Below are 219,611 nucleotides of genomic sequence, written 5' to 3' on the forward strand. Positions count from 1 at the left end.
AGGCTGACGCCGCGCGGATGCAGGCACATTTCGCCAGCTTCTCCTGACTGAGCCAGGCCTGCGTGGCAACGGCCCTGAGCAAGCTCAGGGCCGCACCCGGTCAGTCTTCCAGCGGCTTGGGCGGGGCGGCAGGCTTGGCCGGTTTGGCAGGTTTGCTGTCTTTGGCCTTGGTTTGCGGTGCGGCCGCCACCGGCTCTGGTGCGGTTACCGCCTTCTCGCTCGCGGGCAGCGCATCGACTGCCTCGAAGATCACCTGGGGATCGAGGGCGGTGTTGTCTTCGTCATCCTTGAGCACATGCCGCTCACCATCCTTGCCCACCAGAATCACCTTGGTGCCTTTGCTCGCCCCCAGCTTCAGTTCGCGGATCAGCGCCATGGTGGTTTGCTGCTCGAGGTTCTTGTCCTCCCGTTTGCCCATCATTTGCGCCACGCTGTACAGCACCAGGCTGCGCTCCTTGAATTTTGCCTGGGTAGCCGGGTCTTCGAGCGCTTTGTTGAGCCCACGCAGGGTGGGGTCGGCGCTGCTCGGCGCTATGACCACCAATGGCCGCGCCTTGCCCAGTTCCTTGGCCAACGGTGCGTCACTGTCAGCGGCATGCAAAGGGCCGGCAAGCGCGAGCAGGGTGGCGAGGGTCAGTGAGCGGACGAGCATGCATATCTCCTTATTCTCTCGATAAACCAAAGACTACAGATCATGGAGAAAGATCCGACGCGGGAGCCTAAACCAACAGCCCATGGCGTGCTTGCCACAAAGGTAACTTCCGATTTCCGTGACCGGGCGGCGAGGCCTGTGCAAACATCGCCGCCTGCTCTGAGCATAGCGCATAGCCACCGGCTGGCAGCGCTGCGCTGGCCGTTTCACCCCGTCGTGCTGTCGCCGGGCGCGTTTCTGTCCAGGGCTTCGAGGGTCAGTTGCAACAGCAGGGCATGCTCACGCTGCTGATTCCGAATCTGCAGCCGCTCGACCTGCGCTTCCTGGTTGCCCAGCGCCATCAGCCGCTCCAGTTCATCATGCATGTCCTGCGGCACTTGCAGGCGATCGGGGAAACTGCCCCGCAGGTAATCCTGCCAGAAGCGTTGCCTGGCAAGGTATTCAGCCATGCCGTCGCGGGTCTGCGCTGCCAGCACGAAGGCACGCGCCGAACGAAGGTCGGTGTCCTGCAGCCGGGCAATATCGGTATACAACATCTCCCCGGGCTGGGCGGGCAAATCCAGGGCCGTGCGCAAGGCAACACGGTAAGCCAGGGCGAATTCGAGTGACTCACTGCCGGCCCCCAACCGGCGGGCATGTTCTGCCGCGAACTGATCGAGCAACGCCAAGCGCCATAACTGCCCGCCGAGCCACAACAAGCCCTGCTCCGGGGGGCGCCCACCCTGCTGGCGGCGCGTACGCCATATCATCAAGCGCACTTCCAGGTCAGCGAAACGGGCAGTGGCGTTGTCTTGGCAATCCGTCGCCGCGGCGTGCCTGAACAGCTCCAGCCGCAGCGCAGTGTCTTCACTCATTGCTTCGAACATTTCCAGTACCCGGGCTGCCAGCGCGCAGGCGGTGGAGGAAAACTTGAATGCGCCGGAGGTGGTCAGTACGGACAACGTCTTGAAGAAGTCGTCCGATACCTCATCGGCTTCCAGATGAACCCACAACGCGGCCATTTCATCGCGACGTTCTGCCGCCACCAGGTCCAGATAACGGAACCGATACGGCACGCGACTTGCCTCGAGCCAATGCCAGCTGGAAGACGCCTGCGATGCTGCCGCCAGCAGGTTGCCCGACAGTTCGACCCGGCCCGCGCGCCACAAGTGTGACTGATGCAGGTCGTCAGGCAGCACTGAAATACTGTTGCCACTGAGGTCAAGCGTGTGCAGTTGCGGCGCGTCCAGCGTGCCGTAGGGAAACTCCGGCAATCGCGTGCGTGACAGGTGCAAGGCGTTGAGCTCGGTCATGGCGAACACGGAAAATGCCCGGCGCAAAGGGTTGTCCGAAAGGTTCAGGTACACCAGGGAGCGGCAACCGGCCAGGACCAGCGCCTGGCTTTCGTCGAGCTCGATCTGATTGCCTGACAGGTCGAGCACCTCCAGCCTTTGTGCCAGCATCTGAGGCAACGGCAGGCGCCTGAGCCGGCAATTGGTGATTTCCAGGTTGCGCAAGTTGGGAAACGCCTGCAGGAAATCGTCGGGCACCTGCTCCAGCCGCATGGCGCGCAAGGCCAGTATGGACACGTGCGCGAAACTCACTTGGGCCGGCAGGCCAGGCAGTTGGCGCAAACGGCTGCGGGTCTGGGTCAGCATGAAGCGCCCGCCCTGCACAGATGCCTGGTCCTGCAACTCGGGGACGAGCAAGCGCCAGCAGTCGATCAAGCCTTTTCTGAATTCACGTCGGGCAGTCAGTTCAGGTGTGGCAACAGCATTGAATACCCACCTGTCGAGGTGGCTGTTGAGCTGTCGGTATTGCGCCTCCAGGCCGTTCAACCTGGCCCGGGCATCGGCTGACGCCAACCATTGGCCAACCTGCTCGTCGCTGAAGGCCGGGTACAGGTCGCGCAGGCGTGCCTGCAGCGCCCGCGGCCTGAGCCGCCCGAACGCAGCCCATAACCTGCCGCCGGCCATGGGGTAGCCAATGCGGCCGTCAGCGAGCCGCAGCGGTGCCACGAAGGCGCCGCGGCGCTGGCCCATGCCAAGGGCGACCAGCACGGCTGGCCGCTGGTTGAAGGCGAGGTCTGCCACCGCCTGGCGCAGGGCGGGTGCGAACACAGCAGGCTGCCGGCTGGCCGCTCGTGCCTCGGCGTCGTACGCCGCCGCCAGTGTTTCGAACAGCTCCCCGGCAGCACCGGCGTTGGGCTGGGCACGGTCGTGCAAGCGAAACACCCCATGCTGGTGCAGCAGATCGAAGGTTGGGCCCGCGCCTTCGATTGTCAGCAGCGGCTCGCTGGCCTCACCGTCGAACAATCGCCAGCCTGGCCCTCCGGCCCCCGGCACCTGCCCCAGCAGGTTCAGCACAACCCGCGCCAGGTCGAGATTCTGTGGGGTATCGATGCGCAGCGCCTCGAAGACCCGCGCGGTTCGAATCCGCGTAACCTGCAGCCTGGCCGCCTCGGCCATGAACAGCGGCACGCGCCCGGTCTCTTGCAGGTGCTGCAGGTCGTCCTCGCCGGCATTGCGCATCACTTCCCTGGCCGCCAGGCGGTGCAGGCTGGCGAAGGCCCGTTGCAACGGGCAAGGGGTTTGCGGGCCGGTGTTGTGCTCCTCGTACATGGCTTGCAGCAGCTCCCGGCGCCCGGCCCAGGCCACTTCGGCCAGCGCGCGCCCGTGCAGCCCTGCCGCCTGGGGAAGGCTCAGCACCCGCGCCAGCAATTGCTGATCGGCGGTGGCGGCACCTTCGCGCAGTTGACCGACCAACGTGTGGATCCGCGCGGCGAACAGCAGCCGCTGCACCGTGTCAGCCAGCGCTGCCTCAGGTGCTCGGCCATACACATGCCATGCCCGCAAGTGCTGGTCGTCCAGCCCGTGGATGGCCAGCGCCTGGTCGATCTGCAGGTCATCGAGGTCGCTGTAGGGCTTGCCCAGGCGGCGGAACAGCTGGCGCGCGTCTGCCCATTCGGCGGGCTGCTCGCACCACAGCCGCCACGCACCGGCGCCATTGTGGCGGAGCAAGGGGGCATAGCCCTGGTAAGGGAGCAACTGCCATTGTTCATCGTTCTTGCGCCACGCCACCTCATACCAGTGACCGTCCATGCTGATCCAGCAGCGCTCGGCCAGGCGATACACCCCCTGCTCGTCCCGCACTGCGGTAGGCGGCGGGGTGCCACAACGGTAGGGTTCCAGGTCGGTGTTCCACAGTTTTTCCTCGCCACCTGGCAGCTGCGCCGGCACCAGTGGGTCTACCACGCTCCAGGCACGTCGCGCCGCCGCGACAACAGCAACGGTTGCACCAACGGTCAACAACCCTTTACCCACATTCAGCAGGTGGGCCAGCGCAGCATTGCGTTCGTTCTGTTGCCAGTCACTGACCGCCTGGAAGCTTTGCTCAAGCAGTTCCCAGGCCATCACACCCAGCATCACCGCGCCAATTGCGGGCACGAAAAGCCCTGCGATGCCGAGCAGGGTTTGCCCTTCAGCCTGTAAACGGCGGGCATGCTCGGCCTGAGCCTGGCGATCGAGCATCGCCACTGGCGGGGCGATGATCGCCGCGTCATCCTTGACCTGGCCAATCCAGTCATCAGCCAGGGCATCGAACAGCGGTAAACCATAGGCATGCGTCTGTTCATCAAGGCTGCGGGTCGCCCAGTGGGTGACATCGTCGAGCCGCTCACCCACGGCAGAGAAAAACCGCTGGCTGTCGCGACGGCGCACGAAGCGGCTGAAGAAACGCCGGTAGTCGTTCTTGCGCAAACGCTTGCCAAGCACCCGGCGGGCGTAGTGTTCCAGGTCGTTGCACACGCTCCAGGGGCCTGCGGGGTCGCCAGGTACATACACCAGGACGTACTTACTGGTGTTGTAGAACGTCCCCTCGGCAATGACATCCAGCACCACGATCTGCTGCATGCGGCAACCAAACAGTTCCAGCCGGCGGACGCTGACCGGCGATCCCGCGAGGGTGCCAAGCGTGTCATGCATGCACAGTTGCACCACCCAGTGCAGCTGGGCCGCGCTCAACATGCCCTGTGCGCTGGCTGCAAGCGCATCGGCCAGCATGCCATAGCGTTGGCGGCGAACCAGCAGCTCGCGCACGCTTGGCTGAAAAACACCCGCCAGGTGCGCCTGGTACTGCTGGCCAAGGTCCAGCGTGCGGCACAGCCTGACGAAAGCCGTTGCCGATAGCTCAGTACGCGTGGCGCCCAGCGCATCCACCAGGCAATTCTTGCGGGGCTGATCATGCTGCTCGGCCTCGGTGAAGTTGCCCAGCGCTGCCTCCAGCAGCGGCGTATCGTAGTAATCGCTGTCGGCGACCGGCAGCCGACCGGTCACATAACTGATGGTCGGCGACGTGAAGTAATACCATTGCCGCAGGCACACGCGGTCGGCATCCAGGGTGCCAAACCGGGCCAGCGCCTGCTGCAGCAAAGGCCGGCTGAAATCATCCAGGTTGCGCACCTGTGCCAGGGCTTGCGTCAGCCCTTCCCGGCAAGCCAGCAACTGCGACAGTGCCTGGCTCAGCAGCCGGTAGTCGGCCATCGTCAGCTTCGCCATCCAGGCCGGCAGCCGCTGTGCAATGTAATGGTCCTGGCAGGCTTGCGCGATGGCAAGCGCGTCGACCGCATTCGAAGGTGAAGTGGATTTGCCCTGCATCTGTGCCTCCGCGATGGCGTTGAGGCTAGAGTTTGTGCAGGTTCAGGGCATGCCGACGGCTAGCTATCTACTACCCGTTCAGAACAGCAGCAGTTGATGGTCGATCAGCCGCGCGAAGTCGTCGCCGACAAAAGGCAGGATGGCATCAGCCACCGGCTGCAACTGCCGGCTGATGTAATGATCATGGTCGATGGGGGCTTGCAGGTTTTCCAGCGGCTCTGGGCCTGCGGTGGTGATCACATAGCTGATCCAGCCGCCGCGCTGGTATTGCAGCGGGCGGCCCAGGCGCTTGTTGTAGTCGTCGGCCAGGCGTGCGGCACGCACATGGGGCGGGACATTGCGCTGATAGTCGGCCAGTGGCCGCCGCAAGCGCTTGCGATAGACCAGCAGCTCGTCGTTTTCACCCGCCAGCGTGCGCTGTACATAGTCACACAGGTAATCACGGTACGGCTCACCACGAAACACGCGTGCGTAGAGCTCCTGCTGAAACTGCCGGGCCAGCGGTGACCAGTCGGTGCGCACCGATTCCAGGCCCTTGAACACCATTTCTTCTGTGCCATCAGCCCGCTGCCTGAGCCCGGCATAGCGTTTCTTGCTGCCCTCGTCGGTACCACGGATGGTGGGCATCAGGAAACGCCGGTAATGCACCTCGAACTGAAGCTCGAGGGCGCAGTCCAGGTTCATGCTTTCGCGCAGGTGCGTTTGCCACCACTGGTTGACCTGGGCCACCAGCTCGCGACCGATGCGCACCGCGTCTTCCTCGGCATGGGCACCCTTGAGCCAGACGAAGGTGGAGTCGGTATCGCCATAGATCACGTCGAAACCCCGGGCCTCGATCAGCGCCCGGGTCTGGTGCATGATCTGGTGCCCACGCAAGGTGATGGACGAGGCCAGCCGGGGGTCGAAGAAGCGGCAACCGCTGGAACCCAGCACGCCGTAGAACGCGTTCATGATGATCTTCAGTGCCTGGGACAACGGCGAGTTACCCTCGCGTTTGGCCGCCTCCCTGCCCTGCCACACACGCTCGACGATGGCCGGCAGGCAATGCTGGCTGCGGGAAAAGCGCCCGCCACGGAAACCCTCCACCGAGTGCTCATCGTCAGGACGTTGCAAACCTTCCACCAGGCCCACCGGGTCGATCAGGAAGGTGCGAATGATCGAGGGGTACAGGCTTTTGTAATCCAGGACCAGTACCGAGTCGTACAAACCTGGGCGCGAGTCCATGACGAAGCCGCCAGGGCTGGCTTCGTCCGGGCGGCTGCCCAGGTTGGGCGCCACGTACCCCAGGCGGTGCATATGCGGAATGTACAAGTGGCAAAACGCGGCGACCGACCCGCCGCTGCGGTCCACCGCCAGGCCGGTAACCGATGAGCGTTCCAGCAGGAACTCGAGCAGGCGGGTGTGGGCGAAGATCCGCGTCACCAGCTCACAGTCCTTCAGGTTGTACCTTGCCAGGGCCGGTTTGTCTTCGGCGAAGCGCCGGTTGATTTCGTCCATGCGCTGGTACGGTGTGTCGATGGCTTTGCCTTCGCCGAGCAGCGTCTGGGCGACGTTTTCGAGGCTGAACGATGGGAAACTCCAGGTGGCCGAGCGCAGCGCCTCGATGCCATCGATCAACAAGCGCCCCGGGGCGTCGGCGAATACGTGGCCACCGCCGCCCTGGCTTCGCAAGGTCATGGCTGCGCCTCTGCGCCCCAAGGCCAGCGCTACCTGCAACGCCTTGGCGTGCTCATGCAGCACGCGCAGGTCGAACTGGATCAGGTTCCAGCCAATGATCGCGTCGGGGTCGTGCAGCGCCATCCACTGGTTCAGGCACACCAGCAGCTCGGCGCGGTCGGCGCAGTAGTGCAGATCGAAGTCTACCCCCGCCGGGTCGCCGTTGGGTTTGCCAAGCATGTATACCTGACGCTGGCCACAGCCCTCCAGGGCAATGCTGTACAACTCCCCACGTTCGCTGGTTTCGATGTCCAGCGACACCAGGCGCAGCGGTGGACGGTAACCTGCCAGCGGCCTGAGCTGAGCTTCGCAGAGCACGCCCTGTGCATCAGGCTTGCCGGTGAACTGCACGGGGGCGGTGATGAAGCGCTCCATCAGGTAGCGTTCGGGCGGGCGAATGTCGGCTTCGAAAACGTCGATGCCGGCGTTGCGCAGGCGTTGCTCCAGTTGCATCAGCTGCCGGTGCTGGCGGCAATACAGCCCCATGACCGGGCGCTGCTCGAAGTCCTTCAACTGCAAGGGCTTGAGCTGTACACCTGGCTCTTTGGCCAACAACACCCGGGCATGTTCAGCCTGCGCCAGCGGGATGAAAGCCACCGAGTCCTGAGGGGCAAGGCGCAATTGCCGGGGCCCCTGATCGGTAGCCAGCCAGAATTCCACGCAGGTCCCTTCGGGCGTGTCATGCCAATGCCGGGTCAGGACGAAGCCCTGCTGCAATTCCACCGCATCTACCTCTGAAGCGTATGATCAGGTGCTGATTCTACCGCTACCGGCACTGCCAGCGGTGGCTGGGCAGCCCCTGCAGGCGCCACCCGGCCCCTGTAGCCCGTCACTGGAACCGGTACGCCAAACCCGCCCCCGCATACCATGAGCGCCCAGGCGCGGCCTCGTAGTAACGCCCGTTGCTGTCGCCGACGATCACCGACCCTACATATTGCCGGTCGAACAGGTTGTCCAGGCGCACCAGCTGGTGGAATGTCCATGGGCCGACATGCTGCTCGAAGCGCGTACGCCAATTGAACACGGCATAGGCCGGCGCCGCCTTGGCAGCGTTGCTGTCGTCGACATACACCTTGCTGCGGTACTGCCCTTCCAGGCCCATGCTGACCGCCGCCACCGGCTTCCACAGCACCTCGCCGTACAGGTTGTCCTGGGGCACACCTGGCAGGCGGTTGCCACGTGCGATGGCCTGGCTGACGTTTTCGGCATAGCGCGCGTCGGTGCGGGTGTACACCACAGTGGCCTGCCACTGGTCGTTCCAATCCTGCTGCAGGCGGGCCTCGAAGCCACGCCGAAGGGTTCGCCCGGCATTGCGATAGCTGGTTCGGCCGTCCGTCGCACGGTCCACGACTATTTCGTCTTCGGTCTGGATCTGGTAAACGGCGGCGTCCAGCCGCGTGCGCTCGCTCAGCCGGTACTTCAGGCCCGTTTCATACTGCATGCTGGTGGCAGGCTCGAGCCCGAAGTTGAATCGTTCGTCCGCTCCCGGTGCATAGGCCATCTCGGCCTGCGTGGGTGTTTCGAAGCCTTTGCCGACACTCACGTAACCACGCAGATCAGGGGTGAAGGCGTACATCACAGACAGCGAAGGGGTAGCTTGCTGATACCGTTTGGAGCCGCTGGCGTCACCGTTGGCCAGGTAATGGTCATCGACGCGCATGTTCATGCTGCTGTAGCGCAAGCCCAGCTCGCTGGTCCAGTTACCGATTTCCCAGTGCGCCTGCAGGTAAGGGTCCAGGCTGGTGGCGGTGTCCTGCTCGTCACGTCGCAACTCGCCTTTCACACCCAACTGGTCAGCGCTGAAGTTCTGGTAGCCACGGCGGTCATCCTTGCTCTGGTCGTAATCGGCGCCAAGGGTCAGGGTGAGATTGCCGGGCACCTGCGCAACCGGCTGGATCCAGCGCAGCGTACCGCCCTGGAACTGCCGATCGAAGTCGACCACGCCACCCCCGCGCTGGCTGTTCGAGACCACCGTCCTGGGAATGGACAGGTACTGCACCACCCGGCGCTGCCCGGCGTACAGGTTCAGCTGCAACGTGGCGTCACCCACGTAGCGCTCATAGTTCATGCCCAACTGCTGGTGGTCGATGCTCTTGCGCGTGTCATAGGTTTGCGCCACTGCCGCGCTGGAGCGCGGGTCGTGCTTGTAGGCTTCCCAGGTCTGCCCCAGAGGGTCCTGGGTGCCGTTCTGTTCCAGGCTGCTGTAGATCAGTGCCAGGCGCGATTCGCTATCCGGCTTGAAATGGACCTTGGCGAAGGTCTGGTCACGGCGCGCCGCGCTGTGGTCACGGTAGCCGTCGGTGTCCATGCGCGACGCATCCAGCAGGAAACCGGCCGTGTCGTTACCGCCCTCGGCGCTCAGGTGGTTCTTGTTGAAACCGTCGCTGCCGAAGGTGGTTTCGGCACCTACCTGGGCAGGGCCCTGGCCGTCGCGGCTGAACATCTGGATAACCCCACCGGCGTTGCTGCCGTACAGGGTGGCGGCCGGGCCGCGCAACACCTCGATGCGCTCGGCCACATCCAGGTTGAGCGTGGCCGCTTGCCCTTGACCGTCGGGAGTACTGGCCGGGATCCCATCGCTGATCAGCTTGATGCCCCGCACCCCGAAGGCCGAGCGGGCGCCGTAGCCTCGCGAAGAAACCTGCAGGTCCTGGGCGTAGTTCTGGCGGTTCTGCACCACCAGCCCTGGCACCTTGCCCAGCACTTCCGACAGGTTGACGCCCAACTGGCCGTCAGTGCCACGGGACAAGTCGATGGTATCGACCGAGAACGGCAGGTCGAACGTACGGGTGGGCAGGTAGGCACCGCTCACCACCAGCGGCTCGATCACCACGGCAGTGGGGGCATCGGCCCAGGCATCGTCAAGCGCACCAAAGTCGCCTGCAATCAGCAGGACCAGGCCTGTAGAGGTAGGAAAACGAGAAAGAAATCGATACATGCGCAGCTTCCGAAAATGGCCGCCATTACACCAGACCCGCACCGACAGTGCGAATTCTCTGGCCAGCCTAGCCGGATTTTCCCTGACAAGCTGTTGCGAAATTGCTTACGCTGAAATACTGTACGCACATACAGCACAACAAGGATATTCCTGTGTCCAGCACCGCCTCCGCCACCCCAAGCAGCTACGTTCAGCTGGGTGTTCGCATCCAGAAGATCATCAACAGCCCCACCGCCCAACGCAGCCGCGCGGCGCTGATCTTCCGCCTGGAACAGGAAAGCCCGGACGACTGGGAAACCCTGCTCGAGGAAATTGCCGAGAACGACAACGTCACCCTCGCCCACCGTGACGATGGCGGCGTGCAGATTTTCTGGACGGTGCCGAAGGAAGACTGACCAGGCATGAGCGTGGCGCTTTTCGCTGCTACCGGCCTGCGCCTGCTGTGCCGCCCAGGGGAGCACCATCAGCTCAAGGTCAAGACAGCCGCTCAAACAACGGCAAACCATTCACCTGCGGCCGAGCGAACAGGTACCCTTGCATCAAATCAATTCCCAGCGCCGCCAGTGCTTGGCACTCTTCGTCAGTCTCGATCCCCTCGGCAATCAGCGTAATGCCCAACCGCTCGGCCACCAATACGATACCGGCCACGATGGCTTGGCGAACCACATCCTGGTTGACTCCCCGAGTGAGAGCCATATCCAGCTTGAGTACAGCCGGCTGAAATTCTGCGAGCAGATTCAGCCCTGAGTAACCCGAGCCAAAATCATCTATTGCAGTGGTGAAGCCCTGTCGCTCGTACTCCTTGAAGATCGACTTCAAGTGCTCGGTGTCCTCGATCCGCTCGCCTTCGGTCACTTCGAACATCAGCAGATTGGCGGGGAAGTCGAATGTGACTGTGGCCTCCAAGGTAGCCCGGATGCAGGTGCTGGCACGGTAGACGGCATTGGGCAGAAAATTGATGCTCAATTTACAGTTTTTCTGGCGTCCCAAGCCCAGTCCAGCCGCTTGCTCGATGGCCTTCACGCGGCAGGCCTGATCAAAGCGGTACAGGTTGTCGGGAGTTACCTTGGCCAAAATTTGCGCAGCGCTTTCACCGTTCACACCGCGAACCAGTGCCTCGTAGGCGAACGGCCTGCCTGAAGGCACATGGATTATGGGCTGGAACGCCATGGTAATGTCGAAACCCAGGCTAGCGAGGTCACGACATTGGGAGCAGCCAATCGCTAGAAAGGGCTGGGGGAACACTGGCTTGCTCATGGGCTATGTCGAGGTCACGGAGTATGGCGGTTCAGAATGCTTGAATCTGCATCTTATGCCAAGTCAACCTCAAGGCTTGCGGCTGAACTAACGAAGTGCCTGCAGGTAAGCGCTGGCCTCGCGATAGCGCGCCAGCCGCGCCAGGTCGGCAGGGCCTGGGCAGGGAATACGCGAAAGGTCACTGTTGTCGGCCAGGTCAGCCAGTTTGACCGTGCGCGCCAGCGGGTCGTCGCCCAGGCGCACGACAAAGTCCTGATAAGCTTCGCCTTCACGCCGGCTGAGCGCCAGCAGGGCTGCGAGAATTTTCAGCGCGAAGCCCTCCCGCGCCAGGTCGGAGAGGGTCAGCGAGGTATCCTCGATCACATCGTGAAGCACCGCAACAATGCGCTGTTCCGGTGTGGCAACCCGCAGCATCACACGTAAAGGGTGAAGGATATACGCCGCCCCACCCTTGTCGTATTGCCCTTCATGCGCCCTGGCGGCCACGGCTATGGCCCGCTCCAGTGTCGACATCAGGCGCCCCCCATCTCAGCCTCTCCCTACCCAAGCATAGCCAATGCTGGGCGCAAGGTGCCTACCATGCGCCTTGGGAGCGGGTTGGCCGCGCAGGTCAGCGCGCTGCGCCGTGCTGGATGACCACCGAGTCGGTGCCCAATTTGGCCATGACTTCGTCGCGGCGGGCCTGCGCCTCTTCGCGAGTAGGGAACGGCCCCATCAGCACCACCGGCTTGCCATCGCGGTATTCCACCGACGACGGGATGCCCTTTTCGATCAGGCGGGCCGTCATGTCGCTGAGCGCGCCCATGTTGGCGCCCTGCACCACCTCCACATCCCAGCCTTCGGGTGCCGGCTGGTTGGCCAGCGCTTCGGCGCGACGCTGCAGGTCGGCACCGCCGCACAGTTCGCGGATACGCAGGTTGTTGCCGGTTTCGTCCACGATGATGTCGTACTGGCCATCGCGCTTGAACGCCACGTAGCTGCGGTAGGCCTCGTACTGCCCGGCATCGTCCTTGCCACGGACCTGGCCGCAGATGGTGCCCTGGGTGTCGATCCGCACGTTGCCGAACTTGGCCGTCTTGGGGTTGTGCAAGTGTTCAGCCACCTGCTTGTGCACGCCCTCGACCTCGTTCTCACAGCCCGCCAGGGCGAGCACTGCCATTACCACAGCCAGTTTACGCACGCATGTACCTCCCGTTTCGAAGGGGCGGATTCTAGCATGCTGCGCGCTGGCCGAAGCGTGACCAAAGGTTACAGGCTGCTTCACCCGCACATGCAAAAAGGGCGATCATTGCTGATCGCCCTTTTTGGAGTTTGGTAGGCACAATTGGACTCGAACCAACGACCCCCACCATGTCAAGGTGGTGCTCTAACCAACTGAGCTATGTGCCTGTCGTGTGGTGCGCATCTTAGTGATCAAGTGCGCACCTGTAAAGCGTTTTTTTCAGAAAAATCAAAAACTTTCGCAGTTTCCCGGTGTTGCAGCCAACCGCCGGAAAAACCAATGAAAAAAGGGGTGACCCTTGCGGATCACCCCTTCTTCGATTTGGTAGGCACAATTGGACTCGAACCAACGACCCCCACCATGTCAAGGTGGTGCTCTAACCAACTGAGCTATGTGCCTGTCGTGTGGTGCGCATTCTACGCAATTGGAAAAGCCTGTCAACACTTTTTTTCGCGCTAAGCTACTGAATCTAAACCTCTTTATAGAGAAGGGTCGCTTGCGACTGTGTGAGGGATTTTCAACAGACGACTAGCGGGTGTTTATTATTATTGATAGCATCGCTACATTCGTTAAAAATATAAAACACGAGGTTCCTGCAGCATGGCTAACACCCCCTACCCCCAGTCCTACTACGCCGCCTCGGCCAACCCGGTGCCGCCACGTCCGGCGCTGCAGGGTGAGGTGGAAACCGATGTATGCATCATCGGCGCCGGCTACACCGGCCTGTCCAGCGCCCTGTTCCTGCTGGAGAACGGCTTCAAGGTGAGCATCGTCGAAGCCGCCAAGGTCGGCTTCGGTGCCTCGGGCCGCAACGGTGGCCAGATCGTCAACAGCTACAGCCGCGACATCGACGTGATCGAACGCACTGTGGGCCCTAAACAGGCCCAGCTGCTGGGCCACATGGCCTTCGAAGGCGGGCGTATCATTCGCGAGCGCGTGGCCAAGTACAACATCCAGTGCGACCTGAAGGACGGCGGCGTTTTCGCCGCGCTCACCAGCAAGCAGATGGGCCACCTGGAATCGCAAAAGCGCCTTTGGGAGCGTTTCGGCCACAACCAGCTGGAACTGATGGACCAGAAGCGCATCCGCGAGGTCGTGGCCTGCGACAGCTACGTCGGCGGCATGCTCGACATGAGCGGCGGTCACATCCACCCGCTGAACCTGGCGCTGGGCGAAGCTGCGGCGGTCGAGTCGCTGGGCGGCATCATCTATGAGCAAACTCCGGCCGTGCGCATCGAGCGCGGCGCCAACCCCGTGGTGCATACCCCACAGGGCAAGGTCCGCGCCAAGTTCATCATCGTCGCTGGCAACGCCTACCTGGGCAACCTGGTGCCAGAGCTGGCCGCCAAATCCATGCCATGCGGCACCCAGGTGATCACCACCGAACCCCTGGGCGAAGAGCTGGCGCGCACCCTGCTGCCGCAGGACTACTGCGTGGAAGATTGCAACTACCTGCTCGACTATTACCGCCTGACCAGCGACAAGCGCCTGATCTTCGGCGGTGGCGTAGTGTACGGCGCACGTGACCCGGCCAACATCGAAGCGATCATCCGCCCGAAGATGCTCAAGGCCTTCCCGCAACTGAAGAACGTGAAAATCGACTACGCCTGGACCGGCAACTTCCTGCTGACCCTGTCGCGCCTGCCACAGGTAGGTCGCATCGGCGACAACATCTATTACTCCCAGGGGTGCTCGGGCCACGGCGTGACCTATACCCACCTGGCGGGCAAGGTGCTGGCCGAAGCCCTGCGCGGCCAGGCCGAGCGTTTCGACGCTTTCGCCGGCCTGCCGCACTACCCGTTCCCAGGCGGCCAGATGCTGCGCGTGCCGTTCAGCGCTATCGGTGCCTGGTACTACAGCCTGCGTGATCGCCTGGGTTTCTGATGTAGCGGGCCTCCTCGGTGCGGGACCCGCTCCTCCATGGGGCTGTGCGGTGCGCACACGCTCTGTGGAGGAGCGGGTCTGCCTGCGAAAAGGCCATGATGGGAACGATCATTTGCTCAGGCTGTTCACCGCCTGCTTCGCCGCGATTTCCTGCCCCGCCCGCGACAACTCTTCCGCCGCCTGCAACCAGCGTTGCCTATCCACTTCAGCCGGCAATTGCCGTGGCGGCTGCACCAGCACTGCCCAACTGCCCTGCTCGGCCCACGCCGAAGCGAACGCGTCGAATGCCATCATGTGCCGGCGGTGCATGCCCGAGCGCAGCAGTACCCGCTGCTTGTAGCGGTCATAACCGATCAGCACCGCATAGCGCGGCTCGCCCCACCAGGCGGAACCGTCTTCGTAGCGCAAGAGTACCGGGTTACCCGCCGCCACTTGGGTCAACAGCGCATCCAGTTGCTTGTCCAGGCGGTACACCACCATGCCGTAGTCCCGTGCCACGCGAGGGATGGCGGTGTCCAAAGCATCGGCACCCTGTGGCAGGTTCAGGGGCTTGTCCAGCAGCCCCGGGGTAATCGGTGCCCCCTGTTGCGACAACACTGCTGCCAGGGCCATGGCGCCGCTATGGTTGGCGTTGCCCCGGTAGAACGGCACGCTGCTGATTTCGACCCGTTGCGGCAGGCCTTTGAGATTGGCGGGCGGCGCACTGGCACAGCCCGCCAGGCTGGCTGGCTGCCACGATGAAGGCCGACAGCAGCCGCCGGGCGCTCTTGAAGGAAGATTGCTGCATGGACACTCGCTTGCTCCAACGCCGGGCAGGCAGCGCCCAGCTCTGGCCAGTGATCATAGGTCCGACGACGGCGCGGGTATAGTCCGACAACGGCTTGGAGCGAATCGGACTCAGAGATAGACCTTTGTTCGATGGAACGTCCCAGGCGAAAGGCTAGACTAAAGCAGTGTCTGGAACGCAAACGCCGGTCACTCTGGCGTTTGCCGCAGCGATGGAGGCACAGATGAGCCTGACCCTGGCAATCCTCATGCTGGTCAGCATGTGGCTGAGCGTCGCAGCCGCCATGCTATGGGGTGTACTACGTATCGTGCGGCGTCATGCACAACCCAATCAACAACCGCCGCAGGTGCCGGCCAAAACCCGGCACGTACAGCGAGCACGGCGGCCTGCGGGGGTGCACTGACCGCGCAGCATTCAGCAGCCAAACGGGGCGCAAAGCGCCCCGCTGCCCACCGTCAATGCTCAGCTGCCTCACGCTTGAGCCGCGCCCTGCGTGCGAGAATGTTGAGGACCTCGATTGCGGTGGAGAACGCCATCGCAGCGTACACGTAGCCTTTGGGCACATGGGCACCAAACCCTTCGGCAATCAGCGTCATACCGATCATGATCAGGAAGCCCAGGGCCAGCATCACGACAGTCGGGTTGTCGTTGATGAAGTTGGCCAGTGGGTCGGCCGCGACCATCATCACGATCACGGCAGTGATCACGGCGATGATCATGATCGGCAGGTGCTCGGTCATGCCCACGGCGGTAATGATGCTGTCTACCGAGAACACGATATCCAGCAGCAGGATCTGGAAGATCGCCGCAGCGAAGCCCAAGGTCACCGTGGAGCCCACCTTGGCCTCTTCCTTGGCACCGTGCGGGTCGACGTTTTCGTGAATTTCCTTGGTAGCCTTCCACAACAGGAACAGGCCACCCGCAATCAGGATCATGTCTTTCCACGAGAACGCGTTGCCGAACACTTCGAATACCGGGTCGGTCAGCTGGACGATCCAGGCCACCGTGCTGAGCAACGCCAGGCGCATGATCAGGGCCATGCTGATGCCGATGCGCCGCGCCTTGGAACGGTACGCCACCGGCAACTTGTTGGTCAGGATCGAGATGAAGATCAGGTTGTCGATGCCCAGTACGATTTCCATGGCCACCAGCGTAGCCAGGGCAATCCAGGCGGTAGGGCTAGCGGCGAGTTCCAGCAGATATTCCATTGTTCACATCCTGCAACGGCGGTTGGGGTCAGATTTCCTGGCTTTTTTCGTTCTTTTCAGCTTGCACGGGCTTCTGCCCTTCACTGCCAATGGCTTCGCTCAGCGCCTGCTGGGCGGCCTTGTTGGTATCGTCGATGGCCTGCTTGGCCGATTGAGCAGCTTGGTCGAGCATCTGCTGGGCGGACTTCTCGGCCTGGTCGCAACCAGCCAGGGCAAACAGCGCCAGGGCCAGTACCAGCGGCGTGCCGATGGATTTCAAGTGCAGCATGGGTTCCTCGCTTGTGGTGACTTCAGCAGCGCACGAGGCGCCTGATAACGAAGGATTCTAGACACGCCGATACATCAGGAAAATTCGTATTTTCAAGGGTTATACTTCGGGTTTTACGAATCGGGAAAACAGCGTGCTCAACTACCGCCAGTTGCACTACTTCTGGGCAGTGGCCAGGACCGGCAGCATCGCCCGCGCCAGCGAACAGCTGAACCTGACCCCGCAAACCATCAGCGGGCAGATCAGCCTGTTCGAACACACCTACGGCCTGGAGTTGTTCCAGCGTGTGGGGCGGCAGCTGGAGCTCACCGAAACCGGCCGCCAGACGCTGGCTTATGCCGAACAGATGTTCCAGCTTGGTGGCGAACTGGAGGCCATGCTGCGCGCCGGGCCACAGGAGCAGATCCTGTTCCGAGTGGGCGTAGCCGATGTGGTACCCAAGTCCATCGTCTATCGCCTGCTGGCCCCGACCATGGAGCTGGACGACGTGCTGCGCATCAATTGCCGCGAAGACAAGCTCGAACGGCTGCTCGGCGACCTGGCCATCCAGCGCCTGGACCTGGTGATTTCCGACAGCCCCATGCCCAACAACCTGGATATCAAGGGCTACAGCCAGAAGCTTGGCGAATGCGGCCTGAGTTTTTTTGCCACCCCTGCATTGGCCAAGCGCTACCCGGGTGCCTTTCCTGCCTGCTTGCAGGACGCCCCCCTGCTGATTCCCGGCCAGGAAACCGTGGTGCGCAGCCGCTTGCTGCGGTGGCTGGGCGAGCAGCAGGTGCAGCCCCGCATTGTCGGCGAGTTCGATGACAGCGCATTGATGCAGGCCTTCGGCCAGTCGGGCAGCGGCATCTTCGTTGCACCCAGTGTGATCGCCGAGGAAGTGTGCCGACAGTACGGCGTGCAACTGATCGGGCAGACCGAGGCTGTGCATGAGTCGTTCTATGCCATTTCGGTGGAGCGCAAGGTCAAGCACCCGGGGATCGTGGCGATTACCGAGGGGGCACGGCGAGAGCTGTTCCACTGGTGACCGGGCTGGTTCGCACGGCCTTGCCTGCATTCGCTTGCGGGGCGGCACTGGCCGCGAAACGTGCCGGGCCGCCCGGCAAGGCTCTGTGCTAAAGTCCCGCCCTTTACAGAATCCGAGATAACGCTGCACATGACCTCTGTTTTCCGCCTCCTCAACCGTACCAGCCTGGTGACGCAGATCGTCATCGGCTTGCTCGCCGGTATCGCCCTGGCCCTGCTGGCCCCCAGCGTGGCCGGCGACCTGGCCTTCCTCGGCAAGGTCTTCGTCAGTGCCCTCAAGGCAGTGGCACCTGTACTGGTATTCATTCTGGTCATGGCTTCGATCGCCAACCACCGGCATGGCCAGGAAACCCACATTCGCCCGATCCTGTGGCTTTACCTGCTGGGCACTTTCGCCGCGGCATTGGTGGCCGTGATCGCCAGCACGCTGTTCCCCTCATCATTGGTGCTCAGCACCGGCGAAGCCACGCTCAGCGCACCGGGCGGCATTACCGAGGTACTGCAGAACCTGTTGCTGAGCGCGGTCGACAACCCGATCAACGCCCTGCTCAACGCCAATTTCATCGGCGTGCTGACCTGGGCCGTGGGCCTGGGCGTGGCCTTGCGCCATGCGGGAGATACCACCCGCACCGTGGTCGAGGACCTGTCCAACGGTGTCACCCTGATCGTACGTGTAGTCATCCGCTTTGCCCCGCTGGGCATCTTCGGCCTGGTCAGCGCGACCTTGGCTCAATCCGGCCTGAACGCCTTGCTCGGCTACCTGCACCTGCTGGCAGTGCTGATCGGCAGCATGCTGTTCGTGGCGCTGGTGATGAACCCGCTGATCGTGTACTGGAAAATCCGCCGCAACCCGTTCCCGCTGACCTTGCTGTGCCTGCGCGAAAGCGGCATCACCGCGTTCTTCACCCGTAGTTCGGCGGCCAATATCCCGGTCAACCTGGCACTGTCAGAGCGCCTTGGCTTGCATGAAGACACCTATTCGGTGTCAATCCCGCTGGGTGCCACCATCAACATGGCCGGTGCGGCGATCACCATCACTGTGCTGACGCTGGCCGCAGTGCATACCCTGGGTATCCCGGTCGACCTGCCGACAGCGTTGCTGCTCAGCGTGGTGGCAGCCGTCTGTGCCTGCGGTGCCTCCGGCGTGGCAGGGGGGTCGCTGCTGCTGATTCCGCTGGCGTGCAGCCTGTTCGGCATCCCCAGCGAAATTGCCATGCAGGTGGTTGCGGTGGGCTTCATCATCGGGGTGTTGCAGGATTCGGCGGAGACCGCGCTGAACTCCTCAACCGATGTGCTGTTCACGGCCGCGGCGTGCCTGGCTGAAGAGCGGCGTAACGGCTAATGTCGGTCAGTCAAGCGATTGGGGCCGCTTTGCGGCCCATCGCCGGCAAGCCGGGCTCCCACAGGTGCAGTGCAGAGCTCAAGCTTAGTGCGGTCCTGTGGGAGATTCTATGGCCGCTGCATCTTCAGCGCCTGTGAGATCGAGCGCCGCCCGCGCGGCGCAATCGCGAGCTGCGCTCGCTCCTACGTTTGTTTCGGGCCAATTATTCCTGTGGGATTCGCGCGCGAACGCCTTGTTTGTACGGCGCGATATTGAGGCATGCACCAAGGCGTTCGCGCGCGAATCCCACAGGAATAATTGGCCCGAAACAAACGTAGGAGCGAGCGCAGCTCGCGATTGCGCCGCGCGGGCGGCGCTCGCTCTAACAGGCGCTGCCATACCTTGTGGCAAACACCTGTCAGCCCCAAGGCGATCCCTGTGGGAGATTCTATGGTTTTAGGGAAGTTTTTTAAGCGGCTTTTGACCGATACTCGTCTCCGCTTTTCAGTAGGGCAAATACTACTCGCGCCAGTTTGCGTGCGAGCATGACAAGCGATGCTGTCGTGCTAAAACCACGCGCCAGGCGCTCTTCGTAGTACGACTTCCATGCTGCTGTGCGGGATGCTGACATAGCCGCGTTGTGAAGGAGGCGTCGAGCTTCGGGGTCTCCTCGCTTCGTGAGCTTGGATTGCCCTTTTTTCTGCCCCGACTGCGCAATCCTCAGATCCATACCCAAAAAGGCGATAAACGCATCACCCCCGCTGAAGTTGCCACGCTGAAACGTCGCTGTCAGGCGAGCAGCAGTTAGAAAACCCACCCCTTCGACCTTCATGCAGCGCTTTACCTGAGGCATCAGCCCGGCCTTTTCCAGCAGGCCCTTGATCATCTTCTCCACCAGCAGCTCAAGCCGCTGCATCGCACGCAGATGCGTCTTGAAGGCGGCTTTGAGTAGCGGTTCATTGGCCCACCCCTGAGTCAGGCTGGTTCGTGCCTGAACCAGTCCTGCACGTCGCCGGAACAAGCTCAGAAGCTGTCGATAGATAGCCGGTGGCGGTGCCCAAGGCGTTAGGTCCTGCCCTTCGTTCTTCAGATAGCGGGCCAACAGCTGGGCATCAATTGCATCAGTCTTAGCGCGTACGTTGACACCTTTACGGTAATGGCTCAGGGCGTACCCATCTACCACGTAAATCGTATGCCCGAACTCAAAGGCCAGATCCGTAAACAGGACGTGATAGATGTTGGTCGCTTCGATAGCGACGGACATCGCACCCGAGAGGCCTTTGAGCCATTTCTTGATAGCTGCTTTAGTATTGGGGATTGCTATGAGTTCTGCTGATTCATCGTCCCAAATGACCAATTCTGTTTTGGCCACATCCACGCCAATCAGCCGCTTTGAATCAGCAACCACCATTGCCATGAGCAACTCTCCTCGATAGTGTTGGAGTACTTGAAGGGTCACCCAGAGGCGCTGGCTTGTGTCTTTCGTCGGTCCGAGCCCGGAAGCATTCTTTATCGGCGCTTGGGTGAAAAGGGAGGAGGGGCGAGGTCTCCCACGGTCTGTACTGCGCTAACAGTCAGAAGCTGGCTTTGTCCCTCCTCCTCCCTTCAAGTCTAACCATACAAGCTGGCTTGCCGGCAATGGGCTCCACCACCACGTCTTGACTGACCGGCATTCGGCGTAGCGCCTGGATTTTCTTCGGGCTGCTGGCCGGAGCGGGCTCACCCGCTCTCACCAGCAGCCGCAATTGCCTTACACGATGGCATTACCTACCCTAGTGGCCTTTCCCCAGTAATGAGACAGGGCCATGTCAGAATACGAAACCGCCGGTGAAGGCCGCTTGAGCAGCACCGAGATCCGTGTCCTCGGCGCGTTGATCGAAAAGCAGGCCACCAGCCCGGAGAGCTACCCGCTGACCCTCAACGCCCTGGTCCTGGCCTGCAACCAGAAGACCAGCCGAGAGCCCGTCATGAACCTTACACCAGGCCAGGTCGGCCAGGCCTTGCGCAACCTTGAAGCGCAGGGCATGACCCGCCTGCAGATGGGCAGCCGCGCCGATCGCTGGGAGCAGCGGGTGGACAAGGCCCTGGAGCTGGTACCGGCGCAACTGGTGCTGATGGGCCTGATGTTCCTGCGCGGCCCGCAGACCCTCAACGAACTGCTGACCCGCAGCAACCGCCTGCATGATTTCGACGACACCGAGCAGATCCAGCACCAGCTGGAGCGCCTGACCTCGCGCGACCTGGCCTTGCACCTGCCGCGCCAGGCGGGCCAGCGCGAGGACCGTTATACCCATGCGTTGGGCGACCCGGCGGAGATCGAGGCGATTCTTGCTGCACGTCAGCAGGAGGGCGGCCAGCGCAGCAGTGGCAGCAGCGTGTCGCAGGAGCGTATTGAAGCGCTTGAAGCCCGCATCGCAGCGCTGGAAGCGCGCCTGGCAGACCTGGAAGGCTAGGCGGTCACGGCTCGGGGTCGGGGAAGTTGCGGCAGCTTTTGCGCTCGGCCAGCTCCCGGTCGCTGGGGCGCTGGTCGACGAATACGGTGCGACCGTCGGCGTAGATTTCCAGGTAACCCCAATGCAGGTCCTGCTCCGTCTGACCGGGCTTGGGCGGGACTAGCCACCAGGGTTCGCGGCTGATCAGCGTCATGATACGGCTTCCTGAGGGTGTATGCAGTAAGCATAGACAGCCTGGGTTTGATCCCTTGCGAGTGCTGGCCTTTTCGCGGCTAGAGCCGCTCCTGCAAGTACGGCGGCAACTCCAAGCCAACGCAGACACCCTGTGGAAGCGGGCATGCCCGCGAACACCGGCAAAGCCGGTGCCAGATACCGCGTCGCCTGCTTCGCGGGCTTGCCCGCTCCCACAGGTGAATCGCGCAGGCTTTTCGAATTCTGAGAAAGACAGCTGCTCCTGCAAGTACGCCGGCAACTCCAAGCCAGCGCAGACCCCCTGTGGGAGCGGGCATGCCCGCGAACACCGGCAAAGCCGGTGCCAGACACCGCGTCGTCTGCTTCGCGGGCTTGCCCGCTCCCACGGGTGAATCGCGCAGGCTTTTCAAATTTTGAGAAAGACAGTTGCTCCTGCAAGTACGGCGGCAACTCCAAGCCAACGCAGACCCCCTGTGGGAGCGGGCATGCCCGCGAACACCGGCGCAGCCGGTGCCAGACACCGCGTCGCCTGCTTCGCGGGCTTGCCCGCTCCCACAGGTGAATCGCGCAGGCTTTTCAAATTTTGAGAAAGACAGTTGCTCCGCCTTCGAAGGCAGGGCCAGCCCAGGCTTACGCCGGTGCCGAGGTCCGGATCAGGTGGTCGAAGGCCGCCAGCGAAGCCTTGGCCCCCTCACCCACCGCAATCACGATCTGCTTGTACGGCACGGTGGTCACGTCCCCCGCAGCGAACACCCCTGGAATGCTGGTCTGGCCCTTGGCATCCACAATGATCTCGCCGCGCGGTGACAGCTCGACGGTACCTTTGAGCCAGTCGGTGTTCGGCAACAGGCCAATCTGCACGAAGATGCCTTCCAGCGCGACTTCATGCTGCTCGTCCGTGGCGCGATCCTTGTAGCGCAGGCCAGTGACTTTCTCGCCGTCGCCAAGCACCTCGGTAGTCAGCGCACTGGTGATCACTTTCACGTTAGGCAAACTGTGCAGCTTGCGCTGCAACACCGCGTCGGCGCGCAGTTGGCTGTCGAATTCGATCAGCGTCACCTGGGCAACGATACCGGCCAGGTCAATGGCAGCCTCAACACCCGAGTTGCCACCACCAATCACCGCCACGCGCTTGCCTTTGAACAACGGGCCGTCGCAGTGCGGGCAGTAAGCCACGCCACGCGCGCGGTATTCCTGCTCACCCGGCACGTTCATTTCACGCCAGCGGGCACCGGTGGCCAGGATCACAGTCTTGGCCTTGAGCGATGCGCCGCCCGCCAGGCGCACTTCATGCAAGCCGCCGTCGGTGGCCGGAACCAATGCTTCGCCGCGCTGCAGGTTCATGATGTCGACGTCGTACTGCTTGACGTGCTCTTCGAGTGCAGTCGCCAGTTTTGGCCCTTCGGTTTCCTGCACCGAGATGAAGTTCTCGATGGCGAGGGTGTCGAGTACCTGGCCACCGAAGCGCTCGGCAGCCACGCCGGTACGAATGCCCTTGCGCGCTGCGTAGATGGCAGCCGCCGCGCCAGCCGGGCCACCGCCCACAACCAGCACATCGAAAGCGTCCTTGGCGTTGATCTTCTCAGCCTGGCGCGCACCGGCGCTGGTGTCGATCTTGCCGAGGATTTCCTCCAGGCCCATGCGCCCCTGGCCAAACAACTCACCGTTCAGGTAGATGCTCGGTACTGCCATGATCTTGCGCGCTTCCACTTCACCCTGGAACAGCGCGCCGTCGATGGCCACGTGGCGCACGTTGGGGTTGAGCACGGCCATCAGGTTCAACGCCTGGACCACGTCCGGGCAGTTCTGGCACGACAGCGAGAAATAGGTTTCGAAGGTGAATTCGCCTTCCAATGCCTGGATCTGTTCGATCACTTCGGCACTGGCCTTGGAAGGGTGGCCGCCGACTTGCAGCAGTGCCAGCACCAGCGAGGTGAATTCGTGGCCCATGGGGATGCCGGCGAAGCGCAGGCTGATACCTTTGCCATCGGCGCCAGCACCCGGGCGGCTCAACGAGAACGAAGGTCGACGCGCATCGGTGCCGTCCGCGCTGAGGGTAATGAGTGTGGACAAGCTGGCGATCTCCACCAGCAGGTCATGCAATTCACGGGACTTCGCGCCGTCGTCGAGGGAGGCAACGATCTCGATCGGCTGGGTGACCCGCTCCAGGTAGGTTTTCAGTTGCGATTTAAGCGTGGCGTCCAACATACGGGCGATTCCTTCTTCAATACTCGGATACAAAAACGCCCAGGCGAGGTCGCCCGGGCGTTTGACGGGGCGGTAGCTTGTTCAGCTTTGGCGGCTGCCTACCGCCCGCGTTGTTGCGCGCATGGCCTTAGATCTTGCCGACCAGGTCCAGCGATGGCGCCAGGGTGGCTTCGCCTTCTTTCCACTTGGCCGGGCAAACTTCGCCTGGGTGGGCAGCAACGTACTGGGCAGCTTTCACTTTGCGCAGCAGCTCAGCTGCATCGCGGCCTACACCACCGTCGTTCAGTTCCACGATCTTGATCTGGCCTTCCGGGTTGATCACGAAGGTACCGCGATCGGCCAGGCCAGCTTCTTCGATCAGCACGTCGAAGTTGCGCGAGATGACGTGGGTTGGGTCACCGATCAGCGGGTACTGGATCTTGCCGATGGTGTCCGACGTGTCGTGCCAGGCTTTGTGGGTGAAGTGGGTGTCGGTGGACACGCCGTAGATTTCCACGCCCAGCTTCTGGAACTCGGCGTAGTTGTCGGCGAGGTCACCCAGCTCGGTCGGGCAAACGAAGGTGAAGTCGGCCGGGTAGAAGAACACGACGGACCACTTGCCTTTCAGGTCGGCTTCGCTGACCTGCACGAACTCGCCTTTGTGGTAGGCGGTAGCGTTGAACGGTTTGACCTGGCTGTTGATGATTGGCATGAGAGACGCTCCTTCATGGGGTTGGAATCAGTTGATGGATAGAATCCTAACTAATCATCCCGCTGAAGGCTCATTGGCAAAGCTCATGCTCGTGATTGGTTTTGGCTATAGCCAGAGGTACTTGATAGAAGACTCAGTTGTAGGAGCGGGCTGCCCCGCCCCTTCAACGTAACGCATAGATCAACGGCTAGCCGTACGCAGGGTGACGAACTCTTCGGCGGCCGTCGGGTGCACACCGATGGTTTCGTCGAATTGCTGCTTGGTGGCACCGGCCTTCAAAGCAATACCCAGGCCCTGGATGATCTCGCCGGCATCAGGGCCGACCATGTGGCAGCCCAGCACCTTGTCGGTGTCGGCATCGACCACCAGCTTCATCAGGGTCTTTTCCTGGATGTCGGTCAGGGTCAGTTTCATGGCGCGGAAGCGGCTTTCGAATATCTGCACCTTGTGCCCTGCCGCCAGCGCCTGTTCTTCCGTCAGCCCCACGGTACCGATTGGCGGCTGGCTGAACACGGCTGTGGGGATGTTCTGGTAGTCCACCGGGCGGTACTGCTCGGGCTTGAACAGGCGCCGTGCCACCGCCATGCCTTCGGCCAGCGCCACCGGGGTCAGTTGCACCCGGCCAATCACGTCACCAATGGCCAGGATCGACGGCGCGGTCGTCTGGTATTGTTCATCGACCCGGATATAGCCACGCTCGTCCAGCTCGACGCCGGTGTTTTCCAGGCCCAGGTTGTCCAGCATCGGGCGTCGGCCGGTGGCATAGAACACGCAGTCGGCCTGCAACTCGCGACCATCCTTGAGCGTGGCCTTCAGGCTACCGTCTTCAAGCTTGTCGATGCGCTGGATATCGGCATTGAACTGCAGGTCGAGGCCGCGTTTTTCCAGCTCTTCCTTCAGGTGGGTACGTACCGAACCATCGAAACCGCGCAGGAACAGGTCGCCACGGTACAGCAACGAAGTAGCCGCCCCCAGGCCCTGGAAGATACCGGCGAACTCAACCGCGATGTAGCCACCGCCGACCACCAGCACCCGGCGTGGCAGGCTCTTGAGGTAGAAGGCTTCGTTGGAGGTGATTGCCAGTTCCTTGCCTGGAATGTCCGGCACCTGCGGCCAGCCGCCGGTGGCGATCAGGATGTGCCTGGCACTGTAGCGTTGGCCCTCCACTTCCACTTCATTGGCCCCGGTCAGGCGCGCGTGCCCCTGCAGCAGGGTCACCCCGCTGTTCACCAGCAGGTTACGGTAGATGCCGTTCAGGCGCTCGATCTCACGGTTCTTGTTGGCAATCAGGGTGCCCCAGTCGAAGTGCCCTTCTTCCAGGGACCAGCCGTAACCGGCAGCCTGTTCCAGTTCATCGGCCACATGCGCACCGTAGACCAGCAGCTTTTTCGGCACGCAGCCGACGTTGACACAGGTGCCGCCCAGGTAACGGCTTTCAGCCACTGCCACTTTTGCACCAAAACCAGCGGCGAAGCGCGCAGCGCGCACCCCGCCGGAGCCAGCGCCAATCACGAACAGATCAAAATCGTAGGCCATGTGTTCTCTCTCCTAGCAGGCGCCCAGCATAACGCACTGAGGCCGCTTTGCAGCCCTTCGTGGCAAACCCGCCCCATCAGGTGGGCGCACGCCAAAGGCATGCGCGGTAACTGTAGGAGCGGGCCTGCCCGCGAAGGGCCGCGCAGCGGCCCCAGTCATCGCAATGTTGCTACAAGCAGCGGCTGTATCAGTAAGCCTTGCCAGTCTTGTAGTAGTTCTCGAAGCAGAAGTTGGTCGCGTCGATGTAGCCCTCGGCGCCACCGCAGTCGAAGCGCTTGCCCTTGAACTTGTAGGCGATCACGCAGCCGTTCTGCGCCTGCTGCATCAGCGCGTCGGTGATCTGGATTTCGCCGCCCTTGCCTGGCTCGGTGTTCTTGATGATGTCGAAGATATCCGGCGTCAGGATGTAACGGCCAATGATCGCCAGGTTCGAAGGTGCATCTTCCGGTGCGGGCTTCTCGACCATGTTGGTAACGCGGAAGATGTCGTCACGGATCATGTCACCGGCGATGACACCGTACTTGTTGGTTTCCTGAGGGTCGACTTCCTGGATGGCGATGATCGAGCAGCGGAACTGGTTGTACAGCTTGACCATCTGGGTCAGCACGCCGTCACCTTCCGGGTTGACGCACAGGTCGTCCGCCAGCACCACTGCAAACGGCTCGTCGCCGATCAGCGGGCGCCCGGTGAGAATGGCATGGCCCAGGCCTTTCATTTCGGTCTGGCGGGTGTACGAGAACGAGCACTCGTCCAGCAGACGGCGGATACCGACCAGGTATTTCTCCTTGTCGGTGCCCTTGATCTGGTTTTCCAGCTCGTAGCTGATGTCGAAGTGATCTTCCAGGGCGCGCTTGCCGCGGCCGGTCACGATGGAGATTTCGCTCAGGCCGGCATCCAATGCCTCTTCAACGCCATACTGGATCAGTGGCTTGTTGACCACCGGCAGCATTTCCTTGGGCATGGCTTTGGTAGCAGGCAGGAAGCGCGTACCGTAGCCGGCTGCCGGGAACAAGCATTTCTTGATCATATACGTCCTTACAAAAGGCTAGGCCTGTGGAATTCGGCGCAGTCTAATCAGGCGGCACAAACCTTACAATGCCTGACCTGCGGCCAACCGATGGGTAGATAGAGATAAGCAAGTGTAGATAGTTCCGAGGGATCGCAAATATCGCCAGCAGACATGCAAGTGAAATGCCACAGCTCACGCATGCCTGTGGTGGCCTCCTGGCGAGTAAACCTGCTTCCAAAACCACCGTTGCAGGCCAGGTTTACCCGCCAAGCGTTCGCTACTGGCACCCGTCAGCTACCGGTCCCCTGCCCGACCAGCACGCCATCGACCTTCTGCCCATACAGGTTCACGCCGTCATTGGCATGGAATTTCACCCGCGTCTTCTCGACAGAGCCTTCTACCAGGCGGGGATCCTGCGGCCGTTCATGCCGGTTGATCCATGCCGCAACATCCCAGGCCTGCTGGTCGCTGAGGCTGCCCGGCTTGCCCAGTGGCATGTTGTACTTGATGAAGGATGCCGCCGTGTTGATACGGTGCATACCGGCGCCCCAGTTGTAGCTGTCCTTGCCCCACAGCGGCGGCATCACATATTCGCCCGCCACTTTCTGCCCTTCACCGTTGTCACCATGGCAAATCGCGCATTGCTCGCGGTACACCTGCTGGCCACGCGTGAAGTCGTACCCGCCTGCAGGCTGCGCGACTTCCGGGTAACCGCGCCCGGCAATTTCGACGCCGGTCGGCGCCTTGGTCGACAGCCAGTACGCGTACACCGACAGCGCCGTCATCTGCGGGCTGTCCGCGGCCGGCGGCTTGCCATTCATGCTGAACTGGAAGCAGCCCTGGATGCGCTCGGCAAAGGTGTTGACCTTGTCGTTTTTCTTGCGATAGGCGGGGTACATGGGGTACGCGCCCCACAGTGGCGCCGAATGGGCCATACGCCCCTGGTCGAGGTGGCAGTTGCTGCAGTTCATGCCGTTGCCCACCGCCTCGGGCATCAGCCGGCGGGTATCGACGAACAAGGCATGGCCTTCACGCACCATCTTGCCGAAGGCATTGGCGGGCAGCTCGTCTTCCGCCGGGGGCGTGAACTGCGGGGCGGTCTGCTTGCCGGGGACCTTCAGTTGCGACTGATCTTCCATGGCGATAGGCGCGGCCTGGGCACTGCCCACAACCAGCAGCAACAGAGCAGGGATCAGCGGTTTCATGGTTTGATCTCCTGGCTGGCGGGGCGGGCGAAGAACTCGGCAACAGCCTTGATCTCGTCATCGGTCATGGCCTTTGCCACGCCGACCATCAGCTGGTTCGGGTCATTGCTGCGGCTGCCGTCGCGCCACGCATTGAGCTGCGCCACCAGGTAACTGGCAGGCTGCCCGGCCAAAGGCGGGAAGTGCTCGCCAACGCCACCGCCACCCGGACCGTGGCATTGCACGCAACCAGGGATATGCCGGTCCCAGTCGCCGTACAGGGCCAGGCGGGTGGTAGGGTCACCGGCAATCTGCTGGCGGCGCCCATCAACAACCTTGACTGCCGGCAGGCTGGCCAGGTAGCTGCTGACGGCGGTGATTTCCTCTTCGCTCAGGGCCTTGGCCAACGGTTCCATCACCGCCTGCTTGCGGCTGCCACTGCGCCAATCATGCAATTGCTTGCTGAGGTAAGCAGCCGGCAGGCCGGCCAGCCGCGGAAAGCCCGCCGCAGCGATGCCCTTGGCGTCCGGGCCATGGCAACCCAGGCAAGCCAGGGCGGCGGGGTTGGCCCCGCCTTGGGTGAAAATTTTCTGGCCATCGGCGGCATGCGCCCCGGGCCAGGCCAGGATCAGCAGGCTGCCGATCACGACGCGACTCAACGGTGTCATCACGAATCTCCATTTCTTTTGTTATAAGCTTAGGCTTAAAAAACATAAGCAAATGGATACTAGCCCCGTCGGGGAAATCGCAACAACGTCAGGCCGGCCGATCTGATGGCCAATAGCCCATTAACCGCCCTTTACTTGCCTCAGATCAACTCCCCGAGATGCAGCGGGTAGCTGCCGTGCGCACATCGCCCAGGCGCAACGGGAAGTTGCTCAGCCGCTCATGCAGCTTGATGCTGCTGCCGCCGCCACGCTCATCGATATCCAGCAGGGCGGCCGGGCCAGCACCTGCTGTCAGCTTCTGCGGCACCGTTAGGCGCAGGCCGTCACCGCGCCGCTCTTCCACCAGTGGGTCACGGCTGTCGGCAAGCTGCGCCTTGACGCAATCGGCATACTCCCGGGGCGTCTTGCCAGAAATCACATCCAGGGTCGCATGCGATTGCTCCAACTCGGAAACACTGACACAGCCACCCAGTGCCAGTGTCAACGCGGCCACCATCCACTTCATCTGTCATACCTCAACTTGTACGAACCCCGTTCGACAACCGTCAGGCAGTTTTGCTCCGTGCTTTGGCAGAATTATCCAAGCCCGGCGAACAGCGCGGCAGTATAACGGCACATCGTGGTATCTTTTGCCTTTGCTGAACCAAACCTTGCGGAGCATCACATGAAATTCGTACACCAGCGCGAGCACCTCAATGAGGACGACATCGTCGTCATCGAGTGTTCCCAGCGCTGCAATATCCGCCTGATGAACGACGCCAATTTCCGCAGCTTCAAGAACGGCGGCCGTCATACCTACCACGGCGGCCACTTCGAGAAGTTTCCGGCGAAGATCACCGTGCCCAGCACCGGTTTCTGGAATATCACCATCGATACCGTGACCACCCGCCCGATCTCGGTTACTCGCAAGCCCACCCTGACCCACAAGATCAAGATCATCCGTCGCTCGTCGTCGAAACTCAGATAAGGCCACCATGACCCAGACCATCAAGTACGTGATCAAATACAAACTCGACGGCCAGCGTCGCTGGGACTTCGCGCTGATGCCCGACGCCTCGCAGGCGCAAGCCCTCGAAGCCTTGCGCAAAATCCATGGTGAAGACGCCGACAAGATCAGCGACATTCAGGTCAGCAAGGCCCTGTAGTAGCCGCCGCACCGTTCGCCCAGCGCAAGGAGACCTCGCATGCGCCACTGGCCCGACCGCCGCATCCTCGACCTGTTGGGCATCGAGTTGCCCATTCTGCAGGCCCCCATGGCGGGGGCAACCGGCTCGGCCATGGCCATTGCGGTGGGCTCGGCCGGCGGCCTGGGCGCCCTACCCTGCGCCATGCTCAACGGTGAGCAGGTGCGCGCCGAAATTGCTGCATTCCGCGCCGGCTGCCCGGGGCGCCCCTTGAACCTGAACTTTTTCTGCCACCAGCCACCCGCGCCCGACGCCGAGCGCGACGCGCGCTGGAAGCAGGCGCTCGCCCCCTACTACAGCGAAGTGGGGGCGGATTTCGCGGCGCCCACCCCGGTCTCGAACCGTGCGCCTTTCGATGAGGCGAGTTGCCAACTGGTCGAACAACTGCGGCCGGAAGTGGTGAGCTTCCACTTTGGCTTGCCCCAGGCCGACCTGCTGCAACGGGTACAGGCCAGCGGTGCCAAGGTGCTCTGCACCGCCACTACCGTGCAAGAGGCCGTCTGGCTGGAGCGCAACGGCTGTGACGCCATCATCGCCATGGGTTATGAAGCCGGCGGCCATCGCGGCATGTTTCTCAGCGACGCCATCACCAGCCAGATCGGCACCTTTGCCCTGGTACCGCAGGTGGCCGACGCAGTCCGCGTGCCGGTCATCGCCGCCGGTGGCATCGCTGACCATCGCGGCCTGGTGGCGGCCCTGGCCCTGGGCGCATCTGCCGTGCAGATCGGCACGGCATACCTGTTCTGCCCCGAGGCCAAGGTTTCGCCAGCACATCGGCAGGCGCTGGACAGTGCGCCTGCCAGTGACACGGCGCTGACCAACCTGTTTACCGGCCGCCCGGCCCGCGGCATCAACAACCGTATCATGCGCGAGCTGGGGCCGATGAGCGCGCTGGCACCAGCGTTTCCGCTGGCGGGCGGGGCATTGATGCCGTTAAGGGCAATCACCGAGCCGCAGGGCAACAGCGACTTCAGCAACTTGTGGTCAGGGCAGGCGTTGCGGTTGGGGCGGCGTATGCCGGCCGAGGCGCTGACCCGGGAGATCGCGGCCAAGGCACTGGCCAGGGTTGCCGGGTAGACCGCGCCTGTGCGGCCTGCGGCAACCTTTCGTTAGCCCGCAATCACACCATCCTTGCGAATGCACCCTGCAGCCCTTCCCGGCAACTGGCCTATCGCTATATAGTTGTGAATATAACGATATCCCAAGGAGCTGCCTGCATGCGTATCCGCCCGTCTCACCTGGCCTTCACTGCCATGGCCAGTCTGTTTGCCTTCAACACCGCCTGGGCCGACGAGGTTCAAGTGGCCGTCGCGGCGAACTTCACGGCGCCCATCCAGGCCATTGCCAAGGACTTCGAACACGACACCGGCCATACACTGGTCGCGGCTTACGGCGCCACGGGGCAGTTTTACGCCCAGATAAAGAACGGCGCGCCCTTCGAGGTGTTCCTTGCCGCCGATGACACGACCCCGAAAAAGCTCGAGGAAGAAAAGCAGATCGTCCCCGGTTCACGCTTCACCTACGCCATCGGCACCCTGGCGCTGTGGTCGGCGAAAGAAGGCTACGTCGACGCCAAGGGCGAGGTGCTGAAACAAAACGCATTCAGCCACCTGGCCATCGCCAACCCCAAGGCCGCGCCATACGGCCTGGCCGCCACCCAGGTACTGGACAAACTGCAGCTTACCGCGGCCACCAAAGGCAAGATCGTCGAAGGCCAGAACATCACCCAGGCTTTCCAGTTCGTCTCCACCGGCAATGCCGAACTGGGTTTTGTCGCGCTGTCACAAATCTTCAAGGACGGTAAAGTGACCCAAGGCTCGGCCTGGATCGTACCGGCCAACCTGCACGACCCGATCCGCCAGGACGCCGTACTGCTCGACAAAGGCAAGGACAACGCTGCCGCCAAGGCCCTGATCGAATACCTGAAGGGGCCAAAGGCCGCCGCCCTGATCAAGTCCTACGGTTATAAAATCTGATGCCGCTGGATGCCAGTGACCTGGGTGCCATCTGGCTGACCGTTAAACTGGCCAGCCTGACCACGGTGATCCTGCTGATCATCGGCACGCCGGTCGCCTGGTGGCTGGCGCGCACGCGCTCCTGGCTACGCGGGCCAGTGGGCGCGGTGGTGGCGCTGCCGCTGGTGCTGCCACCGACCGTCATCGGCTTCTATCTGCTGATCGCCCTCGGCCCCCACGGCTGGCTCGGCCAGGCCACCCAGGCCATGGGCCTGGGCACCGTGGTGTTCAGCTTCACCGGCCTGGTCATTGGTTCGACCGTCTATTCCATGCCCTTCGTGGTCCAGCCGTTGCAGAACGCCTTTGCCGCCATCGGCCAGCGCCCGCTGGAGGTCGCGGCCACCTTGCGCGCCAGCCCGTGGGACTGTTTCCTCCATGTGGTGCTGCCGCTGGCGCGCCCCGGTTTCGTCACCGCCAGCATTCTCGGTTTCGCCCACACCGTGGGTGAATTCGGTGTGGTGCTGATGATCGGTGGCAACATCCCCGACAAGACGCGCGTGGTTTCGGTACAGATCTTCGATCACGTCGAGGCCATGGAATATTCACAAGCACACTGGCTGGCCGGCGCCATGCTGGTGTTCTCGTTCCTGGTGCTGCTGTTGCTGTACACCGGGCGCCGCGGTAAAGCCGGCTGGAGCTGAGATGACTGCATCGATAGTGGCGCGCCTGAACCTGCCACGTGACGACTTTACCCTGGACGTAGACCTGCACTTGCCCGGCCGCGGCATCAGTGCACTGTTCGGTCAGTCCGGCTCTGGCAAGACCACTTGCCTGCGCTGCCTGGCGGGGCTGGAGCGGGCTGCCAACGCCTATGTCGAGGTCAACGGCGAGGTCTGGCAGGACAGCAGCCGTGGTTATTTCCGCCCTCCCCACCTACGCCCGGTGGGCTATGTATTCCAGGAGGCCAGCCTGTTCCCGCACCTGTCGGTGCGCGCCAACCTGGAATTCGGCTGGCGCCGCCTTGCGGCCGCCGAACGCAAAGTCAGCCTGGGCCAGGCCAGCCAGCTGTTGGGTATCGGCCATTTGCTGGAGCGCCGCCCGGCGACTTTGTCGGGTGGTGAGGCGCAGCGGGTTGGCATCGCCCGCGCCCTGCTCAGCAGCCCGCAGCTGCTATTGATGGATGAGCCGCTGGCCGCCCTCGACGGCCCACGCAAGCGCGAGATACTGCCGTACCTGGAACGCCTGCACGGTGAGCTGGACATCCCGCTGGTGTATGTCAGCCACGCACAAGATGAGGTGGCACGCCTGGCCGACCACCTGGTGCTGCTGGAACACGGCCGAGCCGTGGCCAGCGGCCCCATTGGCGAAACCCTCGCCCGCCTCGATCTGCCGCTGGCCCAGAACGACGACGCCGGGGTGGTGTTCGAAGGCCGGGTGGTGGGGCACGACCCGCACTACGATCTGCTCGACCTGCGCCTGCCCGGCGAACATGGGCCCTTGCTACGCATCGCCCATGCCGCCCGGGCCTTGGGCGACACCTTGCGGGTCAAGGTGCAGGCGCGTGACGTAAGCCTGGCACTGACAGCTGACAGCACCTCGAGCATCCTCAACCGTTTGCCGGTACAGGTGCGCGAAACCCGCCCCGCGGCCAACCCGGCGCATGTACTGGTCAGCCTGGACGCTGGCGGCAACCTGCTGCTCGCGCGCATTACCCGGTTTTCGGCAGAGCAGCTCGCCCTGCACGCGGGGCAGGTCGTGTACGCCCAGATCAAATCGGTGGCGCTACTGGGCTGAGCATACCTGGCACGCGTGTTGTCCATTGATCAGTGATCTGATCGAGGCCAAACACCATGCTCGACTGCCCTCTGCCGCGCAGTTTGCACTATGTCGAAGACAGCCAGCCAGGCCTGGCCCGGCGCCGTTGGCGCGACCGCTTCATCTACCTGGACGCCGATGGCGAACGGGTCCGGGACAAGGACACCCTGGCGCGCATTGCCGCCCTGGTGATCCCCCCGGCCTACACCGACGTGTGGATCTGTGCCGACCCCCAGGGCCACCTGCAGGCCACCGGCCGTGATGCGCGTGGCCGCAAGCAATACCGCTACCATGTGCAATGGCGCGAACTGCGCGACCAACACAAGTACGGCCGCATGCTGGCCTTCGCCCAGGTTTTGCCGAAACTGCGGGCACAACTGGAAACCTACCTGGCACGCCCAGGGCTGGACCGGGAAAAGGTCATGGCACTGGTGGTGAGCCTGCTGGACCACACGCTGATCCGCATTGGCAACCAGCGCTACCTGCGCGACAACCAGTCGTACGGCCTGACCACCCTGCGCAACCGCCACGTAGAGGTCAAGGGCAGCAGCATTCGCTTCCAGTTCCGCGGCAAGCGCGGTGTCGAGCACAACGTCACCCTCAATGACCGGCGCCTGGCCAACCTGCTCAAGCGCTGCATGGAACTGCCCGGGCAGGCGCTGTTCCAGTACCTGGATGCCGACGGCCAGCGCCATAGCGTCGGCTCGGCCGAGGTCAACCAGTTCCTGCAGCAACTCACAGGTGCCGACTTCACCGCCAAGGACTACCGCACCTGGGCTGGCAGCAGCCTGGCGCTGGACCTGCTCAGGCCGTTGGCCTGGGAACCGGAGGCCGAGGCCAAACGCCAGGTGGCCGCCATCGTTCGCCAGGTGGCCACGCGCCTGGGCAATACCCCGGCGGTCTGCCGCCGCTGCTACATCCACCCCGCCGTACTCGAACACTACGCCCTGGGCCGCCTGGCGGACTTGCCAAAGCACCGCGTACGCAAAGGCCTGGACCCTGAAGAGGTGGCTTTGCTGGTATTTCTTCAAGCCCTAGAGGAACAGGACGGTCATTAAGCCTGTCTATTTAAGCCATGATGCGAAGAAATTTCCCATTGGCCGCCAACGGCCCTATTCTTGCCACCGAGCACCTTGGCCGACAAATCGCTGACGGTTTGCTTTGGCACCTGCAAGTGAAGGTACGCAACAGAATTTTTCTGTCGGGGAATTACTATCCGCCGAAAGCGTCTTTAATGAGAAGGAACAGGGACCCGCTCCCGCCGCCGCGGCAGTTAGCCATGCGGACTTTATTATCACCAAGGAGAACTACATGCTGATACTCACCCGTAAGGTTGGCGAAAGTATCGTCATCAATGATGACATCAAAGTCACCATTCTGGGCGTCAAAGGGATGCAGGTGAGGATCGGTATCGATGCACCGAAGGATGTACAGGTCCATCGTGAAGAGATCTTCAAGCGTATCCAGGCCGGCAGCCCAGCCCCGGAAAAGCACGACGATTCACAGTGAACCCCGGCTGACCAAGCGCATGGATGCGCTCGGCCGCAGGCTTCAGGCTTTCAGTAGCTCACGCACCTTCGCAATCATCTTGTCCATATCGAATGGCTTGTCGAAAATGGCCTCGAACAGGGCAGGACAGACCTGGCTGGCCTGTGCGCCACTCATGAGAATGACTGGCACCTCGCGCAGCGCCGAGCAGTCACGCATGGCGCGCACCAGCTCCTCGCCATTGAGCACCGGCATCATGTAGTCGGTGATCACCAACTGCACGCTCTCGGCCACAAGCATTTCCAGCGCCTTCTTGCCGTTGATGGCCTTTTTCACCTCGTAACCTTCCTCCTCCAGGGCGAAGGCCAGGATATCGGCGATCAAGTATTCGTCATCGACGATCAGAATGGTGTTCATTGCCCCGCCTGTCACCCGCCGTCCTGCGGCACCGGCGTACCCGAAAGCACCCCGCTGTTGCCGGCGAACGCCTTGTGTAGCGTGATGCCCTGGGGCCCGATCAGCAGCTCGTGCAAGGCCGGGTCATGGTGGCTGTCACGCACCTTGAGGATCGACAGCATACGCCGCAGCTGCGAGTCCAGTTCCACAAAGCGCATCAGCATCAGGTTGTCGACGATGCTCGACAGGTCCGGCGCCGGTGCGCTGATCTCGGCGCCGAAAATATCGCGCATTTCCCAGGTCAGCATCACGCTGACGCCGCGCGCGCGCAGCTCACCGGTCAACGCGCGAAAGAACGCATTGAGGCGGGCCGGGTCGGTGGCCAGGCGGCTGAATGCCCCCAGGCTGTCGATGACCACGCGCTTGCTGCCCAGTGCGGCGACCCGCTCCAGCAGCCGCGCGCCCACCTGGTCGAGCAACCCCTCTGTGGTGGGTTGCCAACACAATTGCAAACTGCCGCTTTGCTCCATCGCGGCAAAGTCGTACCCCAGCGATGCGGCCTTGCTGCGCAGGCGCTCGGGCGTTTCATAGAAGCCGAAATGCAAGCCTGGCGCTTGCGCGGTACTGGCGCCAAGAAATGCCAGGCACAACGAGCTCTTGCCAATACCGGACGGGCCGATCAACAAGCTGACCGAACCGTTCGCCAGCCCGCCGCCCAGCATTTCATCGAACGCGGGTACCCCGCTGGTGACGCGCCCCACATTGCCGCCGGCGACCTGGCTGGGTTGGCTGAACAGCGCTTCCAGGCGCGGAAACACGTGCATGCCGGCTTCGTCGATCAGGCACTCGTGGCGCCCCGACAACGCCCCACTGCCGCGGGTTTTGCGTAACTGGACATGGCGCACGGCACGGCTGCCCAGTAACTGCTCACCCAGCTCGATGACCCCATCGACCATGGTGTGCTCAGGGCTCCCCTCCTCCAGCCGGGCGCTGGTCAGCAGCAACACGGTACAACCCGCGAACGCCGCGTGGCCTTGCAGTTCGGAGACGAACTTCTTGGTGTCGAGCGTGGTGTGTGCACGGGCGCGGGCATTGAGCACGCCGTCGACGATCAGCAGGCTGGCCTTTTGCCGGGTGATTTCCTGGCGCAGCAAGCGCACCACAGCCTCCAGCCCTTCCTGCTCCAGGGTGTCGAAAGCGCTGACGAACTGGATCTGGTCACCAATCAACCCCTGGTCGAAGAACGCGAGCGTCGACAGGTACTGGAACAAGCGTTCATGTGACTCGCTGAGCAAGGTAGCCACCAGCACCCGACCACCGTCACGCACGTGGTTATGGGCCAGCTGGTTGGCAAGAATGGTCTTGCCGGCACCCGGTGGCCCTTGAACGATGTAGGAGGCGCCAGCCACCAGGCCACCCCTGAGCAACGCATCGAGCCCGTCGATGCCCGTTATCAGCCGCCTGAGTGCCTGTGCCATGTTGTCTACCTGTCGAGTGGGCTGGGTGCCTGATTCTGATACATTGGCAGATAAAGTTGCATGCAAGTTCCACGACCCGGCGCGCTATCGACACGAATAGCGCCGCCGCTCTGCCTGGCGAAGCCGTACACCTGGCTAAGGCCCAGGCCAGTACCCTTGCCAAAGGGCTTGGTGGTGAAGAATGGCTCGAAGATGCGTGGCAGCACTTCGGGCGCGATACCCTCGCCACTGTCCTCCACCCCAAAGCACACAAAGCGGCCGTGCAGCCCTTCCACCTCGCCGGCCAAGTCGACCAGCTCCACCCTCAGGTCGATATGGCCATTGCCGCTGATGGCGTCGCGGGCATTGAACAACAGGTTGAGCAAGACCATTTGCAGCTGCCCGGCATCGACTTCGATCAGCGGCAGGTCCGGTTGCAGCACCACCGTCAGCGTGATCGCACTGGGTAACGCATGCTCCAGCAGGCCACGGGTGGCGGCAACCAGGGCAGCCGGTGCAACACTGGCCACATCGAGCTGGCGGTGGCGGGCGAAGCTGAGCAATTGCTGAGTCAGCTCGGTGCCGCGCTGCCCGGCATCGATGATGTGCTGCAGCATGCGCTGCGCCCGCACCGGGTCCTGGGTAGTCTGCGCCAGGCGTGCCGAGCTGAGAATGATGGTCAGCATGTTGTTGAAGTCGTGCGCCAGGCCACCGGTCAACTGGCCAAGCGCCTCAAGCTTCTGCGCCTGGAACAGCTGGGCGCGCATGGCATCCAGTTGCATGGCAGACTCACGACGGTCGGTAATGTCACGGGTGACCTTGGCAAGGCCGACGATCTGGCCGTCTTCGTCGCGAATCACATCCAGCGCGGCCAACGCCCAGAACTGCGTGCCATCCTTGCGTACCCGCCAGCCTTCATCCTGTGCCACACCCTGCTCGAGCGCCTGGCGCAGCAGGCACTCAGGGCGGCCGTCAGCGCAGTCCTGCGGGGTAAAAAACAGCGAAAAGTGCCGGCCGACCACTTCGTCGGCGCTGTAACCCTTGATCCGTTGCGCGCCTGCATTCCACGACACCACATGCCCAGAAGGGTCGAGCATGTAGATGGCATAGTCCACCACCGACTGAACCAGCTGTTCATAACGGTGGGCGGGCATGTCGGGGCGGTCGATGCTATCAGCTGAAACCATGCATACTCCACTGGCACAGCAGGAAGGACAAAATGAACGTAACCCGGTGTGCCCAGCCTTGAGCCATCCCTTGACACTCTTGGATCCAACCAATCTGTAACAGTGGCTTAATGACTGCAACGTGTCAATTGCCCATTACAACTGCCCTCTCATCTGTAGATCATAGGTGCTGCGGTTGACTCAACTATAACAATGGGTTATAAAGCGCGCTTGATTGCAAAGCCCTTCTGCTTAGAAGCGAGCCGTCGTTCACGACCCCTTCAAGCGTGCGAGTGTGGTGGAATTGGTATACACAGCAGACTTAAAATCTGCTGACTGTCAACGCCTTTTATGTCATGCCATTGCACCTACATAAAGGGCTGTAGACCACGTACAACCAAGCTTCTAGCGTTTGCCCTCCTCCCCTATATCCTTCATTATTTTTGGTCTTTTTGAGAGCTTGGTAGCCATTTGGTAGCCGGCACTTAAAATTAAGCTCAGCTCTCGTAAGCTTTCCTCAGCGCTCGTAAGCCCAAAGTGCCTCCTCCTCGAACAATCTTATATTTTCTAAAATTTTTTCCATCATTAAATCGGCTACCAAACCTGCTGTTGAACGCTGGCATCGACAACATCATCATCGAACGCAAAGACCCCGATTACATCCTCTCCCGCATTCGCGCAGGCGTTCTTGAACAGGGCACTGTTGACCTGCTTCGGGAGGCAGGCGTAGGTGCTCGAATGGATGAAGAAGGCCTCATTCACGACGGGTTCAAAGTGGCGTTCGACGGTCGGAGCGAACATATCGACCTGAAAGCTCTGACCGGTGGCAAAACCGTGATGGTGTACGGTCAGACTGAGGTCACACGCGACCTCCTGCAGACTCGCAAGGGTGCTGGCGGACTTAGCATTTACGATGCTGATGACGTGCAGCCACATGGCCTGCAGAGTGACAAGCCCTATGTCACCTTCGTGAAGAACGGTGAGACGGTCAGGGTTGACTGCGACTACGTGGCTGGCTGTGACGGTTTCCACGGTGTATCTCGCCAGTCGATCCCGGCAGATAAAATCAAGGCCTTTGAGCGAGTGTATCCCTTCGGCTGGTTGGGTGTTCTTGCCGACACCCCGCCAGTGGATGAAGAACTGATCTACGCCCGGCATGAGCGTGGGTTTGCGCTGTGCAGCATGCGCTCCCCAACCCGTACCCGCTATTACGTCCAGGTAGATGCTCAGGAAAAGGTCGAGGACTGGTCAGACGAGCGATTCTGGGGTGAGCTGAAAAGTCGTCTGCCGGAGGATGTGGCCAACCGCCTGGTCACTGGCCCGTCGATTGAAAAGAGCATTGCCCCGCTGCGAAGCTTTGTCGTAGAGCCAATGCAATACGGGCGCATGTTCCTTCTGGGTGATGCCGCACACATTGTTCCTCCGACCGGAGCCAAAGGCCTGAATCTGGCAGCGAGTGATGTGAATACGTTGTATCGCATCATGGTCAAGGTCTATAAGGATGGTCGTACCGATCTGCTGAGCAAATACTCAGAGATATGCCTGCGTCGTGTATGGAAGGCAGAACGCTTTTCCTGGTGGATGACCTCCATGCTCCACAACTTCGCAGGTACGGATTCGTTCAGCCAGCGAATTCACGAAACTGAGCTGGATTACTTCGTGTCGTCTGAAACAGGTCGGAAGAGCGTGGCTGAGAACTACGTTGGATTGCCTTACGAATCTATTGACTGAGTCTGAGAAATCTCCAGCAACGCCATTGGTATCGAGAGATGCCGGTGGCGTATTGCGTGGCAGCCTACGAATTCACTTGCAGTATGTAATATTTATGCTGTGAGAAAGGAAAGGTGGGAGCAGCAGGTGTCGAGATCGTGTTCGCAGTGTTAGCCGGACAAAATCGGTATGTGACAGATCAGTTTGGTTGGGTAGCCACCAGGGCATTGCATCTTACTTTTTCAGCATGATGCAACACCCTGATTCAGTAACGTTGCACTTGGCCTCGGAGCCAAGCGTCTTTCAATCAATAGCCGCTTTCGATCAGCTTGACCAAGTCACCAAGCGTTCTCAGCACAGGGGTATCAACACCCGCATTCCGGCCACGATCAGCGACGGCACCGTTTATGAAGTCGATCTCCGTCCGGCGACGTGCTTCTACGTCTTGAAGCATGGATGGCTTGTGGCTTACATGATTATCAAACGCGTGTTGGATGGCGGTTACTACGTTACTTTGCTGAGCAGCAATTCCACTGGCATTCGCGACTGCAACCGTTTCCTTGATGATCTGGCTAGCCAAGCTTCTGCCTTGCTCCGATTTTCCGACACCGCCTACAGTCAGGCCACTCACTGCGCAGAGAGAATTCAGTGCCGCATTGAAAGCGACCTTCTCCCAAATTGCCACTTGCACGTCTGGGTTGGCAATGCACTCCAATCCAGCTGCAGTAAAGGCTTCGGCAATGTGATGGACGTTGGCATCATCCTCGCCACTGGCAGTCCAGATGTTGATATGCCCCTCACCGTGGCTACTGACTACACCCGGCTCAATCAAGTCTGCGGGGAAATTGGTCATACCGACAATGATGCGCTCATTTGGTACGACTGCAGCGATTCGCTCAGCGTTCCCCAGGCCATTTTGAACAGACATTGCCCAGGTATTAGGGCCGACCAGGTGCTTTACCGACTCAATCGCCGCTGAGGTGTGAAAGCCTTTGGTGAAAATGATGAGTAGATCGAATGGGTTTTGGAAGTCATCCGCGCGCCCGACAGGCAACATCAGGGTATTGGAGCCACCATGTGATTTGAGGATCAGGCCCTGGCGCTTGATTGCCTGGATGGTTGGCTCGGATGCATCAATCAGGGATACCTCTTGCCCGCCAAGCGCCAAGCGCGCTCCAAAAAGTCCACCCATAGCCCCGGCGCCAATGACTGCAATTCTCATGATATCTCCACAGTATTTAGATTCGTCGCACCTCATGAAATCACGCAACGCCGCATCAGACAAATAAATGATTTTCGATGTGAAAATAGACAAAGCTTATATTTTTTGGGATAGGAACTGGTCGATTGTAGACTGGGATATTGGAGCAATTTCCCTGACATGGATGATCAAAAGGCGGATTCAAGCGGCGATTAGACTGAGGCCGACCCAGGCCAAGAGGACACCGCCATGCCAGTCTCACACCCTTCTTTTAGGGTAGCAGCCGTCCAGGCAGCTCCCGTTTTTCTCAACCTTGACGCGACTATCGACAAAGCTATTGGCCTTATCGGGCAAGCGGCCCAAGAAGGCGTTGAGCTCATCGCTTTCCCGGAAAATTTCTTCCCAGGCTACCCCTTCTTTCTGTGGCTGGGCACGCCCGCCTGGTCGATGCAGTTCGTCCAGCGTTACCACGACAATTCGATGATGGTCGACAGCGTCGAATACAGGCGACTTGAGGAGGCGGCCAAGCGTCACAATATTCACCTTTCTATTGGATTCAGCGAAAGATCAGGGGGCAGCCTGTATATGGCTCAGGCCTTGATCAGCAATAAAGGCGTCACGTTAAGCACACGCAGAAAGCTCAAGCCCACGCTAGTGGAGCGCTGTTTGTTTGGTGAAGGGGATGGCAGCGACCTGACAGTCGTTGACACCAGTCTCGGAAAGATCGGATCACTGTGTTGCTGGGAGCATGTCCAGCCACTTACCAAATATGCAATGTATGCGCAGCACGAGCAGATACATATCGCAGCCTGGCCCAGCTTCTCACTGTATAGGGACGTTGCCTACTCGCTTGGGCCTGAGGTGAACACGGCTGTCACCCAGACGTATGCAGTTGAAGGTCAGTGCTTCGTCATCGCACCCAGCTCCGTTGTCAGCCCGGAGATGATTGAAATCCTGTGCATGAACGATGACGCTCGAAAGCTTTTGCCTGAGGGTGGTGGGCACGCCCGAATTTTTGGCCCAGATGGTTCGCCTTTAGCTTCTCCAATCGATGAGCATTCTGAAGGGCTACTACTTGCAGATTTGGATCTGGGAGTGCTGAGTCTCGCTAAGCTCGCTGCTGATCCCGCCGGTCATTACTCGAGACCTGATGTTACTCAACTTTTGTTAAACAAGTCTCCACGCCGACCCGTTGTGGTCATCAATGAAGGTCAAATAGACGAAACCAACATTATCCAGTCGGAGGAAGTACCCGAAATAAATTGAGAGTGGTGAGATTCAACACGAAGATGTTGACCTCTCTGCAATTCAGCTCACTGCCTAATAACAATACTTGTGGAGCTCCTATGAAAAATTTCGCCGCGTGCGCCTGGTGTCCGGTGTAGCTTACGGCTTTGGTTTTTAAATAACATTAAAATTTGAATTCAAAGGTCACAAGCACATCATGAAATCGATGACGTATGAGTTTAAGATTGTACTTTTGCTTGCCTTGCTTTTCGGTATAGTAGGGCTTGACCGATTTGTGGTTCTATACCTGTTCCCGGTTATTATTCCGGAGCTTGGTTTGAACAACATGCAGGCAGGAGCTGTAGCATCTGTGTTGGCGTTCACTTGGGCGATATCAACTTGGGTGCTGGGGAGTTTGTCCGATAAATATGGACGAAAAAGAGTCCTTATTTATTCTAGCGTCTTTTTCTCCCTGATGACTTGGATGACTGCATTGGCAAAAAGCTTCACCAGTATGCTCGTGGTTCGAGGCTTGCTGGGCGTAGGAGAAGGTGGCGTATTCAGCACCAGCGTAGCTGCAATCGCCATGGCATCACGGCCCGAAAAAAAGGGGATGAACTTAGGGATCCATCAGGCATTTTTCCCCCTGCTTGGAATCGGTCTGGGCCCCATCATCGCCACTCAACTTAATAACTACATGCCATGGGAGATCGTGTTTGTTGTGGTTGGCATTCCTGGTTTGATCTTAGCGTTTTGTATTGCCAAGGTTATGAAGGAGCCGAATGCGCCACTTGGACAAAATTCACCACACGAGAATGCTGGAGCGTTTGCAGCCTTGCGTTACCGGAATATATGGGTAGCAACGGTTGCCGGATGTTTCTTCCAGACTGGACTATTCGTATTCTCCACTTTCGTCGCGCTCTACCTAACAAAGGTCGTTGGGCTTGAGCTTGATACAGTCGGAATCATCATCTCCGGCTGGGGCTTTGGTGGTTTCATCGGCATGATCGCGATGCCCGCCATCTCAGACCGTTTGGGCAGGAAGCCAATCATGGTCGCCTGCGCCGCTGTGTACAGCGTTTTGATGCTGATATTTGTTTTGTACCCATTACCACCGGCGGCCATGTTCGGGCTGCTGTTCGTTGCGGGGATTTTTGGGTTTGGTACTGCACCTATTTTCCTGGCAATCATTCCCGCAGAAACGGTACCAAGCCGCATTGTAGGCAGTGCAGTAGGTATTCCAACCTGTGTCGGAGAAATGCTCGGTGGCGTTGTCATGCCCATTGTTGCAGGTGGGTTGGCTGACCAGTTTGGATTGCAATATCCAATGATAATGGTGGGGGTGGCGTTCGCAGCTATCGCTGTCGTCTCAATCGCTTTTGTGGAGACAGCTCCACTCGCGTTAAAGGCTAAAGGTGCTCCCTTGGCAACACAGGCTTGAGGGGAGTTTTCTTACCCGCCTCTTGGGTTCCTTGTGAGTGCAGCGACCGGTACTCACGAGGGCTCAGGCCAGTATATTTTTTGAACGCTCGACTAAAGTGCGCGTTACTTGAAAAACCCCAGTCATAGGCGATGTCGCTAATCAAGCGGTTGGCTGTGACTGGGCTAATCAAATCTTGCTGGCATGCTTCAATTCGCCGCCTAACAATAAACTCACCTACGGACAATGGCTGATGCACGAATGCTCTATGCACCGAGCTCAAAGACATTTTCAGGGCAGTCGCTACAGCATCTACAGTCAAACCAGGATCATAAAGATTATCCTCAATGAATTGCCTTACCCTTCCAGCGTGATAATTAGATAAACGTGAATTTGGCTTCTCATTGACTCCGCAGACGCCATCAAGGCCTATGCTTAACATTTCCAACAAAGGTTTTGCCAGATCGTCCATTTTAATATCTGGACTGCTCTCTTTCTCTTCAAATATATTAAGCATCAAATTTGAAATAATTCTGCCGATGCCGGTCATGGTATCGATAGGCAGGGCCACGGCATTGCTTGCCGCAGGAGAATAAAGCCGCATTGTGTCCACTGGAATCCTAATGGAGCACATTCTGAAAGTTTCGAGAAGCTCGACCTTGTATTCGCTTCTTGTGTCATACAGCACCAACTGCCCGGGGTAGACTCGGCACATTCTGTCATTTTGAGAAAGTTCACAAACACCCTCAGTTAGAAGGCTGAGTATGAAAAATTCCTCGGACTGAGTGTGATTGTTTGCTCTCTGTACCGCGTGCGGGGTAGCACGGAGGTCGATGAGATCGAGATTTCCGAGTGCATTGTGGGAGAGCGAGGCCTGAAAAGAAGTGCTAGCGCTGTGAGCCAACCTGGAACCAAGGCTACATTTGAGCTCCACGAAGTATTTTTTACTGATCTCGTTCCAGAAGCTAGGCACATCCGATCCGGGGACGGCTGCAGTGGTGATGAATGTACCCATTTCGAAAGCCCCACCTACAAATAAGAGTGAGTCAAGCAAGTTTTGTACCGAAGATGCCGTCTTGGTGACATGGAGTGTTCGGCGGCCTGTAGATTAACAAATTGCAGAGCGCCTATGCTCACTCATGTGCAGGACGCCCCGGAATGGAGCGCCTTGGGAGGATTCCAAAACTTGTAGGTATAGGTGGTGATCAAGCGGTTCTCGTCGTAATCTGCTCCTGCCAAGGTGGCAGAACCATATCGAGTCTTGACATCAATGTGCCGCCATTCAAAACCAAGGCCGGCGAGTGGGCCACTCTGGATCACATAGTTTAGAACCAGGTTGAGTTCGCTCTCCACGTTCTTATCAAGGTTATCGCCACGATCAATACCCGTACCTCTCATGTATCGAGTCATGAAACGCAGGCCGGGAATACCGGAAGCGGCGAAGTCATAGTCGTAACGGGCTTGCCATGAGCTTTCGTTTGGCTTGAAGAAGCCTAACGTCGACCAGTTAACCAAGTAGGGTTGCGGAGCATAGCCATTGAAAACGGGGAACCCATCGTCACCAAGCATGCGCTGGTAGGCAATTGTGAATGTATGACCTCCTTTTTTCAGGGCAGTCATGACGCCATATGCCTGGTTGTCGATATCCCCGTAAAGCGCCGCGCCATCTTCGGTGTTATGGTAATAGCGAAGATCAGTCTTCAGGCTATATCCATCCCCGAATGGAAGAACATGAGCTAATCCGAGATAATTTTGCTTATAGATGTCTTCCAGCTGGCCGTAAAAGTATGTTTCGGAAAGCGATTTACTTAGCTCGTAAGTTCCGCCCGCAAAATTTAGGCCGTCACTGCGGGCTACTCGACCGCTCCCGGTCATTAAGTAAATCTTTTCTCTGTTAGATGACTCGCGTGATGCGATCTCAGTGATCCTGCCTGCGGTAACACTAAGACCGTCAATCTCTTTAGATTCAATGAGAGCGCCTTGGTAGGTGGTCACTAATTGGCGCGAGTCATCAATGTAGGCTACTGGTAACATCGGGCGAAGCTCGCCGACCTTGAGCTCAGTTTTTGAGAACCGGGCTTTACCTGTTACACCTGTACGCCCGTAAACTCGAGCTTGTGACTGGCTTGAAGCGTGATAGGGCAAGACGCTATCCGGGCCTCTGCCGCCGCCTCCGTCAAGCCTGTAGGCCCATTGGGAATCGACATCCAGGCCGAACTGAACGGGCCCTTCCGTGTAACCTGAGTTTATACGCAGATCGAAGCCTTGGCTCCAGCTGCCAACACGGGATTTTGGTGCATCGGACTGATGAAAGTCGCGGTCAATATAGGCATTGCGCATTCCTAAACTGACGGAAGTATCATCTAGAAAGTCAGCGTGCGCGACTGAAAAAGGTATTGAAATAGAAATACCCAGGACGAGCGCCCCATACAACCCTTGAGGGAAGTTATGCATTACTTCTCACCTTTATTATTTTTGGATGGTGAATCACAGCTGGCTCCCATCATGGGAGCCAGCTGGAACAGCTTTAAATTATCGAGCTTTTTCGATCAGAACGGATACTTGCGAGGAACGCTTTGAACACTGATCCAATGATCAGTTGTGAACTCTTCAATCGCCCACTCACCATTGAATCGGCCAAGCCCCGAGTTTTTCTCCCCCCCGAATGGAGCATGAGCTTCATCATTCACCGGGATATCGTTCACATGAGTCATCCCGGCTTTGACCTTGCGAGCGAAACGTGCACCACGTTCCAGGTCGCCAGTGAACACGGCGCTCGACAGTCCGAATTCACTGTCGTTTGCCAGCTCGAGAGCATGTGCTTCGCTGTCAGCCTTCTGAATGCCTACGAGCGGCCCAAAGATTTCGTCCCTGGCAATCTCCATGTTCGCTGTGACGTCAACAAACACATGCGGCGGTAGTACCTGACCATTAGGCTCTCCGCCTACTACCAGCTTGGCCCCTTCTTCATGGGCGCGATGAATCTTCTCAACCAGGCCCTGAAGCTGCTTTTGGTTGATCACTGGGCCGATCACGGTGTCAGGCAGGCTTGGATCACCCACCTTCAAGGCTTTGACCCGCGCTACATATTTGTCGACGAACGCATCGTACAGAGGGCTTTCCACAATGATCCGGTTGATGGCCATGCAAATCTGCCCTTGGTGCAGGAATTTGCCCATGACCGCAGCCGCTACCGCTTGATCGAGATCGGCATCAGCCAAGACCACGAACGGGCTGTTACCGCCCAGCTCAAGTGCCACATGTTTCAGGTGCTTCCCGCCACTGGCAATACGGCCAATGTTCGCTCCAACCGGGGTCGACCCTGTGAAGGAAATGAATTTGGGAACCGGGTGCTCAACGAAGGTGTCGCCGATCTCTGCGCCAGGGCCGACCAGAACACTGATAACTCCAGCCGGTACGCCTGCTTCTTCAAAAATACGAGCGCTGAGAAGACCACCAGTCACGGGTGTATCGCTCGCAGGCTTGATGACGACTGCGTTACCCAAAGCCAGTGCAGGTGCTACAGAGCGCTGTGTCAGGTGGAATGGGAAATTCCACGGGCTGATTACGCCGACAACGCCCAGTGGTTCGCGGTAAACGCGGTTCTCTTTGCCTGGAACATTGGAGGGCAGAATGCGGCCATGGACACGTGCAGGGAACGAAGCCGATTCCAGGGTGATGCTACGCGCAGCCCCCCATTCAATTTGAGCTTTGATGCGGGTCGAGCCTGATTCTTTGATGATCCACTCGATGATTTCTTCCTTGCGTTCATCGAAGATCTGAACCGCACGCAACATAATCCCAGACCGTTGAGCAGGGCCCATTTCTTTCCAGGCTACTTGTGCCTCTTGGGCCGCAGCATAGGCTTCATTGAGATCTTCACGGTTTGCCTGCTCGATCTGGAGCAAGGTTTCACCGCTATAAGGGTTGGTGTCTTGAAGGGCCTTGCCGGCGCGACCCTCGCGCCATTTGCCTGCAATTGGCAAAAGATTCAAATCGGCGTAACGATCGGTTTTTTGCTCGCTCATGATGTACTCCTAGTCTCGAATTCAGGAATGCGCGTCGATGGCGCAGGTACGGATGTCTGAACGCTCTTTCGCTGCATTCTTGATGAGGACGATAGCGAAAATCGCGATCACTCCTGGTGCTGCACACAGTAGGAAATTGAGCTGAGTTGGCAGGTTCAGACTGAGCATCAAGCCGCCCAAGGCCGGGCCTGCCACACCACCGAACCGACCGATTGCTGAGCACCAGCTGACGCCCGTGCCACGGATCGTGCTTGGGTACTGCTGGGCTGCAAAAGCATGGATGACAGCCAAAGTACCGATGGTGGTGGCTCCCGCAATCAACAGCATGACGTTCAACACAAACGGGCCGGGCTTGATGCCTAGGATGCTGAGGGAAACCACCGCCAAGGCGAAGAAAAGGATCAGGGTAGCTTTGCACCCCCACTTGTCAGCGAGCCAACCTCCACCTAGGGCGCCGATAGTCGCACCGAGGTTCAGAATCACCAGGAACATCAGGCTCGATCCAAGGGGATAACCTGCAGCGATCATGATCTTGGGCAACCAGGTGTTCAAGCCATAAACCATCAGCATGCACATCCCGAAGCCGAGCCAGAGGAATACCGTACCAACCGCTCGGCCTTCGCTGAAAAGACGAGACAGAGGGGTGCTTGTCGAGGATTTCTCTACGGACTCAACGTGAACGTTGGCGATGTCTACGTGCGGATTAAGGCGTTGCAGCAGCTCTGCAGCCTTGGCCTTATCTTTGCTCAGCAAGAATGCCAAGGACTCAGGCAGTTGGCGGTACATCCAAGGCATCGCGAGCAGGGGCAGGCCCCCTACCAGAAACGTTGCTTCCCATCCAAATCTAGGGATGATCCAGATCGCTATCATCGCGGATGCCATAGCTCCTACGGAATAGAAGCTCAACATGATGGTGGTGAGACTGCTGCGACGAGCCGCAGGGGCCAAATCGTTCATCAAAGCCACGATATTGGGAATCGCGGCTCCCAGCCCCACGCCAGTGACAAATCGCAGGACTGCGAAGCTTGGTGCGTCCCAGGTAACAGCTGTAGCCAGAGCACAGCAGCTTGCTAGGCTCATCGAGCCCAAGATGATTTTTCGTCGACCTAACCGGTCGGCCAGGGGGCCGATAAGCACAGCGCCGAACATCATCCCGAACAGCGCGGCGCTGCCCATCCAACCGGCGTGAATTGGTGAAATTGCCCACTCTTCCATGAGACGGGGTACAACAGATCCGTAGATGACCAGATCGTACCCATCGAACAGCATGATAAACGAACACCAAAAAAGGAGCCCGTAGTGCAAACGCCCGAGTGGGGCGTTCGCGGCAGCTGATAGCGCACTTTGATTAGACATAGTAAGCACTTCTCTTGTTGTTATAATGTATGACAGATTTCTTAGTGAGGCTGGATAGTTACAGTTGGAACCTCAATGACAGTTGGTTCCGTGGAGTCCAGGGCTGCACGCAATGCTGCTTCAAACTTCTCTCGGGTATCCGCATTAACCGCTTTAAGGCCATAGCCTTTGGCAATCGCACAGAAGTCCAAGCCAGGAACGTCGAGGCCTGGTGCGTTATCTACTTCCAATACGCCGGCAAACCATCTGAGGGCACCGTAGGTTCCATTTTTCAAAATCACGAAAACTACTGGGATTTTGTATTGGGCAGCAGTCCAAAGAGCGGTGATCCCGTAATTAGCGGAACCATCACCAATCAGTGCTACTACGCGGCGATTTGGCTCTGCCAACTGGACACCTACTGCGGCAGGCAAGCCGAAGCCCAAACCACCAGCTGCCGGGAAGTAATAGCTGCCAGGGTTTTGAAGGTTCATGCGCTGCCAGAAAGCAGTGGTCGTCGAAGTAGATTCCTTCACGTAGATGGCGTCTGACGGGGCAACTGCGTCGAGAACCTCGAACAGCGAATCGGGGTGCAAGCGATTGGGTTCGTCTGCGGCGGCAGGGGCGATTTCACGCTGTGCTGGATAAGCGATGTCACGCTGCCGAACGGCTTCAGCCACAGCGCTTAGGGTGGCCCGGATGTTACCGATTAGAGAATCGCCCATTGGCGCGCGCGCGGCTTCTTGGGGGTCGGAGGTGATCTGAATCAGGCGGGCACCTGCCGGCAGGTAATCACCTGGAGCGAACTGGTGGTAGCGGAATACTGGAGCACCTACGACCAAAATCAGGTCATGACCATCAAGCGTTTTGCTAATCCCAGCGATAGCAGCTGGCAGTACGCCACGGAAGCTAGGGTGGCGGGTCGGGAACGGGCAACGTGAAGCGGATGGAGCCACCCAGACAGGCAGGCGAAGCTTATCCGCCAGCATTACTGCAGCGTGGTTCGCACGCGTGGCATCGACATCCGGGCCCAGAACCAAAACCGGGTTCTTGGCTGCGTCGAGCCGCTGAGCGAGCACCGCCAATTGCCGGGTATCTGGCAGGCCGGCAACTTGCACTTCGCGATCTACCAGATGCTCAACACCTGCAGGAGAGTCCTGCTCCCAATCATCGTAGGGAATCGAAAGGTAAACGGGAGCCTTGGGCTCTGTGTTGGCGATGTGGATGGCCTGGCTCAGCGCACGTGGTACGTCCTGGGCATTGGCGGGCTCGTAGCTCCACTTCACAAGGGGCTTGGGAAGTTGTGGCGCATCCACGTTTGCCAGCATCGCTTCGACGCCGATCATCGAACGAACCTGTTGGCCTGCAGTGATCACCAAAGGGCTGTGGGAGTACACGGAGTTGGTGAGCGCTCCCATGCCGTTTCCGGTGCCTGCGGCAGCGTGGAGGTTTACGAAAGCAGGCTTGCCGCTCGCCAGCGCATAGCCATCCGCCATACCCACCACTGCGCCCTCGTGCAAGCCGAGGATGTACTGGAAGTCCTCCGGGAAGTCTTTCAGGAAGGGCAATTCGTTGGAGCCAGGGTTGCCGAACATGGTGGTCATGCCATGACGGCGAAGCAGGGCGTAGGAGGCGGAATGTATTGTTTTCACTTAGAGAATTCCCGTTGGTACGTGACAGGACTATCGTAAAAAGCGCTTAAGAATCGAGCAAATCAATGTTTTGTGTGTACTATATAGACAGCCTTTATTTTGGTGCCTGTTATGCCCCAGTTCGATTTCAACCTCATCACGGCCTTCATTACGCTATATGAAACCGGCAGCGTGACCGTTTCAGCTGAGCGCCTTTGCGTCACTCAGCCGTCCGTCAGCTACTCGCTGGCTAAGCTTCGGGAGCAGTTTGACGATGCTCTTTTCGTGCGAAGTAGCCAGGGGATGCAACCCACCAGGCTGGCTGCTCAGCTGTACCCAGGCTTTAAGGAAGCCTCGAGGTGCATTGATACCGTGGTCGCAGATGCGAAGCGCTTTGAGCCAAGCCACTCCACCAGACGATTCAAACTTGCACTGTCTGACCTGGGAGAAATGGCCTTTCTGCCGGGCTTGATGCATAACTTCAATGTGACGGCTCCAAACATAGAGCTGGAAATTGTTCCTCTAGAAATTGAGTCTGTTGGCACTTGGCTGAGTGAGGGTCATGTTGACGCCGCAATCTGCAGCCGGACTCTTACCGCAGCTGGTATCTCATCAAAAACGTTACTTTCTGAACGTTACGTCTGCCTGCTTGATGGTGCTCACCCTCGTATTGGATCTGACCTATCCATGGAGCAGTTCAAGATCGAACCCCATGTGTTAGTCACCAGAACCTCAGGACACGGGATGGCAGAGGATGTCCTGCAGCGGCTTGGTATCAAGCGAAGAATTAAACTGAAGCTTCCCCACTTCTCAGTCCTGCCGAAAGTAATTCCAGGTACTGAGCTTCTTGTCATTCTGCCAAGCAGGATTGCCAAGAGCTTCTGCGAGATGCCGCTGCCTTCCAAGTTGAAAACAATGGAGTTGCCGTTTGAGGTTCCATGCTTTGAAGTGACGTTGCATTGGCACTCACGCAGTGAGCAATCTACTGCGCTTACTTGGTTTATCAACCAAGTCCAGGCAGCAATTGGCGAAAACGAGTGATTCAACGGAGGTTGCCCACCTTTAGTGGTAGGCAACCATCGATTTATCTACAGTCCAATCTGCGAGCCCAGGTCGTAGACGACTTGAAGGCCGAGCACCGTGCCAGTTCCGCTCACCTCAGCACTTGGGTTGTAAAAGTTGCTCGGATTGAAGATGTACTGAACGCTCGGCTCAAATGACAGGTACTTGGTTGCCTGCCAATGCATGTTCAGCTCGACCCGAGACTCTCCCTTTGACATATGCTGATCTCGGCCAGTTGCAGCGAAGCGCTGCTGATTCTGGAAATCAACTTGCTTGTCGGACAGGCGCAGGTAGCTAGCCTTGAGGCTTACAGAATCCTGAGGTCGACCGAATGGCCCCACTCGGGTAACACCAGCCTCTAGGAAATGCTCGAACGGCTGCGAGTTGTCAGCATTGTATGACCATGCCCCGAACACCTGCCAGGCCTGGCCAAGCGACTTGGGATCTGAGAGGTCATCACGAGCCACGGTCTGACTGAACCGGAAGATGGCCCCGCTGCTGCCTCGATGTTTCGAGCCATCAGAAATATCTATCTGCTCAGCGCTGTTGTGGAAGGCATTAAGCTCATAGCGGTATGGATAGGGGTTCTGGGCAATTGTCTGCTCAAGGCCCACCCCGGCGAGGCTGGTTGCTCCGCTGGCATTGCCCGGATCCCAGTGAACCCCCTTAGTTTTTTTAAGATAGTCTTCGGGGTTGGATTCGAATACACCACCGTGAACATACATATTGTCATTCACAGTGTATTTGGCATAGCCACCCCAGCTGCCATATGGGTAAGGCAGAATGCCGGTTGTGTACTCAATCAGTGGGTCGTTGCATGCTACGATAGTCCCACAGTTGGACACATAGAAGTAACGCTTGGCGTTAGTCCGACCCGCTGTAATTTGCAAACGATCATCCAGGAAATTCTGGCTGTACGCAAAGAGCGACAAATAGCCTGCATCGATGTCATTGTGCATCACCGAACCGGCCAGAGCACTGCCCACTGCACCTTGCCATTTATCGGCAGTAGGTACGCCCTCATTCCTCATCCAAGGGAAGAAAGTGTACTCGAAGTGAAAAGTACCCAGGTTGTTATCAAGTAGCTTGCCGAGGTCTAAATCGGCTCCTGCAAAGATCGCCCCCGCATTCGCAAAGCTGTGGGGGCGTGGCCCCGTGTCCAGATTTTTAAGAGATTGGTTCGTGACGACATAATGCGGTTTGAATGCGCTGTCATCTCCCAACGCAATGCTGGATAATAAGACTCCAGTGATTGCGGTGATGGTCAATACCGCTTTAAAACTTAATTCACGCACAGGGGTGCCCGCAAAGCTTTTATACTTATTCATACGTCTACCCAGAACTCAAAAATAGCTATTGACTTGCTTTTCAGTGAGCGATGCTTGGAATCGGGCCAGGGCCCCAAATCGACTCAAGGGTTCGGCTAATGGCGAGAAGCTCGTCATCTTGGCCAGGTAGGGAGTCAATCTCCATTCCTACGGGAAGCTTGGATTTTTCACCTAGGCCAATTGGAATGCTCAAGCCGGGCATTTTTACATTACTGCTCGGATCGGAGTTCCGGATGATGCGTAGGAAGTTTTCAGGGGTTCCGGCTTCTGGGCCAGTTTTGATTGCCACCTCAGGAACAGCAGGGAACAGAAGTGCGTCAATTTTGTTCTCTGCGAAAGTGCGCTTATAGAGTTCTTCCAGTCTAGGAAGGCCTTCTTTGATGGCTTGGTCATAGATAGGCTGACCCGCGACCATCTTTCCATCAGCACCAGGAACGAGTACCGGAACAACCATGTCGTTGAAAATGGCCTTGACGTCAGGGCTTGCTACCTGTGAAGCCAACTGGTCGAACGAGACACCAGTATTTTGCTCCTTCAGATATGCTGAGAGTGCTTTCTTGGCCTCAACAATCGCTACGGGAGTGGCTACTGCCGCAGCAAGCTCTTTGAGCTTAGGCATCTGAACTGGAACGACCTGCACGCCTGCTGCCTGGAGTTTTTCAAGTGCTTGACTTGCAGCTTTCCCTACGTCGCTATCCAGATCTGCCCAAAAGAAATCCGGTAGTCCGAGGCGGATTCCATTTGCTGGTTTTGCGGGCAATGGGTTTTTCCCGCTTAGAATTGAGTCGAGTAACACCACATCCCCGACTGTATTCGCCATGGGCCCTGCTGTATCACGGGTAGGGGAAATGGGGGTGATACCCTGACCGCTGTAGCGACCAACCGTGGGGCGGAAACCTAAGCAGCCATTCAACGCACAAGGTTCTCGAGTTGACCCACCTGTGTCAGTACCCAGTGCTATAGGCACCATTCTCGCTCCAAGAGCAACTGCGCTGCCAGATGACGAGCCACCTGAGATCCGAGATTGGTCGAAAGCGTTACGAATGCCGATCACATCTTTGGTGTGATAACCCAGGTTGTACCCCGTCACGCCAAACGCCAACTCATGCATGTTGGTTTTGCCGAGGATGATTGCCCCAGCGGCCTCGAGCTTGTCGATGATAGGGGCGTTCGCCTTAGGCATGAAATGGCGCAAGGCTGGAGTGCCAGCAGTATTTGCGAAACCTACAACTTGAATGTTGTCTTTGATGGCAATCGGGACGCCATCGAGTGGCCTGCATTCCCTACCGCTTGAAAGCCGAGCATCGACCTTTTTAGCTTCCGCCAAGGCACGTCGGTGATCTACAGCGATGAACGCGTTGAGCTGGGGGCGTGCATGAATCCGCTGTAACCAGTATTTGACTACTTCCTGGCTGGTGACCTGCTTGCTGCAGATTGCCTGAGCGGTCTGCTCAGCGCTGAGGGTGTAGAGAGGGCTCAGAGCTTCCGCAGCGTAGCTGTTTGAAATTCCGGATGTGATGGCCAAAGCCAGCAGTGCTGTTTTTTTATTCACGTTAGGTTTCCGAGGTTTGGCCGATACCCCTCCGGCACCGGTGCCTCATTTACCCATACGGAGAACTACTCAAAAATCCTCATAATTGAGGATGTGTTCAGTGGGGCCGGCCCCGTACCGCCAGTTCGGTACGATTGCTTGCACCAGTTTTGTGCATCGCATTCTTGAGGTGCGTTCTGACTGTGGTAAATCCAATACCCATCAAACGTGCGATCTCCTTGTCGCTGCAACCTGCTGCGACGTGTTCGATCACCGATACCTCCCGCCTGGTAAGGCCCACGCCAGGGGGCGGAGAGACGCACGACAACGACTGTTCGAAATAGGGCGTTAGGGCGTTCAGCATGGCCACATCGCGATAGTTGAATGATGGCTGGTCGGCGCTACGCCATATCCTCAGGTCTCCGATGTCGCGCCCTTGATCAAAGAAGAAGACGTTGATCCCGTGGTGCATACCGCATGGCTTCAGAAAATCAACGTAATGCTCACTGGCCTCGAGCGATTTCCGGTCGATCACATCATCTACACAGGTCGCTGTCCTCAATGACCGCATTTTCCAGGTGACGATGTCATTCACATGCCTGTGGCTGTCGTATTCGATGAGCTTGCGGGAATCGATGTTCAGCGATACACAACGCGTGGAAACTGCACGCCTATCGTCGCAAACGTATGAAGCCCCGAAGTCGGATTTGAGAAGCTTGGTAACATCCACCAGGATTTGACGCCTCACATCCTCCTGGTCACCACCAGAGGCTTTGAGCCTCCAGATGACCTGTGTGAAGAGGTCGAGCTCGTCAGTGGTCATGTCCACTTGATTATTTTTCATGATCGACCTCCTACAAGAAACGCATTTCCTTAGCAAAAAGCGTACCTCGACTGTGTGCGGCTGACCCTTTCCGAGAATTTTTGGGCCATTCAAGCCCACTCGTGCATCCTGCTCGGTCTGCATTGCGGCTGGCAGGTAAAGCGGATTCTGGAGTGAGGCTGCTGCTGGGCCGCTTGTGCCTCAGATTGCGGCCACTTATAGGCAGCACCCCACACCCAAGGATACGTCCAGATGCAGCCCCTCCATGAATGGGAAGTTCAGCTTGCTGGCGGCAACTCCATGCTGCTGCACAACATTGCTTCGCACAACGAAACGACCGGTCACTTCTAGTGTCTCAACAATTAATTCGAGAAAGTTGAATATATAACCAAGCCCTCGCAAGGTGTGAATGCGAAATCGCAGTACCAGAGTGCAAAACCGCAGGAACACAAAGCGAAATCACAGTAATCAAGTGCGAAACCACAAGACAATACTGCGACGTCGCAAGCAACTATTGCGATTTCGCTTACAGGTAGTCGAATCGGTGCTAGAGCGATACTGACTTTGCGTCAAGTATTTGAGTGTCGAGAGGTCTCAAGGTGTGCAGAAAGCCACGACAAACGTATCCTTTATCAACCTGGGCGTTGGAATAAATCTCATCTTCGACCCTAATTGCAGCTCGCCGAATCTCTGAGAGATATGCAGTTTTATAGCCATCGGTAACGTCCACGGACTGCCACCCCCCGTCATGATTGCAGAGGACTTTAATATAAAACGCTCCAACCTCAGCACGCTCAGCAATAGAAATGAAAATGTCTCGAAGAATTTTCCGTGGGAGATGCTTCCTATCGATAAGACTTTTAGAAACTTTAGTCAAAAAGCCCCTGACATTCGACTCAATAATTTTGGGTTGATCGACACCAGCAAATACGTAATCACCGCTAGTTTGCCTCATCGCATATAGCAATTGACAATACGCAGAGTCATTGAGTACCAAGTGGAATTCCTCGGAGTCTTTTAGCGAATCAGACTCATCAGCTTTGTCACGAGGAGGTAATACAATATACCTGGTTTCATGACAAACATAGCCTTTCCTGATCTTCTCAATTTCGCCAGGACGAACACCCGAAAAAAGCATAAAGAGAACAGCTGCTGATGCAGTTTTAAATGAGGCTGGGACTTCGCGCCGTGGCTGAGCATCACCAATTTCGATTGCACTTGAGATAACAGCTCCAAGCTCGTTTGGATTTACCCGAATCTTGTCGCGCTTGTTGTCATGCCAATTGCCAAGCGCAGTCATGATATCCACCGGATTGTAAGTATAAATACGCGCCCCTGCCTCATCCTTATAAAAAACGATGGCATAAGAGAAAACCGAGCCCAATAACGAAACCGCTTTATTAGCCGAACGGTTGCGCGGCTGACTCATTTTCCCACTAGCCCTCATCACTGGCGCAGTTTTTTTAGCATGCAGTTCAAGCACAATGTCATTCGTCACAGCGATCAACGCTAGATCACCGTACACAGGTCTGATGTAGTTATCGTAGGTTTTCGTATAATCGCCAATTGCGCCGCTGATCTTTAAAGGTTTTTCCACCGGCTTTAGTGACGCGTAAAGCCAAGCCTTTTGTATGAGTGTCATACACATAAATCTCAGACTTACCCTCAGGGCAAACCAGGTCTCTAAGCGCATCTTTAGTGAAATTGATCTTCAATGCCACGCCCACACTCCTTCCTGGCTCTAAACCGTTGATTTCCGCAAGATTTTCGTGTCTAATCGCCAGCTCACATCGCGCCCCGATGGTGAAATTGGTAGACACATCGCACTTAAAATGCGCCGCCGAAAGGTGTGCCGGTTCGAGTCCGGCTCGGGGCACCACTAAACACCCCCTCCTTCGCAAGACCCGGCCATCAGCACCACATTCCTGCTGATCTATCTCTTGTGCCTAAGGTATGTGAGCCTTCACATGCCTTAAAGCTGTCTAAAAAACGATCAATTCATTCGACTCGATAGCTTGGTAGCGGGCTTGGTAGCTGCGCCGGCAGCTCAACTCAGCACCCAACAGCCCTGCTCAGCTCTCACAAGCCCTCGGCAGCGGTGCAATATTCACTTCAAGGCTTTGATTCTCAAAGCTTTTAAGCTCAAGTAAGCCGAGTTCAGCTCTCGTAAGCTTTCAACAGCTCTCGTAAGCGGAATGAGGGGCAGAATGACTTAAAATCTGTCGGCGTGAGCCTTGCGGGTTCGAGTCCCGCTACTCGCATCAAATTCCCCTGAAAAGGCGCCTGCATGGCGCCTTTTTAGCGTCTGGCAGCAATGTTTTGCGCAGCTGCTAAAGTGGAGCATACATTTGTCCACTGGAACGCCGCCATGCGCTACTCCCTATTCGATGGTCAACGCGACATCATCATCCTGCTTGCCCGCGTGCTGTTGATGATCCTGTTCGTCTTGTCAGGCTGGGCCAAACTGACCGGTTTCGACGGGACCGTCGCCTACATGACCTCCCTAGGTGCCCCCGCCCCGATGCTGGCGGCCGCAATTGCGGTACTGATGGAGTTCGTGGTCGCCATCCTGCTGATCGTTGGCTTCTATACCCGGCCACTGGCAGCACTGTTCGCGCTGTTCGTGCTGGGCACCGCGCTGATCGGCCACCCTTTCTGGAACATGGTCGACCCCGAACGCAGCGCCAACATGACCCAGTTCCTGAAGAACATGGCCATTATGGGTGGCCTGATGCTATTGGCCGTGAGCGGCCCTGGGCGCTTCTCCGTAGACGGGCGCTGAGTCACTCGTCGCAGTCATCGAACCACGCCGGGTGCTCGAGCCGCTCTTCATCAAGGTCATCGAAGTCACCCGGCGTTTCGTCTTCCTCCAGCTCATCCTCGGCGCCCTGGGCGTCCGCCTCGTGTTCCACGTCGTCGCCATAGAGGAATTCGTGATCGAGAAGATGATCGTGCTCCGGCTCGTGAAGGTCGTCTTGGTCGCGCATGCTGGCTCCTGAAGTGTTTGGCAGGCCTGTATAGGCCGATCGAGGTGCCGGGTCAATGGGGGCTATTAATGCACCGTTAATGCCACCGGCCCAATCTGCAGGCTCTCCCTTCAAACGTTGCTTGCCCGCCTTCATGGCGGGCTTTTTTTCGCCCCGCCAATGACTCCGCCCCAAATGACAGGCTGATCACCTGCGCTTCACGAAATACCGACATCTGCTTGCGCACACTGACCCCGCTCCGTACGTTCTTGCAGCCCGCCGCACATTTGCCGCGGGCTTTTCTTTGTTCGACAGCCTGTGGCTGCTCACCCTCATGATCTGGAGCAGTTTTCCCCTCGCGCGCAAGGTCTATGCTGATCCGGCCATCACTCAAGCTCATTCGGATAGACACGGAGGCTCCTATGAAAGCTGCTGTTGTTGCGCCAGGCCGTCGCGTGGACGTTGTCGAGAAAACCCTGCGCCCACTGGAACACGGCGAAGCGCTGCTGAAGATGCAATGCTGCGGGGTATGCCATACCGACCTGCATGTCAAAAATGGCGACTTCGGTGACAAGACCGGTGTCGTGCTGGGTCACGAAGGCATTGGAGTGGTTCAGGAAGTAGGCCCCGGTGTCACTTCGCTCAAGCCCGGCGACCGCGCCAGCGTTGCCTGGTTTTACCAGGGCTGTGGGCACTGCGAATACTGCACCAGTGGCAACGAAACACTGTGCCGCGAAGTGAAGAATTCCGGCTACACCGTCGACGGCGGCATGGCCGAGGCCTGCATCGTCAAGGCCGACTACTCGGTCAAGGTGCCTGATGGCCTCGACTCTGCTGCGGCCAGCAGCGTCACCTGCGCCGGCGTCACCACCTACAAGGCCGTGAAAAGCTCCAACATTCGCCCCGGCCAGTGGATCGCCATCTATGGCCTCGGTGGCTTGGGCAATCTGGCCCTGCAATATGCGAAGAATGTGTTCAACGCCAAAGTGATTGCCATCGACGTCAACGACGAGCAACTGCGCTTCGCCAGCGAGATGGGCGCCGACATGGTGGTCAACCCCCGCACCGAGGATGCAGCGAAAGTCATTCAAGCCAAGACCGGTGGTGCCCATGCAGCCGTGGTTACGGCAGTAGCCAAAGCCGCATTCGACTCGGCGGTAGACGCCCTGCGTGCCGGTGGCCGCCTGGTTGCGGTCGGCCTGCCCTCCGAAGCCATGAACCTGAACATCCCCCGCCTGGTACTGGACGGCATCGAAGTAGTCGGCTCGCTGGTGGGCACCCGCCAGGACTTGCAGGAGGCCTTCCACTTTGCCGCAGAAGGCAAAGTCGTGCCCAAGGTGACACTCCGGCCGATCGAAGACATCAACCAGATCTTCGACGAGATGCTGGAAGGCAAGATCAAAGGCCGCATGGTGATCCAGTTCGAAGGTTGACCTGCTGACTACGCGCCGAACATTACCACTGCACAGCCCGCAGACAATCCGTTGCGGGCTTCGCTTCCACCGGTCAGTTTCTGCCCATTGGGGCAACGCTCAAGTTCGACCGCGCGTTCATGCCCTGTAGCAAAGGGGTCACCCCGTCCACGAGTGGCGACGTTGCGCACGCATGGCTACGAATACATTGATGATTGCCAGCACCGACAAACACTTGGCCGGCCGGCCCACCCTCATGCGGGCAATCGGCAGCCGCTTCTTTGAGAATCTTGTCCAACGATTCAACCATGCTGGAATAATCCATTCCTGACTCCGTCGTTGGTGAACATCGCTTACGTTCAACCATAGCTGAGAAACATTTCAACAGTACGCTGGGAAATACCCTGATACAGACCACTCCCTTCGGTGATGCTGACCGATCACCGGCATACCAGGTTCAAAGAAAAATCTCGCACTGTTCGACGTGAGGGTTTTGAATGGTCTGTACGGCTTGTACTTGCAGGAGACAGCAATGACCATTCGCAGCCTGGCCAGAATTCTTCCCCAAGACCCCAGCCGTCCAGGCTGGGTGCTTGGATGGGGTGTACTAAGAGACCGCTACCCCTGGCATTTTGTCGATGTCTATGCCGACCAGCAAACAGCACAGGCAGAGGCGCGGCGGCGCGGCGCGGGCTATGTGGTCGAGCATGGGTCACACCGGCTGGGGTCGAAGGAATTCATCTGTGGAACGAGCCTGCCGGAAGGCTAGCGCTGCGTTACTCGCTGCTGCGCACAAAAATCCGACAGAGTGACCAGGGCATCACCGCCGCGTGAGCTAAAGTTCTTGATGAACACACGCAACGTGAGATACCCATCATGATAAAAAGTGAAGCAGAAGAGGTGATCGAGCGTATCAGGCAGGATCTCGAGAAGCATGGTGTGAATATCGGCTTTGTACAAGAAGTTACCATACCGTATTTCGGTTGTGACCTTGACCACTACGTTGCGCAGGTCAGCGAGGCGCCAGGGAACTTGGTCAAGCGCATCCTGATACACGATGAGGCCTTATGGAGGGTGTTCAGGCGAGGTGATGTGCCTCGCTGCAAGATCAGTGAATGCCAATGCCGAGGCGAGCTGTTCGGCATGCCCATCATGATAGAGCCAAGAACCGATGACTCTTACACCATCCTGTACAACAACGGTCAAACAGGGTTTTGAGCTAACCGACGTACCCTCCGCAGGCTTTTAGCCTGCGGAGAACTCAAGCCGAGGCGCGACTCAGCATTTTACCTTCCACAACTGGTCAATTCGCGTCGTGTAGGATTGGCTCATCATCTCCCTCTTCATGCCCCAATCCGGCACCGCGGGCACACTGGCAGTGCGCACTGTACCCCTCCCCCAGCGCCCATTGATGTCGTCCATGACCGCCATCAATCGGTCGCACGCCACCGACTGCTTCAGGGCAAAAAGATCTTCTGAAAATTCGCCCGGTTGTCGAAGGTCCATCAACAGCACCTCGGCCTTGCTGTAGCGAAACCCGGGGCGGAAGATTTGCTCGACCGCTGCCGTAGCCAGCCCGGTCATGAGCAGTGTGTCGCAGGTCGGATAGGGCAGCTCCACCAATGCTCCCTGGGCGTGGTGTGGCTCCTGCGGGTTGAACATGCCGGTGCGGATGCTGACGCGCATGCGCTTGCACAGCGAACCCTGGGCACGCAATTTTTCCGCCGCACGGCCAACGTAGGTGGCCACTGCCTGCTTGATCGGCGCCAGGTCAGCAAGCCGCCTGCCGAACATGCGGCTGCAGCATATTTCCTGCTTCGGCGGCTCGACCTCATCCAGCTCAAGGCAGGGCGTACCGGCCAGCTCCCGGGCCGTTTTCTCCACGACCACGCTGAACTTGCGTCGCAGCGTCCAGGCATCGGCCCTGGCCAGGTCCATCGCCGTATGGATGCCCATTGCCTCGAAGTGCGCGGCCATGCGCCGGCCAACACCCCACACCTCCTTCACCTTGGTATTGCGGAGCACCCAGTCGCGCTTGAACGCATCGGTAATGTCCACAACCCCGCCCGTCTGGGCCTGTATGCGCTTGGCCGTATGGTTGGCCAGCTTGGCGAGCGTCTTCGTACCGGCGATGCCAACGCCAACCGGGATGCCCGTGCATTGAAAGACTCTTGAACGCACATTTCGCCCAAACAGGGTCAGGTCGCCCTGAATTCCGGACAGGTCAGCGAAGCACTCGTCGATATAAAGGAAAGAAGAACAGCCATGGACATGACTTCAGCTCAGACATTCCGCTACTCAATCTCTGATGTCGGATGTCCATAGAAAGAACCTCTTTTCCAGGAAATTGGGGCTTGAAGTCCATACCTGCGCAATTGCACCCATTTGACCAGTCAATTGCATTGGTACTGACCACCGCGTGCATCCGACTTGGCCAGTGGGCAGCAGAGACGCAACAGGCAGAAACCGGCCAGAAGCAGTCAGTCAATCATGCGTTACAGTGATTTTTTGCAGCTCTTTATAGAGCCGTTAGCTGCTGCCACCAATAATCCATAGGCCTGCCAGTCGTCAGACAGTCTTATTCTCGATCAGACGATTGCCCCGTCGATGACCAGTAGCTCACCGGTGATGGAGCCAGAGTCCGGTCTTCGGATGCAGGACTCCTGGCTTTGCTCACTCAGCGCCGATCCCGGCCATCGGTTCAGTTTGGCCCCAGCCACCGCCCAGAGACCTGAACAGGTCAACCAGCGCAATCTGCCGTTCCGTGCTGATTTGAATTAGTGTGGTCTGGTTGCTAAAGGTGCTGCGCTGGGCGTCAAGATAACGCAGGTAGTCGTCCACGCCGCCCTCGTAACGCGCCTTAGCCAGGGCCATCGCAGCCTCGCTGGAACCGGCCAGAGCCTGGCGGGCAGCCTCCTCGCGGCGCAGGGTGTCGGTGGCGGCCAGGGCATCGGCCACTTCGCGGAAGGCGGTCTGGATGGTGCCTTCGTAGTCGGCCACCGCCGCGTCCTGGCGCACTTCGGCGAGGTCCAGGTTGGCGCGGTTGCGGCCACCGGCGAAGATCGGCAGCGACAGCGTCGGGGCAAAGCTCCAGGCCCGCGAGCCGCCATCGAACAATCCGGACAACTCGGCACTGGAGCTGCCCACCGAACCGGTCAGGCTGATCCGGGGAAAGAACGCGGCGCGAGCTGCACCGATATCGGCATTGCGCGCCTTGAGGCGGTGCTCGCTGGCGAGAATGTCCGGGCGCCGTTCGATCAGTTCCGAGCTGGTGCCGGGGGCGATGTCCTGCAGCACCATCAGGTCGTCGCGGGGCGTCGCGGGCAGCAGGCGAGCGGCATCTGGCGTGCCGAGCAACAGGACCAGGGCGTTGTCCGCCTGGCGTAACTGGCGTTCGGTGCTCTCGCGCTCGGCCCTAGCCTGTTCGGCAAGGCCGACCGCTTCCTGGTAATCCAGGGCGGTGGCGGCCCCCGCTGCACGGCGCTGGCTGACCAGCTCCAGCGAGGCCATGCGGCTGTCCAGGGTTTGTTCGACCAGGGCCATGCGGCGTAGCGCACCATCGCGGGTCAGGTAGGCCTGGATGACCTCGGCAACCAGGCTGATCTGCGTGGCACGGGTCGCCTCCTCGGTCGCCAGGTAGGTCTCCAGCGCGGCCTCGGAGAGGTTGCGCACGCGGCCGAACAGGTCGACTTCGTACTCCGCGAGGCCGAGGCCGACCTGATAGTTGCTGGTCACTTCCGAGCGCCCGGTCTGCGACAGATCGGCAGGCAGGCGCTGGCGGTTGCCGCTGGCATTGGCGTTGATCGAAGGCAGGCGATCAGCACGCTGGATGCGGTACTGGGCACGCGCAGCTTCGATATCCAGCAGCGCCTGGCGCAGGCTGCGGTTGTTGCTCAGCGCCGTATCCACCGCGCGGCGCAAGTCGGCATCGACGATGAAGGTCTGCCAGTCCAGCGCCTGGGCACGGGCGCCCTCCGCGTCGGCGGCTTGCCAGTGCGACGCGACCGGTGCCTGCGGGCGCTCGTAGGTCGGGGCCAGCGAACACCCCGCCAGGGCGGCGATGGCCAGGGGCAGCAGAGCGCGACGGAGCATGAAGTGAGAGGTCATCGCATTACTCCGCTTTATGCAGGGGATGGTTGTCGGTTTGCTGAGGTTTGGTGCGCAGCAGCGACAGCACCCAGACGAAGAAGATCGGCACGAAGATCACCCCGAGCATGGTCGCGCTGAGCATCCCGCCCAGCACCCCGGTGCCCAGTGCGCGCTGGCTCGCAGCGCCGGCGCCAGTGGCGATGGCCAGCGGCACCACGCCGAGCATGAACGCCATGGAGGTCATGATGATCGGGCGGAAACGCAGGCGCGCGGCTTCGACAGCGGCATCGCGCAGCGAGTAGCCGTCTTCCCACAGGTCCTTGGCGAACTCGACGATGAGAATGGCGTTCTTCGCCGCCAGGCCGATCACGGTGATCAGGCCGACCTTGAAGTACACGTCGTTGGGCAGGCCGATAGCAGTCACCGCCAGTACCGCGCCGAGTGCGCCGACCGGCACGATCAGCATCACCGTCAGCGGGATCGCCCAGCTCTCGTAGAGCGCCACCAGCAGCAGGAACACCACGGTGATGGCCAGGGCGAACAGCATCGTCGCCTGCCCGCTGGCGACCCGCTCCTGATACGACAGCCCGGTCCACTCGTAACCGATACCTTCGGGCAGCTCGGCAGCGATGCGCTCCAGTTCGAGCATCGCCTCGCCAGTGCTCACGCCGGGCGCGGCGTCACCGGCAATGCGGATCGACGGGTAACCGTTGTAACGCGCGACCTGCACCGGGCCTTCTTCCCAGCTCGTGGTGACGAAAGCACTCAGCGGTACCAGGCTGCCGCTGTCGTTGGGCACATGCAGGCGCAGGACGCTTTCCGGTGTCATGCGCTCGGCCTGTTCGGCCTGTACCACCACGCGCTGCTGGCGGCCGGCGTTGGCGAAGTCGTTGATCACCGACGAGCCGAACGCAGTGGACAGCGCGCTGCTGATCGCTTCGAAGCTGACTCCCAGCGTGCGCGCCTGCTCACGGTCGATCACCAGGCGCAGCTGCGGCGCCTCGGCCAGACCTTCCATCATGGCGTAGAGGAACTTCGGATTGCCGTTGACCTTGCCCAGCACTTCATCGCGCGCTGCCAACAGGGCATCGCGGCCAAGGCCGGCGCGGTCCTGCAGGCGCAGGGCGAAACCACCCGAGTTGCCCAGGCCTTCGACCGGCGGTGGCGGCACCGCCATGATCGCGCCGTCATCGAGGTTGGCGAAGTGCTGGTTGACCGCAGCCGACTCGGCTTCCGGCGACTGCGAAGAATCTCGCTCGGACCAGTCCTTGAGCAGCGGGAAGGCAATGGCCGCGTTCTCACCCATGCCGGAGAAGCTGAAGCCGAGGACCAGGAAGGACGTCTGCACGGCCTCGCGGGCCATCAGAAACTCTTCCAGCTCCTCACCCGTGGCCGAGGTGCGCTCACGGGTGGCGCCTGGCGGCAACTGGATGTCGACGATCATGTAGCCCTGGTCTTCCACCGGCACGAAGGATTCCGGCAGGCGCAGGTAGAAGAAACCCATCAGCACCACCACGCCCAGGTAGATGAACATCACCCGCCCGGCGCGCGGCACCAGCTTGCCGTTGAGTTTGGTGTAGCGGCCGGTCAGGGCGGTGAACTTGCGGTTGAACCAGCCGAAGAAACCGGTCTTCTCGTGATGGCCTTCGGGGATCGGTTTGAGCAGCGTGGCGCACAGCGCCGGGGTGAAGGTCAGCGCGAGGAAGCCCGAGAACAGGATCGACACCGCCAGCGACAGCGAGAACTGCTGGTAGATCACCCCCACCGAGCCGGCCATGAAGGCCAGCGGCAGGAACACCGCCGACAGCACCAGGGTGATACCGATGATCGCCCCGGACACCTGCCCCATCGCCTTGATGGTCGCCGGCACCGGCGCCAGGCCTTCCTCGGCCATGATCCGCTCGACGTTCTCCACCACCACGATGGCGTCGTCCACCAGGATGCCGATGGCCAGCACCATGCCGAACATGGTCATCATGTTCACCGAGAAGCCAAGCAGGTACATGAAGGTCAGCGTACCGAGCAGACACACCGGCACGACGATGGACGGGATCAGGGTGTAGCGCACGTTCTGCAGGAACAGGAACATCACCAGGAACACCAGCACCATGGCCTCGATGAGGGTCATGATGACCTTGTCGATCGCCACGTCGACGAAGCGCGAGGTGTCGTACGGCACGGAGAACTCGACGTTGTCCGGGAAGTTGGCCGACAGCTCGGTCAGACGCTGCTTGACCGCCTCGGCGGTCTGGATCGCGTTGGCACCGGGCGACAGCTGCACGGCGGCGGCAACGGCGGGCTTGCCGTCCTGGCGCGAGCCGAAGTTGTAGTCCTGGCTGCCGACCTCGATGCGCGCCACGTCGCCCAGGGTCAGGCGCGAGCCGTCCTGGTTGGCACGCAGCACGATGGCGGCGAATTCCTGCGGGTTGTCCAGGGTACCCTTGACCGCCAGGGTCGCCGTCAGCTCCTGCTCGCTGGAACCCGGCGTGCTGCCGAAGGCACCGGCCGGCACCTGCACGTTCTGCGCGCGGATGGCGTTGTTCACGTCATCGATGGATAGGCCGTAGCCGACCAGCTTCTGCGGATCGATCCACACGCGCATGGCCGCCTCGGAGGCGAAGAACTGCAGCTTGCCGACGCCGTTCACGCGACGGATTTCGTTGTTGATGTTGCGCGCGGCGTAATCGGCCAGCGCCGTGACGTTGGCGTCCTTGTCGCCATCGGTGTAGCTCAGCGTATAGATCAGCAGGAAGCCGGCGGTGGCCTGCTCGGTCTGGATGCCGAGCGTCAGCACGGCCTGCGGCATGCGTGCCTCGGCCTTCTTCAGACGGTTCTGCACGTCAACCTGGGCCAGTTCGGGGTCGGTCCCTGGCTGGAAGGTGACGGTGATCTCGGCGATGCCGTTGGCGTTGCTGGTGGACTCGAAGTACAGCAGGTTCTTGGCGCCGTTGAGTTCTTCCTCGATGACGCTGGTCACCGAGTCGGTGAGCACCTGCGCCGAAGCGCCGGGATAGGTGGCGGTCACGGTGATCTGCGGCGGCGCCACGTTGGGGTACTGCGCCACCGGCAGGAACGGGATGGCCAGCAGGCCACCCAGCGAGATGAACAGGGCGACTACCCAGGCGAAATTGGGGCGCCGGATGAAAAACAGGGACATGAGAGGTTCTCCGGCTTACTGCGCCTGGGACTGTGGAGCGGCTTCGGCGGCATCTTGCTCGCGGGGGATGACCTTGGCGCCCGGACGGATAGCCGCCAGCGAGCTGGTGATCACCTTGTCGCCGACCTGCAGGCCCTCGCTGATTTGCCAGCGCGAGCCCTGCATGGCACCGGTGGTGACCTGGCGCGCCTCGACGGTATCGCCCTCCCCCAGCAGCATCACGCTGGCCTGGCCGTCAGCCGAACGCTGCACGGCACGTTGCGGCACCAGGATGGCGTTCTGGTCGAGCCCTTGCGGTGTGCGCACACGCACGTACATACCCGGCAGCAGCACGCCCTCGGGGTTGTCGAACTGGCCTCGCAGGGCGATCTGCCCGGTGCTGCGATCCACCGAGATATCGGTGAACAGCAGCGTGCCCTTGCGCTCGATATCGGTACCGTCGACACGCAGCGACAGCGGCTGGTCGCTCGCACCGGCAACCTTGCCCTCGGCGATTGCCGCGCGCAGGCGCAGGGCATCGGCAGCAGGCTGGGTGAAGTCGGCGTACACCGGATCGAGTTGCTGGATACGTGCCAGCAGCGTGGCTTCGCCCTGGCCTACCAGAGCCCCTTCGGTGACCTGGGCGCGACCGATACGCCCGGCGATGGGGGCGCGAACCTCGGCATAACCCAGGTCCAGGCGGGCAGTTTCGACATTGGCCTGGGCCGAGCGCTTGTCGGCCTGGGCGCTCTGCAGAGCGGCCTTGGCGTTGTCGAAATCCTGCTGGCTGACGGCGTCGATCTTCACCAGTGGTTCGTAACGGCGAACCATCGCCTGAGCCTGGAACAGCTGCGCCTCGGCGCGAGCCAGTTCACCTTGCGCCCGCGACAGGGCCGCCTTGAACGGCGCAGGGTCGATCTGGAACAGCACGTCACCGGCCTTCACGTCGGCCCCTTCCTCGAAGGTGCGCTTGAGCACGATCCCCGCCACCCGCGCGCGCACCTCGGCGACACGCACCGGCTCGATGCGCCCTGGTAGCTCGGCGAACACTGTGAAGGGCTCGGTCTTCACGCTGAGCACATCGACTTCACGCGCTGGCGCCTCTTCCCGTTGCTCTTCGGGCTTGTCGCAGCCAACCAGGGTCACGGCGATCAAATAGGAGATCACGGAAAAAGTGATCCATTCGCGGAATTTGTTCATATCTCACCCAAGCGCGAAGCCAGTACGTAGTCGAAGCCGCGCATGATCCACGCAAAAATTAAATGAGTCAATATTGACTCATTTGATTTTGGTGTGAACAAAGCTAGTATCCTCTTTGAGAAAAATGAGTGTTCTAGGCAAAATACCCGCATCTGCCCGCGATAGATAAAGAGTGACCGATGGATTTAACTGCTGCCGATGAGAAATTGCTGAAGGCCCTGGCGATCGCCATCGTTGACCACCCGCGAGCCACGTTCAAAGAAATAGCCCAGGCAGCGGGGGTCAGCAAGGCGACGCTCAACAGGTTTTGCGGCACCCGCGACAACCTGATCGAGATGCTTCTGAATCATGGTTCGGTGGTTATTTATAGGGTCATTGCCGATGCCGATCTTGAGGCGGCGCCCTTGGACGCATTGCATCGTCTGATCGAAGGCCATTTGATTCACAGGGAGTTGTTGGTATTCCTCTCATTCCAGTGGCGCCCGGACACGTTTGATTTAGATGCAGGCGGCTGCCGATGGCTGCCTTACTCGGAAACGCTGGACGAGTTCTTTCTCCGCGGGCAAAAACTGGGCGTATTCCGTATCGATATCGGTGCCCCGGCGCTTTCCGAAATCTTCTCCTCCTTGATCTTCGGCCTGGTAGACGCCGAGCGCCGCGGCCGTATCGCACGCGCAGGTATGGCGGCGTTGATCGAGCAATTCTTCCTGAACGGGGCTTGCAACTACCAAACTTAACGGAAAGCAACGCTCAGTTTTTTTCCAACGGGTTGGCGGTGTCCGTTTTTGGCCGTTCTCTGACGGTCGTGACAGTGACACGCCCTGGTCAAGTTGAACGCAATCCGTGGTCAACGCCAACCCAAATTGGTGGTCAAGAGGAGTGCAATTTCGCACATACCTGAGGACTGCTCACCACATCGCTTGCGTCGGTAGTAGCTTCCGCACTTTCCCCGTCTCTCACCGCTAAACAGCGCTTTCCGGTAGCGGACTTTAGAGCGGCTTGATACTGGCCAGCATGCAGAAATTCTGCCCGTGTAGCGTCACGACCGGACAAGCCACTAGGGTGGCGGTCAGGAAGGCAGGCAAACGGAACACGGCGAAGCACCTCGAAGGCGCTGGCCACTTGCCATCCAACTGGGCGCGGCCTTTAATCGGCGGATCTGGAAAGGAGACGGATATGCCATTGTTGGACGAGATTATTGGGTGGGCCGGCGGACTCAGACCCTGGCAGCAGGAAGCACTGCGCCGGATATTTGCCCGGGCCGAACTAACCCAAGATGACATCGAGACCATTCTGCGAATGGTTCGCGAGCAAGAACGGGAAGACGCAACCACGGGGGGAGCACGGCCATTCACGCTGGACGACGTACCAGGCGCCGGAAGTGGCGCAACCGTGCGGTTGGTGGGTGTCTCGGGGCTAGACCAGGTAAACGGCTTCCCGTCCGGTCGTGCCTTTGACCTCGCACCGGAGGGCATGACCATTTTCTTTGGTCATAACGGCGCCGGCAAATCCGGCTACGCCCGCGTCTTCAAGAATGCCTGCAACGCTCGGCATCGGGTGGAGGTCCTGCCCGACGCTTTTGGGGCGGCAACCCCAGCTAGACTGCCATCAGCAGATTTCGCCATTTTGGTGGATGGCACTCCGGAAACCGCACGTTGGGTCCAGAACGGGCCGGCCCATTTGCATTTGAGTTCGGTCTCGGTCTACGACGCGGCCTGTGCCAATGACTACATCGACGCGGAAGGGACCCCTGCATTTCAGCCCTACGGACTCACTCATCTGACGCGCCTGGTCCTACTTCAGCGTGATTTACAGGCACGGATTGGGACCGAACGCAATGCCTTGGCTCTGGATACCCGGCAATTCGAACCGCTGAAGGGTGACACCGAAGTCGGCCGCTACATCGCCAAATTAGGTGGGGACTCGGACCGCGCCGTGCTTGCTCGATTAGGGACGGTCGGTGACGATGAACTCCGGCGACTGGAGTTTCTGAAGCGGACATTACTGGAAAGCGATCCTGTGCCGCAGGCGCTGGCCTTGGAACGTTTGGCGACACGCTTGGACCAGGCGCAGCGTCGAGCCGAGGAAGTCCAGCGCTGGGTGAATGATCGTGCCATAGCACGGGCAAAGGAACTGATTACAACGGAAAAAACCGCGCATCTCGCCATGCAACTGGCGCAAGCGCGTCTTCAGGATCGAGACACACTGAACGCCATGGAGTTGCCGGTAACGTCCTCACCCACCGCCACGCTGCTGGAAGGCACAGGAGCTGAACTCTGGCAAACGATGTACCGAGCCGCTGAGGCTTTCTCTCAGCAGACGGCATACCCTGAACATCCCTTCCCGCACCTGGAACCGGACGCTTACTGCGTACTCTGCCAGCAACCTTATTCAACGGATGCCTCGGAGCGCATGCGGCGTTTCGCGGCATTTGTCGCCGACAGCGCCACGGCGGATGCGCAAGCCGCCACGCTTGCGCGCATGAACGCTCTAGGGAAGGTGCAGGCTGTCGATCTAAACGTTCTGGATGTGCCAACACGGGCTGACGTGGAGGAGCGACTGCCCGACCTACACGCTGCCATCACCGCAGCGGCATCGGTCTGGACCGCCCGGCATACTTGGGTTAGCCAAGCCCTGCAAACTGGAAACTGGTCCCCCGAGTCAGAACCGCTTCCTATCGAAGCAAACCTCGATAGTCTCTTCGCCGCCAAAGCTGCTTCGCTCCGAGTCGACGCCAATACCCTGCGGACCTCTGCCGATCCCGCTCTACGCTTGGCGCTGACCCAAGAACTGGCAGAGCTAGAAGCCCGACAACGCCTCGCCAACCAGCTTGGCGCGGTGGAGCGCTTTGTTCAGGACAGTCAGGTCCATGCCACATTGAGCCGCTGCCATGCCGCCCTCAACCCAGCGGCAGTGTCACGCAAACTGACGTCCCTGGCGGCGACGCATGTGACCGAGGCTCTGGCCGCTTCTATGAATGCTGAGTTGAAAGCCCTGGGCTATAAGCGACGGGTGCAACCCGACCTGAGCGGGCGCACAGAGCTGGGGGTGACCAAGGTCACGCTGCGCCTGCAGGAAATCACGGCGAAAGCCTCCAAGGTGCTGTCAGAGGGCGAGCAGCGCGCGTTGGGGATGGCTATGTTCCTCGCCGAGCTCGAATCCCTGCCACATACTTCGACCGTTATTTTCGACGATCCGTCTACGTCGCTGGATCACGTATATCGTCGGGCCATAGCTCGGCGTTTGGTAGCGCTGGCTGAGACCCGCCAAGTGCTGGTGTTCACCCATGATGCGGTGTTCCTGACCGAGCTCGCGATGGCGCTTCAGCGTGCTGATCGCTCGGCCAGCTACAAGACCATCGGTTGGGACGAGTCGCCGGGACTAGTGAGCGAGGGGCTGACGTGGGCGACGATGGACACCAAGGCCCGCCTGGCTGATCTCGAAAGTCGTGCGAAAGCGCTGAACGTTCCGGTCGGCAGCGACCCGGATGATGAGCTTGAGCGGCAAATTGCATCGGGATACTCAAGCCTCCGAGGCACTGTCGAGCGCGCAATCCGCGAGGTTTTTTTGAACAATACCGTCCAGCCGTTCAGTGATGTGGTGAGCGTAGAAGCATTTGGTGCTGTCATTGGCTACCCCGCAGAGGAGTGGGAGCAGTTGCTGGCAGTGTATGCGCGGGCCTGCGAAGCTACCGAGGCCCACGACACCCCAGGCGAGCGCCAACTACCGCTTCCCGCGCGCGAGGAGTTGCTCGGCGATATCGCCCAGGTCCTGGAATTAATCAAAAACGCGACTAAACGCCGAACTGCCTACGAGAATCTACGCCGGGAGCGGACCGCGCAACGCAAGAAGCTCTTCGGCGGCTAGCCCGACGTTTCATGCCGGGCTGGTCGGGCATGGCTGTGTTTCTTTCGAATATTGCGAGCTCTCCGTTTCAAAGTTTTTTGTGGCCTCGCGGATTAAGAGGAAGCACATTGGAGGCCGGCAGTTGGCGCTCCAAGTCCGCAATACGGTCGTACAGCTCAAGAATGGTGGCGTCGGCCTCACCGAGTAGGCTGGCTAGGTGGTCACGCTGCTGCGTGATTTCCTCGATCCGTTCTCGAAGTCCACGATTTTTTCTGCGGGCTAATAAGTTGACTTGGCGCACTGATGGCGGACGTTGCTCAGCGTGTCCTTCCACGTACTTTTGGATCTCAGCGATCAGTAGGGGGAAACGAGCTTTTTTCAGTGCAGAGGGGTCGCTGCCGGCTTCCTTGGCAACGTTGTTCTGACTTACAGGCGTCCCCTTCGGCAGTCGTTCGGGCTTGTTGCTCTTCAGCCGCTCGAACGCTGCGCGATACTGCTCGCCGGCACTCATTCGCTTAGCCGAGTCAGCGGATTCAGGTTTGCCGGATGACATGGCGATAATTCTCCACACTACGTTTCTGGGCTTCCAACGAAGTCCTTAGCGGACTATCTACCTCGGCAGCGGCCAGGCGCTCATCCAATACCGCCTCCAACACTTCGACTTCGTCGAGTTGCTCGGGGTCATAGAGAACGTCCGCACATGGTTTGGTTTCTCCGGGGGAATCGCCCCCTCCGCAGCGAGCGATATTGTCGATGCCCCCATAGGGACAGGGGGTACGGCTCGTGCAGATGCCCAGCAAAATCGGTCGATGAGTGACCGTCCCCTTCTTAGCCAGATTGATCGCTTTCTTAGCATCAGAGGCTGAGATCAGGCGGACAATCTCAGATTTTCGCTTCTCGCCGTGGGGGCTGACGAATCGGTTGCTCGTCAGCTGTTGCAGCTGCCTACCCAAAGTTTCGTACATGGTGCGGACGTAGTAGGTATGGGCCTTCTCTTCCAGCCGTACCCTGGAATGGTTTTGCCCGTAGTAGAGACTCATCGCTCTGGCGACGTGCTTTAGCTGAAACTGCAATGAAGCGTCGCTGACCAGCCCGGATGCCTGCATATTCACTGCGCCGGTTCGTCGGAGTTGATGCCAGGCCAACGGCCAGATTTTGCCGACCGCAAACTCGTCGGTCAGCGTCGGCGTCACCAACCGAGCCAATTCGAAATCTTCCGGCGTAATGCGCAATTGCTCACGGTCGAACAGCTTGTCGAACCACTGAAGCACATGGGCATAGCTCGGAATCGATGGCCGAATCGTGCGGTTGATCTTGGTGAACTTCGTTCCCCACGGTTCAAGGCAATAATCAAGCAGATAGCGCTTGGCCGGATCATCCGGCACCGAGGCCTCGCCGGGGGGAGAGTCGCATTCTGCGCGGAGGTCTGCGACCACACGCATGGCTTCAACTGCCACCTGAGCTGACGGGGACGTCACCCAAAGTGCCTCAGAATCCGACATCGTCTTGGTCGTTCGTCCGCACAATACATGGATGTCGCCAAACTGCGGATCACGTTCTATGTGCAAGCAATCGGCGCGCAGGTTCCAAGCCTCTTCGACTCGCATGAGGCTGAAGTTCAGCAGATAGCACAGTCCAGATCGACTCACGAGGTTGAGGTAGCGACTCAGAGTTTGAATGCGAATTTCGTCGTCGCTCACTCCCAGCCAGCGACGAAATAGTTCCACCATGCCAAACCGATGCGCGGTGTCGATGAATGGGCCGTAGTACTGCCGCCCAGTCCACTTTCCGTTTGATCCATCCGACGGCCACTGAAACGGATAGAACGATTGTGGCCTGCGTTGTCCTTGGAGACTGGCAGAGTTGTGCCGATAGGCAGCCAGACAGAAGCGGAAGCACTCCTCGACTTGGCCTCGATGCGCCAAAAAGTCATCCAGGCATTCGCGCAAGCGTGTGATTTGATAGTGCCAAATGCGGGGCGGGATATAGGGGGTCTGGAGCTTCTGGTGGTCGGGCATGGCCGCTGCGAGGCGTGCCAACCCTGCGCGATCCAACAAGGTGAACCCCAGCGCATCCCGCCGCTCGTACAGTTCGTGCAGCAATGCCAAGAACTCACCGGACCGGGAAGCCTGGAGCACCTCCGGGAGACGGTCGGCAACGCGCGGAAAATGACTCAGTTCGGATGCGAGAATGCCTTCTTGAGTGCACAAGACGAACAGCCGACGCATCTGGTCGAAGCGCGTTTTCAGGCCTCGGTATCCACGGGCTCCATTGGGGCCGTATAGCCACCAGCCGATTACGGTCCGCAATAAATCGGCGTTCGCAGGATCGATCGCGGCGACATATTTCTTAGCTGGGCCATCGCCGAAATTGAGAGTGAGCCGTTTTCCCGCCCATGGGTCGAGCCGCCAAATGGCATCGCCCCAACGGCTCACCACCTGGCCAGCGGCATCTATGATGACCGGCCAATCACGCTGCGGTGGCCAGCACGGCGGACGGTAGTTCGGCGCATCAGGAATCGCTAGGGGCGAGTCGATGCCGAGGCCAAGTTCGGAAAGAATATTTTTCGTCATGCTGATCTTTGTCGCAGTTCTGCCAATCGGATGAAGCCATCCCAGGCCGGGTGGTAGTCACCTTCACTTATGCGCGCTCTGGCTTCTTCGACCCAAAGCCTGCGGACCTCGCTACTTTCTTCGAAGAAGCGCAGTTTGGCCGTCAGCCGATCGATCACCAGCAGGGCCGGATGCTCTGTCGTCAGGTGCTTACCCGAACTGGATGGGCGGTAGCGTGCCAGTTCAAGCGATTTGAGGTGGCGCAAGCTACCGAGAGACCACACATGATCCTCACTTTCGATATCCCGGTGCTGGGTACAGAACAGGCAACCGGCAGCATTGATGCAGTCGGGTCGCGGACCATTCTTCGGCATCGTGCCCACTGGTTCAGGTGTGGCCGATACACATCTACCAGGAGCAGGAGGTGAAAGGGACGGATCGGTTTGCTGATGGAAGCGCGTAATTTCCACCATAGCGATCTGCGGATGGGGGTCGGCATATACGCGTATCAGCGTTTGCACCGTATGCTGGGCCAACTCCGCAACCTGTTGGGGATTCTGGGACTCCCGAAGCAACCAGTTGATGCGCGTCCCGCGCAGTTTTCGCGGTCTCACTATCGGTATGCCAAGCTCGCGGCAGATGCGCGTAACGTTCGTGAACTGCGTCGCCTCTTCTAGGATTCGTCCCCCGCTACGTATAAGCGGAAAGAGCAAACCATCCGGCTCATTGGGAAACCATTCGGAACGCCATTCGAGATAGCGCTCGAACCACTCTCGATAACTGGCAAAGATCTCGAATAGCACTTCTCCTTCCCGTCGATTTTTGTAGGTACGTACCTGGTAGCCGTCTATGTGGCTGGTGTAATGAAACTGCTCAACCCGCAGGGTATGTGCTTGCTGGAGGTTCAGACCGGTCTGGGCGATGAACATCAGCAATTCACTCTCGATCCGTAAATTGACGATGGGGAAACGGGTCCGCAGTGTCCGATCTGCATCGTGGGCGGCACGCGCCGCCAGGGATGCTTCGATTTGCGCTTGGTTTTGCGGCCTGGTACGGCGGGCCGCTACTTTCTCGGGGCTCTGCAATCCCGACCATAGTTCCAGCACTTGGCCGGTGCGTAACGAAATACAAACTGGGAGGGGGGCCATTGTCCCCCTCCAGGTCAATGCCTCGCATACGTCAGCTAGAAGGTGTCCGAATGCGAAGGTGTTTTGCAGATTCTGCTTGTCCGCTTTGCTCGTATGTACCTTGCCTTTGCCGCGCGGCTTGCGAATACGTGTGCTCTTGCTCAGGCTTGCTTGGCGGTCCAATGCTCGGTCCAGCATCGTCGCCGTGAGCCTGGTGAGATCGTACAGGGACCCATCGCTGAAATTGCGTTCGACTCGATGACGCTGGAGCAAGTGATCGGTCCAACGAATGAACGTGTCGGCCGCCGTCTCGAGACTGAGATTCACGTTTTCTGAATCGATCCAGGCAAAGAATCGGCGCAATGCACTGATCTTGTTCTGCACCGAGAAGCGACTTCCGCCACCAGCAAGGTCGTCAGTCATGTGCTCATGCAGCTGCGTCACCAGCTCGAAACGTTCCGGCAAGGGACTGCCGAGTTCGCCCTGCGCGATCTGGCGGCCCACATGCTTCACCTTTGCTGCTGCACCTCCGCGAAACAGCAGCGGCCGGAGGTCCCAGGGCGTTTCAGTGGCCCCATACTCAAGCATCGGGAAAGTGAGGTCGAATTCGGAACTATCCATCGTGCCGCGCCCCAGCGCCGATCCCGCTAAATGCCGCCATGAAGCTATTTGAGAGGGCTTGTTTGATCGGCAGTGCCTGTACGAATCGGATGTATTTGAAGGTGGTGGCTTCAGAGTTAGGCCCATGGAGCAACGCGTCGCTGACCGTCGCAATTACAATAGCGACATCGGCACAAGCCGATAGCGCCAGACGTGCCAATTCGGTACCGAAGGTGCAGCGCGACTGATGGAAGCGGAATTTACGGAGCACCTGTAGTTCTGCTTTGACGCCCCGTTTTCGAAACTCGGACATCTCAACATTCACAGCAGATGACTGATCGGTGCCGCGCCTGCCATAGGCGTTACCAAAGCGGGTCAAGAACAGCAAATCACGATTCTCGGGCGAGGCTTTCGCCTCTCGTTCCATCCTCCGCCAGCCTTTGGCATATTCCAGCAATTCATCACGCAACGCTTCGGGTATCCAGACCTGGCCAGTCACACCGAATTTCGTGTGCACTGGCGGAGCTGCGCCTGGACCAACTGCAAGGCGTAGAAGCCCTTCAGCGGAAGGGTCGGGGGCGGCGCGCTCCAGAGACTGAATCTTGAGATCACAGATGCTGCCGAGCCGCATCCCGGTAAAAAATCCAAGGGCCAACATGAGGTAGAGCTCGGGCGTGGCGTTCTCTGCGGCGAAATCCAGAATTGCATCGCGATCGGTCTCCGAGACTGGCAACAGCCCATCTTCAAGCGTTTGGCCTGGGCGCTTACGGTTCGGGATGCTGAGGTCGGTGGTGGTTCCGCTGATCGTTCGCTCGAACCCCACCCGGTCGAAGTATTTAACGACGTAGGGTTTTTCCCGCCACAGCTGGACGTGTGGAGAAAGAAGCTCCCTATGCCTTACCCACCGATAGAACATGATGCAATTGCGCATGTACTCAGACGCCGTGGATGGGCCGATCTGGCCGGCATCGCGCATCTTGATCAACGCCCCTCGGTATAGCACCAGGCAGCGGTCAGCTTTGCGAGCGGGAAACTCGAACCACTGCAAATCACGAGATTCAAGAAATTTAGCGTAATTGAGAAGGCCATTCATGTTACTGGCAACGGTCTTAAGAGAAGCGTCACCAGTCGTTGCTCGCTCCACTGCCCACAGGTTTGCCTCCCTCCAAGGTGCATAGTCTGCCCAAAAGATTTGGGGCAAGCCCTCAATGGATGGCCGGCTGCTACTGGGGGAGTATGCGACGGCGTTCTCTCTGCGCACGAGGTAATGGGGCACGAAATGAATGCGCTCTAGCGTCGCCATTCAACGCCCCTGGGACGCTTAACAATGTCCATAGATAGAACTCAATAGCTTAGGCGTCCGCACTATACAACTTACTCTTATCGATACTGTAGACCTCGGCGGCAGGCACCATCGACTCGATCAGCGACATGACGCGCTCGCTCATGTCGCCATACAGCGCGTAATTGCTACTGAAAGCCTTGATGCCGTGGCGGCGTAATTTGTCCTTGGCCTGGAAATACGGTTCGCCCATCTTCACGAAGGGTTTTGCGTCGTATGACCTGGCAATCACGCAGCCGTCATTGTTGCTCAGCACCACGATCGGGGTCTTGGCCAGGTCGGGCCTGAACACACGCTCGCAGCTCGCGTAGAACGCATTGCAGTCGATGAGCGCGAAAACCGGGTCACTGCGCATGGTCACGAACGCTGTAACGCACAACGCCCCATACCACGAAGTCATCCCCTTCCATGATGTACCGCGCCGGGTAAGCGGGGTTTTCAGACTTGAGGATCACCACCCCGTCGCGGCGGTGCAGGCGCTTGCACACCGGCTCGCAGTTGACCGCGGCAATGACGATGTCGCCGTGCTCCGCCTCACGGCCACGGTCTACGATGACCAGATCACCTGAGTAGATGCCAGCGCCTTGCATGCTGTCGCCTTCAACTTTCACCAGATACACATGGGGTGCGCGGATGTCGAACAGCTCATCCAGGGAAATATGGCCTTCCAGGTGGTCTGCGGCAGGCGAAGGGAAACCGGCCGGAACGTGGAACGAGTACTGCGGGAAGGATTCGGTGCCGCCAGTCGGCGGACCGAGATAGGTGATGGTCATGACGGAAAGTCCAATGCAAACTGTATGCATATACAGTAAATCCGGCATTGGGCATGCGGTCAATCACGCACGGCGAAAATTCTGACGGACGAGAGGTGGATTATGTGCGGGCGCTACTCGATCTACGAGTCGATGGATCACTACCTGCGCCAGCTCGCGCTGGACCTGGTGGTGATCAATGGCTACGACCACGAGCCGATCAACCGCTACAACGTTGCGCCGTCCACGCGCGTGGAACTCGTTCGCCAGCGTGGTGACGGTTTGTACGTGGATCGGGTCAAGTGGGGTTGGTCGCCTGCCTGGGCCAAAGGCAAGCGCCCGGATCCGATCAATGCTCGAGCCGAGACGGCAGTGACAGGTAAGTTCTTCAAGGCGCTTTGGCCGAACGGCAGAGCCCTGGCGCCTGCCAATGGTTGGTTTGAGTGGCTCGCGGATCCAGCGGACCCAAAGCGCAAGCAGCCCTGCTACATCACCAGTGCCGACGGCGGCCCGCTTTTCTTTGCGGCGCTGGCAGAGGTGCACCACGGCGTGGCACCGGATGAGCGCGATGGCTTCGTGATCATCACTGCAGCCGCAGACCAGGGGCTTATCGACATCCACGACCGAAAGCCTCTGGTGCTGACGCCGCAACTGGCAAGGGAATGGCTGGACCCCGCCACATCGGCGCAACGTGCGGCGACGATCATCGAAAAAGGCTGCCGCCCCGCACAGGATTTCCGCTGGTTTCCGGTTGGAAAAGCAGTGGGCAATGTTCGCAACGAGGGGGCGGAGTTGATAGAGCCTGCCAATGATCGGGACCGTCAGGGGGACCTGGGGTTTTGAAGCGGGTAGCCGGGCTTCCCGCTTCGCAGGCGCTCATTAGCCTGCTTCCTCCACCTGCTTGTAAATGCGAAATCCCCGTGCCTGATAATTTTGAAGGGCAGCAGGATGGTCAAGTGTGCACGTGTGCACCCATACCCGCTCTGTGCCAGGCCACTCCCATGCAGATAGGGCGGCGTGGCTCAACAGCGCCCCGCCGAACCCGCACCCAATGAACTGCGGCGCCAGCCCGAAATATCGGATCTCACTGTTACGGCCATCGGGGCGATAAAGCTCGTAGTAGCCGGCAATTGCACCTCGGTGGTAGGCAACCCACGTTCGATGGCAATCCTGCTCAACGAGTGCCTGCCAATCGGCGTCATGCCAGGTATCAAGATCGCCCCATTCCCAGGACGCGCCTACGAGCTGGTAGAGGAATTTGTTGAATAGCGCCTGAGGCACTTCGCACTCGATAATCTGTAGGTCATGCCGCTGGGGCTTTGCCTGCAGGTCTGAAGCCGAAGTCATTTCCAAGTAGTAGGTAGTGCAAGAACGATTCATTACGGGCACCCTTTGCTCCCTTTCGTGCGCAGACAAGCATGCCAGCAACAGCTTGATTTCGGCCAGCCCGCACGTGCGCCTCGTAAGGGGCGCAAGACAGCGTCATGGCCGGGGCTCAGCAGTACGCAATCAGGCGTAGGGCTAATGCCTGTCAGTTAAGCGTTACTGGGGCCGCTTTGCGGCCCTTCGCGGGCACGCCCGCTCCCACAGGGGATCGCGCATTTCTTGAGTTCAGCGCTTGAAACGTGTGGGAGCGGGCGTGCCCGCGAAGGGCCGCAAAGCAGCCCCAGTAACGCTTAACTGACAGGCATTAGCGGTAGGTGCCATTAGTTAAGGCACTTTTGGCATTTTTTGACGCGCAAATAAAAACCCCGCAGACGTTAATCTGCGGGGCTTTCGAATGTGGAGGCCGAGGTCGGAATCGAACCGGCGTAGACGGATTTGCAATCCGATCTAAATTTCTTTTCAAATCAATGATTTGAACAATTAAAAATTCCGCAACCGTGTATTTTTGAAAGCTCTTGCCCCCCCTGAACTCAAGGGGGCACGATTCAGTTGCGGAATTGATTTTTGAGAGCTTTTACCCTTCCGTCGACGCTGTCGCCATCGATGCTTCGCCCCACTCCAAAATGTCCACCCCTACAATCTTCCCGTCTAACGAGCTCCAGCATGTCCGCTGGCTGACCAGCATCAACATCACCTCGCCCGGCAACCGCTTGGGCGGTGACGCATAAAAACGCTGCCCAGGCGTCGGGACCAGTGAGCAGCGCTGTCTGGTCATTTAGCTCGGCCAGCCAAGCACTAGGGTGGTCCATCCACGTATCATCCCAAGATGATCAACCCGCGTGGTGTATGCCTGCTCATCATGTCGCGTCTCATTGCCCAGTCAGGGCACGCCGGTACGCTGGCGACTCTTACTGTGCCTTTCCCCCACCGCCCGTTGATAGTGTTCATTACCTGCATCAGCCAGTCACACTCGACAGGCTGCTTGGGCGCAAACAAGTCCTCTGAAATTCCCCAGGCTGCCGCAGATCCAGCAGCACCTCTGCTTTACTGTAGCGGTAGCCCTCTCGGAAAATTCGGCCTACCGCCTCAGTGGCCAGGCGGGTAAGCTGCGCGTGTCATTAGTGGGATAAGGCAACTCGACCAGAGCGCCCTGAGCATGATGTGACTCGTCCGGATTAGTGCATGCCGGTACGAATGCTCACTCGCATGCGTTTGCACACGGAACCTTGGGCACGCAGCTTCTCAGCTGCACAAGCGACGTAGGCGGCCACCGCCTGCTCAATTGGTGCGAGCTCAGCAACGATGAGTCGCGCTCGAGCTGCAGCGCCTACGTCACCCCGAAACCATCACAAATGTTATGTTTTTAAATTAATTAAGGACCAGAAATGAGCATTGAGTTTTGGAGTATGATATTTAAAGGAACAGGTTACCTAGGCGCAATACTTGTAGTTATTGCAACCATCGGAACCAGTATAATTTCCGACAAACAAGACAGCAAAAAAGACGAGAAAATAGACATCCTCGTACAGGGCAACGACAAGCTAATTTCCGATATAGAAACATACAAAAAACAGCTAGATAGCAAACAGAAACAATTAGACGCATTAAACAAAAAGTCTATAGACTTTTCACTGGACATCAAAGACTACTTTACGTACGAGGGCATTCGAAAAATACAAAACGGCAGTCACATACAGACAATTGTTGGAGGCCCTGAAGCTCAAGACTTTACTAAACTTTTAACCCTGAACAGGGAGCAACAATGGCCAACCTTAATCCAAGAGTCTTCAAAAACAATAAATCGCGAGCCCCGATGGCTAACCCCGTACGTATTCAGAGCAATAGGCTATGCAAGTCTTGGTGATCTAGCGAGGGCTAGGACAGACCTAATATATGTCAAGGACCGAGCTGGGTCCAGCCCAGACTACCGCATGGCGCTAAAGATGCTCGATGAAGTAGAGCAGCAACTAGCCCGTCAGAGGAAATGACCGATGTTCAGCAAAAAACCACGGAAACGATATGGCGGCCCATTATTTTTGATCGCCATATTCCCATGCGCGTTATAGCCGACAGAGGTTTTGCACGGAGTAGAAACCTATCTCAATGACGGGATGGCATTCACCCATCCCTTAAAATTAATCAGCACAACCGAACATCTACTCACCATCGATTCCAGCCAGGCGAGTAATCTGACACCCTGTTAGTTAATGAGCGACTCACTACTGACAAGTAAAAATCTATTGCCTCCGTTATCGTATACCACTTGAACACAACCCCAATATCAATCATTTGCTTTATCTCTGCGTAAGCTCTCTGAGCAGTGGGGACGGCGACGACTTTGATATCACCTTCTTCATTTCGATGATAAACACTCGATATCAGACCAAGGAAATGCACTCTATTACCTGCATAGAGATTCCCTTCTTTGTCTGGATGAGATCCCGCGTAATAGATGAATACAGGACTACCACTAGAGCCAGGAAAAACGGATGCATCAATGAGAAATGTCTTTGTGCCTTCAAAATCCACATAGCAAGGAGTAGCTGTCATCCCCCTACGAGCGACTGGCGTCTTATTTACAGAGTCCCATATACCACTAGGATACCCTATAAAAATAATCTCCTCCATTGGCCCAATGAATTTCTCTAGCTCCGCGTCGCTTGGATAGTTATCAACACACAAGTACCTAAAGTAAGCAGGCGCCCCTTCCTTTTCGAATCTTGAGATCACATCAGACAAGTTCATCACAGCTACATCCACATCTAGATCAGGATGCCCGACAAAGTTATTTTTCGAAAATTTAACTTCTACAGAACTTCCATACTCCGGCTCGTTTGCGCCTGCCTTTTGAAGCAACAATTCAAACTTCCCCTGAATTACCTCCCCAACCACATGCTTGTTTGTGACCACGAACAAACGTTGATCTTTAAAAAATAGAAAACCAGTACCCACTGACACCCCAGTCGGAGTAACACCTTCAAGCCGAACAGTCGTGAAAGCGAGTTCTTCAGCCAGCGTAGCCATATGATACCTATGAGCAATGATGTTAAAACAAGATTACTATTGAATCCACACGGCTAGCAAGGACTCCTCTCGACACTGAGCAGGCTTAAGGCAGCATCTTCTTTGACTCAGACTTTAGAATTCGAAAGAATCCATCATGGGCTCAGCGCACGTATATAGGCCTGACAAGCGTTCAATGCGATCAACCCCCGGTCGCCTTCGTCGGTGATGGCGACAATTCGTTGAGCATTCGCTCGGTCAAGTTGGGCGCGTACGGCGCCATGTACCACGCCTCCGGTACCGGGGGCTTTTCGCACCCCACCGTCACAACCCGTGGCGGCAAGGGCTCCGGCGTCGACAAGGACTGACAGCCGCAGATCAGCGGTAGCAAGCCGGTCACGCAGGAGAGCTTGAGTTTCTTGAGCATCTTCCATCTCCTTCCAATGCGTTTGGGCCTGAGCCTGCAGGCGATCCTCTAAGGCACGGCGTGCGCCCTGCTGGTCAGCCAGTTGATCTAGCGCTGCAGCTGCTGCCTTCTCTCGCTCCAAGCCATGCGTCCTATCCTTCGCCGCTAACTGCCGGCCGAAGTCATCGGTCTGCTCGGCAAGCTGCGTCTTGTACACATTGGCCTGCCACACCCAGGCTGCCCGGGCACCGGCAGCGCACGCGATCAGTAGCGCTGCCCCGAACACCAGTCGGGTGATCCAGACGCTCATTGCAGCACCTCGAGCGCCCGCTTGTAGATTGCCTTGCGATCCTCTAGGCCATTGGTACCGCCGTTGATGCGCTTGGTGATGGCCAGGATGTCGCCCTTATCGGCCAAGCTGTTCAGCCCCTCCTTATGCCAGAACCAGGCCGCCGAGTTCGCCGCATGCTCTGGCTGCTCGAGCAGTTCGGGGTGGTTGAGCAGATCCAGACCCAGGGCCTCACCGCAGCGAGCGTGGTTGTCGCGCCCAGTGATCTGGATCAGACCGTGGCCGCGACACTTCTGCCCGTCGCCGTCGGCTTCGGGCGTGTTGCCCAGGCGCGCGGCCAGGGGGCCGGTGTCGTACTTGGACAGGTACTTGTCACTGCCCAGCTCGCGCACATAGCGGAACTGCCCGGACTCGTGTCCGACCTGGGCTAGGAAGGCCGCGCGGCGCAGTCTGGTGACGATGCCCCATTTGCCCATGGCCGCATTGAGCGCAGGATCGAGTAGGAGGCGGGTTCACACCCGCCGTCCTCTCACACCACCGTGCGTACGGTTCCGTACACGGCGGTTCAGGCTATGCGGCTAAGCCGGTTGATCGTATCCAGTATCGAGACCAGTCCGAGTCGATCCCATAGCTTCTTCGGCAGCGCCTGATTCATATGAGATGCTCCCGAGTTCCACCATGGGCCTCGACCATTAGAGGCTGATTTGCAGGCACGCTCTTCACTTAGACCCAGGCGCATCAGGTTGCGCACCCTCGTAGAGGGCTGCTTCCATTGGCGCCAGATGGCACAGCGGAGTTTGTGCCTGAGCCAGCCATCCAGTTCCTCAAGTGGCCGTTTGCTCTGGCTGAGCTTGAAGTAACCCGCCCAGCCTCGTAATACAGGGTTTATCCGCTCGATGGTATTTGCCATCTTGCGACCCCGTGCACCGCGTAGCAGCTCTGCGAGCCGGTCGCGCAGGCGACCCAGGCTCATCGTTGCCACCCGCAGCCTTGGCTGCTGATGCCAGCTCATCCCATAGCCCAAGTAGTCACACTTCCAGGCTCTCGCGACTCGACTCTTCTTCTGATTCACCGTCAGTTTCAAACGTTGGTTCAGGAAGCGCTCGACACTGACCAGTACTCGCTCGCCAGCCCGAGGACTGCGCACATAAATGTTCGCGTCATCGGCATAGCGCACGAAGCGATGGCCCCGCCGCTCCAGTTCGCGGTCAAATTCATCGAGCAGGATATTCGACAGCAGCGGCGAGAGCGGGCCGCCTTGCGGCGTCCCTTCCTGCCGTGGGCTAACGACACCACCTGACATGACTCCCGCTTCAAGGTAGCGACGGATAAGCCTAAGTACGCACTTATCTTTGACCCGGCACTCGATACAGGCCATGAGGATGTCGTGGTTGACTCGATCGAAGAACTTTTCCAGATCGATTTCCACGCACCACCGATGTCCCGATGCCACATGGGCACGGGCCATCTCGACAGCTTGATGTGTGCTTCTGCCCGGACGGAAGCCATAACTGTAGTCCGAGAACAGTGGGTCGAAGATGAGCGTGAGCTGTTGCTGCAAGGCTTGCTGGATCAAGCGATCCACGACGCTGGGGATTCCCAGTTGCCGTGTGCCGCCCTGCGGCTTGGGAATTTCAACCGCTCGCACTGCTTGTGGATGGTATTCACCGGCCAGTAGCCTGGCCTTGAGGGTTGGCCAATACTGTTTCATGTAGCCCGCCAAGTCAGCGACCGTCATGCCATCGGCACCCGGCGCTCCCTTGTTGCTGACCACGCGTTGATACGCACGTCTGAGGTTGGCCGGTGCAAGCACCCGCTCCATCAGCGTGTCCGGCTCCGCGTTCGTCCACGTCGCTGACGCCGCCGGCACCTTTGCACTGTCAGGCATCACCCTCGGCTTCTGGCCGGGATTCGGGATGACAGTTTCCGCTGTGGGAAATTTCTGCATTACGGCTACCAACGAGACAGTGACGCCTACTAGCGGCATAACCTGTTCGGCCCTTGGTGGCGCGGTTATCCGCCACTTACTACGGCTTCGGCTGACTTCTGCACGCTCATCCCGTCGCCTTTCGACGCGCGGTAGCACAATGGCAAACGTACAGATCTCCCAGGGTAATTCGCGTGACCTTCCTGCTTATGCCTGTCGGATTTACGTCACAGCGTTCCGTGCAAGTATTGGGCTTTGGCGATTGTTGCCGCCTAACCCCGCTGTGCCGCCTGATCCGCTTCCTGTTCGTCAGGCCAGCATTTTGCCTCGGGCTTCCTTCAGATTCGCAGTCGCCCGCGACACCCTTGCCTCCGGCTAACACTTCCCCTTGCCGGGTGTGTAGAGGACTTTCACCTCCAAGTCACCCGCTTGGCCACCACAGCCAAGCAGGTTGCGCTTACGCGCAACGCGCCATGCCTGGCGCACAACGAAAAACCCCGACTCATTGGCCGGGGTTCGTCAGTGTCACATTGCGTTGCAAGCTGGACACGCTGCTATAGAAACAGGTCTTTATCCGCGCGGAAAGAACTTTTTAAGCTGCCTCTCTCACTTGCTCCAGTGCGCAGTCAATCCAGGCGACTCCGGCCTTGATCAGTTCCCGCGCCTTGGCTTCGCTTATTTTGCTTTCTCGGGCCACACGGAGAGCAGGCCATTTTGCCCCGAAGTAGAGCCAAAGGAAGTCGCCCATTTGCTGATCGCGTTTGGTCAGGCGGGCAAGAGCGCCGTCTACCGCCAATGCCAGATCATCGGTGATGACGTACTGTTTCAGTCCGCCTTCCGATGGCACGTGATCACGCATCAACGCGAACAACGGAGAGACATAACGCGGTACCCCCATCCCATCCATGCGCCACCACCCCCATTGCTCAAGCATGTACTCGGTATCACCCAAGGGCTTGTCCGTGTAGGTTCGTTTTTTCATGTGCCGCTCAATCCCCAGTGAAGTTGGATCCGCCCGCGCCGCGCCGGTTGGAACCTTGGTAATGCTGCTCCGGCCCTTGCATCACGCTAGGCCTTTTCATCTGCTTTATTTCTTGCTCTGCCGCTTGCAGTTTGAAGCTGAGCTGGGTCACCAGGTGCTCCAGTGAAAGCACCAACCTGGAACCTTCAACAACCCAACCTGACCCGTTGCAATCCGTGCATGCCAACTCAAAAAACACGCCTTCCACCACTGCCCTGCCCTTGCATGTCGGGCACTTGATCAGGTCCAAGCGGGGCTGCTCAAAGCCACGGTTGGTGCTCTTTTTCACGTTGTGCATTCTCCCCTGTAACTAATTCGTTGATTGGGCTGCGTGCCTTGCGCGGCTTGGTTTGCGGCCCGTTGTGAGGAATTGCGGATTGCACGCCCGTCAACCCATGAATTGACGCAAAGCCAATCCCGTCTAACCACTCATGCCATTGCTCCAGAGCCTCGCGTCGCAAGCCGTTGCCCTTGGTTTTGATGTAGGTATCAGCAACTTTCCCTAGCGAGTGATTGAGCAGCATTTCGCCAATAAAGCCATCCACCCCCATGTCGAGCCAAGCGGTACGCGCCACCTTCCGCAGGTCATGGCTCGACCACTCGCGGCTGGCCAAACGACGGAATACCGACGAGGCCTGGCTGGCACTCATGGGCTGCCCTTTACGACCTGGAAACAGGTACTTACCGGTATATCCGCTATCGAGCTGGACGGCCCGATAACGGCGCAACAGCGCGCACATCTGCGGGGTTAGTGGCAAACGGTGTTCGGTGCGCGTCTTGGTGTGCTTGGCGGGAATGACCCACTCGCCATGGCCCAGGGCGAAGTCGGGCCACTCTGCCCTACGGCTCTCGCCAACCCGGGTGCCGTGGCAGATCATCAGCAGCGCCAACATGGCATCGACAGGCGCAGTGCTGAAGAGAGCGCCCAGCGCGGGCATTACCTCGTTCAGATGATCCGCGCGCAGTCGCCCATCTTTCGGCGAGATCTTGGTCTTGATGAAGTTCGTGAACTTCATCTCAGCCATGGGATTGCTGGGAATTAGCCCAAGCGCCCGCGCCGTGCTCACTGCTAGGCTCAACACCCTGAAAATCTGCCGAACGTAGGACGTGGAGCATTCAGCCTGGAGCGGCCACATCAACGACTTGTCCAGCACTGCTGGGGTGAGGGCGAGTATCGGCAACTCACCGAGGCGGGGCTGTAAGTGCTTACCGATCACAGTGCGAACAGTGCTCTTCCACGAATCGGATAGCGACGCGTCACTTACGACGCGCTCCTTGAACCAGACCAGCAGGTCGTTAAATGTCACCAGACCAGCCAGGGCAACCATCTCGTCCGGACGGCACAGCAGGCGCTGCCGTAGTCCGGGAAGCTCGGCAAAGATTGCCGCCGGACCATACTCAGGGAAGCGCGCTAGCCGGTTCCACTTGCGGCGAACAACCAGGAACCACGTTCCAGCCTGCCGGCTCTGGTCGAATCGAAACCTCAATCCCGGATACCGTGGGTCACGCAGGTCGCGTACCGACTTATCGGCGGCCTGCCGGCGCACCTCGGCCTCGCTCAACTTCACTTCCCGGGTCGCGCTCATGCGACCACTACCGCCTCAGCCAGCAGGATCGCCTGGGTGCGCATCACTCCCTCAGCGTGGTAACGCCTCGCGGTCTCTCGGTCTATAGCTTTGCTACGCCCGTCGCAGACATCGTGGCATGTGCTGCATGCCCCACAAGTGCCAGCCATGCGGTAATGCGCCAAGACGGTGGTCTCGGGATTGCCGTTGCAGATGCCCGGAATGCGCACCTGGCACTCACGGCCGCGCGCAGCCTTGGTCAACTTGGTTTGCCGCATGGTCAGGACTCCTTGCCGCGGTGAGAATCCCACTCGAAGGGCACCACCACCCCGCCGCCCTCGCGCAGGCGGTCGTAACACCGCTCGCCCATGGCGTGGCGCAGTTGACCGGCCTCCAGGTTGGAGATCACCACCGTGGGGCGCATCTGCTCGTAGCGCCCGTTGATGATCGAAAACAGGGTGGTCAGTTCGAACTCGCTCGGCTGCTCCTTGCTGACCCCGACCTCGTCCAGCACCAGCAATGACGGCTCGATCAGGCTGGCCAGGATGTCGGCCTCGGACTGCTCGCTATGGCGGTCGTAGGTCGCCCGGATGGATTGCAGGATCGCGCCAACCGTCCGGTAGACGGCGGTGGCCGAGGTGTTGCGCATCAGCTCGTTTGCCATAGCAGCGCCCAGATGGGTCTTGCCGGTGCCGACCTTGCCCAGCAGCATCAGGCAACGCCCGGTGCGCTCGATCTCCTCGAACGCAGCCACGTATCGCGTGCAGTAGGCCAAGGCCTTGCGCTGGCCTTCGTGCTCGACGCGGTAGTTGGCTAGGGTGCGATCGACGAAGCGCTTTGGAATCAGCGCCGAACCCAGCTTACGGGTCATGGCCTCGCGCTTCAGGCGGATTTCCTCGGCCTGCTGCTTGGCCTGGCGCTCGGCAATGCCCGCCTTTTCGCACTCTGGGCAGCGCCCGACGATCTCGCGCCCCATGAGCATGGTCACCCGCTGCTCGAAGTCGCCGTGATGCTCGCAGTGAGCAGGCTGGACACGGAAGCCGGCGGCGTTTCGCACCTCGGACATGGTGATCACCGATTCAGATCGCATAGGTACCATCCTCGCGCTCGGTCAGGCCGCCGGTGTAGTCGCGATCACTGAAACCGTGGTGGCGGCTGTTGGGGTTGGCTTTGGCAGGCATTTGGGCGGCGATACGCTTGGTCACCCAATCCACCTCGAAGCCGCGCCATCCATTCTCGACGGCGATCTCCAGGGCCTGTGCTGGTTGGATGCCGAATGCCTTGCACTGCTCCAGCTTGGCGTTCAGGGCGGACCAGATACGGGCAGTCACCGGGGCTTTAGCTGCCTTTCGCACAACCAGGTAGTCAGCGATCAGCGATTCATCCAACCCGTGGGGGTTTTCAGCCAGCATGGCGGCCTTTCCGAATGGCGCTTTGCGGTCAGCCTTGGCCGGGGCCGGCTCTTCGTCGCTGGGGGGGCATGTAATATCTTCCGTAGGAAGATTTACATAGGGGGTTAGATTCTTAGAATAAAGAAGGGAGTCGGCGGTTTTGGTCTGTTTCGACTCTTCACCGATTCGGACCACTTGAGCCGACTCGGCTGTTTTGGTCTGATTCGGCTCAGTGACGTAGACCCAGTCTTTCGGGTCGTTCACGCCGATATCACCCCGGGCACCGCCCTCACGGAACAACACGCGACGGCGCAGCAGGCTGGAGATCGCTTTCGACACTGTGTCAGGGTGAGCGTGAATCGCCTTGGCGATGTCGGTAGCCGGAATGCGCTGGGCGCCCGCACCGAAGTTGATAGTGGCCTTGGCCACGTACAGCACAATCTTCATCTCCCTGGCTGGGAGATCGATAGCCAGCAGGCCATCCATGAGCTGATTGTCCATCCGGGTGAACCCCCTGGACTTGTCAATTGGGACTATGTTTGTCATGCTTCAACTCGTTGGAAAGTTGTAGAGAAAGCCGCCCTGCCAGGCGGTTTTTTTTCGTCTGCTGTTTGGCTACTGGATGCCTGAACAGCTGGACGGCCCCACTACTGGCGCAAGGCCAGATAGGTGAAAATTTCTACAAGGTCACGCAGCGGCATCCCTTTTCCCTGCCTTCAGCCCGCCCTTGGTCAAACGCTCGATTTGGTACTGGCGAAGCTCAGGAACATCCGCCCATTGGCGGACGGCCTCATAGGTCACCCCTAGCGCCTTCGCCAGGGCTGAAATAGACCCGAAATGTTGGATTGCCTGGCTCTTGGTCATGGCGACCTCCTCTGCTCGTTCAGACATTCAAGCATGCTTGCATATTCAAAACAAGCATGCTTGACAAGCAACCTTGTAGATTGCGCGAATGAAAACTACTGATCGAATCACCAAGCTCGTCCTGACCCGTCGCCCACAGTTGGGCGTTCGCAATGTCAAACGCGACATCGCGAACACCTGCGGAATCAGCTATGAGGCTGTCCGCCAGTGGTTCGCCGGAGATACCGAGAACATCAAGAACGAAAACCTCGTCGCGCTAGCCGAGGGCTACGACACGACCGTTGATTGGCTTTTGTCTGGGAAGGGTGAGCCACCACGCAAAGGGGCCGCTAAGCAAGAGCAAACAAAAGAGGTTAGCGCTCCGAGTTCCGCTGCAGACGCAGTGCGAAAGATGCTTGAAAAGCACGGTAAGGGACTGACCGCTGAGGCCAGGCAGCGGATAGTCAGCGCTGTTGAACATGATCCTCAAGGCGAGAAGGAAAGCGGCTTTTTGATCGCCGCCAACCCTGCTACCAGGGGTGATATTTCCATCCCGCAGTACGACATTCGGGCGGCAATGGGTCACGGCCAAGTCCCGGCTGAATACAGCGAGATCATTAGGAACGTCGTAATAAGTGAAGATTTGCTGCGTGACAAAGGCGTGAACTACACGGCGCCTCAGTCCTTGGCCATCATCACCGGATGGGGCCAGAGCATGGAAGGTACAATCAATGACAAAGACCCTGTAATCGTTGACCGAGGCGTGAATGACTACGCAGGGGAAGGCGTTTACGTGCTCACCTGGCACGGTGACCTTCTGATTAAGCGCCTCCAGCGGAAAGACGAAGATCACCTCTGGCTGATCTCCGACAACCCTCACAACAAGGATCAGCAGGCCAGGATCGACGATGTGACAATTCATGCCAAAGTGCTACTTGTGTGGAACGCTCGCAAGGTGTGATTGATCGCAAACCTGCGACCATTTCAGACCGTGACCGGCCCGCCAAAGCGGGCTGGATTAACTAATAAAACGGGGCCTCCTCCCCATCACTATCAACCAAGCTCACATCCTCTTCACTTTCGATCACCCGATCGTCATCCGTCGGCGCATCCCACTGAAGAAGCACCGATCCATCCTCGCAAAAACTCATCTCCAGCCCGTCAGACTCGGCTAGCAAGTCCATGATCGCGCACCAGTCCTGATCGTTGTCCGTGTCGAGGCGAGGGACGAGAACCCTCCTTCCGTGCTGCGCCAGCGGCGAGTTAATCATCGCTGAAACCCTCAAGCCCAGCCGCTCAAGGCTCGTTAGCTCTTCCATACGAACCGCTCTTTCCTGCGCCGACATCCGAAAGCTCCTACACACTGGACATCCATACAGTAAGAAAAAATTACACAAGCATGCTTGCATTTAAAAAACAAGCATGCTTTTATGAATGCAAGTTCGCTTGCATTTGCATCGAGCTGGCAGCTCCGGCAGCCACCGCTCTTTAAAAACCAGCAGATGAGCCACCAGGCGCCGAGTTAAGCCGGCCGTTGAGCCCTGGTGGACAGTACGCAACGCAGCAAGCTTCCTCGCTCGACATGTCGGCCCGCAGGTTTGCTGAGCAATACAGATTTCACTGGCTGGCCTTGGCAACAGGGCCAGACGGGAAATCAACCCCACGGAGCAACACCCCATGTTTGCAAAACTGTTCGGCAAGAAAGGTCGTGAAGCCCGCGCTGCAATGCAGGTGGTACAGAACCGCGACCTGATGCAGGCGATCGTGTACGGCGCCTTCTACGTCGCAGCCGCCGACGGCGATATCGGCGAGGACGAGATCAAAAAGACCGAGAAGCTGATCGCCAATACGCCTCAGCTCAAAGGCTTCGGCCCGGAACTGTCCAACACCATGGACCGCGCCGAGAAGGACTTCCACGACGGGGGACACCGCATCCTGCGCATGAACGCGGAAAAGGAACTGAAGGACCTGGCCCACTCGCCCGAAGAAGCGGCCATCGTCATCAACGTCATGCTCACCATCGCAGAGGCCTCGGGCGACATCGACGACAAGGAAATGGCCGTCCTTGAGAAGTCGGCGAAGCTGATGGGCCTCAGCCTCAAGGACTACCTGTGATCCGAATCGGATCCTTAGCGATCATGGTCGCCGCCGTCGTGTGGCTGGTCATGCGCGGCATCGACTATGGCACCTGCGCTTGGTACGGCCATCAAACCGAGCGCGATACCCGCTACGCCGCATTCGTCGGCTGCATGGTCAAGACCAGTAGCGGATGGGTGCCTCGCAACGAACTGCGCACCCAGCAGTAGCACCGCGTCAGCCTGACGAAAACTGCCCGGTTCACCTGGTTCCCCATCACTAGGCTGCATCGGTGTGTGATCTGTGAGACGTGGCCGCTGAAACCCAAGCGCCTAGATGGATGCGCCGAAACGCGGAAACGGGGCGCTCAATACCAGATCACACATCAATGCAGCCACCCCGCACGAGCTAATCATGGACACGATCACCATCGGCGCATGGATAGGCCACCTTGGCCGAGGCCTAGCGCCTCGCGAATTGCAATGCATCCTCGATGTCGCCCAGGGCTTCACCACCAAGGAGATAGCCAGGCACTTCGGCATCAGCGAAAGCGGTGTCGAGAAGCGTATCGGCGACGCCATGTTGAAGCTCGGTGTTGCCCGCCGGGCCGCAGCAGTTGCCGAAGCCATGCGCCGCCAGATCATCAGCCCGCTCTGCATCGCGCTGGCCGCACTCATCACCATGCACGCGGTGATCGATGACAGCGACCCAATGCGCCGCGATCGTCGCACGCCGGAGCGCCGCACCGCCCAAGTTCGAATCGTTCGCAAGGCCGACGCCTTCGAGCTCCACGCCTGACCCATCCGAGGATCACCCATGCAGACAGCAATGCACCCTGCTTTCGAGCAGAAGCTTGCCGTGCTCGCGGCCCTGCTCGAGCGCAGCAAGTCAGTGAGGGCCGAGACGCACGCCAAGGTCAGCCAGCCAGCGCCGCGCTACCAGGCTTCGGGGAACGGCGGAACCTGGAATGTGGTCGAGATCGCCACCGGAGAAGTGCAGGGTTTCGCTTTCAGCTACCGCGCCGCGCTGCGGTTCGTGGATGCGATGGAGGCCGGGGCGGCGAGCAAGCGAGGTGGCCTGCAATGAACGGAGCATCAACCCATGACCAGCGCGCAGCAGTGCTGGCACGCCTCAATGCGAGCATCGACAGCTTCTTCAGCCAGGGCGGTACCGTGCAGGACCTGCCCAGCTACGAGTACGTGCCGCACCGACCGCACCGCGATCTCGAGGTAGTCAAGGCGTCAACGGCGCAGCGCGGCGAATCCGCGATGACCAAGCGCGAAAAGATGATCGAAGAGGTTCTCGTCCTAGCCAAGACCATGTGCTGCGCCGAAGTGATGGCCCAGACCGGGCTCTCGCAGTCGACGCTTCAGCGGGCGGCCGCCGACGGGTGCTTCCAGTTCAGGCCAAACCCCAACCGCGGCAAAGGCAACTTGGGAAAGAAGCTCGGGGATCCCGTGAAGGACAAGGTGCTCGCCGAGAAGATCATCGAAGCGCGGGATGCCGGCGTGACCATGGCCCAGGCCATTCGACGCCTGGGCATCTCATACAAGCTGATCCACCGCATCATGGATGACTTCGAAATCAGCTACCCCACCACCGCCGAGAAGGTTGCGAAACGCAAATCATGAAACGCATCACCGCGCGCGTCCGGCACGGCCGACGCCAGCAGCACATCAATTTGCCGCCCGGCGGCTTGGGAGGTACCAGCGATGACCGAGGAAAAGACCGGTGTCGCGAAGCACTCTGCGGACTACCGGGCCAGGAAGAAGGCCCTTGCCGAGAAGCTGGGCATCGAGAAGGTGTTCTTCAACATGCCAGCCGGGATCAAGTCGGCCATGGCTGCCGAGATCGAGCGCCACGGCTACGAACAGGTGCAGGAACTCTGGCAGGACCTGGCCTTGTCGTGGATTGCCCAGGATCCTGAAGAGAGGGCGCGTCGGCTTGAACGACCTGACGCGCCAGTTTTTTACATCTCGCCGAAACTGGCGCGCCAGTTCGAAGAGCAGAGCTTGCGAGATCTTCGACGGGACCCCGGCGACGAAATCGTCAGGCCTGATCAGATAACAAGGGGCGCCTGAGTAACCTTACGGACGATTGCAATCAGCAGCTCATAGCTCAGGAAATCTTCGTCGCCATCCCACAGTGTTTCTTTCTGGGCGGAAAGGATTTGACCACCTGGGGTAAACAGGAACCGTGCGACCTCAGCCGGAGTACCGTCACTGAGCTTCGGCAATGAAACAACAGCCTCTACGGCAGCGATGGAGTCATCAGCAAATACCCCAAAGTCAATGAAAAAATTCTTATCGAGAACCCGTCCGATAACGCGTTCGCCAGGCTCGCCAATCGCAACTGTCACCTTGCCCCCAAGCAGATTAGGGATGAACTCCTGCCAGTAGCCCATGGTTTCCCACAGGCGCCGTTGAGCATTAGCTAGACCACGATGACTGCGGCCCAAATTATTTGGGAAGCTATCCCGATCAAATTCAAAGTCAGACTTTTGCACAGAAAACTCCTTTTTAGGGCGTCATGCCCATGGCCTATCTACCCGAAAACAAGGCTTATTGCCACTACTTGATTCTGCTCGCCAGCGCCTTCCCCTATTCAACGATAACGCCTAATCAGGCGAGCAAGGTACGCACTGCGATGACTTTAGGCGGAGGCTATGACTGGATTTTCTTTCGACATCCAGGGCAGGTGGCAGCTCCGCCCACAACTGAAAGAAGACCGACGCTTGTCCCGCAATCATCGCACTCGAAGTTGGCAATGGCTGTGGTTTTCGGGCCTCCAGCCGAAGACATGAGTGGCCCGCCGCACCCAGGGCATCTTGCTTCAGCACCACCGGTTGCGTGAACACCCACAGTCGCTTTGCATCTGGAACAATGATGACCAAAAAAAACTTCAGACCGCATAGTCTTAGCCTCCGACTTTGAACCCAGTAACCGTTTTAGCTTGGCCTACGGTAGTTTTGATGTGCGTTCCCGGTTGGATTTGTACATTTTTTACATCACTAGCAATGTGCGCCCCCGTTACTACTTCCGCGCGATCGACGTCTGTTTCTATTAAGCCATTGATAACTATTCCTTCAAAACGTGCTTTGGTCTGCACCTGAGTCAACGCGGCGTCAATTGCACATAGAAGATCGAGAACGTAAGACTGCTGAATGCGCTGCTTCTCAGCCGCTATAGCATCTCCTCTGCCTAAGAAGATTTTTCCTAGGGCACCCACTGGGTCTGCAAAAGCCCCAAAAAGGGCGCTGAAAGCATTTCGATTCAGCACCTTACGTTCGCTTTGCTTTAGTTCCTGCTCAATTCTCTGCTCTAGCTCATCTCTGTCCATGATTTCCTCTGATCAATTTATTAAAAAGCCATGGCAGCTTAGAGCGTAGCTGCTAGGCAGAGATATCACCAGAATTCGCTTTTTCAAAATAAAGCCACCAGAGCAAGGATTACCTATGCCCGACATGAAGATCGATCAAGCCAAGCTCGAGCGCGTGATACGCAAGATCAAACGCTGCCTGGCCTTATCAGAAAGCTCCAACGAAACCGAAGCCGCAACTGCTATGCGTCAGGCCCTGGCCCTGATGCGTGAATACCGGCTCACCGAGGTTGATGTTCGGCTGAGTGAAGTCGGCGAGGTCGACTCCAAGGAATACCGAATCACTCGTCGACCAACCTGGGACAGGCAACTCAGCGCGATCGTGGCAAGGACATTCGGCGTGCGCCCCTTGGACGTGAAGCATTGGAGCATGAGTGTCGGCCGCGTCGTATCTCGCGCGCAATTTGTCGGCGTGACGCCTGCACCGCAAATCGCCATGTACGCCTATGAGGCGCTACTGGCCAAGCTTACCGCAGCGCGGCGCGAGTACGTATCGCAGGTCAGAGCCGGGCGGCGGCGCAGCTGCTACTCGCCCGAAACCGCCGGCAATCACTTCGCACTTGCATGGGTCTCGGCGGTGTACAGCAAGATCCAAGACCTGGTACCGAGCGGCGAAGAGGATGCAGCTCTACCCAGCGCCTCAAGCGGCCGCGACCTGGTGGCGGTTGAAGCTCAGGGCAAGGCCTTGATCGAGCAATACCTGGCAGGCAAGGAAATTGGCAAAGCCCGCAAGACCCCAGAGCTCGAGCTGGACCTGAATGCTCAGATCGCCGGCCTGCTGGCCGGTAACCGCGTTGAACTGAACCCGGCAATGGCGCACTCAGGGGAGTCCGCTGCGCAGATATGCCGCTCACGGTGAGGTGATGCCTCAGGGGTGACGAGGAGTCGCAACGGATATACGACGAGCATTGCCGAGCCGCAAGCGAAGAGCCGAGCCAAGACCATATTGTTGAAGCCGACGAAATGGTACGGCTCGATGGGCATGTTTGCAGAGGCGCCCATGAACTTGGGAACGCTTGCGGCAGATGCCGGCGCTGCATAGAAAACGCCTTGGCTCGCTAAGAACATATCTGCACCCAACCACCTGTAACCGCTCCGCCGTTATTTCGATACAGCCATGCTGCAGAACTACAACCTCATAGTTCAAGGAAGAGTGCCGCGCATCTTCGATCAGTAAGCGTGCTCGCAAAGGATTATTATAACATTGGACTGGAGACCGAAGACATCCGAGAGAAAAAACTAATTCTTCAAATCTCAAGGAGTATTTTGTTCGACTCTTTCAAACAATTTTCAAGATTTGCAATTGGCTCGACGCCAGATTCTGTAAGCATTGAATCCCAGTTTTCAATTGTTGTCTTGGCATACTCAACCTCCAGAATAATCCTGATTAACACACTAAAATAGCGCGAATCAATATGATCGAAACCAATGGCAATCTCTAGATTCCTCCTTGCCAACACAAGGTCTTTTACTAGAGCATTTTCAACGTCTTTATTCCTCATCCCGCTCTTCATGCATTTGAGCGAAGCGGAAATTCTATGCGTAGACTGCTTCGCAACAGTACGAACAATTTCCCCCATGTTCTTTTGTCGTTCTATTTCGCCCCTATGCTTTTGACGGCTTTCGCTACGGAAGATCCATAATGCCCCGCATATTGCCCCAATTGATCCCACCGCTTGTACCCAAGCCGCGATTTCAGACTTTGAAAGATTAAAAACCCAAATAGATGCAAGACCAACAAAGCAAAAACCCGCCCCCAAAATAACCTTTAAAAAATATAAAAAATAAAACGAATACCTAGAACTATTTTTCCCCACCATTTTTAGTCTCTCATGTCGAAATATTATTTAGTTCCGGAGCATGTCTTCGCAGTCACTAAGATTGGATAGCCTGCTTTTGTTAAGGTATCACGGAGATTCTGGCGTTGGTCCATGACTACTTTCGATTAGTGCCGAATGGAAAAGATCAGCCATTGCGCCGTTTAGTCGATTAGGAAGGTCCCGCCCAATACTACCGCCCCAAGCGCAGAACTGCTCATGCCCGACTCGCCTTCTCCATATCGCTCACGCGTATCATCTCATATCCCTGTCTCTGCTTGAGGTGCCATGAGAAAGCGTAGAGGATCCTCGAGAATCATCGTCACTCTGACAGCCCGGCGCTCCGACGATAATCCTAAGACAATCCAACAGTAACCCCCCGCAACCCTCTATCCGCTGCCGCAATATGGCGGCCAAGGAATCGTCATGCCTGAAGAAATCAAGCTGATCCAGCCGGCGCCGGTCGTGCGCGACGAATACGGAATGTACGAACACCCGGAGCTGCCCGACTTCGACGAGGGCGACGTCGAGAAGAGCAAAGCTTGGGTCGCCCAGCAGGGGCTTGAGGTAGTCCGAGTCGAACTCGAAACCGACGCTCCGGAGGACATTGCAGAACGCTACTTCGAGTCTGGCGACCCCGATTGCAGCTACTGGGCACCCAGCAAGCCAGATGGTGAAGGCTGGTTCTGCCTGGCCATCTACGACACCGACGCCGGGCCCTCATGCTGGTGGGGGCGTCGAGTGGTGACGCCATGACCCGCCTCGCCCTCTGCCTCCTGCTGCTGGCCACCGGCGCCAGCGCAGAGCCTTTGCCGTATGGGGTTCGCGTATTCCATGACGCATAGCACGCCGCCACGTGCTGGATCTATCAGGCCGGAAGTGGTGCAGGCATCAGCTGCATCCCCGACAGCCAGCTGCAGGCCGGCAACCAGTGCCAGCTCTCCCCGCACGAAACACAACCCGAACCTACACCCGCACTGGCGCCTGGGCGCTGGATTGATGAGAGGTATCAGCTGTGAAGATTGGAAAACTGCTCCTCTGGCTGAACTGGTGCTACGGCGGCAAAGATGAGGCCGTTGTCGCCAGCTGGGCGCTGAAATGTGGCTACTGGCGCTGGGCGGTCTGGTGGCGAAAGCCAAAGAAGGCGCTGTGCCTTCCGGCCTTCGAGCCCTCGATGGCGGCCGGTACCAAGTACCGCGTCGGCCCTGGCCACTTCGGAGCCTGGGCGAGAATCCCGCTACTCGGGTCGTTTTCCATTTCCACTCAGCCACCCTATCCAAGCCAGGTTACGCCATGACCGACCTGATCGAAGTGAAGACGGCAGACCTGGCCGGCGAGGCGCTTGGGTGGGCAGTAGGCATGGCCGATGGCCTGGAGTTGGAACTGGAGCCACCGCACTACGGCACGGCCTGGCGGGTGTTTGCCCGCCACCGCTACACCGTGACCGAGCAAGCCAAGCGCTTCAACCCGTGGCAAGACTGGGCGGTGGGTGGACCGCTGATCGACAAGCACCACGTGCAAACCAGCTTCAACGGCAGCGGCTTCAGCCAGAGCCCGACCGGGCAGTACTGGTGCGCTTATGTGTGCAAGCCGAGTGGTCAGCAAGAGCTCCCAAGCGGCGGCGGTCCTAACGCGTTAACTGCCGCTTGCCGGGCCATAGCTCAGGCCAAGCTCGGCGATACCGTACAGGTGCCCAAGGAGCTGATGCCATGATCGCCCTCGCCTACATGGCCTGCCTGATCTACAGGTGGCCGCGATGAACGAAATGAGCAAGATCTACTCGCACATGACGGTAAAGGAAGAGCAGGAATACTCCCGGAAATTGATCGAAGAGGACGAGCGCCAGCGCATCGCCCATTACACATCGCTCAAGGCCGCCGATCATCACACCCACTGCCGCGACTGCGGCCGCTTCGTGGACAAGAGCCGCTGGCTGCTCAAGGCCTCGGCGTGGGCGCAGCGCGGCCAGCGCCCACTGTGCGCGCCCTGCTTCGCCGAATACGACTTCGACTACTAACCCCTCCCCCTACAACTCAAGCCCGCCGACATGCGCGGGCATGGAGAGCTATTGCCATGACGAAAGAAGAATTGGCCGGCCTGCCCGAGAAGGTGCGCGTCGCCACCGAGGCCGGCAAGGCTGCAGCGGCTGCCTGCCCCGACGATGGCGGCAGCGCCAATCTTGATCGGGTGGTGATCCCGGTGCCGGGCCTGCGCGCCAGCCAGCTGCCAGGCCTTCCGGGCTATCTGCAGAAGAAGAGCCGCTACCACCAGCAAGGCATCCATCTGGACACACCTTGGCCAGGCCAGGGCAATCGGCACAGTGCAGGTGTGCAAGCCATGCATCAATCGCTGAAAGACCAAGGCGTCAACTGCTACGTCTACTACCAGGTCGACTGACCACCAACCTGCCGCCACCGGCGGCGTGGAGACCATCCCATGGAACATACAAGCGAGTTTCTCGACGAGGAAGAGGTGATCCGCATCACCGGTTACCAGATCCCGAGCAAACAAATCGCCTGGCTGGCCAACAACGGCTGGCAGTACACGCTTACCCGGGCCCGGCGGCCCGTTGTGGGGCGGGTTTATGCCCGCCTGAAAATGGCCGGCGTGAAGCCAAACGCGACGAATGCAACAACTGAAACCTGGACACTGGACTTATCGCGCGTGGGGTAAAGGATGCGCAACAGAAAGGCATCGAACAAGGACCTGCCGCCCAGAATGCTGCGGCGGGTCCGCAAGTTGAAAAGCGGCAAACTGTGGGTTGGATACTACTACGACGGGAGGGATGCGGACGGGAAGCGGCAGGAGGTACCGCTGGGGACTGACCTCGCGGAGGCCAAATTGGAATGGGCGCGCCTGGAACACAAGGCGAAGCCGAAAGTGATGGCGACCATGGGCGAACTGTTCGACCGGTACGAGCGGGACATCATCCCGGCCAAGTCGCCACGCACGCAAAAGGACAACAAGTACGAGCTGGAACGCTTGCGCAAGGCCTTCGCTGATGCGCCGATCGAGGCCATCAGCCCACCGGTCATTGCACAGTACCGGGATGCTCGCACCGCTAAGACCCGAGCAAATCGTGAGATCGCGCTGCTCTCGCACGTATTCACCATGGCCATGGAGTGGGGCTTTGCGGAGCGCAATCCTTGCCTCGCGGTGCGCCGCAATAAGGAGAAGGTACGCGATTTCTACGCGGCCGACGAAATCTGGGATGCGGTTTATGCCGAGGGCGACCAGGGCCTCAAGGATGCCATGGACCTGGCCTACCTGGCCGGCCAGCGCCCTGCCGACACACTGAAGTTCAGCACTGTCGACCTAGACGAGGACTATCTGTGGGTTGACCAAAACAAGACGGACAAGAAGCTGCGCATCCGACGTCACGTCAATGGCGAGCTGACCGGCCTTGGCCTATTCATCGAGGCATTACTTGAGCGGCGCAAGCTGCAGGGCGTGCGCAACTCGCGGCTTATCACCAACGACTCTGGTCTGCGTATGAGCTGGGAAATGCTGAGGAACCGCTTTAGCGAAGCGCGAGACAAGGCAGCTCGGAAGCTGAGCGCCGATGGCAACACTGACCTGGCGACTAAGGTTCGGCAGTTCCAGTTTCGCGATATCCGGCCGAAGGCTGCTTCCGAAATCGAGGACATCAGCCATGCGAGCAGGCTGCTTGGCCACTCGAAGGAGGAGATCACGAAGCGGGTGTATCGCCGAGTCGGCGAGGTGGTCAGCCCGACCAAGTAAAGGCCCGATGCGGAAACGATAGCCAATGATGCGGAAACGATAGGGTTTTCTATCGCCCAAAGAAAAACCCCGCAGACGTTAATCTGCGGGGCTTTCGAATGTGGAGGCCGAGGTCGGAATCGAACCGGCGTAGACGGATTTGCAATCCGTTATGACCCCCTTGGTTTTGCTGGGGTTTGCCCTGCAAGCCCCGGAATACATGGGAAAACGCTTAATTGCTGGTGCTGGTAGTTCATGCCTATTTGGGACAACCGGTGTCCCAGGATTGTCCCGCCCCTGTCATGACCGGTCGTGATCCCGGATACTGTGAGTCACCACACCCCAAACCTCGAACTGGTCACCCTCCATGATGTACCTGGACGGGAACTTGGGGTTGTCCGGCACCAGCACCACCTGGCGGTCACGGATCATCATCCGCTTGCAGGTGGCATCTCCGTTCAGCGCGGCGATGATGATGCTGCCAGACTTGGGCTCAGCCAGGCGATCGACTATCAGCAGGTCACCGGTATAGATGCCGGCGCCCTGCATGCTGTCGCCCTCCACCTTGACCAGGTAGACGTTGGGCGCGCGCAGTTTGAGCAAATCGTCGATGGACACCTGTAGGTGGTCAGTTTCTGAGGGCATGGTTGAAGGCATGGTGGCTGGCCGATAACTGTATATTGATACAGTATCTGATGACTTGGCCACCTGCGGCAAGCACCGGCCGGCGGCCTAATGCAGTGGCGGCAGCTCCTTGCCTCGCGCCTTGGCCACGGCCCTGAGCTGATAGTCGGATACAGCTTGGAAAAGGGACTCGGCCAGCAGGCGCAGCCGCTCGACCTCCTCCGCCGGCGCGCCATGGTCTTGGGCCTGGTGATACTCGCGCATGGCGTCGATGGCCTGCTGAATCAGAGGCTCGCCGGCCTCGACCATGCCGATGAAGGTGCGCTTGTCCATTCCGGTGACCTGCTCATTTGGTCAGGCCATTATAGATGGACTCGCACGCCAGGCCCGCTATTCGGCTTCGCTCAAGCGCTGCTGCGAGATCTCCCGCCATTCGGTCAGACTCTTCAAGCAATCCCCCAAGCACCACGACGGCAGAGGCTCCTGCCTGGCGCTGCTGGGTAGCGATGGCACCACAGGTGGCTGATCGGCCGACGCGCAGTCGATCGATTTCACTCCGCAGCCCACCAGCAGCAGACTCAGCAGCAGCGGCGCGGCCCTGGGCCAGTTCCAGTTGTTGTCGTGCACTTTCGCCCTCCTTGTCCGCCACAGCCTGGCGGCGCTGTTCTTCTGTTCTGGCCTGATTTACGGCGCGCCGGTCGCGCTCAGCTACCTGCAGGCGGTAATCGGACAGTTCGGTTTGGGCCTGGGCCGTAGCACCCTGGGCGACCACCACCCGGTACTGCTGGCCGCCGGCCACGACAGCCAGCGCGATCAACCACCAGCACCAGGCCGGTACCGCGCCGAGCCAGTTCAAGACGCCTCCAGGAACAGATCCCGCTCCGCGGCCCGCCGGCGCACCAGTCCGGACAGCACCTGCCCGCCGGCCTTGTTCCAGCGCGGAAACTGCTCGGCAGCAGCTGCGTAGTTGCCCGCATTGAGCAGCCGGCGGAGAGTGGACGATTCAAGATTGGCAGCGCCCAGGTTGTAGGTGAAGCTCATCAGTGCGTCCCACTGGTTTTGGTTCAGCGGCGCCGTGACCAGGCGCCGCACTTCCGGCTCGAAACGTTGCACGTCGTTCAGCAGCATGCGCTCGGCCTGCTCTTTGCTGATCTTCATGCCGGACTTCACGCCACGGGTGGTGCCATAGCCTATGGTCCAGACGCCGACAGAATCCTGATAGGCCTGCAGGCGCAGGCCCTCGAATGACTTGATGAGGCTCAAGCCACGTTGCGATGTGCGCATTGGGTTTTCTCCAGGCGAAAAAAAGCCCGCGTTGGGCGGGCATTGGGTGGTTGCGAACGCCGTCAGGCAGCAGGCGCCTCAGGCTCTGGTGCTGGCTCTGCCGGATCTTTTGCGCTGATGGAGACTTTGGCGGTGTAGTCCTTCAGCACTTGGGCGACACAGACCTGGGCGGCCGGGAACTGGCTCAAAATCTCGCGGGCTCGGGCGTCGGCCTCCTCCTGTGTGGCGTAGCGAGTTTTGTTGGCAACTTCGTAGTCATTGCTCAGGTTGATGGCGACAAATGGCATGGGTAAATCTCCAGGCAAAAGAAGCCCGCTCGATGGCGGGCATTGGGTAGTTGGCTTGGGTTCAAGCCTTGGGGTATTGCTGTTTGATCTGCTGCAGGGTCGAGAAGAACGGCTCAGCCTTGGGCATATGCCCTTGATTCATCGCATGCCAAAGCATGTCCAGTTGCTCCTCCACCGGCGGGTACTCGGCCGCACGGCGCTTGGTGTGGTCGCTCTTATGCTGGATTTTCAATGGTGAATTCCTGATCGCGGTAGGGCCATTTGCTGACGGTGATCGTGTAACTCCCCGGGTGAGAGAACTCCAGTTCGATATCCGATCCGTCTGCCGTATACATCTGCCCCTCAATTGTTACAGAGGCACCCGCAGGAACAGCCTTCAGCCAGTTGCCCTCAAGCACCGCTGTGCCATAGGGGCGAGGCATGGGCGCCTGATCAACGATGAAAAACTCCCTCTCGTTGACCAGGGCATCCACCCTGACGTAGGGGAGCTTGGTGTTGGCACGAATGATCATGTCTGCCAGATCCTCCTGACAGCTGAGGACCGAGCAAATCCTCCCGGCCTTGTCATAGGTCACGTAAGTTCGAAGGCTCATCGCTTGCACCCCAGAGCAGAAATGGATTTGTTGGTGACGACAATATTGCCGCTCTCGGCCCACCAACGGGCTTTGACTTTGAACGTGCCAGCACCCACGGCTAGCGCACCAACCAGAACCGGGGAAACCGAAACTGCAGCGCCTCCGGCCGCGGATACCAAGGTGCCTTCGACGTACAGCTCAAAACGCGACAGATTTGGCGAACCGTTATATTCCTGGGAACAGGAGAACTGCACCTGAATCATCCCCGGCTGATCCAGGGTGATATACACCGCGACCAGGTCGATCCAGTTGCCGGCGCCCGCGCCCGCCGTTCCCTCAGAGGTGAAGTACGCCACCGGCACTGTTACTGCGTTTCCACGGATACGCAGCGTGTCTACCTCGGCCTCTCCGATCTTGGCGCTGGTGATGGAGCCATTCGCAATCTTGGCGTTGATGATGCTGCCATCGCGAATGAACGCATCGTTCATGAACACCTGGCCGCCTTGAATCGCAAACGGGCTGACGTAACCATTGCCGGCGGCGTTGATTACCGCGAACTGGTCCGCCAAGACGGCCACGACCGACTGCAGCACACCATTCTGGTTCTGAATGCCTACTCCAATCCCACCGAGCGCATAAACTCCGCTTTGCGTAACTGCAACCTTGATCGAGAACTGAGCGTTGACCCGATTATTCAATCCGGTCTGCGCGGTACTGATCTGCTGTACCGAAGCATTGGTGGCCCCCAAAGACGATTGGGTGCTCTGGATTTGCTGGCTGAGCGCGGTAACGGCATCGCTCCGAGCTGTGGCCTCGTTTTGGATTGCCGCATTAGCGGCGCCCACCGACGTCAGCAGGCCCTCAATCCGTTGCGACTCTGCGTTAAGCGTGGCACCTTGCTGGGTCACAGTGGATGTGACCGACTCGAGGGCGCGGCTGGACGCCCCGGGTGCCACGCGTCCGACAGCAATCCAGTCGACGTCAAAGGCCCCACCTGAAGTGTTGCTCAGGTCAAGCCGCAACTGGGTGATCACGCTCGACACCCAATCGGTACCACCAGCGGTTAACGCCGCCATGTCCCACTCGACGACGGCCGTTTGTCCGACTGCCAAGCTGGGATTCACGGCCTGCTTGTAGTAGTTGCCCCACCCGTGGCTGGCGGTCGAGTAGAACAACTTTCCATCCCAGTCCGAGGCCGCTCCGGCCCGCCGTGTGATGCGGGCACGGACCACCGAAAACACGCTGCCAGCCAACGACAGCCCTCCTCGAATCAGCTGCGGGTCGTTGTTTGTGGCGGTTACGCGCATGGCCCCCGCAGTCGCAACGGTGATGGTCGCACCCGAAGCGGTCCAGCCCTCTACATCAGTATCGAACTGCCACAGACCGCTGGGCGCTGGGTCAAGACCCGATGCACCAAGCCCGCTCTGGATCGTACCAACGCTGCTGGTCAGGTCGACAAGGCTGGCGGATTGGCTGGTGTTCACGCCCTCCGCCGCGCTCACACGGTTGGTCAGCGACTGCAGGGCCGACGCCTCGGCCTTGGTCGCCACTTGACTCAATGCCGACTGAGCGGCAGTCGCCGCATCGGTCGCCACTTTGTCGCTCACCGCCACCCAGGTGGTGCCGTTCCAGCGTTTGGGCGTGTTGGCATTACCGGTGGTGTCGATCCACAGGTTTTGCGTCAGGCGCTTGTCAGCGGTCGGCGCGGTGGCGCCATAGATCACCTCGCCTTTGGCGCCGGCCGCCGTAGCGGCTGCCTGCGCCGCCTGCTGGGCGCTCGTCACATTGCCATTAGTGGTGGCCAGGTTGTTTTCCAGGCTGGTGGTCCTCCCGGCCACACTGGAAAGGTTAGCGCCCTGCTGGCTAACGGATGACGTAAGTCCATCCACCGCGCTCGAAAGAGAACTGGCAGCAGCAGCGGCGACCCGGCCGTTATCCCTCCAGCCGGACATGGATGCACCCAACTCAAGCTGTGCACGGTCAAACTCAACCCAGCCGGCCGTAACGTTGCTGCCATCGTCAGAACGAACGCGCAACAAGATGTCCGTAGTGACGGTGTCGGCAGGCGCCGCCTGCGATGTGTAGGAGGCGCGCTTCCAGGCTGCCCCCAAGACAACGTTGATTGGGCCATGAGTGCCAATGGTGGCAAAGGCAGCGTTCTTGAACTGGAAGAACATCTGCAAGGCCAGGCCGGGCGTGCCCCTGACGTGCGTAGAGACAGTGGAAATTTGGCCCGGACTGAGTTTTGGCTGAGTGGCACTGCGCAACGCAAAGTCAATGTATGCAGAACCTGACCCAGCCACCAGGCCTGATACATCAAGCCTTTGGGCTTTGGCGCCGGGCTCCAGCGTCGAATCAACCAAGCTCAACGCAGCGGATGCCGGCCCCCTCGCCACCCAGCCATCTGCGATATTGGCGTCTGTTGCCAGCGGCCTCTCAAATGATGGGTTGTACAGTAGGTTCTCACCCCCGACATCACCAATGCTGTTTTTGAGCTGGTTCAGCTGGGTTGAGGCACTGGTGAGTCCAGATTCAGCAACAGCAACTCTGCTCGTCAACGCCGTGGTAGCGGAAGCATTGGTAGCGATATCCGCTGCGGCGATAAGCCCATTGTCCCGCCAGCCGGTGGCGCGATCTCCATTCTCAAATTGAGCGCGATCCCACTCTACGAACCCTGCCGATACTGAGCTTCCCGCCGGCGCACGAACGCGATACAGGATATCCACCGACACTGCCCCCACAGGTGCAGTCGCAGGGCTGACAGCCACCCTCTGCCAAGCATCTGCCAACATAAGATCCGTTGGCCCCGTCGTCGCAAGGGTATTTCCCGATGCCCCTTTGAACTGGACGAATACCTGGGCCTGTAGACCTTGCGCGCCCCGCACATAGATCGATGCGGCATAGATCTGGCCTGCGGAAACAGGCGGCTGATCACCAATTGAGGGCGCCAGGTCAACGAACGACGAGCCCGAGCCCGGAACGAGCCCGGTCACATCAAAGCGCTGCGCCTTGCCGCTTGGGTCTAACGTGGAGGCAACCAGAGAACCGCTGTAACTGCTATTGGCGTTGCCGACGCGCCAACGCTCTGCAACTGCCCCGGTGCCGCGATCAAAGGACGGATTGAAGAGCATGTTGTCGCTGCCCACAGTAGACAATGAGGCATCAATGCCGGTAATCGCCTGGCCATTGGCAGTGATTGCCGAACCTTGCTGATTTACAGCGTTGCTCAAGGATTGAACTGTCGATGCATCAGCTTTCAAAGCGACCTGATTAAGCGCGGACTGTGCAGCTGCCGCCGCGTCAGTAGCCGCCTTGTCCGTAACGGCTACCCAGGAACTGCCGCTCCAGCGCTTGGGCGTGTTGGCATTGCTCGTGGTGTCGATCCATAGATTCTGCGCCAATCGATCATCGACAGCCGGCGCTGCCGCCTGAATGATCACCTTGCCCTTCCCGCCAGCCAGCGTATTTGCTGCCGCAGCCGCTTGCTGAGCGGTAGCTACGTTCTGGTTGGTGGTTGTTAAGCTGGTTTGCAATCCAGTGATCTTCTGGGCCTGTGACGACAGCCCCTGCTCGTTTTGAGCGACCCTGCCTGTCAATGCACTGGTTGCTGAAGCATTGGCTGCGATATCCAAGCGTTGCAGGGATCCATTGTCGCGCCAGCCTGAAGCCACCGTACCAGTTTCGCATTGAGCGCGATCCCACTCGACATATCCCGCCGTCACTGAGCTACCCGCTGGTGACCTGAGCCGAAGCAACACTTCGGTTGCCACCGATCCAGCAGGCGCAGCCTTGGAGGTGAGGGTCGCCCGTTGCTGCACGCCACTCAAGACCAGTTCAGATGGTCCGTGAGTGGCAAGCGTGACCCCGGCGCTGTCCTTGAATTGAAAGAAAATCTGAACGGACAAGCCCGCAGTGCCTTTCACATCGGCAGACACAGTCAAGACCTGGCCAGCGCTAACCTTGGGTTGGTAGGACGTACTTCGGCACGCCAGATCTATGAAAGTTGATCCGCTTCCAGCTATGAAGCCAGATGCATCAATCCTTTGTGCTTTTCCGCCAGGTGCGATTGTGGAATCCACCAACGACCAGGTGGCCGTAGCGGAAACGCCGATGCGCCAACCCTCTGCGAGATTGGGATCTGCTGCTGATGGCCTCTCAAACGAAGGGTTATAGAAAAGGTTCTCGCCGCCCAGATCCCCCAACGATGCGCTGATAGAGGTTAGCGCTTGGCCGTTGGCCGCGATGTCCGTCCCATTTTGATCGACCCTGTTGTTCAAGCTTTGGACAGTTGACGCATCGGCCTTTTTGCTCACGCTGTCGGTCAGCGAAGTCAGTGCCTGGCTCTGCGATGTCAGCTGCTGGTCCTGGGCCGCATCCTTCTGCTCGGTCGCTGTAACGCGGCTGGTCACCTGCTGCAGCGCCTGGGAGCTGGCCTTTCCGTCGATGCTGGTTTGCATGCCGTCCAGGCGGGTCGCCTGGGAAGAAAGCTTGCCTTCCGCATCGCTAACACGGGTGGTCAGGCTGCTCACCACACTCGCATCAGCCTTCTGCGCAACCTGGCTCAGCGCCGACTGAGCGGCAGCTGCTGCGTCGGTGGCCGCCTTGTCCGTGACGGCAACCCAAGCGCTGCCGTTCCACCGCTTGGGTGTATTGGCGTTGCCGGTGGTGTCGATCCACAGGTTCTGCGTAAGCCGCTTGTCAGCGGCCGGCGCGGTTGAACCGTAGATTACCTCGCCCTTGGCACCCGCCGCTGCAGCCGCGGCCTGAGCGGCTTGTTGGGCCGCCGTCACGTTGCCGTTGGTGGTGGTAAGGCTCGACTGCAGGCCCGAGATCTGCTGGGCCTGGGCTGAGGTGGCGCCCTCCAGGGTTTCGACTTTGGTTTCCATGGTCTGGACGCGCGCGGCCATGCCGTTGGCAGTCACCACCGCCTGGCCAACATCGGTCCAGTAGGTGGCGTTCGGCGGTGGCGTGTTCAGCGGTACCGCTTTAAGGGCCTGGTACAACTTGCCATCACTGCCCAGGGCGCTTTGCCCGACGCTGTAGGCCTTGTCTTTCCGGTACGGCAACGAGCCGGCCAAGGCCGAGACGTTGGCGATCTGCTGCTGCAGGTCGGCCTTGGCAGCCGACACATCACCGCTCACAGCAGTGATCTGCTGCTGCAAGTTGCCTTTGGTGGTGTTGAGGGCGTTGTTCACCTCGCTGATCTGCTCAGCCAGCTCGGTCTTGGCGGCACCCACTCGCTCGTTCACCGAGCCAGGACCGTTCATGTCAATCAGGTCGATGCGCTTGGTCAGCTCCTGACCCAGCTCGCTCTCGGTGATCTGGCCAGCAATCACCTCGAGCATCTGTGTCGGGTCACTGGAGGTAGCAGCGAGAACGTACAGGAAGTCACTCTTCCCATAGGCATTCGCCGAGCGAACGTAGTAGGAATACTCCTTCGCGAACGCCAGGCCGGTGTGGGTGAAGGTCAGCCCCTGCCCCAGGTATACAGCGTCAGCGATAGGCGCCGACGGATTGGTGGCATAGAAGTACTCATAGGTACCGCCGTTGAGGCGGTTCTGCAGGTTAGCCGGCACCAGCGTGATAGTGTCAACCGACGCATAGACGGCGCAGCTCTCGGGCACGGGCGGGCCGCCCACGTTGACATTGATGGTCGCCTCTCCCGAGCGGGTGCCGGGGCCGAAGGCAACGACGCTCATGGCGTAGGTGCCAGAGGTCAGGCCATTGATATTGCAGCTTGAGGCTTCACCGCCAACCTTGAGGGACTGCACGACCTCAGCGCCCTTGCGGATCGTCACCGTGTAGCTCAGCACGGTCTGCACTGGCGGTGCCCAGCTGAGCACGCCCTGGACAACTTCGGCCACGCCGCTTGGGGTCCAGGCCAGGCCGGTGACAGCAGCAAGGCCGCCAACAGGCAGATTGATGAAGCCCAGCGGATCGTAAGGCTGGCCCACCGCGTCATCAAAGATGGCCTGCTCGTACGGTTTGAGGGTCACTTTGCAGGCATCGGCAGCGCCCATGGTCCATTCGGTGACCATGAATTCGCCCAGGATGTTCAGCGAAGGCAGATCGACCTTGACTGCACGCCCCGGGCGGCAGTTGTAGCCGTTGAAGTTGAGCGGTACAGACAGGGAACCGCCCGAGCGCCGACGGCGCAGGCTGATGTTGGCAAGGCGCTGAGCCAGGTAGGCGTCTGTCACATAAGCAAACGACTGCGACTCAGCCAGCTCGCCGCCGTCTGTTGCGATCCAATCCTGAATCGCAACCTCCGGATAGTCGGTCTCTGCCCAGGCCTGAGCAGGATCAACAAAGGTCCCGCGCATGGTGTTGATGGCATCGCTGTTGCTGACCTCGGTCGTACCTTCAACAGTGCCGATCACCATGTCTTCGTTGATGGTGAAGTCGGCTGGCCCGTAGTAGGCGCCCACCTGAAGCGACCAGCGCCCGCCAACCCGGATCAGCGTTCCCGCGCAGGCCGACAGCAGGTTATCCAGGACAGTATTGCGCTTTTCATCTGCGCCAATGACGGCGCCGGCGAAGTAACGGGGCGACATCTTGCCATCCGGACCGATGACGGTTTCATCGCAGATGTTGGCAGCACTCGCGAAGGACTGAAAAATGATTTCGTCGTCAGGGATCGCGCAGCGGTTGCGCAGGTACCAGAGGATCAGCAACGCTGTGTTGGCCGAGTAGCCGGAATTCCCGTTGCGGGGGTCATAAATGTCGCTGCGCCCATGGACCACGAAACGCACATCCGGGATGCCCGACGGAAACTTCTCGGCGTCATACTTGAACGACAACCGAACAAACGACAGGCCCCGGCCGATCTGCTCTTGGCGCCAGTCTGGGCAGTTTGCCAGGAGGAATGCGTTCACCTGGGTCGGATCAATGATCACCTCGGACGTGGCATTCTCCCCCAGGTCAGACAGCGGACGCTCATCCACGTAGATCTCATCGACCCCCGCGATGGCGCCCTCGGACAGCACGTAGACGATGTGAATCCACTCTCCACTGGTCTGGTCGCCAGACTGTTCCTGGACCCAGGCGAGCACGCCGCCGGTGCTGGCCCGACCGAGAATGAAGCGCACCGGGGCTTTCGACGAGCGAACGGTCTGAGAGCTTGGTTCGGAGCTTGGGCCGCCAGAAATCTTTGCCGCACCAGTCAGGCCCGCAAAGACTCCTTGCACACCACCAAACACATCCTTGAACGCGCCCACCGGGTCGTACATCGCCTTGATCGGCGCAGTGACGAGCTTGACGACTGATTTGATTGATTTGCCCACTATTCAACTCTCCAGGCCACCAAGGGCTCACAATCAACGGCTGCAGCACCAGACTCAGTGGCCGCCCAATACCGGCCGCTCCAGAGCACTGCCACGCACTTCCCCGACGCGTTCTCGAAACTGACAATGTCGCCGCGCTGGGCGAACTGCACATCAACCCTTTCGAAGTAGGTATCGAGCACCGCCTCGACTGAGCCGTGCGTCGACGCCATCACGCGCTTGGCGCCGATCTGCGTCTTGTATCGCCCGCGGTATTCTTTCGCCGGATCAACGCCACAGATAGCCGCCGCGCAGTCAGCGACAAACAGGCAGCAGTCAAATTCGCCCCACAAAAAAGGCCGCTCGAAAGCGGCCTGAATGGTCTCGTGTAGCCTCGTGGGCCAGTCTCGATAGCGCATGACGTTTACTCGTAGGTGAAGGACGGCGCGTCTTTCTTGGCGCCCCAGTAGATGGGCCATTCGGCCATCTGCGCGACGGCATAGAAGAAGCGGTCGCCGTCATGACGGGCGCGGTGGTTCTCGTCCGTCCAGCGCTCTGTGCCAACCCGGTTCCACTCGGCCATCCGGTCGATGATGGTGACCGTGATCGTGCTGTCGCCCGTCGAGCCGCCGTAGGACAGCTTGGCCGCGTCCATACGGCCGCTGAACAGGATGTCGGCCGCATAATTCCCGGCCTCGTCATAGACGACAAACATCAGACGAGCCGACCGGCCTCGGCAGCCCGCGACTGAGGTCTGGGAAAGGATGTAGCTGTCTAGGCCATTCAGCGTCAGATCAATGGACAGGGAGGAACCCGAGTCAGCGCTTTCGCTGGCTTGGCCCACTTCGCCGAAAGTGCCAACGCCGTCGTAGGCGTAGCCGTTGATGATCAGCTGGCCGGTGCCCGTGTGGGCCCTGACCATGCCGTCGGCAAAATCCAGCTCGCAGGCGAATACAGGCGTGAAATTGCCGGCAGCAATGATGTTCAGCACCGACTGGGAAAATGGGAAAACCGCAGCCATTAGAAGGCCTCCCGACATTCGATAGAAAGCTCAGCCACAACAGGCCTGACTGAAAGGGTGTAGCTATCCTCGGTGAGGCGCATGATCGAATAAGGGTTCCGATACTCCACCGCGGTGCCAACAACCAGAGCTGAGCGCAACCGTCTGTTGAGAGGCAAAATGGCCGTGCCATCGCCGTTCGAAAGCACGTCCTCAACCACCTCATGCATCACCCCGCCGATGGTGATGTAGTCGCCCTGGCTAAACACCCGACGACTGCCCTGCAGCCCGCTCAGGGTGATGGTTGAGGCCATGGCAGCCCCGACCTGCACAACCGGCGCGCCGATGTTGTCAGTCCGCTTTCGCGTGAACGCCGGCAGCTTGAACGTACCGAAGCGGCCCTGCAGGCGCCCCATGAAGGCAGTCACTATTCGGTCACGGTCTCGGGTCAACGGGGGTAGCGAAAGCGAGCACCTCCAGTACGAGCCCGGGTAACCCACGATCTGCTGGCTGTTGTTCAGCGAGGAGGTAAAGTCTCGGTTGTTGTAAACCATGCCCCAGTTCATCTGCGCCGGGCATACCTCGGTTGGCCATTCGATCGCCATTTTTCCACCTTGCGTTATTGCAGCAGATTCACTGCGCCGCTACTCAATGTCGGCGGCCTGATTCCAGAGCTCCCGAAGCTGCCCGCCAGGGCTGCCCATCTTCCCAACATTGTCGGCGATCTCTTTACTAAACCGCTGCTCGAAACTCCTGATGGTTACCGCAATATCCGCACTAATAGGCCCTTCATGCTGAATGACCGCCACTGCGCGCCCAAGCAGCGAGCCAGCCAGTTCGGCCCGACTCCTGACTTCCTGCATTGGGGTATCCCCATCAATCTTCCCCATAAAAAACTCTGCAAATAGATCGGAAAGTTTGCCCGCCAGATCTTCCTTGTCCCAGTCGATTTTCATTGGTTCTCCTTAGAGTTTCTTGCGGATGCTTTGCATCATTGGACCGTTACGATTGATGTCATGTTGGAATGATTTAGCCACCCTCATCCCCATTTGTTCAATCATGGCAACCGTTTGAGGGCTCACATCGCCGTTCACGTTGAAGACTTGGTTAACAGTCACAGGCCGCCCTCCACCATCAGACTGCTGGCCTTCTGTGCGACCCTTACTGCCCTTGGTCACTGACAAGTTCTCGCTGGCGAATGAGACCCGCTCATTCGAGTTGATCGCCTCCAGCAGAGCGCGGTTTCGCTTGGTCGCCGCAGCATTCACCACGAATTCGCCGTCACTCAGGCGGGCCATGATGCTGTCGGAGGTGCCGGTACCGGCGCCGGACACATAGCCACCGGTGGCGAAGCCCGGGATCACGGCCAGGCTGGATGCCAGAGCAGTGGTCGAGGTCAGCGCGGCCGCTGCAGGAACGGAGTTGGCGCCCAGCGTTGCAAGGGATGCCATCGCCGCCGCCGGTGCCCAGGCCGTGGCCGTGGTACCCGCCAGGATCATGCTCTGGCCGGCCGCAGCGGTGCCGAGAGTGGCGTTCAGCGCAGCATTCAGCGCCATCTGCACGCCCATCTTCACGAAACCGGCGATGATCTCGCGCACCACGTTCGAAGCGATATCGCCAAGCGTGCTCATGGACAGCTGCCCGCTCATGATCGCGTCGGTGATATCGGTCGAGATGGTGTTGAATGCGTTGGAGAAGATCGACTGCGTTTGCCCGGCAATGTCGCGCGCCTGGTTACCGAAGTTCTGCACGGCAGCCGTCCACCCGTTGATCGGGTTGAGCATGGCCTGGTCCATCATCGCCCAACCGTTTTGCATCTCAGCTATGCGCTGAGGCAGGTACTCACGCTGTAGGTCGATCTGCCTTTGGATGGCCTGTTTTTCTCTTTCTGATTCAGTCCGATCCCTCTCGGTCATCAGATTCTGAATCGTGGTGTTCGTGTCGCGGACCAGTTGAATCTGACTTCTTGCTCGCTCCGCTTGCAGGTCCCCCGTTCCGACAGCTGCGGCATTGACCCTGTTTTCTTCACGATCAGTTTGCAGCTGCCGCTCAAGTTGCGCCCGGTACTGCTCGGCAGCCGTCAGCCCTTTGGCTCCCTTGATTGCAGAGGCGTAGTTGATCGAGGCCTGAGCGAGAGCCTTGCTGTATTCCTCTTGAGTGATCTTGCCTCGACTGAAGGCAAGTTGAAGCTGCCCCTCCTCTTTGGCCAGAGCCCTGGCTGCCTCTGCTGCTGGGTCATATTGAGCGTAGAGACGGGAGAATGTGTTGAGCGCCTCGGGCAAGCCCTTCCCTTGCGCTGCAGCTGCCTTTGTAGCGGCAGCGGCTGCAGCCTTAGAAGCCTTTTCTGCTGCCGCCTTGGCATCCTTCTCCTCAGCGTACTTCAGCAGCAGTTTTTCCTGCTCCGGCAGAAGCTTGCCAAGCTCGCCAGCTTCAATTGCATACCTTACCTTGGCTGCCTCTGTATTATCACCCTGGAGTGCTGCCTGCTTCTTCAGGCTGGCCAGCAGTTTTTCGTATTCAGCATTAACGACTGTTGCCGGCTCTTCGCCTTTTGGCTTCTGCGAACCGGTCCCCGCTGCTGCTGACTCCATCTTGCTTACGATGGCTCTGACCGCAGCGGACTTTTCCTCAAGCTCTTTGATCTCGGCATCAATCTCTGCTCGGTCGTAGAACTTGAACTTGAAAAAGACCGTATCAGCTGGGTCATCCTTTGCCAGCCTTGACCTTGCATTCTGCAGATCACGAATACCGGCCATGGTGACGCTGAGCTCGTTGTTCAGCCCCGCTACTGTTTGCTTGTCCTTGCGGAAAAAGTCCAGAAACTCGCCGGAGTTGAACCCATCCATTGCCCGAGCGAGCGCCGCGATCCCGCCGGCTAGCCTGCTGCTTGCCCCAGTAGCCTCGTCCAGTCTTCCGACCGTGGTGATCAAGGCGTTGTTGAAAGAGGTAATCGCTTGGCCGACGGTTAGCGTCATGGCCGAGCTGAGTTCATCAACCTTGTCTTTTTGATTTTGCAGGGCCTGAACGACCGCTGCGGATGTGAGCTTACCTTCCGCACCCATAGCCCGCAGCTGTCCGATTGTCACTCCAAGACCGCGGGCAATAGCCTGGGCCAGCGCTGGCGTCTGCTCCATGATCGAGTTGAGCTCGTCACCACGCAATGTCCCAGACGCCAATGCCTGCCCAAACTGGACCATCGCCGCATCAGCGGCCTGTGTACTTGCGCCACTGAGAGCGACAGTCTTAGCCACAGTTTCGGTTACGCTGGCTACATCGGCGAAGTCAAGCCCGAGCTGCCTGGCGTTCTGTGCCACCCGCTGGTAAACCTGGGCCGTAACCTCAAGCGTTTGACGAGAATTTTGAGCAACCTGATAGACGGATTCCTGGGCGAATGCCAGCTGTTCAGAGCCTTCAGTTACCAGCCGGAGCCTGTTTGTCAGGTTCACATACTGCTCGGCAGCTGCGGCTATCTTTGCGACACTGAACGCCGCTGCAATCGGCCCAGCCAGCCCTGTGACAACGGAAGCCAATCGGTCGGTCTGGCCCTCGAGCGCCCTCACCTTAGAGGCACTGGTTGATGCCTGGTTACCCATCTCGCGGATACCGGTCTGAGCCTTATCCATGGCAGGGTCGACACGATTACCGGCCGATTCCAAGGCATTCAGGTCCTTGGTCATTGCTCGGGCATCACGCTGGGCGCCCCTGGAGTCAATCGTAACCGCCAGGCGAGACTCTTGGTTCATACAAACTCCGGGCACAAAAAAGCCCGCACGTGGCGGGCTTCGGTTGAATATCTGCTCAGTCTACGACTGGCTCTAGGTCAGAGGAGCAGTGTTTGCACTTGATAGCCTCCCTCTGGACCACCTCGGCGCAGTAAGGGCATTTCCGATAGTTGGCGGATGACCCGAATTTCTTCGCGATTTCGATGCTTTTGGCGTCGTCAACTCCGACCGGATTAACCAGCCAGATGGCAATCAGGGCAAAAATAGAGAACAGAAATCCAAGCGCAAACCATGCGCCAGCGCTACGCCCTTTCTGCTTAGCGAAATAGGCCGTAATTGCGGCGACTGCCAGCCAAACAATCAAAATCTCCACGGCATCCCTCCTGTATGAGGCGTGCAATTTACCATCATCAGCATGCAGTAAAAAAACAAAACGTGACGATTCATCATGGCAAGCTTCAAGATGTCGCTCTCATCACCCATCAGAAGGAATGGTCATGTCATGGTGGAGCAGCCTGTTCGAAGGAAAAAAAAGGCGAAAACAAGAGGCTTCGGCAAAGCCGACCCTTTCCGAAAATGATGATGATCTCTATCCGGAGGCCGTAGATCGAGTCATGAGCTCTGGAAATTGCTCTGTTTCTTTCGTTCAGAGCACATTCCACATAGGCTTCCTAAGAGCCAGCAAGCTTATTGATGCCATGGAGCGAGACGGCATCATCAGCCCATTGGGCACTTCAGGTTCCCGCCGGATATTGAGCGATCAGGAGCGCGAAAACATAAAAAGGTCAGTGTCTACTGATGGCAAGCGCCCTGACGCTGACGATCCTTTTGATCGCGAGTTTTACTTCGTCCCATACCCTCGCATATCGACGCCACATTCAGACCTTTTGCTTTCTGGGACGAAATGCTACATGGGCGATCCCGTGTTCGCCGAGCTTGCCATCAGGCATGGTCGTTGGGTTCCGTCTAACAAGAGCGGCCAGGTTTCTGATTTTTTCACCCATACCGATATCGGGCAGCTTGACTTCGCAATCAATGATTACATCGATTTTTTAGTCGAAGTCAGAGCCGTCGTCGAAAGCGATCTCCCATCGCAGACGAAGTACGAGATGATCATAGCTATCGGTCAACTAACCGGCTCTGACGGCCATAGCCATGAAGCCTTTATCGAGGCCCATGGCGGCATTAAGCGATTTCTCGCCAAGGTTATCTAGCTGACTTTTCCGTCGCGCTTTCGCTCTTGAGCTTTGACCTCGTCCCAGTACCGGCGGTACTCGTCGTCAAGGGCGAAGATAGCGCCGTCGAACTCTTCGCGGCATATCATCGAGGGGTAGCGATCGAGATACTCACAGATCGCTGACGGCTCGATAGGAGCTGGCGCGCCCACCATGCCCACATACTGCCGGGACCGCCCAATGTGCACGTAAGCTTCCAGGATCTCGGCAACCACACCATCGATCTCCGGCTGCTCCGGGGCCGTAAGCCCGAGGCGCTCATGCTTCCAGCGCTTTTTCTCGTTCTCCGGCCCAGCCCAGTCCCTACCCCAGCGATATGCCGCTACTGCTTTTCCGAGGTTTCTGCTGCCCGTTCCTTGGCCCTGGTCATGATGTCCAGAGCAGCCCGGACAACTATCCAGTAAACGTCAGGCATCATCTTGAGCAGTTCAACGCCGAGCTTCGGCGTGTATTGGGCCGGGACGCCAGGGTTATCAGCAACGTCCACGCCCTGCCAGTCCTTGATCAAGTGGCGCGCCGCCAATTCAAAGTACAGATCATCGCCCGATTCGATCTCGACCTCTGCGACCGAGTCCAAGCTGAAGTCCTTGGTGCCCGCCTTCGTCTGAAGGTCGATCGAATCCAGGTGGCGCTGAATAATTGCCTTGTGTGACTTGAACATCGGGTTGCCGAAGGACGCTACGAGCAGCTTCGCTCCTGGCGCAAAGTCAACCCAGCGCTGACCCTCGATATCCAGCTCAGGCTTCTTGATGGTGATGCCCATGGTATTCCTCTGCGGTAAAAGGCCCGACGCACACCGCAGGGCGCGCCGGGCAAAGGTTTAAGCGGTTACGGTGACAGCGCAGGTGTCGGTCTTGGTGCCGTCTGCAGCGCTGGTGGCCGTGATGGTGGCGGTGCCAACGGCCAGGCCGGTGACAAGGCCGGTCTCGCTCACGCTGGCGATGGCCGGGGCGGAACTGGTCCAGGTGACTTGCTGGCTTGCACCGGCTGGGGTTACCACGACCTCGAGGTCGCCGGTGTCGCCCACTGCCAAGCTCAAGGTGGCCGGGGTGACATCCACGGCAGCCACAACGATCGGGGCCGGCAGGCGGGTGATGGTCGGGGCCACGCGGCGGGCCGTGTAGTTCAGTTCAACCTGGATGATGTCGGTCGAGCCGCCATCAGGCCAGTCAGCGGTCACTTCCATCTCGGGGATCAGGAACTTGTAGCCGCCGTCGGCGTTGCCGATGGTGAACTCCAGGCTGATCGCGTCGTTGGTCTTCTGCGCCTTCCACAGTTCGTAGGCCATCTTCGACCAGCTGATGGTGATCGCGCCGGACGGGGTGAAGGTGGTGGCGATGATGTTGCCAGGGTACGGGTTGCCGTTGCCGATGCAGCGCTGGGTTTGCACGGCGTTGTCGAACTGCAGGTTGAAGCTGTCGACGCAGGCGTTGTCCTCGCCGACTTGGACGCCGTTGATCTTCAGGCCGCTGATGTCCTTGAAGCTGAAGCGGCGCTGGCTGACCTCTGGCTGGGCGTTGATGATGAACGAGGTGTTGTCGCCCTTGTCATCCCAGGCGCGCGCGGCCATGGTCGTAGTGACCGTGACCTCGTTGTCGCCAGGGAAGTCGAAGTTCATGGTGGCGACTTGCACGCCGCGGGCGATTGCCGAGACACCGATGTCGGTCGCGTAGGAGGCGATCGAGAAGGTGATGCGGTCGTCGCCCATGGTCAGGACGTTGCCAGCCCAGGCCTTGCCGAAGCAGGAGGCCATGAACTCGTCCAGGGCGCCAAAGCGCCACTTGGTCTCGATGTCGCCACCAACGTCCACGGTGGTCTGGGCCGTGCCCTGCGACATCCGAGTGAAGCCGATTTCGTTGTTCTCTTCCGAGTTGAAGGTCGGCATCAGGCCGTTGCTGATGCGCGTCAGCACGTTCCAGTCGCCGGTCGGGGTCACGCCGGGGGTTACTTCTTTGATCCAGGCCAGCTGGACATTGGCTCCGCTCGACATGCGGTTTCTCCTATCGATAGGCGTAAAAAAACCGCCATGTGGCGGTGCATTGGTTGGGCTTGGATCAGGCCGCGTCGAGCCCAAGGGTCATTTGCAACTGGTCGCGCCAGTATTCGACCTGGTGCTCGAGGCCTGGCTTCTTGTTGCGCCAGCGAGCCAGCTCACGACCGCTGAGGCTTGCAACGGCCTTCGCGTCGTCAAGTGCACGACAAGCGCGGTCAAATTGCTGTTTCTCGTTCAGCTCTCCGCGCAGCAATGCATCAATGTGCAGGTCGGCCCATACGGCGAAGTCGTCGTCGAGCCAGCGAGCGAACGCAACGGCCAGCTTTGGGTGGAGCCAGGTACCCTGACCCTTACCGCCCTTCACTGCCTCGACAAGACCGAAGTGAGATTTTCCCACTTCGGTGTCCAGGCCCAGTGCTCTCGCCAGAGCCTTGAGGTAGCTGATGCTTGCGGGCAGGCGAAGCCAATCGACCGGGCGCTTGCCGAAGCGCTTGGCTACGTCCGTGGCGTTGATCCACCCGTCGCTGTTGAAGCGCACGGCTTTGCCTTGGTAGTGAAACGGAATGACGTTGCTCTCGATCATCTGTGACACCTCGTTCATCAGGCGAATAGAAACGCAGCCGGGGCGGACGGATGAACGAACATCCACCGTTCGGCTGTACGGGCCTAGGCTGCGTGTTGGGTTGCCTTGCGGCAGAAATTGAGGGCTCAGTAGGCCCGGTATGGGATCGACACGTTCACCTGGTACCAGCCGTGCCCGTCATCACCGATGGTATTGGCCGAGGCCGCGTAGCACTCGAACGGGCCGGTCGGGTCGCTGTAGAACTCGAAGTGCTGGACCAGCGTGTCGGCGGCCTTGGTGATGGCCAGGGTGCCCTTGTTACTGGGCACGAACAGCTGAACCATGATGATGCCGGTTCGGCGCACGCAGGGGCCGATGCCGACCTCTGGCGCGCTGGACAGGCCTGGAACGTCCGCCAGCCTGGCCCAGATGGGCTTGCCGGACGGGTCGAACGGCCCCTGCGGGTTGTTCGGGTAGTCGACAGCTGATGCGGGAATGCCCGCCCACTGCTGCATGCGACCAATGACAATGGCCCGGATCTGTTCGAAGGTCATGAGCTGTACTTCTGTACGACGCTGTTGAAAGAAACTCCGTAGATACCGGCGGGAGCCTGCTTCGAATGGCCATCTTCAAGCGGGACGGCGTACACCAGGTTGTTTTGGATAAACACTTGCGTGTAAGGCTCAAGGCCACTCATGGCCGAAAGCCCGCGAGCAAGAGTTTCGCCTCCAGAAGGGTCAACCACATCTAAGGTCGTGTATACCGGAGCTCCGATGCTCACGATGTTGTTTCCCTTGAATCGACCAGTATCGACCGGAGCTGCCAGAAGAACTAACTGGAGAATCTCCATTGAGATTGTGCGAACCCTCAGAGCAAGCTGCTCCTCGACCACGCCGGCGAATAGGCTTGGCGGTGTGCTCCATCCCCTGCTCTTGGCCATGGCTACTTCCTCAGCTGCATTCGGTAGGTGGCCGAAGCCGGGTCTGCGCGCACCGACTTGACCAGGTAGACCACCTGCTTGGACCGGTCCACCAGGTCTGGCGCAGTGATCTTGTGCCCAACCTCCGGGGTATCGGTGACCTCGTTGGCAAGCGCGGTGAGGCGCAGGTCGCCAACCAGGATGTTCACGTTGTCGATCCGGCTGTCTTCGTAGCGCGACAGCACGCCACGCCCGGCGTAGGTCACCGCCTGGGCGGTGCTCTCCTCGGTGACCGGATCAACGACACCAGGCCCCATGTACTCGCCAGTGAAGGCCAGCACCGCATCAGCCAAGTCCGTATTGAAGGCCTCGGCAAGATCAGCCTGCAGCTCATCGCGAAGTCCCATATCAGCCCCTCACGATCTTGGTTTGGCCGCTGCTATTGAGGTAATGCGCCAGCAGCGCCAGGGCAAACGACTCGCCCGCGCTGATGGTGCGCGATGATTCCGCGTAGGTTTTGCTGCTGGACGCCCCGTCAGCGTTGACCGACTTGGCCAGCACACCGGTTTCCTTCCTGCCGTAGATGTTGCCCGCCGCAGCCTCTCGGGCGATCTCGGCGCCTGCCTGAATCACGTCATCCGGTACCGGATCTAACTCAGGCAGGCCGAGATTGGTGAGCCAGGTGTTGGCCATCAGCACCGCCCGGGCCTTCTGGTCGGCGGGCGCCCAGGTTTGCCCAAGCAGGGCGTCTACCTGCTCGACGGTGATGTAGATGGTCATTACTTGGCCTCGCCCAGCAGCTTCTGGAGGTCTTCAAGGCTGGCGTCAGGGCTGAATTGCACGCCCTTTTCGTTCAGGGAGGCATGCAGCTTTGCCTTCAGCTCGGCTTCTTCGGCAGCCTTCTTGTCGGCCGCGGACTTGCCAGCCTTCGAGCCTTTGGCCTCCTTCAGCGGATCCGGGTGTTCGTAGTCATCGGGCGCGAAGCGCGCATCGATGATCTTGTACCCCTTCTGCCGCAGCTCGGCTTTTCGCTCAGGGCTGACCGGGTGCTTCTCGTAAATCACTTTCTCGCTCATGGCGATCTCCTGGGAAATGCGCCCCGAAGGGCGCGGTACCGATTACTTGGTGGCGTCGCCGATGGTCAGCACGCCAGCCGAGGCCTTGATGCTGTTCGCCACCAGGTCCCAGTTGGTGCCGGTGGACAGCTCGGCGTTGGTCGGCGACTTGCCGCCGCTGGCGGTGTCCCAGGTGTAGCCCTTGAGGCCCAGACCGAAGGTGTAGTCGGCCTGCATGGTGGTCTCGATGCGCTCCTTGCCATTGGAGGTCTCGATGTTGGTGATCAGGTCAGAGCCATCCATTACCACCGCGGCGCCGTCGGCCAGGCTGAGCACCTTCTGCTTGTTCGGGGTGCCGGCCTCGTACAGCGCCGGGGCGTCGGTGATGATCACGGCCTTGCCGAGGATGTCGACCACCTGCACGCCGGAGAACTGGAACAGGCGCTCGGCGTTGGCGAGGTTCTGGCCGACCAGTTTGTGGTACATGGCGCCGGTCATGACCTGGGCCACCAGGCGCTGCGAGGCGTCACCGAACAGGGCATGGGCGTTGTTGATCGCCACGTAGGTCACGCCAGCGGTGGCCGACACATCGTTGGTGGCTCCCGGCTGGTTGCCGATCGCGCCGGCCAGGGCCGAGATGGCGGTGTTCAGTTGGTCCGCCATGATGGCTTCAGACAGGTTGCGGCTGATCACCTCCAGCGCTTCTTCCGGGTTCTTCTGGATCCAGGAGAGCTGGGAAGGCTCCCACAGGATCGGGCCGAAGCCGCCGGCGATCTTCACCGAGTCGTACTGCTTCTGGGCCAGCGGGGTGGACGCCTGGTTGCCGTTGGCGGCATAGCGGTCGACACGACGCTGGGCGCCGTGCAGGCCGGCCCAGAACGATTCCTGCAGGAAGTCGCCGTCGATGCCTTGGGTGGTCAGGCGGATGGCGCCAGCCGAGGATGCGTTGAACTTCTCGACATCCTGGGCAAGGGTCTCGATGGTGGTGCGCTTGAGGTATTCGTTGAATACCTTCATGTTCGAAAGGGCCATTGGGCCTCCTTATTCGCTTGCGGTCAGGCCCTTGATGGCTTCCAGGCGTTCAGCCTTGGTGCCACCGAAGTTGCCCTTCGTGGTTTTGTGCTGGCCACCACCGTTCGGCGCGCCGCCGCCATTGGCGCCGGAGCTTTTCAGGATGTGGTCGCGATGGGGGTACTGCGAGACGAGGGTTTCGAGCGCTTCGTTGAAGTCGGCCAGTTCACCCGGGCGGGAGCGACTGAAGACCTTCTGGCCCTGGGCGTCATAAGCGACGACCTTGCCTTCCTCGATCTTGAAGTTGCTGCCGAAGGTGGCTTGGACCATGTCCGCCGGCACAGCCATCTTCTCGGCGATGAACTGGGAACGGGCAAAGCTCCCGCCGATCTTCTCGGCATACAGCTGCTGCTCGAAGGTCTGCGCCTTACCGTTGGCTTCATCCAGCTGGGTTTGGAAGGCCTTGCTGATTTCGCCCTTCACCTTCTCGATCTCGCCGGCATCCACCAGCTTCTTGGCGTCGAGGTTGGCGACGATCTCCAGGGCTTTCTTGGCGGCCGCAGCATCTTCGATGCCTTCGAACGCCTTCGCAGTTTTCTCGAAGCTGTCCGCGCGCTCGCGGTGCGACTTCGCCTCGGCGTTCAGCCGGGTGATGGTGTTGCGGGTTCCGACCGCATCGAAAGCGACGTCCTTGCCGTCGTCATCGGTGTAGACGGGCTTGCCATCTTCGATCACTGCATATTGCTTGCCATCCACTTCAACGGTTTTGAGTTTCATCTCGTCTCTCTGGGCCATCCGGCCTGTTGGTGAGCCATCCGGCCCCAGGTCGCCCCGTCCATCCGAACCGCAGGCATGAAAAAGCCCCGCACTGGGCGAGGCTCTGGAATTGCGCGCCACGAAATGGCGCTCTGGTGTTTTGTGGCGCGCGCTACAGAAGGCGCTCCCGCAACTCGTCGAGCGTCAGGAACTTGCCCTTGTCGTTGTAGAAGTCCTGCAGCTTCAGCTTGTCCTGGCGCAACAGCTTCCCCCGCTCCGGCCCAAGGATCTCGTCCTGGCGTGCGGCAGGTTGGCGGGCAAGCCATTGCGCATAGGTGGTCTGCTGCGGCACCTGGCCGTCCATACTCGCCCGGGTCGCCGCGTCGCTGATCCCCAGCGCCAAAGCGCTCTTGAGGATCGGCAGCTTGGTCGAGCGGCAGCAGAAGTGGATTCGGCCCGGGCCGGCCAGCCACGGCACCTTGTGCCCGATCGGTCGGTACGTGCCCAGCGTGTACGGCAGGCGGTCACGGATTCGGCAGGTCGTCGATGTCCGGTTATCCAGCGTGCTCAGCCACTCAACATGGCTGATGATGTCGCTGTTGGCCTCGAATGCCTTGTCGCTGGCCGTCTCTGCTGTGCTGGACACTGCCGACCGGACAACCGCCTCCACCTCCCGGCGAGACTTCTGCAGGATGCCATCAGCGTACTTCTCAGCCTTGGTACCCATGATCTGCCTGACGATCTCCGGCGTCGTGCGTCCTTCAAGCACGCCAGACCGCACGGCATCGCGGATCGAGGCAGCACGGTCAGCCTCAATGCCGGCCATCCACTCGCTGAGCAGCCGCCCCTGGAAGGGCCTTGCCAGCGCAATGGCGCGTACCTGACTGAACTGTGCCACGGCAACCGGGAATCGCGCCTCCACAAGCTCAGGAACAGCCGCTGTAAGCGCAGCGGCCTGAAAGGCAATCTCGTAACTGGCCACGCCGTCGATGACGCCTGTGAGCGCCCGCTGCAGGCTAAAGAGCGTCGATTGATTGATCCGCAGCACGGGCGCCAGAGCGGCATCGATCGCTGCAACGGACGCGCCGGCATCCAGGCTGTCGATGGCAGCGATGAGCGCTGCCCTCAGCTCAGGGTCAGAACTGTTCAGGATCCTGATGATCGCCACGACCTGGCTGTTGCTCAACCTGGAGAGATCAACTTCATGGCCGATCAGCTCGTCCAGCAGCTTCTCGTTGGCGGTCTTCATCACAGCGTACCGAGAGCCGGGCCCTGGGCCTCAATCTTCGCCAGCTCCTCTTCCCAGTCGTATTCGTCGCTGATCACGCCGCGCCGCTGCATCTCGGTGAATAGCGTCTCTTTACTGATCATCCCGGCATTTGCCATGGACACCAGCGTCGGCAGCGACACCTCCGGCATGTAGTCGACATCGAAATTGCCGCGCATCTCGACGGTTCCGCCATCGCCCAGTCCGCGATAATCGGCCATGAACTGGAGCAGTTGCGCCAGGCAGTCGGCGAAGTGGTTCGCCATGCGTGCCAGCGGGGACAGTTCCTGCGCCGCCTCCTCCTCCGCCTGGGTGGCGGTCTTGGTGGCTGTTTTGTCCGGCGTCAGCAGCTTGGCCCCGGCCATGCGCATCTCGTTGATCAGGTCCTGCAGCGCGGTGCGACCCGCATCGACGGCTTGGCCGGTGTGCTCGACATACTTGAGGTCACCATCCTTGGGCAGATCGGTCAGCTGGCCGGTACCCACCTTGAACTCTGGCGGAATCACCTTCCCCTGGTTGTCGTACTGGGTCTGGATGCCGATGCGCACCAGGATCGGCACGCGGATAACGTGGAGGATGTTGTCCTGGTCGCTCTGGCTTTGCCAGTGCTTCACGTTCAGGTGTGCCAGTTCGATCAGCGGCGGCTTGGCCGTCATGAAACCGGTGCGCCCCGTGTAGAAGGTGACCCAGGGGATCGCGGTCAGGCTGTTGGTGCCTTCCTCGTGTAGCTCCCAGGTACCGCCAGATGCGGCGTGCTTACCGCGCACGGCCTTGGCTGACCTGCGATAGGTTCGCCAGGCGCCAGGTTCCAGCACGCGAATCTGCTCGACGCATTTGGCGCCGAACTCGCCATCTTCCTCCTCGACCACCTCGATGTAGCGGACCATGGTCAGCACGCCGCCCTTGTAGCGCCAGCCCAGCACCTGCTCAGGCCTCACCATCACCACATAGGGGCGCACGCCAGCGGCCTGCTCGTCTGCCTGGGTCTTCAGCTCACCCGCTGGCGGGTGATCGACGAAGGCGTGGCACAGCCCATGGCTCAAGCCTTCGGTGAAGAACCCCACCGCCCAGGAGTTGAGATCGTTGCCGGCGTGGTCGATGTCCTTGGTCATCTCGACAATGGCCTCTGGCACATCGTCGCCCACCTGCAGCGGCTCAGCGAACACGCGGGAGGTCATGTTGCCCACGGTCTCGGAGTACGCCGGCAGCAGGGTCGAGAGGCGCAGGCGCTCTTTGTAAGCTTCGTCGTCTTCAGCTGGGTACTGCGGCAGCAGGGCCTTGCCCGCGGCGCGCATTGCCATTGTCCCGTTCATGAGCGGCGAGATCACGGCCCAGTAGGCGCGCATCGCGTCGACAGCGGGCAGCGTGATGCTCGGGTTATCGCTCATGGTCACATTCTCAGGGATTGGGTCGTAGTCATTGGGCGTTCGATAGGGAACAGATAGGCCAGCGGATAGCCGGCGGCGTCGTTGAGGTGATCCACCCCGCTCGACTTGTCGGGCATGCCGTTCTTGTCGTAGGCCTGCTGCTCCAATCCGTCCGCAAGGTGCGGGCACCGGTTGACGTTGATCTTCAGGCGCCGCTCGCCATTGCCATTCAGGATCAGCGCGTTGACGGCGTTCACCCTGTCCGCGATTGCGGGGTTTGTCCCGTTCACCTGGATGGAGAATCCGGCCTGTCGCAAGATGCTCAGGTCCGACTCACTGGCATTCTTGCTGCTGGCGTTCTGGCCTGATGCATCGGGGAAAATCTGAATAGGGTGGCCCTTCGCGGCGTATCGCGCCTTGATCAGCTCTGCCATGTACGGCGTATCGCGCCCATCAGTGATCTCGGCTACTGCTACAGGGCATCCGCCGCGCAGGACATAGACAACAGCGCTCATCTTGAGCCTGTTGAAGTCCATGCCGATCAGAAGCGGCTCACGCTCCTGCTCGACGGTGTCGCAGTGGTTCAGCGTCCGGTCAAAGTCTGGATAGACGCTGCCGCTGTTCAGGTTTGTGAACTTTCCCTCGATGTATGCAGTGATTAGCGCAGCTGGGTAGCTGTCGCGAAGGCTCTGCACATAGTCGTCGGGAAGGAACGGATTTGTGTAGGTCGCAGCCTGAACCATCGCATAGCCAGGCTTGGGAGCGCGCCCCCAGGTGTCGTAGACGAACTGGAATCCTTCAGGCGTGGTGTAGGCCGAAACTCGGTTGAATGGCTGCTCTATACCAGTTGGTCGCTGCCGGTTCCGCGCAATGATCTTGCGCCACGCCAGCGCCGCCTGAGCCTTCTTTAGCGTGTCGATCTCGTCGACGTGCGCGCGGTAAGACTCATACCCGATGATTCGCGCCGGGTTTTCGAGCGTCCTGAGGATGAAGTCACCGCAGTTCGGGGCGCTGGTGTAGATGATGTTCTCTTGCTTGTTGTACTTGTAACGAATGCCAAGCTCGCTCAGCTTCTCCTCCATGCGAGGTGCGAGGATCAACCTCACCAGGTCATAGGTCGGCTCATAGAGCGCAATCAGCGCGTCAGAGGAGGACAAGGCATCACGAAGGGCACAGTTGGCCAGGGTCTCCGTCTTTCCGGTACCGAACCCGCCAACGAAGGCAGGGTATTTGTCTTGCAGCTGGAAGAACCTAGCCTGAGGCTCGGTCATCTGGATTCGTAGCGTCCGACCGGCCACCTACCACCTCAATCTCGATTTTGGTTACAGGAGGAGCCGGCTCATGACCTGCCTTAAGCGCGGCCAGCTCGACCCGGCGCTTCTCGATCTCGATCCGCTTGAGCTCTGCATCTAGGTCGGCGTGACCTGCAGGCACGAACATGCCCAGGTGTCGGCCGATATCGACCAGAGCGCCCTTCTTGTCGTGCAGCTTGACCTTCAGGCCGTCGCGCCCCTGAGACACCTCAGCGATGGCAGCAGCCGTGTCATCGTCAATCTCGGTGGAGTCGACTAAGGCCAGCCCGTGGTACGGAACCATGTCCTCAGGGCCCTCATCGTCGGCTTCGACCATGCGGACCATCGTCTCGCCCCAGCGGACCACCTTGCGGATATCGCTGAAGCCGATCTTGGCGAGTTCCTTGAGTACCATGTCCTGGGTGATTCCGGTTCTGCCAGACCTTGACTTCATGCTCTCGGCAACAGCGGCTGAAACACTAACATTTGCTAACAGGCGTGAACCTTGCTCGTTTGCCGTCTTCTTGCTGTAGCCAGCACGGATAGCGGCTTGCGTGGCATTCAGGTCGATCAGGTATTCTTCGACGAAGCGCTGCTGTTTTGCTGTCAGCGCCATAGGGAATTCCTTGAGACTTGGGTGCCTCGCTGGGCTGGTTATTTATGCTCGGCTGCGCGGATCGTCATAGTCCGAACCCTGCCGCCAGTGCTGGTATCGCGCCTTGCAGCCATCTCGACGGCCTTCTCGGCAGATGCGCCCATGTCCATCGCAGCGAATGCGTATGGAGTGCCGCTACCGATGGCGTACGGACGATCAGGCTTGATTGGCGACTTCCACAGACCCGTATCGTCATCCACCGCCACCATCAGCAGCTTCCCGCCATCCACGACGATTGCAGATGCGTCGACCTTCCCGGATGGCGCGGTGCCGAAGTAGGCCCCGACCAATGCGTCATAGTCACAGAGAGCCCCGGACATGAAGAACTTCACGCCGTCGCGCTCAATGCACTTGTCACAGTCGTCATCGGTGATCAGGTCGCCTCGGGTGACGCGGGAGTCGTAGGCGATAACGCCATCCTTGTAGGCGATGGTGGTCATTCAGGATGAACCTCGATCTTGATGCCGCGCCCTACCCAGTAGCTCAAGCGCTCCAGGCATGGTTCGCGACCGGTCATCTGAGCAATGGCGAGCACGCCAGCCAGGTAGAACCTGAGCCACCAGCGATGGCGGCAAACGATGCGTGCAGTTACTGGCGCCATCTGCCCGCCCTCAGCTGAACGGATCGGCCGGCTTGGCGATCGAGCGCACAAACCACATGAAACCCTGCTGCAGGTTGGTCTTGGCCAGGGCCAAGGTGCGCTGGTCCACGCCTTCGATCTGGCCGATCTGCTTGAACAGCTCGCCAGCATCGGCCTCCAGGGCCTTGATCGAGTTCATGCCGTCGATCTCGCTCTGGGTGAGGTCGCGGTAGCCGGTGATCTTCTTGTGCTGGTTGTCCATGGGTGATCCTCAGGTTGTCGCGCCACGAAACGGCGCATCTTCATTTTGTGGCGCGCTATCCCGGCTGGAACACATGGCCGCGCCTGGCGACCGCGTACAGGACGATCCCCAGCTTGAGGATCACACCGTACAGGGTGGGCACATGGCCGTTCATGGCCAGGACGAACGAGCCGAAGGCGCCGATGGCCACCAGGTAGAACGCGACGGCCAGCAGCGGGTGATCCATCGGCCGAATCCGCCGCAGGTAGTCACAGGCTGCGATCACCACCAGCACGCTCAGGAAGGCATTGGCGCCGATCAGGATTGGAATCAGGGTCGAGCTCATCAGGTAGCCCCCTTGGCTCCGAACTGACCCACCACCGACTTCAAGACTGGGATGATGTTCATTGCCAGTAGCCCTATCAGGAAGGCCACGCCGTATTGGGTTTCTCCGCCGGCTTCAAGCTTGAAGAAACTAATTGCCAGCGGGGTGCAGAATACTGCCGAGGTGAAACCGGTGAAGAAGGCTGCGACAGCCTGGCCCCTGGTGAGGCCCCGCAGAAAGGTAAGCGAGAGGATCGCTCCTGCGAAGCCGCCAATGATCACGCCGTACTTCACCAGCAGGACGCCGGCAGTCGTGCTTGCTGGTTCGGCCATGAATGGTTCCTAGAAGAAAAGGCCCGGAGGGGAGGCCCTATTGAGGGACCGGGCAAACGTGCGGAGCAGCACTTAACGAATCGAATTGGGGCGGGCCCAGGGAATCGAACCCTGACCGTCAGCGTGTGACGGGGCGTCCTGCGCTACCCGCGTTGCGTGGGTCTCTCCCCACCTGTCCGCCGAAGACCATTGCAGCGCTGGCACCCCAATGCACCAGTCTCGCCGATCCGGTCACGCGCCACCCTGAAAGCATGTGAGGTCAGGGTGCGCGGGCTGCCGGTGTTTTTCCGTACACCACACTACCGGCTAGCAGTGTCCAGGCTGTCCCGTTAGGGCCTGCCCTGGCTGCAGTTGCGTTTCTTGCGCGCACGAAAAAGCCCAGCTCAATGGCCGGGCTTTTTGGCGGTGTTTGCCAAAGGCAAAACTCTAACAATGGACAAATAGTGCCATCACGCGTGCGGGAACGCAATAGGCCCTCAAGCGGCCTCCTTCATTTCGTAGATTGCGGCTGCAACCGGCGATAGCGCGCGCTTGTCCAGGTCCTCGCAAACCTCGAAGCAGATCTGCACGAATGGCTCCCAGTCCCTGGCCCAGGCACATGAGGGAAGCGTTACGCCGTACACATCGTCGATCCAGCGTTTGAACCACTCCGGGCTTTCGAACGGATCCTGCGCCGATGACTGCCCGCCCTGGTGCATGCGGCGGTACCGGAACATCACGCCCTTGGCCACGTACTCGCAACGTTCGCGCTTGGCAGCGGTCATCCGACCGGACCTAGCCATGGCCATCGAGAAAACGCACTCCTCGGCTACCTCGCGCTCGTCGTCGCCGCTCTGCGGGGCGTACATGAAGTTGCCGAAGGCACGCAGACTTCCGGGAAGCTTGAAGATTGCCGCCTGCACACCTCCGGCCAGGGCCTGGTGCACTGCATGGCTCGCCTTCCGCTGCTTCTCCGTGGTCTGGACCATGGTGCCCAATAGGCCCAGCTGTTCGATGAATGCGCCTTGGCTATCCCACGCCGTGTAGAGGCAGTCGTGCCACGCTTGGCGCGCGCTGTTCAGTTGCATGGGCCGTTCTCCTTCTTGCGGCGGGTTTCGATGCCCTTGGCGCGCACTACGCACCAGGTGGAAGCGATTGTCATGGCCAGCAGCAGCGCACCGGCGGTATCTGCGATCGTCCAGGTCATGCTGCTTCCTCCTGCGCCTGGATACGAACGCGCACGGCGCCGCCCTTGATCGTTTCCTTGCTCACCATGATCTGAGTGGCGAACACGTTGTCGTCGATGCCCAGGGCATCCGCTAGGCCGTCACGGCCAGCCTTGAACATCGCCAGCAGGTTGTCGTCGTCGCGTCGGCGGCGATCGGGCGGCACGAACTCGAGCAAGAGCAGCGCATCACCCTCCGGCGCCTTGATGCCGGCCTGCTTGGCGAGAAGGTGGCAGGCCGCCCTGTAGGACTTGGCCGCCCTGCTCTTCCTGGTCCAGTGCACCCGGGCATTCGGGCTGCACGCAGTCGGTGGCCACGGTAGTGTCAGTTCCGTCATGCGGCCCCCTTGATGGTCAGAATGCCGGCCCGGATCAGGGCCTCATGAGTCTCAGCGATCGCCCGGGGCACGTCGGACCAGTCCACCTCGCCCCTCCCGCGGCCGTCGAGCACGTCATGGCAGGCGCTGCACGCGTATACCGCCACGGTGTCGAAGCCCTTCATGCCCATGCCCTTTTGCCCGCAAGGCAGGTGGGCCAGCACGGTGGTTTCAGGGTTGAAGTTGCAGGTGCCGGGAATGCGAACGGTGCAGTCCTGGCCCCGGGCGCTCTCCCGCACCTTCTTGCTTACTACGCGCATGGCTCGGCCTCCGATGCGTAGATGATTCCTGCCGCCACTGCCTTAGCGACCAATTCCGTACGGTTGGAGGCTCCCAGGTGCAGGCGGGCATCCGCCATCCTGCTGGTGACCGTTCCCGGCGAAATGCCGAGTTCGCGAGCGATCTGCTTTCCGCTCTTTCCTGTTGCAGCGAGAACCACGCACTGCACCCCGCGCCGCGTCAGGCCATGGCCATACAGCCCTCGCCAGCCGGGCGCTGCGAAAATGCCTTGGTCCTTGTTCCGCTTGAGATTTGCTTCCTGGCTCTTCATGCCGCCTCCTCGCTCAGCAAGTCACTGAACACCACGCCCTGCGGCGCGAACTCGGACACGATGCGGTCGGTGTACTGGCAGCCCTGGGCCCGATCGAACAGCCGGGTCACCGGGAAGCCATCCGGACCGAACATCGCGCACGGCCCCATCAGGCGCAGCTTCACCTCATACGGCAGGTGGATGAACGACTCGGCCCAGCCGGTGCGGAACTCATCGCAGCCAGCGCGCATGATCGGAACGCCGAAGTGCAGCTTGCAGTACCGGCGCACATCCTCGATGTCGCCCATCTCGGTGCTCTTGGCGATTCGGTCGTACATGGCGAACCACAGAGCGTTCTGATCCAGGGTGCGGTCCTTGCCCGGGCGCATGGTGACCACGACGAACTTCTTGTCGCGGAACAGGCGGGTGAGCATGGTCACGGCCTCGGACAGCTTGGCTTGGCAGTTGACGCTGATCCGCTCAGTCATGACCGTCCTCCTCGCCGTGCAGGCGGCGGAACTCTTCCCAGAGCAGCTGCGAAATTTCAAAACTGGCGGTCTGAATCTGATAGGCGGCGATAGGCAGCACCACCAGAACCAGCAGGATGATGATCGAGGCCAGTAGGCCAGTTGCGGCGATTAGGAACTCGGTCATGGCCGCACCCCCTTCTTCTTGCTCACCTTCCCCTCAGCCTCCAGTTGACGCATGGTCTTGCGCAGGGTGTTCAGGTCATAGGCGCGCATCATGGCCTTGATCCACTTGTTCACGATCGTGACGCAGGCGTAGGACAGGGCGAAGAGCACTAGGGCCACCAAGGCAGTCCCGGCACACGCCATGACCGCGTAGCCAAGCCACATGGCAAGATCATTCATGGCGCCACCGCCTTCGGCTGAAGCCGCTCCAACCGCTCGCGCAGTTCGTTGATCTCGTCCTGGGCGGCATCCATCACCTTCTGCGCCTCGTGCACGTCGATCCAGTTGCCGCTCACATCCTCGAACTTCTGGATTCGAGATCCGGATGGCGCCAGCAGGAAGCTGAAGCGCGGAATGGCGTTCAGCTTGTCCCAGAACTCGAAGCCTTGGCGGGTCTTGATGTTTCTCATGCCACCACCTTCAGGCCCTGACGCTCAATGGCGCCGCTGAACGCTGCCTGGAGCTCGCGCACGATGTGGTCCTTGTATCCCTCGAAGCTGGGCAGCTCCACCGCCACGGCCTCGCGGGAGGCCTTCCAAGCCCATTCAGCTGCGCAATAAATGGCATTGGCATCCGGATTGCTTGCAGCAGTCATCCGGCCAAATCCGTACTGAGCAACGAATGCCGCCTCGAACTGCTCGCGCATCTTGTTGGTGTCCATCAGTGCTTCTCCTGCATGGCTTTGCCGATCTCGGCTGCGGCGCGGACGATTACCCTTGCAGCGCACTCGACTTTCACCCGATCTCGATAGCAGATCGTCAAAATGTCTTTCAGCTTGCCGGGATTGCCTCGCCCGTCCACCCACAGGGCCGATACGGTCTCGGTCTCGGCGTCGAACTGAACGTCGATGTCGAGCTGAGAGGCCAGGGTCAGCGGCTGGTCTTTGAAGTGCAGCGGATTGAAGTAGCCCGAGTAACCCTCTGCGGTGAACTTCGCCACATCGCCTTTGAACGAGGGCTCGTGGCGCTTGGCGTTAATAGCCTTGGCTGCCAGCTCAATCAATTCACGGTCTTCCATCACACGCCCTCCTTGCCGGCCACGCGGCGAGTCATCACTTCGTCAAAGGTGCGGAAACCGATCACGCTGATATCCCAGTACGGTGAGTAAATGACCCGCCCGTATTCGTCGGTTTCGCCGCTGTCGTAGTCCACGACCAACAGGTAGTCGCCTTCCCCATTGGTGCAATGACGCGCCTCTCCGATTTCTTCATCGGTCTTCAACTGGGCCTCGATGCTCTGGAGTCGCTCAACGCCAACCTTGCCGCGAACGCCGTAGATGCCGTTTTCCTCCCAGCCCATGCCGAAGACGGAGTACTCGACGATGATCAGCGGCTTGTCGCTGGGCCAGGCGGCGGTCTCTTCCTGAACTAATTTTTCCCACTGACGCTTGGCTTCTTGGTAACGAGGATCCATCACACCCCCTCCCCGGCCGGCTGCCCGGCGCGCTTGATGTTCAACTCAGCGACTGCGGCGCGTGTTTGCCGCTTGCGTAGATAGGTTTCGATGCGGCGGCGCTGGTCTTCCTTGGCGCGCTCGCGGTCTTTCTTGGCCTTGGCCGCCTTGAGGATGCAGCGCACCTCGGCGAGCTTTTCGCGGGTCTTGGCACTGGCCTGCGGGCGCACCTCGCCGGTGAGCAGGCCGGCAATGGCCTGGCCGTCTTGGGTGATTGGTGCGATGCGCAAGTCGGCCAGGTACTTGGCCCCAGTCTCATGGGTGATGAGCTGGGCGCGGACGGCCGACTCAATCGCTGTCACTCGGCGACCCTGGTCGTAACCCAGCGAAACCTCCCATTTGGCAGGATGGTCCTCGGCCCGGGCGAAGCTAACCAGGCGCTCGTAGGCGCTCATGAACGCCATCCGGGCGCCGACCTTGTCGCCAGCCTCGAGGATGGGCTCCGAAGCGATCATCGCCTGGCGGATTTCAGTGGTGAGCACGACCGTTTCATGCTCGTCACTGGCCGCCAGGGCAATCGACCACGCCTCATCCTTGCCGGGTCGGGTGTCGGCCGCGTGGATGTGCTTGAGGACCATGCCGAGCGAAAGGCGCCCGGCTGGCTCTCTACGGCACGAACGCAGCGCGCCAATGATGGCGGCAGGGTCATAGGCCGAAAGATCCTCAGCGATGAGCTGAGCGCCTCCAGCGCTGATGGTCTGACCCATCGCCTCGGCAGTAGCGCAGATGGCCACGGCCAATTCGGCTTGTTCGTCAGAGGAAAGCATTACGCTTACCCCGCTGGCCGCTGCGGATTGCCTCAGCCGCTTCCTGGGCCGCGTTGATGTTCGCCTGGGTCTGCTCCTGCTGGCGGGCAATCGTGGCGTTCATCTGGCGGTTGGTTACCCACTGGGTGTGGTAGGCCTCAGCCTTGGCCAGCAGGTCGCCCAAGTTGTGGCAGCCGTTGATCAAGCGGGCGTCGTTGATCGTCAGGAAGTACGCGGCCACATGGTGAGCGACATCGATGCCGAGACGGCTGATCAGCTGCCCAACCTGCCCCCCTGCCTTGGCATTCCATACCGGCCACGCGTGGTAGCGTTTGCGGTAGGCCATGGCGTAGTTCGCCCAGGCCTTGAACGTTTTGCAGGACTGGTCCTTCGGCCCTGGCATGTCGGCCGGGATCTCACAGCGCGGCTGCTGAGCCGTAAACGGAACCACGATACCCTCCGCGACCACGGCTTCAGCCTGGGTCGCAACTGGTTCAGTGACTGGTTCCTTTACTGATTCAAAAGAGTGACTGGTTCTGGGTGCAGCTCCTGCACTACCCCCTAGTGAATCTGCTGCACTAGGGGGTGAACCTGCTGCACTACCCTGGTGAATCTCCTGCACTACCCCTAGTGAATCTGCTGCACCACTCAAGGTCAGGTAGTAGACGTTCGAGGAGTTACCCTTAGGGCCACCCTTGCGGATCTCTTTGCGCAACAGGCCGGCACCGCACAGGGTGTTGATGTGGTTCATGACCGAGCGCTTGCTGATCTCGCATTGATCGGCGATGTGCTGATACGACGGCCAGCACTCTCCCTGGTCGCTCGCGTTGTCGGCCAGCTTGATGAGCACCAGCTTGCGCAGCGGATTACCGACCTTGGTCTTCATGGCCTTTACCATCAATTCCATGCTCATGACGGCTCATTCCCTTCACGCATGGCGCGCAGCTTGTCGCGCTGGATGATTTCGGTGCACTTGGCGTTTCCGTAGAAGCAGGCGTCTGGCATGCCTTTCGAATCGGAAAGGCAGCAGTCGGAGCAGATCCAGCCACATTCGCCACGGGCGGCTTGGTCGGTCCAGTCACGCATCTGCTTGTTCATTCCATCCAGGTAGCCGGGAAACTCGTTGGCTGGCATCTCGGTGACTTTCACGAAGTCGCTCATGCTGCACCCCGCACGGCCTTGTCGTGGGTGTGCAGGCCGTCCCAGCTCTTCTTCATGGGCAGCTCACCGGCCAGGTACAGCTCGTACAAGCGCACGGCGCCCTTGCGCAGCAGGATCGGCGTGTAGCTGATGAACGCCTCTTTCCCGTGCGGGGTGATCTCCTGTTGATGCTCGGTCATGTACTTGTCGCGGGCATAGGCGGCGACGCGGTAGCGGGTTCCGGACTTGCTCTCGTTGTAGAGCCAGTTGCGGCGCTCGAGGAAATGGCCGACCTGCATCACGTTGACCCCATTCAGGCCCTTGCAGAACTGAACGTGGCTCATGCCTTCCTTGAACAGGTTTTCCAGGTGGTCGATCTTCTTGGCTTGGGCCTCGACCTGGACGGTGAGCAGGACGCGGGCTTTCTCCGACTCCAGAGCCATCTGGAGGATTTCCAGCTTGCTGAGGTCGGCGGGCGCTGCTGGCTGGGCCAGTTCGTTGAGCTTCTGCACGACGATCCGGCGCACTGCCTTGGATTCGCGCATGGATACCAGAAGGCACTGGTCCTTGGTCAGCATCAGGCCTTCAGAGGCCGGCCCGCGGGAATTCTTAACTACGAAAGTTTCGTAGTATTCGCCGTCGAGTTCGTCCTTGCAGCGGGCAGTGAAGTCGGCGCGCCGAACCTCGCTCTCGCCGTGTTGCATCCTGGCTTCGTTCACCAAGGCGAGCAGATCAAAGCTGCTCATCGTGCGCGCCACAGAATCGTGCTTCGCGTTTTGTGGCGCGAGCAAGCTTATGGGCTGTACACTGTGGTTCTGCATATGCATAATTGGTCTCACTTATGTGATGTTGCAGAGAGCCGGGCCGCAATCCCGGCTTTTTTGTGCCTGCTAGAAGCCCGAAAGAGGGCCTCTGTCTTTCCACAATCAGGGAACATCGAGGCCCTTTTTGTGCCCTACCAGCCCCAACACGGGGGCCTTGTGTCGCATTTGTCTCAATTGCTCCTGGATCGCGAGTGAGCGACTCATCTCCAAGTACTCATCCGTCGATCTATCCAGGCTCCAGCCAAGGTCGGCAGCCAGCTGTCGAACCTCAGCCTTCACCTCGATTGGCAGCAATTCGAAGGTGGTTTCAGGCATAGGCCCTCCATAGGGTCCTTAAGCTGATTTATCCTGCTGCCCGACACCGTTCATTTCTCGGAGCAGGTCAGCAGCACCAAGGCGTCGACCCAGGTTTGCCAGTTCGTGCACGTAGGTCGCGAGTTGCATGCCGGCCATGCGGGCCTCCATGCGCAGCTTCTTGACCTCCTCTGGCTTCCAACGCGACTTGATCACTTCGCTGCGTTTGTTGGCGGGGTCCAGGTGCATTCAGGGTTTTCCTTTTGATTGAGAAATGGTTAAGCGGCGTTTTTTACGGAGGCTTTCAATTTGCCCTTGGTCAGAACCTGGATCTGGTACTGACGGGATTCAGGGACGTACTCACCCCACTGGGTCACTGCGCTCGGATTGATCAGCAAAGCGTCAGCGAGCTTCTTTTTGGAACCGAAGAAGGCGGCGGCGTCTGTTGTCTTCATTGCTTCGCTCCTTTGGGGATAAGGCTATTTAAGCATGCTAATTTTTGAACGACAAGAGCATCCACTAGCAAAGGCCATGCTAAAGTTAAGCTGGCTTAATATTTGAGGATGAACAGACCCGAACGAATCGCTAAAGCGATCAAGCACAGCAAAAAACTGAAGAAGGAGATCGCCCGCGAATGCGGGGTCACTCCTTCCGCCGTTACTCAATGGATTACGGGCGACAGCAAGAGCATGAGGCCCGAAAACCTGTTTGCGCTTGCCCAAGCTACCGGGGTGAGCGCCGAGTGGCTCGCAAACGGCACGGGCGAAATGATCGCAGCCACTTCAGGTTTTGACGCTAACGTTGAGCCCGCATCGGGGCCTTTCAGATATTACGAGTACCCAGAAATCAGCTGGGTCCAGGCTGGGATGCCCGTGGAGGCTGTAGAAATTTCAAACGTGGCCTCTTGCGAGGTTCACCCATCAGACGCCTGGGCTGGGCCAAACGGGTTCTGGCTCAAGGTAAAAGGCCCCTCGATGACCTCGCCAAGCGGCATGTCGTTCCCCGAGGGTATGGTGATCCTGGTGGCACCTGGTTTCGACGTTGAAAGCAGCCAATTTGTGGTGGCCAAGATGACCGACACCAATGAGGCCACCTTCAAGCAGTTCATCTGGGATTCTGGCCGGGCCTTCCTTAAGCCGCTCAACCCTTCGTTCCCGACCGTCGAGATGGATGGCGAGTGGGTGCTTGTGGGGCGAGTGGTCGATGCCAAGTGGCCGCGATCAGCTCTGTGAGGTTTGTCATGCCCCTAACCAAGCCCAACCAAGAACTACGCCGCGACCTTCAAGGCCTTGCATCTGACCTCAAGTGGTCAGCCGTCGAGCTGAAACGGATTGCTGAGCGCATCAGCCTGTCCGGGAATGACCCAGATGCTCAAGCCGTACTGAGGATGTGCCGGTCCTTTCAGGACGCCGAGGAAAGGCTTGCCGGATATGCAGAGGAAACCCACCTGGGGCTAATTGTCCGGGTAAAAACACCTTGCGAGGTGCCAGAGTGAGGATCCGCCGGGCTGGGGAGGATCGGTTGGTGGGTTATGGGGATGAGGTTAGGTCCGGCAGCATTATGCGGAAACCATTGCCCTAGAGGGCTTTGAGGCGCCATTGGTTTCCTTCATTGACCAAATAGCTACCGCTCGTTCGAACCAGTGGCGCCTTCGGCTGCCTAACCTATAGTCACTGTGCGCGCCACGAAATCGTTAGCTACCGTTTCGTGGCGCGGATAGTCATTGACACATTCAAGTCTTTGACGATAATCGCGGTCCAGCCTACTTTTGGCTGACTGATGTGTGTAGGAGGCAATTGCAATGCACGCAATCACTCAAATTGATCGCATGGAGCGCATGAGTGACTATCTCCGTGGAGAAACCGTTCGGTCCTTAGACCTCTTGAGGGATATTGACGGAACCATTGAGTCCCTAGTCCTGATGCGCCGCCAAATGGATGCCTTTCGCGAAGCAGTAGAAGGCCTCATTAAGGTCGTCCATGCCGAGACGAAAGGGATCTTCAGCGAGGATGAAATCATCCCATCGCTTGAGCAGTCTCAAGACGTTCTGAAACGCCTTCACGACAGCCTGAACGCTCGCCTGAAATGCGCTCGAAGCGCGCCAGAGCTTCGCTCTGATGACGGAGTCGATGACGCGTATATGCAAGCAATCGGGGCAGTGCTGAGCTACGACGAATCTGTCGAACGTTTACGCTGGTCCATTCTCGAGCATAACGCTGACATGGAAGGTCGCAAAAATTCCATCGTGCTGACCACTGACAAAGACATTGATGATCTTTTTGACGACCTGTGAACCTGATAATCCGATCGCTTGTGCTCCCAGAGAGATTTAGAAAGCTGCTGGGAAAGCTCCCAGAAGACATAAAAGCAGCCGCAAAACAGGCACTTAAAGATCTTAAGAAGAATCCTCAGCCAGGCTACTTGAAGCTAGAGAAGCTAAAAGGTTATAAAAGACCAGACATCTATACGATCCATTTCACGGGGAATAACTCACATAAGATGAGTTTTGAAATGGATGGCGACAAAGCCATTATGAGAAGCGTTGGAACCCACAAGCTCATAGATCGGAACCCTTAAAAGCCCGCCTCTGCGGGCTTTTTCATGCCTTCACGCTTTTTTCACGCCCTACCCTGCACAGTGAAGGCTCATCCGATTTCCCTACGTTAGCCCGCGCTTCCCAGCGGGCTTTTTTACGCCTGCGTGATGGCGGATGGCCAGAGTGGTAGGATACGAGCTTAACCAACACAGGCCTGTTTCACGATGAAAAAAGTATGGATGCCTTTGGCGCTGTCTCTTGCCCTGTCCGCATGCGCCATTCCTCAGCAGCAAGCCGTACCACGAGTCCCATTCCCAGTAGCCGAGTACGATGCACTTCCCAAAACCGGGACCGGATCGCTGACCGGGCAAGTCTTCATGCGCACCGTAGGCGGCGACGTTAAATTTGGCGCCGGCAGTGATGTCCATCTGCAGCCCGTTACCTCCTACTCACAGCAGTGGTATGACACAAATTACCTAGGCGGCCAGCCTCTAGCGCCGGCCGACCCGCGGGCATCTCAAGGGCTGCTAACCACGCAGGCTGATGGCAACGGAAACTTCAGTTTCTCTAACGTGCCGCCTGGGAAATACTTCCTTAGCTCGACCGTAAGCTGGCAAGCTCCATCCCAGTATGGTTTGCTTCCGCAAGGCGGCGTGGTTGCCAAGATCATTACAATATCGAATGGCTCGCAAGCCCGAGAAATGCTTACGAAGTAGCCTCTCAAAAAGCAGAAGCCCGCCATCGAAGCGGGCTTTTTGCTGCCTGGTTTATAGAGAGGCAGGATCTATACCGATCAGCCGGAGAGACTCGGCAAGCGATGGGTCTATCACTGTCTCTCCGGTGGTTGATGCGGCCTGGTTGATGCCTACAGTCCGGTACTTCAAGTTTTGCCCAGACAGCATTTGCTTCAGGATCTTCCTGGCCTTCTCACCACCGGTAACCGTATACGGGCTCATCATCTGGGTGATGTTGAGCATTGCCTGGTCCTGTGTCTGCTTGACTAGCGCCGCCTGCTCGGGAGGTAGATTAAGAGCATATTGAGGCGCGGCAGGCATCATGCTGACAGGTGTCTCTTGGGGCGTAATGGTCCATGCCTCGTTCTGATCGATCCGCAGTTGGACGGTGCCAACCGGGATTTTGAAGCGACCGCCAGACATCAAGCCGACATAGATCTCATCGCCCTCCTTCCGAACCACCGGATAGAAGTGAAGCGACCTGGTCACGATTGAACCCGAGGCCGGGAACTCGCTCGTGGTCACCATCATCGTGGTTTTATCCGTGAACTCGTCAGTGGTTCCAGTTGCCTGCCACGTTGGTCCCGCTGCGCATCCGCCCAGCGCAACAGCTGCCGCCAGTACCGCGATGATCCCTTTCATTCCCATCTCCACGTTTTTGGTCGGCGCATTGTAGCAAAGCGCCACTGCTGCCAACCGGTCGCACGGTGCGGTTTTGTGGACACAAAATTCAGCATTCTAAATTTTTTAATTGAGCATGCTTGACCATAGCAATTCAGCTTGCTAAATTTCACCTCAAGCAGTCACTCACGAGGGACTGCAGAGGCCCTCAAGCCTCACCGCTCTTTCACATTGATGGGAACCTCGCGGATCGATCCCGGCAACGGCACAGCGCGAGCAACAAATTCGATCCCCATGCCAGCTCTGGAACTGGCCAGCTCGAAATCAGGCGGAACGTCAGCGCGGCAGGAACACAGGCCGGGCCACGGAAAGCGGATGGAGGGTTGCGCTGCAAACGCTCCCTGCCGGGATGCCCTTAGAACGGGCGTCGGTACCTGGCACAGCGCGAGCAGCGATTAACCAAGAGGAGGAACCTGCCCATGAAGTAGATAGACCAGCCGGAACGCGGACCGGCAACCCACGACGGACTGCCCCACCCAGCGGGCCACAGAGCTGCAGTCGGCAGTCGTGTAGCGAACACCTTACCCAGCGACCACCCCGCCGAGGCCGATCGACGCGAGGTGATAGGGAAGCTCAAGGCCAACCGAACTGAGAGCAGGGCCGTCGGCGGCTGAGCTCGAACGACCACCACTGACGCAATACCCCGGCCTGTCGCCAGTAGCGAGGCCGGGATTTCACCAGGTGCCATTCAGAGAGTGGCATCCGGAAAATCAACCGCCCTGGAGGGCAAGACGATGAACCTGACCGACAGAAAGCAGGATGACCGGATTCGTTCGGCCCTGCGCAATGCGGACAAGCGCGGCCAGCTGCAAGTGGTTGCAGCGGTAACCGGCATTGCCGGTGGCGTCGAGAAGCTGCGCGAGATCATGAACGGCACCGACGAGTTGCACATCATGGATCGCGGCATGCTAGCCCTGCACCTGGGCTGAATCCCTTGACAGCCGGAAAGACGGCCCGATGCCCTGCTCCCCATCGCAGGCTGCATCGGAGTGCAAGTTCGCAGGTTGCATCTGCGCGCGGGGCCAGAAGTCTAGGGATTAGCTGCCCAAGCCTACCTGGCCGTGGCCTGCCTGATCACCAGGCCGAGAAAGTCCGACGCAGATAGCGGTTCGATTCCGCTGAGCTTGCACCCCGATGCATCCCGCATCCCCTTCCCTTCACTTCGACCGCATTAGGCAGGCGCCAGGCCACCTTTCACGGTGGGTTTGGTCACCCGCGCCTGGCTCCTGGCCAATGCGGTCATACCGAGGAAATCGCCATGTGCAACTGCGCATCCGAAGTCGAAGCCAAAGCCAAGGAAAAGATCGCCACACAGCTGCCCGATGGGGCTCAGTCGCTCACCGTCGAGCTTCAGGGCATGGCGATGATCCTGGGCAAAACTCTGGAAACCAAGAACAAGCTCAACCTGCACGTCGAGTATCAGGCGCCGAAGCGCGCCGGCGGCTTCAAGACCGTCAAGCAGGACCTTTCGATGATCGGCAGCTACTGCATGTTCTGCGGTGAGAAGTACCCGGAGGCAGCATGAGCGGCTGGATCAAGTGCAGCTGCCTCAACTGCAGTGCTGAGTTCGAGAAGATGAAAGCCGAACTGGCCAGAAGCCCGAACAGCTTCTGCTCCAAATCCTGCAGTGCTCAGCACAGGACGAAGGTAAACGTTGATCGCTTCTATGAGCGCTGCGAAAAAACCGCGTCTTGCTGGAACTGGAAGGGAAACCTGAACTCCTGCGGGTACGGCTACTTGAAGATCAAGGGTCGCGTACGAAGGGCGCACCAGGCTAGTTACGAGATATCTCGGGGGCCAATACCTGCTGGGATGGTCGTCATGCACTCCTGTGACAACCCAGCCTGCGTCAACCCTGATCACCTTTCTCTAGGCACTCACCTGGACAATATGCGCGACATGCGAGCGAAGGGGCGCGGAGCCTCGAAGCTGAACTCAGAGAGTGCGCGCCTGATCAGGGCCTCAACATCCAAGACCAGCGATCTTGCCGAACAGTTCGGCGTGAGCGTGAGAGCGGTGCGAAACGTTCGCTCAGGCACCAGCTGGCAAAACATCCCTTCCCCACCCACCGAGTAACCCACCACCTGGAGGCGACCATGGCTCGCGAGCATGAGCTTTACGCAGACAGTGCCCAGGCCCGCGAGATCGACCGCCAGTACCAGCTCTTTGGTGACTCGTCGTGGGTTGACCATATGACTTCGGAGCAGGCCCGGGCGAACAACGAGGCTTGGAACACGATGATCCGCGAGCGCGATGAACGCCAGCGGGCAGAAAGCCGCAGAGTGATCGGATCGGCTCTCGACAGGATGGAAGCCATGTGCGGCTCAGGTGCCGCCCGGAGGACAGCATGAACAAGAAGACCAGGCAGGACGTTGTCGAAATCATCGAGTTGCGGTTCACGCAGATCTGCGCGTCGTTCAGCGACATCCTACGGGGCGAGCTGGAGATGGCCATCGATTTGGCTGGACTCACCGAAGCGATAGGCCTGGACCAGCAGCGCAACTACAAAGAGCGTCTGAACAGGATCATTGAGCGAAACAACCAGCAGGCGCTGGAATCGTTCGGGAGGGTCGCATGAGCACGGCACCGTTTAAATCCCTGATTGACGAGCAGCTCGAACAGATCGAGCGCAGCCTGGCCATCATCGGCGTGGGCCTGCCCCGCGAATGGCCAGTGCAGAAGTTGCGCCCAGAGATCGTCGCGGCGCTCAAGGCTGGTCAGATCGCTGTGAGGCCACGGCCATGAGTAGCTACCAGCGCGCACGCCGCTTCGCCATGTGGCGCGGTAGCTTCATCACCCTCTCCCTGTGCACCGCCTGGATGCTCGCTAGCGCTTACGCAGGCTGCATCACCTCCTGAGGTAACCATGAACACAACGCCCCGCCTGGCCGCCCAGCTCGACTGGATGACGGTCGGATCGTTCTCGCCTGAGCGGTACCAGGGCGACGAGCGCAAAGAGTACGAAGAAGAGGCCGCTCGCATAGAGCGGCAGTGGGACAACCAACCCAGCTGAGGTGCCGCATGGCAACCGTAACCCTGATCCTCGGCAAGTCCGGGGCCGGCAAGAGCGCGTCGTTGCGCAACTTCAAGCCTGATGATGTGGCTTTGGTCCAGGTCATCAAAAAGCCGCTTCCCTTCCCCGGCTCTAAAGCGTGGAAGTCCTATGTCACCGACAACTGGGTCAAGGTCATCGGTGCCTGCCGCCAGACCAAGCGCAAGGTGATCGTGATCGACGACTTCCAGTACATCCTGGCCAACGAGTTCATGCGCCGGAGCGAGGAGAAAGGGTTCGACAAGTTCACCGAGATCGGCCGGCACACCTGGAACATCTTCGAGGCACTGCTCGGTCTGCCCGATGACGTTCGCGTCTACATCCTCAGCCACACCGAGGAGACAGACGCCGGCCAGATCAAGATGAAGACCATCGGCAAGATGCTGGACGAGAAGATCACCTTGGAGGGCATGGTCACCATCGTCCTTCGATCGGTTGTCAGCGACGGCCAGCACCTATTCAGCACCCGAAACAACGGGTCGGACACCACCAAGGCCCCGATGGGCATGTTCAACGAGGCGATGATCGATAACGACCTCGCCTTGGTCGATGCCGCGATCTGCGAGTACTACGACCTCACCAACACAACTCAGGCCGCATAGGAGCCTTCTCAATGTTCAATCTGGACGCAAATGCCGCGCGCTCCGCGGACAACAAGTCAGCCTTCATCGACGAGGCGGGCAAGTTCATTGGCGAGTTCCTACGCGCCGAGTATATGGAGAAGCAGGAAACCGGTTCGACCGGTATCGGCTTCACCTTCAAGAGCCGCGATGGTGCCGAGGCGACCTTCTACCTCAACCTGACCTACCAGCACGGCACCCGAAACGAGGGCGGCTACGCCATGATGAACGCCATCATGGCCTGCCTGCAGCTGCGCACAGTCGGAGCGCCACAGCCAACCCAGTTCGAGAAGTGGAACAACGACACCAAGCAGCGTGAGCAGGTAACCGCCCCTGGCTTCCCCGAGCTCCTGAAGAAGCCAATCGGCCTGCTCATCCAGATGGAGATCGAGAAGAGCAGCCAGACCGGCATGCCGCGACCGATCATTTACGCGCCATTCAGCGCCGAATCGGAAAAGACGGCATCCGAGATCCTCGACCCGCGTTGCACTACCCCAGCGAAGCTGGAAAAGATGGTCCAGCAGTTGATGAAGAAGCCAGTGCATGACCGTCGACCGAAGTCAGCGCAGGTATCCAGCGGATACGCCCAGCAAGACAACTACGACTACGGCGCACCGCCTGACTTCTCAGACGAAATCCCGTTCTGATTGCTCATGAGCAGCAGTCCAGCCCGCTGCTGCCACCCCTTCCTCTTCCGCGATGGACCTCATATGACCACCTACATTTTCGACTCTGAAACCACCGGCCTGAACAACCCCGAGTTAGTTGAGGCCGCCTGGCTGCAGCTCGGTGCCGGCCTGGCCGTAACCGGCGAGTTCTTGCAGCGCTACAAGCCATCCAAGCCCATCGAACTTGGCGCCCTGGCAACCAGCCACATCCTGGACGAAGATCTGGTCGACTGCCCGCCGCATGACTCCTTCAAGCTGCCCGAGGACGCCACCTACCTAATCGGTCACAACGTGGATTACGACTGGAGTGTGATCGGCAAGCCGGATATCAAGCGCATCTGCACCAAGGCCCTAAGCTCAATGCTTTGGCCGGATGCTGACTCGCACACACAGTCAGCGATGATCTACCTGCACTACCGGGCGGAAGCGCCCGAACTGCTGAGAAACGCCCACGCCGCGCTGGACGACGTGAAGAACTGTCGTCGCCTCCTGGCTGCAATTTTCACCTCACTGAAGGCGCAGCTGGGGCGACCGGTGGCCAGCTGGGAAGAACTCTGGGAAATCTCCGAAGACGCTCGCATCCCGAAGGTCATCCGCTTCGGCAAGCATGCCGGCTCCAAGATCGAAGACATCCCGCGCGACTACAAGCGCTGGCTGCTCGGCCAGGCCGACATCGACCCATATCTGCGGAAAGCGCTGGAGAAGTAAGCCATGCCACTCGCAAACATCCTTGATCTGCTCCAGCGCCGGAAGGAACTGGAGCAGCACCTGCAGCTGCTGTTCAACCGCAGTTGCCAATGGGGCCGCGCCGAACGTGTGCGCGGCGCCGCCACCATCGAGAACCTGACCCAGCAACTGGTCGAGGTCACCGAGCAGATCGAAACGGCGCGCGCGGCATGAGGCGGATCAACAACCTGGTCCGCCAGCGCCGGCGGCAAGAACAGTTCCACCTGCCGCCAAGCGGCCTATCGGAGCACCGAAATGCAGAAAGCCCCCTCTGGAGTCGTCACCCTGCCGTCCTGGATGAATCGACCGGTCAAGAAGCTGTACATCACCCGCAGCGGCGGCCAGTACCGGCCTGATGATGTGGCCCTGGCCTTTGCCCTGAGCCTGCGCGTGCACGACTGCGCCGATCACCTGCGCAGGCTGGCACGTCGCTTGGTGGACAAAGTCTGCCTGGAGCACCAGCCGAACATGAAGCGCCTGGCCCGCGAGCCGGACGACGCCAAGGTGTTCGACGCCGCGCTCAAGATCATCAACCGGGTATGCGACCTGCTGGATATCAGCCCGGGCACCCGCTTTGTGCGCAATGGAGGCGATGATGGCTCTGACGCAGCAGCAGCGTGACGAGAAGCGCCGTGCCAAGGCTGCCAGGTTGCAGGAAGAAGACCTGCGCTTGAAGGTTCGACCAGGGACTAAACAGGCCCTGCTGGAGCTGATGGAGTGGGCCGGGATCGAGGAACAGGGCGAGGCGATGACGCTGATGATTCATCACATCGAAGCGCTCGGGCATCACGCGCTGTTCCGGATCACGCGCCACGAAATCGAAGCTCACCGAAATGTGGCGCGAAATGAGCCGCTGCGGCTTTCAGCCAGGAAGCGAACCGGCCAGAACCTGCGCGCCATCTGCGGCTGGGCTGACGCAACATACAGCCAGATGATCGAGGCGCTAATCCACGGCATTCACGCCCTGGGCAGCCTGCACGCGACGAAGTTTCTCGCCCCGCCAAAGCACGAAATCAGCATATCGCCGCGCCTTGCTCTGGCCTTCGACCGAAAGAGCATGCTGATGATTCAGCAGGATCCGGGGGATGAGGTTATCCAACCTAAGGCAATGAGGGGTCTGGCTGGTATGGCCCAAGAACTTTGTTGATGTTCGGCCAGACTAGGTAGGCCTTCCAGTTCTCATTGTCGTTTGAGCAGTAAACCAGGAATTCGCTACTGCTATCCCTGCTGACTCTGTATCTGATGATGCCGCAGCCCTTTACCTTGGCTTGAGCCAACGACGAGGAGATTGCGGTGTTGTATTCCCAGTTCCAATCGCCTGGATACTTGTCCTCTACAGATTCAGCTTGGACTCCAAACGGAAGCAGCAGCGCTGCCAATACCAGAAACCTCTTCAATCCAGCACCTCCATGGCCCGGCCCCATGCCGGTCACCCGTAATACCCCATCCAAAACCAAATTGCCACCATGCCGCCACCAGCACGGAGGGCCGCGCATGATCAGGAGATTCCGCATGCAGAACATCCCGCCCCGCCCGACAGCCGACAAGGCAATGATCCTGGAAGCCTGCAAGGTGGTAGCTGAGAAGCTGGACGGCGCCGACGCCGAGACGATCGCCCAGCACTACCGACGCCACATGGATGGCTTCGAACTGGCGAAGGAGCTCGACAAATACGCCTACTGGGACACCACCAGGGATGACATGGAAGCGCTGGATGAAGTCGATGCCCTAGTTGATCAGGCGGAGCGTAAGGCCGTGAAAGCATGGGCTGAAGAGCATAACCCACAACCTCCGCTGCCTATTGGAACTCGCATCACGCAGGGCGTAATCACTGGAATCTACGATTACGAGCCAGCCACCTACCGGGTCAAGGAAGATGGCTGCACCAACGACAGCCGGAGCCTTCTGATCAAGTTCGAGAACGCTGTCGCCGCCTAACCCGCGCTGCCCGCCAGCGCCTTCCCCTATTCAACGATAACGCCTCCCCGGCGAGGGCGGCGCCTGCCTAGGAGCTACCCATGGGGTCAGTAGAACGAATCAAAGCCGGTGAGCTGGTTGAAGATATCGACGATTTCTTCGCGCCGATGGCGAGCGACCTGGTCGATAGCCTGGTCGGCGAGTACGACGCTACCCGAAAGCGCCTGGAGAACATGGCTTCGTCGGTGTCCTCCGAGGCCTGCCGCGGCGTGCTGCACTACTTCGTCGAGGGGAACGTGCAGGAGCAGCGCCACAGCATGCCGACCACAGTCGAAGCGCTGTTCAACCTGTCCGGCGCTGTCGGTCAGCTCAATGCCGATTTCTGGAACCGAGCGCTGCGTATGACCGACGTCCTCGACTACATGCCGCAGAAGCGCCGCGACGAGTGGTTCGACCAGATCCGCAACCCGCTAGGACGCAAGCCCGGTCGTCACAGCAATGAGACAGAGCTTGCGCCGCTGCCTGAGTTCGAAGAAAACACCGTGCGCTCCACCTTGGCTTCTCTGCTGAATAGCCGCACCAAGTTCTTTGGCGAGCGCGTGGACGGCATCTTCCGATCTCTGAGCCGCGAGCACGTGACCAACTGCCCGCAGGGCTTTAACAAGCGCATGATCCTGCTGCGCGCCATAACCCACTACGACACCATCGACAGCAGCACGGCCGGCGTAATCAACGATTTACGGTGCGTCATCGCCAAGTTCATGGGTCGCGATGAACCGAAGTATGGCGCTACCGATGCGGTGATCCGGGCCGCCCGGAAGCAAAATGGTGTCTGGATGGGCGTGGATGGTAACGCGTTCCGCATCCGCATCTACAACGGCGTGGGTACCGCGCACCTGGAAGTTCACCCCGAAATGGCCTGGCGCCTGAATGCGGTGCTCGCCAGTATGTACCCGGCTGCGATCCCGGCCGAATTCCGGACCAAGCCTAAGCGCACCAAGAAGCTCAAGGAATTCGAGCTGTTCGACCGTCCGCTTCCCTTCGCGGTGGTTGAGCTTCTGGCGGGAATGAAGGCCGGCTGGGAGAAGAAGGAAAACCCTGGCTTCCGGGAGCCACCTTTCCTGAATGTTCCGCGAACACGCCGGTTTGAGTATGGCGGCAGCAATTCCGACAACGCGACCATGGTCGAGGCCGGAAAGGTACTTACCGCCATCGGCGCGGTATGGATCAAGGAGCACAGCTATTGGCGATTCGACTACGAGCCCGCCGACATCCTTGACCAGATCGTATGCTCCGGCTGCATCCCCGACCACAAGTCTCACCAGTTCTACCCGACGCCGGCCTGCGTAGCTGAGAAGGCTATCGAGCTGGCGGACATCCAGCCTGGTCACGCTTGCCTTGAGCCGAGCGCCGGCCAGGGCGGCCTGGCTGACCTGATGCCGAGGGACGCAACCACCTGCATCGAAATCAGCGAGCTGCACTGCAAGATCCTCGAAGCCAAGGGCCACAAAGTGGTAGAGGCCGATTTCCTGAAAGTGGCAGGCCTGGGCAGGTTCGACCGTATCGTGATGAATCCACCCTTCAGTGAGGGTCGCTGGCAAGCACACCTGCAGCATGCGGCAGGTCTCCTCTCAGATGGCGGGCGCCTGGTCGCGATCCTCCCGAGTAGCGCGAAAGGCAAGGATCTATTACCCGGATTCACTCATGAGTGGTCGCTCTCATATGCAAATGAGTTTGCCGGCACATCGGTAAGCGTGGTGATCCTCGCTGCCCAGCGCGAATTGAATTGATGAACTTGGAGTTACCCATGCCCACAGAAAACCGATCCAGCAACACCCGCGAGCAGCTCGATGCGCTGTGGCGTGATATCCAAGATTCCGCGCTGCGCAGTGAAGATCCGCCCCACGTTCGGTTCGCTGCAGCCATCTTGGCCTGCCCCACCCCGCAGCCCCACCCCGAGCCAATAGCCTGGATGGTTGGTACTGCCTTCTGGTGGACCAAAGAAGAGGCAGAGAGGGATGCGGCGGCGACTGGGCTGCCGATTGTTGGGCTGGGGCCGATGGCCGCAAACACCACAATCCAGCAGCACCAGGGCGAGCCGGTGGCGCTGCCTACTCGCCACGTACATGAGCACCACGGATGCTTCCTGAGCGAGCGACAGCATGGCTGGAACGCCTGCCTTGACGAGATCGCCAAGCTGGGGCCGCTGTACACTCACGCCGACCCTGCAAGGCTTGAGAAGCTCGAAAGTGCGCTCAAAGGGGCCATGAAGCTGAACAAGGAGGGCGCCGAACGCGAACGTTCGATAATCGCAGAGCGTGACACCCTGCGCGCCCAGCTGGCCGAGGCGCATGAGCTGCTGCGTGACGCCTTGGCAAGTCATGGCGTGATGCTGATGTCCGATCCGCCGCAAGATCCATGGAAGACGCGGAGGATCGGCGAGCGAATCAGGGAAGCTTTATCCGCCAGCGCAGAGCCGACCTCTCAAAAAATCACAACCACCGAGGACAGCAAGATGAAAGACGATAAAACGGATCTTCCGTATGTCGAAGCTGATGTTAACGACAGTATTTTAAGCGGCAAAGATTGGGCCACTTACACAATTGCGGATCAGCCACCCGAGTACACACATATGCAATTCTCGGTCAACCGAGGATACGGCGAGAGCCGAAGTCTTGCCGAGCTGTATAAACATTACTTTGTGGATGGGGTTCTGCCCGAGCTGGGCGACGAAATCCGAATGGTATGCACAAGGCGTACTGCCGATCATCTTGAGATAAATCTGAAAGTATTCCCTAAAACCCAAAAGTGGGTGCCCTACGATGAAATCTGTCGAAGTCAGCATCCAGGGCAGATTTTAACGCCTATGGAAGATCATGCCAGCGCAGAGCCGAGCGCGCCGACCGAAGACGATTATTTGCCGGAAGGTATCGTAGAGGCGGCAATTCACGGACAGATTATTTCTCTGCCGAGCGCCCCGGTTGAGATCGATGAGCGGGCGGAGTTTGAAGCTCACATGCTACGTGATTTCCCCGGTGTAAAACTTATACGCAGCTTGAGTCGGGAGCATTATCGCAACCCTAGCCATGAAGGCGCCTGGAGATCGTGGCAAGCCCGCGCCGCCCTGGATCGCAAGCCCTCCTGACCACTGGAGTACAAAAGTACTCCACTCAGCTGTAGCCCCTGTCCCCTCTATTTCGAGCAGGCGACTTTATCGAATTTCGGCTGGGTATCGGTGGCGATCCGGCGAGCCCGCCCCACTCCCCAGGCCAGCGCCCTGGTCATTGACTCGCCAGGTCGGGAATCGAAAGCCTCTTCGTGAAGGGCCATGCCACTCGCGGCATATACCCCAATGAACATCTGCGTGTTACCCGTTCGCGACAGGCGCACCTGAACATCAATGACCGTTCCATCCTCGAGTTCTTCGTCATGAGTTCGGTGGTGAAGCGTTGGATCAGCCCACTCCCAGAAAACTTCACCGCGAATCCTCATGTCGGCCTCCTACGATTTTAGTTGTATGCCACGGGTGAACTCTCACCATAGCCAAAGCGAGGCGAGACGCAATCTCGGTATCGCAGCTTGATAACTGAATCGGACCGCCGGCCGATTTTCTTGTACCGAACCCAACCACATGTACAACTTACTGCCGCGATATGGCGGCCAAGGAAGCGCTATGCCCAAGTCAAAGCAGGCGGCACCGTGGTGCCCGGATGAATGCCCGATCACGGGGCGCAAGTTCTTCATGTGGATCGAGCGCATCGAAGGTGGCCAAGTCCCAACCTACGGCGGCCCGTACGACAGCTTCACCCTCGCCCAGCGTGATGAGCAAGGCACCTTCTGGTGTGATCGATTCGACCATGACGAAGGCTGCTGGACGGACAGCATCCACATCGACTTGCGCCTTATCGACAACCAGCGTGAAGACTTCGAATACGGCCATGTGACTGAAGTACTGGAACAGTGCATGACCCTGCGACGAGCACTGGGCGGCATGCTGTTCGCATTTGATGACGGCGTTGGCCAGGACTGGTCGCAGGATCTGCTCGACTTCGCGCGCCAAGTCACGCCAGCAGTCGAGTTCAAACCATGACCCGCCTCGCCCTCTGCCTCCTGCTGCTGGCCACCGGCGCCAGCGCAGAGCAGCTCACCCCTGATGTGGAGGTGATCCACGACGACAAGCGCGCCGTAACCTGCTGGGTGTTCCGCGGCTCCTACAAGGGTGGCATCAGCTGTATCCCCGACAGCCAGCTGCAGGCCGGCAACGAGCGCCAGCTCTACCCGCACGAAACCCAACCCGAACCTACACCCGCTACGGCGCCTGGACGCTGGACCGTAGAGAGGTATTCGATGTGAGCGAAATGATCGAAGTAAGAGCCAGGGAACTGACCGGGCACGCGCTCGACTACTGCACCCTGGTGGCAAACGGCAAGCAGGCTCGGATGACTGAATCCGGGGTTCGACAGGCAATTGGCGGAAGCGTTTTCAAGCGCTTCAGCCCCACATCTGACAGCCGATTAGCCAGCGAGCAAATCCTCAGCCATCGAGTGCGCTTCGATGCGCTGCTTCCTGGATTCGAGTTCTCGGCAAGGGTCGGCGACGTGATCTGTGGCGGCGACACAATCGACATAGCCGCCTGCCGAGCAATCGTCGTTGCATCGCTTGGCGAGGCATTCGCCCTGCCGCGCCATGTGGCGCCTGGGCGCTGGATTGATGAGAGGTATGAGCTGTGAGCAAGATCGATTGGAGCAAAGCGCCTGAGTGGGTAGACGGTCACGGCCTTGTGGCCCACCACGGCATTACCGAGGTGTGGATCAACCTGGACCAGTACGCCGTGGTAGGCGCCGAGGATCGCGCCTATCCATACGGTGGCGGTACCGGCGATCACCGGCACAATTTCACGCAGGGCCAGATCCAGTACATCACACCGCGGCCGTCGCGCTGGGATGGTGAAGGTCTTCCGCCTGTTGGCACACTGGTTGAAGCATCATTCGCCTGCGAAGACTTCGAAAAATGGCACGACGGGGTTTGCGTTGCCGTAGGTGAAGACCCGGAAGGCCGCGAGGAATTCTGCGTGGTTCAGTGCGGCAATAAGATTGCCATGTATCGAGACGAGGCAAAACGTGTTCGCCCTCGTCGCTCGCTTGAGCAGATCAAGGCGGAAGAGCGCGAGAAAGCCATTGTGGAGATGGCCGAGACGATGCACGCAGCAACTGGCTTTGGCGTGAACCGGGCTGATTGCGAAGCGCTGTACGACGCCGGCTATCGCAAGCAGGTGGCTCCATGATCGCCCTCGCCTACATGGCCTACCTGATCTGGACGGCTCCGCGATGAGTGACGCACCGATTGAACCCCAAGACTGGACGCACGGCGTCAAGGTCGTCCAGATCGAAGACATCAGGGTCGCTCGGGGCCTTACCCGAAGGCCAAAGACGACCTGCAACCACCGGAAGCTTGTCTATGACGACAAGGAGCGCCGCATCTGGTGCAGTGATTGCGAATCTGAGGTAGAGGCCTTCGACGCATTCGCCGGCCTGGTGGAGATGTTCAGCGCAGCGCAGTCCAGTCTCAACCGCCGCGCTGCCGAGTTAGCCGAAGCTGAAAAATTCCAGATCCGAAGCCGTGCAGCCAAGGTCATGGACGAAGCCTGGCGGAGCACGAAGATGGCGCCGCTCTGCCCACATTGCAACAACGCGCTCCTCCCCGAGGACGTGGTGGGCGGCCTCGCCAGCATGTCGAAAGAGTTCGCCCAGGCCGAGCGCCGGCGCAAAGCCAGCCTAACACCGAAGTAACCCCTCCCCCTACAACTCAAGCCCGCCGACATGCGCGGGCGAGGATTCTGCATGCTCGAAAACATCGAGGTGGTGCGCATCAAGCGCTTCGCCGCAAACACTGCTGGCCGCGATTTCGCGGTGGGCGACATTCATGGGCACTTCACCCAACTGCAGGCCGCCTTGGACGCCGCCGGCTTCGATCCGGCAGTTGACCGGCTGTTCAGCGTTGGCGACCTGGTGGATCGTGGGCCAGAGTGCCGCGACGTGCTCACCTGGCTGGCCAAGCCATGGTTTCACCCGGTGCGCGGCAACCATGACGATTACGTCTGTCGCTTCGACACCTGCGACGTCGACAACTGGGTATACAACGGCGGCGCTTGGTTCGCCGGCCTGGCCTGGGATGAGCAGCGCGAGTTCGCCGCCCAGTTCCGCGAGCTGCCGATCGCCATCGAGGTGGAGACGCCCGGTGGGCTGGTCGGTGTCGTGCACGCCGACTGCCCTTTACCGTCCTGGGATCAGCTTCGGGCCGCACTTGAAGCGCCAGAGTCTGCCAAGCAGCTTCGACTTACGCAGAACACCTGCATGTGGTCGCGCAGCCGAATTGAGCTTGGCGAGACCGAGGGCGTGCAAGGCCTACGGGCTCTGGTGGTCGGACACACCCCGCTGCACAAGCCGGCAGCCCTCGGCAACGTCATCCACATCGACACCATGGGCTGGCGGCCGCAGGACGGCGGGTATTTCACCCTGTTGAACCTGGCCACGCTCGAAGCCATCCCGCCCACGCCCGCCAAGCTCAGCTGGGACTGAGCCAGGAGACCATCCATGAACCTGATCGACTGCTACGTCACGAAGATCCTCGGCGAGCCGTACCGCAAGTTCGGCGCCTGGTGGGTTGATGTCAAGTACAACGCCTGGGGCAGCGTCAGCACCACCCGACTCATGTTCCGCACCGAGGAAGCCGCCCGGGCGGCGAAGGTCGGGCATCACTTCTTGGCCTAAGGAGGCACAGATGGAGCAAGAAATCATCCACGTTCCCGAGCTGGCGAAGATGCTCGGCCGAACTGAATCATCCATCCGCAGTGCGCGACAGGACGGGGCGAGCTGGCTCCCGCCGTTCTTTAAACAGGGAAAGCGGGTATGTTGGCGGGTCGCCACCGTCCGCAAGTTCTTGGAAGAGTTTGAGCAGGGCCTACACACCCCGGCAAAGCCCGGGCGGAAGCGCCAGGCCCCGCCGACGCTCGCCAGCGTGCGTTAACCCAGCTTGTCGGCCAGGGAGTCAGGGCAAAGGTGCGTGTATCGCCGGAGCATCGACAAGGTGCGGTGCCCGGTGATGCTGGCCACCTCCATCAGGGACAACCCTTTCTCGAACAGCCGCGATGTGCCTCATGTCGCAGGTCGTGGAAGTGCAGGTCTTTCACCGCGGCAGCTTTGCAGGCTCGGTTGAAGTACTGACTGACCGAGTGAGGTGCCAGCGAGAACACTCGGCCATCCAGGCGCGCAGGCAGGCCATCAAGCAGCGCCCTGGCCTTGGTGGATAGCGGCACGAGTCGACGACTTCCGTTCTTTGTGTCCTCAAGCAGCACATGCTTGCCTTTGACGTTCTCGCGGCGCAGGCCCAGCAGCTCGCTGCGGCGCATGGCCGTCTCCACAGCTATCTGGATGATCGCCGGCATTTCGGCGTGAATCTCCCCCGCCTTCTCGATCACCGCCGTGAGCTCGAAGCTTTGCGGCCGTCGATCCCGCTCTTTTGCCCCCTTGGGCATCCGCAGCTTCATCACCGGGTTGCTCAGCCCCTGAATACCCCAGTCCTTGATCGCCACCGTGAACAGGTGGCTGATGATGGCCAGGTCAAGCCGGACCGTGGCCGTGGACTTCCCTTCCTTGAGCTCACCATCCCTATATAAAGCAAAGTCGCTGGATTTCAGCGCAGCCAAGCCTTTGTCGGCCAGAGCGTGCTTCTTCCACTTGTTGATCCGGGTCATCTCCTGCTTCGCGCCTTTCTTCGACGCGGTGATCTCCCTGGCGTAACGGTCCAAGGCCTCGGCCAGGGTCGTGCGCTCTGCCTCCCGCATGTCAACGAAGCGCGCCCGCGACATGTCACCCTCGATCTCGGCCGCCCAGCGCTGGGCCTCGGCCTTTGTATCGAAAGTTGCAGACAGTTGCGGGTATCCTTTGCGGCGGATCTTTGCCCGCCATGCGCCGCCTGGGCGCTGTTCGTAGGTAGCCATGCACCGGATTTTGCCGGGGACAGATGGGACACGCAATTTCCTTTGCTGTCCCAAATTTGTCCCAAATGCAGGTGGCGGGGTCAATCCGCAGGCATTAAAAAAGCCCCGCAACCTCAAGGGCTGCGGGGCTTTCGAATGGTGGAGGCCGAGGTCGGAATCGAACCGGCGTAGACGGATTTGCAATCCGGAGCATAACCACTTTGCTACTCGGCCTCAAAGTCGGACATAGCAGCTTGCGCTTTGCTATCCCCTTGAAACACTGAACCTTTTTCAAAGTTCGCTGCGTTTCGATGGGCGCCATTATGTCTTCATTCTTTTAACCTTGCAACCCCCTCGACGAAAAAAAATTTCAACGGGTTCAAGGTGTTAGCGCAGGCGGCCGAGTTTACTCCACAAACCCACCAAGGTGTTCTCCACCGCGCCACTGGCTGCCACGCCGATTCGCTCCTGCAGGCTTTTACGCTCGGCATAGTGCAGGTGGAACAGGTTGGCGTTGCGGGCACGTTCGCTCAGGTACTCGTCGCTGGTCTGCAGGGTATCCACCAACTGGCGGTTCAGGGCCGCCACGCCTAGCCACACTTCACCGGTAGCCACTTCGTCGATGTGCAATTGCGGGCGATAGCGGGCAACGAAGTCCTTGAACAACTGGTGGGTGATGTCGAGGTCTTCCTGGAACTTCTCCCGGCCTTTCTCGGTGTTTTCGCCGAATACGGTCAAGGTGCGCTTGTATTCGCCGGCGGTCAGCACCTCGAAATCGATGTCGTGTTTCTTCAGCAAGCGATTGACGTTGGGCAGTTGCGCCACCACGCCGATCGAACCCAGTACGGCGAATGGCGCACTGACAATCTTGTCGCCGATACAGGCCATCATGTAACCACCGCTGGCAGCCACCTTGTCGATGCACACGGTCAGCGGGATGCCTGCCTGGCGAATGCGCGCCAGCTGGGAGGCGGCCAGGCCGTAGCTGTGCACCAGACCACCGCCGCTTTCCAGGCGCAGTACCACTTCATCGCGTGCGGTAGCGAGGGTCAGCAGGGCAGTGATTTCATTGCGCAGGCTTTCAGTGGCCGAGGCCTTGATGTCGCCATCGAAGTCCAGGACGAACACCCGGCCCTGCTCGTCGGCCTTGCCTTTACCCTTCTTCTGTTGTTTCTCCGCCTTGGCCTGCTGCTTGCGCAGCGCCTTTAGCTGGGCCTTGTCGAGCAAGCCGGATTCCAAGCGCTCGCGCAGGTCCTTGTAGAACTCGTTCAGACGGGTGACCTGCAACTGCCCACCCGATTTGCGCCGCCCTTTGCCACGCAGCCCGGCGATGGCCGATAACACCACCAGAATGGCGATGACCAGGGTGGCGGTTTTGGCGAGAAAGCTTGCGTATTCGGCAAGAAACTCCACAGTAGTCCTCAATGCCCGGAATTAAAGGGCTACGCTACCATGGCTTGTGACACTTTGGTACGGTCCTGTGACATTCCGAAGCACTTGAGGCAGGCTCAGCGACGCACCTTTCCGGGGTCCCTATCGCGCCCACGGGCACCCATGCGAGGGCCTACGGGGGAGCCTGCGCGGGAAGTCTTGTAATGGTGACCTTTCAGATTTTTCTGTCAGATTCTCAAGAGGGTCGGCGAGACCACAACCAGAACCCCAGTTGAACGGCCAGACAGACCCAGTAGAGGGCCTGTAGGTGGTCCATGGGGTTCTCCTTGAGGGATTAGAGTGACTTGTGAAAGCGAACGTCTGTGAGTTCGTGTTGCAGGGCTACCTCAAGGAGGCGCTCATATGAATGCGGCCAGCTCCCTTGGGATTGGTCGTCAGAGGCGCCTGATTGCAGCAGGGCAAAGCACAGCGCAGCATGCGGGGTCAGAGACTCGACAGGCACTTTAGTAACTACCCGCTTGCCCTTGTATGTGTAGCACAGCGTGACACTCATCGACGGGCCTTAGTGTAGGCAACTTAATCCAAGAGCTTAGCGCGTCACGCTTCGTTTATGGAAGTGTCGTTTGGCGCTTACCGGGCCTTGAGACGCCTTGCAGCGGCCTTGATGTCCCTCATTGCGATTCGATAGTTGTCCTTCTCTCGTTCGAGCAGGTGAACCACAGCAGCCTGTATCGACACACGTTCAAACCCTGAGCCTTCCAGTTCAAGCCAGCGCTTGACGATCATGTTGGACAGCTTGAAGGAATACCGGGAGAGCAGCGTAAAGGTCAGCTCTTTGTCGAGAATGGTCAGTGGACGTAGTTCACCCTTGGCATCCGGGTAACGAGCATCGACAAATTTAACCTCCCCAGATTTGGGGGCGTTGATTAGCTCAAGCTCGTTGAGCATCTTTCGGATGTCTCGGAGTACGTGGTCATGGCGCTTGCCGGTGATCTCAGCGATCTCCAAGGACGACATACCGGGTAAGCCGTTGAGGGTCGTTGAGGATACCGCTCCGGCCTTGGAGATGTTCTCGAAGATGGTTGCTGTATTGGTGGTCATGGTCATAGTCTGTTTTCCTCTTGTTTGCTCCCTCAAGTTCGCTCCCACCGGCAGCCGAAAGACCCGACCAAGGGTTCTGCCGGTGGCATGAAGGAACAAACAGAAAGACTTTCGGTTAGATAGATGCCCAGCGACGGGCGATGATGCGGATAGGTGAAGCTGTGCCCCTGCCGGTCCCTCTTTAGGTCCGGCCTTACGGGGCTATCAGGGTTTCCCTTAGATCAGCTCAGGGTTTCCCTTAGATCAGCTCAGGGCAATGCGAGTGACCAGCGGAAACGGCACTTGAACGGTCTGAAGACGATCCTCGGTCAGAGCTACCTTGACCATGCCATTGGCGATGATGTCCACCACAGCCATGATCTCAAGGTCCCAGCCTTGGGCGCTCGGGTTGCGGGTCGCTTCGATGCGCCAAACGTTGCCGTCTTGACGCTCACGGTAGCTCAGTGAGGTGAACAGCTTGGGCAACATGAAGATGCCATGGTCGTTGCCGGTGTACGCCTGAACGCCTGCGCCAATGAGTTCCTCAATGGAGCCCAGACCAGCACGTTGAGCAGCACGCTCAAGGACAGCCACCAGCGACACGGGCAGCAGGATCACGAAGTCGCTCAGCGAGGTCCCTACGGTCTGGTTGATGTTCAGGGTCAGGATGTCGATGAGGTCCTCAGCGATCTCGACAGGCTTACCCGTGGGCTTGGCCTCGGATACGCTCTCGGTGCTTGGGGCAGTCGCCAAGATGGCAGCGACCTTACCGGCTGCGCTGTGCTCGATGTCACGAAGCATCTTTTCAGCGGTCTGCTCCATAGACTGCACGGTGAAGCCTGCCATCAGATTGTGGTCGAGGATGGTGGCACGGTGGCTGATGACCAATGCCGTGTCAGTGGCCTCGGTGAAGATCACAGAACCGGCCAGCACTTCACCTTTGTCGATGGTCTGGTTATCCCAGTTCTTGCGAGGGTCGAAGGTGACAGAGCGGTCGGCCATGGTGATGATTTGTTGCCCAGTGGCCTCAGAGCCAGCCGGACGGAACTCACAAGGAGTTGCCTCCATGGCAGCCTCTCGCCACTCATCGCCGTTCAAATAGTCCTCAGCGGCCTCCACGAGGGCCTCCACATAGACGGACACATCGGTGGCCGCTTGGGTCTCAGGTCGAACATCGGCGGTGTTGAATCGGATTGACCCGGTGTTTCCATCGACAATGGCAGTGGAATAGGTCGAAGGTTTGGTGTACTCGAATGGTTTAGTCATGATTGTTGTCTCCTGAATAGATGAATGAAGTGGTTGTGTGTCGAGGTGCTGTTACCAGCCAGCGCTATTGGCACGGGAGGCGGCACGGATACGGGCACCATGCTCACGAATGGCAGCGGCTCGGGCCTCCTTATCGGCCTTCGCTTGGGCGATCTCACGAGGCGACCATTCACGGCACCGCTCGGCATGGGCATTGGCCTCAGCCTGCAAGCGAGCACGCTCCTGAGCCTTCTGGTATTGGTCTTGGCGGTACTCTCGGGCAACTACAGGAATCGCTTGGAGCGACAGACCGGCCTCATCGAACGCCTTAACGATCTCGAATTGCTGGCCCTTAACGGTCCCGCATTGGGCGACCAACATGGGCAGCATGATGTTCTCGACGTACTCACGGTTCAGGGTCTGGCCCGACACGGTGACTTCGTTCTTCAGGACTTTCGTGATAGTGATTTTCATGGTTTGGGTTCTCCTATTGGGGACCCTTTGATTCGTCCTTGCGCCATAGACGCGCACGACCAGACGGCCAAGGAGAAAGCCTTCGCGGGCATCTTCAAGGACGATCAAAAGGTTCTGGGTTTCAAGTGGTGTTGATGACGCTGATTCAGGACATGGCAAGCCTGAAGGGCGTCGAAGGGATCAACCGTGGCGACGGCTGTTGTGCAGGGGCGAGGAAATTATTTTGTTGTTGGTCTTCCTGTCTTACCCATAGTGAGGGTTTTTAACGACAGTCTTGACGGACGCCTTTAAGTTGTGAGTGAGATTCCTTCAGAGCCACTCAATGGAATCCTCAAGTGAGTCGAGGCGATGGCTTGAAGACACAACCCTTGTTCAAGTAGTTGATTCAAACGGTCGAGAGTCTTTTGGGGACACTTAGCGAGGATCCGTTGGGCCAGACCATCCATGTCAAAGGTGACCTGTCCATCCTTGTAGGTCCTGAAGTTGAAACGGTGGTCACTGAGAGTTCGGCGTAGCTCAATGAGCTGGGTTCGAGCAGGTCGAGGGAATACAGTGGACAAGATAGACACGTCCTGATCGGTGAGGCGTGAGTTAGCTGGGCAGACAATGATGGTCATGGTGTGAGGTCTCCTTTGAGGTGTTCTTAAAGATGCCCTTTGAGATGAATGAAAGATGAGGGGTGTAATTACAATTACCCCTCTCCCTCTGGGTCTACTCGATGAGCTTGTCGATTCCGTTGGCCGCTTGGGTCTCGTTGAGTTTTCTTTTAAGTATGCGGCATTTATTCAGGCAGCCTCAGCGCCCAGCGTTCTCAGGTCGTGGTGCAGCTTGGCGAGGACTTCAGGACTTGGTGGTTCGCCCTGGTCTTCCCATTCGTTGACACGGCTGGTCTTCAGGAAGCCATAGCGCATCTCATGGATCAGCTCATCGGGGCGACTCTTGAGCAGGTACGGCATTGCCAGTTCGATGGCCTTCACATACCGCTGTGCTTGTCGGAGACCCAACCTGTATTGCGCCATAACGTTGGCCGCTGAGACGACTTCAAGTTCTGCAAGGATGGCAACAAGACGTTTCACGGACAGAGGTTTGGACGAGCCACCAGCGCCGATTGGGCGGTCATGCCAGTCGAGCCTTGCGATGCCCTCAAGGATGTCCATTGCGAAGTGGGGATATTGACCGTAGTCGGTGGTCGGCCCGATGAAGCCGTAGAATAAGTTGGCGATGATCTTGGTGGGTCGGCCCCGGCCACGCTTGGGAACGGAGAGTGCAGCGGTGGTGATCGCCTCGTGCTGGGCTGGGTCGTAACTGGTCATGTTTATGGTCCTCCTGTGGCCGCTGCGGGAGTGCAGCCATAGTGAGGGGTTTTGCGACATCGCCATCCATGATGCCCACGGCAATCGGGTTGTCCGACTCAGCAGCGTTGTACTGGCCGGTTTTGCGGATGGTCGGGACCACCTCGTCGGCAATCCACGAGCGGAAGGACTCAGCGGCCTTCGAGTCGCCCCGCATGAGCATCCTGTAGACCCAGCCCTCAGTGGCAAGCCATGAGTTGGCCTGCACCACTCGACTTGTTGGCAAGCCTTGAACTTGGCTCAAGACCGAGCCTTGAGTCTGCTTCAAGGCCACGAGGATTTCACGCCACTGGAAGGCTCCAGAGATTCCCGCATTGTTGGACCGGAAGACCGAGACCGATGCACTTGGGTCTTTCAAGCCAGCCGCTCGGGCCACCTGAGTCGCCACGAACAGCAGGTCATGCTTAGGGTGACCCACGAGGACATCCAGCTCGATGCCCATGAAATTGCGCTTTTCAAAGCAGGCCTACCGGCAAGCGGTAGACCCTTGATACAAATCAATGGCTCACATGGTAGATCAGCCATTCACCATCCCGCTCCGGGATACGGAAGTTTCTTTTTACTTCGTAATACGTCCCGTCCACAGTCACGCCTTCAGCCCCAAACCAACCACTAAAATCAGGTATCTTGATAGCAAATGTACCTGCCCGAACCAAGAATGCCGAGGTACCATCCGCGCCTGTAACAACGTCTGCATCTGGAAAGTCTAAGGAATAGACTGCATCTTCAAAGCATACAGTCTCGCCTCCGGACAAAATAAACTGAATATCCTTGCCAATCATCTGGCTCTCCTTTGAGCTGCGAATAGAAGTGTCAGTATATCCAAGGCACAGCACGCTGACGCCTATACGTCCAAAACCTTAGCCCGCACCATCCCCAAGGCGTCTACCATAAGCTCCCTCGAGGCTGCCGCGTTGCCCCCGTAGAGATCGAATGCAAGCGTCCCCGAGCTATGCCCCAAGATGGCCTGAGCGATACCTACGGACACCCCAGCGGCCTTCAGGTCAGATGCCATAGAGTGCCTCAACGAGTGGAACGAAAGCCCTTCCCCGGTCTTGGTGCCCAGCACATCACGGATCATCTGATTGGTGAGCTGATCGAAGCCGCTCTTGGACTGAGTGAACAACCGCCCTTGGGTCTGCGAGAGCTTCTCAAGGTGGTCCTCAGGGATGCCCAGCAAGGGAACGATGCGACGGCTGAAAGAGTTCTTCAGGGTCTTCCCTTCCTTGTCGTTGATGTCCATGACCCACTGACCATCGCCAGTACCCTGGCCCTCGACCTTGTAGATATCGCTGCCGGTGAGCTGATAAATCTCCCCAATGCGTGCCCCAGTGGCAACCCCAAGGGCAATGGCTGATGCTTTCCAGTCTTCACCGAGGTTGCCCACAGCCCAGACCTGTAGAGCCTTAAGGTGGTCCTCAGTGAACGCCTCACGGGCGCTCTCGGCACCTTTGGCAATGGCCAGCTTCTTGGAGTAGTCACGGTCAATGAGACCGGTGGCCACAGCCCAGCCAATGACAGAGGAAGCATGAGTCATGATCTTGTTAACAGATGATGGCTTGCGACCATCAGCCAAGAGAGCGTCACGGAGCCCCACAAAGGTCGCCCTTGAGTGCTTGGCCATATCGGCATCCCTGAGGTGCCCGACGATGGTCTTGGTGCAACTCTCCCAGTTCTTCAGGGTGTTGGCCGACAGATCACCGCCCCGCTCTGCCTTGAAGGCTTCGTAGAGGCCGCTGAAAGAGGTCGCTGAGGTGCCCTTAGAGAGCGACTTACAGATAGGGACAGGCACAAGCTCGTCACTATCAATACAGCCACTCTGATTGATGCTACCTATAGACCCCTTCAGGTCCCCATTGAGCAGCTCGACCAGCCCTCTCAGGTCCCCACTGTGCCTGCCTTGAGCAGCCGCAAGGACTCTTTGAGCCATTAGAACGGTCTGCGCCTGAGCTAACCCCAGGGGCATCGTTTCGGCAATCTCAGCGAGGTTCTCAGAGACCTCATCCAGTACCAGCCCGTAGGCATCACCCTGAGGATTGCCTAACGCTTCCTCAGCGATGAACCGAAGGTTGTCCCGTAGTTCCTCCCACGTTGCGTCAGGCTTATCGAGGTGAAAAGCCTTGAGGGTCTGAAGGAGGTGCTTTGCGGTAGTCATGGCAGCAGGTCGATTAGTGGTCTTGAGCGAGATCGTACAGGAGTCGTGGCAGCCCTTGAGGCGGACCCGAAGGTGATACCGACCCGAGGCTCTACGGTAGACGTAGGGCACTGCGATTTGTGACACGTTGGGACGATTTGTGACACTGGATTCAACGGTGAGGATGGTCATTTTGGGTGGAAGCCCCGTGCTGCTTGGCTTTACCCGAGATCAAGGACAGTTGGCAAGAAACTCCACGTTGACTCCTTAAATACCAGCGCCATCACGGCGCGTAACTGTTGCAAGCATACCGGTGCATCTAGCGTGCTGCCAGCGTACGCAAACGCTGGCAACATCTTTCAAACAACCTTTTCAAACGCTTGTATGTTTTTCGTTGACAGCCTCTGTGCCGCGTCCTAACCTCGCAGCAACCTCCTACAGGCCGGAACCTTCCGTGGGCAACCTCTACCTGATCCGACACGGCCAAGCCTCTTTCGGTGCCGCTGACTACGACGTACTTTCGCCAGTGGGCGAACGTCAGAGCCTGGCGCTGGGCGAACACCTGGCCCAACTCGGCGTGCGGCTGGACCGCTGCGTAGCTGGGGACCTGCGCCGCCAGCAGGACACCGCGCGCCTGGCGCTGCAGGCCTTGCACGCTACGGGTTGCCCGGTACCCGCTGTAGAGACCGACGTGGCATTCAACGAGTTCGATGCCGACGGTGTTATCCGGGCCATGCTGCCTGGGCTGCTGCCGGCAGAGCCCGATGCGCTGCAAGTGCTGCGCAACGGTGCCGAGCACCGCAGCGAGTTCCAGCGCCTGTTCGCACTGATGGTGCAGCGCTGGCACGATGGCGAGCACGGCGGCGATGACCTGGAAACCTGGCAGGCCTTCACCGGCCGTGTGCACGCCGGCCTGCAACGCGTGCTGGATGCAGCCGGCAGCGGCGACAACATCGCTATCTTCACCTCGGGGGGCACCATTGCTGCCCTGCTCCACCTGGTGACCCGTATCACCCCCAGCCAGGCGTTCGCGCTGAACTGGCAGATCATCAACACGTCGCTCAGCCAGCTGAAGTTTCGCGGCCGCGACGTCGCGTTGGCTTCCTTCAACAGCCAGGCCCATGTGCAGCTGTTGAGGGCGCCGGAGCTTGTCACTTACCGATAAAGCCGGCTAGTTATGTCCCTGCGGGGACGTGTAAATCACTCAATAAGGAATGCGCCATGACCTCCGTAGCTGATGCCGTCAAAAAGATGCAAGAGAAGTTCAACCCATCCGCTGCCGCCGGCCTGGACCTGGTGTTCGGCTTCAACATCACCGATGAAGACAAGCACTACGCACTGATCGTCAAGGACGGCACCTGCGAACTGCAGGAAGGTGAAAACCCGGATGCCAACTGCACCCTGGTGATGGACAGCGAAACCCTGAAGGGCATCGTCAGTGGCGAAACCGACGGCATGCAGGCCTTCATGGGCGGCAAGCTGCGCGTAGAAGGCGACATGATGTTGTCGATGAAGTTGAGCGAACTGTTCCCATCCTGAAGGCCGGGAACAGCGCATGATCGAAAACCGAAGCCTGACCGGCTTCGGTTTTTTTTTTGCCTGCACCACCCATCAATGGCTGCATCAAGGCAGCTGATCGTACAGCAACACCCCCACCTATTACGCACCTGGGACGCTTGTTCCATAACGGGCAGGCCATTAGATTAGCCAATAGTTCCTGCGATCGAGAATAAGGAAAACGCATGACGCTCACCGACCAGTCCACCCAGGCACGCCCCGGCGAAGAGCTCGACGCGGGCGTCATCGATTCTTATCTGAAGGCCAACATCGCCGGCCTTGATGGCCAGCCCAGCATCAGCCAGTTTCCGGGCGGCGCTTCCAACCTCACCTACCTGGTCAGCTACCCTGGTCGCGACCTGGTGCTGCGCCGCCCGCCGTTCGGCCAGAAGGCCAAGTCCGCCCACGACATGGGCCGCGAGTTCCGTATCCTCAACCAACTGAACAGCGGCTTCCCGTACTGCCCAAAGGCCTACGTACACTGCACCGACACCAGCCTGATCGGCAGCGAATTCTATGTGATGGAACGGGTCAAGGGCGTCATCCTGCGCTCGGACATTCCGGCTGAACTCAAGCTGGATGCCGAGCGCACCGAAACCTTGTGCAAAAGCTTCATCGATCGGCTGGTCGAACTGCACCAGGTGGACTACAGCGCCTGCGGCCTGGCCGACCTGGGCAAGCCGGAAGGCTACGTGCAGCGCCAGGTAGAAGGCTGGACCAACCGTTACGAGAAGGCCCTGACACCGGATGCGCCGCACTGGCAACACGTGACCGCCTGGCTGCACGAGAAAATGCCCGCCGACCACCCGCGGCCCGGCATCGTGCACAACGATTACCGCTTCGACAACGTGATCCTCGACGCGGACAACCCTATGCGCATCATCGGTGTACTGGATTGGGAAATGGCCACCCTGGGTGACCCTTTGATGGACCTGGGCAACAGCCTCGCCTACTGGATCGAAGCCGGTGACCCGGCCCCAGTGCAACTCATGCGCCGCCAACCCAGCAATGCACCAGGGATGCTCAGCCGTCGGCAGTTCGTTGACTACTACGCCGAGCGGGCCGGAATACGCCTGGAAAACTTCGATTTCTACTACTGCTACGGCCTGTTCCGCCTGGCCGGCATCGTCCAGCAGATCTACTACCGCTACTACCACGGCCAGACCCAGGACAAGCGCTTCGCCCAGTTCATCCACATGAACCGCTTGCTGGAACAGATGACCCTGCAGGTCATCGCCAAGTCCAGCCTTTGAGCCCCGCCCACCACGGATTACAAGGAAAACAGCATGCCCAAGACCCACCTGTTCGACCTCGATGGCAAAATTGCCTTCGTTTCCGGCGCTAGCCGTGGCATTGGCGAGGCCATTGCGCACTTGCTGGCGCAGCAAGGTGCCCACGTGATCGTTTCCAGCCGCAAGCTGGAGGGCTGCCAGCAAGTTGCGGACGCCATCACCGCTGCAGGGGGCAAGGCTACGGCGGTGGCCTGCCACATCGGTGAACTGGAGCAGATCCAGCACGTGTTTGCCGGCATCCGCGAGCAGTTCGGGCGCCTGGATGTGCTGGTCAACAACGCCGCCACCAACCCGCAATTCTGCAACGTGCTGGACACCGACGCGGGCGCCTTTCAGAAAACCGTGGACGTCAACATCCGCGGTTACTTCTTCATGTCGGTCGAGGCCGGCAAGCTGATGCGCGAACATGGCGGCGGCAGCATCATCAACGTGGCCTCGATCAACGGGGTTTCGCCAGGCCTGTTCCAGGGTATCTATTCGGTAACCAAGGCAGCGGTCATCAACATGACCAAAGTGTTCGCCAAGGAATGCGCCCAGTTCGGTATCCGCTGCAACGCCCTGCTGCCGGGCCTCACGGACACCAAGTTCGCCTCGGCGCTGGTGAAGAACGATGCCATTCTCAACACGGCCTTGCAGCAGATCCCCCTCAAACGCGTGGCCGACCCCAAGGAGATGGCCGGCGCGGTGCTCTACCTGGCCAGCGATGCCTCCAGCTATACCACCGGCACCGCGCTGAACGTCGACGGTGGTTTTCTGTCCTGATCAGGTTTTGACCGCCACCAGGGTATAGCTCAGGGGCAGGCGTGCGGGCTGTTCGCGAAGGCGATACTCGCCGTCGTCGCCCTTGATCATCTGCCCTGGCAGCGCCTCCCAGGGAATGCTCTGGTGCTCGACCAGCGTGGTCAGGTGCAGGCCGTGGCTCAGCAAGGCACTGATCACCTCGCCAAGACCGTGGTTCCATTCGTGGGTTTCGCTGTGAGCCAGCCGCTGATCGGTTTCGACGTAAGTCTGGTCGCTATGCCACACCGTTGGCTCCTGCTGCTCGAAATAGGGGTATTCGAGCTGCAAGCGGTCCTGGTGGTCCTCGTTGACAGCCATCAGCATGGGGTGGCCATCGCGCAGGAACAGCCGCCCGCCCGGTTTCAGCAAGGCCGCGACGGTACGGGCCCAGGGCTCGATGCGAGGCAGCCAGCAGAGCGCGCCAATACCGGTGTAGACCAGATCGAAGGTGCGCCCTGGCAGCGCCTTGTCAGCCGCGTAAACATCAGACTCGACATACTCGATAGACGTTTTGCAGCGTGCTGCCAACACCCTGGCCTCGGCCAACGAAGCGGCAGAATAGTCCAACCCGCACACCTGTGCGCCAAGGCGGGCCAGGGAGAGGGTGTCGGTGCCGATGTGGCACTGCAGGTGGATCACATCAAGGCCGTCGATATCGCCCAACAATGGCAAATCAAAACGCACGGTGTCGGACAGCCGGTCGCGGTCGCGGACGAGCTGTTCGATTGCGTAGTCCTTCGAGGCAGCATGCAGCGGGGCGCGTTCATCCCAACTGGCACGGTTGAGTTGCAGGGAATGGTCCATGGTGTCTTCCTTGAATGCGAGCAATTGATGCTAGACGCCGCACTCACTGGCCGACAGAACTACCTTGCAAAAAAATGTAAACCAGCTGTCTCTGTCCGCCAAAGGGTAGCCAAATACCCTTACAAGCAGGTCGCTGCCGCTGCCCGGCGCTGCAGCGCCACGCCGTCGTGCTTCTGCGCGTAGTAGTCGACCCGCGTGCCACCGGCCTGCGGGTACACATCCACGAACGCTTCGGCTTCACGCGTATACACCGTCAACCCACCCTGCTTGCGCGGCTGCAGGTAGCCACTGGCATCGTCACCGAACACCCTCTCTTCCTGCCAGCTGTACTGAATGCACTGGGCCACCAGCTCTGGCGCCTTCTGCGAGTCGAGCTGCGCCGTCGGCTTGCCGCCGCGGGCAGTGTCCATGGTCGCAGCAGCACAACCAACCAGCATCAGCGCCGCAGCCATCGGCAGAATCGCACGCATGTTCCATCCTCGGGGGTTTGAAAAAGAAGCGACTCTAGCATTGGCACGCAGCGCGAGTGAATTGTCACGCGTATTCCGCTGTCGCAGACAATACAAGCCGTCATAAGGACATTGCCATGAAACTGCACTATCTACTGTTAGCCGCCCTGCCCTGCCTGCCATTGGCCGCCACCGCTGCCCCCTCGAGCGAAGAAAGCGTCACTGCGCCGGAAACCCACAACCGCGAGCTGAAGGTCGGTGACAAAGCGCCAGACCAGTACAAGCGTGACGAGGAAGCCATCAAGAACTGGAAAGCCAAGGGCCTGCCACAGCCTGAGAAGGAAAGCCACTGGGTGCGCATGGGCGATCACTATGTGCTGATACAGATTACCAACGGCGTGGTGCTGGCCATTCAGCCTGCGTCCTGATTCAACCCGCTGCGTCCAGCGCCACCATGTGCACGGTGTCGCGCCCGGCGGCCTTGGCCTGGTAAAGCGCCGCATCGGCCTGCGCCAACAGGCTGGCGGTGCTGTCTTTGTTCCCCGGCACACCGCACCACAGGCCAACGCTGAAACGTAGCTCGATGTGGTCACCGGCAAACCGGGCCGGGCTGCGCGCAATGGCCTCGCGCAGCCCTTGCACGGCAGTCAGCGCCCCGGCGCGGTCGGTAGCAGGCAGCAGCAACAGAAACTCCTCTCCACCGTAACGCCCGAGGCTATCGCCCTGGCGCAGGCGTTGCTGCAACTGGCGTACGCAATGGCACAACACTTCGTCACCGGCCAAGTGCCCATACAAGTCGTTGATGCGCTTGAAATGGTCGATATCGATCATCGCCACCGCAAGGCTCGCCTGCTGCCCGCGTGCGCGGTCCAGTTCGCTGGCAAAGCGCTCGAGAATCGCCCGACGGTTGAGGGTACCGGTGAGCACATCATGCAAAGCCAGGTGCTGCAGGCGCGATTCACTGCGCTCCTTGGCCATCAGCACCAGCCCGATCGAATACATCATGACCGTCACGGTGCCAATGGCTACCGAGATGCTCTGTTTCAGGTTGCTGGTGTCATAGCGCATTTCCACAGCCGTGCCATTGGCCACCGCAACCACCCGCATGCCCAGGCCTACCAGGCTGATCAGCGCACCGATCTCCAGCAGCAGGTGCGCTTTGCCCGGTCGTTCGCCATGGCGCCATGCCCAATAAAGGATCAGCGCACATTGCAACATCAGCACCAGGGTCGCCAGCAACATGCGCGGCTCCAGGGTATCGAGCAGCAGCATCAACCCCACCAGCATGAACGCCGGGATGATGAAAATGACCCGCCAGGGCACTACCCGCTCGCGCACACGGAACAAGCTGGCCGTATAGAAGGCCAGCGCCAGCGAAAGCAGGCTGTTGCCCAGCCCGTAGCTGAGCCACAGGGGGGCCTGGGCGTAAAGGGTGTAGCAGACGTAAGCCAGCGCGTGCACCAGCAACCCGCAACCGGTGAGCATCAGGTTGTCGCGGCGGTTGCCGTGCCCGACCAGCAACAGGCAGAACGCCAGGATGGTGGCAACCAAAGCAACAGCGGCGAACAAGGTAGGAGTATGCGCGATCATCATGATTCACTGAGTGGCAGAATGCCGTCTTGGCTGCGGCTTACCGTGCAGTCTAGAGCCGCCACGGGCGCCCGGCCATGACCGTACGGGACAGAACAGCAACCGAGAAGCACGTGGAAGATCGTGGATAGCACAAATTTTTGCCCGCCCAGGAAACCAAATGGATCGATCCGGGTCTCAGAAAGTGTGCGGTAAACCTTTGTGGATCAAGGACCTATCTCGTGACAAACCGTCTTGCAAGCCTTTCGCTGGTTGCTGTTGTACTGCTGACTGCAGGTTGCCACAGCCATCGCTACCATGACGACGATGGCTGGCGTGATCGCGACCGTGACCATCGCCACCACCGGCATCACCGCGACGATGACGAGCGTCAATACCGCGGCGACCGCTACTAACGCTGAAGCGGCTACAGCCCCGGCTCGCCGCCGTTCAGGCGGCACCTTAACCTGGTGAAATTTTCGAGGTTCATATCATGCGTCTGACTCTGCCTTCCGTTGCCCTTGGCCTGCTGCTATGCCAAGGCGCTTTCGCCGGTGATGGTAATGCCGCCATCGGCGGTGGCCTGGGTGGCGTATTGGGTAATGTGGTTGGTCAGCAACTGGGCGGCAAGACCGGCGCAGCCATTGGTGCTGGCGTTGGCGGCGCAGCAGGCAGTGCGGTAGGGGCTCGCAAGGGCAACCGTACCGAAGCGGCGCTGGGCGGCGGCCTGGGCTCGGCGGGCGGCTCATTGCTGGGCGGTGCAGTTGGCGGGCAGACCGGCTCGACCGTAGGCGCAGGCCTGGGTGGCGCCGCCGGGGGCGCCTTGGGCAACCATCTGGGCGACGACGACCGTGGCGGCAAGAAGCACCGCCGGCACCGTCACTGACCAGCCGAGCTGGACGGGGCCGCTGACGCCGATCGGCAGCAGCGGCCTTGAACCCTGCAGTACATCAACACCCCCTTCACCGCGAGCTGGCACACTGGCTGCTACTGTCTAACGTGCCCCTGTGTGAAGGAACACCCCCTCCCCATGAACCAAGAGTTGCTTTGGGTGCTTGGCCTGCTGGCCATCGTCATTGTCCTGTTCGTCATCAACCGCCCACGCATGGACGTGGTTGCGCTGATGGTGATCCTTGCCCTGCCGCTGCTGGGCATCCTCAGCGTGGAGCAGGCACTGGCCGGCTTCAGCGACCCGAATGTGGTGCTGATCGCCGCCTTGTTCGTGATCGGCGAGGGCCTGGTCCGCACCGGCATTGCCTACCGCATTGGCGAGTGGATGAGCGAGCGGGCCGGCAACAGCGAGGCGCGCCTGCTGGTGCTGCTGATGGTGGCGGTAGCCGGCCTGGGCTCGATCATGAGTTCCACAGGCGTGGTCGCCATTTTCATCCCGGTGGTGCTGAGCATTGCCGCGCGCCTGCAGCTCTCGCCCAGCCGCCTGATGATGCCGCTGGCCTTCGCCGGCCTGATCAGCGGCATGCTCAGCCTGGTCGCCACGCCACCCAACGTAGTGGTGCACAGCGAGCTGGTACGCCATGGCCACGCCGGCTTCAGCTTCTTCAGTTTCACCCCCTTCGGCCTGGTGGTGCTGGTGTTGGGTGTCGGCTACATGCTACTGACCCGCAACTGGCTCAATGGCGAAGTGCGCAAGGACGGCCGCGTGGAAAGCCGCCGCACCCTGCTGGACCTGGTACTGGACTACAAGCTCAACGGGCGCGAGCGGCGCCTGCGTATTCGCCCACACTCGCCGCTGATCGGCCATACCCTTGGCGAACTGGAACTGCGTACGCGGCATGGCGCCAACGTGATCGGTATCGAGCGCCAGCACAAGTTCACCACCCGGGTCATCACCGCCGATTCCAACACGGTGCTGCACCAGGGCGACGTACTGCTGCTCGACCTGTTCGCCAACCATGACAACCTGCGTAGCCTGTGCCAGACCATGCAACTGGAGCCCCTGCACTTCAAGGCGGCTTATTTCATCGACCAGTCCCAGGAACTGGGCATGGCCGAGGTGTCGCTGCCGCCTGGCTCGCAGCTGATCGGTAAAAGCATCCTTGAACTGGCGTTTCGTACCCGCTATGACCTCAACGTGGTAGGCCTGCGCCGCGAGCAAGCGGCGATTGAAGACCAGTTGGTAGAAGAAAAGCTGCGCCTTGGCGACACCCTGCTGGTGGTCGGCCCGTGGAAGGCTGTGCGCCTGCTGCAGGGCAAACCCAAGGACTTCCTGGTACTGAGCCTGCCTGCAGAGATCGACCAGGTAGCACCAGCCCGCACTCGCGCACCGCAGGCGTTGCTGAGCCTGGCAGTCATGGTGGGGCTAATGGTCAGCGGCGTGGTACCCAACGTCATCGCCGCGCTGATCGGCTGCCTGCTGATGGGCGCAGGCCGTTGCATCGACATGAACAGCGCCTACCGCGCCATCCACTGGCAGAGCCTGGTGCTGATCGTGGGCATGCTGCCATTTGCCCAGGCACTGCAGAAAACCGGCGGCATCGACCTGGCCGTGGGCGGCCTGGTCAGCGTGCTGGGCGGAGCCGGCCCCAGTGCCATTCTGGCCTGCCTGTTTGCGGTTACCGCGGTGATCGGCCTGTTCATCTCCAACACCGCCACGGCCGTGCTGATGGCACCCGTTGCGGTCAGCACGGCGGCGCAGCTGGGCATGTCGCCCTACCCGTTTGCCATGACCGTGGCGCTGGCTGCATCGGCGGCGTTCATGACGCCGGTGTCTTCGCCGGTCAACACGTTGGTGCTGGGCCCGGGCCAATACCGCTTCGCCGATTTCGTCAAGATCGGTGTGCCGTTCACCGTGCTGGTGATGCTGGTCACTGTGCTGATGGTGCCGTGGTTCTTCGGCCTGCAGTAACAACGCCAAGCAGTAGTGACAATTTGGCATTATTGCGACCGGCCGCGGCAGATTGACATCAACTGCCATGACGAAACACACTGACGAGCAAAGTCCCAGGTGCTACAAGGCGTTGTCCTGGATTTCGTCTCCGCTTGCCGGTCGAGCCCATGGTTTTCCCAGCCCCATCGCGCCTGTTGCCCTACGTTGCTCTGCTATGCCTGACCTTCGGCCTTACCTTGGGCGGCATTCTTGCGCGCCCGATCGAGTCCCTGTCATTGTTCTGGCCTGTGAATGCGGTACTGGCCGGCGTGTTGCTGCGGCACCCGCGCCAAGCCACGCTGGCCGGCTTCAGCCTGGTGTGGCTGGCCATGGTCGGCGCCGACCTGCTGTGCGGCAGCGCCTGGCTGCCCGCACTGTGGTTCAACCTGTGCAACCTGGGTGTCGTGGTCACTCTCTGGCTGCTACTGTCGCGCCTGCCCCGTGTGCACCGGCGCTTGCGCACCCCCCAGGGTGTACTCAGCGTGTTCGCCGCCTGTGCCGCCGGCGCCGTGGTCGCGGCCAGCATGGCAGCAGCCATGGCCGCGCCCTGGTTTGAACAGTCCCTTGGCGCCACCTGGCGGGCGTGGTTCAGCGAACAGTTCTCGACCAGTGTGCTGATCCTGCCCGTACTGCTCACTGCACCCTCGATGCGAGCCCTTATACGCGGTGGCGCGCAGCCTGTACGGCTGGCACCACTGCTGGGGCTGCTGGCCTCACTGGCGTTCAGCATTGCCTTCGGCGGCCCTGGCGCCATTGCCTTCCCCATCGCCGCACTGCTGTGGTGTGCCTGGACCTACTCGCCGTTTCTGGTGTCGCTGCTGGCGCTTACCGCTGGGAGTACACTGATCGTGGCCGTGGCACAAAACCTCATGCATTTCAGCGTGCCGCAAAGTGCGCCGGGGGTGACGACACTGTTGTCCGCGCGCCTGGGCATTGCCATGCTGGTGCTCGGGCCGCTGGTGGTGGCCTGCGTCAGCCAGGCCAACCGCAGCCTCATGGCCCGCCTGGCCCACCAGGCCACCATCGACCACCTCACCGGCGCGCTCTCCCGCAGCGCCTTCACCCGCCGCGCGAGCGCGCTGCTGGACAGCCGGCAGCAGGCCCAGGCACTGCCACTGACCCTGATGATGCTGGACATCGACCACTTCAAGTCGATCAACGACGTCCATGGCCATGCCGTGGGCGACCAGGTGTTGCGCCAGTTCGCCGGCGCCCTGCAAGACCAGTTGCACAACAATGAACTGTTTGCCCGCCTGGGCGGCGAGGAGTTCGTCGTGGTGATGCCAGGCCTTGCGCCCGAGCGGGCCACGTTCACCGCCGAACGGCTGCGCCGTGCCGTGCAGGACCTGCACGTGGTCCAGGGCGACAAATGCCTGCAAATTACGGTCAGCATTGGCGTGGCCGGCTGCGAAGCGCACATGCCGTCACCCAGCCTGGACCTGCTGCTGGCCAGCGCCGACCAGGCGCTGTACCGGGCCAAGGCCCACGGCCGCAACTGTGTGGAGCATGCCGACCCGCAGCGCCAGGTGGTGTGAGTCAGCCGACGAACACATCCCACGACAGCTTGGCGATCAGCACGCACAACAGCACCAGGAACAGCCCGCGAACGAAGCCCGCGCCCTTGCGCACGGCCAGCCAGGTGCCAGTCAACGCGCCAAGGATATTGCACAGGGCCATGGGCAGGGCAATGGCGTACAGCACGTTGCCCGACGGCACGAAAAACACCAGCGCCGCCAGGTTGGTGGCAATGTTCACGACCTTGGCCGAGGCCGATGCGTGCAGGAAATCCAGGGCGAAGAAGCGGATGAACAGGAAGATCAGGAAGCTGCCGGTGCCAGGGCCGAACAGGCCATCGTAGAAACCGATCGCCCCACCGATCAGCACTGCCAGGCATTGCTCCTTGCGGCCGATTCGGGCCGGTTTGTGCAGGGTGCCGAAGTCTTTCTTGCAGAACGTGTACACCGCCATCAGCACGATCAGCACCAACACCGCCGGGCGCATTACCCCCGGCGGCAGCAGCGACACCGTGGCAGCACCAGCGAACGACATGACAAAGGCGCTGACCGCCGCGGGCACGATCAAGCCCCAGTCCAACGTGACCTTGCGGATGAACGAACGCGCTGCGAAGGCCGTGCCACACACCGAAGCCAGCTTGTTGCTGCCTAGCAATGCCGCCGGTTGCGCGGTGGGTAGCACGTTGAACAACGCGGGAATCTGGATCAAGCCGCCGCCGCCCACGGCCGCATCGATCAGGCCGGCGGCAAAGGCGAATACAGAAAGTACAGCGATATCCATCATGACGCGGTTCCAGGCAGTGGGTACAGGTGCAAGGCTAACCAAAAGGGCGTGGCTGTGTTGAAATGCCATATTGCGAAAACTGCAACAAGGAGCAGCGCATGGCATTGGACATGCTGCGGGAAATTCAGGCGTTCGTCAGCGTCGCGCACAAGCGCAGCTTTGTCGCCGCGGCCCGGGCGTTAGGGCGTTCGCCCAGCGCGGTTACACGCGCGGTGCAAACCCTGGAAGACAACGCCGGGAGCAAGTTGCTGAACCGCAACGCCAATGCGGTCACCCTGACCGCAGCGGGCGAACGCTTGCTGCCGCACGCCGAGCGCTTGCTGGATGTGCAACGCGATGCAGCCGACGAACTGGCTGCGCTCAGCGGGAACGCACAAGGCTGGATCCGCTTCGCCGTGCCGCAACTGTTGGCCGAACACCTGTTGCCCCAAGTGCTCGCGGATTTTTCCCGTCGCCACCCCCAAGTCACGCTGGATGTGCAGTACAGCGACGAAGCGCTCGACCCACTGCTGGGCAAGTTGGATTTCGCAGTCCGCGGCGCCTTCCCGCAGTCCAGCGAACTGATCGGCTACCCGCTTTGGCCCTACCAGCGGCACTTGTATGCGAGCCCGGCGTACCTGGCCTTGGCCGGTACGCCGGCGCATCCCGAACAGCTGGAAGGCCACTCGCTGATCCTGCATACCGCACCGCGCATCCTCAAAGCCTGGCACTTTTGCCGCGATGGCCAGATCACCAGCGTGCGGCCCAGGCCGCGGTTGCGCCTGGCCTCGGGCACTGCGGTGTACCACGGCGCCCTGGCGGGTGCCGGTATCGCGCGCCTGGCAGCCTGGGTAGGCGAGGCGCAGGTCAAGGCCGGGCGCCTGGTGCGGGTATGCGCGCCATACCGCCTGACCTCCAGCACTGGCCAGGACCCGCAGATGCACGCGGTATACCCGGCTGGCGAGCTGCCCGCCCGGGTGCGCGACTTGCTGATAGCCCTGCGCCAGGCCGGCCGGGCGCCATGAACAGCCCTTCGAAAAGGCTGTTCAATTTCTGCTCAATTTAACAGAGCCCGCCACTGGCATGGCTTACAGCACTTTATCCACAGACCTACCCACGTTTTTTGTGGACAGATTTCCCAACGCAAAGAATGACTTATCCCACACCCAGCAATGCCGCATTGGCCAGCTTTACCAGCTCGATCCACTCTGACGTGCTGATATCCCCAGCCTGCTCCAGCGCTTGTGCATTGCGCAGCGCCTGCTCGTAACCGTGCTCATCCAACGTGCCCTCGGCGAGGAAACGGCTACGCCACTCCAGGGCGGCGCAGGCGCCTTTCTTGCATTCCATTAATGTGTCGACTCCCAGCGGAAAAGGCCGACCCGAATGAGCGGCGGCGGGAGACTACACGAGGTATTAATGCTTGAAAATGCCATGCAGCGACCGCTGGTCCAGCGATGCTGACGAAGGGAATAGTGGCTATTTGCCAGGAAATTGGGCCCGAGCTTGAAGTAGACGGGCCGCGCAGAAAAAACCGATCACCCTCAGCTTGGCGGAATGGTGCCAAGCAGGCCGATCAGAATAGTGAGTAGCAGAAAACCCCCCAGGAACAGCGCCAGCTTGCCCATTAGAACCTCGACAGTTGTGAAGCGGGAATGGGCGTATTGTCGGGCCTGGGCTGATACGGTTACAGATTCAGGTTGGCGCAAAAAAAGCGTATCAGATGCAGCGCACGGCACGTGGCAGCGTTGGGGCGCCCCTCAGCCCAATTCCTGAAGCTTCTCTGCCGGTAACCAGCCCAGCTCGCCGTTACCATGGCGCCGACACCACAGCCACCCATTGAGCGGCCGCACCATCTCCACCAGTTGCCCCGGGTCGGCGTCCAGTTCGTGCGCACAGTAATGATCGAGCGCCCGCCCCTGGCAAACGCTGAGCCGTTCAATCAGCTGCGCGGGCACCCAGCCGGGCTCCTGGCCGGTGCAACTGCACAAATACCAGTCCTGCCAGCCAGGCTCGCCTTCATAGCGCGGGCCAATCTCCAGCAAAGTGCCTTTGGCAAAGCGGATAGGCCGCGGGTACTCACTGCGGTGGGATTCGATCACAACGTAGTGCATGGGCCTCTCCTTGGCCGGAAAACCTTCGCGCCAGGCTCAGGCGGCAGATACCGCCCGTCATCGGCGCATGTATGGGGCGACAACGGCAATGATACATACCAAATGCCACGGTGTTTCCTGCGGCATGCAGAGCATTGTGACAGCCCCTGTTTTGCAGAAGTTGCACCGGCTCTGGATAGGTCCCGCGCAGGTCGCTGAAGGCCCGGCACCTGCTGGGTGTGCAAGGTAAGTGCAACATAACATTTCCAAAGCTGATCGAGCCCTGCGCAGTGGGCCTGCCGAGGGAGAACCGGTCCAACCCAGCGGATACTGGATGCCAGACGGCACGTGGCGACATATACAGAAATGCATCTTGTAGGAAACTTTACCGCTCAATGTAGGAAATACCGCGAACACCAGATTTTCCTGTATGAAACATCAGTTTCTAGAGGTAATTCGAGCTGCTACGGTCCATGTTTCCTACAACGGCACGGAAGCCCACAGTGTGAGAAGCCCATGGACCCTTTCAACGCTTCAGCCCTGAAACTGCAGAAAAACCTGCTGAACCTGCGCATTGAGCGGGACCGCCTGAGAAGTGCGGGCAAACACCAGGAAGCTGATCAACTTGCCCAATCTGTCGCGCAACTGGAGGCGGCTCTGCAGCAGTTGCCAGATGACCTCAAACCAAACACCTTGCAGTAAGAATACCCACGCGGTGCCCCCAGCCGGTGAAGCCTGCCGGGCTGAAAAGCGCCGCCTGGGGGCCCGCACAACGATCCCCTGCGGCCGGCTGACGCTACCCCGCATCCACAATTCCACTGGCCTTGATCCTGATAATTAATTGGAGGCAAGCGCTCATCCGCCTTACCGTGGCAAGCCACCAAGCCCCAGTAGAAAAGGCCAGTTCCATGAACGACCGTGAGTTCATCAATGCCATCGATGCCGATGGCCTGCCCCTGCACATTGCTGTCAGCAACGGCCGCATCAGCCACATTGGCGCGCAGCGCGCCGGCACCCCGGCCCGCGAAACGATCGACCTGGAAGGCTTGCTGGTATTGCCGGGTTTCGTTGATGGCCACATTCACCTGGACAAGAGCTTCGTGGGTGATCGCTGGCGCCCGCACCAACCTGTCGCCAGCCTGCGCGAGCGCCTGGCCGTGGAAAAACGTGAGCTGGCGAGCGCAGCGCCCATCATCGAGCGCGCCGACGCGCTGATGCGTCAGGCAGCTGCGTACGGCACCTTGGCCATGCGTTGCCATGTGGACGTGGACGCCACCACCGGCCTGAGTCACCTGCACGCCATGCTCGAAGCCCGGGACAACTGGAAACACTTGCTCGACATCGAGCTGGTGGCCTTCCCCCAGGCCGGCGTGGTCACCTGCCCTGGCACCGCCCAGGTCATGGAGGCCGCTATCGGCGAAGGGGCTCAGGTGGTTGGCGGCATCGACCCCACCACCTTGGACGGCGACGCTGACGCCCAGCTGGATATCGTCTTCGGCATCGCTGAGCGGCATGGCGTTAAAGTCGATATCCACCTGCATGAACCCGGCGATATCTGCATCGCCCAACTTCAGCGCATTGCCGCGCGCACCCAGGCCCTGGGCATGCAAGGCCTGGTTGCGGTCAGCCACGCCTACGGCCTGGGCGACGTCACCGACGCGGTGGTCGACCACACCGCCGAAGCGTTGGCGGGCGCAGGTATCTCAATCATGACCAATGCCCCGGGCGACCGGGCCTTTCCGCCGGTGCTGCGCTTGCGCGCCGGGGGTGTGCAGGTGTTCACCGGCAACGACAACATCCAGGATGCCTGGTGGCCGTATGGCAATGGCGACATGCTGCAGCGGGCGATGCTGGTCGGTTACCGCTCGGGGTTCAACACCGACGAAGAGCTGCGGGTGGCGCTGCAGATGGCGACCGAGGCCAGTGCCGCGGTCATGGGCAAGCAGGATTACGGCCTGCACCTGGGTAACGAGGCCAGCTTCGTGTTGTTGAGGGCGCCCAATGCGGCGGCCGCGGTGGCGGCTGCCATTCATGAACGGGTGATCGTCCGCCACGGCGCGTTCTGGGGCGGGCCTGCACAGGTGCACCTGCAGGCTGGCCAGTTCGCTGCCGAACTGCGGCGCTGACAACAGCCCTGGCCAGCTTCGGCACTCAAGCGGCAGCCGCCCGTTTGCCCTCTTCGCTGGTCTCGAACTGCCCGACCAGCTTCTGCAACTTGCCGGCATCCACCCGCACCTTCTGCGCACTGCTCTGCAACACCACCGCAGTCTGGCGCATCTCGTGGGAAGACTGGTTGACCTGCTCGATGGTCTTGCCATATTCCAGGCTGCGCCGGTTGAGCTGCTGGATGATCGCGAACATACCCTCCACCGCCTGGTGCAGTTGCACGTTTTCGGACGAGGCGTCCTCGGCCAGGCGCAGGCTGCTGTCCACGTCCTGCACGCCCCGCTCCATGAAACTCACGGCCTGACGGGTCTCACCCTGCAGGCTCTCGACCATGGTGCGTATGTCATCGGCAGCCCGCGCCGTTCGCGCCGCCAGGCTGCGCACCTCGTCGGCCACCACGGCAAAGCCACGGCCGTGCTCGCCAGCGCGCGCCGCCTCGATCGCAGCATTGAGCGCCAACAGGTTGGTCTGGTTGGTAATGTCACTGATCAACCCGGTGATGTTGTCGATCTCGACCATGCGGCTGTCAAGGCGTTGCACACTGGAGGACGAGCGCGCCACCACGTCGCGGATCGACTGCGTACCGGCCTGCACCGCCTGGAACTGCTCGCGGGCGCGGGTGACCACTTCGTCCATGGCCTGCTTCATCTGCTCGGCGCTGACCGAGGCCTGCTGCAATTCGCCCAACTGCTCTTCCATGATGATCATCATCTGATGCACGACCTCGGCCACGTCAGCCGAAGTGACGCTGGCATCCTGGCTACGGCCCAGCATCATCTGGTTGGTGACGCCCACCGTGTGGCTGGCCTTGACCACCTGCCCTACCACTGCATCCAGGCGGTCGATGAAGCTGTTGATCCAGCGGGCCATGTCGCCGCTTTCATCGTTGCCCACCGTGTGGTTATCCAACCGCTGGCGCAGGTTGCCCTCACCCTCGGCGATGGTCCGCAGCACATTGCTCATGCCATTGAGGCGCGCCGCCACACGGCGCGGCCCGAGCATGCCGAACAGCACCGCGGCGGCGAGCATGGCCAAGGCTTCGACCACCTCGTTCAGGCCCTGCGGCAGGCCCGCGTAGTGCTGCACCAGGTAGTTGCAACCGAACAGGCCGACCATCGTCGCAAGGTAGGGCTTCATCAAGCCATAACTGAGCGAGCGGCGCCGGTACACTTCCTCGAGGTCTGCCTCGCACATCATTCCCCAGCGGTCCGGCGAGCCCGGCAGCTGGAAGGTCACGCCCTTGCCCACCACTGGCACATGACGGTAGTCGGAATACCCGGGGTAGGTAACGAACACATTGGCGCCGCAACGGATGGTTTCGCGTACCCCCGGGTGCAGCTCGCGGGTGGATGGGTCGGTAAAACGCAGCTCCAGCTCGGTATGGCGCTGCACCTGCACGGTGCCCCACGCCGTGTGAACGCCGTTTTTCAGGTTCTCGCCGTGGGTGAAGGTTGAATCTTCGAAACGCGAGCGCGACAACGCCGTACCCGGCTGGATCGTCGGGTCGAAGCGCGACTGCGCCATGAACAGGTAGTTGTCACCCGATTCGGCGTAAATATGCCCAGCCTCGCGCTGGATCAGATCGCCCAGCACATCGTTGGGTACGCGACCACAGAGGCAACCCACGACGTTGCCGGTAACCTTCACAGGCTGGTAGAACATCAGGGTTACCTCATCGTGAAAGCGCGAAGAGGACGGGCCGATGCTCAAGGTCAGCGGGTCGCAATAGGGGCCGTGCAAAAATGGCGCCTTCAGCCCCTGCGCCAGCGCACGGGTGTGCTCGACGGGCGCTGTTGCCCGTTGCGGCCAGGTCGAGGCAAGCACCTTGCCAGTGGGGTCGACGACGAACAGCTCGGAGAAGTCCTCGGCCTGAGCCAGCTTGTCCTGCAATTGCGCGCTGCCCAGCCGGTCAAAGCCGGGGGCCAGTTGCTCGGCCAGCTCGGCGAGGTGCTCCCATTGTTCGTGCGCCCACTCCTGCAGCAAACGGACGCGGGTCTGGGCAATGGCCTCGAAGGTTTGCTCGATTTGCGGATAATTTGCCCGGTTCAAGTGACATGCCCAGCCCATGCTGAACTTGCCGGTTCTACCAAACCAGGGCAGCCAGCCCTTCTCTTGGGATGACAACTGCATGGAACCACTGGAAAGCGACATTATCTTCACCATACGCGACATCGAATGGCAATTTGATAGCAAGTCGCAGGCCAATAGAGGCATCGGGGTAGAATCACGGTCTACCACCGCATCCCGCCCGCTAGCAGTGCAAAAACACACCATTCGGGTGGCGGGTAGCACCATTCGGGTGCAAAGTGAGGCGCCAAGCCCCTGAGCGCACGGGACTGCACCGCCGTTCGGGATGCTCGCAGATCGCACAACAGTTCGATAATCGCACGAATTCCGCCAAACCCCCTCTACTGTAGCCCTGTCTTGCGGCACGCTATGGCCAAAGTCAGCAAGCGATTGCACATGCTGACAGGCCCACCGCTTTAAAGGCGCCGGCCAGCCCGACAACTCCAACTCCAGGAACAACCAGGAGCTCGCCTTGATCAATAAAACGTACGAGTCCATCGCCAGCGCGGTGGAAGGGATCACCGACGGATCGACCATCATGGTCGGTGGCTTCGGCACTGCCGGCATGCCGTCCGAGCTCATCGATGGCCTGATCGCCACCGGCGCCCGCGACCTCACCATCATCAGCAACAACGCCGGTAACGGCGAGATCGGCCTGGCAGCCTTGCTGATGGCCGGCTGCGTGCGCAAGGTGATCTGCTCGTTCCCGCGCCAGTCCGACTCGTACGTGTTCGACGAACTGTACCGCGCCGGCAAGATCGAACTGGAGGTGGTACCCCAGGGCAACCTGGCCGAGCGTATCCGCGCAGCGGGCTCGGGCATTGGTGCGTTCTTCTCGCCGACCGGCTACGGCACGCTGCTGGCCGAAGGCAAGGAAACCCGTGAAATCGACGGCCGCATGTACGTGCTGGAAATGCCGCTGCACGCCGACTTTGCGCTGATCAAGGCGCACAAAGGCGACCGTTGGGGCAACCTGGTCTACCGCAAGGCGGCGCGCAACTTCGGCCCGATCATGGCCATGGCCGCCAAGACGGCCATCGCCCAGGTCGATCAGGTTGTCGAACTGGGTGAACTGGACCCGGAACACATCATTACCCCGGGTATCTTCGTCCAGCGCGTCGTCGCCGTCACCGGCACCAGCGCTGCTTCGCTTGCCACCGCTGAATGAGGCCTGCCATGACCATCACCAAAAAGCTCTCCCGTACCGAGATGGCCAAGCGCGTGGCCGCAGACATTCAGGAAGGTGCCTACGTAAACCTCGGCATCGGCGCACCAACCCTGGTGGCCAATTACCTGGGTGACAAGGAAGTATTCCTGCACAGCGAAAACGGCCTGCTGGGCATGGGCCCTAGCCCGGCCCCGGGCGAAGAAGACGATGACCTGATCAATGCCGGCAAGCAGCACGTGACGCTGTTGACCGGTGGCGCTTTCTTCCACCATGCCGACTCGTTCTCGATGATGCGCGGTGGCCACCTGGACATCGCGGTACTGGGTGCCTTCCAGGTTTCGGTCAAGGGCGACCTGGCCAACTGGCACACCGGCGCCGAGGGTTCGATCCCGGCGGTGGGCGGCGCGATGGACCTGGCCACCGGCGCGCGCCAGGTGTTCGTGATGATGGACCACCTGACCAAGACAGGCGAAAGCAAGCTGGTGCCTGAATGCACCTACCCGCTGACCGGTATTGGCTGCGTCAGCCGTATCTACACCGACCTGGCAGTGCTGGAAGTTACGGCTGATGGGTTGAAAGTGATCGAAATATGCGCAGACATCGACTTCGATGAACTGCAGAAACTCAGCGGTGTGCCACTGATCCAGTGATCGAGCGCAGGCGCCCGCTGTACAGGCAACCCCGCGGCGTATGATCGATAACCGCATTCGGGTTCATCTGAATGCGGTTATTCGGTAGACTAGCGCCCGGGTGTCTGCTGCATGGTGCAGTGAGGCAGGTTAAAGAACAGCGCAGGTCGGGCCGCCATGCGGGAGTACTTGCGCCTATGCCTAAAACAGATTTGCCTCGCGCCCAGAAAGTGGCCGAGCGCGCCTTGGCCAGCCTTCAACGCTTTTTGCATATTGAAGCAGTCAGTGGCATCGTCCTGTTGGTTGCCGCTGTCGCCGCCCTGATCTGGGCAAATTCCCCTGCCGCACACAGTTATGAGGCCCTGTGGCATGCCCCGATAACGTTCGGCGTGGGCTCGTATGTGTATTCGCAGTCCCTGCATTTCTGGGTCAATGATGGGCTGATGACCATCTTTTTCCTGGTGGTGGGCATGGAGATCCGCCGCGAAATCCACGAGGGCGCCCTGGCCAGCCTGCGCCAGGCCATGCTGCCCATGGCCGCTGCTGTCGGCGGGGTAATCGCACCGGCACTTCTCTACCTCGGTATCGTTCATTCGCCAGCCGACCATCAGGGTTGGGCAGTGCCAACGGCCACCGATATCGCTTTTGCGGTAGGCGTACTGGCCCTGCTGGGCAAGTCGATTCCGTCCAACGTACGTGTGTTTCTGCTTGCCCTGGCGATCATCGATGACATTATCGCTGTGCTGATCATCGCGGTCTTCTACTCGGGTGGCCTCGACTACAGCGGTTTCGGCGTCGCGGCGATCGGCCTGCTGATGGTAATCGCGCTGCAGAAGATTGGTGTGGGATCGGCCTACGCCTATATCGTGCCCGGTGCGATCGTTTGGCTAGGCATCCTGTTGACCGGTGCCCACCCGACCCTCGCCGGCGTTGTGCTCGGGCTGATGACCCCGGTAGCCGCCATGCCGATGCGTGAGCGCCCTCTGGACGCCATTAGCCGCTTCACCAACGAGTTGCTGGGCCGCGCCAAAGCACCAGAGCGCGATGCCAGCGAACTCATCGACCCGTTGAAACGCCTGCGCCTGGCACAGCGCGAACTGCTGCCGCCGGTGGTGCGGATGCAAGGCACGCTGCACCCTTGGGTAGCCTACGGCATCATGCCAGTGTTTGCCCTGGCCAATGCCGGGGTCAGCCTGGCTGGGGTCGACCTGTCTGCGGCGGGCCCACAATGGGTCATGATCGCCGTGATAGTCGCTTTGGTCGCAGGCAAGCCCTTGGGCATCATCAGCGTCAGCTGGTTGATGGTACGCCTGGGCTGGTGCGCGCTTCCCGCCGGGGTGAACTGGCGCAGCATCACGCTGGTGGGCCTGTTGGCCGGTATCGGTTTCACCATGTCGATCTTCATCGCCAACCTGGCGTTCGTCGACCCCGGCTCACTGGGGGCAGCCAAACTTGGCGTGCTATCGGCCTCGGTGATCGCGGCGGTGTTGGGGCTGACCTGGGGCGTATGTAGCGTGCGCCGTGCAGCCCCTGCAGGCAACCTGGGTTCGTCAACCTAGCAGCGCCTGCACTGGGCCGCTTTGCCGGGCTGGCCGGGGCTGAAATGCCCTGGCCAGGACAGGTTCGACGGCCCCTCTTAATACACAGGAGCAGCCGACGCCGCTGATGCTGGCATGAGCATGAGGCGAAAAACCATCAGCCACAAAAAAGCCCTGAAAAATCAGGGCTTTGATGAAAAATAGTGGCGGAAGCGTAGAGATTCGAACTCTAGGATAGTTGCCCATCGACGGTTTTCAAGACCGTTGCCTTAAACCACTCGGCCACGCTTCCAGCTCGTTTGCGGCCGCCATAATACCGTAATGAAACAAGCTGTCAAACTCTCTGTGTCGCGGGTTGCAATGGCTCTGGTAGACTCCCAGCATCTGAACGTTCGAAACCACAGGTTTACCAAGGAGTGTCGCCATGCGCGAACAGGATTATGCCGTACATCACGGCCAGCAGGTCGAGCAGCAGGAGATCAGCAAGGTCCTGCGCAACACGTACAGTCTGCTGGCGCTCACCCTCGCCTTCAGCGGCGTCATGGCCTTCGTTGCCCAGCAAATGCGTGTCGGCTACCCGAACGTGTTCGTGGTGCTGATCGGCTTCTACGGGTTGTTCTTCCTGACCAACAAGCTGCGTGATTCGGCCTGGGGCCTCGTATCCACCTTCGCCCTGACCGGCTTCATGGGCTTCATTCTTGGCCCAATCCTCAACCGCTACCTGGGCATGGCCGGTGGTGCCGAGGTCGTCAGCTCGGCATTTGCCATGACTGCCCTGGTGTTCGGTGGTCTGTCGGCTTATGTACTGATTACCCGCAAGGACATGAGCTTCCTCAGTGGCTTCATCACTGCCGGCTTCTTCGTGCTGCTGGGTGCGGTCGTGGCCAGCTTCTTCTTCCAGATCAGCGGCCTGCAACTGGCGATCAGCGCCGGCTTCGTGCTGTTCTCGTCGGTGTGCATCCTGTTCCAGACCAGCGCGATCATTCACGGTGGTGAGCGGAACTACATCATGGCCACCATCAGCCTGTATGTGTCCATCTACAACCTGTTCGTTAGCCTGCTCCAGCTGTTTGGCATCATGGGGCGTGATGACTGATTGTTGTTTGTTAGAAAGCCCGCTTCGGCGGGCTTTTTTGTGGGTGTGGGAAAGGCATGCCTGTGTTCGCCTTTAGCATGGGTTAACCGGCGCAGCAGTGCACATTCGCGGCGGGCGGTTTTTGACTGAAAAGTCAGGTAATTAAGCGTAGGGTCGCCGATCATGTCGGCATCGTGCTTTGCTCTACCGCAATCTGCCTTCACCCCGTAGAATGCGCTCCTTTTTTCTTCAGGGGCAGCTTTCAGCCATGAGCACACATGAACACAGCCCAGCAGCATCGGCCCCCGCCAATGAGCTGGTGCTTGGCCTCGAGGACAAGCCTCGGCTGCTGATCGGCCTGCTGGCGGCGCTGCAACACCTGCTGGCGATCATCGTGCCGATCGTGACGCCCGGTCTGTTGATCTGCCAGGCGCTGGGGGTGTCCGCGCGGGACACCAACCTGATCGTCTCCATGTCGCTGGTAATCTCCGGTATCGCCACATTCGTGCAGTGCAAGCGCTTCGGGCCGTTTGGCGCCGGGTTGCTGATCGTGCAGGGCACCAGCTTCAACTTCGTGGGCCCGCTGATTGCCGGGGGTGCGCTGATGGTCAAGCAAGGCACGCCAGTCGAAGGTGTGATGGCCGCCATCTTTGGCGTGGTCATCGCTGGCTCGTTCGTCGAAATGGGCGTTTCGCGCATCCTGCCCTTCGTCAAACGCCTGATCACCCCGCTGGTCACCGGCATTGTCGTGCTGATGATCGGCCTGACGCTGATCAAGGTCGGCCTGATCAGTATGGGTGGCGGCTTCGGTGCCATGGCCAATGGCACCTTCGCCAATGGCGAGAACCTGCTGTTGTCGGGTGTGGTGCTGGCCATTATCGTGATCCTCAACCGTATTCCGGTGGTGTGGATGCGCAGCTGTGCCATCGTTATTGCCCTGGCGGTCGGCTATGCGCTGGCGGGCTATATGGGCCGCCTGGACTTCACCGGTATGCATGAGGCCGCGCTGTTTCAGGTACCGACGCCGCTGCACTTCGGCCTGAGCTTCTCGTGGGCGCTGTTCATTCCGATGCTGGTGATCTACCTGGTGACGTCGCTGGAAGCCATTGGTGACGTGACCGCCACCAGCAAGGTGTCGCGCCAGCCAGTCGAAGGCCCGGTATGGATGCAGCGGATCAAGGGTGGCGTGTTGGTCAACGGCGCCAACTCGCTGTTGGCGGGCTTGTTCAACACCTTCCCGAGTTCAATCTTTGCGCAGAATAACGGCGTGATTCAGCTAACCGGTATTGCCAGCCGCCATATCGGCATGTGGATTGCCGTAATGCTGGTGATATTGGGGCTGTTCCCCAGTGTTGCCGGGGTGATTCAGGCGGTGCCAGAGCCGGTGCTGGGGGGTGCGGCAATGGTCATGTTTGGCGCGGTTGCAGCGTCGGGCATCAATATTCTGGCCAGCACCCGCCTGGACCGGCGTGCGCTGCTGATCATTGCCGTGTCGTTGGCGCTGGGCCTGGGTGTGGCGCAGGTGCCGGAGTTCCTGGCGCATATGCCGGCGGCGGTGCGCAATGTGCTGGAGTCGGGGGTGGCGACCGGTGGCATCTGTGCCCTGGTGCTGAACTGGTTCCTGCCGGAGAGCAAGGAACAGGCTTGAGGCCTGTTCCCTTCTGACAGGGCCTTGCGCAATCCCTGTAGGAGCGGCCTTGTGTCGCGAATGGGCTGCAAAGCAGCCCCAGCAATTTGTGCATTTGCGCTGAAGCCCCGGGCTGCTTTGCAGCCCATCGCGACACAAGGCCTCCTACAAAAGCCCGCGCCCGCATGCACAAGCGGGCGCGGGCTTTTTTGCTTTATCATGGCGGTATTCCTTTGCATGAGTTACCCATGAAATTCGCTATCGCGGTGTTCTCCCCGGCCCATGCGCCCTCCTCGCGGCGCGCCTTGCGCTATGCCGAGGCGGTGCTGGCCGGCGGGCATGAAATTGCCCGGCTGTTCTTCTATCAGGACGGGGTACACAGTGCCTCGGCCAACGTGGTCGCGCCCCAGGATGAAGTGGACGTGGCCGCGCAGTGGCGTGCCTTTATCGAGACCCACCAGCTTGATGCCGTGGTGTGCATCGCCGCCGCCTTGCGCCGTGGCGTGCTCGACGAGGCCGAGGCCAACCGCTATCAACGCCCGGCCGTGAACCTGCCCAAGCCATGGGAGTTGTCCGGCCTGGGGCAACTGCACGAGGCCGCGCAAGTCGCCGACCGCCTTGTCTGCTTTGGAGGCGACTGAAATGGCCAAATCCTTGTTGATCATCAGCCGCCAGGCGCCGTGGAACGGCCCATCTGCCCGCGAGGCGCTGGACATCGCCCTGGCCGGTGGCGCGTTCGACCTGCCGCTGGGCATGCTGTTCCTCGACGATGGCGTGTTCCAGCTGGCGCCAAACCAGCAACCTGCCGCCGTGCAACATAAGAACCTGGCCGCCAACCTGCAGGCGTTGCCGATGTTCGGCGTCGAAGAACTGTTCGCCTGCAACCACAGCCTCACCCGCCGTGGCCTGGCCACCGACAGCCTTGCACTGCCAGTGCAAGTGCTGGATGACGCGGCACTGACCGCACTGATCGCCCGTTTCGACCAGGTGGTAACGCTCTGATGACGACCCTGCACGTAATTGCCCACTCCCCGTTCGGCGACGAGCGCCTGGCCAGTTGCCTGCGCCTGCTTGGCGCGCACGACGCCCTGCTGCTGTGCGGCGATGCGGTGTACGCCCTGCGCAGCGGCAGCGAAGCGTACCGCCAGTTGCAAGCCGCCAGCCTGGCCCAGCGCCTGTTCGCCCTGGACGAAGACCTGCAAGCCCGCGCGGCCGGCAACGACCTGGCCAAGGCCGTGGACTACGCCGGGTTCGTCGAACTGTCGCTGCACTACGACAAGGTCAACAGCTGGCTATGAATACCCTCACCGTTGCCGATCAGGCGATCGCCCTGGACAAGGACGGCTTTCTGGTCGACCTGCAAGACTGGTCCCATGCAGCCGCCGAGGCCCTTGCCGAGCGCGAGGGCATTGCGCTGACCGCCGACCACTGGGAAATCCTCGAACTGCTGCGGCAGTTCTACCAGGAGTACCAGCTGTCCCCGGCCACCCGCCCACTGATCAAGTACACCGCCCTGAAGCTGGGCGCGGACAAGGGCAATAGCCCGCACCTGAACCGCCTGTTCAATGGCACCCCCGCCAAACTTGCCGCCAAGCTGGCGGGCCTGCCCAAGCCGACCAATTGCATATGACCCTGCCACCCTTGAATCAAGCCCGCCCGCTGACCCTGGAAACTCCGGCCGAACACCCGTTCGCTGAATTCGTGCGCATTCTTGGCAAAGGCAAGCGCGGCGCGCGCGGCCTTACCCGCGAGGAAGCACGGGCTGCCATGACCCTGCTGCTGGAAGGCAAGGTCGAGGACACCCAGCTGGGCGCCTTCCTGATGCTGCTGCGGCACAAGGAAGAAAGCGCCGAAGAGCTGGCCGGCTTCACCGAAGCGCTACGCGGCCACCTGCAGGCCCCGCGCATTGCCGTGGACCTGGACTGGCCAACCTACGCTGGCAAGAAGCGCCACCTACCCTGGTACCTGCTGGCCGCCAAATGCCTGGCCGGCAATGGTATTCGCATCCTGATGCATGGCGGCGGTCCACACACAGCCGGGCGCCTGTATACCGAGCAGCTGCTCGGCCTGTTGCATATCCCCCTGTGCCGCGACTGGGTAGCGGTCGACACCGCGCTGGGCCAACATCAGCTGGCGTTTTTCCCCTTGCACGACTGGGCGCCGCAACTGCAGCGCATGATCGACCTGCGCAACACCCTGGGCCTGCGCTCGCCCATTCACTCCCTGGCGCGGGTGCTCAACCCGCTGGGCGCGCGGTGCGGCCTGCAAAGCATCTTCCACCCCGGTTACCAGGCGGTACACCGTGAGGCCAGCCGCCTGCTGGGCGACCATGCCGTGGTGATCAAGGGCGATGGCGGCGAGATCGAGGTCAACCCGGACGTCATCAGCCACCTCTACGGCACCACTGCCGGCGTAGCCTGGGATGAGGAATGGCCGGCGCTCAGCGAGCGCCGTCACGTCAAGCCCGCCACGCTGCAACCGGAGCATTTGCTCGCCTTCTGGCGTGGTGAAGTGCAAGACAGCTACGGCGAGAAAGCGCTGATCGCGACCATGGCCTTGGCACTGCGCGGCCTGGAGCAGACCCGGGAACAAGCCTTCACGAACGCGCAGGCCTATTGGGATAACCGTGATAGATCGATTTAGTCGATAATACCACGCCGATCTTTGCGCTATTTCTTCGAACGATCTGGCCTAGACTGGGCTCCAACGACAAACCCTTTGTTCCAGGAGCTCACCATGGGCCTTTTGATCGATGGCCGCTGGCATGATCAGTGGTATGAAAACGGCAAGGACGGCACCTTCAAACGCGAAAACGCCCAGCGCCGCCATTCGTTGCCCGCCCCCGAAGCCGGCCGTTACCACCTGTACGTGTCGCTGGCCTGCCCTTGGGCGCACCGCACGTTGATCTTCCGCGCCATCAAAGGCCTGGCGCCGTTGATCGACGTTTCGGTAGTGAGCTGGCTGATGCAAGACCATGGCTGGACCTTCGACCAGCAGCAAGGCTCCAGCGGCGATCACCTCGATGCACTGCAGTACCTGCATCAGCGTTATACCCAGGACGACCCGCACTACACCGGCCGGGTGACAGTACCCGTGCTGTGGGACAAGAAAGAGAAACGCATCGTCAACAATGAGTCGGCTGAGATCATTCGCATTTTCAACAGCGCGTTCAACGCGTTGACCGGCAACACCCTCGACCTGTACCCAGCGCCGCTGCGCCCGGCCATCGAGGCGCTGAATGAACGTATCTATCCGGCGGTGAACAACGGCGTCTATCGCGCCGGCTTCGCGACTACGCAGGAGGCCTACGAGGCGGCGTTCGATGATGTGTTCAACGAACTGGATTACCTGGAAGAGCTGTTAGGCCGCAATCGCTACCTGGCGGGCGAATACCTGACTGAAGCCGATGTGCGCCTGTTCACCACGCTGGTGCGCTTCGACGCTGTGTATCACGGGCACTTCAAGTGCAACCTGCGCCGCCTCAGCGATTATCACAACCTGTCGAACTGGCTGCGTGAGCTGTACCAGTGGCCGGGGGTGGCGGGGACGGTGGATATGGAGCATATCCAGAAGCACTATTACATGAGCCACAAGACCATCAACCCGAACGGGATTGTGCCTAAGGGGCCGTTGCAGGATTTCAACCAGCCGCATGATCGGGAGCGGTTGGTGGGTAAAGGGATTTGGCAGGGTTGAGGCACTGGGGGCTGCTTTGCAGCCCATCGCGACACAAGGCCGCTCCTACAGGGGACCGCGCAGTGCCTTGGTGTAGGAGCGGCCTTGTGTCGCGATGGGCCGCAAAGCGGCCCCGGCGGTTTCAGCTGTTCTGCGAACCTTCAAACCAGGCCAGCTTGTCGCGCAACTGCACCACTTCCCCAACAATCACCAGGGTCGGCGCATGCACTTCATGCTGGGCCACCAGCTCCGGCAAATCCGCCAAGGTACCGGTGAACACCCGCTGGTTACGCGTAGTGCCCTGCTGCACCAGGGCCGCCGGGGTACTGGCCGCACGCCCATGGCGAATCAGCTCTGCGCAGATCGTAGGCAAGCCCACCAAACCCATGTAGAACACCAGGGTCTGCGACGGCGCTACCAGGTCGTTCCATGGCAGGTTGCTGGTACCATCCTTGAGGTGCCCGGTCACGAAGCGCACCGACTGGGCATGGTCGCGATGGGTCAATGGAATGCCGCCATAGGCGGAACAGCCACTGGCCGCCGTAATACCCGGAACCACTTGGAAGGGGATGCCATGCTCGGCCAGCTCTTCGATCTCTTCGCCACCGCGGCCAAAGATGAACGGGTCGCCGCCCTTCAGGCGCAGCACGCGCTTGCCTTGCTGGGCCAGGTCAACCAACAGGCGGTTGATCTGGTCCTGCGGTACGGCGTGGTCAGCGCGGCGCTTGCCAACGTAGATACGCTCGGCATCACGCCGGCACATATCGATGATCGCCGGGGCCACCAGGCGGTCATACAGCACCACATCGGCCTGCTGCATGAGGCGCAAGGCGCGGAAGGTGAGCAGGTCCGGGTCGCCCGGGCCCGCACCTACCAGGTAAACCTCGCCCCCCTGCTGCACCGGCGCGCCCTCCACCATCGCCTGCAACAGGCGTTCGGCTTCGGCGCCCTGCCCGGCCAGCTGGCGCTCGGCGATCGGGCCCTGGAACACGGTCTCCCAGAAGCCACGGCGCTGGTTCACATCCGGATACAAGGACTTGACCTTGTGCCGGAACCGCGCCGCCAGCCCGGCCAGCTCACCGTAGGCAGCCGGGATCCAGGCCTCCAGCTTGGCGCGAATCAGACGCGCCAGCACCGGAGCATCCCCGCCACTGGACACCGCAATCACCAACGGTGAACGGTCGACAATCGCCGGGAAGATCACCGTGCACAAGGCTGGCGCGTCCACCACGTTGACTGGCAGGCTGACGGCCTGCGCATCGGCCGATACCTGCGCGTTCAGCCCAGGGTCGTCAGTGGCGGCGATCACCAGCCGGCACCCGACCAGGTCGGCGGCCTGGTAGCCACGCACCAGCACCTCACCGCCACCTTCCCGGGCCAACGCAGCCAACTGGCCGTCGACGTCCGGCGCCACCACGCGCAGCACACTCCCGGCATCGGCCAGCAAGCGCGCCTTGCGCAAGGCGATCTCACCGCCGCCGACGACCAGTACACGGCCGCCCTGCAGCTTGTGGAACAGCGGCAGATAATCCATTTAGCGGATGACCTCGACGCCGCCCATGTAAGGCTTCAGCACTTCTGGCACGCGGATCGAGCCGTCGGCCTGCTGGTAGTTTTCCAGCACCGCCACCAAGGTACGGCCAACCGCCAGGCCGGACCCGTTGAGGGTGTGTACCAGTTCTGGCTTGCCGGTTTCCGGGTTACGCCAGCGGGCCTGCATGCGGCGCGCCTGGAAGTCGCCGCAGTTGGAGCACGAGCTGATTTCACGGTACTTGTCCTGGCTCGGCACCCACACTTCCAGGTCATAGGTTTTCACCGCGCCGAAGCCCATGTCGCCGGTGCACAGGGCCAGCACGCGGTACGGCAGCTCCAGCAGCTGCAGCACGCGCTCGGCGTTGGCCGTCAGCCCTTCCAGGGCTTCCATGGATTTCGCCGGCTCCACCACCTGCACCATCTCGACCTTGTCGAACTGGTGCTGGCGGATCATGCCGCGGGTATCCCGGCCGGAAGCGCCCGCTTCACTGCGGAAGCAAGGGGTGTGGGCAACCAGCTTCAGTGGCAGTTGCTTGGCATCCAGAATCGCGCCTGCCACCAGGTTGGTCAGCGACACTTCGGCAGTCGGGATCAGGTAGAAGTCAGCCTCGCCTTCGCGGGTGATCTTGAACAGGTCTTCTTCGAACTTCGGCAACTGGCCAGTGCCCTGCAGCGCTGGGGCCTGCACCAGGTACGGGGTGTAGTGTTCCTCGTAACCGTGCTCACCGGTGTGCAGGTTGATCATGAACTGCGCCAGGGCGCGGTGCAGGCGGGCAATCGGCCCGCGCAGCACGGCAAAGCGTGCGCCGGACAGCTTGGCAGCGGCCTCGAAGTCCAGGCCACCGCTGAGTTCACCCAGGGCAACGTGGTCCTTGATGTCGAAATCGAAGGTTTGCGGGGTGCCCCAACGGCGCACTTCAACGTTGTCGTCTTCGCTGGCACCGACCGGTACGCTGGCATCCGGCAAGTTGGGGATGGTCAGCAGGATGCCGTCCAGTTCGGCCTGGATCTCGTCCAGTTCGGCCTTGCCGGCCGCCAGCTCATTGGCCATGCGCTCGACATCGGCCATCAGTGGGGCGATGTCCTCGCCTTTGGCTTTGGCCTGGCCGATGGACTTGGAACGGGCGTTACGCTCGGCCTGCAGTTGCTCGGTACGGGTCTGCACCGCCTTGCGGCGTTCTTCCAGTGATTCGATGCGCGCGACATCCAGGCTGAAGCCACGGGAGGCCAGGCGATCCGCCACTTCCTGAAGTTGGCCGCGTAACAGTTTGGAATCGAGCATATCGTTCTCTCGTTATAGGTAGGTGTTGGTTCAGAAACGGGTCAGGGACAGGCCGGCCCAGGTCGCGAGCAGCCCGCCCACTACGCTGATACTGGTATAGCCCAAGGCCAGCGGTACTTGCCCGCTTTCCATCAGGCGCACGGTATCGAGCGAAAAAGAGGAAAAAGTCGTAAGGCCACCAAGGAAGCCGACGATCAAGCCGGCGCGCAACTCGACCGGCGCCAGTGGCTTGTGCAGGAACAAGCCGTAGAGCAGGCCGATCAGCAGGCAGCCAACCAGGTTGACCGCCAGCGTACCGGCATAGAAGTGCCGTGGCCAGTGGGCGGTGACCCAATTGGCGGTGGCGAAGCGCAGCAACGTACCGGCGACGCCCCCGGCACTCACGGCAGCGATCAAGGCAATCATGGTTTTCTCCGCTGACGGGGGCTGTTGCGGTCCAGGTCGGCCAGGTGGCGCAGCTTCTCGCCGATTTTCAGTTCCAGGCCGCGCGGCACCGGCTGGTAGTACTGGCGTGGCTCGAGTGCATCGGGGAAGTAGTCCTCACCGGCCGCATAGGCGTCGGGCTCGTCATGGGCGTAGCGGTACTCGTCGCCGTAACCCAGTTGCTTCATGAGCTTGGTGGGCGCATTGCGCAAGTGCAGTGGCACTTCCAGCGAGCCATGCTCGGCGGCTTCGCGCAGGGCGGTCTTGAAGCCCATGTACACCGCGTTGCTCTTCGGCGCACAGGCGAGGTAGGTGATGGCCTGGGCCACCGCCAGCTCGCCTTCGGGGCTGCCCAGGCGCTCTTGTACATCCCAGGCGGCCAGGCACAAGCCGAGCGCCCGCGGGTCGGCGTTGCCAATGTCTTCGCTGGCCATGCGCACCACACGGCGGGCGATGTACAGCGGGTCGCAGCCGCCGTCGAGCATGCGCGCGAACCAGTACAGGGCGCCGTCCGGGTTGGAGCCGCGTACCGATTTGTGCAGCGCGGAAATCTGGTCGTAGAAGGCTTCGCCGCCCTTGTCGAAACGGCGACGGCTGTCGCCCAACAGGCTCTGCAGCATCTCGACGTCGATTTCACTGCCGTCTTCGGCCAGGTCCGAGGCATTTTCGAGAAAATTGAGCATGCGCCGGCCATCGCCGTCTGCGGCGGCCATCAGCATCTTGAAGGCATCGTCGCCCACCCGCAGGTTGCGCTTGCCCAAGCCACGCTCCTCGGTGAGGGCGCGGTCGAGCAGCTTGCGCAACGCCGCCTCGTCCAGGCTCTTGAGCACGTACACCCGCGCCCGCGACAACAGTGCGTTGTTAAGCTCGAACGAGGGGTTTTCGGTGGTGGCGCCAATGAACAGCAGGGTGCCGTCTTCCACGTAGGGCAAGAAGGCATCCTGCTGCGACTTGTTGAAGCGGTGCACCTCGTCGACGAAGAGAATGGTGCGGCGGCCGTATTGCCCTGCCTGCTGCTTGGCAACCTCCACCGCCTGGCGAATTTCCTTCACCCCGGCCAGTACCGCCGACACGGTTTCGAAATGCGCATCACAGAACTGCGCCAGCAGCCGCGCCAGGGTGGTTTTGCCTACCCCTGGCGGGCCCCAGAAGATCATCGAGTGCAGCGCGCCTTGCTCCAATGCCTCGCGCAGCGGTTTGCCGCGCGCCAGCAGGTGCTCCTGGCCTACGTACTCGTCCAGGTTGGACGGGCGCAGGCGGGCCGCCAGAGGCTGGGCGACAGGTTCGCTTCGAAACAGGTCCATGGCGAGCTCTGGTTACTCCTTGATCACGTCCGCGCCTTTGGGAATGTCGAACTTGAACCTGCTGTCCGGCACCGCCTGGTTGGCCTTGACGCCATTGAACAGGATGTTGGTGCGCTGGCCGACGCTGTCGATCAGCTGCATGTCATTGATCAGGCCCTTGCGGAACGACACGCGCAGCGAGTCGAACAAGGTGTCCTTGGTTTTCGGCTTGAGGGTGAAGTCCATGACTTCGCCCTGCTCCTTCGAGGTGATGTCGAAACTCTGGCTGATTTTCGACACATCACCCGACAGCAGCAGCGCCGGGGTCTGGTTCAGGCGCACGTCGAGCTTCTTGATGGTGGCCTGTTCCAGGTCCGGGTCCCACAGGGTGACGTTCTTGCCGTCCGACACCACCACTTGCTCCTGCGGTGCGTCGGTATGCCAGTAGAACAGGCCCGGACGCTTGACGGTCATCTTGCCCGAGGTTTCCTGCAGGCTGGTGCCATCGGCGCCCAAGGTCAGCTGGGAGAAATTGGCCTCGATGGTCTGTGACTTTTCCAGCAACTGGGTCAGGCGTTGCACATCCTGCTCACCGGCATAAGCGGTAACCGAGCCCAGGGTCAGGGCAGAAACCAACAGCATGCGAATCGCGCGCATGGGAATCCTCATTGAGCATTGAAAGGGCCGGGCACCAACACTGGCGCCCGGCAGGGTGTTCATCAGTCGCGCGGGCCGCCTGGGGCAATTACTTCCCGCGAGCCGTTGCTGTTCATCGGGGTAACGACGCCGGCCATTTCCATCGACTCGATCATGCGGGCGGCACGGTTGTAGCCAATCTTCAGTTTGCGCTGTACCGCAGAAATGGAAGCACGACGGCTCTCGAGCACGAACTGCACCGCTTCATCATACAGCGCATCGGTTTCGGCATCGTCGCCATCACCGCCACCGCCGCCGCCGTCGAAGCCGCTGCCGGCTTCTTCCACGCCATTGAGAATGTCGTCGTTGTAGTCTGGGGCGCCGCGCAGCTTCCACGCCTCGACCGTGCGGTGCACCTCGTCGTCGGAAACGAACGCGCCATGCACCCGGATCGGCAGGCTGGTGCCCGGCGGCATGTACAGCATGTCACCGTGGCCCAGCAGTTGTTCGGCACCGCCCTGGTCGATGATGGTCCGCGAGTCGATCTTGCTCGACACCTGGAAGGCCATGCGGGTCGGGATGTTGGCCTTGATCAGACCGGTGATCACGTCCACCGAGGGGCGCTGGGTGGCGAGGATAAGGTGAATGCCCGCCGCACGCGCTTTCTGCGCGATACGGGCGATCAGTTCTTCGACCTTCTTGCCCACAATCATCATCATGTCGGCGAATTCGTCGACCACCACCACGATGGTCGGCAGGGTTTTCAGCGCCGGCGGCTCGTCGTCCATGCTTTCGCGGCGGTACAGCGGGTCGTGGATGATTTCCCCGGCTTCCTGGGCGTCCTTGATCTTGCGGTTGAAGCCGGCCAGGTTACGCACACCCATGGCCGCCATCAGCTTGTAGCGGCGCTCCATTTCGGCCACGCTCCAGCGCAGGGCGTTGGCGGCGTCCTTCATGTCGGTGACCACCGGGCACAACAGGTGCGGAATGCCTTCGTAGATCGACAGCTCGAGCATTTTCGGGTCGATCATGATCAGCCGCGCGTCTTCCGGGCTGGACTTGAACAGGATCGACAGGATCATCGCGTTGACCCCCACCGACTTACCGGAACCCGTGGTACCGGCCACCAACAGGTGGGGCATCTTGGCCAGGTCGGTAATCACCGGCTTGCCGCCAATGTCGTGGCCCAGGGCCAGGGTGACAGGGGACTTCTGCTCGTCGTACTGCGGCGTGGCCAGCACTTCGGAGAAACGCACCATCTGGCGGTTTTCGTTGGGGATCTCGATACCCACGGTGGTCTTGCCGGGGATGACCTCGACCACACGCACGCTGGTCACCGCCAGCGACCGCGCCAGGTCCTTGGCCAGGTTGGCGATACGGCTGACCTTGACGCCAGCGGCAGGCTGGATTTCGTAGCGGGTGATCACCGGGCCTGGGTGGATGGAGTCCACCGAGACCTCAACGCCGAACTCCTTGAGCTTGATTTCCAGCAGCTGACCGACACCGGCCAGGGATTCTGGCGAGTACTCGATCTTCTTCTGTTCGGCCGGGTCGAGGATGGATATCGACGGCAGCGTGCCCTCCACGGCGCTGTCGATGAACAGCGGCGTCTGCTTCTCTTTCATCACCCGCTTGCTCGGCTCTGGCGCCTTGTCTGCGGCCGGGGGCACGATGGTTGGCGTGGACGACGGCACACGGGCAAGGCTTGGCTCGCGGGGCGGCACCACCGGCTCGCGGGCCAGGGCCGGTTCGCGGACCGGGGCAACGGGCTCGCGCCCGAGGGTCGGCTCGCGGGGCTCGACCACCGCTGCCGGCGCCTCTTCGCGCTTGAAGATGCGCTCACGCAGCGCCGGTTTGGCGGGTTCGCGTTTCTCGGCGACCGTTGGCGCGGCCTTCACCACGGGCTCATCCTCACGCAACTGCGCTTCAAGGCGCTTGCGTTCGTTGCGGGCTTCCCACCAGCGATTGGCGGCGCCCTGCACCAGTTCGAACAGGTCGAGGGTGATCTTGCCCGTCAGGTCCATCACCTTGAACCACGACAGGTCGGTGAACACGGTCAGGCCGAACAGGAACAGGGCAATGAACATCAGCGTACTGCCCTGCACGTTCAGCAGGTTGCGCGCCAGGTCGCCAAGGCTCTCGCCCAGGGCGCCGCCGGCAGAAAATGGCAAGCTCGCAGGCGAATGGAAGTGGATGTGCGCCAGCGCGGCCCCCGACAGCACCAGGAATACCAGACCGATCAGCCGCCAGGAAAACAGCCAGCCGCTCCAGTCCCAGGGCTGATGGCGCTGGCGGAAGATCTGCCAGGTTTTCACCGCCAGCAGCAGCGGGAAGATATAGGCGAAGTAACCCAACACCATGAACAGGATGTCGGCAAAGTAGGCACCGGCACGCCCGGCGGCGTTCTGCACCTGGTCGACGGTGGCGGTGTGGCTGAAGCCCGGATCCGAAGTGTCGTAGGTCAGCAGCGCCATCCACAGGTACAGGCACAGAGCGCCAACGGCGATCAACGCACCTTCCTTGAGGCGATAATGCAGCTGCTGCCGCCACAGGGGCACGGGCAAGGGAGCTGGGGTTGCGGTGGATTTCTTCAAAACACGTCTATTCCTGCGCGTGTTGCGCGTCCAATAGTGCTCGGCCGGCAGTGCGACCAATGAACCACTACTTTTAACATTACTGCCCGCCCACTGCCATGACGGCGCGCCATATGGCGCTCAAGCGGGGGCGACTCTCACATGCCTGCAATTTGAGCACGCATTTTCTTTCGTGACAAAGGCTTATGCTGTGTTTTTGCACAGGTATGACAGCAAATGTAGCGGATGGTGCCTGTGGTTTCATCAATGTGCAGGAAATTGCCCGAATTCCGCGGCCGTGCCGGCCCTGACCGCCGCTGCCGGCGCTCAGCCATTGACCCTGCCGGGCGCGCACGCCATGCTGCCCGCTCCCCTCCCCCACCGCACGATAGACCATGCTCACCTGGCTGACCCGCGACTCGCTGACCTTCCCGCCCCTGGAAAAGGCCCTGCACGAACCCAACGGCCTGCTCGCCGCCGGCGGCGACCTGAGCCCCGAACGGCTGGTGCAGGCCTACCGCCATGGCTGCTTCCCCTGGTACCAGGACGGCCAGCCGATCCTGTGGTGGTCACCCGACCCGCGCACGGTGTTGCTGCCCGACCAGCTTCACGTATCGCGCTCGCTGGCCAAGCTGATGCGCCAGGGGCGCTACCAGGTCAGTTTCGACAGCGACTTCCCGGCGGTCATCGACGCCTGCGCCGCCCCCCGCGATTACGCCGACGGCACCTGGATCACCGATACCATGCGCAACGCCTACTGCGAACTGCACCGTCGCGGCATTGCCCACTCGGTCGAAGTACGCCAGCACGGCGAACTGGTCGGCGGCCTGTACGGCCTGGCCATGGGCCAGTTGTTCTTCGGCGAATCGATGTTCAGCCGCGCCGACAACGCCTCCAAGGTCGGTTTCGTGACCCTGGTCGAGCACCTGCGCCAGGCCGGCTTCGTACTGATCGATTGCCAGATGCCCACCAACCACCTGCACAGCCTCGGCGCCCATGCCATCAGCCGCGCCGAGTTCGCCCGCTACCTGGCCCGCCACCTCGACCAGCCCAACAGCGCGACCTGGGTGGTTGCCTAGGCGGTTTTCCCTGGCTGGCTTACACTTAGAACAAAGTCTCACCGAGGGGTTGATCATGACAGAGTTGGCGCGGTTGAAGTTCTATGCCACTCAACCCCACTCCTGCAGTTACCTGCCCGACGAGCAGGCAACCACGCTGTTCCTCGACCCCAGCCAGCCGATGGACGTGAACGTCTATGCCGACTTGTCGGACATGGGTTTTCGCCGCAGTGGCGACCACTTGTATCGCCCCCACTGCCAGAACTGCAACGCCTGCGTACCGGCGCGCATTCCCGCGGCCCGCTTCATTCCCAACCGCCAGCAGCGGCGCATTCTCAAGCGCAATGCCGACCTCACCGTGAGCGCAGCGCGCCCGGCGTTCAAGGAAGAGTACTTCGAGCTGTACCGGCGTTATATCGAAACCCGCCATGCCGACGGTGACATGTACCCACCCAGCCGCGACCAGTTTTCCACCTTCCTGGTGCGGGACCTGCCCTTCTGCTGGTTCTACGAATTTCGCCTGGCCGGCCGGCTGATGGCAGTGGCCGTGTGCGACGTGCTGCCCAATGGCCTGTCAGCGGTCTACACCTTCTACGAGCCCGACGAAGAGCGCCGCAGCCTGGGCCGTTTCGCCATTCTCTGGCAGATCGGCGAAGCCCTGCGCAAGGATCTGGAGGCGGTGTACCTGGGCTACTGGATCAAGAACTGCAAGAAGATGAACTACAAGACACAGTATCGGCCCATCGAATTGTTGATAAACCAGCGCTGGGTCACCCTCAACTGAAAGCATTGGCTTGACACACAGTTTTCCGGCATAATCCACGCCACTTTTTTGCCCGGTGCGGATATGCGTCGGGCCAACACTGGACACCGAGGGCTCAACTGCATGTCGAAAGAAGACAGCTTCGAAATGGAAGGTACTGTCGTCGACACCCTGCCCAACACCATGTTCCGCGTGGAGTTGGAAAACGGGCACGTCGTAACCGCGCACATCTCCGGAAAGATGCGCAAAAACTACATCCGTATTCTCACTGGCGACAAGGTCCGCGTCGAGCTGACGCCTTATGACCTGAGCAAGGGCCGCATCACCTACCGTGCGCGCTAAGCTCCAGCCATGAAAAAGCCCGGCCAAGTGCCGGGCTTTTTCATGGCTTCAAGTTTGTAAGGGGCTGCGTGGCAGCCCCATGTATCACGCTACTTCAGCCGTGGTCTCGAAGTCGAACACCAACTCGCCATCGCGCAAGTCGACGTGCACCACACCGCCATGCTCGGCCAACTCACCGAACAGGATCTCCTCGGCCAACGGCCGCTTGATCTTGTCCTGAATCAACCGCGCCATCGGCCGCGCGCCCATCTGCGCGTCATACCCCGAGGCCGCCAGCCAGCCGCGGGCCTCGTCGCTGACCTCAAGCAGCACGCGCTTGTCTTCGAGTTGCGCCTGCAGTTCGATAAGGAACTTGTCGACGATGCTCTTGATGGTTTCGGTGCTCAGGCGGCCAAACTGGATGATGGTATCCAGGCGGTTGCGGAACTCTGGCGTAAAGCTCTTGCGGATCACTTCCATCGCATCGGACGCATGGTCCTGATGGGTGAAGCCGATCGAGGCCCGCGACGCGGTTTCCGCGCCGGCGTTGGTGGTCATGATCAGGATCACGTTACGGAAGTCGGCCTTGCGCCCGTTGTTGTCGGTAAGGGTACCGTGGTCCATCACCTGCAGCAGCAGGTTGAAGACTTCCGGGTGCGCCTTCTCGATTTCGTCGAGCAGCAACACGCAGTGCGGCTGCTTGGTAATCGCCTCGGTCAGCAGACCACCCTGGTCGAACCCGACATAGCCGGGCGGTGCACCGATCAAGCGCGAAACGGTATGGCGCTCCATGTACTCGGACATATCGAAGCGCACCAGCTCCACACCCAGCGCCTTGGCCAATTGCCGGGCCGCTTCGGTCTTGCCGACGCCGGTAGGGCCGGCAAACAGGAACGAACCCACTGGCTTGTCAGGTGCCTTGAGGCCGGCACGCGACAGCTTGATGGCCGTGGACAGCGAATCGATGGCCTGGTCCTGACCGAAGACGGTCAGCTTCAGGTCGCGCTCCAGGTTACGCAGCAGTTCCTTGTCGGAGCTGCTGACATGCTTCGGGGGAATTCGCGCAATCTTGGCGACGATATCCTCCACCTGCGGCACGTCGATGCGCTTGACGCGGCTGGCTTCCGGCTGCAGGCGCTGGTAGGCGCCAGCCTCGTCGATCACGTCGATGGCCTTGTCCGGCATGTGCCGGTCATTGATGTAGCGCGAGGCCAGCTCGGCGGCGGCGCGCAGGGCTTCGTCGCTGTACTCGATATTGTGGTGGCTTTCGAACCGCCCTTTCAGGCCACGCAGGATGCCCACGGTGTCTTCAACCGAGGGTTCGCTGACGTCTACCTTCTGGAAGCGCCGCGCCAAGGCACGGTCCTTCTCGAAGATGCCACGAAATTCCTGGAAGGTCGTGGAGCCGATGCAGCGGATTTCACCCGAAGACAACAGCGGCTTGAGCAGGTTGGACGCATCCATTACCCCACCCGACGCCGCACCGGCACCGATGATGGTGTGGATCTCATCGATGAACAGAATGGCCTGAGGCCGCTTGCGCAGCTCGCCAAGCAGCGCCTTGAAGCGCTTCTCGAAGTCGCCGCGGTACTTGGTACCGGCCAGCAGCGCGCCCAGGTCGAGCGAGTACACCACGCTCTGTGCCAGCAGGTCAGGCACCTGGCCATCGACAATACGCTTGGCCAGCCCTTCGGCAATCGCCGTTTTGCCCACCCCGGCCTCACCCACCAGCAGCGGGTTGTTCTTGCGGCGGCGGGCAAGGATCTGCGCAACGCGCTCCACTTCCTGCTCGCGGCCAACCAGCGGGTCGATGCGGCCAGCACGCGCCAGCTCGTTGAGGTTGCTGGCATAGGCGTCCAGCGGGTTGCTGGAAGAAGAGGTTTCACCACCCTCTTCGTCCTGCATGTCCTGGTCGCTCTCGGATTGCGAGCCATGCCCCGGCACCTTGGAGATGCCATGGGCGATGTAGTTGACCACATCGATGCGGGCCACGCTTTGCTGCTTGAGCAGGAACACGGCCTGGCTTTCCTGTTCGCTGAAGATCGCCACCAGTACGTTGGCGCCGGTCACTTCACGCTTGCCAGAGCTTTGTACGTGGAACACGGCGCGTTGCAGCACACGCTGGAAGCCCAGGGTTGGCTGGGTTTCCCTGTCTTCATCGTTGACAGGAATCAGCGGCGTGGTCGAATCGATGAACTCTTGCAGGTCGTGCTTGAGCTTGTCGAGATTGGCGCCACAGGCGCGCAGAACGGTCGCGGCAGCCTCATTGTCCAGGAGTGCCAGCAGCAGATGTTCGACGGTCATGAATTCATGACGCTTCGAACGGGCCTCCTTGAAGGCAAGATTGAGGGTGACTTCGAGCTCGCGGTTTAACATAGCTTCACCTCATACCCAAGTGGTCGGCGATTAACCGTCCTTCTCGATTTCACAGAGTAGCGGATGCTGGCTTTCCCTGGCGTATTGGTTGACCTGCATAGCCTTCGTTTCGGCGATGTCACGGGTAAACAATCCGCACACTGCCCGCCCCTCGGTATGGACGGTCAGCATGATCTTGGTCGCCAGCTCGCGGTTCAGACTGAAGAACGTCTCGAGCACTTCGACGACGAAATCCATCGGTGTGTAGTCATCGTTGAACAAAACCACCTTGTACATCGGTGGCGCCTGCAGGATCGGCTTGGCTTCCTGAACCGCCAGACCGGAGCCATCGTCCTCATTCGATTGAGGACGATCCTGATTGAATGTTAGTCGAATCTGGCTGTGTGCATGCATGGAAAGAATTTCATCACATCGACAGGTTAAGGTTGTGGGTTGACCCTGCGAACGGCCATTGGTGCAGCCGCTGCATGACCTTGACTATCGGCAAAACGGTGTTACAACCAATAGGAACCCACCGTGGTCGATAAAGATCCGCGCAGTCAACCAGATTTTTTCGCAAGGTTCGTATGCGGATGAAGTGGATGATACTCCAGTGATGGAGTCCTTTGCAGAGGGACATAGGGATGGCAAGCGGTAAAGTCAAGTGGTTCAACAATGCCAAGGGCTATGGATTCGTCAATGAAGAGGGCAAGAACGACGACTTGTTCGCTCATTATTCAGCCATCCAGATGGACGGGTACAAGACGCTCAAGGCCGGCCAAGCCGTGACCTTCGATGTCATCCAAGGCCCGAAAGGTTTACATGCCGTCAACATCAGAAGTGCATCCACGGCTGCGCCCGCGCCGGCCAGTGCACAGCCCGTGGTCAGCACGGCCGGCGCCTGACCGACTGCCCTGCCAGCGGTAAACGATAAGAAAGGCCGCTTCTTTACCAGAAGCGGCCGTTTCACATTCGCTTACATATGTTTGATCATGGCATCGCCGAAGCCCGAACTTCCCACCAGCGTGGCACCGTCCATCAGGCGCTCGAAGTCGTAAGTCACGGTCTTGGCCGCAATCGCGCCATTGGTGCCTTTGATGATCAGGTCGGCGGCCTCGGTCCAGCCCATGTGGCGCAGCATCATTTCTGCCGAAAGAATCACCGAACCCGGGTTGACCTTGTCCTGCCCGGCATACTTGGGCGCCGTGCCGTGGGTAGCCTCGAACATGGCCACGGTGTCGGACAGGTTGGCCCCCGGGGCGATACCGATGCCGCCCACCTCCGCCGCCAGGGCGTCAGACAAATAGTCGCCATTGAGGTTGAGCGTGGCGATAACATCGTACTCGGCCGGGCGTAGCAGGATCTGCTGGAGCATGGCGTCGGCAATCGCGTCCTTGACGATGACTTCGCGGCCGGTCTTGGGGTTGTTGAACTTCATCCACGGCCCGCCGTCGAGCAACTCGGCACCGAACTCGTCACGCGCCACTTCGTAGCCCCAGTCCTTGAAGGCACCTTCGGTGAACTTCATGATGTTGCCCTTGTGCACCAGCGTCAGCGACTCGCGGTCGTTATCCACCACATATTGCAGGGCTTTGCGTACCAGACGCTTGGTCCCTTCGCGGGAAACCGGCTTGATACCAATGCCGCAGTCCTGGTCGAAACGGATCTTGGTAACGCCCATTTCCTCCTTGAGGAACTTGATCACCTTGTCTGCTTCCGGCGAACCGGCCTTCCATTCGATGCCGGCATAGATGTCTTCGGAGTTTTCCCGGAAGATCACCATGTCGACATCCCCCGGTTTTTTCACCGGGCTTGGCACGCCCTGGAACCACAGCACAGGGCGCAGGCACACATACAGGTCCAGCTGCTGGCGCAAAGCCACGTTCAGCGAACGGATGCCGCCACCCACCGGGGTAGTCAGCGGGCCCTTGATCGACACCACATACTCACGCACGGCGTCGAGGGTTTCCTGCGGCAGCCAGGTGTCCTGGTCGTAGACCTGGGTGGCCTTTTCGCCGGCGTACACCTCCATCCAGGCGATCTTGCGCTTGCCGCCATAGGCTTTCTGCACAGCGGCATCGACCACTTTGATCATCACCGGTGAGACGTCAACGCCGATCCCGTCGCCTTCGATGTAGGGAATGATCGGCTGGTCGGGCACGTTGAGCGAATGGTCTGCATTGACGGTGATCTTGGCGCCGTCGGTCGGAACCTTGATTTTCTGGTATGCCATGCTTGCACTACTCCGCTATCGGGTGTGGGTTGGACATCAAGCGTAGCAATGAGCCTAAACCACATCTGCCGACCTGCAAGCTGACGGCGTGGGCGCGGGCGCGCCCGCGCAGAACACCCCGCCAGCGCTGCGGCATTACGCCACATTGCCCCTCAGTCTTTGGTCTTATAAATGGGCCGATATCACTTGGCCTTGCTGATTAGGCCAAATGGTTTGGTATACTCCGCCGCGACCGTTGGGTCATCGGGGCGAATCCCAGGAAAATGCGGACCGCCCTGGGCCGTGATCGGCCGAAAAGCCGGGCCTTTTCCGCCTGGCTGCCAAAGCCTGGGCTGTTACCGCAGTTCAGCACTTGACGCTCGACTGATGCATCCACCATCACCGCTCGCAGCTTCTCGACTTTCCGCTCATGGCTTGCCAGGGCGATGCGCCTTACCCTGCGCACCACGAGACTCGAGCACGCTCAGCACACAGAGAGTTAACCCGCATGCCCACCCGTTCCAAGATCATCTATACCTTCACCGACGAAGCCCCTGCCCTCGCCACCTACTCGCTGCTGCCGATCATCGAAGCGTTCACCGCTTCGGCTGACATCGCTGTCGAAACTCGCGACATCTCCCTGGCTGGCCGTATCCTTGCCGCCTTCCCGGAGCAACTGGGCGCAGAGAAGCAAGTAGGCGATCACCTGGCGGAACTGGGCCAGCTGGCTACCACCCCCGAAGCCAACATCATCAAGCTGCCGAACATCAGCGCCTCGGTACCGCAGCTCAAAGCCGCGATCAAGGAGCTGCAAGGCAAGGGCTACAACATCCCTGACTACGCCGACGAGCCGGCCACCGAGCAAGAGAAAGAATCCCGCGCCCGCTACGACCGCATCAAAGGTTCGGCCGTGAACCCGGTCCTGCGTGAAGGCAACTCCGACCGCCGCGCACCGCTGTCGGTCAAGAACTACGCGCGCAAGCACCCGCACAAGATGGGCGCCTGGGCCGCCGACTCCAAGTCGCACGTCGCCCACATGACCCAAGGCGACTTCTACGGCAGCGAAAAGGCTGCATTGATCGAAGCTGACGACAGCGTACGTATCGAACTGGTCGGCAAAGACGGCAGCACCACCGTGCTGAAGGAAAAGACCGCGGTCAAGGCTGCCGAAGTCATCGACTGCGCAACCATGAGCCGCAAGGCCCTGAAGGCCTTCATCGCCGAGCAGATCGCCGACGCCAAGGCCACCGGCGTGCTGCTGTCGGTACACCTGAAAGCCACCATGATGAAGGTCTCCGACCCGATCATGTTCGGCGTCATCGTCGAAGAGTTCTACAACGACGTGCTGGCCAAGCACGCCGCCGCCCTGGCCGAAGTGGGCTTCAACGCCAACAACGGCATCGGCGACCTGTACGCCCGCATCAAGGACCTGCCAGCTGACAAGCAGGCCGAGATCGAAGCCGATATCCAGGCCCTGTACGCCCAGCGCCCGGCCCTGGCCATGGTCAACTCCGACAAGGGCATCACCAATCTGCACGTACCGAGCGACGTGATCGTCGACGCCTCGATGCCGGCCATGATCCGTGACTCGGGCAAGATGTGGAACACCGCTGGCGAGCTGCAAGACGCCAAGGCAGTGATCCCGGACCGTTGCTACGCCGGCATCTACCAGGCCACCATCGAAGACTGCAAGGCCAACGGCGCCTTCGACCCGACCACCATGGGCAGCGTGCCGAACGTTGGCCTGATGGCGCAGAAAGCCGAAGAGTACGGTTCCCACGACAAGACCTTCCAGGTCAAGGCCGACGGCGTGGTTCGCGTGGTCGACAGCAAGGGCAACGTGGTTCTGGAGCAGAACGTCGAGGCCGGTGACATCTTCCGCATGTGCCAGACCAAGGACGCGCCGATCCAGGACTGGGTCAAGCTGGCCGTCAACCGTGCCCGCCTGAGCAACACCCCAGCGGTGTTCTGGCTGGACCCGGCCCGTGCCCACGACGGCGTGATGATCGAGAAGGTGCAAAAGTACCTGAAGGATCACGACACCACCGGCCTGGACATTCGTGTCATGGCCCCGGTCGACGCCATCAAGTTCTCCCTGGCCCGCATTCGCGAAGGCAAGGACACCATCTCGGTTACCGGTAACGTACTGCGCGACTACCTGACCGACCTGTTCCCGATCATGGAACTGGGCACCAGCGCCAAGATGCTGTCGATCGTGCCGCTGATGAGTGGTGGCGGCCTGTTCGAAACCGGCGCCGGCGGCTCGGCCCCCAAGCACGTGCAGCAGCTGGTCGAAGAGAACTTCCTGCGTTGGGACTCGCTGGGTGAATTCCTGGCCCTGGCCGCTTCCCTGGAGCACCTGGGCAACACCTACGACAACCCGCGCGCCAAGGTTCTGGCCAGCACCCTGGACCAGGCAACCGGCAAGTTCCTCGACACCAACAAGTCGCCATCGCGCAAAGTCGGCGGTATCGACAACCGCGGCAGCCACTTCTACCTGACCCTGTACTGGGCCCAGGCCCTGGCTGCACAGAGCGACGACGCCGCCCTGCAGGCACGCTTCGCCCCCCTGGCCAAGACCCTGACCGAGAACGAGGAGACCATCGTCGCCGAGCTCAACGCCGTTCAGGGCAAACCAGCCGACATCGGTGGCTACTACGCCCCGGATGCCGAGCTGACCGCCAAGGTGATGCGCCCAAGCCAGACCCTGAACAGCGCCATCGCCGCCCTGTAAGGTCCGCTTGACGTAACAGCACAAACCCCGGCCACGCACCGGGGTTTGTGCTTTTTCAGCTGTAAGTTTCAAGCTACAAGCTACAAGCTACAAGTCGAAGCGGTACGCGGATTGCTTCAACTTGCTACTTGCCACTTGCCACTTGCCACTTGCCACTTGCCACTTGCTACTTGCTACTTGCTACTTGCTACTTGCTACTTGCTACTTAGGGAGAGAATCGACCGTGTCATGGCAACCCCACATCACCGTCGCCACCATCGTCGAGCAGGACGGCAAATTCCTGTTCGTCGAAGAATTCAAAGCCGACCGGCACGTCTTCAACCAGCCCGCCGGGCACCTGGAAGCCAACGAGACCCTGCCCCAGGCCGCCCTGCGCGAAACCCTGGAAGAAACCGCCTGGGAAGTCGAGCTCACCGGCGTGGTCGGCATCTACCTGTACACTGCGCCCAGCAACGGCGTGACCTACCAGCGCATCTGCTTTGCCGCCCGCCCCGTGCGCCACCATGCCGACCTGGCCCTGGACAGCGACATCGTCCGCGCTGTCTGGCTGACCCGCGAAGAGCTGCTGGCCGACCCCACCCGCTGGCGCAGCGAGCTGGTGCCGCGCTGCCTGGACGACTACCTTGCAGGCCCGCTGCACAGCCTTGCGCTGCTGCGCGACTGACGTAGCGCCGCGGCTTTGATAGAATCGGCGCTTTTCCCCCTTGATACACACCGGTACCCATGACCAGCCCAGCACTCAAAGACCCCGCCAAGACCCGCGTCATCGTCGGCATGTCCGGCGGCGTGGACTCTTCCGTCTCCGCCCTTCTGCTCATCGAGCAGGGCTACCAGGTGGAAGGGCTGTTCATGAAGAACTGGGAAGAAGACGACGGCACCGAATACTGCACCGCCCGTGAAGACCTGGCCGACGCCCAGGCCGTGTGCGACCGCATCGGTATCAAGCTGCACACCGCCAACTTCGCCGCCGAGTACTGGGACAACGTGTTCGAGCACTTCCTCGAAGAGTACAAGGCCGGTCGCACGCCCAACCCGGACATCCTCTGCAACCGCGAAATCAAGTTCAAGGCGTTCCTCGACTACGCCCTGTCGCTGGGTGCAGACCTGATTGCCACCGGCCACTATGTACGCCGCCGCGACACCGGCGCCGTTACCGAACTGCTCAAAGGCCTGGACCCGAACAAGGACCAGAGCTATTTCCTGCACGCCGTTGGCGGCAAGGAAATCGCCCGCACGCTGTTCCCGGTGGGCGAACTGGAAAAACCCGAGGTCCGCGCCATTGCCGAAAAACACGGCCTGGCCACTGCCAAGAAAAAGGACTCCACCGGCATCTGCTTCATTGGTGAACGCCGCTTCAGCGACTTCCTCAAGCAGTACCTGCCCGCCCAGCCAGGTAATATCGAAACCACCGAAGGCGAGGTGATCGGCCGCCACCATGGCCTGATGTACCACACCATCGGCCAGCGCCAGGGCCTGGGTATCGGCGGCCTGAAGGACGCCGGTGACGAGCCCTGGTACGTGCTGCACAAAGACCTGACCCGCAACGTGCTGGTGGTCGGCCAGGGCAACGAACACCCATGGTTGTTCTCCCGCGCCCTGCTCGCGTCGGAAATCTTCTGGGTCAACCCGGTAGACCTGAGCAGCCCGCGCCAGCTCACCGCCAAGGTACGCTACCGGCAGAGCGACCAGCGCTGCACCCTGGCGCTGACCGACGGCGGCTACCGCGCCGTGTTCGACGAGCCCCAGCGCGCCGTGACGCCGGGCCAGTCGGTGGTGTTCTATGATGGCGAGGTGTGCCTGGGTGGCGGCGTGATCGAGGCGGCCGAGCCGTGGAGCCCGCGGGCATGAGCACACTGCGCGAGCAATTGATTGCCCTGGGCGGCGTCTTCCAGGCAGCCGTGCTGGTTGACCGCATCGCCCGCACCGGCCAGGCCAGCGAGGCCAACATCGGCTGCATGCTGGGCAGCTTGCTGGTACGCGACCCCAAAGACACCCTGGAAGTGTTCGGCGGCGACGACCTGAACCTGCGCGATGGCTATCGCGCGCTGGTCGGCGCCCTGGAGCGCGACCCCAGCAGCCTGCAGCGCGAGCCCCTGCGCTACGCCCTGTCGATGCTGGGCCTGGAGCGCCAGTTGAACAAGCGTGGCGACCTGCTCGACACCATCGGCAACCGCCTGCCACAAATCCAGTCGCAGGCCGATCATTTCGGCCTGGTTCACGAAAATGTCATCGCTTCCAGCGGAGCCTTGTACCAGGACACCTTGAGCACCCTGCGCCAGCGCATCCAGGTACACGGCGACATGCGCTTCCTGCAGCAGGCCAGCAACGCCTCGAAAATCCGCGCCCTGCTGCTCGCCGGCATTCGCGCCGCGCGCCTGTGGCGCCAGCTGGGCGGGCACCGCTGGCAACTGGTGTTCAGCCGGCGCAAACTGTTGAACGAGCTGTACGACATGATGCGAGGGTAAGCTGCAAGCTCTAAGCTACAAGCAGCAAGCAGAAGCAGCACGTCGGCTTTTACTTGCTACTTGCAGCTTGAAGCTCGCCGCCTGCCTTTTTCATGTATGATACGCGCCCTTCCAAAAGCCTGACTGTCCGAGAACACCCCATGCAGCTTTCTTCGCTCACTGCGGTTTCCCCTGTAGACGGCCGTTACGCCGGCAAAACCCAGGCCTTGCGCCCCATCTTCAGCGAATTCGGCCTGATCCGTTTCCGCGCCCTGGTCGAAGTGCGCTGGTTGCAGCGCCTGGCCGCCCACCCGCAAATCGGCGAAGTGCCGGCGTTCTCCGCCGAGGCCAACGCCCTGCTGGACACCCTGGCCAGCGATTTCAAGCTTGAGCACGCCGAGCGCGTCAAGGAAATCGAGCGCACCACCAACCACGACGTCAAGGCGATCGAATACCTGCTCAAGGAGCAGGCCGCCCAGTTGCCTGAGTTGGCCAAGGTCAGCGAGTTCATCCACTTCGCCTGCACCAGCGAGGACATCAACAACCTGTCCCACGCCCTGATGCTGCGCGCTGGCCGTGACGACGTGCTGCTGCCGCTGATGCGCCAGATCGCCGAGGCCATTCGTACCCTGGCCCACGCCCACGCCGACGTGCCGATGCTGTCGCGCACCCACGGCCAGCCGGCTTCGCCGACCACCCTGGGCAAGGAACTGGCCAACGTCGTGTACCGCCTGGAGCGCCAGATCGCCCAGGTTGCCGCCGTACCGCTGCTGGGCAAGATCAACGGCGCCGTGGGCAACTACAACGCCCACCTGTCGGCCTACTCGCAGATCGACTGGGAGGCCAACGCCCGCGCCTTCATCGAAGACGAGCTGGGCTTGCAGTTCAACCCGTACACCACCCAGATCGAGCCGCACGACTACATCGCCGAACTGTTCGACGCCATCGCCCGCTTCAACACCATCCTGATCGACTTCGACCGTGACGTATGGGGTTACATTTCGCTGGGCTACTTCAAGCAGAAGACCGTGGCCGGCGAAATCGGCTCTTCGACCATGCCGCACAAGGTCAACCCGATCGACTTTGAAAACTCCGAAGGCAACCTGGGTATCGCCAACGCCCTGTTCCAGCACCTGGCCAGCAAACTGCCAATCTCGCGCTGGCAGCGTGACCTGACCGACTCGACCGTGCTGCGCAACCTGGGCGTGGGCTTCGCCCACAGCGTCATTGCCTACGAAGCCAGCCTCAAAGGCATCGGCAAGCTGGAAGTGAACGAAGCCCGCATCGCCGCCGACCTGGACGCCTGCTGGGAAGTGCTGGCCGAACCGATCCAGACCGTGATGCGCCGCTTCAACATCGAAAACCCCTACGAAAAGCTCAAAGAGCTGACCCGTGGCAAGGGCATCACCCCACAAGCGCTGCTGACCTTCATCGACGGCCTGGACATGCCAGCCGAAGCCAAGGCCGAGCTCAAGCTGCTGACCCCTGCTACCTACATCGGTAACGCGGCAGCCCAGGCCAAACGCGTCTAAGCGGACCGCCGCATACAACGCCCGGCCTGGCCGGGCGTTTTTATTCCCGTACGAAAATTACGTTTTTTCAATAGGTTGAACATGAATCCTGATACTCCACTGCAGCTGCTCGGCGGCATCTCGGCCCGCGAATTCATGCGCGACTACTGGCAGAAAAAGCCGCTGCTGGTGCGCCAGGCCTTCCCGGACTTCATCAGCCCAATCGACCCCGACGAGCTGGCTGGCCTGGCCCTGGAGGAAGAAGTCGAGTCGCGTATCGTGCTGGAGCATGGCGCCCACCCGTGGGAACTGCGCCGTGGCCCGTTCACCGAAGAGACCTTCGCCGAGCTGCCGGAAAAAGACTGGACCCTGCTGGTACAGGCCGTCGACCAGTTCGTTCCGGAAGTCGCCGAGCTGCTGGAGAACTTCCGCTTCCTGCCCAGCTGGCGCATCGATGATGTGATGATCAGCTTCGCTGCCCCTGGTGGCAGCGTTGGCCCGCACTTCGATAACTACGACGTGTTCCTGTTGCAGGGCCACGGCCAGCGCAACTGGAAGGTCGGCCAGATGTGCAGCAGCGACAGTGCGCTGCTGGAGCATGCCGACCTGCGTATCCTGGCCGAGTTCGAGCAGGGCGAAGAATGGACCCTGGAGCCAGGTGACATGCTGTACCTGCCACCACGCCTGGCCCACTACGGCGTTGCCGTGGACGAGTGCCTGACCTACTCGGTTGGCTTCCGTGCCCCTAGCGCCGCCGAAGTACTCACCCACTTCACCGACTTCCTCGGCCAGTTCCTGCCCGACGAAGAACGCTACAGCGACGCCGACGCCCAGCCTGCCAGCGACCCGCACCAGATCCAGCATGACGCCCTCGACCGCCTCAAGGCGCTGCTCGACAAGCACATGAACGACAAAGACCTGCTGCTGACCTGGTTTGGCCAGTTCATGACCGAACCGCGCTACCCGGAACAGATCGTCGGTGAAGAGCTGAGCGAAGAGGAGCTGGTCGATGCGCTGGAGCAAGGCGCCATCCTGATCCGCAACCCGAGTGCCCGCCTGGCCTGGTCGGAATTCGAAGACGACCTGCTGCTGTTCGCCAGCGGCCGCAGCTGCCCACTGCCTGGCAAGCTGCGCGAGCTGCTGAAACTGGTGTGCGCGGCCGACGCACTGCACATCGACAACCTCGGCGAATGGCTGCAGGATGAAGATGGCCTTATGCTGGTACAGCAACTGGTGAAACAAGGAAGCCTGGGATTCGCCAATGAATAAGATTCGTGTGCGCCTCGCCGACTGGCACAAGGACAACGCCGACATCCGCCGTATCCGTGAAGCGGTGTTCATCGCCGAACAGCACGTGCCGCCGGAGCTGGAATGGGACTCGGAAGATCCGACCGCCGTGCACTTCCTGGCCCTGGAAGGGGACTATCCGATCGGCACCGCCCGCCTGCTGCCCGATGGCACCATCGGCCGGGTCTCGGTATTGAAGGACTGGCGTGGGCTGAAGGTGGGTGACGCACTGATGAATGCGGTGATCGTCGAAGCGCAGAACCGTGACCTGAAGCAGCAGATGCTCAGCGCCCAGGTCCACGCCACGCCGTTCTACGAGCGGCTGGGCTTCCGCGTAGTCAGCGAAGAGTTCCTCGAAGCCGGCATCCCGCACGTAGACATGGTGCGCGACTCGCGCCCCTGACCCATAGCCTTTACCGGCCTCTTCGCGGGTAACCCGCGAAGAGGCCGGTAAAGGCAGGTGACATGCTCACTCACAAAAAGCTGTACATCCATCCAGATAAAACTTGCCTCCGCGCCCCTGCTTGCGCATCCTAGTGCTCATCATTCCCCGATGAAGCGTTCCCGGCCATGCGCCTGTTCCTCTGCGAAAAACCCTCCCAGGCAAAAGACATCGCCAAAGTGCTCGGCGCCACCCGCAAGGGCGACGGCTGCTGGCAAGGCACCGACGTCTGCGTAACCTGGTGCATCGGCCACCTGCTGGAAACCGCCCCGCCCGACAGCTACGACGAACGCTACAAGCGCTGGAACCTGGCCGACCTGCCGATCATTCCAGACAAATGGAAGATGCTGGTCAAACCCAAGACCGCCAGCCAGTTCAAGGCAGTCAAGCGCCTGCTGGGCGAAGCGCGGGAACTGGTGATCGCCACCGACGCCGATCGTGAAGGCGAAATGATCGCCCGCGAACTGGTCGAACATTGTCGCTACCGTGGCCCGGTGCAGCGCCTGTGGCTGTCGGCGCTGGACGACGCCTCCATCCGCAAGGCCCTGGCGCGCCTGCTGCCCGGCCACGAAACCTTCAACCTGTACCACTCGGCGCTGGGCCGTTCCCGCGCCGACTGGCTGATCGGCATGAACATGAGCCGGCTATTTACCCTGCTGGGCCGGCAATCCGGCTACCAGGGCGTGCTGCCCGTGGGCCGGGTGCAAACGCCCACCCTGCGCCTGGTGGTTGACCGCGACCGCAGCATCGCGAACTTCGTGCCGGTGCCGTTCTGGGCTATCGACGTGCAACTGGAACACGCCGGCCAGGGTTTCAACGCGCAATGGCGGGCGCCGGAAGACGCCTGTGACGACCAGGGGCGCTGCCTGAACCAGGCACTGGCGCAACGAGCGGCTGCCGATATCGGCCAGGCCGCCACCGCAAGGGCCATGAAGGTGGCCACCGAGCGCGTGCGCGAAGCAGCGCCATTGCCCTTCGACCTCGGTACCCTGCAAGAGCTGTGCTCGAAAAAATTCGGCCTCGGCGCCCAGGAAACCCTCGACATCGCCCAGGCGCTGTACGAAACCCACAAGCTGATCACCTACCCGCGCAGCGACTGTGGCTATCTGCCGCAAAGCCAGCACGCCGAGGCAGCAGCCATCCTCGCCGCGCTGCAACGGGCCGATGCCAGCCTGGCGCCCCTGCAGCCCTACCTCGAGCCGCAACGCCGCTCGCGGGCCTGGAACGACGCCAAGGTCAGTGCCCACCACGGCATCATCCCCACTGCCGCTGCCAGCGACCCGGCGCGCCTGCCAGCCAAGTACAAGGCGGTGTACACCCTGATCCGCGCCCGCTACCTGGCGCAGTTCCTGCCCAACCACGAGTTCGACCGCACCCAGGCCGACTTCGACTGCGCGGGCCATGCCCTGCGCGCGGTGGGCAAGCAGATCGTCGAGCCCGGCTGGCGCCGCGCCCTGCCCGAAGCCCTGACCCCGGGCAAAGGCCGCGAGGCGCCCCCCGCCCAGGTGCTGCCAGCATTACGCGAAGGCCAGGACTGCAGCGTGCAAGGCCTGCAACTCAAAGACCTGTGGACCCAGCCACCCAAGCCCTTCACCGAGGGCGACCTGATCAAGGCAATGAAGAACGTCGCCAAGCTGGTGGACGACCCGCGGCTGAAACAGAAGCTCAAGGAAACCACCGGCATCGGCACCGAGGCCACTCGGGCGAGCATCATCCAGGGGCTGCTAGACCGCGGCTACCTGGTGAAGAACGGCAAGGCATTGTCGGCCACGCCTGCCGCGTTCAGCCTGATCGACGCCGTGCCCCGTGCCATCGCGGACCCAGGCACGACGGCCATCTGGGAACAGGCCCTGGACATGGTGCAGAGTGGCGAGATGAGCCTGGAAGACTTCGTCGCCCGGCAGTCGGCATGGATGGGCAAGTTGGTGGAGCGTTGCCAGGGTATGCGCATGACCATCAGCGGGCCGGCAGCCGGGGCGGCGCCGCCGTGGAAGAAGAAGCGGCGTAGCGGTGCTGGAAAAAGCAAACCGACTGGGAGCAAGCCGCGTCAGCCTCGGAGGAAGGCGGCAACCTGACACTTGTGCATTGCAAGTACCGGCCTCTTCGCGGCTTAAGCCGCTCTCACCTGTGGAAGCGGGTTCAATCGCGAAGAGGCGAGTACGGTCACTGCAAATCACCCATCAGGTACCGCTTTTGAACCGGCTGAACGCCCGGGTGAGCTCGCGGTTGAATGCCTTGCCATTGTCATTCTTGCTATACAACCGCGCCCTCACCTCAGCCGGTGGGTAGATTCCCGGGGCATTGCGAATATCTGCATCCACCAGGCCATCAGCCGCGGTGATCGCATTGGCGTAGTGAATGGTATCGGTAATCGGCGCGATCACGTCCGGGCGCATCAGGTAGTCCATCAGCTTCCAGGCCGCCTCGGGGTGCGGCGCATCCTTGGGCACCACCAGCGCATCGAGCCAGATCAACGTGCCTTCCTGCGGAATGCTGTAATCCAGCACGAACGCCTTGCCCGCCTGCTGCGCCTGCCCTTGGGCGATAGCCACATTGCCGTTCCACGACATCGCCACGCAGGTTTCGCCATTGGCCAGGTCGTTGATGTTGCGATCGTTGTCGAAGTAACGAATGTACGGGCGGACCTTGCGCAACTGCGCTTCTGCCGCCTTCAGGTCTTCAAGGCGCTGCTGGTTGATGTCCAGGCCCATGTAGCGCATCACCGCGGCGAACACTTCATTGGGGTCGTTGAGCAGGCTTACCCCGCAGTCGGCGAATTTCGCCACCACTTGCGGGTCGAACAGCATAGCCCAACTGCCCAGCGGTGCGTCGGCCATGCGCATGGTCACGGCCTGCTGCTGGTAACCCACGCCGGTGGTGCCCCAGGCATAGGTCCCGGCGTAGCGGTTGCCTGGGTCGAACACAGCCATGTGCTGGCGAAACTCCTCGCCGATACCCGCCAGGTGCGGCAACTTGGCTTTGTCCAGCGGCTGCAAGGCGCCGCTGGCGATCGCGCGGCTCAGGTGCTGGCCGGCACTGAGCACAACATCGTACCCGCTACCCCCGGTCAGCAGCTTGGTCTCAGCGGTTTCCAGCGAGTCGAAATGGTCGGCGACCACCCGGATGCCGGTTTCCTTCTCGAAATTGCGCAGGGTATCCGGGGCGAGGTATTCGCCCCAGATATACAGATTGACGCTGGGCTGTTGTGCGTCGGCCGCCAGGGCCACCGATGCCGTGCAGCCCAGGGCGACCGCAGCCGCCAGCGTGGTCAGTTTCATCAGCGGCGGCCTCCGGCGTATTGCGGCATGGTGATACAGGCGACGTTGCCGCCACCGAGCAGGATTTCGCGGGAGTTGTCGATGCCGATGATGCGGTGCTCGGGGAACAGTTCGGCAAGGGTCGCCTGGGCGACGCTGTCGTTGCGGTCACCGAACAACGGCACGACGATAGCCGAGTTGCCGGCGTAGTAGTTGATGTACGACGCGCAGATGCGGGTCCCGGCCTCGCGCAGGTGAGTCCCTTCGACCTGGTCCAGGCCTGCCGCCTCCTCGGCAGTCCACTGCAATACGTCGGGCTGGGGCAGCTTGTGTACCTTCAGTTCTCGACCGCGGGCATCGCGGGTGCTGCGCAGGATGTCGTAGGCCTCCTGATAGATCTCCCACTGCGGGTCATCGCGGTTATCGGTCCACTGCAGCACCACTTCGCCTGGGCGCACGAAGCACGCCAGGTCGTCGACATGGCCATCGGTCTCGTCGAACTTGCAGCCACGGGGCAACCAGATCACCTGGTCCGCGCCCAGGTAATCCTCCAGGCGGCGGGTGACCTCGGCTTTGCCCAGGTGCGCGTTGCGATTACGGTTGAGCAGGCACTGCTCGGTGGTCAACAGGCTGCCCTGGCCGTCACTCTGAATACCGCCAAGCTCGGCGATCAATGGGGCGCGGTAACGGTCCAGGCCTTCGATTTCGAGCATTTTCTGGGCGATCTGGTCGTCCTTGTCCCACGGGTAGTAGAGGCCACCGTCGAGCCCACCGTAGGCGTTGAACTCGAAGTCGACGCCGCGCACCTCACCGCTGCTGTCGTTGACCACGAAGCAAGCACCGCTGTCGCGAAACCAGGTGTCGTTGCAGGTCATTTCCACCACCCGCACCTGCGGCGGCAGCATGCGCCGGGCGTTGGCGTACTGGGCAGCAGAGGCGCAGACCGTGACGGGCTCACTGGACGCGATTGCGCTGACGATATCGACCCAGACTTTCTGCGCAGGCTTGGCACCATTGCGCCATACGTCCGGGCGCTCGGGCCAACCGAGCCAGCATCGCGCCTTGCGCTCGAATTCGCCAGGCAAGCGGAAACCATCGGCTTTGGGGGTGGTGGTGAGCGAACGTGCCATGGATCAACCTCGTGTCGGTGAGCGATGACTGCACGCTACGCCGCCCCGCGCTGGGCATCCAACGATGAAAACTCAGCGATAGCTGAATTCAATTCAACTGTCACCCAGCTGTTCAATGAACCAGTCGATGAATTCGGCCACCGGCGCCCGTTCCAGGCGCAGCCGCTCGCACACCAGCGCGTACTGCCCCTGTGCCGTCACACTGGCACTGAACGGACGTACCAGCCGGCCGCTCTGCAAATCAGCCTGACAGGTCAGGTTGTCCCCCATCGCAATGCCTTGCCCCAGCGATGCGGCCTCCAGGGCCAGGGCGGCATGGGGGAAATACAACTGGCGGATGGGCAAGGCGTCTTCGGCGTGGGTGGCCAACCAGGTGGTCCAGGTGCGGCCGTCCTGGTCATCATGCAGCAGGCAGTGGCGCACCAGATCGCGCGGGCGCTTGAGGCCGCCCTGGTTGAACAGCCCCGGGCTGCACACCGGGAAGAACTGCAGCAGCGGCAAGGGCCGGACGAAGTGCGTGCTGGCGTCCAGGGCGCTGGTACCGTAAGTGATGGCCAGGTCGACATCCAGTGCCGGAGCGCCGGCATCGATCGGCTGATCGTGCAGGTGCAAAGTGATGTGCGGGTAACGGCTGCTGAAGTCAGCCAGGCGCGTCACCAGCCATTTTTGTGCCAATTCAGCGGTCACCGCCACCCGCAACACCGCCTGGGAGCCAGGGTCACGCAGTTCGTCGCAGGCCTTGCCGATCAGTTCGAAGGCTTGTTGCAGGTGATGCAGCAGGCGCCCGGCTTCGGCACTGGGGCGTACCTGGCGGCCGACACGCTCGAACAGGACAACACCGAGTTGCTCCTCGAGTTGGCGAATCTGGTGACTGACAGCGCTGTCGGTGACACACAATTCGGCGGCGGCGCGGCCGAAGTGGCCGTGGCGGGCAGCACACTCGAAGGTGCGCAAGGCAGTCAATGAAGGCAGGCGGCGCATGGTGTTTTCCTGATAGGGCCTTGTGTCGCGCAAGGGCCGCAAAGCGGCATCCGATCATATATCCAACCACGGTGGAAAAACGAACAGGTTGG

At 60.2% G+C, this 219,611-nt stretch carries 243 protein-coding genes, 5 tRNA genes and 8 pseudogenes (1 of these 256 only partly in view); 108 read left to right on the forward strand and 148 right to left on the reverse strand.

From position 1 onward, the window contains the following. Positions 1–47 carry the 3' portion of a shikimate dehydrogenase gene (locus L1P09_RS15005; RefSeq protein WP_009682786.1) on the forward strand. It extends 802 nt beyond the left edge of the window, so 47 of the gene's 849 nt are visible here — the last part of the coding sequence; its start codon lies off the left edge, out of view; the stop codon is at positions 45–47. Between the two features lie 53 nt (positions 48–100). Here L1P09_RS15005 and L1P09_RS15010 read toward each other — a convergent pair whose 3' ends face one another. From L1P09_RS15010 to L1P09_RS15025, 4 genes are all read right to left on the reverse strand, one after another. Then, positions 101–652 (reverse strand): DUF4174 domain-containing protein, encoded by a 552-nt coding sequence (locus L1P09_RS15010; protein ID WP_009682785.1) that lies wholly within the window; start codon positions 650–652, stop codon positions 101–103. Between the two features lie 206 nt (positions 653–858). After that, positions 859–5,286: an NEL-type E3 ubiquitin ligase domain-containing protein gene (locus L1P09_RS15015; RefSeq protein ID WP_235767792.1), complete on the reverse strand. Its 4,428-nt coding sequence runs from the start codon at positions 5,284–5,286 to the stop codon at positions 859–861. Between the two features lie 78 nt (positions 5,287–5,364). Further along, on the reverse strand, positions 5,365–7,725 hold the full coding sequence (locus L1P09_RS15020; RefSeq protein WP_054905227.1) for a DNA polymerase II: 2,361 nt from the start codon (positions 7,723–7,725) through the stop codon (positions 5,365–5,367). A 106-nt stretch (positions 7,726–7,831) separates the two neighbouring features. Next, the gene (locus L1P09_RS15025) at positions 7,832–9,940 is read right to left on the reverse strand and encodes a TonB-dependent receptor family protein (protein WP_235767793.1); all 2,109 of its coding nucleotides are present in this window, start codon (positions 9,938–9,940) and stop codon (positions 7,832–7,834) included. Positions 9,941–10,092: 152 nt separating this feature from the next. On the opposite strand from L1P09_RS15025, the gene L1P09_RS15030 reads away from it, so the two are divergent. Then, the gene (locus tag L1P09_RS15030) at positions 10,093–10,335 is read left to right on the forward strand and encodes a DUF1654 domain-containing protein (RefSeq protein WP_054905228.1); all 243 of its coding nucleotides are present in this window, start codon (positions 10,093–10,095) and stop codon (positions 10,333–10,335) included. A gap of 79 nt (positions 10,336–10,414) precedes the next feature. Here L1P09_RS15030 and L1P09_RS15035 read toward each other — a convergent pair whose 3' ends face one another. The 5 genes from L1P09_RS15035 to L1P09_RS15055 all read right to left on the reverse strand — a co-directional run bounded on the left by L1P09_RS15035 (position 10,415) and on the right by L1P09_RS15055 (position 12,818). Further along, complete coding sequence (locus L1P09_RS15035) at positions 10,415–11,197, reverse strand: EAL domain-containing protein (RefSeq protein WP_054905229.1); 783 nt, start codon at positions 11,195–11,197, stop codon at positions 10,415–10,417. A gap of 87 nt (positions 11,198–11,284) precedes the next feature. Beyond that, positions 11,285–11,710: a GTP pyrophosphokinase gene (locus tag L1P09_RS15040; protein ID WP_054905230.1), complete on the reverse strand. Its 426-nt coding sequence runs from the start codon at positions 11,708–11,710 to the stop codon at positions 11,285–11,287. 97 nt (positions 11,711–11,807) lie between these two features. Further along, complete coding sequence (locus L1P09_RS15045) at positions 11,808–12,377, reverse strand: SPOR domain-containing protein (protein ID WP_054905231.1); 570 nt, start codon at positions 12,375–12,377, stop codon at positions 11,808–11,810. A gap of 132 nt (positions 12,378–12,509) precedes the next feature. Next, positions 12,510–12,586, reverse strand: a tRNA-Val gene (locus tag L1P09_RS15050). Positions 12,587–12,741: 155 nt separating this feature from the next. Continuing rightward, positions 12,742–12,818: transfer RNA gene (locus tag L1P09_RS15055), tRNA-Val, on the reverse strand. Between the two features lie 201 nt (positions 12,819–13,019). Here L1P09_RS15055 and L1P09_RS15060 point away from each other — a divergent pair. Further along, complete coding sequence (locus tag L1P09_RS15060) at positions 13,020–14,303, forward strand: NAD(P)/FAD-dependent oxidoreductase (RefSeq protein WP_009682777.1); 1,284 nt, start codon at positions 13,020–13,022, stop codon at positions 14,301–14,303. 108 nt (positions 14,304–14,411) lie between these two features. Here the strand turns inward: L1P09_RS15060 and L1P09_RS15065 are convergent. Then, positions 14,412–15,147: pseudogene (locus tag L1P09_RS15065) on the reverse strand (peptidase C39 family protein). A gap of 166 nt (positions 15,148–15,313) precedes the next feature. On the opposite strand from L1P09_RS15065, the gene L1P09_RS15070 reads away from it, so the two are divergent. Continuing rightward, positions 15,314–15,493, forward strand: a complete 180-nt coding sequence (locus tag L1P09_RS15070; RefSeq protein WP_054905233.1) for a hypothetical protein — start codon at positions 15,314–15,316, stop codon at positions 15,491–15,493. 52 nt (positions 15,494–15,545) lie between these two features. Here L1P09_RS15070 and L1P09_RS15075 read toward each other — a convergent pair whose 3' ends face one another. Together L1P09_RS15075 and L1P09_RS15080 are read right to left on the reverse strand one after the other, a co-directional pair. Then, complete coding sequence (locus L1P09_RS15075; RefSeq protein WP_054905234.1) at positions 15,546–16,298, reverse strand: TerC family protein; 753 nt, start codon at positions 16,296–16,298, stop codon at positions 15,546–15,548. A gap of 28 nt (positions 16,299–16,326) precedes the next feature. Next, entirely contained in the window at positions 16,327–16,566 is a 240-nt protein-coding gene (locus tag L1P09_RS15080; protein WP_054905235.1) for a hypothetical protein, read from the reverse strand. 133 nt (positions 16,567–16,699) lie between these two features. Between L1P09_RS15080 and nhaR the strand changes: the two genes are divergently transcribed. Both nhaR and sstT read left to right on the forward strand, forming a co-directional pair. Next, positions 16,700–17,593 carry a transcriptional activator NhaR gene (gene nhaR, locus L1P09_RS15085; protein WP_009682771.1) on the forward strand — a complete coding sequence of 298 codons (894 nt, stop codon included), beginning with the start codon at positions 16,700–16,702 and terminating at the stop codon, positions 17,591–17,593. 129 nt (positions 17,594–17,722) lie between these two features. Then, complete coding sequence (gene sstT, locus L1P09_RS15090) at positions 17,723–18,934, forward strand: serine/threonine transporter SstT (protein WP_054905237.1); 1,212 nt, start codon at positions 17,723–17,725, stop codon at positions 18,932–18,934. A gap of 448 nt (positions 18,935–19,382) precedes the next feature. Here sstT and L1P09_RS15095 read toward each other — a convergent pair whose 3' ends face one another. Continuing rightward, positions 19,383–20,330, reverse strand: coding sequence for an IS110 family transposase (locus L1P09_RS15095; protein WP_029886225.1), 948 nt, complete (start codon positions 20,328–20,330; stop codon positions 19,383–19,385). A gap of 388 nt (positions 20,331–20,718) precedes the next feature. On the opposite strand from L1P09_RS15095, the gene L1P09_RS15100 reads away from it, so the two are divergent. Further along, positions 20,719–21,366: a YceH family protein gene (locus tag L1P09_RS15100; protein ID WP_054906211.1), complete on the forward strand. Its 648-nt coding sequence runs from the start codon at positions 20,719–20,721 to the stop codon at positions 21,364–21,366. A 4-nt stretch (positions 21,367–21,370) separates the two neighbouring features. On the opposite strand, the gene L1P09_RS15105 is transcribed toward L1P09_RS15100, so the two are convergent. From L1P09_RS15105 to L1P09_RS15140, 8 genes are all read right to left on the reverse strand, one after another. After that, positions 21,371–21,559: a hypothetical protein gene (locus L1P09_RS15105; RefSeq protein WP_029886312.1), complete on the reverse strand. Its 189-nt coding sequence runs from the start codon at positions 21,557–21,559 to the stop codon at positions 21,371–21,373. Positions 21,560–22,188: 629 nt separating this feature from the next. Then, a complete protein-coding gene (ahpF, locus tag L1P09_RS15110; RefSeq protein WP_115293876.1) occupies positions 22,189–23,766 on the reverse strand; it encodes an alkyl hydroperoxide reductase subunit F in 1,578 nt (525 codons plus the stop codon). Positions 23,767–23,893: 127 nt separating this feature from the next. Continuing rightward, entirely contained in the window at positions 23,894–24,457 is a 564-nt protein-coding gene (gene ahpC, locus L1P09_RS15115) for an alkyl hydroperoxide reductase subunit C (RefSeq protein ID WP_004375926.1), read from the reverse strand. Positions 24,458–24,637: 180 nt separating this feature from the next. Continuing rightward, on the reverse strand, positions 24,638–25,993 hold the full coding sequence (gene gorA / locus L1P09_RS15120) for a glutathione-disulfide reductase (RefSeq protein ID WP_009683181.1): 1,356 nt from the start codon (positions 25,991–25,993) through the stop codon (positions 24,638–24,640). A 187-nt stretch (positions 25,994–26,180) separates the two neighbouring features. Then, a complete protein-coding gene (gene galU, locus L1P09_RS15125) occupies positions 26,181–27,020 on the reverse strand; it encodes a UTP--glucose-1-phosphate uridylyltransferase GalU (protein WP_009683182.1) in 840 nt (279 codons plus the stop codon). Between the two features lie 272 nt (positions 27,021–27,292). After that, positions 27,293–28,207 carry a c-type cytochrome gene (locus L1P09_RS15130; RefSeq protein WP_054906214.1) on the reverse strand — a complete coding sequence of 305 codons (915 nt, stop codon included), beginning with the start codon at positions 28,205–28,207 and terminating at the stop codon, positions 27,293–27,295. Further along, positions 28,204–28,854 (reverse strand): c-type cytochrome, encoded by a 651-nt coding sequence (locus L1P09_RS15135; protein WP_235767794.1) that lies wholly within the window; start codon positions 28,852–28,854, stop codon positions 28,204–28,206. The genes L1P09_RS15130 and L1P09_RS15135 overlap by 4 nt, the downstream gene beginning before the upstream one ends. A gap of 145 nt (positions 28,855–28,999) precedes the next feature. Next, a complete protein-coding gene (locus L1P09_RS15140; protein ID WP_161893070.1) occupies positions 29,000–29,359 on the reverse strand; it encodes a hypothetical protein in 360 nt (119 codons plus the stop codon). A gap of 159 nt (positions 29,360–29,518) precedes the next feature. Between L1P09_RS15140 and L1P09_RS15145 the strand changes: the two genes are divergently transcribed. From L1P09_RS15145 to csrA, 8 genes are all read left to right on the forward strand, one after another. Next, the gene (locus L1P09_RS15145; protein WP_003250918.1) at positions 29,519–29,821 is read left to right on the forward strand and encodes a DUF1883 domain-containing protein; all 303 of its coding nucleotides are present in this window, start codon (positions 29,519–29,521) and stop codon (positions 29,819–29,821) included. A 7-nt stretch (positions 29,822–29,828) separates the two neighbouring features. Continuing rightward, positions 29,829–29,999, forward strand: coding sequence for a hypothetical protein (locus L1P09_RS15150; RefSeq protein ID WP_165944137.1), 171 nt, complete (start codon positions 29,829–29,831; stop codon positions 29,997–29,999). 39 nt (positions 30,000–30,038) lie between these two features. Then, positions 30,039–31,115 (forward strand): NAD(P)H-dependent flavin oxidoreductase, encoded by a 1,077-nt coding sequence (locus L1P09_RS15155; protein ID WP_115293874.1) that lies wholly within the window; start codon positions 30,039–30,041, stop codon positions 31,113–31,115. Positions 31,116–31,291: 176 nt separating this feature from the next. Continuing rightward, complete coding sequence (gene modA, locus L1P09_RS15160) at positions 31,292–32,014, forward strand: molybdate ABC transporter substrate-binding protein (RefSeq protein WP_225624768.1); 723 nt, start codon at positions 31,292–31,294, stop codon at positions 32,012–32,014. Continuing rightward, on the forward strand, positions 32,014–32,694 hold the full coding sequence (gene modB, locus L1P09_RS15165) for a molybdate ABC transporter permease subunit (RefSeq protein ID WP_054905758.1): 681 nt from the start codon (positions 32,014–32,016) through the stop codon (positions 32,692–32,694). The genes modA and modB overlap by 1 nt, the downstream gene beginning before the upstream one ends. A gap of 1 nt (position 32,695) precedes the next feature. Then, the gene (gene modC / locus L1P09_RS15170) at positions 32,696–33,787 is read left to right on the forward strand and encodes a molybdenum ABC transporter ATP-binding protein (protein ID WP_235767795.1); all 1,092 of its coding nucleotides are present in this window, start codon (positions 32,696–32,698) and stop codon (positions 33,785–33,787) included. A gap of 56 nt (positions 33,788–33,843) precedes the next feature. Further along, the gene (locus L1P09_RS15175) at positions 33,844–34,866 is read left to right on the forward strand and encodes a DNA topoisomerase IB (RefSeq protein WP_054905756.1); all 1,023 of its coding nucleotides are present in this window, start codon (positions 33,844–33,846) and stop codon (positions 34,864–34,866) included. Positions 34,867–35,119: 253 nt separating this feature from the next. Next, entirely contained in the window at positions 35,120–35,317 is a 198-nt protein-coding gene (gene csrA, locus L1P09_RS15180; RefSeq protein ID WP_009683195.1) for a carbon storage regulator CsrA, read from the forward strand. Between the two features lie 42 nt (positions 35,318–35,359). Here csrA and L1P09_RS15185 read toward each other — a convergent pair whose 3' ends face one another. The 3 genes from L1P09_RS15185 to L1P09_RS15195 are packed head-to-tail and all read right to left on the reverse strand — an operon-like array spanning position 35,360 to position 38,336. Continuing rightward, complete coding sequence (locus tag L1P09_RS15185) at positions 35,360–35,713, reverse strand: response regulator transcription factor (protein ID WP_054905755.1); 354 nt, start codon at positions 35,711–35,713, stop codon at positions 35,360–35,362. A gap of 11 nt (positions 35,714–35,724) precedes the next feature. After that, positions 35,725–37,170, reverse strand: a complete 1,446-nt coding sequence (locus L1P09_RS15190; protein WP_235767796.1) for an ATPase domain-containing protein — start codon at positions 37,168–37,170, stop codon at positions 35,725–35,727. Positions 37,171–37,175: 5 nt separating this feature from the next. Beyond that, positions 37,176–38,336: a two-component system sensor histidine kinase NtrB gene (locus L1P09_RS15195; RefSeq protein ID WP_054905753.1), complete on the reverse strand. Its 1,161-nt coding sequence runs from the start codon at positions 38,334–38,336 to the stop codon at positions 37,176–37,178. Between the two features lie 534 nt (positions 38,337–38,870). Between L1P09_RS15195 and pobA the strand changes: the two genes are divergently transcribed. Next, positions 38,871–40,046 carry a 4-hydroxybenzoate 3-monooxygenase gene (gene pobA, locus L1P09_RS15200; RefSeq protein ID WP_232892484.1) on the forward strand — a complete coding sequence of 392 codons (1,176 nt, stop codon included), beginning with the start codon at positions 38,871–38,873 and terminating at the stop codon, positions 40,044–40,046. Between the two features lie 286 nt (positions 40,047–40,332). Here pobA and L1P09_RS15205 read toward each other — a convergent pair whose 3' ends face one another. Continuing rightward, positions 40,333–41,247 (reverse strand): ketopantoate reductase family protein, encoded by a 915-nt coding sequence (locus L1P09_RS15205; RefSeq protein WP_235767797.1) that lies wholly within the window; start codon positions 41,245–41,247, stop codon positions 40,333–40,335. 228 nt (positions 41,248–41,475) lie between these two features. Here L1P09_RS15205 and L1P09_RS15210 point away from each other — a divergent pair, with 228 nt between their 5' ends. Both L1P09_RS15210 and L1P09_RS15215 read left to right on the forward strand, forming a co-directional pair. Beyond that, entirely contained in the window at positions 41,476–42,492 is a 1,017-nt protein-coding gene (locus tag L1P09_RS15210) for a carbon-nitrogen hydrolase family protein (protein ID WP_054905751.1), read from the forward strand. A 178-nt stretch (positions 42,493–42,670) separates the two neighbouring features. Then, positions 42,671–43,894: an MFS transporter gene (locus tag L1P09_RS15215; RefSeq protein WP_235767798.1), complete on the forward strand. Its 1,224-nt coding sequence runs from the start codon at positions 42,671–42,673 to the stop codon at positions 43,892–43,894. Here the strand turns inward: L1P09_RS15215 and L1P09_RS15220 are convergent. From L1P09_RS15220 to mdlC, 5 genes are all read right to left on the reverse strand, one after another. Beyond that, positions 43,863–44,888, reverse strand: coding sequence for a helix-turn-helix domain-containing protein (locus tag L1P09_RS15220; RefSeq protein WP_235767799.1), 1,026 nt, complete (start codon positions 44,886–44,888; stop codon positions 43,863–43,865). The genes L1P09_RS15215 and L1P09_RS15220 overlap by 32 nt on opposite strands. A 122-nt stretch (positions 44,889–45,010) precedes the next feature. Continuing rightward, complete coding sequence (locus tag L1P09_RS15225; protein WP_054905748.1) at positions 45,011–46,327, reverse strand: OprD family porin; 1,317 nt, start codon at positions 46,325–46,327, stop codon at positions 45,011–45,013. Positions 46,328–46,422: 95 nt separating this feature from the next. Next, positions 46,423–47,901, reverse strand: coding sequence for an aldehyde dehydrogenase family protein (locus tag L1P09_RS15230; RefSeq protein ID WP_054905747.1), 1,479 nt, complete (start codon positions 47,899–47,901; stop codon positions 46,423–46,425). Positions 47,902–47,922: 21 nt separating this feature from the next. Beyond that, the gene (locus L1P09_RS15235) at positions 47,923–49,257 is read right to left on the reverse strand and encodes an MFS transporter (RefSeq protein ID WP_192440306.1); all 1,335 of its coding nucleotides are present in this window, start codon (positions 49,255–49,257) and stop codon (positions 47,923–47,925) included. Positions 49,258–49,298: 41 nt separating this feature from the next. Further along, positions 49,299–50,888, reverse strand: coding sequence for a benzoylformate decarboxylase (gene mdlC / locus L1P09_RS15240; protein ID WP_235767800.1), 1,590 nt, complete (start codon positions 50,886–50,888; stop codon positions 49,299–49,301). A 111-nt stretch (positions 50,889–50,999) separates the two neighbouring features. On the opposite strand from mdlC, the gene L1P09_RS15245 reads away from it, so the two are divergent. After that, positions 51,000–51,908 (forward strand): LysR family transcriptional regulator, encoded by a 909-nt coding sequence (locus tag L1P09_RS15245; RefSeq protein WP_009681223.1) that lies wholly within the window; start codon positions 51,000–51,002, stop codon positions 51,906–51,908. Between the two features lie 47 nt (positions 51,909–51,955). Here the strand turns inward: L1P09_RS15245 and L1P09_RS15250 are convergent, their stop codons facing one another. From L1P09_RS15250 to L1P09_RS15265, 4 genes are all read right to left on the reverse strand, one after another. After that, on the reverse strand, positions 51,956–53,257 hold the full coding sequence (locus L1P09_RS15250) for a carbohydrate porin (RefSeq protein WP_235767802.1): 1,302 nt from the start codon (positions 53,255–53,257) through the stop codon (positions 51,956–51,958). A 40-nt stretch (positions 53,258–53,297) separates the two neighbouring features. Then, a complete protein-coding gene (iaaH, locus tag L1P09_RS15255) occupies positions 53,298–54,809 on the reverse strand; it encodes an indoleacetamide hydrolase (RefSeq protein WP_235767803.1) in 1,512 nt (503 codons plus the stop codon). A 97-nt stretch (positions 54,810–54,906) separates the two neighbouring features. Next, positions 54,907–55,632, reverse strand: a complete 726-nt coding sequence (locus L1P09_RS15260) for a helix-turn-helix transcriptional regulator (RefSeq protein WP_054881500.1) — start codon at positions 55,630–55,632, stop codon at positions 54,907–54,909. 526 nt (positions 55,633–56,158) lie between these two features. Beyond that, on the reverse strand, positions 56,159–57,253 hold the full coding sequence (locus L1P09_RS15265; protein ID WP_235767804.1) for a recombinase: 1,095 nt from the start codon (positions 57,251–57,253) through the stop codon (positions 56,159–56,161). Between the two features lie 152 nt (positions 57,254–57,405). Between L1P09_RS15265 and L1P09_RS15270 the strand changes: the two genes are divergently transcribed. Both L1P09_RS15270 and L1P09_RS15275 read left to right on the forward strand, forming a co-directional pair. Next, positions 57,406–57,490 (forward strand) — tRNA-Leu (locus tag L1P09_RS15270). Positions 57,491–57,979: 489 nt separating this feature from the next. Next, complete coding sequence (locus L1P09_RS15275; RefSeq protein ID WP_054905744.1) at positions 57,980–58,393, forward strand: DoxX family protein; 414 nt, start codon at positions 57,980–57,982, stop codon at positions 58,391–58,393. Between the two features lies 1 nt (position 58,394). Here L1P09_RS15275 and L1P09_RS15280 read toward each other — a convergent pair whose 3' ends face one another. After that, complete coding sequence (locus L1P09_RS15280; RefSeq protein WP_054905743.1) at positions 58,395–58,598, reverse strand: hypothetical protein; 204 nt, start codon at positions 58,596–58,598, stop codon at positions 58,395–58,397. Positions 58,599–58,999: 401 nt separating this feature from the next. On the opposite strand from L1P09_RS15280, the gene adhP reads away from it, so the two are divergent. Next, complete coding sequence (gene adhP, locus L1P09_RS15285; RefSeq protein WP_054905742.1) at positions 59,000–60,010, forward strand: alcohol dehydrogenase AdhP; 1,011 nt, start codon at positions 59,000–59,002, stop codon at positions 60,008–60,010. Between the two features lie 73 nt (positions 60,011–60,083). Here adhP and L1P09_RS15290 read toward each other — a convergent pair whose 3' ends face one another. Further along, entirely contained in the window at positions 60,084–60,314 is a 231-nt protein-coding gene (locus L1P09_RS15290; protein WP_154211978.1) for a hypothetical protein, read from the reverse strand. A gap of 207 nt (positions 60,315–60,521) precedes the next feature. Between L1P09_RS15290 and L1P09_RS15295 the strand changes: the two genes are divergently transcribed. Both L1P09_RS15295 and L1P09_RS15300 read left to right on the forward strand, forming a co-directional pair. After that, positions 60,522–60,758, forward strand: coding sequence for a hypothetical protein (locus L1P09_RS15295; RefSeq protein ID WP_033690011.1), 237 nt, complete (start codon positions 60,522–60,524; stop codon positions 60,756–60,758). Between the two features lie 107 nt (positions 60,759–60,865). Continuing rightward, positions 60,866–61,207, forward strand: a complete 342-nt coding sequence (locus tag L1P09_RS15300) for a hypothetical protein (protein WP_009681233.1) — start codon at positions 60,866–60,868, stop codon at positions 61,205–61,207. A gap of 60 nt (positions 61,208–61,267) precedes the next feature. Here L1P09_RS15300 and L1P09_RS15305 read toward each other — a convergent pair. The 4 genes and pseudogenes from L1P09_RS15305 to tmexC form a co-directional block, all read right to left on the reverse strand. Beyond that, positions 61,268–62,233, reverse strand: a pseudogene (locus tag L1P09_RS15305) (DUF4113 domain-containing protein); the annotation flags it as partial. Positions 62,234–62,662: 429 nt separating this feature from the next. Then, positions 62,663–64,096 (reverse strand): multidrug efflux transporter outer membrane subunit TOprJ1, encoded by a 1,434-nt coding sequence (locus L1P09_RS15310; protein WP_003152694.1) that lies wholly within the window; start codon positions 64,094–64,096, stop codon positions 62,663–62,665. Positions 64,097–64,100: 4 nt separating this feature from the next. After that, positions 64,101–67,235 carry a multidrug efflux RND transporter permease subunit TMexD gene (gene tmexD, locus L1P09_RS15315; RefSeq protein WP_090519107.1) on the reverse strand — a complete coding sequence of 1,045 codons (3,135 nt, stop codon included), beginning with the start codon at positions 67,233–67,235 and terminating at the stop codon, positions 64,101–64,103. 15 nt (positions 67,236–67,250) lie between these two features. Next, positions 67,251–68,414 carry a multidrug efflux RND transporter periplasmic adaptor subunit TMexC gene (gene tmexC, locus L1P09_RS15320; RefSeq protein WP_090519108.1) on the reverse strand — a complete coding sequence of 388 codons (1,164 nt, stop codon included), beginning with the start codon at positions 68,412–68,414 and terminating at the stop codon, positions 67,251–67,253. Between the two features lie 179 nt (positions 68,415–68,593). Here tmexC and L1P09_RS15325 point away from each other — a divergent pair, with 179 nt between their 5' ends. After that, a complete protein-coding gene (locus L1P09_RS15325) occupies positions 68,594–69,151 on the forward strand; it encodes a TetR/AcrR family transcriptional regulator (protein WP_235767805.1) in 558 nt (185 codons plus the stop codon). Between the two features lie 439 nt (positions 69,152–69,590). Continuing rightward, on the forward strand, positions 69,591–72,281 hold the full coding sequence (locus L1P09_RS15330) for an AAA family ATPase (protein ID WP_173895841.1): 2,691 nt from the start codon (positions 69,591–69,593) through the stop codon (positions 72,279–72,281). Between the two features lie 67 nt (positions 72,282–72,348). On the opposite strand, the gene L1P09_RS15335 is transcribed toward L1P09_RS15330, so the two are convergent. The 6 genes and pseudogenes from L1P09_RS15335 to L1P09_RS15360 form a co-directional block, all read right to left on the reverse strand. Further along, entirely contained in the window at positions 72,349–72,813 is a 465-nt protein-coding gene (locus tag L1P09_RS15335; RefSeq protein ID WP_235767806.1) for a hypothetical protein, read from the reverse strand. Next, entirely contained in the window at positions 72,794–74,833 is a 2,040-nt protein-coding gene (locus tag L1P09_RS15340) for a hypothetical protein (protein WP_034039551.1), read from the reverse strand. The genes L1P09_RS15335 and L1P09_RS15340 overlap by 20 nt, the downstream gene beginning before the upstream one ends. Continuing rightward, the gene (locus L1P09_RS15345; protein WP_034039553.1) at positions 74,830–76,560 is read right to left on the reverse strand and encodes a site-specific integrase; all 1,731 of its coding nucleotides are present in this window, start codon (positions 76,558–76,560) and stop codon (positions 74,830–74,832) included. The genes L1P09_RS15340 and L1P09_RS15345 overlap by 4 nt, the downstream gene beginning before the upstream one ends. Next, positions 76,553–77,842, reverse strand: a complete 1,290-nt coding sequence (locus L1P09_RS15350; RefSeq protein ID WP_034039555.1) for a site-specific integrase — start codon at positions 77,840–77,842, stop codon at positions 76,553–76,555. The genes L1P09_RS15345 and L1P09_RS15350 overlap by 8 nt, the downstream gene beginning before the upstream one ends. 76 nt (positions 77,843–77,918) lie before the next feature. Then, positions 77,919–78,236: pseudogene (locus L1P09_RS15355) on the reverse strand (Y-family DNA polymerase); the annotation flags it as partial. Further along, the gene (locus tag L1P09_RS15360) at positions 78,226–78,654 is read right to left on the reverse strand and encodes a LexA family protein (RefSeq protein ID WP_009682126.1); all 429 of its coding nucleotides are present in this window, start codon (positions 78,652–78,654) and stop codon (positions 78,226–78,228) included. The pseudogene L1P09_RS15355 and the gene L1P09_RS15360, both read right to left, overlap by 11 nt. A gap of 102 nt (positions 78,655–78,756) precedes the next feature. Between L1P09_RS15360 and L1P09_RS15365 the strand changes: the two genes are divergently transcribed. Continuing rightward, entirely contained in the window at positions 78,757–79,476 is a 720-nt protein-coding gene (locus L1P09_RS15365) for an SOS response-associated peptidase family protein (RefSeq protein WP_009682125.1), read from the forward strand. A 36-nt stretch (positions 79,477–79,512) separates the two neighbouring features. Here the strand turns inward: L1P09_RS15365 and L1P09_RS15370 are convergent, their stop codons facing one another. Both L1P09_RS15370 and L1P09_RS15375 read right to left on the reverse strand, forming a co-directional pair. After that, positions 79,513–80,013, reverse strand: coding sequence for a GNAT family N-acetyltransferase (locus L1P09_RS15370; protein WP_054906291.1), 501 nt, complete (start codon positions 80,011–80,013; stop codon positions 79,513–79,515). Between the two features lie 781 nt (positions 80,014–80,794). Continuing rightward, a pseudogene (locus L1P09_RS15375) lies at positions 80,795–81,320 on the reverse strand (DUF4113 domain-containing protein); the annotation flags it as partial. Positions 81,321–81,404: 84 nt separating this feature from the next. Here L1P09_RS15375 and L1P09_RS15380 point away from each other — a divergent pair. Further along, positions 81,405–82,007, forward strand: coding sequence for a hypothetical protein (locus L1P09_RS15380; protein ID WP_235767807.1), 603 nt, complete (start codon positions 81,405–81,407; stop codon positions 82,005–82,007). 172 nt (positions 82,008–82,179) lie between these two features. On the opposite strand, the gene L1P09_RS15385 is transcribed toward L1P09_RS15380, so the two are convergent. The 11 genes and pseudogenes from L1P09_RS15385 to L1P09_RS15435 form a co-directional block, all read right to left on the reverse strand. Beyond that, positions 82,180–83,043, reverse strand: a complete 864-nt coding sequence (locus tag L1P09_RS15385; RefSeq protein ID WP_235767808.1) for a trypsin-like serine peptidase — start codon at positions 83,041–83,043, stop codon at positions 82,180–82,182. 134 nt (positions 83,044–83,177) lie between these two features. Continuing rightward, positions 83,178–83,738, reverse strand: a complete 561-nt coding sequence (locus tag L1P09_RS15390) for a lysis protein (RefSeq protein ID WP_235767809.1) — start codon at positions 83,736–83,738, stop codon at positions 83,178–83,180. Beyond that, a pseudogene (locus L1P09_RS15395) lies at positions 83,735–84,211 on the reverse strand (glycoside hydrolase family 19 protein); the annotation flags it as partial. The pseudogene L1P09_RS15395 and the gene L1P09_RS15390, both read right to left, overlap by 4 nt. 71 nt (positions 84,212–84,282) lie before the next feature. Continuing rightward, on the reverse strand, positions 84,283–85,704 hold the full coding sequence (ltrA, locus tag L1P09_RS15400; protein WP_222186725.1) for a group II intron reverse transcriptase/maturase: 1,422 nt from the start codon (positions 85,702–85,704) through the stop codon (positions 84,283–84,285). 532 nt (positions 85,705–86,236) lie between these two features. Then, a complete protein-coding gene (locus L1P09_RS15405; protein WP_181104861.1) occupies positions 86,237–86,626 on the reverse strand; it encodes an antiterminator Q family protein in 390 nt (129 codons plus the stop codon). 7 nt (positions 86,627–86,633) lie between these two features. Further along, complete coding sequence (locus L1P09_RS15410) at positions 86,634–86,954, reverse strand: hypothetical protein (protein ID WP_027915053.1); 321 nt, start codon at positions 86,952–86,954, stop codon at positions 86,634–86,636. Further along, entirely contained in the window at positions 86,926–88,251 is a 1,326-nt protein-coding gene (locus L1P09_RS15415; protein ID WP_235767810.1) for a tyrosine-type recombinase/integrase, read from the reverse strand. Before L1P09_RS15415 ends, L1P09_RS15410 begins: the two co-directional genes overlap by 29 nt. Then, positions 88,248–88,508, reverse strand: a complete 261-nt coding sequence (locus L1P09_RS15420; RefSeq protein WP_235767811.1) for a DUF1364 domain-containing protein — start codon at positions 88,506–88,508, stop codon at positions 88,248–88,250. The genes L1P09_RS15415 and L1P09_RS15420 overlap by 4 nt, the downstream gene beginning before the upstream one ends. A gap of 2 nt (positions 88,509–88,510) precedes the next feature. After that, positions 88,511–89,320, reverse strand: coding sequence for an ATP-binding protein (locus L1P09_RS15425; protein ID WP_235767812.1), 810 nt, complete (start codon positions 89,318–89,320; stop codon positions 88,511–88,513). Then, positions 89,310–90,167, reverse strand: coding sequence for a replication protein (locus L1P09_RS15430; RefSeq protein WP_260779396.1), 858 nt, complete (start codon positions 90,165–90,167; stop codon positions 89,310–89,312). The genes L1P09_RS15425 and L1P09_RS15430 overlap by 11 nt, the downstream gene beginning before the upstream one ends. A gap of 141 nt (positions 90,168–90,308) precedes the next feature. Further along, positions 90,309–90,485 (reverse strand): Cro/CI family transcriptional regulator, encoded by a 177-nt coding sequence (locus L1P09_RS15435; protein WP_235767814.1) that lies wholly within the window; start codon positions 90,483–90,485, stop codon positions 90,309–90,311. Between the two features lie 88 nt (positions 90,486–90,573). Between L1P09_RS15435 and L1P09_RS15440 the strand changes: the two genes are divergently transcribed. Next, positions 90,574–91,425, forward strand: a complete 852-nt coding sequence (locus L1P09_RS15440; protein ID WP_020190908.1) for an XRE family transcriptional regulator — start codon at positions 90,574–90,576, stop codon at positions 91,423–91,425. Positions 91,426–91,486: 61 nt separating this feature from the next. Here L1P09_RS15440 and L1P09_RS15445 read toward each other — a convergent pair whose 3' ends face one another. Then, on the reverse strand, positions 91,487–91,810 hold the full coding sequence (locus L1P09_RS15445; RefSeq protein WP_235767815.1) for a DUF1654 domain-containing protein: 324 nt from the start codon (positions 91,808–91,810) through the stop codon (positions 91,487–91,489). A 331-nt stretch (positions 91,811–92,141) separates the two neighbouring features. Between L1P09_RS15445 and L1P09_RS15450 the strand changes: the two genes are divergently transcribed. From L1P09_RS15450 to L1P09_RS15475, 6 genes are all read left to right on the forward strand, one after another. Then, positions 92,142–92,579: a tellurite resistance TerB family protein gene (locus L1P09_RS15450; RefSeq protein WP_060709211.1), complete on the forward strand. Its 438-nt coding sequence runs from the start codon at positions 92,142–92,144 to the stop codon at positions 92,577–92,579. A 23-nt stretch (positions 92,580–92,602) separates the two neighbouring features. Continuing rightward, the gene (locus tag L1P09_RS15455) at positions 92,603–92,770 is read left to right on the forward strand and encodes a hypothetical protein (RefSeq protein WP_232554982.1); all 168 of its coding nucleotides are present in this window, start codon (positions 92,603–92,605) and stop codon (positions 92,768–92,770) included. A 184-nt stretch (positions 92,771–92,954) separates the two neighbouring features. Then, the gene (locus tag L1P09_RS15460; RefSeq protein WP_235767816.1) at positions 92,955–93,338 is read left to right on the forward strand and encodes a helix-turn-helix domain-containing protein; all 384 of its coding nucleotides are present in this window, start codon (positions 92,955–92,957) and stop codon (positions 93,336–93,338) included. Between the two features lie 18 nt (positions 93,339–93,356). Then, positions 93,357–93,626, forward strand: coding sequence for a hypothetical protein (locus tag L1P09_RS15465; RefSeq protein WP_235767817.1), 270 nt, complete (start codon positions 93,357–93,359; stop codon positions 93,624–93,626). Then, positions 93,623–94,171: a hypothetical protein gene (locus L1P09_RS15470; RefSeq protein WP_235767818.1), complete on the forward strand. Its 549-nt coding sequence runs from the start codon at positions 93,623–93,625 to the stop codon at positions 94,169–94,171. The genes L1P09_RS15465 and L1P09_RS15470 overlap by 4 nt, the downstream gene beginning before the upstream one ends. 81 nt (positions 94,172–94,252) lie before the next feature. Next, positions 94,253–94,621, forward strand: coding sequence for a hypothetical protein (locus L1P09_RS15475; protein ID WP_235767819.1), 369 nt, complete (start codon positions 94,253–94,255; stop codon positions 94,619–94,621). On the opposite strand, the gene L1P09_RS15480 is transcribed toward L1P09_RS15475, so the two are convergent. Continuing rightward, positions 94,600–95,046 (reverse strand): hypothetical protein, encoded by a 447-nt coding sequence (locus L1P09_RS15480; RefSeq protein WP_235767820.1) that lies wholly within the window; start codon positions 95,044–95,046, stop codon positions 94,600–94,602. The two genes, L1P09_RS15475 and L1P09_RS15480, sit on opposite strands and share 22 nt — an antisense overlap. A gap of 410 nt (positions 95,047–95,456) precedes the next feature. Continuing rightward, on the reverse strand, positions 95,457–95,879 hold the full coding sequence (locus L1P09_RS15485; RefSeq protein ID WP_235767821.1) for a hypothetical protein: 423 nt from the start codon (positions 95,877–95,879) through the stop codon (positions 95,457–95,459). A 115-nt stretch (positions 95,880–95,994) separates the two neighbouring features. Between L1P09_RS15485 and L1P09_RS15490 the strand changes: the two genes are divergently transcribed. Further along, a complete protein-coding gene (locus tag L1P09_RS15490) occupies positions 95,995–96,777 on the forward strand; it encodes a DUF2786 domain-containing protein (RefSeq protein WP_235767822.1) in 783 nt (260 codons plus the stop codon). Between the two features lie 388 nt (positions 96,778–97,165). On the opposite strand, the gene L1P09_RS15495 is transcribed toward L1P09_RS15490, so the two are convergent. After that, on the reverse strand, positions 97,166–97,738 hold the full coding sequence (locus L1P09_RS15495; RefSeq protein ID WP_235767823.1) for a hypothetical protein: 573 nt from the start codon (positions 97,736–97,738) through the stop codon (positions 97,166–97,168). 423 nt (positions 97,739–98,161) lie between these two features. Between L1P09_RS15495 and L1P09_RS15500 the strand changes: the two genes are divergently transcribed. The 7 genes and pseudogenes from L1P09_RS15500 to L1P09_RS15530 all read left to right on the forward strand — a co-directional run bounded on the left by L1P09_RS15500 (position 98,162) and on the right by L1P09_RS15530 (position 101,476). Then, on the forward strand, positions 98,162–98,491 hold the full coding sequence (locus tag L1P09_RS15500) for a hypothetical protein (RefSeq protein WP_235767824.1): 330 nt from the start codon (positions 98,162–98,164) through the stop codon (positions 98,489–98,491). Then, a pseudogene (locus L1P09_RS15505) lies at positions 98,488–98,754 on the forward strand (hypothetical protein). Before L1P09_RS15500 ends, L1P09_RS15505 begins: the two are co-directional and overlap by 4 nt. A gap of 274 nt (positions 98,755–99,028) precedes the next feature. Then, positions 99,029–99,448, forward strand: coding sequence for a phage protein NinX family protein (locus L1P09_RS15510; RefSeq protein WP_235767825.1), 420 nt, complete (start codon positions 99,029–99,031; stop codon positions 99,446–99,448). A 43-nt stretch (positions 99,449–99,491) separates the two neighbouring features. Further along, positions 99,492–99,752, forward strand: coding sequence for a hypothetical protein (locus L1P09_RS15515; RefSeq protein ID WP_235767826.1), 261 nt, complete (start codon positions 99,492–99,494; stop codon positions 99,750–99,752). A gap of 56 nt (positions 99,753–99,808) precedes the next feature. Beyond that, a complete protein-coding gene (locus L1P09_RS15520) occupies positions 99,809–100,132 on the forward strand; it encodes a hypothetical protein (RefSeq protein ID WP_235767827.1) in 324 nt (107 codons plus the stop codon). A gap of 39 nt (positions 100,133–100,171) precedes the next feature. Then, positions 100,172–100,408: a DUF4224 domain-containing protein gene (locus L1P09_RS15525; RefSeq protein WP_014756058.1), complete on the forward strand. Its 237-nt coding sequence runs from the start codon at positions 100,172–100,174 to the stop codon at positions 100,406–100,408. A 3-nt stretch (positions 100,409–100,411) separates the two neighbouring features. Beyond that, entirely contained in the window at positions 100,412–101,476 is a 1,065-nt protein-coding gene (locus tag L1P09_RS15530) for a site-specific integrase (RefSeq protein ID WP_235767828.1), read from the forward strand. Between the two features lie 279 nt (positions 101,477–101,755). Here L1P09_RS15530 and L1P09_RS15535 read toward each other — a convergent pair whose 3' ends face one another. The 14 genes from L1P09_RS15535 to L1P09_RS15600 form a co-directional block, all read right to left on the reverse strand. Beyond that, positions 101,756–102,100 carry a LexA family protein gene (locus L1P09_RS15535; RefSeq protein WP_235575255.1) on the reverse strand — a complete coding sequence of 115 codons (345 nt, stop codon included), beginning with the start codon at positions 102,098–102,100 and terminating at the stop codon, positions 101,756–101,758. A gap of 87 nt (positions 102,101–102,187) precedes the next feature. Continuing rightward, positions 102,188–102,412, reverse strand: coding sequence for a hypothetical protein (locus L1P09_RS15540; protein ID WP_070095167.1), 225 nt, complete (start codon positions 102,410–102,412; stop codon positions 102,188–102,190). A 13-nt stretch (positions 102,413–102,425) separates the two neighbouring features. Further along, the gene (locus L1P09_RS15545) at positions 102,426–102,935 is read right to left on the reverse strand and encodes a DUF2514 family protein (protein ID WP_235767829.1); all 510 of its coding nucleotides are present in this window, start codon (positions 102,933–102,935) and stop codon (positions 102,426–102,428) included. Further along, complete coding sequence (locus tag L1P09_RS15550; protein ID WP_212624053.1) at positions 102,932–103,363, reverse strand: lysozyme; 432 nt, start codon at positions 103,361–103,363, stop codon at positions 102,932–102,934. The genes L1P09_RS15545 and L1P09_RS15550 overlap by 4 nt, the downstream gene beginning before the upstream one ends. Positions 103,364–103,425: 62 nt before the next feature. Then, on the reverse strand, positions 103,426–103,650 hold the full coding sequence (locus L1P09_RS15555) for a hypothetical protein (protein WP_029887516.1): 225 nt from the start codon (positions 103,648–103,650) through the stop codon (positions 103,426–103,428). Between the two features lie 61 nt (positions 103,651–103,711). After that, complete coding sequence (locus L1P09_RS15560) at positions 103,712–103,882, reverse strand: hypothetical protein (RefSeq protein ID WP_016485726.1); 171 nt, start codon at positions 103,880–103,882, stop codon at positions 103,712–103,714. Further along, the gene (locus tag L1P09_RS15565) at positions 103,866–104,162 is read right to left on the reverse strand and encodes a hypothetical protein (protein ID WP_235767830.1); all 297 of its coding nucleotides are present in this window, start codon (positions 104,160–104,162) and stop codon (positions 103,866–103,868) included. The genes L1P09_RS15560 and L1P09_RS15565 overlap by 17 nt, the downstream gene beginning before the upstream one ends. A gap of 77 nt (positions 104,163–104,239) precedes the next feature. Beyond that, positions 104,240–111,454 carry a DUF1983 domain-containing protein gene (locus L1P09_RS15570; protein WP_235768968.1) on the reverse strand — a complete coding sequence of 2,405 codons (7,215 nt, stop codon included), beginning with the start codon at positions 111,452–111,454 and terminating at the stop codon, positions 104,240–104,242. A 53-nt stretch (positions 111,455–111,507) separates the two neighbouring features. Beyond that, entirely contained in the window at positions 111,508–111,906 is a 399-nt protein-coding gene (locus tag L1P09_RS15575; protein WP_235767831.1) for a DUF6950 family protein, read from the reverse strand. Positions 111,907–111,911: 5 nt separating this feature from the next. Next, the gene (locus L1P09_RS15580) at positions 111,912–112,508 is read right to left on the reverse strand and encodes a hypothetical protein (protein WP_235767832.1); all 597 of its coding nucleotides are present in this window, start codon (positions 112,506–112,508) and stop codon (positions 111,912–111,914) included. Continuing rightward, positions 112,508–113,092 (reverse strand): hypothetical protein, encoded by a 585-nt coding sequence (locus L1P09_RS15585; protein ID WP_235767833.1) that lies wholly within the window; start codon positions 113,090–113,092, stop codon positions 112,508–112,510. The genes L1P09_RS15580 and L1P09_RS15585 overlap by 1 nt, the downstream gene beginning before the upstream one ends. 39 nt (positions 113,093–113,131) lie before the next feature. Beyond that, a complete protein-coding gene (locus L1P09_RS15590) occupies positions 113,132–113,443 on the reverse strand; it encodes a hypothetical protein (protein ID WP_235767834.1) in 312 nt (103 codons plus the stop codon). Positions 113,444–113,452: 9 nt separating this feature from the next. Continuing rightward, positions 113,453–116,230, reverse strand: a complete 2,778-nt coding sequence (locus L1P09_RS15595; protein ID WP_235767835.1) for a tape measure protein — start codon at positions 116,228–116,230, stop codon at positions 113,453–113,455. Between the two features lie 55 nt (positions 116,231–116,285). Then, positions 116,286–116,582 (reverse strand): zinc ribbon domain-containing protein, encoded by a 297-nt coding sequence (locus tag L1P09_RS15600; RefSeq protein WP_054572988.1) that lies wholly within the window; start codon positions 116,580–116,582, stop codon positions 116,286–116,288. A gap of 124 nt (positions 116,583–116,706) precedes the next feature. Here L1P09_RS15600 and L1P09_RS15605 point away from each other — a divergent pair, with 124 nt between their 5' ends. Continuing rightward, a complete protein-coding gene (locus L1P09_RS15605; RefSeq protein ID WP_054572989.1) occupies positions 116,707–117,423 on the forward strand; it encodes a DNA translocase FtsK in 717 nt (238 codons plus the stop codon). Here L1P09_RS15605 and L1P09_RS15610 read toward each other — a convergent pair. The 39 genes from L1P09_RS15610 to L1P09_RS15795 all read right to left on the reverse strand — a co-directional run bounded on the left by L1P09_RS15610 (position 117,420) and on the right by L1P09_RS15795 (position 137,511). After that, on the reverse strand, positions 117,420–117,659 hold the full coding sequence (locus L1P09_RS15610; protein WP_235767836.1) for a hypothetical protein: 240 nt from the start codon (positions 117,657–117,659) through the stop codon (positions 117,420–117,422). The two genes, L1P09_RS15605 and L1P09_RS15610, sit on opposite strands and share 4 nt — an antisense overlap. Positions 117,660–117,766: 107 nt before the next feature. Continuing rightward, positions 117,767–118,207, reverse strand: coding sequence for a hypothetical protein (locus tag L1P09_RS15615; RefSeq protein ID WP_054572991.1), 441 nt, complete (start codon positions 118,205–118,207; stop codon positions 117,767–117,769). A 57-nt stretch (positions 118,208–118,264) separates the two neighbouring features. After that, positions 118,265–119,434 carry a phage tail tube protein gene (locus L1P09_RS15620; protein WP_235767837.1) on the reverse strand — a complete coding sequence of 390 codons (1,170 nt, stop codon included), beginning with the start codon at positions 119,432–119,434 and terminating at the stop codon, positions 118,265–118,267. A gap of 64 nt (positions 119,435–119,498) precedes the next feature. Further along, positions 119,499–120,020 carry a KilA-N domain-containing protein gene (locus tag L1P09_RS15625; RefSeq protein ID WP_054572992.1) on the reverse strand — a complete coding sequence of 174 codons (522 nt, stop codon included), beginning with the start codon at positions 120,018–120,020 and terminating at the stop codon, positions 119,499–119,501. Positions 120,021–120,145: 125 nt separating this feature from the next. Then, positions 120,146–120,553 carry a phage tail terminator-like protein gene (locus tag L1P09_RS15630; RefSeq protein WP_235767838.1) on the reverse strand — a complete coding sequence of 136 codons (408 nt, stop codon included), beginning with the start codon at positions 120,551–120,553 and terminating at the stop codon, positions 120,146–120,148. Next, the gene (locus L1P09_RS15635) at positions 120,550–120,939 is read right to left on the reverse strand and encodes an HK97 gp10 family phage protein (protein WP_235767839.1); all 390 of its coding nucleotides are present in this window, start codon (positions 120,937–120,939) and stop codon (positions 120,550–120,552) included. Before L1P09_RS15635 ends, L1P09_RS15630 begins: the two co-directional genes overlap by 4 nt. 2 nt (positions 120,940–120,941) lie before the next feature. Continuing rightward, positions 120,942–121,325: a glutamate 5-kinase gene (locus L1P09_RS15640; protein WP_235767840.1), complete on the reverse strand. Its 384-nt coding sequence runs from the start codon at positions 121,323–121,325 to the stop codon at positions 120,942–120,944. Between the two features lies 1 nt (position 121,326). Next, on the reverse strand, positions 121,327–121,698 hold the full coding sequence (locus tag L1P09_RS15645) for a hypothetical protein (RefSeq protein WP_054882229.1): 372 nt from the start codon (positions 121,696–121,698) through the stop codon (positions 121,327–121,329). Beyond that, positions 121,698–121,994 (reverse strand): hypothetical protein, encoded by a 297-nt coding sequence (locus L1P09_RS15650; protein ID WP_054882230.1) that lies wholly within the window; start codon positions 121,992–121,994, stop codon positions 121,698–121,700. The genes L1P09_RS15645 and L1P09_RS15650 overlap by 1 nt, the downstream gene beginning before the upstream one ends. A gap of 42 nt (positions 121,995–122,036) precedes the next feature. Next, complete coding sequence (locus L1P09_RS15655; RefSeq protein ID WP_235767842.1) at positions 122,037–123,005, reverse strand: major capsid protein; 969 nt, start codon at positions 123,003–123,005, stop codon at positions 122,037–122,039. Positions 123,006–123,014: 9 nt separating this feature from the next. After that, positions 123,015–123,881 carry a DUF6651 domain-containing protein gene (locus L1P09_RS15660; protein WP_329608844.1) on the reverse strand — a complete coding sequence of 289 codons (867 nt, stop codon included), beginning with the start codon at positions 123,879–123,881 and terminating at the stop codon, positions 123,015–123,017. A gap of 31 nt (positions 123,882–123,912) precedes the next feature. Beyond that, positions 123,913–124,989 carry a hypothetical protein gene (locus tag L1P09_RS15665; protein WP_235767843.1) on the reverse strand — a complete coding sequence of 359 codons (1,077 nt, stop codon included), beginning with the start codon at positions 124,987–124,989 and terminating at the stop codon, positions 123,913–123,915. Continuing rightward, positions 124,989–126,395 carry a DUF4055 domain-containing protein gene (locus L1P09_RS15670; RefSeq protein WP_235767845.1) on the reverse strand — a complete coding sequence of 469 codons (1,407 nt, stop codon included), beginning with the start codon at positions 126,393–126,395 and terminating at the stop codon, positions 124,989–124,991. Before L1P09_RS15670 ends, L1P09_RS15665 begins: the two co-directional genes overlap by 1 nt. A 2-nt stretch (positions 126,396–126,397) precedes the next feature. Continuing rightward, entirely contained in the window at positions 126,398–127,645 is a 1,248-nt protein-coding gene (locus tag L1P09_RS15675) for a terminase large subunit domain-containing protein (RefSeq protein ID WP_029886014.1), read from the reverse strand. Next, the gene (locus tag L1P09_RS15680; RefSeq protein WP_071984513.1) at positions 127,626–128,282 is read right to left on the reverse strand and encodes a terminase small subunit; all 657 of its coding nucleotides are present in this window, start codon (positions 128,280–128,282) and stop codon (positions 127,626–127,628) included. Before L1P09_RS15680 ends, L1P09_RS15675 begins: the two co-directional genes overlap by 20 nt. A gap of 38 nt (positions 128,283–128,320) precedes the next feature. Then, on the reverse strand, positions 128,321–128,761 hold the full coding sequence (locus tag L1P09_RS15685; protein WP_029886016.1) for an Ntn hydrolase family protein: 441 nt from the start codon (positions 128,759–128,761) through the stop codon (positions 128,321–128,323). Beyond that, positions 128,758–128,922, reverse strand: coding sequence for a hypothetical protein (locus L1P09_RS15690; protein WP_235767846.1), 165 nt, complete (start codon positions 128,920–128,922; stop codon positions 128,758–128,760). Before L1P09_RS15690 ends, L1P09_RS15685 begins: the two co-directional genes overlap by 4 nt. Before the next feature lie 10 nt (positions 128,923–128,932). Next, the gene (locus L1P09_RS15695; RefSeq protein WP_019751353.1) at positions 128,933–129,163 is read right to left on the reverse strand and encodes an Acb2/Tad1 domain-containing protein; all 231 of its coding nucleotides are present in this window, start codon (positions 129,161–129,163) and stop codon (positions 128,933–128,935) included. A 55-nt stretch (positions 129,164–129,218) separates the two neighbouring features. Further along, on the reverse strand, positions 129,219–129,488 hold the full coding sequence (locus tag L1P09_RS15700) for a hypothetical protein (RefSeq protein WP_235767847.1): 270 nt from the start codon (positions 129,486–129,488) through the stop codon (positions 129,219–129,221). Further along, the gene (locus L1P09_RS15705) at positions 129,488–129,799 is read right to left on the reverse strand and encodes a peptidase M48, Ste24p (RefSeq protein WP_235767849.1); all 312 of its coding nucleotides are present in this window, start codon (positions 129,797–129,799) and stop codon (positions 129,488–129,490) included. The genes L1P09_RS15700 and L1P09_RS15705 overlap by 1 nt, the downstream gene beginning before the upstream one ends. A 476-nt stretch (positions 129,800–130,275) precedes the next feature. Continuing rightward, complete coding sequence (locus tag L1P09_RS15710) at positions 130,276–130,866, reverse strand: hypothetical protein (RefSeq protein WP_100413954.1); 591 nt, start codon at positions 130,864–130,866, stop codon at positions 130,276–130,278. Then, positions 130,857–130,985, reverse strand: a complete 129-nt coding sequence (locus tag L1P09_RS26170) for a hypothetical protein (RefSeq protein ID WP_016711289.1) — start codon at positions 130,983–130,985, stop codon at positions 130,857–130,859. The genes L1P09_RS15710 and L1P09_RS26170 overlap by 10 nt, the downstream gene beginning before the upstream one ends. Beyond that, entirely contained in the window at positions 130,982–131,341 is a 360-nt protein-coding gene (locus tag L1P09_RS15715; protein ID WP_235767851.1) for a RusA family crossover junction endodeoxyribonuclease, read from the reverse strand. The genes L1P09_RS26170 and L1P09_RS15715 overlap by 4 nt, the downstream gene beginning before the upstream one ends. Then, complete coding sequence (locus L1P09_RS15720; RefSeq protein ID WP_235767852.1) at positions 131,338–131,640, reverse strand: nuclease domain-containing protein; 303 nt, start codon at positions 131,638–131,640, stop codon at positions 131,338–131,340. The genes L1P09_RS15715 and L1P09_RS15720 overlap by 4 nt, the downstream gene beginning before the upstream one ends. Beyond that, positions 131,631–131,930, reverse strand: coding sequence for a response regulator transcription factor (locus L1P09_RS15725; RefSeq protein ID WP_060489644.1), 300 nt, complete (start codon positions 131,928–131,930; stop codon positions 131,631–131,633). Before L1P09_RS15725 ends, L1P09_RS15720 begins: the two co-directional genes overlap by 10 nt. Then, a complete protein-coding gene (locus tag L1P09_RS15730; protein ID WP_235767854.1) occupies positions 131,927–132,397 on the reverse strand; it encodes a hypothetical protein in 471 nt (156 codons plus the stop codon). The genes L1P09_RS15725 and L1P09_RS15730 overlap by 4 nt, the downstream gene beginning before the upstream one ends. Further along, positions 132,390–132,563, reverse strand: a complete 174-nt coding sequence (locus tag L1P09_RS15735) for a hypothetical protein (RefSeq protein ID WP_235767855.1) — start codon at positions 132,561–132,563, stop codon at positions 132,390–132,392. Before L1P09_RS15735 ends, L1P09_RS15730 begins: the two co-directional genes overlap by 8 nt. Beyond that, positions 132,560–132,781 (reverse strand): hypothetical protein, encoded by a 222-nt coding sequence (locus L1P09_RS15740; protein ID WP_235767857.1) that lies wholly within the window; start codon positions 132,779–132,781, stop codon positions 132,560–132,562. The genes L1P09_RS15735 and L1P09_RS15740 overlap by 4 nt, the downstream gene beginning before the upstream one ends. Beyond that, complete coding sequence (locus L1P09_RS15745; protein ID WP_235767858.1) at positions 132,778–133,011, reverse strand: hypothetical protein; 234 nt, start codon at positions 133,009–133,011, stop codon at positions 132,778–132,780. The genes L1P09_RS15740 and L1P09_RS15745 overlap by 4 nt, the downstream gene beginning before the upstream one ends. After that, positions 133,008–133,262 carry a hypothetical protein gene (locus L1P09_RS15750; RefSeq protein ID WP_235767859.1) on the reverse strand — a complete coding sequence of 85 codons (255 nt, stop codon included), beginning with the start codon at positions 133,260–133,262 and terminating at the stop codon, positions 133,008–133,010. Before L1P09_RS15750 ends, L1P09_RS15745 begins: the two co-directional genes overlap by 4 nt. Then, positions 133,262–133,618 carry a hypothetical protein gene (locus tag L1P09_RS15755; RefSeq protein ID WP_235767860.1) on the reverse strand — a complete coding sequence of 119 codons (357 nt, stop codon included), beginning with the start codon at positions 133,616–133,618 and terminating at the stop codon, positions 133,262–133,264. Before L1P09_RS15755 ends, L1P09_RS15750 begins: the two co-directional genes overlap by 1 nt. Further along, on the reverse strand, positions 133,618–134,013 hold the full coding sequence (locus L1P09_RS15760; protein ID WP_235767861.1) for a hypothetical protein: 396 nt from the start codon (positions 134,011–134,013) through the stop codon (positions 133,618–133,620). The genes L1P09_RS15755 and L1P09_RS15760 overlap by 1 nt, the downstream gene beginning before the upstream one ends. Continuing rightward, positions 134,013–134,819 (reverse strand): hypothetical protein, encoded by an 807-nt coding sequence (locus L1P09_RS15765; protein ID WP_235767862.1) that lies wholly within the window; start codon positions 134,817–134,819, stop codon positions 134,013–134,015. Before L1P09_RS15765 ends, L1P09_RS15760 begins: the two co-directional genes overlap by 1 nt. After that, positions 134,806–135,711, reverse strand: a complete 906-nt coding sequence (locus L1P09_RS15770; RefSeq protein WP_235767863.1) for a helix-turn-helix domain-containing protein — start codon at positions 135,709–135,711, stop codon at positions 134,806–134,808. Before L1P09_RS15770 ends, L1P09_RS15765 begins: the two co-directional genes overlap by 14 nt. After that, entirely contained in the window at positions 135,708–135,959 is a 252-nt protein-coding gene (locus L1P09_RS15775) for a hypothetical protein (RefSeq protein ID WP_235767864.1), read from the reverse strand. The genes L1P09_RS15770 and L1P09_RS15775 overlap by 4 nt, the downstream gene beginning before the upstream one ends. Continuing rightward, complete coding sequence (locus tag L1P09_RS15780; protein ID WP_408005358.1) at positions 135,956–136,684, reverse strand: hypothetical protein; 729 nt, start codon at positions 136,682–136,684, stop codon at positions 135,956–135,958. The genes L1P09_RS15775 and L1P09_RS15780 overlap by 4 nt, the downstream gene beginning before the upstream one ends. A gap of 180 nt (positions 136,685–136,864) precedes the next feature. Continuing rightward, positions 136,865–137,077 (reverse strand): hypothetical protein, encoded by a 213-nt coding sequence (locus L1P09_RS15785; RefSeq protein ID WP_009396432.1) that lies wholly within the window; start codon positions 137,075–137,077, stop codon positions 136,865–136,867. A gap of 18 nt (positions 137,078–137,095) precedes the next feature. Then, positions 137,096–137,305, reverse strand: coding sequence for a hypothetical protein (locus L1P09_RS15790; protein WP_059395556.1), 210 nt, complete (start codon positions 137,303–137,305; stop codon positions 137,096–137,098). 29 nt (positions 137,306–137,334) lie between these two features. Continuing rightward, on the reverse strand, positions 137,335–137,511 hold the full coding sequence (locus L1P09_RS15795) for a Cro/CI family transcriptional regulator (RefSeq protein WP_059395557.1): 177 nt from the start codon (positions 137,509–137,511) through the stop codon (positions 137,335–137,337). 108 nt (positions 137,512–137,619) lie between these two features. Here L1P09_RS15795 and L1P09_RS15800 point away from each other — a divergent pair, with 108 nt between their 5' ends. The 5 genes from L1P09_RS15800 (at position 137,620) to L1P09_RS15820 (ending at position 140,308) form a co-directional block, all read left to right on the forward strand. Further along, entirely contained in the window at positions 137,620–138,288 is a 669-nt protein-coding gene (locus L1P09_RS15800) for a LexA family protein (RefSeq protein WP_235767866.1), read from the forward strand. Between the two features lie 8 nt (positions 138,289–138,296). Next, positions 138,297–138,551: a hypothetical protein gene (locus L1P09_RS15805; RefSeq protein ID WP_038409498.1), complete on the forward strand. Its 255-nt coding sequence runs from the start codon at positions 138,297–138,299 to the stop codon at positions 138,549–138,551. Between the two features lie 306 nt (positions 138,552–138,857). Beyond that, on the forward strand, positions 138,858–139,349 hold the full coding sequence (locus L1P09_RS15810; protein ID WP_100414030.1) for a hypothetical protein: 492 nt from the start codon (positions 138,858–138,860) through the stop codon (positions 139,347–139,349). Beyond that, positions 139,346–139,633: a type II toxin-antitoxin system RelE family toxin gene (locus L1P09_RS15815; protein ID WP_137108982.1), complete on the forward strand. Its 288-nt coding sequence runs from the start codon at positions 139,346–139,348 to the stop codon at positions 139,631–139,633. Before L1P09_RS15810 ends, L1P09_RS15815 begins: the two co-directional genes overlap by 4 nt. A gap of 183 nt (positions 139,634–139,816) precedes the next feature. Further along, a complete protein-coding gene (locus L1P09_RS15820; protein WP_059395562.1) occupies positions 139,817–140,308 on the forward strand; it encodes a hypothetical protein in 492 nt (163 codons plus the stop codon). Positions 140,309–140,359: 51 nt separating this feature from the next. On the opposite strand, the gene L1P09_RS15825 is transcribed toward L1P09_RS15820, so the two are convergent. Beyond that, positions 140,360–140,968: a hypothetical protein gene (locus L1P09_RS15825; protein WP_064590645.1), complete on the reverse strand. Its 609-nt coding sequence runs from the start codon at positions 140,966–140,968 to the stop codon at positions 140,360–140,362. A 773-nt stretch (positions 140,969–141,741) separates the two neighbouring features. On the opposite strand from L1P09_RS15825, the gene L1P09_RS15830 reads away from it, so the two are divergent. From L1P09_RS15830 to L1P09_RS15900, 16 genes are all read left to right on the forward strand, one after another. Further along, complete coding sequence (locus tag L1P09_RS15830) at positions 141,742–141,936, forward strand: hypothetical protein (protein WP_054830705.1); 195 nt, start codon at positions 141,742–141,744, stop codon at positions 141,934–141,936. A gap of 329 nt (positions 141,937–142,265) precedes the next feature. Continuing rightward, the gene (locus L1P09_RS15835; protein WP_104886311.1) at positions 142,266–142,532 is read left to right on the forward strand and encodes a hypothetical protein; all 267 of its coding nucleotides are present in this window, start codon (positions 142,266–142,268) and stop codon (positions 142,530–142,532) included. A 50-nt stretch (positions 142,533–142,582) separates the two neighbouring features. Further along, a complete protein-coding gene (locus L1P09_RS26385; protein ID WP_353957107.1) occupies positions 142,583–143,083 on the forward strand; it encodes an HNH endonuclease signature motif containing protein in 501 nt (166 codons plus the stop codon). Positions 143,084–143,103: 20 nt separating this feature from the next. Beyond that, complete coding sequence (locus L1P09_RS15840; protein ID WP_235767867.1) at positions 143,104–143,358, forward strand: hypothetical protein; 255 nt, start codon at positions 143,104–143,106, stop codon at positions 143,356–143,358. Then, the gene (locus L1P09_RS15845) at positions 143,355–143,585 is read left to right on the forward strand and encodes a hypothetical protein (RefSeq protein WP_235767868.1); all 231 of its coding nucleotides are present in this window, start codon (positions 143,355–143,357) and stop codon (positions 143,583–143,585) included. The genes L1P09_RS15840 and L1P09_RS15845 overlap by 4 nt, the downstream gene beginning before the upstream one ends. Further along, entirely contained in the window at positions 143,582–143,752 is a 171-nt protein-coding gene (locus L1P09_RS15850) for a hypothetical protein (protein WP_235767869.1), read from the forward strand. The genes L1P09_RS15845 and L1P09_RS15850 overlap by 4 nt, the downstream gene beginning before the upstream one ends. 120 nt (positions 143,753–143,872) lie before the next feature. After that, positions 143,873–144,019: a hypothetical protein gene (locus L1P09_RS15855; protein ID WP_172439570.1), complete on the forward strand. Its 147-nt coding sequence runs from the start codon at positions 143,873–143,875 to the stop codon at positions 144,017–144,019. Positions 144,020–144,027: 8 nt separating this feature from the next. Beyond that, complete coding sequence (locus L1P09_RS15860) at positions 144,028–144,660, forward strand: AAA family ATPase (RefSeq protein ID WP_004573816.1); 633 nt, start codon at positions 144,028–144,030, stop codon at positions 144,658–144,660. Positions 144,661–144,671: 11 nt separating this feature from the next. Beyond that, on the forward strand, positions 144,672–145,325 hold the full coding sequence (locus L1P09_RS15865) for a hypothetical protein (protein WP_047934823.1): 654 nt from the start codon (positions 144,672–144,674) through the stop codon (positions 145,323–145,325). Positions 145,326–145,388: 63 nt separating this feature from the next. After that, on the forward strand, positions 145,389–146,054 hold the full coding sequence (locus L1P09_RS15870) for a 3'-5' exonuclease (protein WP_197860357.1): 666 nt from the start codon (positions 145,389–145,391) through the stop codon (positions 146,052–146,054). A 3-nt stretch (positions 146,055–146,057) separates the two neighbouring features. Further along, positions 146,058–146,246: a hypothetical protein gene (locus L1P09_RS15875; protein ID WP_197860356.1), complete on the forward strand. Its 189-nt coding sequence runs from the start codon at positions 146,058–146,060 to the stop codon at positions 146,244–146,246. An 81-nt stretch (positions 146,247–146,327) separates the two neighbouring features. Next, positions 146,328–146,693 (forward strand): DUF7740 domain-containing protein, encoded by a 366-nt coding sequence (locus tag L1P09_RS15880; RefSeq protein WP_197860355.1) that lies wholly within the window; start codon positions 146,328–146,330, stop codon positions 146,691–146,693. Continuing rightward, on the forward strand, positions 146,668–147,219 hold the full coding sequence (locus L1P09_RS15885; RefSeq protein ID WP_235767870.1) for a hypothetical protein: 552 nt from the start codon (positions 146,668–146,670) through the stop codon (positions 147,217–147,219). Before L1P09_RS15880 ends, L1P09_RS15885 begins: the two co-directional genes overlap by 26 nt. Before the next feature lie 365 nt (positions 147,220–147,584). After that, on the forward strand, positions 147,585–148,010 hold the full coding sequence (locus L1P09_RS15890) for a hypothetical protein (protein WP_060489023.1): 426 nt from the start codon (positions 147,585–147,587) through the stop codon (positions 148,008–148,010). 80 nt (positions 148,011–148,090) lie between these two features. Beyond that, the gene (locus L1P09_RS15895) at positions 148,091–149,779 is read left to right on the forward strand and encodes a DUF4942 domain-containing protein (RefSeq protein ID WP_235767871.1); all 1,689 of its coding nucleotides are present in this window, start codon (positions 148,091–148,093) and stop codon (positions 149,777–149,779) included. A 17-nt stretch (positions 149,780–149,796) separates the two neighbouring features. Continuing rightward, a complete protein-coding gene (locus L1P09_RS15900; RefSeq protein WP_235767872.1) occupies positions 149,797–151,134 on the forward strand; it encodes a hypothetical protein in 1,338 nt (445 codons plus the stop codon). Between the two features lie 47 nt (positions 151,135–151,181). Here the strand turns inward: L1P09_RS15900 and L1P09_RS15905 are convergent, their stop codons facing one another. After that, positions 151,182–151,481: a hypothetical protein gene (locus L1P09_RS15905; protein ID WP_012273082.1), complete on the reverse strand. Its 300-nt coding sequence runs from the start codon at positions 151,479–151,481 to the stop codon at positions 151,182–151,184. 181 nt (positions 151,482–151,662) lie between these two features. On the opposite strand from L1P09_RS15905, the gene L1P09_RS15910 reads away from it, so the two are divergent. Genes L1P09_RS15910 through L1P09_RS15945 form a run of 8 tightly spaced genes read left to right on the forward strand, consistent with a single transcriptional unit; the run spans position 151,663 to position 155,015 of the window. Then, the gene (locus tag L1P09_RS15910; RefSeq protein WP_096010358.1) at positions 151,663–152,079 is read left to right on the forward strand and encodes a hypothetical protein; all 417 of its coding nucleotides are present in this window, start codon (positions 151,663–151,665) and stop codon (positions 152,077–152,079) included. Beyond that, complete coding sequence (locus L1P09_RS15915; protein ID WP_235767873.1) at positions 152,076–152,342, forward strand: hypothetical protein; 267 nt, start codon at positions 152,076–152,078, stop codon at positions 152,340–152,342. Before L1P09_RS15910 ends, L1P09_RS15915 begins: the two co-directional genes overlap by 4 nt. Continuing rightward, complete coding sequence (locus tag L1P09_RS15920) at positions 152,339–152,719, forward strand: hypothetical protein (RefSeq protein ID WP_235767874.1); 381 nt, start codon at positions 152,339–152,341, stop codon at positions 152,717–152,719. The genes L1P09_RS15915 and L1P09_RS15920 overlap by 4 nt, the downstream gene beginning before the upstream one ends. Further along, positions 152,716–153,273, forward strand: a complete 558-nt coding sequence (locus L1P09_RS15925) for a hypothetical protein (RefSeq protein WP_235767875.1) — start codon at positions 152,716–152,718, stop codon at positions 153,271–153,273. The genes L1P09_RS15920 and L1P09_RS15925 overlap by 4 nt, the downstream gene beginning before the upstream one ends. 43 nt (positions 153,274–153,316) lie before the next feature. Further along, positions 153,317–153,778 (forward strand): hypothetical protein, encoded by a 462-nt coding sequence (locus L1P09_RS15930; protein WP_235767876.1) that lies wholly within the window; start codon positions 153,317–153,319, stop codon positions 153,776–153,778. A 51-nt stretch (positions 153,779–153,829) separates the two neighbouring features. Then, on the forward strand, positions 153,830–154,567 hold the full coding sequence (locus tag L1P09_RS15935) for a metallophosphoesterase (RefSeq protein ID WP_150060275.1): 738 nt from the start codon (positions 153,830–153,832) through the stop codon (positions 154,565–154,567). 15 nt (positions 154,568–154,582) lie between these two features. After that, the gene (locus L1P09_RS15940) at positions 154,583–154,759 is read left to right on the forward strand and encodes a hypothetical protein (protein WP_235767877.1); all 177 of its coding nucleotides are present in this window, start codon (positions 154,583–154,585) and stop codon (positions 154,757–154,759) included. Between the two features lie 10 nt (positions 154,760–154,769). Next, positions 154,770–155,015 (forward strand): helix-turn-helix transcriptional regulator, encoded by a 246-nt coding sequence (locus L1P09_RS15945; RefSeq protein WP_070086141.1) that lies wholly within the window; start codon positions 154,770–154,772, stop codon positions 155,013–155,015. On the opposite strand, the pseudogene L1P09_RS15950 reads toward L1P09_RS15945, so the two are convergent. The 10 genes and pseudogenes from L1P09_RS15950 to L1P09_RS15990 all read right to left on the reverse strand — a co-directional run bounded on the left by L1P09_RS15950 (position 155,012) and on the right by L1P09_RS15990 (position 163,665). Continuing rightward, a pseudogene (locus L1P09_RS15950) lies at positions 155,012–155,988 on the reverse strand (tyrosine-type recombinase/integrase). The gene L1P09_RS15945 and the pseudogene L1P09_RS15950 overlap by 4 nt on opposite strands. A 139-nt stretch (positions 155,989–156,127) precedes the next feature. After that, a tRNA-Cys gene (locus L1P09_RS15955) sits at positions 156,128–156,201 on the reverse strand. Between the two features lie 153 nt (positions 156,202–156,354). Beyond that, the gene (gene sohB, locus L1P09_RS15960; RefSeq protein ID WP_009682123.1) at positions 156,355–157,380 is read right to left on the reverse strand and encodes a protease SohB; all 1,026 of its coding nucleotides are present in this window, start codon (positions 157,378–157,380) and stop codon (positions 156,355–156,357) included. Positions 157,381–157,989: 609 nt separating this feature from the next. Further along, positions 157,990–158,466: a Rha family transcriptional regulator gene (locus L1P09_RS15965; RefSeq protein ID WP_182362275.1), complete on the reverse strand. Its 477-nt coding sequence runs from the start codon at positions 158,464–158,466 to the stop codon at positions 157,990–157,992. A gap of 237 nt (positions 158,467–158,703) precedes the next feature. Continuing rightward, on the reverse strand, positions 158,704–159,705 hold the full coding sequence (locus tag L1P09_RS15970; RefSeq protein WP_182362276.1) for a hypothetical protein: 1,002 nt from the start codon (positions 159,703–159,705) through the stop codon (positions 158,704–158,706). A gap of 51 nt (positions 159,706–159,756) precedes the next feature. After that, a complete protein-coding gene (locus tag L1P09_RS15975) occupies positions 159,757–160,158 on the reverse strand; it encodes a DUF6971 family protein (protein WP_182362277.1) in 402 nt (133 codons plus the stop codon). Positions 160,159–160,943: 785 nt separating this feature from the next. Beyond that, positions 160,944–161,471: a hypothetical protein gene (locus L1P09_RS15980; RefSeq protein WP_232866768.1), complete on the reverse strand. Its 528-nt coding sequence runs from the start codon at positions 161,469–161,471 to the stop codon at positions 160,944–160,946. 145 nt (positions 161,472–161,616) lie between these two features. Beyond that, positions 161,617–161,952, reverse strand: a pseudogene (locus L1P09_RS26390) (BRO family protein); the annotation flags it as partial. Between the two features lie 55 nt (positions 161,953–162,007). After that, complete coding sequence (locus L1P09_RS15985; RefSeq protein WP_182362280.1) at positions 162,008–162,292, reverse strand: hypothetical protein; 285 nt, start codon at positions 162,290–162,292, stop codon at positions 162,008–162,010. Between the two features lie 62 nt (positions 162,293–162,354). Next, positions 162,355–163,665, reverse strand: coding sequence for a tyrosine-type recombinase/integrase (locus L1P09_RS15990; RefSeq protein WP_182362281.1), 1,311 nt, complete (start codon positions 163,663–163,665; stop codon positions 162,355–162,357). 433 nt (positions 163,666–164,098) lie between these two features. Here L1P09_RS15990 and L1P09_RS15995 point away from each other — a divergent pair, with 433 nt between their 5' ends. From L1P09_RS15995 to L1P09_RS16010, 4 genes are all read left to right on the forward strand, one after another. Then, a complete protein-coding gene (locus L1P09_RS15995; protein WP_029884992.1) occupies positions 164,099–164,809 on the forward strand; it encodes a histidine phosphatase family protein in 711 nt (236 codons plus the stop codon). A gap of 56 nt (positions 164,810–164,865) precedes the next feature. Continuing rightward, on the forward strand, positions 164,866–165,183 hold the full coding sequence (locus L1P09_RS16000; RefSeq protein WP_009682121.1) for an SCP2 sterol-binding domain-containing protein: 318 nt from the start codon (positions 164,866–164,868) through the stop codon (positions 165,181–165,183). Between the two features lie 203 nt (positions 165,184–165,386). Continuing rightward, positions 165,387–166,454, forward strand: coding sequence for a phosphotransferase family protein (locus L1P09_RS16005; RefSeq protein WP_054904588.1), 1,068 nt, complete (start codon positions 165,387–165,389; stop codon positions 166,452–166,454). A 33-nt stretch (positions 166,455–166,487) separates the two neighbouring features. Beyond that, entirely contained in the window at positions 166,488–167,255 is a 768-nt protein-coding gene (locus L1P09_RS16010) for an SDR family oxidoreductase (RefSeq protein WP_047149840.1), read from the forward strand. Here L1P09_RS16010 and L1P09_RS16015 read toward each other — a convergent pair whose 3' ends face one another. Then, complete coding sequence (locus tag L1P09_RS16015; RefSeq protein ID WP_192440313.1) at positions 167,256–168,077, reverse strand: class I SAM-dependent methyltransferase; 822 nt, start codon at positions 168,075–168,077, stop codon at positions 167,256–167,258. A gap of 119 nt (positions 168,078–168,196) precedes the next feature. Next, entirely contained in the window at positions 168,197–168,547 is a 351-nt protein-coding gene (locus tag L1P09_RS16020; protein ID WP_029884996.1) for a hypothetical protein, read from the reverse strand. Positions 168,548–168,663: 116 nt separating this feature from the next. Here L1P09_RS16020 and L1P09_RS16025 point away from each other — a divergent pair, with 116 nt between their 5' ends. Further along, entirely contained in the window at positions 168,664–168,954 is a 291-nt protein-coding gene (locus L1P09_RS16025) for an RcnB family protein (RefSeq protein ID WP_054904590.1), read from the forward strand. A gap of 1 nt (position 168,955) precedes the next feature. Here L1P09_RS16025 and L1P09_RS16030 read toward each other — a convergent pair whose 3' ends face one another. Next, positions 168,956–170,116 (reverse strand): GGDEF domain-containing protein, encoded by a 1,161-nt coding sequence (locus tag L1P09_RS16030; protein WP_192440315.1) that lies wholly within the window; start codon positions 170,114–170,116, stop codon positions 168,956–168,958. A 221-nt stretch (positions 170,117–170,337) separates the two neighbouring features. Here L1P09_RS16030 and L1P09_RS16035 point away from each other — a divergent pair, with 221 nt between their 5' ends. The 4 genes from L1P09_RS16035 to L1P09_RS16050 all read left to right on the forward strand — a co-directional run bounded on the left by L1P09_RS16035 (position 170,338) and on the right by L1P09_RS16050 (position 174,514). After that, positions 170,338–170,511: a hypothetical protein gene (locus tag L1P09_RS16035; protein WP_235767879.1), complete on the forward strand. Its 174-nt coding sequence runs from the start codon at positions 170,338–170,340 to the stop codon at positions 170,509–170,511. A gap of 77 nt (positions 170,512–170,588) precedes the next feature. Then, entirely contained in the window at positions 170,589–170,981 is a 393-nt protein-coding gene (locus tag L1P09_RS16040) for a glycine zipper domain-containing protein (RefSeq protein WP_054904592.1), read from the forward strand. A gap of 144 nt (positions 170,982–171,125) precedes the next feature. Continuing rightward, positions 171,126–172,958: an SLC13 family permease gene (locus L1P09_RS16045; protein WP_029884999.1), complete on the forward strand. Its 1,833-nt coding sequence runs from the start codon at positions 171,126–171,128 to the stop codon at positions 172,956–172,958. Positions 172,959–173,092: 134 nt separating this feature from the next. Then, on the forward strand, positions 173,093–174,514 hold the full coding sequence (locus tag L1P09_RS16050; RefSeq protein WP_054904593.1) for a GGDEF domain-containing protein: 1,422 nt from the start codon (positions 173,093–173,095) through the stop codon (positions 174,512–174,514). 1 nt (position 174,515) lies between these two features. Here L1P09_RS16050 and L1P09_RS16055 read toward each other — a convergent pair whose 3' ends face one another. Further along, the gene (locus tag L1P09_RS16055; RefSeq protein WP_009682109.1) at positions 174,516–175,277 is read right to left on the reverse strand and encodes a sulfite exporter TauE/SafE family protein; all 762 of its coding nucleotides are present in this window, start codon (positions 175,275–175,277) and stop codon (positions 174,516–174,518) included. A gap of 98 nt (positions 175,278–175,375) precedes the next feature. Here L1P09_RS16055 and L1P09_RS16060 point away from each other — a divergent pair, with 98 nt between their 5' ends. Then, positions 175,376–176,281 carry a LysR family transcriptional regulator gene (locus L1P09_RS16060; RefSeq protein WP_182389094.1) on the forward strand — a complete coding sequence of 302 codons (906 nt, stop codon included), beginning with the start codon at positions 175,376–175,378 and terminating at the stop codon, positions 176,279–176,281. Between the two features lie 130 nt (positions 176,282–176,411). Here the strand turns inward: L1P09_RS16060 and L1P09_RS16065 are convergent, their stop codons facing one another. Together L1P09_RS16065 and L1P09_RS16070 are read right to left on the reverse strand one after the other, a co-directional pair. Continuing rightward, positions 176,412–176,606 carry a hypothetical protein gene (locus L1P09_RS16065; RefSeq protein ID WP_054904596.1) on the reverse strand — a complete coding sequence of 65 codons (195 nt, stop codon included), beginning with the start codon at positions 176,604–176,606 and terminating at the stop codon, positions 176,412–176,414. Positions 176,607–177,016: 410 nt separating this feature from the next. Continuing rightward, positions 177,017–177,370, reverse strand: coding sequence for an SH3 domain-containing protein (locus L1P09_RS16070; RefSeq protein ID WP_232892885.1), 354 nt, complete (start codon positions 177,368–177,370; stop codon positions 177,017–177,019). 495 nt (positions 177,371–177,865) lie between these two features. Here L1P09_RS16070 and L1P09_RS16075 point away from each other — a divergent pair, with 495 nt between their 5' ends. Together L1P09_RS16075 and L1P09_RS16080 are read left to right on the forward strand one after the other, a co-directional pair. Beyond that, positions 177,866–178,051, forward strand: coding sequence for a hypothetical protein (locus L1P09_RS16075; RefSeq protein ID WP_029885004.1), 186 nt, complete (start codon positions 177,866–177,868; stop codon positions 178,049–178,051). Between the two features lie 206 nt (positions 178,052–178,257). Beyond that, positions 178,258–179,475 (forward strand): amidohydrolase family protein, encoded by a 1,218-nt coding sequence (locus tag L1P09_RS16080; RefSeq protein ID WP_235767880.1) that lies wholly within the window; start codon positions 178,258–178,260, stop codon positions 179,473–179,475. Between the two features lie 25 nt (positions 179,476–179,500). On the opposite strand, the gene L1P09_RS16085 is transcribed toward L1P09_RS16080, so the two are convergent. Further along, a complete protein-coding gene (locus L1P09_RS16085; protein WP_408005359.1) occupies positions 179,501–182,164 on the reverse strand; it encodes a methyl-accepting chemotaxis protein in 2,664 nt (887 codons plus the stop codon). Here L1P09_RS16085 and L1P09_RS16090 point away from each other — a divergent pair. The 3 genes from L1P09_RS16090 to nhaA all read left to right on the forward strand — a co-directional run bounded on the left by L1P09_RS16090 (position 182,055) and on the right by nhaA (position 184,938). Continuing rightward, entirely contained in the window at positions 182,055–182,750 is a 696-nt protein-coding gene (locus L1P09_RS16090; protein ID WP_009682100.1) for a 3-oxoacid CoA-transferase subunit A, read from the forward strand. The two genes, L1P09_RS16085 and L1P09_RS16090, sit on opposite strands and share 110 nt — an antisense overlap. Positions 182,751–182,758: 8 nt before the next feature. Further along, positions 182,759–183,400, forward strand: a complete 642-nt coding sequence (locus L1P09_RS16095) for a 3-oxoacid CoA-transferase subunit B (protein WP_009682099.1) — start codon at positions 182,759–182,761, stop codon at positions 183,398–183,400. 176 nt (positions 183,401–183,576) lie between these two features. Then, positions 183,577–184,938 (forward strand): Na+/H+ antiporter NhaA, encoded by a 1,362-nt coding sequence (gene nhaA, locus L1P09_RS16100; protein WP_009682098.1) that lies wholly within the window; start codon positions 183,577–183,579, stop codon positions 184,936–184,938. Positions 184,939–185,121: 183 nt separating this feature from the next. On the opposite strand, the gene L1P09_RS16105 is transcribed toward nhaA, so the two are convergent. Then, positions 185,122–185,209: transfer RNA gene (locus L1P09_RS16105), tRNA-Ser, on the reverse strand. Between the two features lie 132 nt (positions 185,210–185,341). Between L1P09_RS16105 and L1P09_RS16110 the strand changes: the two genes are divergently transcribed. The 8 genes from L1P09_RS16110 to L1P09_RS16145 all read left to right on the forward strand — a co-directional run bounded on the left by L1P09_RS16110 (position 185,342) and on the right by L1P09_RS16145 (position 191,315). Next, positions 185,342–186,013: a Bax inhibitor-1/YccA family protein gene (locus L1P09_RS16110; protein WP_003251184.1), complete on the forward strand. Its 672-nt coding sequence runs from the start codon at positions 185,342–185,344 to the stop codon at positions 186,011–186,013. A gap of 247 nt (positions 186,014–186,260) precedes the next feature. After that, positions 186,261–187,640 (forward strand): nucleobase:cation symporter-2 family protein, encoded by a 1,380-nt coding sequence (locus L1P09_RS16115; RefSeq protein WP_054881911.1) that lies wholly within the window; start codon positions 186,261–186,263, stop codon positions 187,638–187,640. A gap of 227 nt (positions 187,641–187,867) precedes the next feature. Further along, complete coding sequence (gene tusD / locus L1P09_RS16120) at positions 187,868–188,260, forward strand: sulfurtransferase complex subunit TusD (protein ID WP_110676046.1); 393 nt, start codon at positions 187,868–187,870, stop codon at positions 188,258–188,260. 1 nt (position 188,261) lies between these two features. Beyond that, on the forward strand, positions 188,262–188,621 hold the full coding sequence (gene tusC, locus L1P09_RS16125) for a sulfurtransferase complex subunit TusC (RefSeq protein WP_115293712.1): 360 nt from the start codon (positions 188,262–188,264) through the stop codon (positions 188,619–188,621). After that, the gene (gene tusB, locus L1P09_RS16130) at positions 188,621–188,917 is read left to right on the forward strand and encodes a sulfurtransferase complex subunit TusB (protein ID WP_115293711.1); all 297 of its coding nucleotides are present in this window, start codon (positions 188,621–188,623) and stop codon (positions 188,915–188,917) included. Before tusC ends, tusB begins: the two co-directional genes overlap by 1 nt. After that, on the forward strand, positions 188,914–189,249 hold the full coding sequence (locus tag L1P09_RS16135) for a TusE/DsrC/DsvC family sulfur relay protein (protein WP_009682093.1): 336 nt from the start codon (positions 188,914–188,916) through the stop codon (positions 189,247–189,249). Before tusB ends, L1P09_RS16135 begins: the two co-directional genes overlap by 4 nt. An 11-nt stretch (positions 189,250–189,260) precedes the next feature. Then, positions 189,261–190,262, forward strand: coding sequence for a glycosyl transferase family protein (locus L1P09_RS16140; RefSeq protein WP_235768969.1), 1,002 nt, complete (start codon positions 189,261–189,263; stop codon positions 190,260–190,262). 93 nt (positions 190,263–190,355) lie between these two features. Then, the gene (locus L1P09_RS16145) at positions 190,356–191,315 is read left to right on the forward strand and encodes a glutathione S-transferase family protein (RefSeq protein WP_054904212.1); all 960 of its coding nucleotides are present in this window, start codon (positions 190,356–190,358) and stop codon (positions 191,313–191,315) included. Positions 191,316–191,436: 121 nt separating this feature from the next. Here L1P09_RS16145 and cysG read toward each other — a convergent pair whose 3' ends face one another. From cysG to L1P09_RS16175, 6 genes are all read right to left on the reverse strand, one after another. Continuing rightward, positions 191,437–192,828: a siroheme synthase CysG gene (gene cysG / locus L1P09_RS16150; RefSeq protein WP_009683104.1), complete on the reverse strand. Its 1,392-nt coding sequence runs from the start codon at positions 192,826–192,828 to the stop codon at positions 191,437–191,439. Further along, positions 192,829–194,109 (reverse strand): serine--tRNA ligase, encoded by a 1,281-nt coding sequence (gene serS / locus L1P09_RS16155; RefSeq protein ID WP_009683105.1) that lies wholly within the window; start codon positions 194,107–194,109, stop codon positions 192,829–192,831. Positions 194,110–194,139: 30 nt separating this feature from the next. Beyond that, on the reverse strand, positions 194,140–194,514 hold the full coding sequence (gene crcB, locus L1P09_RS16160) for a fluoride efflux transporter CrcB (protein ID WP_009683106.1): 375 nt from the start codon (positions 194,512–194,514) through the stop codon (positions 194,140–194,142). Continuing rightward, entirely contained in the window at positions 194,511–195,836 is a 1,326-nt protein-coding gene (locus L1P09_RS16165) for a replication-associated recombination protein A (protein ID WP_235767882.1), read from the reverse strand. The genes crcB and L1P09_RS16165 overlap by 4 nt, the downstream gene beginning before the upstream one ends. Positions 195,837–195,848: 12 nt before the next feature. Continuing rightward, positions 195,849–196,472, reverse strand: a complete 624-nt coding sequence (gene lolA, locus L1P09_RS16170) for an outer membrane lipoprotein chaperone LolA (RefSeq protein WP_009683108.1) — start codon at positions 196,470–196,472, stop codon at positions 195,849–195,851. A 62-nt stretch (positions 196,473–196,534) separates the two neighbouring features. Continuing rightward, positions 196,535–199,096, reverse strand: coding sequence for a DNA translocase FtsK (locus L1P09_RS16175; RefSeq protein ID WP_370593809.1), 2,562 nt, complete (start codon positions 199,094–199,096; stop codon positions 196,535–196,537). A 323-nt stretch (positions 199,097–199,419) separates the two neighbouring features. Between L1P09_RS16175 and aat the strand changes: the two genes are divergently transcribed. The 3 genes from aat (at position 199,420) to infA (ending at position 201,187) form a co-directional block, all read left to right on the forward strand. Next, complete coding sequence (gene aat / locus L1P09_RS16180) at positions 199,420–200,103, forward strand: leucyl/phenylalanyl-tRNA--protein transferase (RefSeq protein ID WP_054881605.1); 684 nt, start codon at positions 199,420–199,422, stop codon at positions 200,101–200,103. Between the two features lie 55 nt (positions 200,104–200,158). After that, on the forward strand, positions 200,159–200,866 hold the full coding sequence (locus L1P09_RS16185) for an arginyltransferase (protein WP_054904215.1): 708 nt from the start codon (positions 200,159–200,161) through the stop codon (positions 200,864–200,866). Positions 200,867–200,968: 102 nt separating this feature from the next. Then, positions 200,969–201,187 (forward strand): translation initiation factor IF-1, encoded by a 219-nt coding sequence (gene infA / locus L1P09_RS16190; RefSeq protein ID WP_002553999.1) that lies wholly within the window; start codon positions 200,969–200,971, stop codon positions 201,185–201,187. Positions 201,188–201,271: 84 nt separating this feature from the next. Here infA and clpA read toward each other — a convergent pair whose 3' ends face one another. Further along, on the reverse strand, positions 201,272–203,542 hold the full coding sequence (gene clpA, locus L1P09_RS16195) for an ATP-dependent Clp protease ATP-binding subunit ClpA (protein ID WP_029887829.1): 2,271 nt from the start codon (positions 203,540–203,542) through the stop codon (positions 201,272–201,274). Positions 203,543–203,572: 30 nt separating this feature from the next. Next, entirely contained in the window at positions 203,573–203,935 is a 363-nt protein-coding gene (gene clpS / locus L1P09_RS16200) for an ATP-dependent Clp protease adapter ClpS (RefSeq protein ID WP_009683116.1), read from the reverse strand. A gap of 230 nt (positions 203,936–204,165) precedes the next feature. Between clpS and cspD the strand changes: the two genes are divergently transcribed. Continuing rightward, the gene (gene cspD, locus L1P09_RS16205; RefSeq protein WP_290129205.1) at positions 204,166–204,426 is read left to right on the forward strand and encodes a cold shock domain-containing protein CspD; all 261 of its coding nucleotides are present in this window, start codon (positions 204,166–204,168) and stop codon (positions 204,424–204,426) included. Positions 204,427–204,497: 71 nt separating this feature from the next. Here the strand turns inward: cspD and icd are convergent, their stop codons facing one another. Beyond that, entirely contained in the window at positions 204,498–205,754 is a 1,257-nt protein-coding gene (gene icd / locus L1P09_RS16210; protein WP_054904217.1) for an NADP-dependent isocitrate dehydrogenase, read from the reverse strand. A gap of 487 nt (positions 205,755–206,241) precedes the next feature. Between icd and L1P09_RS16215 the strand changes: the two genes are divergently transcribed. From L1P09_RS16215 to L1P09_RS16250, 8 genes are all read left to right on the forward strand, one after another. Next, positions 206,242–208,467, forward strand: coding sequence for an NADP-dependent isocitrate dehydrogenase (locus L1P09_RS16215; protein ID WP_054904218.1), 2,226 nt, complete (start codon positions 206,242–206,244; stop codon positions 208,465–208,467). A 223-nt stretch (positions 208,468–208,690) separates the two neighbouring features. Then, the gene (locus L1P09_RS16220) at positions 208,691–209,131 is read left to right on the forward strand and encodes an NUDIX hydrolase (RefSeq protein ID WP_054904219.1); all 441 of its coding nucleotides are present in this window, start codon (positions 208,691–208,693) and stop codon (positions 209,129–209,131) included. Positions 209,132–209,190: 59 nt separating this feature from the next. Then, entirely contained in the window at positions 209,191–210,315 is a 1,125-nt protein-coding gene (gene mnmA / locus L1P09_RS16225) for a tRNA 2-thiouridine(34) synthase MnmA (protein ID WP_029887826.1), read from the forward strand. Beyond that, positions 210,312–210,932 carry a high frequency lysogenization protein HflD gene (gene hflD, locus L1P09_RS16230; protein ID WP_029887825.1) on the forward strand — a complete coding sequence of 207 codons (621 nt, stop codon included), beginning with the start codon at positions 210,312–210,314 and terminating at the stop codon, positions 210,930–210,932. The genes mnmA and hflD overlap by 4 nt, the downstream gene beginning before the upstream one ends. Positions 210,933–211,072: 140 nt before the next feature. Continuing rightward, complete coding sequence (gene purB / locus L1P09_RS16235) at positions 211,073–212,443, forward strand: adenylosuccinate lyase (RefSeq protein ID WP_154211427.1); 1,371 nt, start codon at positions 211,073–211,075, stop codon at positions 212,441–212,443. A gap of 81 nt (positions 212,444–212,524) precedes the next feature. Further along, entirely contained in the window at positions 212,525–213,691 is a 1,167-nt protein-coding gene (locus L1P09_RS16240) for a ribosomal protein uL16 3-hydroxylase (RefSeq protein ID WP_009683125.1), read from the forward strand. Beyond that, the gene (locus tag L1P09_RS16245; RefSeq protein WP_009683126.1) at positions 213,684–214,112 is read left to right on the forward strand and encodes a GNAT family N-acetyltransferase; all 429 of its coding nucleotides are present in this window, start codon (positions 213,684–213,686) and stop codon (positions 214,110–214,112) included. The genes L1P09_RS16240 and L1P09_RS16245 overlap by 8 nt, the downstream gene beginning before the upstream one ends. 167 nt (positions 214,113–214,279) lie before the next feature. Then, entirely contained in the window at positions 214,280–216,226 is a 1,947-nt protein-coding gene (locus tag L1P09_RS16250) for a DNA topoisomerase III (RefSeq protein WP_235767883.1), read from the forward strand. Between the two features lie 105 nt (positions 216,227–216,331). Here L1P09_RS16250 and L1P09_RS16255 read toward each other — a convergent pair whose 3' ends face one another. The 3 genes from L1P09_RS16255 to L1P09_RS16265 form a co-directional block, all read right to left on the reverse strand. Continuing rightward, complete coding sequence (locus L1P09_RS16255; RefSeq protein WP_235767884.1) at positions 216,332–217,429, reverse strand: extracellular solute-binding protein; 1,098 nt, start codon at positions 217,427–217,429, stop codon at positions 216,332–216,334. Beyond that, positions 217,429–218,538, reverse strand: coding sequence for an agmatine deiminase (gene aguA / locus L1P09_RS16260; protein WP_047149923.1), 1,110 nt, complete (start codon positions 218,536–218,538; stop codon positions 217,429–217,431). Before aguA ends, L1P09_RS16255 begins: the two co-directional genes overlap by 1 nt. A 93-nt stretch (positions 218,539–218,631) precedes the next feature. Further along, positions 218,632–219,519 (reverse strand): LysR substrate-binding domain-containing protein, encoded by an 888-nt coding sequence (locus tag L1P09_RS16265; protein ID WP_232892584.1) that lies wholly within the window; start codon positions 219,517–219,519, stop codon positions 218,632–218,634. Between the last annotated feature and the right edge of the window lie 92 nt (positions 219,520–219,611).

The organism is Pseudomonas juntendi (assembly GCF_021560075.1).
Taxonomy (GTDB): Bacteria; Pseudomonadota; Gammaproteobacteria; order Pseudomonadales; family Pseudomonadaceae; genus Aquipseudomonas; species Aquipseudomonas juntendi.

What these genes read in the sequence shown, in the direction of transcription:
- clpS (WP_009683116.1), bottom strand. Translation starts at nt 203,935, where the DNA reads ATGCATGCACACAGCCAGATTCGACTAACATTCAATCAGGATCGTCCT.
- L1P09_RS15100 (WP_054906211.1), top strand. Translation starts at nt 20,719, where the DNA reads ATGTCAGAATACGAAACCGCCGGTGAAGGCCGCTTGAGCAGCACCGAG.
- L1P09_RS15585 (WP_235767833.1), bottom strand. Translation starts at nt 113,092, where the DNA reads ATGGCGATCGAATGGCCAACCGAGGTATGCCCGGCGCAGATGAACTGG.
- L1P09_RS15360 (WP_009682126.1), bottom strand. Translation starts at nt 78,654, where the DNA reads ATGACCATCACCTATCTCGGTCCGCCGACTGGCGGCACCGAATCCTTC.
- modA (WP_225624768.1), top strand. Translation starts at nt 31,292, where the DNA reads ATGGCCAGTCTGTTTGCCTTCAACACCGCCTGGGCCGACGAGGTTCAA.
- L1P09_RS15060 (WP_009682777.1), top strand. Translation starts at nt 13,020, where the DNA reads ATGGCTAACACCCCCTACCCCCAGTCCTACTACGCCGCCTCGGCCAAC.
- L1P09_RS16185 (WP_054904215.1), top strand. Translation starts at nt 200,159, where the DNA reads ATGACAGAGTTGGCGCGGTTGAAGTTCTATGCCACTCAACCCCACTCC.
- L1P09_RS15280 (WP_054905743.1), bottom strand. Translation starts at nt 58,598, where the DNA reads ATGCGCGACCAAGACGACCTTCACGAGCCGGAGCACGATCATCTTCTC.
- L1P09_RS15805 (WP_038409498.1), top strand. Translation starts at nt 138,297, where the DNA reads ATGCCCCTAACCAAGCCCAACCAAGAACTACGCCGCGACCTTCAAGGC.
- L1P09_RS15040 (WP_054905230.1), bottom strand. Translation starts at nt 11,710, where the DNA reads ATGTCGACACTGGAGCGGGCCATAGCCGTGGCCGCCAGGGCGCATGAA.
- L1P09_RS16265 (WP_232892584.1), bottom strand. Translation starts at nt 219,519, where the DNA reads ATGCGCCGCCTGCCTTCATTGACTGCCTTGCGCACCTTCGAGTGTGCT.
- L1P09_RS16065 (WP_054904596.1), bottom strand. Translation starts at nt 176,606, where the DNA reads ATGGAATGCAAGAAAGGCGCCTGCGCCGCCCTGGAGTGGCGTAGCCGT.
- L1P09_RS15015 (WP_235767792.1), bottom strand. Translation starts at nt 5,286, where the DNA reads ATGCAGGGCAAATCCACTTCACCTTCGAATGCGGTCGACGCGCTTGCC.
- L1P09_RS15080 (WP_054905235.1), bottom strand. Translation starts at nt 16,566, where the DNA reads ATGCTGCACTTGAAATCCATCGGCACGCCGCTGGTACTGGCCCTGGCG.
- L1P09_RS15970 (WP_182362276.1), bottom strand. Translation starts at nt 159,705, where the DNA reads ATGACTAAACCATTCGAGTACACCAAACCTTCGACCTATTCCACTGCC.
- L1P09_RS15645 (WP_054882229.1), bottom strand. Translation starts at nt 121,698, where the DNA reads ATGACCATCTACATCACCGTCGAGCAGGTAGACGCCCTGCTTGGGCAA.
- L1P09_RS16165 (WP_235767882.1), bottom strand. Translation starts at nt 195,836, where the DNA reads ATGGACCTGTTTCGAAGCGAACCTGTCGCCCAGCCTCTGGCGGCCCGC.
- L1P09_RS15770 (WP_235767863.1), bottom strand. Translation starts at nt 135,711, where the DNA reads ATGAGCATGGAATTGATGGTAAAGGCCATGAAGACCAAGGTCGGTAAT.
- hflD (WP_029887825.1), top strand. Translation starts at nt 210,312, where the DNA reads ATGAGCACACTGCGCGAGCAATTGATTGCCCTGGGCGGCGTCTTCCAG.
- L1P09_RS16020 (WP_029884996.1), bottom strand. Translation starts at nt 168,547, where the DNA reads ATGCGTGCGATTCTGCCGATGGCTGCGGCGCTGATGCTGGTTGGTTGT.
- L1P09_RS16060 (WP_182389094.1), top strand. Translation starts at nt 175,376, where the DNA reads ATGGCATTGGACATGCTGCGGGAAATTCAGGCGTTCGTCAGCGTCGCG.
- clpA (WP_029887829.1), bottom strand. Translation starts at nt 203,542, where the DNA reads ATGTTAAACCGCGAGCTCGAAGTCACCCTCAATCTTGCCTTCAAGGAG.
- L1P09_RS16240 (WP_009683125.1), top strand. Translation starts at nt 212,525, where the DNA reads ATGAATCCTGATACTCCACTGCAGCTGCTCGGCGGCATCTCGGCCCGC.
- sstT (WP_054905237.1), top strand. Translation starts at nt 17,723, where the DNA reads ATGACCTCTGTTTTCCGCCTCCTCAACCGTACCAGCCTGGTGACGCAG.
- modC (WP_235767795.1), top strand. Translation starts at nt 32,696, where the DNA reads ATGACTGCATCGATAGTGGCGCGCCTGAACCTGCCACGTGACGACTTT.
- L1P09_RS16000 (WP_009682121.1), top strand. Translation starts at nt 164,866, where the DNA reads ATGACCTCCGTAGCTGATGCCGTCAAAAAGATGCAAGAGAAGTTCAAC.
- L1P09_RS16145 (WP_054904212.1), top strand. Translation starts at nt 190,356, where the DNA reads ATGGGCCTTTTGATCGATGGCCGCTGGCATGATCAGTGGTATGAAAAC.
- L1P09_RS15665 (WP_235767843.1), bottom strand. Translation starts at nt 124,989, where the DNA reads ATGAAGACCGCCAACGAGAAGCTGCTGGACGAGCTGATCGGCCATGAA.
- tusC (WP_115293712.1), top strand. Translation starts at nt 188,262, where the DNA reads ATGGCCAAATCCTTGTTGATCATCAGCCGCCAGGCGCCGTGGAACGGC.
- L1P09_RS15495 (WP_235767823.1), bottom strand. Translation starts at nt 97,738, where the DNA reads ATGGTGGGGAAAAATAGTTCTAGGTATTCGTTTTATTTTTTATATTTT.
- L1P09_RS15230 (WP_054905747.1), bottom strand. Translation starts at nt 47,901, where the DNA reads ATGAGCGAGCAAAAAACCGATCGTTACGCCGATTTGAATCTTTTGCCA.
- L1P09_RS16080 (WP_235767880.1), top strand. Translation starts at nt 178,258, where the DNA reads ATGAACGACCGTGAGTTCATCAATGCCATCGATGCCGATGGCCTGCCC.
- L1P09_RS15330 (WP_173895841.1), top strand. Translation starts at nt 69,591, where the DNA reads ATGCCATTGTTGGACGAGATTATTGGGTGGGCCGGCGGACTCAGACCC.
- L1P09_RS15130 (WP_054906214.1), bottom strand. Translation starts at nt 28,207, where the DNA reads ATGAAACCGCTGATCCCTGCTCTGTTGCTGCTGGTTGTGGGCAGTGCC.
- L1P09_RS15190 (WP_235767796.1), bottom strand. Translation starts at nt 37,170, where the DNA reads ATGGCACAGGCACTCAGGCGGCTGATAACGGGCATCGACGGGCTCGAT.
- L1P09_RS15025 (WP_235767793.1), bottom strand. Translation starts at nt 9,940, where the DNA reads ATGTATCGATTTCTTTCTCGTTTTCCTACCTCTACAGGCCTGGTCCTG.
- L1P09_RS15640 (WP_235767840.1), bottom strand. Translation starts at nt 121,325, where the DNA reads ATGGGACTTCGCGATGAGCTGCAGGCTGATCTTGCCGAGGCCTTCAAT.
- L1P09_RS15790 (WP_059395556.1), bottom strand. Translation starts at nt 137,305, where the DNA reads ATGCACCTGGACCCCGCCAACAAACGCAGCGAAGTGATCAAGTCGCGT.
- L1P09_RS15870 (WP_197860357.1), top strand. Translation starts at nt 145,389, where the DNA reads ATGACCACCTACATTTTCGACTCTGAAACCACCGGCCTGAACAACCCC.
- L1P09_RS16075 (WP_029885004.1), top strand. Translation starts at nt 177,866, where the DNA reads ATGGACCCTTTCAACGCTTCAGCCCTGAAACTGCAGAAAAACCTGCTG.
- ahpF (WP_115293876.1), bottom strand. Translation starts at nt 23,766, where the DNA reads ATGTTGGACGCCACGCTTAAATCGCAACTGAAAACCTACCTGGAGCGG.
- L1P09_RS15145 (WP_003250918.1), top strand. Translation starts at nt 29,519, where the DNA reads ATGAAATTCGTACACCAGCGCGAGCACCTCAATGAGGACGACATCGTC.
- L1P09_RS15910 (WP_096010358.1), top strand. Translation starts at nt 151,663, where the DNA reads ATGCCCAAGTCAAAGCAGGCGGCACCGTGGTGCCCGGATGAATGCCCG.
- L1P09_RS15885 (WP_235767870.1), top strand. Translation starts at nt 146,668, where the DNA reads ATGGCTCTGACGCAGCAGCAGCGTGACGAGAAGCGCCGTGCCAAGGCT.
- L1P09_RS15675 (WP_029886014.1), bottom strand. Translation starts at nt 127,645, where the DNA reads ATGACCGAGCCTCAGGCTAGGTTCTTCCAGCTGCAAGACAAATACCCT.
- cysG (WP_009683104.1), bottom strand. Translation starts at nt 192,828, where the DNA reads ATGGATTATCTGCCGCTGTTCCACAAGCTGCAGGGCGGCCGTGTACTG.
- aguA (WP_047149923.1), bottom strand. Translation starts at nt 218,538, where the DNA reads ATGGCACGTTCGCTCACCACCACCCCCAAAGCCGATGGTTTCCGCTTG.
- L1P09_RS15445 (WP_235767815.1), bottom strand. Translation starts at nt 91,810, where the DNA reads ATGTCGGCGCAGGAAAGAGCGGTTCGTATGGAAGAGCTAACGAGCCTT.
- L1P09_RS15680 (WP_071984513.1), bottom strand. Translation starts at nt 128,282, where the DNA reads ATGGCGCTGACAGCAAAACAGCAGCGCTTCGTCGAAGAATACCTGATC.
- L1P09_RS15520 (WP_235767827.1), top strand. Translation starts at nt 99,809, where the DNA reads ATGACGAAAGAAGAATTGGCCGGCCTGCCCGAGAAGGTGCGCGTCGCC.
- L1P09_RS15265 (WP_235767804.1), bottom strand. Translation starts at nt 57,253, where the DNA reads ATGACACTCATACAAAAGGCTTGGCTTTACGCGTCACTAAAGCCGGTG.
- L1P09_RS15010 (WP_009682785.1), bottom strand. Translation starts at nt 652, where the DNA reads ATGCTCGTCCGCTCACTGACCCTCGCCACCCTGCTCGCGCTTGCCGGC.
- L1P09_RS15430 (WP_260779396.1), bottom strand. Translation starts at nt 90,167, where the DNA reads ATGACAAACATAGTCCCAATTGACAAGTCCAGGGGGTTCACCCGGATG.
- L1P09_RS15620 (WP_235767837.1), bottom strand. Translation starts at nt 119,434, where the DNA reads ATGTCGAGCGGAGCCAATGTCCAGCTGGCCTGGATCAAAGAAGTAACC.
- L1P09_RS15235 (WP_192440306.1), bottom strand. Translation starts at nt 49,257, where the DNA reads ATGTCTAATCAAAGTGCGCTATCAGCTGCCGCGAACGCCCCACTCGGG.
- L1P09_RS15775 (WP_235767864.1), bottom strand. Translation starts at nt 135,959, where the DNA reads ATGAGCGACTTCGTGAAAGTCACCGAGATGCCAGCCAACGAGTTTCCC.
- L1P09_RS16115 (WP_054881911.1), top strand. Translation starts at nt 186,261, where the DNA reads ATGAGCACACATGAACACAGCCCAGCAGCATCGGCCCCCGCCAATGAG.
- L1P09_RS15625 (WP_054572992.1), bottom strand. Translation starts at nt 120,020, where the DNA reads ATGATCGAGAGCAACGTCATTCCGTTTCACTACCAAGGCAAAGCCGTG.
- L1P09_RS15550 (WP_212624053.1), bottom strand. Translation starts at nt 103,363, where the DNA reads ATGCGCACATCGCAACGTGGCTTGAGCCTCATCAAGTCATTCGAGGGC.
- L1P09_RS15940 (WP_235767877.1), top strand. Translation starts at nt 154,583, where the DNA reads ATGAACCTGATCGACTGCTACGTCACGAAGATCCTCGGCGAGCCGTAC.
- L1P09_RS15475 (WP_235767819.1), top strand. Translation starts at nt 94,253, where the DNA reads ATGACCGAGGAAAAGACCGGTGTCGCGAAGCACTCTGCGGACTACCGG.
- ltrA (WP_222186725.1), bottom strand. Translation starts at nt 85,704, where the DNA reads ATGCCGCTAGTAGGCGTCACTGTCTCGTTGGTAGCCGTAATGCAGAAA.
- L1P09_RS16085 (WP_408005359.1), bottom strand. Translation starts at nt 182,164, where the DNA reads ATGAGCTCGGACGGCATGCCGGCAGTGCCGAAGCCACCGACCATGATG.
- L1P09_RS15370 (WP_054906291.1), bottom strand. Translation starts at nt 80,013, where the DNA reads ATGAATCGTTCTTGCACTACCTACTACTTGGAAATGACTTCGGCTTCA.
- L1P09_RS15615 (WP_054572991.1), bottom strand. Translation starts at nt 118,207, where the DNA reads ATGGGCATCACCATCAAGAAGCCTGAGCTGGATATCGAGGGTCAGCGC.
- L1P09_RS15450 (WP_060709211.1), top strand. Translation starts at nt 92,142, where the DNA reads ATGTTTGCAAAACTGTTCGGCAAGAAAGGTCGTGAAGCCCGCGCTGCA.
- L1P09_RS15425 (WP_235767812.1), bottom strand. Translation starts at nt 89,320, where the DNA reads ATGCGATCTGAATCGGTGATCACCATGTCCGAGGTGCGAAACGCCGCC.
- L1P09_RS15455 (WP_232554982.1), top strand. Translation starts at nt 92,603, where the DNA reads ATGGTCGCCGCCGTCGTGTGGCTGGTCATGCGCGGCATCGACTATGGC.
- L1P09_RS15210 (WP_054905751.1), top strand. Translation starts at nt 41,476, where the DNA reads ATGCCAGTCTCACACCCTTCTTTTAGGGTAGCAGCCGTCCAGGCAGCT.
- L1P09_RS15335 (WP_235767806.1), bottom strand. Translation starts at nt 72,813, where the DNA reads ATGTCATCCGGCAAACCTGAATCCGCTGACTCGGCTAAGCGAATGAGT.
- L1P09_RS15810 (WP_100414030.1), top strand. Translation starts at nt 138,858, where the DNA reads ATGCACGCAATCACTCAAATTGATCGCATGGAGCGCATGAGTGACTAT.
- L1P09_RS15915 (WP_235767873.1), top strand. Translation starts at nt 152,076, where the DNA reads ATGACCCGCCTCGCCCTCTGCCTCCTGCTGCTGGCCACCGGCGCCAGC.
- L1P09_RS15250 (WP_235767802.1), bottom strand. Translation starts at nt 53,257, where the DNA reads ATGAATAAGTATAAAAGCTTTGCGGGCACCCCTGTGCGTGAATTAAGT.
- cspD (WP_290129205.1), top strand. Translation starts at nt 204,166, where the DNA reads ATGGCAAGCGGTAAAGTCAAGTGGTTCAACAATGCCAAGGGCTATGGA.
- serS (WP_009683105.1), bottom strand. Translation starts at nt 194,109, where the DNA reads ATGCTCGATTCCAAACTGTTACGCGGCCAACTTCAGGAAGTGGCGGAT.
- L1P09_RS15105 (WP_029886312.1), bottom strand. Translation starts at nt 21,559, where the DNA reads ATGACGCTGATCAGCCGCGAACCCTGGTGGCTAGTCCCGCCCAAGCCC.
- L1P09_RS15670 (WP_235767845.1), bottom strand. Translation starts at nt 126,395, where the DNA reads ATGAGCGATAACCCGAGCATCACGCTGCCCGCTGTCGACGCGATGCGC.
- L1P09_RS15470 (WP_235767818.1), top strand. Translation starts at nt 93,623, where the DNA reads ATGAACGGAGCATCAACCCATGACCAGCGCGCAGCAGTGCTGGCACGC.
- L1P09_RS15630 (WP_235767838.1), bottom strand. Translation starts at nt 120,553, where the DNA reads ATGACCTTCGAACAGATCCGGGCCATTGTCATTGGTCGCATGCAGCAG.
- tusD (WP_110676046.1), top strand. Translation starts at nt 187,868, where the DNA reads ATGAAATTCGCTATCGCGGTGTTCTCCCCGGCCCATGCGCCCTCCTCG.
- L1P09_RS15865 (WP_047934823.1), top strand. Translation starts at nt 144,672, where the DNA reads ATGTTCAATCTGGACGCAAATGCCGCGCGCTCCGCGGACAACAAGTCA.
- L1P09_RS15465 (WP_235767817.1), top strand. Translation starts at nt 93,357, where the DNA reads ATGCAGACAGCAATGCACCCTGCTTTCGAGCAGAAGCTTGCCGTGCTC.
- modB (WP_054905758.1), top strand. Translation starts at nt 32,014, where the DNA reads ATGCCGCTGGATGCCAGTGACCTGGGTGCCATCTGGCTGACCGTTAAA.
- L1P09_RS15215 (WP_235767798.1), top strand. Translation starts at nt 42,671, where the DNA reads ATGAAATCGATGACGTATGAGTTTAAGATTGTACTTTTGCTTGCCTTG.
- L1P09_RS15985 (WP_182362280.1), bottom strand. Translation starts at nt 162,292, where the DNA reads ATGATTGGCAAGGATATTCAGTTTATTTTGTCCGGAGGCGAGACTGTA.
- L1P09_RS15385 (WP_235767808.1), bottom strand. Translation starts at nt 83,043, where the DNA reads ATGGCTACGCTGGCTGAAGAACTCGCTTTCACGACTGTTCGGCTTGAA.
- L1P09_RS15580 (WP_235767832.1), bottom strand. Translation starts at nt 112,508, where the DNA reads ATGGCTGCGGTTTTCCCATTTTCCCAGTCGGTGCTGAACATCATTGCT.
- purB (WP_154211427.1), top strand. Translation starts at nt 211,073, where the DNA reads ATGCAGCTTTCTTCGCTCACTGCGGTTTCCCCTGTAGACGGCCGTTAC.
- L1P09_RS15150 (WP_165944137.1), top strand. Translation starts at nt 29,829, where the DNA reads ATGACCCAGACCATCAAGTACGTGATCAAATACAAACTCGACGGCCAG.
- L1P09_RS15755 (WP_235767860.1), bottom strand. Translation starts at nt 133,618, where the DNA reads ATGGAAGACCGTGAATTGATTGAGCTGGCAGCCAAGGCTATTAACGCC.
- L1P09_RS15975 (WP_182362277.1), bottom strand. Translation starts at nt 160,158, where the DNA reads ATGAAAATCACTATCACGAAAGTCCTGAAGAACGAAGTCACCGTGTCG.
- L1P09_RS15570 (WP_235768968.1), bottom strand. Translation starts at nt 111,454, where the DNA reads ATGTACGACCCGGTGGGCGCGTTCAAGGATGTGTTTGGTGGTGTGCAA.
- L1P09_RS15695 (WP_019751353.1), bottom strand. Translation starts at nt 129,163, where the DNA reads ATGGACAACCAGCACAAGAAGATCACCGGCTACCGCGACCTCACCCAG.
- L1P09_RS15740 (WP_235767857.1), bottom strand. Translation starts at nt 132,781, where the DNA reads ATGAATGATCTTGCCATGTGGCTTGGCTACGCGGTCATGGCGTGTGCC.
- L1P09_RS15735 (WP_235767855.1), bottom strand. Translation starts at nt 132,563, where the DNA reads ATGACCGAGTTCCTAATCGCCGCAACTGGCCTACTGGCCTCGATCATC.
- L1P09_RS15260 (WP_054881500.1), bottom strand. Translation starts at nt 55,632, where the DNA reads ATGAAAAATAATCAAGTGGACATGACCACTGACGAGCTCGACCTCTTC.
- L1P09_RS15595 (WP_235767835.1), bottom strand. Translation starts at nt 116,230, where the DNA reads ATGAACCAAGAGTCTCGCCTGGCGGTTACGATTGACTCCAGGGGCGCC.
- L1P09_RS15850 (WP_235767869.1), top strand. Translation starts at nt 143,582, where the DNA reads ATGAGCACGGCACCGTTTAAATCCCTGATTGACGAGCAGCTCGAACAG.
- ahpC (WP_004375926.1), bottom strand. Translation starts at nt 24,457, where the DNA reads ATGCCAATCATCAACAGCCAGGTCAAACCGTTCAACGCTACCGCCTAC.
- L1P09_RS15365 (WP_009682125.1), top strand. Translation starts at nt 78,757, where the DNA reads ATGTGCGGGCGCTACTCGATCTACGAGTCGATGGATCACTACCTGCGC.
- L1P09_RS15605 (WP_054572989.1), top strand. Translation starts at nt 116,707, where the DNA reads ATGTCATGGTGGAGCAGCCTGTTCGAAGGAAAAAAAAGGCGAAAACAA.
- L1P09_RS15035 (WP_054905229.1), bottom strand. Translation starts at nt 11,197, where the DNA reads ATGAGCAAGCCAGTGTTCCCCCAGCCCTTTCTAGCGATTGGCTGCTCC.
- tmexC (WP_090519108.1), bottom strand. Translation starts at nt 68,414, where the DNA reads ATGAACAAATTCCGCGAATGGATCACTTTTTCCGTGATCTCCTATTTG.
- L1P09_RS15835 (WP_104886311.1), top strand. Translation starts at nt 142,266, where the DNA reads ATGTGCAACTGCGCATCCGAAGTCGAAGCCAAAGCCAAGGAAAAGATC.
- L1P09_RS15185 (WP_054905755.1), bottom strand. Translation starts at nt 35,713, where the DNA reads ATGAACACCATTCTGATCGTCGATGACGAATACTTGATCGCCGATATC.
- L1P09_RS16030 (WP_192440315.1), bottom strand. Translation starts at nt 170,116, where the DNA reads ATGATCGCGCATACTCCTACCTTGTTCGCCGCTGTTGCTTTGGTTGCC.
- L1P09_RS15245 (WP_009681223.1), top strand. Translation starts at nt 51,000, where the DNA reads ATGCCCCAGTTCGATTTCAACCTCATCACGGCCTTCATTACGCTATAT.
- L1P09_RS16040 (WP_054904592.1), top strand. Translation starts at nt 170,589, where the DNA reads ATGCGTCTGACTCTGCCTTCCGTTGCCCTTGGCCTGCTGCTATGCCAA.
- L1P09_RS15225 (WP_054905748.1), bottom strand. Translation starts at nt 46,327, where the DNA reads ATGCATAACTTCCCTCAAGGGTTGTATGGGGCGCTCGTCCTGGGTATT.
- L1P09_RS15980 (WP_232866768.1), bottom strand. Translation starts at nt 161,471, where the DNA reads ATGACCAGTTACGACCCAGCCCAGCACGAGGCGATCACCACCGCTGCA.
- L1P09_RS15075 (WP_054905234.1), bottom strand. Translation starts at nt 16,298, where the DNA reads ATGGAATATCTGCTGGAACTCGCCGCTAGCCCTACCGCCTGGATTGCC.
- tmexD (WP_090519107.1), bottom strand. Translation starts at nt 67,235, where the DNA reads ATGTCCCTGTTTTTCATCCGGCGCCCCAATTTCGCCTGGGTAGTCGCC.
- L1P09_RS15795 (WP_059395557.1), bottom strand. Translation starts at nt 137,511, where the DNA reads ATGAAGACAACAGACGCCGCCGCCTTCTTCGGTTCCAAAAAGAAGCTC.
- L1P09_RS15820 (WP_059395562.1), top strand. Translation starts at nt 139,817, where the DNA reads ATGAAAAAAGTATGGATGCCTTTGGCGCTGTCTCTTGCCCTGTCCGCA.
- L1P09_RS15095 (WP_029886225.1), bottom strand. Translation starts at nt 20,330, where the DNA reads ATGGCAATGGTGGTTGCTGATTCAAAGCGGCTGATTGGCGTGGATGTG.
- L1P09_RS15140 (WP_161893070.1), bottom strand. Translation starts at nt 29,359, where the DNA reads ATGAAGTGGATGGTGGCCGCGTTGACACTGGCACTGGGTGGCTGTGTC.
- L1P09_RS16255 (WP_235767884.1), bottom strand. Translation starts at nt 217,429, where the DNA reads ATGAAACTGACCACGCTGGCGGCTGCGGTCGCCCTGGGCTGCACGGCA.
- L1P09_RS15800 (WP_235767866.1), top strand. Translation starts at nt 137,620, where the DNA reads ATGAACAGACCCGAACGAATCGCTAAAGCGATCAAGCACAGCAAAAAA.
- L1P09_RS15715 (WP_235767851.1), bottom strand. Translation starts at nt 131,341, where the DNA reads ATGACGGAACTGACACTACCGTGGCCACCGACTGCGTGCAGCCCGAAT.
- L1P09_RS15415 (WP_235767810.1), bottom strand. Translation starts at nt 88,251, where the DNA reads ATGAGCGCGACCCGGGAAGTGAAGTTGAGCGAGGCCGAGGTGCGCCGG.
- L1P09_RS16015 (WP_192440313.1), bottom strand. Translation starts at nt 168,077, where the DNA reads ATGGACCATTCCCTGCAACTCAACCGTGCCAGTTGGGATGAACGCGCC.
- L1P09_RS15845 (WP_235767868.1), top strand. Translation starts at nt 143,355, where the DNA reads ATGAACAAGAAGACCAGGCAGGACGTTGTCGAAATCATCGAGTTGCGG.
- L1P09_RS16095 (WP_009682099.1), top strand. Translation starts at nt 182,759, where the DNA reads ATGACCATCACCAAAAAGCTCTCCCGTACCGAGATGGCCAAGCGCGTG.
- L1P09_RS15705 (WP_235767849.1), bottom strand. Translation starts at nt 129,799, where the DNA reads ATGGCCGAACCAGCAAGCACGACTGCCGGCGTCCTGCTGGTGAAGTAC.
- L1P09_RS15750 (WP_235767859.1), bottom strand. Translation starts at nt 133,262, where the DNA reads ATGGACACCAACAAGATGCGCGAGCAGTTCGAGGCGGCATTCGTTGCT.
- L1P09_RS15555 (WP_029887516.1), bottom strand. Translation starts at nt 103,650, where the DNA reads ATGCCATTTGTCGCCATCAACCTGAGCAATGACTACGAAGTTGCCAAC.
- L1P09_RS16045 (WP_029884999.1), top strand. Translation starts at nt 171,126, where the DNA reads ATGAACCAAGAGTTGCTTTGGGTGCTTGGCCTGCTGGCCATCGTCATT.
- L1P09_RS15405 (WP_181104861.1), bottom strand. Translation starts at nt 86,626, where the DNA reads ATGAAAAAACGAACCTACACGGACAAGCCCTTGGGTGATACCGAGTAC.
- L1P09_RS15945 (WP_070086141.1), top strand. Translation starts at nt 154,770, where the DNA reads ATGGAGCAAGAAATCATCCACGTTCCCGAGCTGGCGAAGATGCTCGGC.
- L1P09_RS15205 (WP_235767797.1), bottom strand. Translation starts at nt 41,247, where the DNA reads ATGAGAATTGCAGTCATTGGCGCCGGGGCTATGGGTGGACTTTTTGGA.
- L1P09_RS15830 (WP_054830705.1), top strand. Translation starts at nt 141,742, where the DNA reads ATGAACCTGACCGACAGAAAGCAGGATGACCGGATTCGTTCGGCCCTG.
- L1P09_RS15350 (WP_034039555.1), bottom strand. Translation starts at nt 77,842, where the DNA reads ATGGCGACGCTAGAGCGCATTCATTTCGTGCCCCATTACCTCGTGCGC.
- L1P09_RS15175 (WP_054905756.1), top strand. Translation starts at nt 33,844, where the DNA reads ATGCTCGACTGCCCTCTGCCGCGCAGTTTGCACTATGTCGAAGACAGC.
- L1P09_RS15720 (WP_235767852.1), bottom strand. Translation starts at nt 131,640, where the DNA reads ATGCGCGTAGTAAGCAAGAAGGTGCGGGAGAGCGCCCGGGGCCAGGAC.
- L1P09_RS15635 (WP_235767839.1), bottom strand. Translation starts at nt 120,939, where the DNA reads ATGGCCAAGAGCAGGGGATGGAGCACACCGCCAAGCCTATTCGCCGGC.
- L1P09_RS15155 (WP_115293874.1), top strand. Translation starts at nt 30,039, where the DNA reads ATGCGCCACTGGCCCGACCGCCGCATCCTCGACCTGTTGGGCATCGAG.
- L1P09_RS15380 (WP_235767807.1), top strand. Translation starts at nt 81,405, where the DNA reads ATGAGCATTGAGTTTTGGAGTATGATATTTAAAGGAACAGGTTACCTA.
- L1P09_RS15490 (WP_235767822.1), top strand. Translation starts at nt 95,995, where the DNA reads ATGCCCGACATGAAGATCGATCAAGCCAAGCTCGAGCGCGTGATACGC.
- L1P09_RS15515 (WP_235767826.1), top strand. Translation starts at nt 99,492, where the DNA reads ATGAACGAAATGAGCAAGATCTACTCGCACATGACGGTAAAGGAAGAG.
- L1P09_RS15345 (WP_034039553.1), bottom strand. Translation starts at nt 76,560, where the DNA reads ATGGATAGTTCCGAATTCGACCTCACTTTCCCGATGCTTGAGTATGGG.
- aat (WP_054881605.1), top strand. Translation starts at nt 199,420, where the DNA reads ATGCTCACCTGGCTGACCCGCGACTCGCTGACCTTCCCGCCCCTGGAA.
- L1P09_RS15760 (WP_235767861.1), bottom strand. Translation starts at nt 134,013, where the DNA reads ATGGATCCTCGTTACCAAGAAGCCAAGCGTCAGTGGGAAAAATTAGTT.
- L1P09_RS15825 (WP_064590645.1), bottom strand. Translation starts at nt 140,968, where the DNA reads ATGAAAGGGATCATCGCGGTACTGGCGGCAGCTGTTGCGCTGGGCGGA.
- L1P09_RS15875 (WP_197860356.1), top strand. Translation starts at nt 146,058, where the DNA reads ATGCCACTCGCAAACATCCTTGATCTGCTCCAGCGCCGGAAGGAACTG.
- galU (WP_009683182.1), bottom strand. Translation starts at nt 27,020, where the DNA reads ATGATCAAGAAATGCTTGTTCCCGGCAGCCGGCTACGGTACGCGCTTC.
- L1P09_RS15460 (WP_235767816.1), top strand. Translation starts at nt 92,955, where the DNA reads ATGGACACGATCACCATCGGCGCATGGATAGGCCACCTTGGCCGAGGC.
- infA (WP_002553999.1), top strand. Translation starts at nt 200,969, where the DNA reads ATGTCGAAAGAAGACAGCTTCGAAATGGAAGGTACTGTCGTCGACACC.
- L1P09_RS15295 (WP_033690011.1), top strand. Translation starts at nt 60,522, where the DNA reads ATGACCATTCGCAGCCTGGCCAGAATTCTTCCCCAAGACCCCAGCCGT.
- L1P09_RS15685 (WP_029886016.1), bottom strand. Translation starts at nt 128,761, where the DNA reads ATGACCACCATCGCCTACAAGGATGGCGTTATCGCCTACGACTCCCGC.
- L1P09_RS15565 (WP_235767830.1), bottom strand. Translation starts at nt 104,162, where the DNA reads ATGATCATTCGTGCCAACACCAAGCTCCCCTACGTCAGGGTGGATGCC.
- L1P09_RS15990 (WP_182362281.1), bottom strand. Translation starts at nt 163,665, where the DNA reads ATGACTACCGCAAAGCACCTCCTTCAGACCCTCAAGGCTTTTCACCTC.
- L1P09_RS15220 (WP_235767799.1), bottom strand. Translation starts at nt 44,888, where the DNA reads ATGGGTACATTCATCACCACTGCAGCCGTCCCCGGATCGGATGTGCCT.
- L1P09_RS15535 (WP_235575255.1), bottom strand. Translation starts at nt 102,100, where the DNA reads ATGCCCTCAGAAACTGACCACCTACAGGTGTCCATCGACGATTTGCTC.
- L1P09_RS16245 (WP_009683126.1), top strand. Translation starts at nt 213,684, where the DNA reads ATGAATAAGATTCGTGTGCGCCTCGCCGACTGGCACAAGGACAACGCC.
- adhP (WP_054905742.1), top strand. Translation starts at nt 59,000, where the DNA reads ATGAAAGCTGCTGTTGTTGCGCCAGGCCGTCGCGTGGACGTTGTCGAG.
- L1P09_RS16005 (WP_054904588.1), top strand. Translation starts at nt 165,387, where the DNA reads ATGACGCTCACCGACCAGTCCACCCAGGCACGCCCCGGCGAAGAGCTC.
- L1P09_RS15070 (WP_054905233.1), top strand. Translation starts at nt 15,314, where the DNA reads ATGAGCCTGACCCTGGCAATCCTCATGCTGGTCAGCATGTGGCTGAGC.
- L1P09_RS15530 (WP_235767828.1), top strand. Translation starts at nt 100,412, where the DNA reads ATGCGCAACAGAAAGGCATCGAACAAGGACCTGCCGCCCAGAATGCTG.
- crcB (WP_009683106.1), bottom strand. Translation starts at nt 194,514, where the DNA reads ATGATTGCCTTGATCGCTGCCGTGAGTGCCGGGGGCGTCGCCGGTACG.
- L1P09_RS15310 (WP_003152694.1), bottom strand. Translation starts at nt 64,096, where the DNA reads ATGACCTCTCACTTCATGCTCCGTCGCGCTCTGCTGCCCCTGGCCATC.
- L1P09_RS15340 (WP_034039551.1), bottom strand. Translation starts at nt 74,833, where the DNA reads ATGACGAAAAATATTCTTTCCGAACTTGGCCTCGGCATCGACTCGCCC.
- L1P09_RS15905 (WP_012273082.1), bottom strand. Translation starts at nt 151,481, where the DNA reads ATGAGGATTCGCGGTGAAGTTTTCTGGGAGTGGGCTGATCCAACGCTT.
- L1P09_RS15780 (WP_408005358.1), bottom strand. Translation starts at nt 136,684, where the DNA reads ATGAGCAGCTTTGATCTGCTCGCCTTGGTGAACGAAGCCAGGATGCAA.
- L1P09_RS15485 (WP_235767821.1), bottom strand. Translation starts at nt 95,879, where the DNA reads ATGGACAGAGATGAGCTAGAGCAGAGAATTGAGCAGGAACTAAAGCAA.
- L1P09_RS15855 (WP_172439570.1), top strand. Translation starts at nt 143,873, where the DNA reads ATGAACACAACGCCCCGCCTGGCCGCCCAGCTCGACTGGATGACGGTC.
- tusB (WP_115293711.1), top strand. Translation starts at nt 188,621, where the DNA reads ATGACGACCCTGCACGTAATTGCCCACTCCCCGTTCGGCGACGAGCGC.
- nhaA (WP_009682098.1), top strand. Translation starts at nt 183,577, where the DNA reads ATGCCTAAAACAGATTTGCCTCGCGCCCAGAAAGTGGCCGAGCGCGCC.
- L1P09_RS15325 (WP_235767805.1), top strand. Translation starts at nt 68,594, where the DNA reads ATGGATTTAACTGCTGCCGATGAGAAATTGCTGAAGGCCCTGGCGATC.
- L1P09_RS15195 (WP_054905753.1), bottom strand. Translation starts at nt 38,336, where the DNA reads ATGGTTTCAGCTGATAGCATCGACCGCCCCGACATGCCCGCCCACCGT.
- L1P09_RS15655 (WP_235767842.1), bottom strand. Translation starts at nt 123,005, where the DNA reads ATGGCCCTTTCGAACATGAAGGTATTCAACGAATACCTCAAGCGCACC.
- L1P09_RS15690 (WP_235767846.1), bottom strand. Translation starts at nt 128,922, where the DNA reads ATGGCGCCAGTAACTGCACGCATCGTTTGCCGCCATCGCTGGTGGCTC.
- gorA (WP_009683181.1), bottom strand. Translation starts at nt 25,993, where the DNA reads ATGGCCTACGATTTTGATCTGTTCGTGATTGGCGCTGGCTCCGGCGGG.
- L1P09_RS15860 (WP_004573816.1), top strand. Translation starts at nt 144,028, where the DNA reads ATGGCAACCGTAACCCTGATCCTCGGCAAGTCCGGGGCCGGCAAGAGC.
- L1P09_RS15440 (WP_020190908.1), top strand. Translation starts at nt 90,574, where the DNA reads ATGAAAACTACTGATCGAATCACCAAGCTCGTCCTGACCCGTCGCCCA.
- L1P09_RS15710 (WP_100413954.1), bottom strand. Translation starts at nt 130,866, where the DNA reads ATGCAACTGAACAGCGCGCGCCAAGCGTGGCACGACTGCCTCTACACG.
- L1P09_RS26385 (WP_353957107.1), top strand. Translation starts at nt 142,583, where the DNA reads ATGAAAGCCGAACTGGCCAGAAGCCCGAACAGCTTCTGCTCCAAATCC.
- csrA (WP_009683195.1), top strand. Translation starts at nt 35,120, where the DNA reads ATGCTGATACTCACCCGTAAGGTTGGCGAAAGTATCGTCATCAATGAT.
- L1P09_RS15290 (WP_154211978.1), bottom strand. Translation starts at nt 60,314, where the DNA reads ATGGATTATTCCAGCATGGTTGAATCGTTGGACAAGATTCTCAAAGAA.
- L1P09_RS16135 (WP_009682093.1), top strand. Translation starts at nt 188,914, where the DNA reads ATGAATACCCTCACCGTTGCCGATCAGGCGATCGCCCTGGACAAGGAC.
- lolA (WP_009683108.1), bottom strand. Translation starts at nt 196,472, where the DNA reads ATGCGCGCGATTCGCATGCTGTTGGTTTCTGCCCTGACCCTGGGCTCG.
- L1P09_RS15730 (WP_235767854.1), bottom strand. Translation starts at nt 132,397, where the DNA reads ATGACTGAGCGGATCAGCGTCAACTGCCAAGCCAAGCTGTCCGAGGCC.
- L1P09_RS15275 (WP_054905744.1), top strand. Translation starts at nt 57,980, where the DNA reads ATGCGCTACTCCCTATTCGATGGTCAACGCGACATCATCATCCTGCTT.
- L1P09_RS15745 (WP_235767858.1), bottom strand. Translation starts at nt 133,011, where the DNA reads ATGAGAAACATCAAGACCCGCCAAGGCTTCGAGTTCTGGGACAAGCTG.
- L1P09_RS15965 (WP_182362275.1), bottom strand. Translation starts at nt 158,466, where the DNA reads ATGACCATGACCACCAATACAGCAACCATCTTCGAGAACATCTCCAAG.
- L1P09_RS16010 (WP_047149840.1), top strand. Translation starts at nt 166,488, where the DNA reads ATGCCCAAGACCCACCTGTTCGACCTCGATGGCAAAATTGCCTTCGTT.
- L1P09_RS15900 (WP_235767872.1), top strand. Translation starts at nt 149,797, where the DNA reads ATGCCCACAGAAAACCGATCCAGCAACACCCGCGAGCAGCTCGATGCG.
- L1P09_RS15880 (WP_197860355.1), top strand. Translation starts at nt 146,328, where the DNA reads ATGCAGAAAGCCCCCTCTGGAGTCGTCACCCTGCCGTCCTGGATGAAT.
- L1P09_RS15135 (WP_235767794.1), bottom strand. Translation starts at nt 28,854, where the DNA reads ATGACACCGTTGAGTCGCGTCGTGATCGGCAGCCTGCTGATCCTGGCC.
- L1P09_RS15525 (WP_014756058.1), top strand. Translation starts at nt 100,172, where the DNA reads ATGGAACATACAAGCGAGTTTCTCGACGAGGAAGAGGTGATCCGCATC.
- L1P09_RS15765 (WP_235767862.1), bottom strand. Translation starts at nt 134,819, where the DNA reads ATGCTTTCCTCTGACGAACAAGCCGAATTGGCCGTGGCCATCTGCGCT.
- L1P09_RS15420 (WP_235767811.1), bottom strand. Translation starts at nt 88,508, where the DNA reads ATGCGGCAAACCAAGTTGACCAAGGCTGCGCGCGGCCGTGAGTGCCAG.
- L1P09_RS15575 (WP_235767831.1), bottom strand. Translation starts at nt 111,906, where the DNA reads ATGCGCTATCGAGACTGGCCCACGAGGCTACACGAGACCATTCAGGCC.
- L1P09_RS15390 (WP_235767809.1), bottom strand. Translation starts at nt 83,738, where the DNA reads ATGAGCGTCTGGATCACCCGACTGGTGTTCGGGGCAGCGCTACTGATC.
- L1P09_RS26170 (WP_016711289.1), bottom strand. Translation starts at nt 130,985, where the DNA reads ATGACCTGGACGATCGCAGATACCGCCGGTGCGCTGCTGCTGGCCATG.
- L1P09_RS16055 (WP_009682109.1), bottom strand. Translation starts at nt 175,277, where the DNA reads ATGATGGATATCGCTGTACTTTCTGTATTCGCCTTTGCCGCCGGCCTG.
- L1P09_RS15725 (WP_060489644.1), bottom strand. Translation starts at nt 131,930, where the DNA reads ATGAAGAGCCAGGAAGCAAATCTCAAGCGGAACAAGGACCAAGGCATT.
- L1P09_RS16025 (WP_054904590.1), top strand. Translation starts at nt 168,664, where the DNA reads ATGAAACTGCACTATCTACTGTTAGCCGCCCTGCCCTGCCTGCCATTG.
- L1P09_RS15930 (WP_235767876.1), top strand. Translation starts at nt 153,317, where the DNA reads ATGAGTGACGCACCGATTGAACCCCAAGACTGGACGCACGGCGTCAAG.
- L1P09_RS16110 (WP_003251184.1), top strand. Translation starts at nt 185,342, where the DNA reads ATGCGCGAACAGGATTATGCCGTACATCACGGCCAGCAGGTCGAGCAG.
- L1P09_RS15935 (WP_150060275.1), top strand. Translation starts at nt 153,830, where the DNA reads ATGCTCGAAAACATCGAGGTGGTGCGCATCAAGCGCTTCGCCGCAAAC.
- L1P09_RS15500 (WP_235767824.1), top strand. Translation starts at nt 98,162, where the DNA reads ATGCCTGAAGAAATCAAGCTGATCCAGCCGGCGCCGGTCGTGCGCGAC.
- L1P09_RS15785 (WP_009396432.1), bottom strand. Translation starts at nt 137,077, where the DNA reads ATGCCTGAAACCACCTTCGAATTGCTGCCAATCGAGGTGAAGGCTGAG.
- L1P09_RS16070 (WP_232892885.1), bottom strand. Translation starts at nt 177,370, where the DNA reads ATGCACTACGTTGTGATCGAATCCCACCGCAGTGAGTACCCGCGGCCT.
- L1P09_RS15890 (WP_060489023.1), top strand. Translation starts at nt 147,585, where the DNA reads ATGCAGAACATCCCGCCCCGCCCGACAGCCGACAAGGCAATGATCCTG.
- L1P09_RS16250 (WP_235767883.1), top strand. Translation starts at nt 214,280, where the DNA reads ATGCGCCTGTTCCTCTGCGAAAAACCCTCCCAGGCAAAAGACATCGCC.
- L1P09_RS15700 (WP_235767847.1), bottom strand. Translation starts at nt 129,488, where the DNA reads ATGAGCTCGACCCTGATTCCAATCCTGATCGGCGCCAATGCCTTCCTG.
- icd (WP_054904217.1), bottom strand. Translation starts at nt 205,754, where the DNA reads ATGGCATACCAGAAAATCAAGGTTCCGACCGACGGCGCCAAGATCACC.
- L1P09_RS15435 (WP_235767814.1), bottom strand. Translation starts at nt 90,485, where the DNA reads ATGACCAAGAGCCAGGCAATCCAACATTTCGGGTCTATTTCAGCCCTG.
- L1P09_RS16215 (WP_054904218.1), top strand. Translation starts at nt 206,242, where the DNA reads ATGCCCACCCGTTCCAAGATCATCTATACCTTCACCGACGAAGCCCCT.
- L1P09_RS15540 (WP_070095167.1), bottom strand. Translation starts at nt 102,412, where the DNA reads ATGGACAAGCGCACCTTCATCGGCATGGTCGAGGCCGGCGAGCCTCTG.
- L1P09_RS15650 (WP_054882230.1), bottom strand. Translation starts at nt 121,994, where the DNA reads ATGAGCGAGAAAGTGATTTACGAGAAGCACCCGGTCAGCCCTGAGCGA.
- L1P09_RS15590 (WP_235767834.1), bottom strand. Translation starts at nt 113,443, where the DNA reads ATGAAAATCGACTGGGACAAGGAAGATCTGGCGGGCAAACTTTCCGAT.
- L1P09_RS15895 (WP_235767871.1), top strand. Translation starts at nt 148,091, where the DNA reads ATGGGGTCAGTAGAACGAATCAAAGCCGGTGAGCTGGTTGAAGATATC.
- mnmA (WP_029887826.1), top strand. Translation starts at nt 209,191, where the DNA reads ATGACCAGCCCAGCACTCAAAGACCCCGCCAAGACCCGCGTCATCGTC.
- L1P09_RS15300 (WP_009681233.1), top strand. Translation starts at nt 60,866, where the DNA reads ATGATAAAAAGTGAAGCAGAAGAGGTGATCGAGCGTATCAGGCAGGAT.
- L1P09_RS15840 (WP_235767867.1), top strand. Translation starts at nt 143,104, where the DNA reads ATGGCTCGCGAGCATGAGCTTTACGCAGACAGTGCCCAGGCCCGCGAG.
- L1P09_RS15510 (WP_235767825.1), top strand. Translation starts at nt 99,029, where the DNA reads ATGACCGACCTGATCGAAGTGAAGACGGCAGACCTGGCCGGCGAGGCG.